We start from the raw sequence: 230,686 nt of genomic DNA on the forward strand, positions 1-230,686 counted from the left end.
GTTCTTTTAGTTGTTGATTTCATAACACTCTCCAATTTTGGGGGTGGAAAGTGTCAACCTTATTTAGGACGGCACAGCTTTCCAATAAAAAGTCCGCACTAGCTTGCGGACTTTTTTCGTATTAGGCTCAGTTTAGCCGATATTTAACGTAGTGCCATCTGTTGTAGAGGCTGACTTGGTCGTCACCTGATATGTTTTGTCTTTAATCGTTGATACGAAATACCAGGTCGACTCTGCTTTGTCGGGCGTAAAAGTAACGCGCATAAAGCCACGCTGTTTGATGTCTGCCCACTGTAATTCTGACACTAAGTGCGGCAACGTGTATTCCATTTGAGCGATCGCAACAGGATCTAACGCTAGGTAGGCCTCTAGCCCAGGGGAGCTTACCGAGCTAGTTGCAAACTCTATCCCGATAGGATGCTTAGATACGTCTTTAAGCTCACTTGCCCATGCGTTGTGCGTATCTCCTGCCAAGCAGACAAAGTTACCACTGTTGGCTTTGGCCAGTTGATAAACTTTCTCTCGCTCAACGTAGTAACCATCCCATGCATCTAGGTTATACGGGAGAGAAATGGTATCTGAACTTGGGTCAGAGAGGTAACCCGTAATCGCAGAGTTTACTGCTAATAACGCCTCTGTTTTTTGTTCTTCAGTGGCAGTAAACAATTGAAACATAGCGGCCATAACCGAACTTGGCAACTCCATACGAGACATTAACACTTGTTGCCCTAGCACATTCCAAGTTGCGTCGTGCGTACTGAACGCATCCATCAGCCAAGCGAGTTGGTCAGCGCCTAACAGCTCTCGGTCTTCACTGCGCGACTGAGCAACTAAACCGCCAATCGCTTCCATCGTTGGAGAGCTGAGCGAGAAGTAATCCAACGGTTTATCACGCCCCACAAGTCGCGTGTCGAGCATCATCAAATTGACTAAACTTCCAAACGAAAACTGACGGTAAATCAGCATGTTTGAGAAAGTGTTTTCACGAACGGGCAACCATTCTGTCCACGCGGCAGCCGCAGCTGCACGACGATCATTAAAACTGCCTTCCTCTTCTTGATGGTTTTCCGCACCATTTTTCCAAGTATCATTTGCAAGCTCATGGTCATCCCAGACAGCAATCATTGGTAGGCTCGCATGTAACGCTTGCAGATCAGCATCTTGGCGATATTGCGCATACCGTTTTCGGTAATCATCTAAGGTAATGCATTCAGTGCCTTTGCTTGGCTCTCGCCCTAGTGCCTCAGCATCTTCACTAGCGTAGCCAACAGCCCCATACTCATAAATGTAATCACCGAGATGAAGTACCACATCAAACGGTTCTTGCTCATGTTGATTTAAGATCTCTCGATACACATGGAAATAACCAGCAGGATAGTTTGCGCAAGAAACAACCGCCATGGATGCCTTTTCTACACCACCCTCTGGTAATGTTTGAGTTTGCCCGACTTCGCTAGTGACATCTCCAACCATGAATCGATAGTAGTAGCGAGAATTTGCGTTGAGGTTTTGAACATCAACTTTTACCGTGAAATCTCGGCTCGTGTCTGTGGCAAAAGTGCCACTTTGCACGATATCAGTAAAATTTTCGTTAGATGAAACTTGCCAGCTTACATCTGCGTAGCTCGCTGAGGTTGTAACACGAGTCCAAATGATTACTTGTGTTTGAGTAGGATCTCCACTCGCCACTCCGTGCTCAAAGGTAACCGCAACAGATTCACTAGCATCGCTACCACAGCCCACCAGCCCGGTAACAATCGCCGTTGAAGAGGCAGCTTTCATAAAGTCTCGACGAGACAAAGACATATTGACTTCCTTTCTTATTGTGTTTGTTTTTATGCCCAAATGACGTGGTGACTCAATCATCCTTGTGTGCCAATAAGGGACGTTAATTCGAACTTACAGTACCAACCACTTAGTCGGTAATTTGTCCTAAAAACGCAAAGTTAGAAGCTAGTTATGACAATTGCATTTCCAAACGTTACATTTTTGTTAATTTAAGTGCAAATACTCTATATTCATCACACTTCCAAGACCTGTGACAAAAACCTCAAAATAAAAAAGCGACCTACTTTGAGGTCGCTTTTCATTGCACTATTGTTAAGTGGTACATCGATGAAGTGGAAATGCTCAGCCTAAAACTTGATGTTAAGGACATCTTGTTCTGACGTATCCACCTTCAACTGACTGCGAGATTCTATGTACTCGATTTGCTGAACATCGAGCGAATATGGCATAACGACTCGCAATTCATTGATCCCTTCATGTTTAGCTAACTGGGTTAAGCGGACCAAATTGGATTCATCACTTTTACGAGAAGACATCGATTTTAATGCGGCATCCCACAACCGATCTTCAGGCTTGCTCAATTCCGCAATGTTCTGTTTCCACATCAAACCGAAAATAGGCGCGATGGTGGCAAATGCCTCTAAGAAGGTCCATTTTTTACTACCTGTCGCCCCTAAAAAGCTAGTGTAGTCGAATTCAATGCACGTCTTTCCTTGTTGATCCATTCTATGCCCCCGACACTCGAAAATGAGATATACCAAATATCGTTCAACTGTTTTGATATAGCAATGGGATATAAAACATTCGTCTTTTATGCCCTAATTCACATACAAAAGGAAATATTAAAACCAGCTTTGTAACAACTGATGTACAGCTTCGCCATATATAAGCATTCAATTGATTAATATTTCAATTAAGAAACTAAAAACAACACGCAAGTAACGCTATCAATATGAAATCATTATAGATTCACCAAGAAAATATCAATTCTTGTCACAACGTCATCCGCCGACCTACTTTACATCAATCACTCGACTGGCCTTTTTATACTGTATCTTCCAACCAGCCCAACGTGGCAGCTCCCAACGCTTCGGGTCCCCCTTACGGTTTCCCTCTCGATAAACGACCTGTACCAGCTTGCGAGACGCGTAATACTCAACATCCAGTTGGAGTTCTGGCAGCGAAAGTTCTAAAGGGTACTGCTCCGTGAAATCGTCGTATTCCCATTCTGGAACACCGTTAAATGTTAAGTCTTCCGGTTCAAACAACGCCATATCATCGACATTTTCAACGCCTAATGTTTCCAACTGATCCTTTAACCAGCTAGAAAATGTCAAGGAGGCCAAGTCGTTAACCTCTTCTCCTTCGACATTAAGGCCCAATGCGTTGTAGAGTTTCCAGTGTTGGATTTGTTGTTTTCTTTGAGAAGCAAATCCTGGTAACAGTGTCTCGTCTTCTATCATTTCGACAATAGACTGAACAGCAACATCACCTTTTAACGCTTGATGTTCAGTACAGATTGTTCGTCCGGCGTAGACCAAATGCATTGTTGCTCTTGGCGTCTCTTCTTCATAATTCGTCTCACCTTGTCGCCACTCCCCAAATTCAAGTTCGCGTAACAACGTCAGCGGGATAGGCATCATAACCGATGCGAGGTTTAGTGTTTGCTTAACGCCTCGTCCTGGCACGCTATGGCTATCTAGCACGATTGCCGCTTCTTCTTTGTCAGGAAAGCGGCTGTTACGCCCAACCAGCATCTCGACTACGCCATTTCCTAGAGCATCCCTTCGACGAGCTCGTCGGACAAACACAAGCTCAGGGTGCAATGAGGCGATGGAGAAAAAGAGTGCTTCACGTTTATATCGAGAGGCAACGTCAAGTTCCGGTAATTCAAATGCTTCTCGCATTTGTTTCGCTAAACCTTGCGCCTCTTCGAGTGCGCTGGCATCAATGACAATGCCCGGAAGTCGCTCCCCCCGAACCAAACGGATCAGCAAAGAGGCATCACATCCGTATGGCTCCTCTTGAGATAGAAGCTCAGCGACTTCACCACTTTGTCGCTGATAGAGCTGCGCAGGCACAGATAAGGCGGCAGCCAAATCAATCATTGCTTCCTTCTCTGGCTTCGCTTGAATTCTGGTAACGAGATCGGCAAACAGTGCATCAATGGGTAGTGGGTATACTTTTCTCCCATGCTGCGTGACATTGCCATCCTCATCAATCGCTTCCATAGATAACAACGTCGAATGAGATGCCTCTAGCGACTTTGGGGGAATTGAGTCGAGAAAATCGAGTGTTGAGAGACGGTACCCACAACAAGCCGCTGCCAGCATCGGCTCGACGAGCTCTTCTCTGTGTAATTCTGGAGGTGTCACCAACTCTAAAGGCGCGTGCTCACCATATAGACGAATACAAGCCCCTTCGGTAACGCGACCTGCTCGCCCCATTCGCTGCGCGGCACTGGCCTTAGAAATGTTGGTTAATGTCAGTGCTGTACGTCCATTTCGTTGTACAGTTCTGCGCTCTAAACCACTATCGATTACCACACGGATATTAGGAATGGTCAGAGAGGTTTCCGCGACGTTGGTTGCCAATACGACTTTCCGTTGCTTTTGTACCGTCAGCGCACGATGTCGTTCTGCATCACTGACCGAGGCATGAAGTTTAACCACCATGACATCGCCACAACTTTGTAGCATCTGAGCACATTGGGTGATCTCTTTGCGTCCAGGCATGAAAACAAGAATATCGCCATCTTCATCTTCCAGTGCTTCTTTTACCGCTCCGACAACCTCCTGTTCACATCCCTTTTTGTTCGGTAAATAGCGGCTGTCTGTAGAACGATGTGTCACCGTGACTGGAAAGCAACGTCCCTCCGAACGCAGACGCTTAGCATTCAGGTAACGAGCAAGCTTTTCGCCTTCTAAGGTAGCAGAAGTGACGATCAATCGATGTTGATTTTCTTGCTTCAAAATGGCGGTTAATAGATCAATATCCCAGCGTCGCTCGTGAAATTCGTCCACTATCACGACATCAAAGTCTGCTAGCTTGTTTTCCGAAAACCAACGCAGTGCAACCCCCGGAGTCACAAATACAACTTCGGTTTTTTCATCAAAGTAGGCATGAAGCTTGATCGCGTAACCGACTTTGCGACCTATTGGCTCTCCAGATTGCTCCGCAAGAAATTCAGCCAGCGAGGTACAAGCAATTCGACGTGGTTCAATAACCAGAACGCGTCCGTGTTTTGCCGCCCACATGGGCAAGCGGGTAGATTTACCCGACCCGGTTTCGGCTTCCACCACAAGATGGTTAAGCCTTACATGATGGTCAAACTCAGCTTGCAGGCTGTCGATAGGTAGTTGAAACATAGAAATTGGATTTGATTTGATGATGCAAAACATTATACCCAAGTAAAAAAATCCTGCTTTAGGTATCTCTAAACAACCAATATTGCCGATATTTTCGTCGGTATCTGAATTTTTTTGCGACATTACATTGATGTGCATCAACGCATGTTTACAACTAAATAGTGAACCCGTTAAAATTTGGTGCGCATCCTTCAACCCTACATAAGGCACCCAATGAACAACGATAAACGCCCACTATATATTCCATATGCGGGTCCGGCTCTTTTAGCAACCCCTCTTTTGAACAAAGGCAGTGCATTCTCTGCTGAAGAACGTAGTTCATTCAACTTAGAAGGTCTACTTCCAGAGTCGACCGAAACTATCCAAGAGCAGGTGGAACGTGCCTACCAGCAATACAAAAGTTTCGAAAGCGATATGGATAAACACATTTATCTGCGTAATATCCAAGACACCAACGAAACATTGTATTACCGCCTAGTGCAAAATCACATTTCTGAGATGATGCCTATCATCTACACGCCGACTGTTGGCGCAGCATGTGAAAACTTCTCTAACATTTACCGTCGTGGTCGCGGTCTGTTCATTTCATACCCGAACCGTGACCGTATTGACGACTTGCTGAACAACGCAGCAAACCACAACGTTAAAGTGATTGTTGTGACAGATGGAGAACGTATCCTTGGCTTGGGTGACCAAGGTATCGGCGGCATGGGTATTCCTATCGGTAAACTGTCACTATATACCGCGTGTGGTGGTATCAGCCCTGCTTACACGCTACCAATCGTGCTTGATGTGGGTACCAATAACCCGCAACGCTTAGCTGATCCGATGTACATGGGTTGGCGTCATCCTCGTATTACGGGTGCAGAATACGATGCATTTGTAGAAGAGTTTATCCAAGCGGTACAGCGCCGTTGGCCTGATGCTTTGATCCAGTTCGAAGACTTTGCTCAGAAAAATGCGATGCCTCTTCTAGAGCGTTACAAAGACCGCGTGTGTTGCTTCAATGATGATATTCAGGGTACTGCAGCTGTTACTGTTGGCTCTCTACTTGCCGCCTGTAAAGCAGCAGGAACTCAGCTTTCTAAACAACGTATTACCTTCCTAGGCGCAGGGTCTGCTGGTTGTGGTATCGCAGAAGCGATCATCGCACAAATGGTATCGGAAGGAATTTCTGACGAGCAAGCTCGCTCACAAGTTTACATGGTTGACCGTTGGGGTCTGTTACAAGAAGGCATGCCTAACCTTCTTGATTTCCAACAACGCTTGGTGCAAAAGCATACCAATACGAAAGAGTGGGAAAATGAAGGAAATGGCTTCTCACTACTCGATGTTATGCGTAACGCCAAGCCAACGGTACTAATTGGTGTTTCTGGTGCGCCTGGCCTATTTAGCCAAGAAGTCATCGAAGAAATGCATAAACACTGTAAGCGTCCGATTGTCTTCCCATTGTCGAACCCAACAAGCCGCGTGGAAGCGACACCGAACGACATCATTCGTTGGACAAATGGTGAAGCACTGGTTGCAACAGGTAGCCCATTTGAGCCAGTGGTTCATGAAGGTCGCACTTACCCTATTGCACAATGTAACAACAGCTACATCTTCCCAGGCATTGGCCTTGGTGTACTTGCTGTCAATGCAAAACGTGTCACTGACGAGATGCTAATGGAATCAAGCCGCGCGCTAGCAACATGTTCTCCTCTAGCAATCAACGGTCGTGGGGCACTACTTCCACCACTGGAAGAGATCCACTTAGTATCGAAAAAAATCGCATTTGCCGTTGGTAAAAAGGCAATTGAACAAGGTGTCGCATTAGAAATTACTGATGAAGCATTGAACGTGGCGATTGAACAGTCGTTCTGGCAACCTGTTTACCGCCGCTACAAACGCACTGCGTTCTAAGCTTGAGACAATTCGTTTAATAATTAGCCCCTACCATGTAGGGGCTTTTATTTTTTTATCATCCTAACCAGATTTTGGCATAAATGGGCTTCTCTCTTTTTGTTTCTATCAGATATGATGAGAACTACATTTTTAGTTAAGGATATAAAACGTTTTGTTGTTTTCTCGCATAAGATCAAAGTGGAAGCTGAAATTTTCCTGGAAGCGATTTGCTTTGATTTTGTCGATCTCTGCACTTAGTCTGCTTGTTTCTGTTATTGCCATCGACCGATGGGTGGTTTTACAAGCCAAAGAGAGCATTTTCACTGAATACGAGCAAATCCCTCAACATGAGGTTGCCGTAGTTCTTGGTACCAGTAAATACATCGGAAAGATCCTCAACACTTACTACACTCATCGCATTAATGCGGCGATTGAGCTTTACAACCAAGGCAAAGTAAAACAGTTTTTATTGAGTGGTGATAACGCCCACCGTTCATACAACGAACCGTGGACAATGAAACGCGACTTACTTAAAGCAGGCGTGCCTGAAGAAGTGATTCACCTTGATTATGCTGGCTTTCGTACCTTAGATTCGATTGTACGAGCGAAAAAAATTTTTGCTTCGGAGCGATTTCTGATTGTGACTCAGCGCTTTCACTGTGAACGCGCACTGTTCATCGCTAATGCTTACAGCATTGATGCGCAGTGTCTCGCGGTAGCAGGGCCGACGGCCAACAAGCAAAAAACATCGATGCGTGTTCGAGAACTGCTAGCCCGTGTGAAAGCGTTTTTAGACCTGTATATTATCAATACGCAGCCTAAGTTTCTTGGCCCTCAAGAACCTATCGTCGCAGTAAAAGAGCCAAATAAAGCAGCTAACGAGCCTCTTCAAGTCCCCGTCGAATAGAGGAATAACGTGGCTCACAAGCCTAGTAACATTTCTATAAAACAAATGGGTAGTTTTCTACCCATTTCCAATTCTCAACATCACACTTTCTAATTTGCTCTACGATTCAGGCAAAACTCTTTTTCGCATTCAAAGTAACATTTCATCAATAAATAACTACAAGTCAGTTACTTTGCCATAAAAAAACCGACAAAAGGCAATGCAAAAGGAGCACTACCCATGACCGCACTCGCTGTGACATTGAAGAATTGGTTCTTCACTCGCAACAGCATGATTTTGAACGCGAATATCCTATTGTTCATTATCTTGTTTAATACCTTACCCTTTGAGCCACAAGTAGTAACCGGCCTGAGCATCTTAGTTTTTGTTGCTATTTTGTGGCTAACCGAAGCGATTCACGTCAGCATTACTGCGCTGCTCATACCACTACTTGCGGTATTTTTGGGTGTGTTCAACACTCAAGCCGCACTGAATAACTTTTCCAACTCCATCATTTTTCTATTTTTGGGTGGTTTTGCACTAGCTGCGGCTCTACATAAACAAAAGTTAGATCAAGCTATTGCAGATAAAGTACTATTGCTGGCAAGAGGAAAAATGTCTGTCGCTGTATTCATGCTATTTGGTGTGAGTGCTGGCCTGTCAATGTGGATTTCAAACACCGCCACCGCCGCGATGATGTTACCGCTTGTGCTGGGTGTGATGACAAAGCTAGACGCTAAGAAAAACCACAACACCTTTTTGTTTGTTCTACTCGGTATCGCTTACAGTGCTTCAATTGGTGGTATTGCAACACTGGTTGGTAGCCCACCAAACGCAATTGCAGCAGCTGAAGTTGGCCTTAGCTTCACTGAATGGATGAAGTTTGGTGTACCTATTTCCCTAGTATTAATGCCAATCGCTATCCTCGTATTGTACACGATGACTAAGCCTGACCTTAGCCACAAGTTTGACCTTGACCATCAACCAGTCGAATGGACAAACGGCAAAATGATTACGTTGGCGATTTTCTTACTGACCGTGACGTTGTGGATATTCAGTAAGCCTATTAACGCTATGCTGGGTGGCTTCGCGAAGTTCGATACTCTTGTAGCTATTGGCGCCATCCTTCTACTTGGTGCTTCTCGCGCCGTCGAGTGGAAAGATATTGAGAAAACAACCGACTGGGGTGTGTTAATCCTATTTGGTGGTGGTATCTGTCTGAGTAACGTCCTAAAAGCAACCGGAACAAGCGTATTTTTAGCTCATAGCTTGTCAGGCTTCCTTGAGCAAGCCGGTATTCTCTTAACGATTCTTGCAGTGGTTGCTTTTGTTGTCTTCTTAACTGAGTTTGCGAGTAACACCGCCAGTGCTGCGCTACTTGTCCCTGTATTTGCGACCATTGCAGAAGCCTTAGGCATGTCTCCGGTTATTCTCTCTGCACTGATTGCCGTCGCTGCATCTTGTGCATTTATGTTACCTGTTGCAACACCTCCAAACGCGATTGTGTTCGGTACGGGTCATATCAAGCAAAAAGAAATGATGCGAATTGGTTTCGTATTAAACATTGCCTGTATTGCTGCACTAACGCTTTTCGCTTGGTTGTTCTGGTAAAAATAGCAAGTTCGATTAGCACTACACTGCTGCTCACGGTAATCGTATCGATAACCCAAACTTCCCCCCTAAGTGGTGTTCAGCAGTTTCCCTCTTGGTGGCCAGTTGGCCACCTTTTTTCTTTCCTTTTAGTGAACGGCTATCAGGCTTGCTTCTTTTCGCAAGCAAGTAAACCATAATGAGCTTCCACTCGGTTGCGACCATTGCGCTTCGCCTGATACAACACTTCGTCAGCTCTCGCCATGGTTTCTGAGACGCGTTCATTCTGCATTTGGGCAACGCCAATACTGCAAGTTAATGATTCACCGTGCACCCACAAATGATCCTCCACATTTTTGCGAATCATTTCTGCCTTCTCTAACGCTTGTTCAATATTGGTATCAGGGCAAAATACGACAAACTCTTCGCCGCCCCAACGAACGAGTCGATCGTCTGAGTAAATAGAAGTCGCTACCACCATGACAAATTCGCGCAATATGTCATCCCCCATTTGGTGCCCAAATTTGTCGTTCACCTTTTTAAACTTATCCAAGTCCAAATAGAGAATACTGAAGGTGTTATGCCCCCAGCGAACCTGACGAGATTGTTGTTCCAGCCAGTGTTGCACAGCATATCGGTTCATCGCGCCCGTCAAAGCATCTCGATGCGCTAACTCTGCAAACTCATAGTTTTGAGCTCGCAAAGTATTATTCACCTTTTCCAAATGACGGTGACGCTTTTGCGCTTTTTCATAAGCCACTCTATTTTTTCGTAACTCATGCAGAGAAAAAGCCAGTCCAAGCGCCATCCAAGAGATTAATAATGCATACAACAATGTTTCTTGCGCAAGGTAAGCGCCTTCAAACTCAATTTTATCAATCACAATTCTATGTTTACCAAGTGCCGCACCAGACCCAGTTGCAATATCAATACGTGTGATGTTTGAAAATTCAGGTGCAGAGTGTTCAATCGCGACTCCGTTATCTGCTAACCACCAGGTCATCACCTGAAGATTTTTAATCGGAATTTCGACAATATCGCTCGAACCCGACGGAGAAAACTGCATGCCATTATATTTAATGGTGTACTCGTCGTCTGGCTTGGAATACTCAGAATTATAATTGCGAAGATACAAACGTAGGTCGTGGCTAGGGTTAGCCCCTATTCCTGCCTCTTCATATCGCACCTTCAATCGAATCGTATGGTAGTTGGAAAGGTCAATACCCTGTGTTGGCGTTGCTGAATCGGTATAAACCGAGATTCCGCAATAAGGCCAAGCATACGAGCTCTGCTTTAGTTCACAGCTAAGAACTAGGCTTTGCCGATCGTATGTGATATCTGCCTCACTCGCACCTCCTTCACTGACATCTTTAGTTGCATAGATATTGAAATGCTCAGGTGTAATGGTCAGCTTTCGCGTATCGCCAAGCACACTATAAAGGGCAACCAAACTGATAGTGCAAATAGAAAGAGCAAAGATAAAGTTATGGATCCACTTCATGGGCAAGTGACCTGCTGAGATTATATACAATACGTGAGGTTCAATAATTTCAAAAAATGAAATAAAGGTGATTTATCAAGAAATAAAATCACTTTTTCATTCAATTCTTAGTTTCGACACATAGTAACGGATTTTGAACCGTTATCACGTTTTAAAATTTCTAAAAAATGCAGCCCAACTTCTATTTGCGAAGCATTTCACAGCCATAACTTTTAGAAAATAAAACACGATGCATAATAATTTAGTGCAAGACATTTACTTTAAAGCTCCTGTCAACCCTGCATCTCTTCTCCACTTCAGTATATACTGTGCAAAAACACAATAATGAGTAATGTCATGTCATTAATTGCAACTGGCACGCTAAACAAAATGCGTGCTTCTCTGGACGGTGCCGTCAACTACCGTCTTCCTGTCGGTGAGGAAGAGATCGACTTAACTCCGTTTCTGGGTAAAACGCTCACACTGACTCACACTGGCAATATTTTTTGTTGCTCATGTGGAAAGAAAACGAAAAAGAGTTATTCGCAAGGCCACTGTTTTGTATGCATGAAAAAGCTAGCAAGCTGCGACATGTGTATCATGAAGCCAGAGACCTGCCACTACGATCAAGGGACTTGTCGCGAACCACAATGGGGTGAAGAGAATTGCATGGTGGATCACTTTGTCTACCTGTCCAACACATCCAGCTTAAAAGTTGGTATTACTCGTCATACTCAAATCCCGACTCGTTGGATTGACCAAGGCGCGACTCAGGGCTTGCCAATTTTTAAAGTAAAAACTCGCCATATCTCCGGTTTAATTGAAGTTGAACTGGCGAAACATATCGCAGACAAGACCAATTGGCGCACACTGCTAAAAGGTGACGGTGAACCTATGGCATTGCAGGACCGTTTTGCTGAGCTATTGCCTTTAGTCGAAGAGAAAATTGCCGAGATAAAACAGCAATTCGGCGAAGATGCCATTGAAGTATTAAACGAAAGCATTACCGACCTTAGCTACCCGGTACAACAGCACCCAACGAAGATCACTTCGCATAACTTCGATAAAAACCCGGTTGTTACTGGCACTTTGCAAGGCATCAAAGGTCAATACCTCATCTTTGATACCGGCGTTATTAATGTAAGAAAATTCACTTCCTATGAAGTTGAAGTTAGTGAGTAATCGCTTGCAGAACGCGTTGATTCAAATAAAAATGAAAAAAGCTCGAGTTTGACTCGAGCTTTTGTTTTTCTATTAGGAAGAAATCGTTAGTTATGCGTCAAGGATGCTTTCTAGCACATCGAATAACATATCGACTTCTTCTATTGTGTTGTAATGCATACAACCAATTCGCACTACACCACCCGATTCTTCTAAACCAAGTTGACGAACTAAGCCCAACGCATAAAAGTGACCATTCCATACACAAATGTTATGTTCACCCAGTGTTTTCGCGATGAACTCTGGAGAATATCGGTCAAACGTTAGCGCAAAAGTTGGCGTGCGGAGTTGGCTATCTTCCTTTGCGATACCGAATAGATTGACACCATCTAATGCATTCAAACGCTGCAAGAAACGCTCACTCAAGCGCTGCTCATGTTGTTCATACAGTTGGTAGCTTTGCTCCAATCGTTGGCGAAGAGGTAAACCGACTTCACCAAATTGAGCCAGATACTCAACCGCAGAAACGACACCAGCAAGACCTTCAAAACTTTGCGTTCCTATTTCAAATCGACCAGGGCCTATATTAGTGGCAGGCTCGACTTTGTAAGGGCGAATACTGTGGAGCCACTGATCGGCTATGTAAGCAATACCAACGTGTGGTCCGAAAAACTTGTAAGCTGAGCAAGCTAAAAAGTCACAACCTAACGCTTGAACATCAACCAAATGATGAGGCGCATAATGGACGGCATCCACATAAACTTGTGCCCCAACATTGTGCGCCATGCTGACTACTTGCTGTACATCCACAATAGAGCCCGTCGTGTTCGATGCATAAGTCACAGCGACAAGGCGCGTTTTATCAGAAAGAAGGCGGCTTAAATGCTCCATATCCAGCGTACAATCTTCTTCGTTGATACGAACTTGATGAACCGTAACGCCTTTATCTTCTGCCGCTTGCTGCCAGCTGGATACATTTGAATAGTGATCCAAAGCGGAAACAATGATCTCATCTCCTGCTTGCCAATCTCGACTAATCGCGCGACTAAGCTGAAAGGTTAGTGAGGTCATATTGGCACCGAAGACAATATTGCCAGATGAAGGGGCATTAAGTAGAACCTGAGCCGACTCACGCGCATTTTGCATTACGTCAACGGTCACTTGGCTAGAAAAATAATGCCCGCCTAAGTTAGCGTTGAAACGACCTAAATACCCTACCATGCTGTCTAGTACTGATTGAGGCACTTGTGAGCCACCTGGACCATCAAAAAACGTCACGGGCTTGTCGTTGTGGTATTGAGCCAACGCCGGAAATTGCTCTCTGATCTGATTAAGATTGAAGTTCATTACGCTTATCCGTAGCAGTGAGTACAAATACATCCATATGGCCCGCTTCGTCATCAATAACAGAGCGGATTGGGCACGCGTTATGCCACAGCTTGCTATCAGCCAAGATTGCGACCTCTCCGGTTTCTAGCACTTTACGGAAAAATGGGGCTTGGTTATGGCTGCTGTACAGCATGATGTCGCCACCGATGATGTTATGGCGTCCCACACCAACCATTGCAATGTGATCAAAACCGTCTTGGTGCACACCTTCAGGTGCTACTTGGGTTTCTTCTTCCAGTGCCCTGATACGGATTTGGTGAATTTCTATTTCTTGACCGTTTGGCAGATGATTCGCATTGACAAACAATTCACACATTTCTCGAAAGCCATCGCTGGTAAGAATATCCTTCTCAATTGGCTCGAATTGTCTTACAACATCACCTTGAAATCGGTTGATATCAGAGGATTGAACAAAGCTATTTTTATTTAAGTCGATGACTTTGCCGTTATCAAAACCAACCACAGAATAACGTCGTAGTCGATACTGACCATCTGCATGTTCGGTACGAGGCAGTTCTTCAAACGATGGGGAAAGCTGCTCAATTGCTGCCATGCTGAGCTGTGTTAAATGTAGAGTATTCTCACGTGAATGTAACATCATTTGCTCCTTTAATGAGGCACATTAATTAACATTTAATTTACACACTAGGTTACGCAAATATTCTGCAATTACCAGCTTTTAACGTTGATAGCTTCAACAAAACGACAAAAACAACATAACAAACCAAATTAAACCACAAAAACAGAGTCATGTTTCAGTTTTACGCTTTGACAATATTTGAAACTAGACTTCTCTACTACGAATAGAATTTTATGCTAGAAGTCAACGTTCTCTATCAATATTTAGTGGGTTCTAATCTATAACCAATTATTCGATCACAATCGTTGTTTATGCTTTTAAAGCACTAAGAATTTCCATACAATCGAGGGAAATGTTACGCCCTTTTTGGAGCCATAATGAGCGACGTAAAACACTGTAAATTATTAATTCTTGGTTCTGGTCCTGCAGGATACACAGCTGCCGTCTACGCAGCGCGTGCAAACTTAAACCCTGTGCTTGTGACGGGAATGCAACAAGGTGGTCAGCTAACCACCACAACTGAAGTTGAAAACTGGCCAGGCGATGCTGAGGGACTGACAGGTCCAGCATTGATGGATCGCATGAAAGAACACGCCGAGCGTTTCGAAACTGAAATCGTATTTGATCACATCAATGAAGTAGAGCTATCACAACGCCCATTTCGTTTAAAAGGCGACTCAGGTGAGTACACTTGTGATGCCTTAATCATATCTACCGGCGCATCAGCAAAATACCTTGGCCTTGAGTCTGAAGAAGCATTTAAAGGTCGCGGCGTTTCTGCTTGTGCAACCTGTGACGGTTTCTTCTACCGTAATCAGAAAGTTGCAGTTGTGGGCGGTGGTAACACGGCTGTTGAAGAAGCGCTATACCTTTCTAACATTGCGTCAGAAGTTCACCTGATCCACCGCCGCGATTCATTCCGCGCAGAGAAGATCCTTGTGAAACGTCTGATGGATAAAGTTGAAAGCGGTAATATCGTTCTTCATACCGATCGCACTCTCGATGAAGTACTGGGAGACGATATGGGCGTAACGGGCGTCCGCATTAAAGACGTGAACAGCGGTGCGACAGAAGATATCGATGTAATGGGTGCATTCATCGCAATTGGCCACCAGCCAAACACACAAATCTTTGAAGGCCAAGTAGACATGAAAGATGGCTACATCATCGTTCAATCAGGTCTTGAAGGCAACGCAACACAAACTAGTATCGAAGGTGTATTTGCAGCTGGCGACGTAATGGACCACAACTACCGTCAAGCGATCACCTCTGCAGGTACAGGTTGTATGGCTGCATTAGATGCTGAACGTTTCTTAGACTCACTTGGTGACAAATAACTTTTCACATTTGTGTCATATCCTTAAAGCCCAGCGGTATTCCCGCTGGGTTTTCTTTTGTATACTACCGCCTCATTAAAACAATTATCATTAAGCCTTCACGATGGATAAGAAAAAGCAAAGCAGCTTGAATAAGTGGCTGAAGCAACAAAGTAAGTTAGCCAAGCGCTGGCTTATGATTGCGATAGGCCTAGGCGTACTTTCAAGCGTGTTTTTATTGGCTCAAGCAGCCCTGCTCGCCTCCATTCTGCACCAGTTAATCATTGACCAAGTCGACAAAGCCGACCTCATTTGGCATTTTGTTGGGCTCGGTGGCACGGTTATCGGTCGAGCTGCTTGTACCTGGGGTCGAGAGCTTGCCGGTTACCGTTGCGGGGAGCAAATTCGAGTTTATATTCGCCAACTCATTTTAGATAAAGTTCATAAACTTGGGCCAGCTTACATCAAAGGCAAACCTGCTGGCAGTTGGGCAACGCTCATCTTAGAGCAGGTAGAAGATATGCAAGATTTCTTCTCACGCTACTTGCCTCAAATGTCATTATCGGTACTAGTGCCTTTCATCATTTTGGTTGTCGTATTCCCAGTAAACTGGGCAGCAGGCTTGATCTTCCTGGTCACTGCACCACTAGTGCCTATTTTCATGGCACTGGTTGGGATGAAAGCCGCAGAAGCAAACCGTAAAAACTTTAAAGCAATGCAGCGTTTGTCGGGTCACTTTTATGACCGCTTGCAAGCAATGACGACCATTCGCTTATTCGATAGAACAAAATCTGAAACTGAAACTCTTAAGGGTGCTTCGGAAGTCTTTCGTACTCGTACCATGGACGTTCTGAAAATCGCGTTTCTGTCTTCTGCGGTGTTAGAGTTTTTCACTTCTATTTCTATCGCAATTACCGCTGTCTACTTTGGCTTTAGTTATATCGGGGAGCTCGATTTCGGCTACTACGGCGCAGGTGTTACGCTCTTTGCTGGTTTGTTCATTCTGATTCTTGCTCCAGAGTTTTATCAGCCATTACGTGATTTGGGCACGTTCTATCATGCGAAACAGCAAGCGGTTGGCGCAGCAGAAAGCATTGTCGAGTTTCTGGATTTGGAAGTCGATCAAATCAAAGATGGTACCCAAGCGTTAGATAAAAACAGCCCTATCCATATTGAAGCGGACCAGTTAACCATTTTTAGTCCGGAAGGTAAGCAGCTCGCAGGTCCCCTATCCTTCTCTCTTGAAGCCAACAAAAGTACAGCGTTGGTTGGACCAAGTGGCGCAGGTAAAACAAGTTTGGTAAACACAATCCTCGGTTTCATGCCTTATCAAGGTAGCTTAAAAATTAATGGCTGCGAATTGTCGCAACTGGATCTAGCCACATGGCGAGAGGCAGTAAGCTGGATTGGTCAAAACCCGATGCTATTACACGGTAGCATTCGAGATAACATCACACTAGGTAAGCAAAATATTCAGGATGCAGACGTACATTCTGTGTTGAATGACTCTCACGCTGCTGAATTTGTTGAAATGCATGGGTTGGATTATCCGATATCTGATCGTTCTGGTGGTTTATCTGTCGGCCAAGCGCAGCGTTTAGCACTGGCTCGCGCCATGCTACAAAATGGTCGTTTTTGGTTATTAGATGAACCAACTGCAAGCTTAGATGCTCGCAGTGAAAAACTCGTGATGGAAGGCATTAACAAGTATGCGCATGCCACAACGAATTTGATGATTACTCACCAACTTGCGCCTTTACAAAACGTATCGCAAATTCTTGTTATGCAGGACGGCCAGATTGTTCAACGTGGTGATTACGCCACACTGTCGACAGAAGATGGCTTATTTAAAGACATGTTGGAAGCGAACCTCGCACAACGTGAAACAGACAAGGGGAACTTAGATGCGTGATTTACTCCCTTATCTAAAACTCTATAAAAAACACTGGTTTGGTCTTTCGCTAGGTATGCTACTGGCATTTCTGACCTTAGCGGCGTCTATTGGCTTATTAACGCTATCAGGTTGGTTTATTTCAGCCGCAGCGGTGGCAGGCTTGACGGTTGCTCGTGAGACCTTCAACTACATGTTACCAGGTGCCGGGGTACGCGGCGCTGCAATGGCTCGAACCGCAGGTCGATGGGGAGAACGTGTCGTTAGCCACAATGCAACGTTCAAGCTGCTTACCGATCTACGCATCTTCTTCTTTAAGAAACTTGCACCACTGATTCCGGGTCGTGTTTCTACGATGCGTGATGCCGATCTGCTCAACCGCTTAGTAGCGGACGTAGATGCGATGGATCACGTTTACCTTCGACTTATCAGCCCTGTCGTGATTGGTGTTTTTGGCATATTGAGTTTAACGGCTGTCCTGGCGTTCTTTGATTGGCATCTCGCCCTACTGCTTGGCTCGATTCTTACCGTCATGTTGTTTGTATGGCCAGTACTGTTCTATAAACTGGGTAAAAACAATGGCGAGAATCTCACTCATCATAAAGCGCAATTGCGAGTGGCGACACTGGACTGGCTTCAAGGCTACAGTGAACTGAGTATCTTTGGAGCAGAAGAACGTTATCGTAATCTCATTCTAGAGAAGCAGAAGCAGTTGCTGTCTAACCAATTTGTGAACGCGAATTTAACGGGCATGGCTTCAGGCCTGCTTATGCTGGTGAACGGCATTACACTGGTTGTGATGCTTTGGTTTGCTGCAGACGGCGTAGGTGGTCGTGCTCCTGATCCTTGGATTGCGCTGTTCGCGTTTGCAACCATGGCTAGCTTTGAGATTCTGATGCCTATCGCGGGCGCATTCCAGTATCTCGGTCAAACGTTGACTTCTGCTCGTCGTTTAAATGAAGTAATTTTGGCTGAACCTGACGTCGTCTTCCCTGAGCAGTCGAAACATAAAGACACAACGTTAGACATTGAATTCGACAACATAGATTTTACTTACCCTGACGGTCAGCAAAAGGTGCTGAAAGACTTGTCACTCTCACTACCGTTGGGCACTAAAACTGCAATTGTAGGTCAAACAGGTTCAGGTAAATCAACACTGATTCAGCTTCTTTGCCGCTACTGGGATGTTAACCAAGGTGAAGTTCGAATCGGTGGTACAAAACTGCAAGATTGGAGCGAGTCGGACCTGCGAGCAGCAATGACTGTGGTCAGTCAACGCGTAGATGTACTAAACGGGACACTACGTGACAACTTACTCATGGCCGCTCCGGATGCAAGTGATGAGCAACTGTCTACTATTTTACAAAAAGTCGAACTTGGCGGACTTCTTGAAGAGCCGGGGTTAGACGCTTGGTTAGGCGACGGCGGTCGTCAGTTATCTGGTGGTGAGAAACGTCGAATCGGTATTGCTCGAGCATTGCTACGTGATGCCCCAATCCTACTCTTAGATGAACCGACTGAAGGCCTCGATAAGCGTACGGAACAAAAAGTGATGGCGCTTTTCAATGAACACTTTGCTAATAAGACAGTAGTATTCATTACACACCGACTGATAGAGCTAGAAAGTATGGATAGCATCTGTTTGATGGAACAAGGTGAGATCATCGAACAAGGCGACCATCCAACGCTACTCGCTCAAAAAGGTCGTTACTACCAGCTATTACAATCTCTATAATTCGATTTTCAGTGACGAGAAGGGCTCATCAAACGATGAGCCCTTTTGTTATTCCTGTATTATTAGTTACCTAATTAAGCACGTATACAGTGCTGATTTACCGACCAGATTTTTTGAGATAAGCCGCCATTTCATCTTCCGGAACCATGCCCCCACCTGTTGCCCAAACAAGATGTGTTGCGTTTTTGAGTTTTTCTTCGTCAAATTTCATTCGAGACTGATAAGCATGGTTATTCGAGACGTGCACTGCCCCAATCATACCGGCTAATGCAGAAGGCTCTAGATTAATACCTTCCAGTTCACTTAACTCACCCAAGTGGTGATACATACGAGCGTCATCAATGGTGTAAAAACCATCAAGTAGCCTTTCCATCGCTCTTCCGACAAATCCCGAGGCACGCCCGACTGCCAAACCATCAGCGGCGGTGATGTTATCGATACCCAAATCTTGTACCGAAATATCGTCATGCAAGCCTGTATGTACGCCCAACAGCATGCACGGTGAGTGCGTTGGCTCTGCGAAAATACAGTGGACATGCTCGCCAAATGCTACCTTCAAGCCAAATGCCACCCCACCAGGCCCGCCGCCAACACCACAAGGAAGATAAACAAACAATGGATGATGCTCATCAACCACGATTCCCAAGTCATCAAATTGCTGCTTAAGACGCTCACCCGCAACAGAGTAACCTAGAAACAGCGTCCGTGAGTTTTCATCATCGATAAAGAAACAGTTGGGATCTTTTTCTGCCTCTTTACGACCTTGCGCGACAGCAATACCATAATCTTCCTGGTGCTCTACGACATTAACACCATGTGACCGGAGCTTATTTTTCTTCCATTCCCGCGCATCCGCAGACATGTGGACTGAAACTGAAAAACCCAACTTCGCACTCATGATGCCGATGGACATACCAAGATTGCCGGTTGAGCCAACCGCAATACTGTACGGCTTAAAAAACTGCCGAAACTCATTGCTGAACAATTTGCTGTAATCATCGCTTTCACAGAGCAAGCCGGCTTCAAACGCCAACTTTTCTGCATGAGTGAGCACTTCATAAATACCACCTCTCGCTTTGATCGAACCAGAAATTGGCAAATGACTGTCTTTTTTGAGCATTAAACGGCCCAATATTGGCGTGTCGTATTGCTGCTCCAAACGCACTTTCATATTGGGAATATCCACCACTGCGGACTCAATAACGCCACGCGACGTTTCCGTTTCGGGAAACGCTTTCATCAAATAAGGCGCAAATCGTGTTAGCCGTTCACTCGCCGCTTGAATATCTTTTTCATCTAACCCGACATGAGGTAAGCCTTCCTCCAAGGAAGTGATATGGGGGTTGAACCAACAAACCTCTTCAAGATCAATAAGTGCAGCCAAGAGTGGGAACTGCTTAGTCAGCGCTTCAATATTTGCCTTGGTCATTTTACCTTCCTGGAATGATGTGAGTTGAGATAAACAAAAGCGCCGCAATAGCGACGCTTTGGAGAACAACTATCAGTTTGAGCTTACGCGTAGTTTTTCTCAAACTCTTGCATGAAGTCTACTAACGCTTGAACACCTTCTAGCGGCATTGCGTTATAAATGGATGCTCGCATACCACCAACTGCTCGGTGACCTTTTAGCGCTTTCAGCCCTTTAGAGTCTGCTAGCTCAAGGAAGGTTGCATCCAGTTCAGGCTTAGCAAGTTGAAATGGCACGTTCATCAAAGAACGGTTTGCTGAGTGCACGCCATTACGGTAGAAATCAGACTGATCGATGTAATCATACAGTAGCGCGGCTTTAGCGCGGTTCACTTGCTCAATTGCTTTTACTCCACCCTGTGCCTTCAGCCATTTGAAAACAAGACCAGACAAGTACCATGCAAATGTTGGTGGCGTGTTGAACATTGATTCTTTTTCTGCCAAAACAGTGTAATCCAAAATACTTGGTAGTACCTGCTTCGCCATACCTAATAAATCATCGCGCACGATAGCAATAGCAATGCCGGAAGGACCAATATTTTTCTGAGCGCCCGCGTAAATCACACCGTATTTAGACACATCGATTTCACGAGAAAGAATTGTCGAAGACATGTCAGCAACAATCGGTTTGTCGGTGATAGGAAGATCGTTAATCTCAATACCATCAATGGTCTCATTTGGACAGAAGTGAACGTAAGCCGCTTCTGGAGCAATTTTCCATTCACTTGCAGGTAGAACCGCGACTTTCCCGTTGATTTCTGTTTTTGCATCAAACACGTCTGGTTCGCAGTATTTTTTCGCTTCAGCTACCGCGCTTTCAGCCCAATAACCACCATCGATGTAAGTTGCCATATCGGCATCACCAAGTAAGTTTAGAGGAACAGCAGCAAACTGAGCACGAGCACCACCTTGGCAGAACAGCACTTTATAGTTGTCCGGAATATTCAGAAGATCACGTAAATCCTGCTCGGCTTCTTCTGCAACTTTGATGAACTCTTTGCTTCGGTGGCTGATTTCCATGACCGAAGTACCAAGGCCTTGCCAATCGATTAGTTCCTGTTGTGCTTGCTGCATAACTGCTTTAGGCAGACCTGCTGGTCCTGCACTGAAGTTAAATACGTTGTCCGTATTTTGTTCCATGATGCTCATTGCTCCTGCTATGTAAATATTACGAAATTAATATCACGTTTTTGCAGTGATAAAAACAAGAAAAGAGGTCTTACGACCTCTTTTTAAAGACTAAGCGTTGAATTGGAACAAATTCGCAACAACACGAATTACTGTTGCTGCATCAAAGCAGGCATAAGTAGAGCCACCAATGGGAACTCATGCCCATTTTCGAACTTCAATTTGCCTTCACCAATTTCTGCTTTTAATTGATAACCGCCCTCTACTTTTTCGATCAACTCCATAATAAGGAGCTCATCAATCCCTTCTTGAATAAATGGGTAATGCGTTACTAATTCATCAGAGAAGTAAGTGCTAAGTTCACCAGTAGTGGCCGTCACCAACTTCATTGGATCTTGAGTAATATGCTTAGTACCTTCAGGGATGGATAGTTGCCACTCGTTGTGGAACTTGCCGTCACCGAACGCGAGTGAAAGCTCGTTCACGGATAAATCAAAACCTTTGCTAAACAGCGTATCGACATGCGGCAATAAATTCGCAATTTCCTGCTCATCTAACATAGGAGAGCTTTGATAGATAGACATAATTTGATCAAAAGACTGGCTATCCACATCTGCAATTGAGAAATCCAACTTAAAGTTATCGACATCCGTCCCATCAGTTAAACGTAGTTTCTTAGCATCTAGGTTTAATTGACTGTTCAGCTTATCACCAGACTCACTCATCGTAGTGTTACCACGGTAGCTCGCATTTTCAATCAAAAAGACAGGCGTCAAGTTCGCATCAACCACATCCAGCTTCTCTAGAGAGAAAGACTGCTCGCCTAACCAGTAGCCTTTTGCTTGCTTTCCTTTACCTTGCCCTGTCAATGCATTCAGATGAAGCTCTTCACCGTTTTCAAAATCCACTTGAACAGAAGGAACGGAAACTTGGTAATTGAGATCACCCAATACCGTCACATCACCTGTTACTTTTGCGGGGCTTGTAGAAACAGAAACACCTTGCGCTTCGTTACGATAATGCCAACTGTCTAGGTCGAGGATAAATGCTGTATTGCCATTTAGTTGAGTCTGGCTATGCATCGTGAGAGGCAAAAAGTCATTGTCCACCAATTTTGAATCTGCTGTTAGGCTTGTTAGACCGTGGCTAACATCACTGGTTACGTCAAACGTCGTTGGCATACCATCACGCTCTAACTGCGTTTTAAGCTCAGGATCAACAACTGAATAACGAGTCAGCACGACTGAAGACAAATAGCCACGCTGATACTCGACCACTTCGCCTTTAATCATTTCATCATTCATATTGGTAATACCATCTTCAATGATGGACTGACCAATTTGTCCGACAGCCAATGGCCAACACAGTGCTAATGAGATAGCACCACCAATGGCGCCGATTTTTTTAAGATTTTGCATAACGTCACTTATTAGATATTTTCGGTCAGTCTACCCCAAACCACCTGTGGAGAAAACATTGAGACAAATCAGACTATTGATGCTTATTCTAGTCCATTAATCAGGAATCATACTTGGCTCCCACTCATCATGTCCTTTTATTGTTAAAGTTTGCGTGGCGAAGTTTTAACCGGAGCTAAAACATCTGTGAATCGTTATGCTGTGTTGTGTCTCGACAACAACCCAATCAGTGCTGAACAGTTTCGATTGGAGCTGTCTGCCTTCTCAAGTAAGTTTGATATATTTTCTGTCGAATCGATAGAAGAGGCTCAAAGCGCTTTAGAGTATCTAGAAGAAAGAGAACAGACTGTTGCTTTAGTTATAGCGAGCCATCACGCTCATTTTAACGGCGTGGATTTTCTTATTGGTTTAGACCGGATGCCACATACCGAGCAAGCAAGAAAAATTCTTATTAGCTGCTCGTCTGATATAGAGGCAATTCTCACTGCCGTTAATGAGGGCAGGCTCGACCACTGCCTCACTAAACCTTTGCCAGATCACGTCTTATTTAACACAGTGCAAAAAGAGCTGACCCAATTTATATTGCGAAACGGTAAAGAAGACCTGCTAAGTTACAGTCAGATATTGGATCATCACAGCTTGTTGCGAGCGCACATCAATAACCAGATGAGCCATTATCAAGCCGGATTCTTACACGACTACCACTCGATGTCTGATGCCGAGTTAGCCGAGCAAGTGATCTCCGCTCTCCAGCAATTTTTTAAAGATAATGACGAAACAAGAGCGTGCCGTACATACTCACCTGAACACTTATTAACCGTGGAAGGCGAGCCAAATTGCTTTTTGTGGTTTATCACCGAAGGTGAAGTGGCTCTGTACAAGCGCGATGAGCAAGGCATGCAGCGAGAGGTTGTACGCCATAACAAAGGGAATATTGTCGGAGGCATGTCGTTTGTTACTGGGGAATGTTCTTTCTCGACAGCTCTAACACTAACCAAAACAGAAGTTATCAAACTCGATCGCAACGTATTCAATAAAGTGATGCAAAGCGACTCAAACTTACTGCCTCTTTTTACAAACTTGCTTTTACGCCACTTCAACCGCCGATTGCAAAGAAGCATCAACACCAAACTGCAACTTCAAAAAACGCTCGAATCTTTAGAATCAGCCCACCAGCAGCTCATTGAAAGAGAAAAAATGGCGATGCTTGGTCAATTGGTTGCGGGAGTGGCCCACGAACTAAACAATCCAGTAGCCGCGATATTGAGGGGCGTAGAGAATTTAACGCATACGCTAGAACGATTACTTAACGATGCGCCAAGTTCCGATATACAAACCAAAGGCATTGAATTACTGAGCAAAGCGCAAACCTCAAAACCCGCTTCAACCGCTGAGCTCAGATCACGCGTAAAAGCGCTTAGCCATACTCTTCCAGACCGAGCATTGGCAAAAAAAGTGGTGAGCCTTGGATTAGAGTCCGATCAAGAGCTACTTACCCAACTAACGAGAAAGCAGCAAGCGTCTTATCATGCTCTCAATACACTAGAGCAATACCACAAAGCAGGTTCTACACTTCGCTCAATTAATGTCTGTGCAGCACGAATTGCTGATATGGTAAAAAGCCTGAAAGGATATGCTCGGTCAGATGATGAGACCCTGCACTATGCCGATATTCATGAGGGCATTGAAGACACCTTGGTGATTTTCGAGAACAAATTAAAAATGCACCAAGTTTCAACCGACTATGCAAACTTGCCTTCCATCCTTTGTCAACCGATCGCACTCCAACAGGTGTGGACGAACTTGGTCTCTAACGCCATTGACGCATTTCCAGAGAAAGGTGTGTTAAACATACAAACACGCCTTGTAGAAAAAGAGCACACACATTATGCCGTTATCTCATTTGAAGATAATGGATGTGGCATTCCTGAATCGCAAAGAGACGCCATTTTCGAGCTGAACTTCACCACAAAAAAAGAAGGTAATTTTGGCTTAGGTATCGGGCTGTCCATCTGCCAGCAAATCGTAACAGCACACAGAGGGTGGATTGACGTCGAATCAGAGATCGGCCAGTTCACACGAATGACCGTCTGGTTACCAGTCATCGAAGAAGGAGATGAAACATGACCAAGTATTTAATTTTATGTGTCGATGACGAACGAGAAGTCTTGGATAGCGTGCTCCAGGATCTCGCTCCCTTTGAGGAACATTTTATTGTCGAGGGAGCGGAATCAGTCACTGAAGCAAGGCAAGTGATCGAGGAAATGGCGGAAGAAGAAGTTCAGCTTGCGCTCATTTTATGTGACCACATTATGCCGGAACAAACTGGGATCAGCTTCTTAATCGAACTCAGTCAAAATGGTGACACAAAAGCAGCGCGCAAAGTTTTACTCACAGGACAAGCCGGTTTGGAAGACACCGTAGAAGCCGTAAATAACGCGAGTCTCGATTATTACATTGCCAAACCTTGGAAAGGCGAAGCATTGAGAAAGGCAATCGTGTCTCAGCTTACCGCGTTTGTGATTGAGAATGATGATAACCTGCTATCCTGGACTCAAACCCTTGATTCTGAGGCAATCCTCAACGCCATGGCAGAAAGAAGAGCAAGCTTTGGCGAGTAATAAAGTGTTTGGTTCTAACTTGAACTCAACGATGCTCATTGCACCACCTAACCTCGCATAGTCGAACGAGGTTAGAAAAACATCGTTACTTGTCCGAGTGAAATTCTCGGACACTACGTATATGGCGTAGTTTTTGCTTAAACCAAGGAACTATTAAGTTAATTGACAAAACATCGACACATTTTTGTTGGTCGTCGACCTTCCTTTTTATTATGATGTCGGACAAATCAGATTACGGTTCAAGTGGTTGCTTGAATCCATGGAAATAATGAACAAGGTTTATCGTTAGTTATGCGTAAAACACTATTAGCCGCTGCCTTACTAGTGGCATCAAGCCATGCCCTAGCTGCAAACGATCGCAATGCGCCAGCAACTATGAGCAACTTTAGCTACGACTATTTCGAAGCACGTATTGGCGCAAGTCCTGTGACATTTGGTGCTGGATTCAGCAAATCAATTCACCCGAACGCGCATGTGATTGCTCGTATTGACTCTGAGTTTGAAAGTGATTTTGACTCAGCTGCAGGCTTTGGCTTCCATTCTCCGCTAAACAACTGGGCAGATCTTACTGGTGAAATGCTAATGCGCGTTGTGCAACCTTCGAATGAGAGCAGCACAGATGTTGGTATGGAGCTTAACTTAGGTGTTCGTCAATGGTTGGGCCCTCAATTAGAAGTAGGCGGCAAAGTCGGCTACGTTTCTATCGATAACGATGACGATTGGACTGGCTCTGCCTACGCTCGATTCCACTCAACAGAGCTTTTCTCTTTGGGTGCTGAAGCACGTATCAACGATTTTTACGGTGATCAGGTAATGTTCACTACGCGTTTTAAGTTTTAAGATTTGTGCTGTAAGAAAAGAGCAAATTAAAAAAACAAAAACCGAGGTCTCTGCCTCGGTTTTTTTGTCTAATTTAATGACTAACTCAATGAAGTGGTAAAAAACTTCAACGTCCTTTTTCCGCTTTTCACACTTGCCTTTACGACCCGCTAACTCCATCGAAACGAGTCAATCATTGTGCGATCAGCTTCGCTTAGTCACACAGTGCCAATAACTGTTTTTTACGCGGCTCTTGGATCAGTTTCCAATGTACGCCATCAGTTGCACCAGCAAATTTCCACAGTAGCTTTACATCAACATCATTACCGTAAGCCGTTTTAACTTTGTTGAAGACTTTTACAGGTCCAAGTTCTAAAAAGGTTTCTACGTCATCAACACCGGCTTTCTTGACCATACGTTCAAGGGTTAGTTGCATGTTGGGTAAGTCTCTTAAGCGTCTACTGGCAGAGGACTTTTGATATTTCCGTTCCTTAATTGAGTATTCAATTGATTTCTGTACCAGTTCATCAAGCCCTACATATCCGGATTCGAATAAATCGGTTACATCATAATAATTTACGGTTGCCGTCGTCTGTTTTTTGACGTGCTTATACTTCTCACAGCTCAGTTGAGTAAACACTTCATCTAGCCCATTACCACCACGTAAGTAGCAGCAATCATTGCTGACAAGCGCAAACATAGCATCATCGGTGAATAAACCAATACCACCGAACATAGAACGTTTTTGGTACTCACTGAAGGTGCGTACATATTTAAAAAAAGCTTGGTCTGTCATGTCCATTGACCTCTTTAATCTGAATAAATTACCCCGATTAGCGATGTCACCAGATAAACAGCAGCTTATAGCGAATTATAAATGTCGATTTGTTGGCGATATTTTTGTGAGTTGTGCTCACCAACTTGCTTAATCATACTTAACGTTGAAAAATAAGTTAGGACATAGGTCACATATAAAAAAGTATAAATTCTGCATACGTGATTAGTTTCACACTTATTGTTCGTGTGGTGATATTTTTTTGACGCATAGCATGCCTAAAACGCGCCATCATTATGATCTCGCTGGCAATTACGGGCACATAATACGCATTTAATTGATAAAGAATACGCTGTAAGGGTACACTGTACGAAAGATCTCAAGTACAGCGTCACAATGGAACATTTATCATTTTTTTGGCTGCCAAATAATAAAGATAAGCTTATAAACGCACTGGAATCCGAGTTTGCTCAGCTGGTAGAACAGTCCATCTCCACGGGTAAGATTTCGTTACCTCCTATTCCTGATGTCGTGCTTAAAATTCAGCAGTTATGTGTCGAAGAACACACCACGATTGCCGATGTTGCTAACTGTTTATTGGAAGATCCCGGATTAGCAGCGGTCGTTTTACGAGTCGCTAACTCTGTGATTTTCAATCGCAGAAATATCACCTGCAACGACTTAACTACAGCGGTATCTCGTCTCGGAATACTTCGTGTACGTGATATTGTTACCGCACAAGCGATCGAGCAACTTAAACACTCAGTTAATCTCACTAAAGAATGCAATGCCATCTTGGTGAAGAGTGCGGCGATATCTCGTGAGCTCGGTGCCGTCATGGTGATGTTGGTTCAATCGTTTCGTAGCCACGAGCCAGGCACTTATGGTCATCTAGAGCAAGAAAAGGCGTTATTGGTCGGTCTATTAGCCGATATAGGATTATTTTGTCTAATTAATGAGTACCACTTGTACTTAGATAGGGGCAATTACTTAGACCCAGATATTGCATTGCAGATCTTCCAAACACGTTGTTCTGCCACAAGTAAACTGGTGCTTGAGCGTTGGGGGTTTGACAACGACTTCAGAGAAGTATCCTCAAACGAAAAATACGAATTAACGCGACCAGAAGTGAGTTATCTCGACATCGCTAGAATTGCGCATCATTTATTGATGTTCCGCAATCACGATGAACGCATTGACGAACACGAAGTTGAATTCAACTTAACTGGTGCAGAAGTCTTGTATGAACTTAGTAACATGAGTGATACTGACTTCAATGATCAAATCCGTGCTGTACTCAATGCTAGCGGTTTGTAATTTATCGCTTTCTGATAATACCTTATCCGTGATAAAACGATTCGCTCAAGGCTGAGCTGTGTGTGGTGAAATGTCTTTAATTTCAACCGATAGATAATTTGATTTATGCGTGTTGATGTTATCTCAAAAAGGAATCATTGAGCTTTATGTTTTCAGGGATGCTATTTATTTTCGCTCCGCTTGTGGTGGGGTATCTAATTCCTATATCTCGATCTTCGTTATTGGAGAAGATCAATCAGTCAACGTCCTACCTTATTTACGTCATCTTGTCGTTGATGGGTCTTAGTTTGGCGGCGCTCGATAATTTAAGCAGCAACTTACAAAGTATTCTCCTCTATGCGAGTACGTTTTTTTTGTGTCTAAGTGCCTGCAACCTGTTGGCTCTGCCTATTATTGATAAAATTATTCCACTCCAGACCAATCAGAATCAAAAGAAGCTACCGTTATCTTCGATGGCTTTAGAGTCTGTTAAGCTTATCGTGGTCGTTGGCGGAGGGTTAGTGGTTGGCCTGCTGTTACCCATTGATTTGAGTTGGGTAGATACAGCAAGCGAATGGATACTCTTTCTACTTCTATTTTTTATTGGTATTCAGCTGCGCAATAGTGGGCTTACTCTGCGTCAAATCCTATTAAATAAACAAGGAATGGCCATTGCAGCCGTGGTCATCGCAACGTGTATGCTTGGTGGCGTTCTTGCAGCGGTGTTTTTGGATCTTCCTCTTTATCAAGCACTCGCAATGGCTTCAGGTTTTGGCTGGTATTCACTCGCAGGTATTTTAATGGGTGACGCTTTTGGTCCGGTATTTGGTGGCGCGTCGTTCTTGATTGAATTGATGAGAGAGCTAGTCGCACTGGTTGCCATTCCTCTCTTTATTCGTAGCTATCCGTGCACCGCAATTGGTTATGCCGGTGCAACAGCAATGGACTTCACCCTACCCGTTATTCAAACCACCGGTGGTGTGCGTTGTGTTCCTGTTGCTATCGTTAGCGGCTTTATTTTGAGTTTATTGGTACCAGTTATGATGCTTTTCTTTGTATCACTTGCTAGCTAGATCTCAGGTTTTCGCTTTAACATCCATTACAATACGGCAAAAATTTAAATACCCAGTTAACGTCAAAGTGGTCAATATTTTTTGGCAAGACCCCTCTTTCTTTTCGTCATTCAGCCCAACGATTTGTCACGACCAAATAGAAAGAAGGGATAAACATCAACTGATGTGCATTGCGTTAATAAAGGGATAACAACCAGAAGGAAGAAGAATGAAACGCTTTGTCGTTGCAGCGCTCCTCGCTACAAGCTCAACTTTTACGATTGCCGCAGATCAACAATGTCTTGCTAGCAAATACGATGGCTACGTCGATGCCTCACTACAGTGGTATCAAGATCTTGTTGATTTGACGGTTACCCAATATCCAGATCTGAAAGAAGTTAGTCAATGGTTCTTGGATGGACGTAAACATCACTTTGAATTAAACCGCGAAGCGGTTCACTACTTTCTAGAGAACGACCCTAGCCGCGTTGCGACGGAACAGCCAATCGAAGCATGGTTAAAACTAGAGCAACATGACGTTAAGCAGTTAGCGACCCGAAGCGATAAGTTAGGTGAAGTTGCAAAACAGACATTTAGCGACCGTCAATCAACTAACCACCCAAAAAACTACGAGCTTCGTTCAGCATTCGCTGATCTGCTTAGTCATCCCCAACAAATTGATACCGCACTTAATAAGTACAATCAGTCAATAGAAAAGATTGAAAAGCAGAAATGTGACTAAGATTGCTCGCATTAGTCGTTGATTAGCATTCGATAACATCAGAGTGTTTTAACGTACTCAATCTAGAATTTTTTAATGTGAATATCGTAACCTTCACCTAAAATTTTCATTTCTACAACTTGGGTTTCAACAATTAAAACGGGACTTTGCGCCCGTTTTAGTTTAGATTGTGCCGCTCGCATTACCAAAATAACTACAAAGATTCTTTGCTATGGTTAAGGAACAAAAAACCGCTGATGTTAGCTTTGAGAGCTTGCTAAAGATCTTCACTGTCCCAGAAGGTCCGGACTCAACGTTAACTAAAATTGACGAGAGCCTCTCGCGAAATCTAAATCAATTTCTTCGTGAACACATCGTGGCAGAAGAAAAGCCTTTACGCGAAATCGAAAAAGACTTTTCTTCTGCTCAGATTCCTGAGCAGCCAGAGTTCGTGTCAGATCATACAGAGCACTTACTCGACACTTTGGTGTCGCACTCAGTTCACACATCTTCACCAAGCTTCATTGGTCATATGACATCGGCACTGCCTTATTTCTTGATGCCACTGTCAAAGATCATGATCGCCTTAAACCAAAACCTGGTAAAAATAGAGACTTCCAAAGCCTTTACGCCACTTGAGCGTCAAGTTTTGGGTATGCTGCATCGCTTGATATATGGTCAGAATGATACGTTTTACAATCAGTGGATGCACAGTGCAAACCACTCATTAGGCGCATTTTGTTCCGGCGGCACCATTGCCAATATCACTGCGCTTTGGGTAGCACGTAACAAAGCGTTAAGAGCCAATGGCTCATTTAAAGGCGTGGAGAAGGAAGGCCTTTTTAAAGCCATGAAGCACTATGGCTATGATGGCTTAGCGGTGCTAGTGTCTGAGCGTGGTCACTACTCCCTTAAGAAAGCAGCCGATGTATTAGGGCTAGGCCAAGAGGGCTTGGTTGCGGTTAAAACCGATGCCAACAACCGTATTATTGTCGACGACCTTAAAGCGAAAATTGTTGAGCTCGAAAAACAAAACATCAAGCCTATTGCTGTTATTGGTGTGGCTGGCACAACAGAGACAGGTAATGTTGATCCATTGCCTGAAATCGCTGAAGTCTGCCAAGCTCACGGCTGTCACTTCCATGTGGATGCCGCATGGGGTGGCGCAACACTGATGTCTAACCATCACCGTCATCTTCTTAAAGGTGTGGAAATGGCAGACTCAGTAACTATTGATGCACACAAGCAGCTCTATATCCCGATGGGCGCTGGTATGGTTCTGTTCAAAGACCCTGACGCAATGAAATCCATAGAGCATCACGCTCAATATATATTGCGCAAAGGTTCAAAAGACCTAGGCAGCCATACACTAGAAGGCTCACGTTCGGGCATGGCGATGTTGGTCTACGCCGCAATGCACATCATAAGTCGCCCAGGTTACGAGCTTCTGATTGACCAAAGCATTGAAAAAGCTCGATACTTTGCGGATTTAATCAAACAGCAAGATGATTTCGAGTTAGTTTCTGAACCAGAGCTTTGTCTGCTCACATACCGTTATTTGCCGCCATTCATCCGTGAAGCATTAGCACAAGCAGAAGGCTCACAAAAAGAACAACTGAATGAGCTGATCAATGAGTTAACACAGTTTATTCAAAAGCGTCAGCGCGAAACGGGCAAATCGTTCGTTTCACGTACAAGACTGAACCCAGACCAATGGCAACGCATGAATACGATAGTGTTTCGAGTGGTTTTGGCAAATCCACTGACCACAAAAGAAATTTTGAGCTCAGTGCTTGATGAACAACGCGAAATCGCCAAGCAAGCACCAAATTTGATGAAAAGAATTCAACAGCTGGTTGTTGATATTCAATCGTCTTAACAGCCAGATCGAGTTACATCAATTTGAAATTTTTTTTCGTTTTGATGTAACTCAAACATCATTATCGTGCGACTAGCGCAACAAAACTTCGTTTACACATCCAATTCTGTAGTTTTTACAACATTTTGTTTGAGGCCTGTCAAATTCTCACTAAATAGTACCCGTTATTGGTTTAGACTGATTGAAGATCAGGTTTATACTGATTCTATGGCGCTGGTTGTTTTCGTTAACGCCCCACTCTACTCCGGAATCTTCGTGTTTCCTTTCGTTAGCAGAGCCAGCGAGTTGTTCTCTATACCCTCGTGAACACTATGAATACATTAGAAAAAATTCAAAAAAACCTGGAGAATTTCAGTAAGTCAGAGCGCAAAGTTGCGGAAGTAATTATGGCGTCTCCACAAACTGCAATTCATTCAAGCATTGCAACGCTGGCTAAAATGGCCGACGTTAGTGAGCCCACTGTAAACCGCTTCTGTCGTCGTCTGGACACCAAGGGCTTTCCAGATTTTAAGCTTCACTTGGCACAGAGCCTAGCCAACGGCACCCCTTACGTTAACCGTAATGTGGAAGAAGACGATGGCCCAGACGCGTACACCCATAAGATTTTCGAATCGACGATGGCGTGTTTAGATGTCGCGAAAAATAGCCTAGATCCAATGCAAGTGAACCGTGCGGTCGATTTGCTAACGCAAGCGAAGCGCATTTCATTCTTTGGCCTTGGTGCATCATCTTCTGTTGCCCGAGACGCACAAAACAAGTTTATTCGCTTTAATATTCCAATTACTTGTTTTGAAGATATTGTTATGCAGCGCATGAGTTGTATCAACTGCAGTGATAATGATGTTGTGGTTCTTATTTCTCATACCGGTCGAACAAAGAGTCAGGTAGAAATAGCGAACCTTGCTCGTGAAAATGGCGCAACGGTTATTGCGATTACAGCGAAGGATTCTCCTCTAGAAAAGGCAAGCTCGCTGGCCATCACGCTCGATATTCCAGAAGATACCGACGTTTACATGCCAATGGCAAGCCGAGTTGTACAAATGACAGTGATTGATGTGCTAGCAACTGGCTTCACTCTTCGCCGTGGTACAGGTTTCCGTGAGAACCTAAAACGCGTAAAAGATGCGTTGAAAGACAGTCGCTATGACAAACTAAGCCAGTACTAAGCACTAAAGCTTAGTCAATACTTTATCTAGGGGAGCTCAAGGCTCCCCTTTTGTTTTAATGCTGCTAAGGGAGCAATCACCCTAAGTCGTTGACACTCGATAAGTCCGTTCTTGATTCCAGTACTTCAACAGAACTGACATGTTGTGCACTCTCAGCTGCGCACTCTCCGCTACAATCACAGACTTGCTGTAATATGTGTATCAAACGTTCCTGATTAAGAGGTAAAGGATTCCCTTTGATTGCCATTGATTTAAGCGCATCATTCGCCACTTGCTCAAAAGAGGTTTGGCATACTCCAAATTGAGCCAGTAGCGGTAACGCTAACTTATCTAGCACCATATTTACCCAAAGAATTCCATCGTGTTCGTTAGCATTTACTCGCTCAGTGACTAATTGGGCCAGCTTGCGATAACGACTTATCACATCATTCCTACCCGCGAGTTTAGCGGCGTTAATGTTCTCCTGCATCACGTGCGGAGCTAGGCGAGCCGTAATAACGCTATGGGGGGCGTCTAACTTGCCTCCTAACGCCGATGCTAACCCATGAGCGGCACCTAATTTGGCATTAGTAATCGCCATACCACCAAGCAATGCAGCGAACGATAAATCAGAGCGCGCCTTATGATTATCTTGCTTACAAGCGGCAATCACTGAACGGCTTAAACGGCGTAGCCCCTCTTCGCAGACCATATCAGTAAGAGGGTTTGGCTCACCACACACATACGCTTCCATTAAATGAGTGAACGCATCCATTGCGCCACGTCCAGATGTGTATTGGTCGGTCCCGTAAGTAAGTGTCGGGTCTACAATGGCAACGTCTGCGAGCATATCAGGGCTTCGAAGACTCACTTTCACTTTATCTTGTCCAGATTTCAGCACAGCATTTCTGGTCACTTCTGAACCGGTGCTTGCTGTCGTAGGAATTGCAATAAAATGAAGAGGCTTTGCTTTTAAAGGGACGCTTCTTCCTACCACTTCTACGTAATCGTAAACATTGCCTTGATTGGGAATAATGGCAGCTAAGGCTTTGCCCATATCGATGACGCTGCCACCACCTATCGCAACCACCATATCAGGTTGGAATTTTCTACCGAGCACTGCGGTCTCTTCTACCATCGTGATGTATGGTTCACCAACGATAGCTACGTGCTGGTAACGCATATTTTGAGATTTAAGATATTGGATAATGGGGGCGGCTCGTTGGGTATCCTGCCCAGTGACCAGCAAAACACTGTAGCCAAATTGGTTAATAACGGATAATGAAGATTGAAGTGCACCTTCACCAAATATAATCCTTGTTGCAGTCATAAACTGAAACATACACACCCTCCCAAAAGAATATCCCCAAATAACCTCTTGCCCTCTGATTTAACACTTATGTTAGAGTTGAAGTTATTTGCGTATAGCCAAAATAGATTGCTATTTTTTTAAACAAAAAAAATTGACCAATTCCACCTTGCCATCATTAACCCTTTAGAATGTATGTTTTTTATGCGTCACTTCACATACTTCAGAGCCGTAAAATAAGAACACGCGTTTAGTTTTTATTCGATAGATTTCACCTATAGAACCAAGAGGTAATTGCCACTTTATTTCCGTATCTGGATCGGGCATAGTTACTCCAACAAAAGAAAGCGTACTCAGCCGCTATGTTTTGTACGCTTTCAAAAAAGAATAGATTTAGGAGAAATAAGATTATGTTCGTTATTATCTTTGGTCGCCCTGCATGTCCTTTCTGTGTTCGTGCAAAAGAGCACGCAGAAACGCTAAAAGCAAAACGTGATGACTTCAACTACCGTTACGTTGATATTCACGCTGAAGGTATTTCTAAAGCAGATCTTGAGAAAACAGTTGGTAAACCAGTTGAAACCGTTCCTCAGATCTTTATCGACCAAGAGCATATCGGTGGCTGCGACGAGTTCGAAGCATACGCGAAAGAGCACCTAGGTCTATTTGACGAGTAATAAAGACTGTTTTCAAAAAAGCCGCTTCATGCGGCTTTTTTATTATTTTTCAGCTGGTTATTACGTTAAGTCAACTAATGGTAAAACCTAAAAAAATTCACTTATCTTTTTGCTATATTTAGTTACAATTCACAGTTCTTAATCTTTTTTGGCACACACTCTACCGAGCCACACAGTGAACATAGACGTCGTATACCTTCTTGAGCAAAACCCTATCCTTCTAATCTTCGTCGTATTAGCCATTGGCCTTGCCATCGGAAAAATTCGATTTGGCAAATTACAATTAGGCAACTCTATTGGCGTTCTTATTACCTCTTTGGTAATGGGCCACCTTGGTTTCTCATTTAATGCAGAAGCTTTAACCATTGGCTTTATGCTGTTTATCTACTGCGTTGGCATTGAAGCTGGACCAAACTTTTTTGGTATATTCTTCAGAGATGGTAAGCATTATTTTATTTTAAGCATGACTGTTCTCGTGTCTGCGGTCAGCTTAACGTATGGCTTGAGTCACTATTTCGGCCTCGATTTTGGCTTATCCGCCGGTATGATGGCAGGCGCATTGACCGCAACGCCAGTACTGGTTGGTGCACAAGATGCCCTTAACTCTGGCCTTGCGACTATACCGCGGAATATGGAATTTTCTCTGGTATTAGAAAATCTATCCGTAGGCTACGCGATGGCTTATCTGGTCGGCTTAATTAGCATGATCATGTTTGCTAAATTGTTGCCAAAACTGCAAAAACAAAACCTTTCTGATTCCGCGCAGCAAATCGCACAAGAGCGTGGCCTTGGAAATTCAAGCCAGAGAAAAGTGTATTTACCCATTATTCGAGCTTACCGAGTGGGCCCAGAGCTAATTGACTGGACTGATGGTAAAAACTTGCGAGAACTGGGTATTTATCGTCAAACTGGCTGTTACATTGAACGAATCCGTCGCAATGGTATTCTCGCCCACCCAGATGGTGATGCTATCTTGCAAGAGGGAGATGAAATTGCACTGGTTGGCTTCCCTGACAGCCATGCTCGCTTAGACCCTAGCTTCCGTAATGGTAAAGAAGTATTCGACCGTAACTTGCTTGATTTGCGCATCGTTGAAGAAGAAATCGTCGTAAAAAGTGACGCTATCGCTGGTAAGCGTTTATCGGATTTGAATTTGTCTGAGTTTGGCTGTTTCTTAAACCGCGTAGTTCGCGCTCAGATTGAAATGCCTATGGACTTAGACATTGTGCTCGCTAAAGGGGACGTCCTTCAAGTGAGCGGCGAGAAAAGCCGAGTACATGGACTGGCGGAAAAAATCGGTTTCATCTCGATCCACAGTCAAATGGCCGATTTGCTCGCTTTTTGTAGCTTCTTTATTTTGGGTATTCTGTTCGGCCTCATCACAATGACGTTCGGTCAGGTGTCTTTCAGTTTGGGTAATGCGGTGGGTCTTCTGTTGTCCGGTATTACGCTTGGTTTCTTACGAGCAAATCACCCTACTTTCGGTTATGTCCCACAAGGGGCGCTGAATATGGTCAAAGATCTAGGGTTAATGTTCTTTATGGTGGGAATTGGTCTAAGTGCAGGTGGAAAGATGTTCGAGCACCTAACGCAAGTAGGACCAAAAGTCATTGGTTTGGCATTTATTGTCAGTGTTGTGCCTGTGGTTCTGGCTTACTTAGTTGGCGCACACGTACTCAAGATGAACCGTGCCCTGCTCTTCGGTGCCATTATTGGCGCCCGTACTTGCGCTCCAGCTATGGATGTCGTTAACGACTACGCTAAGTCCACCATCCCAGCCCTTGGTTATGCGGGTACATATGCGATTGCGAATATTTTAATGACGCTAGCTGGTACGATTCTGATAATACTAAGTTAATACTCACTTTGACTATGAAATACAAAAAGGCGCTCAATGAGCGCCTTTTGTTTATTGATTATCTAGTCTGTGATTCGATTAGATTTGAATGAAGTCTGCTTCAACTGCTGGATTCACATCCGCTTCGTAATCTACGCCTTCAACGCCGAAACCAAATAGTTTCAAGAACTCTTCTTTGTACTCAACGTAGTCAGTCAGCTCTTTTAGGTTCTCAGTCGTAATTTGAGGCCATAGCTCACGACAGTACTGCTGAATGTCGTCACGAAGTTCCCAGTCATCCAGACGTAGGCGGTTCATCTCATCAACTTCTGCCGCGCTACCGTCTTCTTTGTATAGACGTTGGCTGAACATACGGTAGATTTGTTCCATACAGCCTTCGTGTACACCTTCTTCGCGCATTTTCTTGAATACCATTGCGATGTACAGTGGCATAACAGGAATTGCAGAACTCGCCTGAGTTACAACAGATTTAAGTACCGCAACATTGGCACTACCACCTGTTGCTGCTAACTTGTCGTTTAGCGCTTTCGCTGCACGGTCTAGGTCCATTTTTGCTTTACCTAGTGCACCATCCCAATAAATTGGCCAAGTTAGCTCAGTACCAATGTAGCTGTACGCGACGGTCTTACAACCTTCAGCAAGAACACCAGCATCAGACAACGCATTGATCCAAAGTTCCCAATCTTCACCGCCCATTACCGTGACAGTGTCTTTGATTTCTTCTTCTGTTGCAGGCTCAACGCTAGCTTCGATGATCACATCTTTGTTGGTATCAACAGCCGTTGATGTGTAAGTTTCACCGATAGGTTTAAGAGATGAACGAACTAATTCACCAGTTTCTGGCATTTTACGTACTGGAGATGCCAGTGAGTAAACCACCATATCGATTTGACCTAAGTCTTCTTTGATCAGCTCGATAGTTTTCTGTTTCGCTTCATTTGAGAAAGCGTCGCCGTTTAAGCTTTTTGCGTACAGACCTTCTTCACGCGCTAGCTTTTCAAAAGCAGCGGCATTGTAAAAACCTGCTGTACCTGGCTTCTTCTCAGTACCTTCTTTTTCGAAGAAAACACCGATAGTTGATGCACCGCCACCAAATGCCGCAGCGATACGAGAAGATAGACCGTAGCCACTTGATGCACCAACAACAAGAACACGCTTAGGTGCGTTTTTGATTGGACCTTGCGCTTTGGTGTACGCAATTTGTTCTTTTACGTTAGCTTCACAACCAACAGGGTGCGTTGTAGTACAGATAAATCCACGAATTCTAGGTTTGATGATCATATTCAACTTCCTTTAAAAAACCTTGTTAGGATAAAAGTTTCGTTGGGATTTCGCATCTAATTTCTGTAAAAATGCTCTTAAAAGGCAAGTGGTTGGAGCACTATCCCACCATCCACTCCCCAAGAATACAAAAAAGCACCTCATTGAGGTGCTTTTCTTAACATTAGTTGTCTATTATGCCGCCGGATTCAACTGCGACTTTTTTGGGCTATGAGTTCGCACTTCAGAAAAGTCATGACTAAAGTGGTCAACTTGAATCGCCTTGTAGCGCAATTTATCTGCAGCCATGATTTGATCAATTTCTTGCTCAGTTAACACGCCTGCTTCAAATGCTTGCTGCAAACGGTCATGCAGCAGACCTTTACGAGCCACTTTACCATCCTTCGCAGCCTTCATAAGTTTACGCTCCAAAGGTTTAATGTCGTACATTGCAAGGAATGCATTCTCCATTAAGCCTACGCTGTCATCCTCTGATTTTCCGATGTAGCACAGATGCGTGAGGCGATCACGTTGCGCGCCTGGCGTCATCATCGCTTCAGCCAAATTCACACACAGCTCATCACTTGGCTTATTGAAATGATTACCAAGCGGGAACAATAGCCCCTTAAGCACACCGCCAACGTATTTCACAGGGAAGTTGGTGTAAGCCTCATTTAATGACTTAGAAGCGTTATACAAACAGTGTTGAACAGCGTAATGAACGAAGTCTAGATCGCCTTGTTGACGGCCTTCATCTTCATACTTTTTCAAGGCAGCAGATGCCATGTATAGATAGCTTAATCCATCACCCAAACGTGCGGAGATCATTTCTTTACGCTTCAAGTCTCCACCTAAGGTTAACATCGCAAAGTCTGCACTTACTGCAAGTGCACGACTGAGACGAGTAATGTCTTTGTAGTATTGCTGCGTTGGGCCACTCATGTGCGCGTTAACAAATCGAGAACCAGTTAGTGCTGCACCAAATGCACCGAATGTATTACCGAGCGCGTGCTTGATGTGTTTAAAGAGTAAGTTGTCAAATTCTTTCGCACCTTGTTCAGAATCTGGATTCGCCGCTGCTTCCATTTCTTTTAGAACATATGGGTGACATCGAGTCGCACCTTGACCAAAAATCATCAGGTTACGAGTCAGAATATTCGCGCCTTCAACGGTGATAGCAACCGGGATACCAAGGTAATGTTTAGCAAGATAGTTCATTGGGCCATCTTGAATCGCACGACCCGCATGGATATCAAACGAATCATTTAGAATGGTACGCGCGATTTCCGTCATGTGGTACTTGGCAATCGCGGTTACAATCCCAGGTTTTTCTTTCATATCGAGAGAAGTCGTCGTTAGCGTACGCGTCGCTTCTAGTAGGTAAGTAAGACCACCAATGCGCCCCATTGCTTCTGCAACACCTTCAAACTTACCGATCGACATTCCAAACTGTTTACGCACGTAAGCATAAGCACCTGTTGTACGTGTAGTAAGGTGACCAATCGCTGTGCCAAGCGCTGGAAGAGAGATACCACGACCAGCAGAAAGACACTCAACCAGCATACGCCAACCTTTACCTGCGTAATCAGCGCCACCGATCAACCAGTCCATAGGGATGAAGACATCTTCACCACGAGTTGGGCCATTCATGAACGCAGACCCCAGAGGATCATGGCGCTCGCCTATCTCGACACCTTCATGGTCAGCGGGAATCAACGCACATGTAATGCCAACCTCTTTCTTGTCTCCAAGTAGCCCTTCAGGATCTTGCAGTTTAAATGCTAACCCGAGCACTGTCGCAACTGGCGCAAGCGTGATGTAGCGTTTATTCCAACTAACTCGCACGCCAAGCACTTCTTTGCCTTCATGGGTGCCGTAACAAACTACGCCTTGATCAGGTATGCCACCCGCATCAGAACCCGCTTCAGGGCCAGTTAGGGCGAAACAAGGGATGTCTGTACCATCAGCTAAACGAGGCAACCAGTAATCTTTTTGCTCTTGCGTACCATAGTGCGATAGCAGCTCACCAGGACCAAGAGAGTTCGGTACCATTACCGATACTGCGGTACTGATACTTCGAGTCGCAATACGAGAAACAATGGTTGAGTTCGCCAAAGCGGAAAATTCACGACCACCATATGCTTTCGAGATGATCAAAGAGAAAAATCGCTCTTTACGTAGGTACTCCCATACTTCAGGCGGTAAATCCCTGTCTTCTTTGACAATCTTCTGGTCATCAAGCATTTCTAGCAGGGTTTCAAGCTCATTATCCATAAATGACTGCTCTTCTGCCGTCAGTGTAGGCGTTGGATAATGATGCAATGTTGTGAAGTTTGGCTTGCCTGAGAATAGTTCGGCATCCCACCATACACTACCCGCTTCCATCGCCTCTTTCTCGGTGCTAGACAGAGGTGGCAATACTTTTTTGAACACTTTAAAAGCCGGGTCACTAATCCATTTTCTTCGTAGAGAGCTCATAGTTCAGATCCTTTTGTTCACGTAACCGCTCTGGGTATAATCTTATTATTGGTTTAACTTTCTTATTTGTCTTATGCCAACTGCTTTGCTGACATTCCTGCTGACAAATATGGAATCAGTAAATCGACGACAGATTTCACATCGACTTCCTTTTCAAACTTACTTTCTGCCAGCTCCGAAAGAGCCTGGCTTGAAGCCATCGTAAATACACAGGTTCCTAACGTGAAGTGCAGTCGCCAAAACAACTGTTCTTCACATAGTTCCGGGTTCGCCTTCATTATCGAGAAAGTGAAAAGGTTCAGTACCTCTTCGTATCTGGTGGTAATGAACCAGCGTAGATGACCTTGAACGTCTGTATAACCGCGGCCAATTAACAACATAAATAGCGCAGTACCATTTGGGCGTACATCATTTAATGTACGTAAAGGTAATCGCAATGACTCAAAGACATCGTCCATGTTGTAGCTATCGCGCGTGTTTAACTCAATTAATGAAGTCTTAATGCTCGGCATTAGCGCTTCTAAATACCTATCTAAAACCGCTCTAACCAGCGTTTTTTTATCGCCAAAGTGATAGTTTACCGATGCTAAGTTAACGTTAGCTTTACCTGTTATCGTTCTTAGCGAAGTATCATTAAAGCCATGTTCAGCAAAGAGTCCTTCTGCGACATCGAGTATTTTTTCTTTTGTTGATGTTCTCGGGGCCATTTTAATCACTCGTATTAAACAACTGTTTGAAAATATACTCCCGAAACTTAAGATTAACAAATGATTAACATCACACTTTAACCAATTGGTCTGACCAGACTGTAAAAGGGGTGATCTAATCTTTTGAAATTCAATCGAATACTCCAGTGAAGCTTGTCAGAAGAAAACGATCAAATTTCTCAGTCCATCGCAATTGAAACGCTAACAATAGCCATGGCGGCTCGGAGTGAGCGACGAGAGTATGAAATACATCTTCGGTTCTAGGGGAGATAAAATGAGAAACACAGAAGTTAGTAACTTCGCCAAGTTGGTAATCCATCTCGATTTTTCTATTACTTTCGGGTGTGTAAGAAGCTAGAAAGCATTAAGTAGAAATTTTTTGAAAAAAAAATGGAACTGTTTGGAAAAGGCTCGGTCTGAATATACGTAACAGTTAGGGCATTTGAAGTTTCACTGGCCGTCAAACTTGTTTCCATCTAATTGTTACGTTGCTGCTTTTTTCTTATTAACTCCTATGTTTGTATCCGCCCAGTCAAATTTTCGGCTGGGCTTTTTTTCGCCTATAGATTTACCAAGCGCCTCTTTCGATGATTTGCCCTAACTCCATAAGCTAGACCTTAGTTGGTCACAAAAGTAATCACCCTGAAGTGGTTGATGTGCCGATCTGCAGATATAAAAAAGCCTCCCGAATGGGAGGCTTCATTAAACAGTGTGTATCTTACGCTTGCGCTTTCTTAGGCAAAGAAAAGTGCAGTAACGCGTAGCCAAGTAACGCGGCTGTCGTCGAGCCCATTAAGATACCTAGTCGAGCATAGGTATCAAACTCAGGGCTTACATTTCCAAACGCTAAAGAGGAAATGAATATAGACATTGTAAAACCGATACCACACAACACAGAGACCGCAAAGATATGCTTGAAGTTAATGCCTTCAGGTAACTTAGCTACACCCATTTTCACAGCAGCCCAACTAAAGGTGAAGATACCTAGAGGCTTACCAACCAGTAGCCCCAAAGCAATACCTAATGGCAGCATTGAAGTTAGGCCTGACATCGATACGCCTTCTAGCGAAATCCCCGCATTTGCAAATGCGAATAGAGGTAAGATACCAAATGCCACGTATGGATGAAGTGCATGCTCCATGTGCTTAAGTGGGGAATGTTCGCCCTGTTTACCCTTAAGAGGAATAGCAAAGCCGATCACTACGCCTGCAAGTGTTGCGTGAACACCAGATTTAAGTACCGCAAACCATAAGATCGCGCCGACTATCATGTATGGCGTCAGTTTCGTTACTTCCTTCGCATTCAACATGAACAGGACACCAGTCATGATGAAGCCAACAAGCAGCGCCATGCTAGAAAGATCACCTGTGTAAAACAGTGCAATAATAACAACCACGCCTAAATCGTCGATGATAGCGAGAGCTAACAAAAATACTTTAAGGCTTACTGGTACGCGCTTACCTAGTAGCGCCATGATACCTAGAGCAAATGCAATATCCGTCGCAGCTGGAATGGCCCAGCCAGAAACCGCCTCTGGGTCGTTAGCATTAAACGCAACGTAAATAAGAGCAGGGGCTAACATACCACCAACCGCTGCAATCGCAGGGAAAATTGCGGTTTCTTTTGATTTTAGCGCTCCTTCAAGTAGCTCTCGCTTCACTTCAAGGCCAATAAGTAAGAAGAAAACAGCCATTAGGCCGTCATTAATCCAGTGAGAAACTGACATACCGAATACATAAGTATGCAGTACAGATTGATAAGTTTCGCCCAGCGGTGAGTTAGCAATGGTCATCGCAATTGCCGCTGCAATTACGAGAAGAATACCACCTGCTGATTCCATTTTGAAAAAGTCACGAATGACATCGTTCATGGTTTCGTCCTTATATTTATTATCTTAATAAACGATTAACAAAGAGTGATAAGAGTGTATAGCTGTCGAAAACTTTAGAATAATCGCTTCTTCAGAGTATAAACTTCGGTTTTTTCGATGTTAAGTTTACTATACATCGTATTTTCCAACATGACACTCAATTTTGATCGGAGTTCGTATTTGTTTTTGTCGCACCAAATATTTATCAAGATGATGAGAAAATCAGCATAACACGGCTTGTACCATCATGATAACCCCGTACTTTTGAGAAAAAGCTAGGAAGCTTCGCGCACTAAAAAACCACCCGTAGGGGGTGGTTTTCTTCACAACTCAATAGCCTGTCAGCTGCATAAAGCCCCAAGCCTCATTGGAGCCGGAAGCTAAAGTAGGCCCTTCCCAGTAAGGTATTACAAAGGGTAGCCACATATCTGACTTGATAATGCGGGTAGTCAAATTAATTTGATGCTTCGGAATATTGATAATCCACTGCAAAGGTAACCTTCTTCCATTGGATAAACTGGTCACTTGCATTGGTTTAATACTGATATCATCGTCTGAGAGGTTGATGACTTTACCTGAGCGTGTCGACAACGTGCCAAACACGTGCGGTGTTTGCCCATGGTGACGATAACGGCTAACAGTTAATGCTCGACCATCATCTAAATTGAAAACAAACCAATCCCAGCCTTGTTGCCCCTCACCAATTAAGCCGCTGCCCCACTCTTTTTGCGCCCAAGCAGAACCCGTCACTGAGAATCGCTTACCATTTAAGCTTAAGCTGCCTTTTACTTTTAAAAATGGAGCACTGAAGCTGAAAGAAGCAACAGATTGCAACGCATGTTTAACTTGGAAGCCTTTGTCTCCATTCACCACAAAGGGGCCGCTTGTCATGGTATTGAGCTCAAGTCCAAACGTATCAGTATTCACATTCAAGTTGCCCGGGAAAGGCGTCGCACCGAGTGATCGCCAAGTCCAATTATCAATCCATAACCTGAAAGGACGATTGATCATACCAGCTTGGCCTATCCCACCTCTAGCTATCCGTTGCTCTTTCCATACATGCGAGCCATGACTGACGACAACATGTGAAATGTACAATTGAGGGTTCTGCCAACCGCTGGTTTCTCGCTCGTCCGTCGCAACCCTGAAATAGCTCCATTGAACATTGTAGATCTTGCCTTGCTCATCTTTTAGCTTCGCAAAGTAGTGCCACCATTCATGCTGATACTCGGGATGAAAGCGAAAGTCTGAGGGTAAAGAGACATGCTCATTAGGTAGTACAGGCTCGAAAATCGTTTGATTTTCACGCGTTAAGATAGAATCAAGTTCGCTTTCTCGTGTTGCTGTCGCCTCTAACCAAAAAGTTGAGTAAAAAGCAGCCCCAGTCAGAAAAGCGAACGTAACAACAATGAGCGTTGAAACCAACAAGCGTTTTTTAGAGCCCATTTTTTTCATTACAACGCGTCCCTTAATGACTTCATCGGTGTACTTTTGATCATTCTAATAACAGGCAATGCGCCAGCAACCATGATGGCAAGCATCGCCCAAGCAATGGTTTGAGCATACTCCCATGGAATCGTTTGAAGCTCTAGAGACCAGCCAAATGATTGCTTAATTATAATATCAACGATCAAATGTGCGAGCACCAAGCCGAGCGGCACTGCAATAATCGCAGAAATGGCTCCGAAGACGAATAGCTGCAAACCACCTAATACGACAAGTTCTTTTCCGGACACACCCATACACCTTAATAAGGAAAAATGCCGCTGCCGTGAAAGTTCTCCTGCCAACGTCGCAAAGAATAAACCAAACACGGCAATAATCAGCGTGATATTGCCCAAGGTTCCCGCTATCGCAAAGGTATGATCAAACACTCTCATTGCTTGGCTATAAATATTACCGTTATCAAACACACGATCTTGCGGGAGACGGAATACATTCTCTAAGCGATTTTTCAGCCCTTCTCCATTGACGTTATCTTTTAATACGACGCCAAGACCAACATTACCCGTACCTGCAAATGCATACAGCCAATTCCGGTGCGACATCATCACCTGGTTATATGGGTTTCCATAATCGTAGTAAACGCCTACGACTTGCCAGTCACCACCAAGCGGTTCTTGCAAGTTAATGAAATCGCCAGGGCGGATATCCAGCTTCAAGGCCATCGACTCACTGACCATTAAGCTCTTGGTAGCGTGCAGTTGATACCAGTAATTTGGGACACCTAACTTGACGGTAAGTGAGTCTAACTCACCTTCAGAAGAGCCCGTACTCACAACTTGCAGAGCACCATGCTCGGTCGGCATATCTTTTTCCCAGCGCCACCAAACCGAGTTCACCTCTGGCTGATTCTGGAGCCATGCGCTCATCCTAGCGGCTGAATTGTTGGTCGGATAGATGTACACATCAGCGGCTAATCGCTGATTTAGCCACTTATCGGTTGTATCTCGAAAGCTTCCGACCATTGTTTCTACACCAATGTTTGCCGCCAGCGCTAACATAAACGCCATCGTAGCCACACCGCGATAGCTCATGCTGGCTGCTGCATCAGCAAAAAACCAACGGACACGAACCCATCGCATGGTATAAGAAAAACTTTGGAACATATGCCACATAATAAATGGCATAAACAACGCCACACTAACCAACATCAGAGCAATAATAGCAAAGCCGGTTTCTTGTGTTTTCGGCGCCTGATACACCGCTATTGCAGCGACACAAAACGCACATGCCGCAAGCGCCTGCCAAGAGAACTCTCTTCCAGCAAATCGCATTAGCGACAGTCGAGAAGAAAGGCGGATTGGTTGTGACTTCAACAAACGGATTAATGGCCACAGACACGATATCAACGCACCCATCGCTGCCATGATTAGACTGTATAAGCTAGATTGCCATGACCATCCTATGGTTAAGCCTACGTTGGCATCATACAAATCACTCAGGCTCGAAGACACTGCTGGGATAAGTTCATTTGCTAAGATCAAGCCAAAAAAGTTACCACACGCCCACGCAATAAAGACGAGCAAAGACAACTCTAGTAATAAAGCTTGCGCTAACTGTGTTCCGTTAACACCAGTCTGTCTCAAAATACCTACCAAACGTTGTCGCTGGATGAAAGACAGAGACATCGCTTGATAAAAAATAAACAACCCGACCAAAAACGACAGCATTCCCATCGCGGTGAGATTCATATGGAATGCGTTAGTTAGCGACTCAAGCTCTGTACGCGTATTCCTAACGAGCGTCATTCCGTTTGGCAGCATGTTTTTCAGTGCTATCAGCTTTTCCTCTGGCATTTCACCACAAGAAATCGCAGACAAACCTGAGCTCCGCTTGAGCATACGCAACAACGATATATCAGTAACCAGCCGAGTACCCGAAAGCATCTTGTCCTTATCTACTTGAATAGGCCCAAGACGGCTTCCGTCATTCATCTCAATGAAGTCCCCATCCTGCCAACTCATGTAAGCGGCCAAATCTTGACTAACAAGAATAGGATAAGGAGGCTTCATTAGTGATAAAACAGGCATCTCACCTAGCGATTTTCCTTGTTGTAGTGGGATCATCGCGACAGGATCTATCCCCACCAACATCAGGCTCATATCGGTCTTGGCATCTAGATGAAGCACGTCAAACGGTGCACATTGGTTAAACCCAGCTCGACGTAACTGAATATAGAAACCTTGAGGAATTTTATTGGCAGAGTGCTTCGTTCGGATTCGGTATGGCAAAGGATTAGAGAAAAGTTTTTCCCCAGTTGCATAACTTTGTTTTGCATGCTGGTTGATAGAAGTAACACCAACAAGGAGGGACACGCCTAAAGTTAATCCCAGCCAGACAAGAATAATTTGTAGAGGGTAACGACGGTAATGACCGAGTAGTGCCTTAACTACGGGCCATAACATGTAGCTGCCCTCCTTGAAGTCGAATCTTTCCTTCCATATGGGCGGCCACTTTTTCACTGTGCGTCACTAACAGCAAAGTACACTCCAATTGGCGAGCGAGACTCGTTAATAAGCGCATTACTGCTTCTGCGTTTCGCTCGTCTAGGCTACCAGTTGGCTCATCAGCAAGCAGGATTTTGGGTTCCATATAAAGGGCGCGAGCAATCGCCGCACGTTGTTGCTGACCACCAGACGCCTCTTCCGGATAACGTCCTAGCAATGGCATTAAGTCCAAAGCAGAAAGAATTTGACGCCACAACTCTTTATCTTCCGGCAGACCTTTTAACTGACGACAAAAACGAATATTGTCGGCAATATTAAGTGTAGGAAGCAGGTTGAATTGTTGGAAGATATTACCAATATTGTTGCGGCGATAAAGGGTTCTTAAATGCTCCGGTGCTTCATGCATAGCAAAATTTGGAAACTGCACTTCACCAGAGTCGGCAGTATCTAATCCGGCGATTAAATTCAGCAGAGTACTTTTACCCGAACCACTTTCTCCCATCAGAGCAACTTGGTCGCCTTGCTGCAATGTTAATTCTGCCCCTTGTAATACAGGGTGAAACTCTCCCCCGTCTACATAGCCTTTACATAGGTCTGACAGTTTTAACATTGATTATGCCGCTCGGATGGTGTTTAAAAATTGGGATCAGAATCTACACTAAAATCCTGTTAGTAGAAAGTATTTTGAATGCTTGATCACACTATGGAATTACAAATGCAACTCGATTCACTTTCTGTTGCTAATTTTGTTGACGTTTTGAGCAGATTTTTGCAGCCAAAATAAACTCTGTTCCTCCTTACTGGCCAATCAGGTTTTTCATCCATTTTCGGCTAACCATTCTTGGCAAGCAAATCGCCCACTTCACAACTTCTTCCGTCAAAAAGAGTAAGTAAACCCATTGTGGGTCCCAATTGAGATAAATCGCTGCAAATGCTGCGAGTGGAATCCCGATCACCCACTGCGCCAAGATGTCTTGATACAAACAAAACTTAACATCACCGCCCGCACGTAATACACCAACAATAGCCATCATCGGCACCGAGCGTAGCACGACACCCAACGCAAGAATCACCATAAACTGTTCAGCTAGCTCGCGAGTGTCCGTTGTCAGTGCACTAAACGCATTAAGGATCCATTGATTTGACACTATCAACAAGACGGCGACCACAAATGCGATAAGCACATTCAAAATGACCGTAGCCCATGCTTGATAATAAACGGGTTCAAAATTACGAGCGCCGAGCTGGTTCCCTACTAGAACTGCGGCCGCATTCGATAAACCAATCATCATAGCCAATGCGATCGACTCAACAGGTGTCATTACGGAAAGCGCCGCCAAACCTTGCACGCCTGCTTGCCCCATGATGGCGTGATAAGCAAACAACCCACCAGCCCACGCCAAGAAGTTAAATGTGGTTGGCAAAGAGAGGCTCAAGAAACGCGTAATTTTATCTAAGACCAATCCTGCGCGTATATCATCCCAGCCAAATGCGATTATGTGTTTTTTCAACCATAGATAACCAAACAAGCAACCTACTTCGATCGCGCCACTGATTACCGTTGCGATCGCTGCTCCCGTAATACCCAAAGCAGGAAAGCCTAATTGACCAAAAATTAAAACCCAGTTAAGAAAAACATTAGATAAAATGCCTATACCACTAAAAAAAGTGCTTAAGCCTGGTTGGTGCATCGCCCTTAGGCCCACCGACATACTGGCCACACATGCAACAGCAAACATGCTAACCGACGAAATAATGAGATAGCTGGCCCCTAGCTCAATCACTTCTTGTGAATCGGTAGTCAAACTCATGATGGGCTGTGGAAAAACAACAAACAAAGCAACAGCAATCGCAGCAAACATCATTGCGATCATCCATGTTAAAGCGGTACTGCGACGCACCCCAACTTTATCGCCCCCCCCCCAATATTGAGCGGTTAACAACGCACCGCCCGTTGTCACCCCAACTAACATGATGGTGGTGACGAAAGTCGCGCGCGCAGCAACTCCAACAGCGGCAATTTCAGCTTCACCAAGTTGACCAAGCATAAGAACATCGACGAGGCTTCTGCTAGAAAACATCATGCTTTGCAGTGTAATTGGTAACGCGATTGCAAATAAACGACGTAAGAATGCTTTATCTGCGTGTATTGAGAGTTGAGAAAGAAAAGTCACAAGCACTCCAACGACAACTTATTGATAGAATGGGGAAAGTGTCTCATGATTATACTCTGTGGTGTTTATTCCACCAACGATAAAAGGACAGATAATGAAAAAGGTGTTGGTGCTAGGCGCCTCGGGTTACATTGGCTCTCAACTTCTTCCGTTACTTTTAGATAAAGGTTACGCCGTCACAGCAGCGGCGCGACATATTGATTATTTAGAGTCAAGAACTCAGCCTCACCCTAATTTAACGTTAAGGTATCTCGACTTGGCTGACGCAGAGACCACAAAGGCTGTAGTGAACGATTTTGATTTAGTCTTTTTTCTCGTGCACGGGATGGCTCAAGGTGATGACTTTGTTGAGTACGAACTAAACCTTGCTTTGAACTTCAAATATGCGTTGGAACAAAGCTACGTCGAGCATGTTGTATATTTGAGTGCCATTCAACCTCAAACCGGAAACTCTCGCCATTTAGCCGCTCGTAAAGCCACGGGAAAAATAATTCGACAGTCTGGTGTTCCAGTAACTGAATTGCGTGCTGGCGTTATCATCGGTCCCGGCTCTGCCGCTTTCGAAATCATGCGTGACTTTGTCTACAACTTACCTATTTTGATCGCGCCTAAATGGGTCGACTCAAAAGCGAACCCTATTGCCTTGCCCAATCTCAACCACTATTTGTTGAAGTTAGCAGAAGCCCCCTCTCCAGAAGAAAGTCAAATTTATGAAGTTGGTGGGCCAGATACACTTAGCTACCGCGAACAGTTCAAAGTCATTTGCCGAATCACGAACAAGCCGTATCGACTGTGGTCGACCCCGCTACTTACTCCGAAAATGGCATCGTACTGGCTAGGTTTAGTTACCTCAGTGCCAACTAGTATCGGTAAAGCATTACTTGCGGGCTTAGAGCACGACTACATTGCAGACTCCAAAGCGATTGAAGAACGATTTCCTCAAACGCTGATCAGCTACGAGCAAGCGGTAACTGATACCATTCAAGGTGAAGGCACATTTGTACGCAGTAATGTCTGGGGGTTTGAACCCGCAGCGCTTCGTCGATGGCAACCAGGATATGGCTATTACCCAAAACAAGCTGGAGCGAGCATTAAAACTCATGCCTCCGCTGCGGCATTATGGAAAGTGGCGCAAAAGATCGGGAGTCGCGAAAAAGGCTATTACTTTGCCAACATCTTGTGGCGTACACGTGAATGGCTCGATATCTTTTTTGGTGGCGGAAAACCGATTCGCGTTTCTCCTCCAGGACCAGAGCTTAAAGTCGGTGATTTTATTGACTCTTGGAAAGTGATTCGCTGCGATAATAATCAGTTTCTTTCACTGTTTTTTGGTATGAAAGGCCCAGGCCTTGGGCGTTTAGAAATTACCATCAAAGATCTCGGTGACGAACGAGAGCTGGATATTACCGCCTGGTGGCACCCGCAAGGGTTTCTTGGACTGCTTTATTGGTTTGCAATGATGCCAGCCCATCTTTTCATATTTAAAGGCATGGTCAAAGCCATCGCGAAAGAAGCAAACCGTTTAGAAAACAAAAAGCCCCAATAACAGGGGCTTCTAAACACTCAAAATGTCACTTTAGTCAGCTTTGAACGAGAGTGGAATTTCGGCTAACTGGTTGCCTTCGTTTGCTGGAAAAATAAGGTACTCGCCATGGTATTTCACCATCGATTTGTAGTCTGTTACCTTATGAACCATAAAGCCCGCTTGCGCTGCTTTCTCAACAAACTCAGCATGATTGCCACGCACAAACCAACTCATTGGCTTTACGAGCAACTCGCCATCAAAACAGCTTTCGCATTGGTCTGCACATAACGCTAAAGAGTTTTGACCTTCAGTGAAGATTTGTACTTTGCCGCACCCAATCAGTTGCTCAGACGTTGAGACTTCCCAGCCTGCTTGCTCCATCAAATCAAGAAAAGACTCAATATCTGAATCTTTGAACACTTTGGAGTCTTCACCTTCAGGGAAGAATTGCGCATAAAAAGCGGAAATACGTTTAAAGATAAACAACAAACCAGCATCGTTCCCCTTTGAGCGACCGGCTTTTTGCCAACGCGTTAAGTCATCGCCCACCGTACGTCCGAAACGTTGTGATTTTAGCGCCTTTGTTACCCAACGCACTAAATAATGGTTATTCGCAACAGGGACATTGGCTAACTTACCTGAGCGATGCTCTTGATCTAACTCTTCAAGTGCTGAGTTAACCAAGTTTTGAATTTCTTTGGTGTAATTCGACATTACGCCTTTCTTCCTAAAGTCCAATAAAACAGTGCTGAAAGCACAGAACAAGCAAACATCACGATGATCATCGGCCAAGCAACATTCCCGGGCAGTGATGCCACCAGCGCACCAACCAATGAACCGATACCGAATCTTAATGTCCCCGCTAGAGACGACGCCGTACCCGCCATTGATGGGTAACCACTTAAAAGCAGCGCCATCGCGTTACTACCTATCGTCGACAATGTACCGATAAACAGCACAACAAAAGGCACAATGCCCCATAATCCGAAGTCCATTAACCAACTTACGAATAAACCAATCCCCGCCAAAAGTTGCACGAACAACCCAAAACGAAGCATGGCATGGGAACCAACTTTCTTCACCAAGCGACCATTAATACTGGTCATGATGATCATCGCCACAATGTTCAAACCAAATAGGTAACCAAAGTGGTCTGGTCGAACACCATATAAATCAATATAAACAAACGAACCCGCCGTCAAAAATGCAAACATTCCGGAAAATGAAAACGCACCTGAGAGCATCAAACCGATCGCTTCAGGATTGGAGCATAATCTGGCGTAGTTTCTCAGCGTCGTGCGGAAACGAAGCGGCTGACGATTTTCAGGCTGTAACGTTTCAGGGATTTTCCAAAGTACGAGAAAAATCACAACTACAGCGAAAATAGCTAATACCCAAAAAATGGAACGCCAACCAAACCAAATCGCGAGATGGCCACCGATCATCGGTGCCACCAACGGCGCAATAGTAATGACCAGAGTAACGAAGGACATTGCGCGTGCAAAGTCTTCACGGTCAAACATGTCACGCACGACGGCTTGGATAATGACCGCCGCTGCCGCGCCAGCAAAACCTTGTGCCGTACGTACATAGGTCAGCGCATCAATGCCATTTGTTGTCGCACTCACAACAGCAGCCAAGCCGAAGAAAAGTACGCCTAAAATCAACACAGGTCTGCGACCAAAGCTATCGGCAAGCGGCCCGTGAATTAACTGGCCGATCGCAAAACCCGCGGTATAAGCCGTCAACGTAATCTGAACCGCGCCAGGCGCGACCCCCAAATCTTTCGCAATTGTCGGCATCGCAGGCAAATACATATCGATCGCCAAAGGCGTCAAAGCACCAATCGCTCCTAGTACCAGAAACAATAGAAAACTGATTTGGGATTGCGGAGCACTTTGAGCTTTTTCTGTCATTCTTTTACCTCTTGTTGGAGCCCTACCGTCAATACTTGCAGAACAAAGTGAAAATAACGGAAGTTCTCATATCGCTGAATGTAGAAGCCAAAAACCTGTTCTATCCAACGTTCGAGAATCATAAGGGCAAATATGTACCAAGGTGTGACCTTGACGAACTCGACATAGAAAAGCATGTGAAAGCGAAATGTGTTTATGGGAAACAAACACAATGCAGTAAAAATGATGGCGTTGACACCATCATTCCATTCACCGTAGCCGAAGGCTTTGCAATAAGAGTATGCATGCCTCAGCTAAATGCAAAGGCATATCACTGAGATGAGTAAGCACACCGGAATTGTCTAGGCACTAATTTTGGTAGGAAAATTTATTTTGAGCCAATCTCTACCAAAAGACTAGTTCCTATTAGGAACTAAAGAGTTTCCCATGCCGACAATTAATTCCAAATAGAATCAATTTCTTCTTGCGTGAGGTAGCGATAATCACCTGGTTCTAGTGCCTCATCAAGTTCGATAGAACCAATACGCTCACGATGTAAGTACTCAACTTTATTTCCTAACGCCGCGAACATACGTTTCACTTGGTGATACTTACCTTCCACGATAGTTAACAATACTTCATTCTCGGCCTCGTTCACGATTTCCAAACGAGCTGGCAATGTTGCTTCTGATTCATTGCGCAAAATGATGCCTTGTTCGAGCTTTTCCGCGTAATCTGGCTGAATAGCATCGACGAGCCAAACACGGTACGTTTTCTCACACTTATGCTTAGGTGAGGTAATACGATGAGACCACTTACCATCATCCGTAATCAATACTAAACCAGTTGTGTCGACATCTAATCGGCCCGCAAAGTGAAGGTTTTCAATTTTAGGCTCATCAAGCAATGCGAATGCAGTTTGGTTGTAGCCATCTTCATGTGAACAAACAAAGTCAGCAGGCTTATACAACATAATGTAACGAGGACCAGGAGCACCAATAACACGGTCTTCCCACATCACTTCCGCACCTTCAGGTACTTTAAATGCACCACTTTTTTGAACCTCACCGTCAACGGTGATGTCTCCACTTTTGATGATCTTTGTTGCCTGTTTGCGTGTTGCACCCAGAGCGTCACACAAATATTTATCTAAACGCATGAATACCTCATTGAATTATACCCAAGTGATCTCTAAATCTTGGTTTAAAGGTCACTTGGGTATAAAAGTCAGGTATTATAGCGTTCCTCGTTCGAATAGTTGAGCAATTTCACATATTTTCATGTACACACTTCGTCCTTATCAAGCCGACTCGGTTAAAGCCGTTATTCATTACTTTCGTAAACACTCGACACCAGCAGTGATCGTGCTGCCAACCGGTGCCGGGAAAAGCTTGGTGATCGCAGAACTTGCTCGCCTTGCGAAAGGACGAGTGTTAGTCCTCGCCCACGTAAAAGAACTGGTCGAGCAAAACCACGCGAAGTATGAAGGTTATGGTTTAAAAGGTTCTATCTTCTCAGCAGGATTGGGACGAAAAGAAACTGACCAGCAAGTCGTGTTTGCTTCGGTTCAATCGGTCGTACGTAACTTAGATTCGTTCAAAAACCAGTTTTCTCTGCTCGTTATTGATGAGTGCCATCGTGTGCCAGATGACAAAAACAGCAGCTACCAAAAAGTTATTACTCACTTACGAGAACTGAACCCTGGTATTAAGGTGCTGGGACTAACTGCAACGCCCTATCGTTTAGGAATGGGCTGGATTTATCAGTATCACACCCGAGGTCAAGTGCGAACCGAAGAGCCTCGATTCTTCCGCGATTGTATTTTCGAACTGCCGATCCGTTACTTGCTCGACGAAAACTTCCTCACTCCAGCCCGCATGATGGATGCGCCCGTTTTGTCTTACGACTTCTCTCAGCTGAAGCCCGCTAACACCGGACGCTACAAAGAAGCAGAAATGGACATGGTGATCGATAAAGCCAAACGTGCGACTCCACAAATTGTTGAGCAAATCATGCAATATGCGAAAGAGCGTCAAGGTGTCATGATCTTCGCTGCAACTGTCCGACACGCACAGGAGATCCACAGTTTATTGCCAGAAGGCGAAACTGAAATCGTCATTGGTGATACACCTACGCCGGAGCGCGATGCGATCATCCAAGCGTTCAAGAATCGCCAAATAAAATACTTGGTCAATGTTTCGGTACTGACAACCGGTTTTGATGCGCCGCATGTCGATTTAATCGCGATTTTGCGACCAACAGAGTCAGTCAGTCTGTACCAACAGATAGTAGGACGAGGATTACGCTTATCAGACGGAAAATCAGAATGTTTAGTGCTTGATTACGCAGGCAACAGCTACGATTTATACCAACCTGAAGTCGGTGATCCCAAACCAGACTCTGACAGTGAAATTATCACGATTCCTTGCCCGGCTTGCGGATTCAATAACAACTTCTGGGGTAAGTTGGATAGTAACGGTTTCTTGGTTGAACACTTTGGCAGACGTTGCCAAGGTTACTTTGAAGATGAAGACACAGGCGAACGTGAACACTGTGGCTACCGTTTTCGTGCCAAATACTGTGGTGAATGTGGTGCGGACAACGATATCGCTGCACGAATTTGTCATGAGTGTGACGCGACGCTCGTTGACCCAGATAAAAAGCTAAAAGAAGCCCTTAGTCTCAAAGATGCATTAATCTTTGAATGCACAGAAATGGACCTATCTGTATTTAAGTCCAGTGATGGTAAATCTCAGCTAAAAGTGACGTATTCTGGTGAACCATACCAAGGCGAAGGCAATGCGTTAGTTCATGAGTTTTGGTCATTGGGTACCAAAAAACAAAAACAAACGTTTAAAGATCAGTTCGTACGTCCCCACTTAGCAGACAAGCATCGCCCTTTTGAAGAGGCTTCACCGACACGCGTTGTCGCTAATCAACATCGTTTCCGTTTGCCTCAGTTTGTTATTGCTAGAAAATCTGGTCGCTTTTGGAAGCTGCGAGATAAGATTTTTGAAGATGAGTTGAAATAACATCGACAACACATGGCAAAACTTAATTAGCTGATTCACTCTCTGTTCATCTATATCCGATATACTGCGGCTAACGCTCCAGAAAAGGTTTGACTATGTATAAAGCAACGACTTCTCTACATTCTGCGTTACTTTTCGGCCTTATCACGACATTCATGTGTGCACCAAGTTTTGCCAAGCATGGCAACGAGTACACATCACAAAATGGCCACGCCATCGTGCAAGATGTCGAAAAGCCAGGAACACGCATCGAATTCGATGAAGATCAAGATGAGGTCTATCGCGCGGTTCAACAAGGATATATACGACCATTTTCGGAACTTTACGCCGCAGTAGAAAACGACCTATACGGCCGCATCATCAAGGTCGAGCTTGAAGAAGATGATGATGCTTGGGTGTATGAATTGAAAATTCTGTACAACAATAGCGTCCTGAAAGTTGAGTACGACGCCGCCACGCTGGAAATGCTTGAGATCAAAGGTCGCAGCTTTAACAAAGCGTTAAAGCCGCAAAACAACTAAACTTGTCTAATGCGTAATCCAGACGCGATGCGTAGCTTACTTCGATAAAAATCCAAACATAATAAGAATCATCAATATGAAAATACTTGTTGTTGAAGATGATCCTCGTTTAGGCGAGCAAATCATCGAAACATTAGAAAGTACCGGCTGGGTACCAGAATTGTCCCAAGATGGCATAGACGCTCTGTATCGCGCGACTTCGGAAGAATGGGACGCCATTGTTCTCGACCTCGGCTTGCCAAAACTGGATGGTCTTACCGTCCTAAAAGGCATCAGAGATGAAAACATTAATACTCCTGTCGTGATTCTAAGCGCTCGCGACACCCTAACGCAGCGAGTTGAAGGCTTAAACGCAGGTGCAGACGATTACCTAACTAAACCATTTGAAATGGTTGAGCTTATCGCTCGTATTCGTGCACAGCTGCGAAGAGCCTCTGGTAATGCCTCTCCTGTGATGCAAATTGGCGACTTGAGCTTGGATACACGCACTTCTAAAGTCATGTGGCAAGGGCAAGCGGTAAGCTTGACGGCGCTAGAGTATAAAGTGGTCGCTTACTTTATGCATAACCCGGAAAAAGTGATTTCTCGAACCGAACTCGTCGAGCACATTTACAAACAAGACTTTGATCGTGACTCCAACACAATCGAAGTTTTTATCGGCCGAATTCGCAAAAAAATCGCACCAAAGATCATCAAAACTGTCCGAGGGTTGGGATACCAATTAAATGCCGAATAGAAACAGGCTACCGTTGAACGCAATAAAACGACTGAGTATCAAAAGTCGCCTCGTTTTAGCGGCGATCGTTTGGTTAACGGCAATGATCCTCGCCGCTGGTGTGACGATACCGACGCAGGTCTACAACTATATGGTTGATGACACTCGCTCACAGCTCAGCATTTTTATGGATGAAGTCGCCGCACAGTTAGAAGTCGATAACACCGGGCATCTTTCACTCGCAGCTCAGCTATCAGACCCTCGATTTAACCGACCTTACAGTGGTTTGTATTGGAGTGCCTCTACAGAGGCAAGCCTCGAACGTTCTCGTTCTTTGTGGGACAAAAAAATCGAATACAAAGGTTTGGATAAAGATGCGTATGGAGCAAGAGGCGAAAAACTAATTACGCTAGAAAAAGCGCTGTATCTTCCTGATTACGATGGTCCTATTCACATTATTATTGGTATTGACGAAGAGCCCATTAAAAATACCCTTCAAACGTTAATCGGCCAACTTTGGCTTATTTTGGGTTTATTATTCGCGGGCGTGCTTACCGTCATTTTACTGCAAATTGCTTGGTCATTGAGTCCGCTTACAAAGCTACAAAAAGAATTAGCCGAGCTGAAGTCTGGTAACAAAAAGAGTCTAGAAGAAACCTACCCAAAAGAGATTTCTCCTCTAATCTTCGACCTCAACGCTCTGCTGTTCCATTACCAAGAATTACTAGAGAGAGCTCGCAATCATGCAGGTAACCTATCTCATGCACTTAAAACGCCACTTTCTGTTCTAAAAAATGAAGTTCAGACGTTAGAACCTGAGGCACAATCCCGTCTCCGAGCTCCAATCAATCAGATACAAGACCATATCGATTACCATTTGGGTCGTGCCCGTATGGCCGGGTCGATGAACATATTATCAGTGAAGTCGAACCCAGCAGATCGTGTGGATGCTATCTCAATGGCGTTTGATAAAGTGTATGCGAGCCGAAGCATTACCTTAATTAATGAACTTGATTCAGAGCTGAATGTAGCAGTAGAGCAGACCGATCTCGATGAAATGCTAGGTAACTTGCTAGAAAATGGCTATAAGTGGGCCAACAGCATGATTCGTGTGCACTCCTCTCAGGATAAGGAAAATATACACATCATTATTGAAGATGATGGGCCAGGCATCCCTAAAGAGAAACTGAGTCAAGTAATCAAGAGAGGAGTTAGATTGGATGAAACAACCCCTGGCTCAGGTCTTGGTCTAAACATAGTCAGTGAAATGGCACACAGTTACCGAGGTCAATTAACATTGGATACAAGCGCTTTAGGTGGATTAAAAGCATCTTTAGTGTTACATCTCAGCCGAACATAAAGCATATAACACATAAACTTTGTTTTTCGGACCATGATCAGTAAACCGATGAAAATGAAGTCGATGTGAACAAAATCCAAGCAAAGCATTAAAAGGGATAGCCTTCCACCCCGCTAAATCATACCTTTTTGTTGATTTGGATACGATTTGGGTTGCCCATTTATAAGTGGAATGATAGTATCCGCGCTCGCTTGAACAGTTCCTGTTTCAAGCTTTACCACGAACAACAAGGTCGCATTGTTGATTGTGAACATTTGATTTTTACTAATTTGAGAGTAAATACTATGAAATTCGAAGCAGTAGTACGTACTGAACTAGGTAAAGGTGCGAGCCGCCGCCTACGTCACGCTGGCAAATTCCCTGCAGTTGTATACGGCGGTGAAGAAGCAGCAGTAGCTATCGTTCTTAACCACGACGACATCGTAAACCAAATGGACAAGCCTGAATTCTACGAAGGCATCGTTCTAGTTATCGATGGCAAAGAAGTTAAAGTTAAGCCACAAGACGTTCAACGTCACGCGTTCAAGCCAAAAGTTGAACACATGGACTTCATCCGTATCTAATTCCCTACCAAGGAATTAATCGGATTAAATCCAAACCTTTTGCATAAAAGATAATCGGATTTACCAACCGAGACATCTACAAAATTTCAAAACCCCGGAGTCTTACCACCTCCGGGGTTTTACTATATTTGGCATATAGCATTTGATTTATGAACGGGCAATATACTTCACTAAAGTGAGATCGGTCAGCGTCATACTCTCAATCACTTCCGACTCTTCCTCTCCAGTACGCACAAAACCACACTTCTTGTAAAAGTTAAGCCCCTGTTGATTAGTATCCAGTGCTTTCAAACTGATCTGCATAACTGACGTAGAGAGCAAACGTGTCTCTAACTCATCTAACAGTGCACTTCCTGCTCCTTGCCCATAATGTAGCGGCGTAACGTAGCAACATGTCACTAATGCCGTTTTATCTTCGCTGGTGTGGTTAGGTAACTCGTAACTTAAAAAGCCAACAATTTCTCCTTGCCTCTCAACTACGATCAATTGGGCCAGTTGCTCCGTCATCACTCGCGCCCACATCCTTTCTCGACGCTCAATCGTAAACTGCTCTATGTAGCTCTTTGGCATTAATCCTTTATACGCCACCTGCCAAGAATCAACGTGTATCTTGGCGATTTGGGCTACCTCCTTTTTGAGTGCGTCCCTTACTGTGTATCTCATAAGCATCCTTTATTAGCGTTAACCATTTACAAATTCTTTTAACCCTACCCTTTAAACCAAAGCTCAAAGATTACAGCTACAGTCGCAACGCTTTACATTAATCCATTTCATTTTCATTAATTAAATGATAGTTCACATCATAATATTCGAAGAAGAACGATCCATTATTTACTTTTCATTTTGACTCATTAGGTTGAATCTATTTGTTTAAACACTCAAGTGTCAAATGCGGAATAAGCACGATAAGGTATCGGATGAGGATAAATAAACGATGCCTAAAGCATAAGGTTTCTAAACGATCGCAATTATAGTAAAGAGATAAATACAATTTTTGATAGAGTTAGGCAGAATAAAGCCATGATCAAATGAGTTTAAGTTCTGTGCTGTTCATTATGCATACAAACCGAGCCCCTCATCATTAGAGCGAAAATTTATAACGATTTGTGTCATACCTATTAGGGAAAACATAAACTTGGCAAAATTATCACCAAAATCAGCGTAATACTTCGCAAAAATGCGCATTGATTCACATAAACAACACACATTCAATTAACTACCTCACAAAAAATAGAGCTAGCTATATAAAATAAATACTAAATACCAATTCTGTTTATTTATAGACGTAGTTTGCAGGCTTATTAATTCATTGCTCCGATAGAAGTATAAATAAGAGATAGATCACTAAAGTTTCACATTAATTCCGTATATTTCACGCCGTAACAATAACAAAATCACAAAGAAAGGATCCCTTATGAAGTTTTCCAAATCTCTTTTGGTAGTGGCAGTGGGCGCTGCGCTAGCAGGATGCGGCTCAGACAGCGACAATTCTCCAGTAACCTGCGAGACTGCAGATTCTTGTACTAAGTTCACCGTTCTCCACACTAACGATAACCATGGTCGCTTTTGGCATAACAGCGACGGCGAATACGGCATGGCTGCGCGTCACACTTTAATCGAATCTATCCGCGCAGAAGTCGAAGCAAAAGGCGGTGAAACCATTCTGCTATCTGGCGGTGATATTAATACCGGTGTACCAGAATCAGACATGCAAGATGCGGTTCCAGACTTCGTAGGGATGAACCTACTTGGTTACGATGCAATGGCTGTCGGTAACCACGAATTTGATAACTCACTAGATATTCTCGATATGCAAGCCGAGCTAGCTGACTTCCCTATGCTGGCTGCGAATATCTATAAAAAAGATACAAACGAGCGTTACTTCGACCCTTACAAAGTATTTACTATCAACGGCCTTAAGATCGCTGTTATTGGTCTAACAACGCAAGACACTGCGAAGCTAGTCAATCCAGACAACGTATCAAACATCCACTTCGAAGACCCTCAAGTAGAAATCAAAAAGGTACTGAAGGAAATCGAAGAGAACGAAAAGGTAGACCTAGTATTTGCAACGACGCACATGGGTCACTACGAAGATGGTAAAAACGGTAGTGAAGCACCAGGTGACGTGAAACTCGCTCGCTCTCTTGAAGAAGGACAGCTAAACGCTATCATCGGTGGTCACTCGCAAAACCCTGTATGTATGGAACCAGGTACCAATGAGTATGCTGATTTCAAACCTGGGGATGATTGTGCCCCAGACCAACAAAAAGGCACTTGGATTATGCAAGCGCATGAGTGGGGTAAATATGTGGGTCGTGCTGACTTCGAATACTACGACGGCAAGCTTCACTTAGCGAACTACGCACTGATTCCTGTAAACCTTCTAGACGAAAACGATGAAGTTATCGGTGAACGAATTCAACAAGATGCAACAGTAAAAGCGTTACTACTGCCATACCAACAACAAGGTCAAGAGTTATTAGATGAGAAGATTTCTAATACGACGGGTAAGTTAGAAGGTGATCGTAACGTAGTTCGCTCTCAACAAACTAACCTAGGTCACCTACTCGGCGAGGCATACCGTACTTACAAAACGGTAAATGCTGACTTTGGTGTGATGAACTCTGGCGGCGTGCGTGATTCAATCCAAGATGGTGATATCACTTACCGTGACGTACTAACGGTTCAGCCATTTGGTAACTTCGTGACTAAAGCAACTATGACAGGTAAAGAAGTTAAAGAATACCTAGACGTGGTTGCGACGAAATCTGCAGGGTCTGGTGCTTACGCTCAACTAGATAACATCACTTTAGATGTAAATTGTGATGCTGGCTCAGTAACCATTACCGATATTAACAATAAAGGCTTCGATCTAAACGAAACGTACACATTCTCTGTAATCAGCTTCAGTGCTGCTGGTGGCGATAACTATCCAATCATCGATGTTCAATCTACACAGCTAACTGATGCATACGTTTTGCGCGAGTTCTTCGTAAACAACCCACAAATCTCTGCGGATAACTACGACAAGAACTTAGAGAACATCAAATACTTCAGTAATGGCCAACCAGTAAAAGGCTGTCCTGCAACTGGTAGCTAATACTCAACACCTTACCCCTGGCGCTAAGAGCTTTTACAAGCAATTTCGTCAGGGCTTTCCTTAAAACCGAAGCTTTGTGCTTCGGTTTTTTATTTTCGATAAATTACTGAAAACTCTCCACCTTCACAATATGTTCAAAAATTGTTCATTTGTGTTATTGACGCCCCTGTGTTGGGCTTCTATGTTTGATAAGGTCTTTTAAATATGCAGGTTCATCGGCTAAATTTCGCGAAACATTTTCAATCGCACAGTCAATGATTCTGAGAAAGATGTGAATGGCGTTACAAACACTGCTCTCAAACAATTTGTCTTTGGACTTCAAACGATGGTGATGTGCCTCCACGCGCACACTAATGAGCAGCGATCTGGACGTCAATGTGTTCAAACTGCTGCCATCGAGTTCTGGAGGTCAAAAATGAAACGAGCCAGCAATAGCTACAGACTCCAAATGATCAAAGAAGTAGTTACCCGTAGAGAGCGTGAAGCTTGTACGGATCCTATGGCGAGATACATTCATCAACTCATGGATGAACGCCCAACAAGTAAATTAGATGTTGAATTCAATCATCGATTTTCAGGAAATCACTTCGACGAACAAGCGGGAGGCTGGGTTAGCGACCGTTGGTCGATGAAATAACGCCAATTACCGCTTTATAGGGAAAATGGATAGGAGATTCCCGGTTCTTAAAGGACACCTTGCCGGACCGGGAATATGTAAAAGCCTAATCAGAACCGAAAGCGAAGGCGTAACCCCACAGACTGAACAAGAGTTCTAGAATAAGTCTTGTTGAGGCGATGACTCATCTTGAAGCTGTTCTGGCTTCGTCTTCCCTGCCAACATCTTTCTTCTGTACCTTTGACGACACAACTTAATAACGTGCAACTGCTGAGCGGGGGTTAAGTTAAGCCAATTAAACCTTTCCTCTCTCTTTCTCATACACCCCTTGCAATACCCTTTTTCATCGGAGGTACATACTCCAACACAAGGGCTTGGGACAGTAAAAAACTCCAGTTGCTCCATACTAAAACCGCTCTTTCCATATTAGGGCGTATTGGCCTAGTTTAAATAATGAGAAGATTAGTCAGCAACAAAACTTGCTATATGCTTCGTTATGTCAAAAACATACGAAACCATAACCTTATGCTGACAAAAACAGTGTTTTATTACTTATACTTACCGCGTTTATAAAAACGGAGTCTATAAAATGAAGCTTAGCCTAAAAACGTTAGTTACAGCAATCTCTCTCCCTGTTCTTATGACTGCTTGTGCTAGCAACGGTGATGATGTGAAAGAAATAACGGCTCAAGATTTGCAGCACCACAACTGGGAACTTGTTCAAGTTGATGGCAAAAATATCGTTCTAGACGAACACCAAAAAGCGGCTCGCCTAGAAATCGGTGAAAATCTAACCGCAAACGGCAACGCAGGTTGTAACAACTTCTTCGGTCAAGCCGAGCTGAAAAACAACCAACTACGCATCGAAAAAATGGGCATGACCATGAAGATGTGTATGGAAGATCAAATGAAGATCGAAAACGCAATGACACAAACACTATCTAACTGGAGCGATATCACGCTAACTACAGATGGTCTTGTTCTGAAAAGTGCCGATCACGAATTGACGTTTACACTACGTGACTGGGTAAACTAATCCCAACTAAGTAAACCAGATAGTATCTTAAAGCAGCCGAACGGCTGCTTTTTTTATATCGATGAATCGTTAGTCATGCATGCCAAAGTCATTTAAATGGCCAACTTTCTTTCTCTTTTCGCCCTCAATTCCATGCTTTAAACATCAATTTTGCTCTGTAAAACAACCTATTCATATCTCTGGGGACAATAATTTTCAATTACTTGAAAGAATATCCTCAAACAAACGGTCCGCTCCTAAAATGACACCAAATTTGTCCTTTCTTCGTTTTGCTTCACATTGAGAGTAATTCTTTGAATCAATGAGTGATTCCGTTTGGGATTGGCATTGATAATAGAGAGAGATGAATTACTATCCTTGTAACAGAGCGGAACGACTTGCGAAAACGTCAATAGAAACGAAAGCAAGCACCAAAAGACATAACACGGAATAGATATGAAAAAGCTACTCAGCAGCATTGGCATTTTAGCCACGACTTTTGCGACACCTTCTTTTGCCGATTCATCAGTGAATAGCGAATGGCAAAAAATCGAACAACAAGCCGACGGGCAATCCGTCTACTTTCATGCTTGGGGCGGAAGCCAAGAAATTAATCGCTACATACAGTGGGCGAGTAGAGAGCTAAAATCACGTTATAACGTGACGCTAAACCACGTTAAAGTAACTGATATTTCTGAGACCACTACTCGACTTATCGCAGAAAAAGCGGCAGGCAAAAACAGCGGTGGCAGTGTTGATATGGTTTGGATCAATGGCGAAAACTTCAAATCAATGAAGGACAACCAATTGCTATTTGGTCCTTTTGTCGAAGGTTTGCCAAGCTGGCAATATGTGGATAAATCTCTACCAATTGATGTGGACTTCTCCGAGCCAACAGAAGGTCTAGAAGCACCTTGGGGAGTAGGACAATTAGTGTTTATCCATGACGAGCAAACCCTCCATAACCCTCCAAAATCATTCGCAGAAATGCTGAGCTATGCAAAAGCGTTCCCGAATCGCCTGACTTACCCTCGACCACCAGAGTTTCATGGCACAAGCTTTATCAAAGCATTACTCATTGAACTGTCTAACAACGCCCCTGAGCTGCAACAACCAGTTACCGATGACACGTTTGAGCAAGTCACTCAACCGCTGTGGTCTTATCTAGATGAGTTCCATAAAGTCGCTTGGCGCGGTGGTAAGCAGTTTCCAGGCGGTACAGCAGAAACCCTTCAGCTACTAGATGATGGTCAGACTGACCTGGCGATTACCTTTAACCCGAACGCGGTTTTCTCTGCGCAGTCGAGCGGTAATCTTGCAGAGAGCACCAAAGCGTACGCAATGGACGCAGGAGCACTCTCAAATATCCACTTTTTAGCGATTCCTTGGAACGCAAATGCCAGTGCTGGTGCACAAGTTGCGATAAACTTTTTATTGAGCCCTGAAGCACAGTCTCGCAAAGGTAACCTAAACATCTGGGGCGACCCTTCGGTACTAAGCAACCAATACCTAACTGGTTCAGCCAAAAACACTCAACAATTCAAATCTATCGCTGAGCCACATCCAAGTTGGCAAGCGGCGTTAGAAAAAGAATGGTTGAAACGCTACGGGAATTAGTAAGAATCCATGTTAAGAGCGCTGTATTTAGTCATTATCGCAGTTTGTATTTTGCCTACCATTCCGGGACTACTTGGAGTGGTGGTCTCTGCGCTCGGTTATGTACCTCCTATCGGTCTACACCACTTTTCTTTTGATGGCTTCAATGCCGTCTTTGATTGGGAAGGTGTTTGGACATCCATCGGGCTTACTTTCTACTCCGCCATTTTCAGTAGCTACTTGGCTTGCTTCATCACGTTTGCCATTCTACAGGCGTCTTGGGGCAGCAAGTTTTGGCGAAAAATTGAAGTTAGCCTTTCCCCACTTCTCGCTATGCCGCACGTCGCGTTTGCAATTGGCTTTGCGTTCTTGTTTGCCCCAACTGGTATGGGCGTTCGTGTTCTCAACCAACTGTTTGGTTACGACCCGAATGCACAAACGGTGAATGACTTAGCATTGCTGATTAAAGACCCACATGCACTCGGTTTGGTCATCATGCTTGCGATTAAAGAAGTGCCGTTTTTATTGTTGATGAGTATTCCGATCCTTCAGCAATTGAAAGTCGATAAGGTTGAAAAAGTCAGTCACTCGATGGGCTACAGTTCCGCGCAAACGTGGTGGAAATGCGTATTTCCGCAATGGTTAGCAAAACTTCGTTTCCCAATGCTGGCGGTATTGGCTTACAGTTTGTCCGTTGTCGATGTCGCCCTGATTATTGGCCCTACCAACCCACCGACGTTCGCGGTTTTGGTATGGCAATGGTTTAACGATCCAGATTTATCGCTCCTACCAAGAGCTGCCGCTGGCGCAGTAATACTGTTTGCGATCGCTAGCGTTTTGATTGGATTTGCACGCTTAATGGAATGGTGTATTACCAAAGGCTTCAAACGCTGGCAGTACTCTGGTCGAAACGGGTTTCGTTTACCCGGTAAAACCCTATTTTCACTGATTGCTCTACTTGCACTTCTAATGATTCCACTCATGGTGCTGTGGAGCTTTGCCCAACGTTGGCGCTTTCCAGATTTGCTCCCAAGCCGTTACAGCCTGCGTTTTTGGGAATACGAATGGCACAGTATTCTAGGGACTCTAGAACAAAGTATGTCAATCGCCCTAATCAGCGCGACTGTCGCGCTAGTTCTTGCTTTAATAGCACATGAGTATCGTCTCCGTTATCGCTGGCAGGTGCCCGGTTACATCATCGCCATCCCGATGCTGATTCCTCAGCTATCCGTGCTATTCGGTATGCAAGTGGTAACACTGTACTTAAACAGTAACGCGTATTTCTTTTGGGTATGCTGGGCGCATGTATTCTTTGCGTTCCCATTTATTTACCTCTCGCTAGACGGTCCGTGGCGCAGCTTCGACAATGGGTTAACTCGTGTCGCTCTCAGCTTGGGTAAATCACCGATGCAAGCTTGGTTAAAAGTGAAACTACCAATCCTCCTGCATGCGATTGCATTCGCATGGGCTATCGGTATTAGCGTAAGTCTGGCGCAATACCTGCCGACATTGGTGCTAGGGGCTGGGCGCATTAGCACCATCACAACCGAAGCCGTTGCGCTATCCAGTGGTTTTGACCGACGTGTCACCGCGATTTACGCCATTTGGCAAGCACTCTTGCCGTTCTTGTTCTTCTCTTTTGCGATACTACTAAGCCGCTTACACATGAAGTATCGCCGCTTGTCTATAAAAGGTTTACTACTGAATGAGTCTTTGTCTCGAAAACCTCGCCATCCGTAAAGCCAATGGCGACACGCTTTTTTCAGCGTTCAACATGACTGTAGAGAAAGGTGAAATTGTTACTCTGATGGGACCAAGTGGTTGTGGTAAATCCACTTTGTTGGATGCCATTGCCGGGCACCTATCCGCCGAGTTCAACTACTCTGGATCCATTACGCTTGATAACGAAAAGTTGGATGCCCTCCCTGCCCATAAGCGTCAGGTCGGTATTCTATTCCAAGAAGATTTGCTCTTCCCTCATTTAACGGTGTGGGAGAACCTTGCCTTCGCGCTACCAAACTCAATCAAAGGTGAAGAGCGTAAAGCTCACGCTATGCAAGCGCTGAAGAACATTTCATTGACCAAACTAGCAGAGTCCTTTCCTGACCAAATTTCGGGAGGGCAACGCGCCCGTATTTCATTGACTCGTATGCTGCTAGCAAAGCCGAAAGTTGCGCTACTTGATGAGCCCTATAGCAAGTTGGATAAAGACCTGCGTGTACAATTTCGCAATTGGGTGGTCGAACAATTGCAGCAAGCGAACATTCCTACTTTGATGGTAACGCACGATGAAGATGATATTCCTGATGGCAGCCGCTGCCTAAACTGGCCGTGGGAGACAAATCATGCTTGATAGCCTGAGTATAAAGCTCATCCGCAAACCGCTGGCACTCAGTGCGACATATATCGATAAATGTGGCATCACCGCAAATCAGACGACAGTATTTGGTTTTGTGCTTGGCTGTTTTGCCCTGCCTGCTTTGATCGCCGAACAGTACTTGTTGGCGTTGCTGTTTATTTTGCTGAACAGAATCTGTGATGGGTTAGACGGTGCACTGGCAAGGATTCAAGGCATTACCGATGCGGGTGGCTTTCTTGATATCAGCTTAGATTTTTTGTTCTATTCGTTGATTCCTTTTGGCTTTGTGCTTGCCAACCCAGAACACAATGCCGTTGCAGGCGCATTTTTGATTTTTTCCTTCATCGGCACTGGTAGTAGCTTTTTGGCTTTTGCCATCATGGCAGGAAAACAAGGCATCGATAATCCGGTATATAAAAACAAATCGCTTTACTACATGAGCGGCTTAACCGAAGGTACAGAAACCATTGGCTGCTTGGTTTTATTTTGTTTGCTACCGCAACACTTTGCCGTCATCGCGTATATCTTTGGCGCGGCATGCTGGTTTACTACTTTTACACGTATTTATTCAGGGTTTCATACGCTTAACGATCATTAATACTGCTTAGACAATCGCGTTTCCTTAAGGGACAGGCCGCTAAGCCACTGTTTTATAAAGCACCAAAACGCAGGTTAAATTGGGGTATATACTCTTTGAATGAAGAAACCATTCGGAGGCTATATGAAAAAACAGATCAATTTAGGCATGTTGCTCACCATTACTTGTGTGCTCGTGCTTGGCGGCTGTAGCTCACCTAACCCGTACGGAGATGCATACGGCTCATCCGACACTCGCAAAGTTCAGCAGGTTTACTACGGCACAGTAGAAAAAGTAGAACCCGTAACCATTGATGCCTCTACCCAATCCAATGCCATTGGCACCATCGCTGGTGCTGCCGTGGGCGGGATCTTAGGCTCAAAAGTTGGGGGCGGTTCTGGCTCGGATATCGCTGCCATTGGTGGTGGTCTATTGGGTGGCTATGCAGGCAGCAAAGCGGCTGAAGCAACCGCGAAAAGAAATGGCGTGAATCTGACCATTCGTTTAGAGGACGGAAAGATTATCTCTATTGTTCAAGAAGCAAATCCAAACATGATTTTCCAACCAGGCCAAGCGGTCCAAATCAATGTTTCTGGTAATGACGCCAGAGTCGTTCCTCGTTAATTCGGACGAACCAAACCTTTGGCCTGCTTTGATTCAAACACCTAACCCGCGCAAGCTTACATCACTGGCTTGTTAACTTGCGCGTTTCTTTTCGTATCAAACTTGATCGTCGTCAATGGAACATCAATCTCCCACACCTTTCGATGTTCAAATGACATCAAGTTGCTAGCATGAGCCCATTCCAGATAACTTTGGGCTTGTTATGACTCCGACTGTTGACCACGTACTCCTTAATATTGCGCTAAACCTCAGCTCAAATCGTTCTCACGAGCAGCAATATCAAAATCTCATTGATGGGGTCGCGCAAGTATTCCCATGTGATGCGAGCTGCCTGTTTATCTTCGATGAGGATGGGTTTCTAACTCCTGTCGCGGTAAAAGGCTTATCCAGCTCGGTCTTAGGTCGTCGCTATTTCCCCAAGGCGCACCCTCGCTTAGATGCCATTATTCATAGCCGTGAACCGGTGCGTTTCGATGCCGATTGTTCACTGCCGGATCCTTTCGACGGCACACTATTAACTGAAGACCAATGCATTGATGTTCACGATTGCATGGGCTTTAGCTTGTATGTCGAAGGCCAACTTGTTGGCGCACTAACGATGGATGCACTAACAGTGGGCGCGTTTGATGGCATCGATCCTGTCGCTATCGAAACCTTTGCGGCTTTGACCGCTGCGACATTGCGTAACATAGCTCAATTAAAAGCGCTCAAAGCGCAAAACCAGAAGCAAAAAAGCGTCACTCAAACCCTTATCCAGCAAGCCCGTTCTCAACATGGTGAAATGGTGGGTTTGAGTCCGCAGATCAACCAGTTACGAAACAACATTGCGACTGTTGCTCAATCAGATTACGCGGTACTTATCACAGGAGAGACCGGTACTGGTAAAGAACTGGTCGCGCACTCGGTACACGCGCAATCTCATCGTAGCGATAAGCCGATGATTTACGTCAACTGTGCGGCCCTGCCTGAAGGTCTGGCTGAGAGTGAACTGTTTGGCCATGTCAAAGGCGCATTTACAGGTGCTAATAGCCACCGTGCCGGTAAGTTTGAACTGGCAGACGGTGGAACGATTTTCCTTGATGAAGTGGGCGAACTGCCTTTGATTTTGCAAGCAAAATTGCTGCGCGTAATTCAGCAAGGCGAGCTGCAACGTGTGGGTAGCGATCAGCATTTGATGGTCAATGTGCGCATCATCGCCGCGACCAATCGACAATTAGAAAAAGAGGTCGAAGCTGGCACATTTCGAGCAGACCTATTCCACCGTTTAAATGTATTCCCAATCCAAGTCCCCCCACTTCGTGCCCGTGACGGGGATATTCCCGTTTTAGCAGGATATCTGTTAGAAAAGGTACGCCAACAATTTAATGCGCCCAATCTGCACGTTCACCCTAAAGTGTTGACTCAACTGGAGTCTTTACCTTGGTACGGAAACGTACGCGAGCTCGAACACACTTTAACTCGCGCGGCTTTACACGCTATTCAACAAGGTGCAAGCACGATCATGCTTAACCATTTTGACACCTCACTGGCTCTCGATGATGTAAAAAACACATCGCATTATCTGCCTAAAGAAAGCCAACCAATGCGAGAGCTAATAGAAAGCTATCAACGTGATTTAATTGAACATGCTTTGAGCCAAACTGGTGGCGTTTGGGCAAAAGCAGCGGAGTTTTTACAAATGGATCGCGGGAACTTATATCGGATGGGTAAAAAGCTCGGGATCAATAAATAACCAACCACAAGAAGCCGATGTAATTAAGACATCAAGCCCGTTGTCTTAATTACATCAACCACTCTCCTAAATCTGATAAAATTCAATACAAATCAACAAGATAAAAACTGGCACACATTCTGCTCTCTAGTGGTCAACATCACGACTATTAAAACAATCACTGGAGAACCCAATATGTTCTGTATTCAATGTGAACAGACAATTCAAACCCCTGCTGTTAAAGGTTGTTCTTTTGCACAAGGTATGTGTGGTAAAACTTCTGAAGTATCTGACCTTCAAGATGTGTTGGTTTACACACTGCAAGGGGTTTCTTTTTGGGCATCAAAAGCACTTGAATTCAACATCATTAACGATGAAATCAACCAATGGGCACCAAAGGCATTTTTCTCTACATTGACGAACGTAAACTTTGACCCTGAACGTGTCCTAGAGCTAACTTCTCAAGCGGCAACGTACAAAGCATTGCTAAAAGAGCAAGTAATGTCTGCTGCAACACTCGCCGATACCGAAGTTGCTGACATCCCTGTTGTTGCTCACTTTGAGCTACCAAATAGCGCAGAAGCAATCTTAGCTTTTGCTCCTCAAGTCGCGGTTAACCGTGGTAAGGACCAAGTACATGAAGATGTTATTGGCCTACGCCTACTTTGCCTATACGGCCTTAAGGGTGCCGCAGCATACATGGAGCACGCACGTGTTCTTGAGCAAACCAACAACGATATCTATGCCGAATACCATGAAATCATGGCGTGGTTGGGCACAGACCCTGAAGATCTTGGCGAACTACTTGATTGCTCAATGCGCATCGGCCTGATGAACTACAAAGTGATGGAAATGCTCGACCAAGGTGAAACAACGACCTTCGGCCATCCAGAACCAACCACGGTGAACGTCAAGCCAGTAAAAGGCAAATGTATTCTTGTTTCTGGCCATGATTTGCATGACCTAGAAAAAATCCTGCAACAGACCGAAGGCAAGGGCATTAACGTTTATACCAACGGTGAAATGCTGCCTGCACACGGCTACCCTGAGCTGAAGAAATATCCTCATCTTGTCGGCAACTACGGCAGCGCATGGCAAAACCAACAGAAAGAATTCGCAAACTTCCCTGGTGCAATCGTAATGACGTCAAACTGCTTGTTGAATCCAAATGTGGGTCAATACGCAGACCGTTTATTCACTCGTAGTATTGTTGGCTGGCCTGGTGTGGCTCACATCGAAGGCGATGATTTTAGCCAAGTGATTGAATGTGCTCTAGCGCAAGACGGTTTCCAACACGATGAAATCGAACACCACATCACGGTTGGTTTTGGTCGCAATGCACTGATGAACGCCGCCCCTGCGGTTATCGACCAAGTGAAGCAAGGCAACATCAAACACTTCTTCCTAGTCGGCGGTTGTGATGGTGATAAAGCGGAACGCAGCTACTACACCGATTTTACGGCTGAAGCGCCAGAAGACACGCTAATCCTGACCTTGGCGTGTGGTAAGTTCCGCTTCAACAAGAATACGTTCGGAGATATCAACGGCATCCCTCGCCTATTGGATGTGGGCCAATGTAACGATGCTTACTCTGCAATCCAGCTTGCACTTGCACTGGCGAAAGAGTTTGACTGTGATATCAATGAACTACCACTCACGCTTGTGCTTTCTTGGTTCGAGCAAAAAGCGATCGTTATCTTGCTAACGCTATTTGCATTGGGCGTGAAAGGCATTTACACAGGCCCTACTGCACCGGCATTCCTAACGCCAAACCTAATCGCCATCATCCAAGAGAAGTTCGATATGCGCAGTATTGGCAATGTTCAGGATGATCTAAAAGCCATCCTAGCAGCTTAATAAACTTGCTTGTTCGCGCCTCCTTACGTGGAGGCGCTATCTATTTCGAACTAAAAATAGCCACAACCAAAGAGATTGTTATGTTTTTTGAATGGCAAGGTAACCAACCCGTCACACTCCGTTGCATCGACAAATACTTCGAAACACACGACACCGTCAGCATCAAATTGGCCGAACTAACCGAATCACTTCTGTTTCAGTTTAAGCCAGGCCAGTTTATTAACTTAGGCGTCGAAATTGATGGAAAAATGGAGTTTCGTGCCTATTCAATCAGCTCTATCAATGAAGACGATCACCTTCAACTCACCATCAAACGAGTATCTGGCGGTAAAGTATCGAACTACATCGTTGACTCGCTGCTGCTCGGTGATACCGTTCAAGCATTACCACCAGCGGGCGAGTTTAACTGCATTGACCACCCACCCGTTTTACGTAATGGCGAAACAAAAGCCTTGCTTATCAGTGCAGGTTGCGGCGTCACGCCCGTATTTTCGATGGCAAAACACTGGCTGAATAATCAAGATGAAGACGACAACGATGTGGACATCGCATTTCTTCATATCGCACGCAGCCCAGAAGAGACGATTTACTACGATCAGCTAGAAACGTTCGACGCTGTGTATCCCAACTTCCATTTAAAGCTGTTGCTGAAAAACCGCGAAGGAACGTCACACCCACAAGGTCGTTTGAATGCCGACTGGCTTAAAGAGCTTGTTCCTGATTTCAAGCAACGCACCGTTTACCTGTGTGGTCCAAGCCAGTTTATGCAAGATGTTCACGGCTATTTGAATGACCTTGGTTTTGACATGACGAACTTCTACCAAGAGAGTTTTACGCCTGCGACTGGCGCAGAAACATCGGTCTCCGATGAGACGGTTAACGTTTCTGTTCCTGATTTTGCTCAAAGCATCGATGCGCAAAAAGGTCAGGTACTGGCCGATGTGCTCGAAGGCGCAGGTTTACCATTAATCGTCGCTTGTCGAAGCGGGATTTGTGGCTCGTGTAAATGCAAGGTTCGTAAAGGCAACGTCTCTTCCACCAGCCTAGAAACATTGACGCCAGAAGAAATTGAACAAGGCTATGTGCTCGCCTGCTCATCAACCATCGAAGCGGATCTTGAAGTGCAGATCGGTTAATGCTGCTGGTATCAATCTTTTATTGTTTCCCGTCATTCCGGCGAGCCTAGGCGAGATCAGGAACCTAATATCAGCGTGTTAAGAATAACTCATTCTGATAATAGACTCTGAATCACACTCGCGTCTCGCTATTCAGATTGACGGGGTATCGCGGAAATGCCAGCCGTACTCAAACGGCTGGTATTATAGATAGGTACAACTTTCGTTTCGTCGTCATTGCTTCTCGCTAAACAGCAACACTTTCAATGCTGCTTCGCTGTCTACGTCCATAAACTCTGGTGGGTTATCCAGACGCTCACGGAATGTCAACTCTGGCGCTTCTTCTTTCATGCTTTCAATCAAGAAGTCGCTTGTCACAGATGGCGAGTTCACACATGCCATCACTTGACCGCCGTCTGCCAACAAATCCGGCAATCGACGTAGAATCTTTTTGTAATCTTTCGTCAGCGCAAAGCTGCCTTTCTGGAATGAAGGCGGATCGATGATAATCAAGTCATACTGACCAGATTTTTTAATCTTACCCCACGATTTAAAGATATCGTGCCCCATAAAGCTTACCTGGTTGATGTTATGACCATTTAGCTTGTGGTTCTCACGACCTTTAGACAGCGACGCTTTTGCCATGTCGACGTTAACCACTTTATCTGCGCCACCCGCAATGGCAGCGACAGAAAAGCCACACGTGTAAGCAAACAAGTTGAGCACGTTTTTTTGCTTCGCATTTTCGCGAACCCAATCACGACCGTAGCGCATGTCCAAAAACAGACCGAAGTTTTGATTGCGGCCAATATCCAATTGGTATTTCAAACCGCTTTCTTCAACGACAGGGCGAGCGTCTAATTCACCGACAAGCACTTCTGAAGGCGCACCATCGGCATAACGGTGCTGAAGAACCATAGTGCGACCTTGCTTGTCTGCCCACAGTGGTGATTGTGCCAACGCATTGAGGCTGCTTTTCAGCTCAGCGAGAAACGCGTCGTCGACTTCTTTAAACAAGTTGATGATCAACTGACCTTGTAACCAATCACAGGTGATTTGCTCTAGGCCCTCAAAACGACGGCCACGACCATGAAACAGTCGACGAATTTCGTTAGGAGCTTGCGCGAGCTCGGTTTCTAGATGCTGAAAGAACAGCGGAAGTTGTGATGCTTGCATCGAGTTCTCTTATTAGTTTTCTTTGTGACGGTTATTTGATCGTAGGCCAGTTCAGTTCCCAAGGGGAAAGCCAAGTATCCAAACCCTGGGAGACGGTTTCACTGCGCCATTTGCAACCTAGCACTTGGTATTCTCGTGGGTCGCAAACAAAGCGATATTGCTCATCTCGGTATTGGAAGCAAAGTGAAAATGCATGCAGATAACCGCGATCAGCCTCATTGCCTGCATTGTAAATCGGGTCGCCAACAATACCTGAGCCAACCGATTTTAATGCCACGCGGATTTGATGCGTTTTACCAGTGTGTGGCTTACATAAAAATAGGCGCTCTCCGGGCTCTGCCGTAAGAGAGAAAAACTGGGTGACGGCTGGGTTATTTTTGCTGTTGACCAGCTTCCATGATGAACGGCGCGAACGCTCCATATCACCAACGACCAAACCTTGTTTCTTTTTCGGCTTTTTAGAGCCAATCGCTAGGTAGAACTTTTCTACTTGGCGGTCAGCAAAAGCTTGCGATAACGTACTGGCCGCTTTGGCGTTGCGTCCGAGGAGCAGAATACCCGATGTCATTTTATCCAAGCGATGGATAAGATAGAGCTGCTCATCACCACTCTGCTTAGCCACTTCTTGCAGCAGCATTGTGTCGCCATCGTCTTTATGAACAGAGACGTAGGGATGCTTATTGATGATCAGAAAATCGGGATGGGTATGTAGAATATCGAACATAAAAAACTGGCTCCACGTTTGGAGCCAGCAGTATACATAAGTTACCGGACAAAGCTATCGAGGCATGCCCCAAGGTCTTTGCTAAAGCTTCTTCGAGAAAATGCCAGCAAGGCCAATGATTGCGATACCCAGCAGCATGATTTCACCTTTGCCACTATCAAAGCCAGACTTAATCCCCATGAAGGCAACAATAGCAATCGCAACAGGAATCAGGTATTTAACTAGGTTGTACCACAATCCAAATAGCGGGAAGGATACTTCGCCGTCATTAGTGATCTCTTTTTCTAGCTCAGCACGGCTTAGGCGCCATCCTGCAAAGATACAAACCAACATACCACCAACCGCTAAGAAGATTTTGTCCGTTAGTAAGTCAAAGATATCAAAGGCACCGGTACCAAACAGCGTTGGTCCCATTCCACCTAACGATAGTGACGCAAAAATACATAATGCCGCCATAACTGCACTTGCAGACAGAACAGCGTTAGAGCGCTTCATGCCTTTCTCGTCGATTAGGTAAGACACGACAACTTCCAATAGTGATACTGAAGAAGTTAATGCCGCCACCGTCAAACCGATGAAAAATAGCAATGCGAATAGCAACCCAATCACACCGCCCATTTCAGCAAATAGCTGAGGAACGACAACGAATACAAGACCAGGGCCTGCTGCAGGCTCCATGCCAAAGGCAAACATTGCTGGGAACATAGCAACACCAGCAAGAATCGCGACACCTGTATCCATCGCAGTAACCATACCGGTTGTTTGAACTAGGTTCTCTTTCTTCTTCAGGTAAGAACCGTACGTCATCATACAACCCATACCTAAGCTAAGTGAGAAGAACGCCTGCCCTAGTGCAGCAAGAACCACATTGCTGTCGACTTTAGAAAAGTCCGGCATGAATAAGAACTCAAGGCCCGCCATTGCACCTGGCAGCATCAAGCCTTTAACAGAAACAACGATTAGGATTAAGAACAGAAGCGGCATCAGAACCTTACCAGCTTTCTCAATACCACCCGAGATCCCTTTCATCACAATCATGACGTTAAGGAACAGGTAAACACCCATCCACATTAAAGGTTGAATCGGATCTGAGATGAAACCGCCAAAGCTGTCGCCAATTGCTTCTGGCGCGCTGAGTAGACCACCACCCACTTTAAAGATGTAGGCCAATGCCCAACCACCAACCACAGGGTAGAAGCCCATGATCAAAAGACCACTGAAGACTCCCATAACGCCAGTGAACGTCCAGCGTCGGTCAGTTGTTTTGAATGCACCTACGGCAGAAAGACCTGTCTTACGACCAATAGCGAACTCTGTCAGCATCACGCTAAAGCCGATAAAAATTACAAAGATAAGATAGATAGCAACGAATGCACCGCCGCCACTCTCACCTGCTGTGTAAGGGAATTTCCATATATTGCCTAAACCGACAGCGGAACCCGCTGCTGCCATTACGAAGCCTAGTTTAGACCCCCACGTATCACGTGGTGCTGCTGTATTAGTTGTAGCCACGCTTTTTCTCCAAAATTAGTTTGTTGTGTATGCATAGAGATAGGCGTCTAAAAAGTTTATGTAAAAATTATTGTACACTTATAAAATAAGCGTTCGACGCACTATGTCTAGAAAGTAAAGCAGCTCCCCTTTAAAATTGGAACCCCAAAAAAGTACATTTATCGCACAAGTGTCGAGTTACGCAGGTTAAATGCTGCTTTTTTGTTCAAAAGTTAAAGAATGACCTTATTTTTCACATTAAAATAACAGAATCAGCTGTTATGAAATTCGTTCCTCATATAAGGTCAATCCCATGTCTAAATGGGAAATCTATTCCCCCAACCCACTTTTATGCTTAATATCCTAGAAGGGCATATTACTCTGAGCGTATATGGACAAGTTTTATCACTTTCTTACTTTAGCTGGCATCGGGCTATATTGGTTATTGGTCGCAGGTGTGACCATTCGTGTCGTTTTAAAGCGCCGTGCAGTGAGCGTGTCTTTAGCTTGGCTAATGATCATTTATATCCTTCCCGTTCTGGGTGTCGCGTGTTATTTCCTCTTCGGTGAACTGAACTTAGGCAGAAAACGGGCCGAACGCGCAAAAGAGATGTTTACACCATTCGAGAAGTGGTTCAGTCAGCTTAACGACTGTAACGCGCACAACCCAGAAACGATGGGAAGGCACATCTACCGAATTGATGAACTATGTAACAACCGCCTTGGTCTTCCCGCATTGAGCGGTAATACATTGTCGCTGCAACAGTCACCTAATGAGATTTTGCATTCCATTATTGAAGACATCGAAAACGCGCAGAGCAGTATTCGAATGGTATTCTACATTTGGCATCCAGGTGGTTTGGCTGACTCTGTCGCTTCTGCACTTATCCGAGCGGCTAAACGCGGCGTAGATGTCAAGCTATTGCTCGATTCAGCAGGTAGCCCGCGTTTTTTCAGAAGTCCTTGGTATCGAATGATGCAGGATGCTGGAATTGAAGTTATTCAAGCGTTAGAAGTGAAGATGTGGCGTATTTTCTTACGTCGTCTTGATCTTCGCCAGCATCGCAAGATCATCGTAATTGATGATGAAATTGCTTATACCGGTTCAATGAACTTGGTTGACCCGGCTTACTTCAAGCAAAATAGTGGCGTTGGGCATTGGGTGGATATCATGGTTCGTATTACAGGACCAACGGTAAACGTATTGAGTGCCATCCACTGTTGGGATTGGGAAGTCGAAACTGGCGAACGTCATTTACCAAGACTACCTGAATGCAAGATCGATGAGAGTGAATTCCAACACCCTATTCAGGTTGTGCCTTCTGGCCCAGGTATGCCGGAATATCTGATCTATCAAGTATTAACATTGGCAATAAACCAAGCCAATCGCTCGGTACGAATCACAACACCATATTTCGTGCCCAATGCTGATTTACTCGAAACGTTAAAGATGACAGCACAACGAGGCATTGACGTTGAACTCGTTATTCCACATAAAAATGACTCTATGATGGTGCAATGGGCGTCACGCGCTTTTTATAGTGAGCTCTTGAGTTCAGGGGTCAAGATTTATGAGTTTTATGGTGGTTTGCTGCATACAAAATCTGTCGTAATTGACGACCAATTCTGTTTAGTTGGCACCGTAAACATGGATATGCGCAGCTTGTGGCTGAACTTCGAAGTGACCCTCGCCGTTGACGACGAAGAGTTCACCAAGCAAATGTCTTGGTTACAAGATAGCTATATTAAGCAATCTCACACTGTTGTATTGGAAGAATGGGAGAAAAGGAGCCTATTTTCTCGGTTCTTAGAGCGAGTGTTCTATCTCTTCAATCCACTCCTCTAATACCTCAAATACACAGGCTAAAAAACCTCCAGCGCTACATGCATCCTGCTGGAGGTTTGTTCTTTTAGCTCCCTATCTACACGATACCTCTCGACATCATTACCTGTTCATCTTGGCTGTTATTGGCTGATAGTTGACTTTTCCCTTGCATAACCTACGTCGTCCATGTTTTAAATATTCCAAACCGCAATATTTAAGACAGGGAACTTTTATGTCAGAGGGAAAAAAAACCAAACTCATTACCGCTGGCCGCGATAAAAAGTGGACAAATGGTGTTGTAAACCCACCCGTTCAACGCGCTTCAACTGTGGTATTCAATACCGTTGCAGAAAAGAACCAAGCCACCATTAATCGTGCAAACAAAACGTTGTTTTATGGTCGCCGAGGCACCAACACGCACTTTGCTTTCCAAGACGCAATGGTTGAGATTGAAGGTGGAGCTGGTTGCGCGCTTTACCCTTGTGGAACGGCAGCAATTTCAAATGTCATCCTCTCTTTCGTTGAAACTGGCGATCACATTCTAATGGTGGACACTTGTTACGAACCAACTCGTGACTTTTGTAACACCATCATGAAAAAGATGGGCATCGAAACCACCTATTATGACCCAATGATCGGTGAAGGTATCCGAGACTTGATTCAGCCGAATACCAAAGTCCTTTTCTTGGAGTCTCCTGGTTCAATAACCATGGAAGTCCAAGATGTACCTACATTAGCGCGCATTGCCCACGAGCAAGATATCATCGTGATGCTTGACAACACATGGGGAGCAGGCGTGAACTTCTCTCCTTTCGAGCATGGCGTAGACATTTCCATTCAAGCGGCAACTAAGTATATTGTTGGACATTCAGATGTCATGCTAGGTACTGCTGTGGCTTCTGAAAAGTATTGGGATCAGCTTCGTGAACAAAGCTACCTGATGGGTCAGTGCGTTTCTCCTGACGACGCATACCTAGGTCTTCGAGGTATTCGCACGTTGGATGTTCGCCTAAGACAGCACGCAGAAAGCAGTTTAAAAGTCGCTCAGTGGCTCGCTTCTCGCCCAGAAGTTGATCATGTCCGCCATCCAGCTTTAGAAACAAGCCCTGGCCATGAGTTTTTCAAACGAGACTTCACAGGTGGAAACGGCTTGTTTTCATTTGTTCTCAAAACGTCTTATCCAAAAGCGACGACGGCTCTGCTTGATGGTATGAAACACTTCAGTATGGGTTACTCTTGGGGCGGTTATGAAAGCCTCATTCTAGCTAACGAACCTAAGAGCTTTAACAGCCTGAGAACCGTAGCTCACCCACACTTTGAAGGTACTTTGGTTCGTATTCATATTGGCTTAGAAGACGTAAATGACTTGATCGCTGATTTAGAGGCTGGTTTTGCGCGTTATAATGCCTTAATGCTTGAAAAAGAAGCCTCCCTATAACAATGATTGAATCGCCCTGCATTGCGGGGCGTTTTTATAACCCTCTGACTTAATTAGAATTAACTAACATTCGCCCGAACCATTAATTAATGTTAATCATTTGTGTTGTTTTTCAATTGAGCAGTCACAGAATGAAATAATGTGCCATAAATAGGCTTTTCAAATTTAGAGTTTCTCTCCTACTTTTTATCATTCATAAGAGGTCATACCACAAGGAGATAGTTTTGAAACTCAAATTTATAGCGCTAATGCTTTTTACCTTAGTTACCGTCCCAATAACCTCCGTATACGCTGCGACAGGTTATACCCAAACCAAGTATCCGATTGTCTTGGTTCACGGTTTGTTTGGTTTTGATACCCTGGCAGGCGTTGATTACTTTTTCGGAATACCACATTCCTTAACAAAAGATGGTGCTAAAGTTTATGTTGCACAGGTATCCGCGACCAATAGCAGCGAAGTTCGAGGGGAGCAACTGCTTGCTCAAGTAGAAACCTTACTTGCAGCTACAGGCGCAGAGAAAGTCAATCTCATTGGTCACAGTCATGGTGGTCCAACAACGCGCTATGTTGCCTCTGTCCGTCCTGACCTAGTCGCATCAGTTACGAGTATAGGAGGCGTTAATAAAGGGTCTAAAGTAGCCGATTTAGTTCGTGGCACCGTATCTGAGGGTTCGGGGAGTGAGCAGCTCGCGGTAAAACTGGCGCAAGGTTTAACCACTCTTATTAATCTTCTATCAGGTGGTTCTGATCTCGACCAAGACCCTTTAGCCTCATTAGCAGCCTTGACCACGGAAGGATCATTGGCGTTTAACCAGCACTACCCAGAGGGAGTCCCTACCAGTGAATGTGGTAATGGCGACTTGCTAGCTTCAAATGGCGTTTATTACTACTCATGGACCGGATCATCCACTTTTACAAACGTTTTCGATCCGACTGACGCTGCCATGATGGTACTTGGCTTAGCCTTTGATGGGCCGAATGATGGCTTAGTTGGTGCGTGCAGCACACATTTAGGCAAAGTCATACGTGATGATTATCAAATGAACCATTTGGATGAAATTAACGGTCTACTCGGTATTCATCATCTTTTTGAAACCGATCCAGTCACGCTTTATCGCCAACATGCAAATCGTCTCAAACTTCAAGGTTTATAAGAGGTCATCACAATGAAGAAAGTCGCTCTCACCACTTTTATCCTGCTCTCGATATTTGGCGTGGGAGCGCTTTCTCTGTTGCAAAGCGACAAACAACAAGAGATAACCTCTAACCATTCGCCATCTCAGCAAGATATAGCCGCCGATGTCTCTTCCCCAAAAGATTTCTTCGAATATTCTCTTAGCCGGCTGGGCGAAGAAGATCTCGATACGATCAAAGCGGAAGTCAATGATGACACTTTAGCAAAGCAAACTCTGAATATTGATGCCAAACTTTTTCAAACCTACCTTTCCTACAAGCAAGCACTCTCTGCATTAGAGCCTTTTGAGCACAATCACCTAACGCTTGAACAGTTAACCATGCTGAATGAAGCAATACTGAACTTACAGCTTCAATACTTTAGCGAGGCGCAGATAACCCAATTGTTTGACGAAGAAAACCGACTTCGCCAACTTGCTTTAGAAAAGCTGACGATTAAAACACAGGCATCGGATATCGAGAGTCAAGAACACCTTCTCAATCAAGCGTTATCAGAACAACCGGATTACATACGAGAAAGTGAACGCAATAACGCATTAGCAAAGCAGCTCGAGCAAGCTTCTCAGCTTGATTCACAAGACAAGTACATCGCCCGTGTTGCTCTGGTAGGAGATGCCGGAGCGCAGAGGCTGCAAAAACTTGATGAGCAAAGAGAATCATTTGAGACTCAACTCGCCACTTACTTAAAGCAGCGTCAAAATATTCTGAATAGAGATTTTCTAGGGCAAGACGAAAAACAGGCAGAAATCATTGCTTTAAGAAAACAAAGCTTCGATGCCACTCAATGGCGTCGAATCGAAGCTTTGGAACGTATTCATGATAGCCAGAACTAACAACATTAGCTTAATAGCCAAACGTTACTTATTCTGCTTTTTAGGACATCCAACGATATGGTCATCCACCATGCCGACGGCTTGCATGAAAGCATAACAGATGGTTTCACCGACAAACTTGAAGCCTTTCTTTTTTAGGAATTTACTCATGGCTTTGGATTGCTCTGTCGAAACTGGCACGTCACTCATATGTTGCCATTGATTAATGATTGGTTCGCCGTCCACGAACTGCCACAACGCGTCTGATAAACTTCCGTATTCAGCAATTAACGCTTTGGCCGCTTTGGCATTACTGAAAACCGAGTTAATCTTTCCGCGATGCCTTACAACATCGAAGTTTTCCACGATGTATTCAGCGCGTTCTTCATTTCTTTGTTCCAACGCATCTAGATCGTAATTCTCGAACGCTTCTCTGTAACCTTCGCGCTTTTTAAGGATGGTGATCCAACTAAGACCAGCTTGCGCACCTTCCAAAGTAATAAATTCAAACAGGACTTGGTCGTCATATACTGGCACGCCCCATTCGGAATCATGATATTCGCGCTCTAATGGGTGATTCATCGCCCACGCACACGTTTTTTGTTCTGTCATTATTCTTCCTTAAAAAGCGCCTCTAACTGATGAGCTAGAGGCGCGATATTTTTCATCGTTATATCAGTAGCACTAAGCCTGTTTCGGTACTGCCACTTTATGGAACAAACGATACAACACTGGCACGACAATCAGTGTCAGGACTGTCGCAAAACCCAAACCAAACATAATCGTAACCGCCATTGGTTTGAAGAAAATATCTGGCAACAGTGGGATCATACCAAGGATCGTCGTGATAGCAGCCATACAAACGGGACGGACGCGACTTACCGCAGCATCAACGACCGCGTCATAAGCCTCTTTACCGGACTTCATTTCAATTTCAATTTGGTCCAGTAATACGATGCCATTTTTGAGCACCATTCCCGATAAGCTTAAGAAGCCGAGCAATGCCATAAAACCAAACGGCGTGTTGAGTGCCAACAAACCAGTGGTGACGCCAATTAACGCCAGCGGTACGGTAAGCCAAACAATGAGTGGCTCTTTGATAGAGTTAAATAGGAATACAGTGATCAAGAACATGAACAAGTACCCCATTGGCATAGTAGTAAACAGTGACTCTTGAGCATCACCTGAAGATTCGTATTCACCACCCCACTCTAAGGAATAACCTGGTGGTAATTGAATCGCTTCGATTTGGGGCTGTAAGCGTTTTTGCAATGTCGATGCGGTTTCTTCACCTAGAATATCAGGGTCTGCCATCACAGTGAGCATACGCTTACGGTTCTTACGTACGATGATAGGATCCTCCCAACGCATGTCGTAACCCATTGTGACTTGTTGAAGTGGGATAAACTCACTCTGTGCTGGACTCCATATTTTCATGCCTTCAATGTTACGAATATCAATACGTTCATCTTCAGGTAAACGAGCCACGATAGGCATGAGCGTCGTGCCGTCTCGGTAAAGGCCTATCGTCATTCCAGAGAATGACATGGACAAGAAGTCATCGACATCTGATTTGGTAATGCCATAGCGACGTGCCTGACTCTCGTTAAACTGAGGTTCAAGAACTTGGGTTCGTTCACGCCAATCATGCCTGATATTTGTTGCCTGAGGGTCGGCGTACATGATGTCCTTGACCTGAGCGGCTATCGTACGAAGGACGGTTGGATCTGAGCCAATAATGCGAGCTTCAATTTTTGCACCACCACCAGGGCCTAACTCAATCTGTTTGAGCTTGTAATTGATTTCTGGGTAGTTGGCTTTTAAATACTCTCGAAACTTCGCCATTAATGGTTTCAACGCTTCGTAATTTTCCATACGAGTGGTTATCTCACCATAAGCCGCATAACTTTTCTCTGGCGCGTACGTTAACATGAAGCGCTGTAAGCCTTTACCCGCGGTCGTCGTGATATGGTCAACATGCTCTTGCTTAGCTAACCAACTTTCTAACTCTTTAAGCGTTGTGTTGGTTGCTCGAATATCAGTTCCTTCTGGCATCCATACATCTAACTGAAAAATCGGCGTTGTCGAAGATGGGAAAAACGCTTGCTTCACAAAGGTGAACCCGTAAACACTTGCCGCTAATCCCGCAATCAGCACCACAACGGTAAACCAAGCACGACGCATACAAAACTGAAGAAACTTTTTATAAATAACGAAAATAACCCCGTTATATGGATCATTTTCTTCCCCTTCACCTTGTTTAATCTTCTGGCCTTTAAAGAAGATGTCAGCAAAGAATGGTGTCAACGAGATAGCGGTAAACCAGCTCAACATTAAAGAGATCAGCAGAACCGTAAATAAAGTGCCACAGTATTCGCCCGTCGAGTCTTCAGACAGTCCAATTGGCGCAAATGCAGTTACCGCAATCACAGTTGCCCCAAGTAATGGCCACTTTGTTTGGGTAACAATGTCGGTCGCTGCTTGGAGTCGAGTTCGCCCTTTTTGCGTACCAATCAAAATCCCCTCAACCACGACGATTGCATTGTCCACCAGCATACCTAACGCGATAACCAAGGCACCTAATGAAATCCGCTGCAAATCTATCGCGAGATACTTCATGAAAATGAACGTACCCAGCACCGTCAGCAGCAAGATTAAACCGATTAGTAGCCCAGAACGTAGCCCCATAAAGAACAGAAGTACGATAATGACGATACCGACAGCTTGAGCCAAGCTGACAACAAAACCGCTAACCGATTTATCCACCTCTTTAGGCTGACTGTAAATTTCCGAGATTTCGATACCGACAGGTTGTTGGTACTTTAGCTCGGCAAGGCGATGATCAAACGCTTTTCCGACTTCAACCACATTGACGCCTTCAGCAAAAGAAACACCCACGTTCAGTGCAAGGCTGCCGTTAAAATTAATAACATTACTCGGTACTTCTACATACCCGCGTTTTATTTCCGCCACATCTTTCAAGAAAATGAGCCCCTGAGCGCCCGACTCAGTAATCAACAAATCACCCAGCTCCTCCACACTCTGGAACTCGCCAGTCGGCTGAATTCTGATGTACTCGTCACCAATTCTGATCGCCCCTGCGTCAGAAACCACGTTTTGCGTCGAAAGAAGATTAAACACGGTATCCGGAGCAAGACCTATACTGCTCAGCTTTTTCATCGATACTTCGATGAAAACTTGCTCTTGCTGTTGCCCGGATACCGAAACTTTACTCACGCCATCAACCAGTTCGAGCTCTCGGCGTAAGTAATCGACGTAATCCAGTAGCTCTTTATAGCTATAACCGTCGCCAGTCACCGCTAACAAAATCCCGTAAACATCACCAAAATCATCGATCACTTGAGGTTCATTCACACCTGGAGGCAACGTCCCTTTAAGGTCGTTCACTTTACGGCGCAACTCATCCCAAATTTGTGGTAGATCATCAGGGCCATAATTGTTCTTCATCGTGACCGTGATTTGAGATAATCCCCGGCTAGAAATCGAATTTACTTCATCAACATAAGTAAGCTGCTGAATCGCTTTTTCGATTGGGTACGTCACTTCTTCTTCGACTTGTTGCGGTGTCGCACCAGGGTAAGAGGTCACTACCATCGCATCTTTAATAGTAAAAGCAGGGTCCTCAAGACGCCCTAAACCAAAGAATGCGGCGATACCACCAATCAAAAATATCAGTGCGACCATCCAACTGATGACGCGATTTCGGATGAAGTACGCAGCAATACCGGTCACATCATCATCACTTTGAGGCACTGATTTATTAAGATCGCTCATAGACCGGCCTCCTGCGTAGCCATTTCCTGTATCACTTCCACTTTCATGCCATCCCTTAATCGAGAAACACCGGCAATCACGACTTTGTCTTTGAGCATGAGACCATCAAGGATTTGAATGGACGTTTTAGATGCCTTACCTGCTCGCACCTGTTTGCGCGATACCGTATTGTCGTCATTCAGTACCCAAACAAATTTGTTTTCGCGCCCCAGCTCGTCACCATCCGCATTAAAAATGGCTTCGATAGGAACATTAATTCCTAGGTTGAGATCAAGCCCAACATTCTCGTCTTTAGAAGTTACCTCAACAGCCATACCATCTAGGATGTACTCTTCTTCCGGCATAGGAAGCGACAGTGTGACAGTAAACGTACCTGTTGTTGGGTCGGGTTCGGTTGTAAATTCTTTTACCGTCGCGTTATATTCGTTACCACTGGGCACGCGCACTAATGCTTTGATCGCGGTAAGCCTTTCTTCCGTTGGCGGTTGGTTCACATAGAGGCGGTCAGGAAGCTGAATCAACACTTCGACTCGCTCCAAGCTGTGAATATTAACGATATGCTGTCCGACTTGAACATTTTCGAATTGGTCGATATTAACTCGCGAAATAATCCCATCCACGGGCGCTTTTAAGGCAGTAAATGATAGACGAAGTTTGGCTAACTGAAGCTCAGCTAAGGCGATTTGTCGTTGTGCTGCAATTTCATCAAACTGAGACTTAGCTAATAGGCCTTTATCAACCAAAGGGCGTGAGCGGCGATACTGACTGTCGACAACAGAAAAACGCGCACTCGCATTATCTACATCCAACTCATAGTCAGTGGGATCTAGCGTTGCAATAACATCACCCTTCGTGACTTTGTCGCCCTCTTTTACCATGATGCGGCTGACTTCTCCTGCCACTCTGAAGCTCAAATGAGAGCGATCCGCTGCATTCGCAACCGCAGGGAAGTACAAGTTGTCATCCACCTTGTTTCCCGCTAATGACGTAACTCTAACTCGTGGCGTTTCGAGCTCTTTTTCTGGCGCCTTATCCCCACAGCCAACGAGAAAAAGCGTTGAAAGTAAAGTCGCTAGAGAGATGATTCCTTTCATATTACAACCCTCTTTCCTTAATCCACGCTCTTACCTTAATTCCGGGTTCAATTACACTGACACCCGAGATAATGATTTGGTCGCCATCGTTAAGCCCGGCTAACACTTGATTTTTGTCATTCATCTCAATTGCGGCTTTGGATACAATGCCTTGCTCATCGACACGCCAAACGTATGTTTTGCCGTTTTCTTCTAGCAACGCGGAGTTAGGAATCTTTGTCGCTCCTGCACTTTTGGACAGGAGGTAAGCATTGCCAGACATTCCCGGCAAAAGGCCAATTTCTGCTGGCCGCTCCATGACCATCGTGACTTTGTAACTGCCCGTTTTAGGGTCGGCTTCTGTATCGATTTCCTGAAAGGTTAAGTCAAAGGCTCGCTCGGGGAACGCATCAAATATCATTCTGGCAGAGACATCGCTCCCCTGCGTGTAACGATTTAGAAGATAGTCTGGGATTTGGAATATCACTTTGAGGAGTTGGTTGGACTGAATATTCATCACCCCTTCTTTCGCGGCAACATATTCATGGTTTTCTGCTGGAATGTACGAAATAGTTCCATCATATGGCGCGACAAGTTTGGTATACCTTAAGTTTGCCTTTGCTTGATTCCATTGAGCTTTTGCCGAGTTGTGGTTCGCTTTTGCCTCATCAAAATCTTGCTCAGATACTACTTGGTCTTTACGTAGCTTTTGGTATCGCTTGTATTGCACATCTGCGAGCAAAAAATTTGCCCGAGCTTGCTGTTCGAGCAGAGAATATTCATCTGGGTTTAATGACGCCAAAACATCACCTTTACTGACGACTTGACCTTCATTCACTTCTATCGTTTGAAGAAGCCCAGGAACTCGAAATGTCAGTACTGCTCTATCGCCAGCTTCCGTCGTGGCAGGAAAATGTCGCTCAAACTGGGCATTGCCAACAGATACTGTAAATAGCTTCGCAGGGCGCGATTCAGGTTCAGGAACAGGAGGAAGTTCTTTACCGCACCCCGACAAGACAGCCGAGATGGCAATAGGAATGAGCAATTTTCTCATTACATTCATCCATAAAAATTGGGGGATTATTTTTAAAGTAGATGAATTTTGAACGAACTTCCAGAGCAGAAAAGATTAATAGTGCTTTAAAATTAGTAATTTGTGATAAAAAAGCAGGCTTTATGCCTGCTTCAGTTAAATCTTCTTTGGATACAAAATGCCTAAAGCTTACTGAATTCTCTGTTCACCCTATATGTATCAGACGTAACATAAGCTTCCATGTTACGAATTTTGCCATCAAGACGGTCAAAATCCCTTTCCAACACACTGAGCAGTTGATCAGGGCTTTGCCCTTTCTGCCAAGGCTTACTTTTGAGCGTATGCTCTTGCTGCGCTCTGATATTTTCAGAATACGTTACTGGTTGCTTTTCTAACATAAACGCCATCGCGACGTACGCTAACAATACCAAAAACGTACCACCTAACAGCGCTGCAGAAATCACTACAATACGAATCAACCAAACTTCTGCACCAAAGTAGTTGGCAATACCGGCGCAAACACCGGAGATTTTGCCATTTACTGGATCACGATACAGTTCTCGATTATTCATACTTGCGTCTCCATGTTGGTGACTCAGCATCCAAGATGCGCTCCAATGTATCAACTCGGGACTGCATCGCTTCTGCTTTTTCAGATAGTACCTGAAGGCGCTCTAAATCCTGGCTCGACAGTGCACTATCTGTTTTGCGTTTGCTGCGATAGTGTAAGAAGAGCCATAGTGGAGCGACAAAGATTAAAAAGACAATCACTGGTCCTGCTATAAAAAATGCCGACATAAATGGCTCCTTTCTTATTTATCTTTCGATGACATCTGTTCTTTCAGTTTTGCCAACTCTTTTTCAATTTCGTCTTGTGCCTGCAACTCTGCAAACTCTTGTTCTAGCGATTTAGCATTACCGGTTTGAGCATACAGGTCTGCTTCCGCTTCCATTTCATCCACTTTACGTGAGTATTGCTCGAATTTCGCCATCGCTTCATTAGTACGGCTAGTGTGCAGGTGTTTTTGCACATCACGACGGTTAGATGCAGTTTGGTTACGAATTGCTAGTGCTTGCTGTTTTGCGCGCGTTTCAGCAATTTTGCTTTCCAACTTACCAATCTCGCCAGTAAGCTTATCGATCGTTTCTTCCACTAAGGTTTGCTCAGTGTGGAGGCCTTTAATCACTTGCTCTAGCTTTTGCTTTTCAATTAACGCTGCACGAGCTAGATCTTCACGCTCTTTAACTAATGCTAAGCTCGCTTTTTGGCCCCATTCGCCAATTTGCTCTTCTAACGTTTCAACCTTACGAGCCAACTCTTTCTTGTCTGCAATCGCTTTAGCCGAGTTAGTACGCACTTCAACAAGTGTGTCTTCCATTTCTTGAATGATAAGACGGATCATTTTTTCAGGATCTTCCGCCTTGTCCAGTAATGCACTGATGTTTGAGTTAACGATATCTGCAAATCGAGAAAAAATACCCATAACGGAACTCCTCTTTTTTCCTATTAAAACTCGACAAGGTGGTGATTAACCTTGTGTCTCCCTGAATATATAACAAGTAACGTGCCAACTTATAATTTTCTTTTAAATCAGAGTGTTATTCATTTTGTTGTCGTTACACACTATTGTGCTATGATGTTTTTCACCAACTGTTGGTGAAATTTACCAACTCTATCTCTAAATCATGGCTCGGCTGTTAAATAAGAAGGACTTTATGAAGCAAAACCTGATTGGTGAATCACCTGCTTTTCTCGCTGTACTAGATAAAGTATCACAACTTGCACCCATTGAGCGCCCTGTCCTCATCATTGGTGAACGAGGTACGGGTAAAGAACTCATCGCTCAGCGTTTGCATTATTTATCAAGACGTTGGGATAAACCACTACTATCACTCAACTGTGCGACATTAAGCGAAGGGCTAATAGATTCCGAATTGTTTGGACATGAATCCGGCTCCTTCACAGGCTCTAAAGGTAAGCATAAAGGGCGTTTCGAGCGTGCCGAGGGCGGTACTTTGTTTCTTGACGAGCTGGCGACCGCACCACTTTTAGTTCAAGAAAAGCTATTACGCGTCATCGAATATGGTGAATATGAGCGAGTTGGCGGTCATACCGCTCTCAATGCGGATGTTCGACTTGTTTGTGCAACCAATGCCGACCTACCAAAATTGGCAGAGCAAGGTGATTTTCGTGCAGATCTGCTCGACAGGCTAGCCTTCGATGTCATTATGTTACCGCCTCTTCGCGAGCGCAAAGAAGACATTCTCTCTTTAGCAGAGCACTACGCGATGAAAATGTGTCGTGAACTGCAACTGGAATACTTTGTCGGTTTTACCCCAAAAGCGCAGCAGTCGCTTATTGAATATGAATGGCCCGGTAACGTCCGCGAACTAAAAAACGTGATTGAACGTGCGATTTACCAACATGGTCTGAATGCTCACCCAATTGATGAACTGGTTTTCAATCCTTTTGAAACGGTTTGGCACAGCGCGCTTGGCCATAGTGCAAAACAAGCAGAACAACAAGAAGAGGAAGCATCAAGCAACACCATCCAATTCCCTCTAGACTATAAACAATGGCAAGAGGAACAAGATATCCATTTACTCAATCGTGCATTGGAAGAAGCCAAGTTTAATCAACGACAAGCAGCCGAGCTACTTGGCTTGAGCTATCACCAATTACGAGGGATGGTTAGAAAATATGGTTTGGTCGGACAAAGCTAACTTGACCGAGAGTACTCAATCAATACACGAGCTCGTGACTGCGCTCTAATTCGCATGCATTTATGGCATAACACCTTACAGTGTATGGATTTTATGTTTGGAGCGAGTTCACAAAGGTGATAAATTAGCGAGATCATTTTCGCTTGTTAGCTTTGAAAGAGTAAGATCAAACGAAACGAGCAAGATCCAATGAACATTTCATATTATGAATGCTTTTATAAGATTATCGCTGAGCCTTATTGGGATTAGCCTACTGACCGCTTGTGGCGATGAAATTGACCACAATGATATTCGCAAAGCTGGCTTTGTGTTTTGCGGACAAGGTAAGCCGACCACGTTTAACCCTCAGCTTATTGATAGCGGTATTACCGCAGAGGCTCTGAGCCCGCAGCTGTACGATACGCTGCTCACGCTCGATCCTAAATCACATCAGCCCGTGGCAAGCATCGCCGAGAGTTGGTCAGTAAATGAATCAGGGACGGAATACACGTTTAAGCTTAAACGTGGTGTTAAATTCCAAACCACACCTTGGTTCACACCCACTCGCCCATTGAATGCAAAAGATGTGGTATTTAGCTTCAAGCGAATCATCGATGTAGACCATCCTTTTCACCAAGTAGGTGGTGGTTTTTATCCATGGTTTGCAGGGTTAGATTTTCAAAACCTACTCCAAGACGTGGTTGCAATAGATGAGTATACGGTAAGGTTTACGTTATCTCAGCCAAACTTTTCTTTCTTGGCCAATATTGCCACCAGCCATGCGGTTATCTTGTCTGCGGAGTATGGACAGCAATTGGCAGCAAAAGATCATAAAGAAGAAATCGACCAACTTCCTATCGGTACCGGCCCTTATCAATTAAAAGAGTACCAAGTGAACGACTTGATTCGATTAGAGCGTCATTCAAATTACTGGAAGTCACCAGCAAAAATGGAACAAGTGGTGTTCGATATCTCTCACAGAGGGACGGGTACATTAGCTAAACTTTTAAGAAACGAGTGTGACGTACTCTCTTCACCTATTTCGAGCCAAATACCTGTCATTCAAGAAAATGACAACCTTGAGCTGACGGCTACACCAGCTAACAACGTTTCCTTTATTGCGATAAACACAGAAACCACCGCGCTGAGTGATGCTCGAGTTCGCCAAGCTCTTAACTTAGCGATCAACCGTCAAAATATTTTAGATTCGGTTTACTACGGAACTGGCTCCCAAGCTTATACCTTGCTACCACCTAATTCATGGGCTTATCAAAAAGACAGCGTAAAAATTCGTTATGACCGGAATTATGCATTGGCACTACTTCGAGATGCAGGCTACGAAGACGGCCTAGAATTGACCATGTGGGTACCACTTGAACCACGTGCTTTTAACCCAAGCCCTCGCAAGACCGCAGAGCTAATCCAAGCGAATTTTGCCGATATTGGGGTTAAATTAACGCTACTTACCGATGATAGGTTTGAACGTGTGGATTTGGAGAACATCAACGATATCGATTTACTTTTAACTGGTTGGATTGGTGATACCGGGGATCCTGACAACTTTTTCCGCCCTTTATTATCTTGCGAGTCTGACCGCGTTGGCCTTAACGTGTCCATGTGGTGTAACGATGACTTCGATTTCTTGCTCGATTTGGCTTTAGAAACTCAAGAACCGCGTTACCGTTTGAACCTATATCGCCAAGCACAGAACATTTTGAATCAAGAGTTCCCGGTTATTCCTCTGGCGCATGGCGTGCAGTTCCGTGTGCACGACAAATCGCTGACAGGCTTCAAATCAAGCCCTTTCAATGCCCAACCGTTTGATAGAGTTGAGAGAATTCACTGATGTTTTGGTATACCGTTCGACGCTTTAACCTATTTATCATCACTTTGATGATCCTTACATTAGTGGGTTTTTCTCTGCTGCGCCTTGACCCTCTCTCGCACTGGGCAAACGTTGATTTTTGGTCTGGCTGGCAAACTTACTTGATCAACCTTTCTCAACTCGATTTTGGCATAAGTAAAAACGGCAATGCGATTTACGACGAGCTCGCCGTTGTATTCCCAGCCACTTTGGAATTGTGTTTCTTTGCCTTTTTGGTGTCCCTTTTGATCGGCATTCCACTTGGAACCGTGGCTGGGATGAAGCAAGGTAAATGGCTCGATACCAGCATTTCATTCATGTCAATGTCTGGTTATTCCGCCCCAATCTTTTGGGTTGCTCTGTTACTTATCATGGTCTTTTCATTGGAATACCAACTCTTTCCCGTTGCGGGACGGTATGATTTACTTTACGAAATTGATCATGTAACCGGGTTTGCCATTATCGACGCATTCATGGCGAAAGGCGAATACCGCGCTCATGCACTGCAAAGCGTTATTGAGCATATGGTGCTGCCATGTTTGGTGCTCGCTTTGGCTCCAACCACCCAGGTTGTCGGACTAATGCGTTCCTCGGTAGCGGAAGTGATGAGCCAAAACTACATCCGTGCAGCGAGAATCAAAGGTCTTTCTAACCGCGAAATCGTAACTCAACATGTATTGCGGAATGCGATACCGCCTATCATTCCCAAAGTTGGTGTTCAACTTTCGAGTATGATTACCTTAGCTATCATCACGGAGTCTATTTTTAACTGGCCAGGTATTGGTCGTTGGCTTTTAGATGCGCTAGCAAGCCAAGACTATGCATCTATCCAAGCTGGCGTGATGGTACTTGCGACTTTGGTTCTTACCGCTAACATACTCTCGGATTTGATTGGCGCGATGATTAACCCTTTAGTTCGAAAGGAATGGTATGCTAACAAATAACGTTTATCAGGAAGAGCGTATTCCAACACAGTTTGAGCGTTTTTGGCGAAGCTACCGCGCCAACGGACTAGCCATGTTTGGCTTGTGGTGCTTGGTGTTTATCGTCCTTATTACCATTTTTGCCCCCCTACTTGCACCATTTGACGCCCAAGCACAGTCAGGTGAGTTGCTTGTGCCGCCATCATGGGCCCCAGCAGGAACGGTTGATTACTTTTTGGGGACCGATGACTTAGGTAGAGATATTCTTTCGCGCCTGATTATGGGCTCTCAGCTGACATTTGGCGCTGCTGTCGCCATCACCGCAATTGCTGCCGTTGTAGGCTGTTTAATTGGCGTATTGGCAGGTATGACGAAAGGCTTACTGTCGAGTACTCTCAACCACTTGCTCGATACCGTCATGTCGATCCCGTCGCTCTTATTAGCAATCATTTTTGTGGCATTTCTAGGCTTTGGTGGGTTCAATATTTTACTCGCAATCTGCTTGGCTTTGATTCCGCGTTTTATTCGCTCCGTTTATATAGCAGTCCACACCGAAGTTGAAAAAGACTACATAATGGCAGCACGCCTTGATGGCGCTAATGATTTCTACTTACTGTGGAGTTCAATTCTTCCTAACATTCTGACGGTCATTGCCGCTGAAATCACACTCGCGCTCTCTGCTGCGATTTTAGATATTACGGCACTGGGTTTTCTTGGCCTAGGCGCACAGGCACCAAGCACCGAGTGGGGAGCAATATTAGGTGACTCTGTCGAGCTTATTTATATTGCACCTTGGACAGTGACCCTACCCGGCCTGACCATCATGTTTACTGTTATTACCCTAAACTTAGTAGGTGAAGGTGTACGTCAAGCGCTTAATGCGGGGATCGAATAATGCCGTTGTTAGATATTCGACATTTGACCATTGAGATCGAAACACCTCAAGGGTTGGTCAAAGCCGTTGACCGAATGAGCCTAACTTTGAACGAAGGCGAAATTCGTGGTCTTGTAGGTGAGTCTGGTTCAGGGAAAAGCTTAGTTGCAAAAGCGATTGTCGGGGTAAGTAAAGATAACTGGCGCATCACCGCAGACCGTATGCGCCTTGGCAATATTGACTTGCTTCAGCTTACACCAAAAGAGCGTCGGCGCGTCATTGCTCGTGATATTGCGATGATTTTCCAAGAGCCTTCAACTTGTCTTGACCCTTCAGAGGAAGTCGGGCGTCAATTGATTGAATCCATTCCATCTCGCGCATTTGAAGGGAAATGGTGGGAGCGATTTAAATGGCGTAAAAAACAGGCCATCGCGCTTTTGCATAAAGTGGGTATTAAAGATCACAAGCGTTTAATGGGTAGCTACCCTTATGAACTGACTGATGGTGAGTGTCAAAAAGTCATGATTGCCATGGCGATAGCGACCAAACCAAAGTTGCTGATCGCAGATGAGCCAACCAACGACTTAGACCCGATTACTCAATCGCAAATTTTGCGTCTGTTGAGCCGCATGAACCAACTTAATAACACAACCATTTTGCTTATCGGCCACGACTTAGCGACCATAACACAGTGGGCAGGACGTATTACGGTAATGTATTGTGGTCAGTCGGTGGAGTCTGCCGATACCAGTAAAATCATTGCGGCACCCAAGCACCCGTACACCGATGCCTTGCTTAAAGCGATGCCTGACTTTAATGATTGGGTACCACACAAGCAAAAACTCCAATCCCTACCGGGCTCGATTCCGCCATTGCAGCATCTGCCTATCGGTTGTCGCCTCGGACCACGTTGCCCATATGCGCAGAAACAATGTGTAGAAATTCCACACACCAGACGAATTAAGAATCATAAATTTAACTGCCACTTTCCATTGAACACGGAGAAAAAGTCATGAGTGCGTTACTTGAAGTCGATAATTTATCGAAGCAATTTGTTACGCGCTCCCGTCTGTTCAAACGTCAGGTTAATGAGGCAGTTAAACCGGTAAGCTTTACTTTAGAGCCAGGACAAACTATTGGTTTTATTGGTCAAAACGGGTCAGGAAAATCCACACTAGCTCGTATGCTTGCTGGCGTTGTTGAACCAAGCTCCGGAGAGATCCGTGTGAATGGCGAACGATTGGAGCACAAAGATTACGCGACACGCTGCAAGCTCATCCGCATGATTTTCCAAGATCCAAACACATCGTTAAACCCACGTATCCAGATTGGTCGTATTTTAGAAGGTCCGCTAAAGCGAAATACCAACATGCCGCCAGATGCGCGCATGCAGCGTGTAAAGAACACCTTGCTCCGCGTAGGATTGCTGCCTGAGCACGCCTATTTTTATCCACAAATGCTAGCTGCCGGTCAAAAACAGCGCGTATGTTTGGCTCGTGCACTTATTCTTCAACCTTCCATCATTGTCGCTGATGAGGCGTTAAACGGTTTGGATATGGCAATGCGCTCGCAGATCATTAACTTATTCCTCGAGTTGCAAGAAGAGATGGGATTGTCATTTGTGTACGTGTCTCAGCACATTGGCATTGTTAAGCATATTACTGATAAAGTGATGGTGATGCATGAAGGTGAAGTGGTCGAGTTTGGCGAGACCAACCAAGTACTGACTCATCCCGAGCATCCTATTACTCAACGATTAGTCGAAAGCCACTTTTACAAAGCGCCAAGCCATCAAACAAAATAGCTTATCAAAGATGTAATCGTGCAAATGTAAAGAAGCCTGCTTTAACGCAGGCTTCTTTATTGCATGGGTACTAATCAAAAAACTAACGGCGGCTCGCTTGTTTGCGCAGTTCAAAATCAAACTCGTCAGGAAACAATACGACCCCTTCTTCATTTTGATTTGGGAATACAACAATCGATAGCTCGTCATCCTCTAGACCAGAGGTCCAACGGCTGTGCCACTTGTTTAGAGAGATCGCTTCTGGCTCGCAATCTTCCCAATCACCATTCGCCCATTGCAAAGCGAACTCTTCGTTTGGCCATACTGGTACACAATCATCATCTTCTGTATTTAACATGACACAGCCATGTTCGTCTTTCAGAATCCAAACCTTACGATTCGCCACAATCTCTTTTACGCAGTACTTTAAACGTTGCTCTTCGTTGTAGCGATTAATGGTATCCATCTGCTCTTGGGTCAGTTGCTCAGACATATTCGTCTCCTATTTCCCATAGAAAAATGCCCGCAGCTAGGCGGGCATTTAAAGTATATGCTAGAAAATTAAGCTAGCTCAGTTTGAAGCCAAGGCCAACCTTGCTTCTTACGACTTAGCGTGTTTTCCATCATTAGCATGCCGTCTTTTTCGTGCTTAACAAGCTTCTCAGCCCACTCACCTTTGTATAGAAGACGAGTTTGAGCAGTCGTGATGTCTGTTAGCATTACAGCAGCGAACGCTAGGTTATCTTTCTCACAACGAGATTCTAGGTCTGCTTCTAGTGCTTCGATCATACCGTCAACTTGCTCAAGAGTTGCAAGTTCAACTTGCCCAACCACTACGTCACGACCGTTGAATGGGTAACCTTTAAGGTCTTTCTCAACAAGCTCAGCCGCTGATAGACCTTCGATGTTTGTTTTAGCAATTAGAAGATCTTTAGTGAACGCGTCAACATCTTGTACGTCTGCGATTGCCGCTAGTTCAGCAACGGCATCTTTGTCTTTTTGTGTACAAGTTGGAGAAGCAAAACCTACTGTGTCAGATAGAATTGCTGACATCATTAGCTTAGCAATTTGTGGAGTAATCGCGTGACCTTCAATCTTGAACATGTTGAATAGAACAGTGTTGGTACAACCAACAGGCCAGATCCATGCTTCCATTGGGTTTACTGTCATCACGTCACCTAGACGGTGGTGGTCAACAATACCCGCAATTTCAGCTTCTGCGATATCGTCTGGTGCTTGTGCTAGATCTGAGTAATCTACTAGCCAAACGGTCTCACCCGCAACTGATGTGCGAAGCTCAGGAACTTCAGCGCCAGCAACTTCTAGGATGTGCTGAGTTTCACGGTTGATTTCGCCTTGGCGAATTGGCATAGCTTCAACGCCACGCGCTTTTAGAAGTTCAGTTGCAACGAGTGCACTACAAATACTGTCACTGTCTGGGTTCTTATGACCTACAACTAGAATCATGTTTCTTCCTATTCAAGTCAATTTTATACGCCGCCTAATACAGTTAATTAGGGCGTGTTTGCTCACAAAGGCCGATACTTTACCTGATTTCAGAGAGTTTGACACGAAGAAAAGTTCACAATGCTATTGCGAATAAATCTCATTTACATATAATGATAATTATTCCTATTTGCATTTGAGTAAACGATGAACGCGACCCAATTATTACACTCTGCACAACAGTTGTTTCAGCCTACTCAGTTTCGTTTAGCTTATAAGCGATTGCTGATCCCTATCGTCATGCTCATTTTGCTAGGCAATGAAAATACACGTGACGTAGCCGTACAGACGCTATCCGACTCATTCTGGGCAGTGTCATGCTATGTTGCTGCCACATTGGCTATTTATCATTATCTTTCAAACTTTATGTCGAAAACCAATCGAATTACCGAGCTCTACCATCGCTCGCGTAATCATCAGGTTTTCTTTGCTTCTTTATTGGGTGCTTTGCCTGGCTGTGGTGGCGCTATTGTTGTGACAACGCAATTTATTAGTGGCCGAGTGGGATTTGGTGCGATTGTCGCGGTACTTACTTCAACAATGGGTGACGCTGCCTTTTTACTTCTGGCCGCCAAACCAAGTGTTGGATTAGGCGTGGTTGGATTAGGCATTATCGTGGGTACTCTTTCAGGGTTAGTCGTTAATGCTTTTCATGCTGATAACTTTCTGCGACCAGAACCAAAAGAAGCACCTCAGACACATGCTTGTTGCCAACACCAGACAGACCGACACACGCCTCTTGAACAACGTGCAATCAATCTACAAGGCGCATTTTGGAAATGGCTTATTGTGCCTGCTAGTGTCGTTGCTGTGTTAATGTCTTTCCAAATAGATATTAATCAGTTGCTATCTTTGAAAGCCAACACCATTGAATGGCTGGGCGCTATCTTCGCGGTGATCACAATGTCATTATGGGCGATGACCAAAGAACTTGGCGATTATCAGTCAACGGTCTCTGAAGATGAAAAAATCGTGGACTCACACCCGATTCAAAAAGCAGCACAAGATACGAATTTCGTCAGTGCTTGGGTGATCGTTGCTTTTCTGGCGTTTGAGCTGACAACCTATTTTTCTGGACTCGACCTTGTAGAAACCTTTTCTCATTGGGGAATTTGGATGCCATTAGCTGGCCTAGCCATTGGTATGTTGCCTGGTTGCGGACCGCAAATTTTAGTCACTAGCCTATACATTTCTGGTGCAGCGCCACTTTCTGCGCAACTGGCCAATGCGATTTCTAACGATGGTGACGCCCTATTCCCCGCCATTGCAATGGCACCGAAAGCTGCTTTGGTCGCGACTATTTATTCGTCCATTCCTGCGTTTATTGTTGGATACGGGTATTACTTTTTATTCGAGTTCTAACGCCCAGAGCATCAAAACGAGAAAGGAGCCGCAATAGGCTCCTTTCTTGATCTTGGTATTGGGCGATTTACTTCACGTTATGCTGTAACGATCGCTTTCGCATTGAGCCCTTTATCCACGCTCACCATTAACAACTGGCAAGGTTCTTGGTTTAGCTTTTCCCCTGTCCAGTAATCATACCAGTCCACCGGTTGATCAGACGTCAGCGTAAATTCCATCGCTCCGTAACTCGCATAATTAAACAAACAATGGAGGTCATTCTTCGTCGTTAGTTTTAAAAACGCGTGATTTAAACTCAAAGCGGTAAACTTTGCAGATTGTTGGTTACGTTGTTGACGTAACATGAGCTTAGACAGTGTCTTCTTAGCAAACGGTGTAATCTCAGGGAGCGGGTCACCAGACAGCAGCAAACCACCACTCGCTAATAACACCGTGCGATGAAATTCATACTCTTCTCTGGATGCAGATTGATTAGCTAATGAAGTGAACGTGGCGCAATCCGGGTCAATTTGCCACAGTTTTCGGTGCTGCCAACTACGGTAAAAGGTTTCTTTGGCTATCTGTTCGAATCGACGACTATGACGCTCTACATCGTCAGAAACACGCATTGCATCCACAAGCCCCAGAGATGGCCACATTGGCGCGTTGCAACCTAAAAGCCACGCATCACCAGCGCCTTTGGCAATCGCTTCCATACCCATGCGGTAGGCTTCTACACCGGTGACACCCGATTGGCTTCGTTTACCTTTTAACGTGCCCCAGTAGTTTGCGTCTAATTTGAATAGCTCAACGCCCCACTCTTGACGCATAACAGAGACCACATGAGTTAGGTGATCTTGCACTTCAGGGTTTGAAGTATCGAGAATGTACCAAGGCGTGCATCGCCAACCACCGTATGTGACATCTTCTGCTTTAAGTAAGCTTCCATCTTTGTGGCGAACAAACCAATCTGGATGCTGTTTGAAGATCTCCGACTCAGGCTGAGCAATAAAGGGCGCCATCCAAATCGCCGGCTTTTTGCCTTTTGCACGGATACTATGAATGAGCTCTTTTACGCCACCAGAAAACTTATCTGATGGGGTTAACCAATCGCCCATAAAGGCTTGATAGCCATCATCCAGAAGTACCCACTCCAGGTCTTCGAGCTTATCTTGCATGCAATCAACGTTCTGCATGATGTTTTGCTCTGTCACGTCTGCGTAGTACGCGTACCACGAACACCAACCAACAGGCGCATCTTGTGTCACACCTTGGCGAACAGGATGATGCTTTGCAATCATCTCGCCATAGGTTTGATAAAGCTCGGACAGCGATTGACCACAGAGTACCGCCACGGATTCAAGTTGATTACTTTCCCAATCCGCCACTTGAGTCAACTCACCATCAATTGCGGCTGATAAAACCCAATGCCCATCACGCAGCACAACATCAAAATAGCCTGCAAAGCGATGACATGATGTGAAGCCAAATAATGTGTAGCCCGCTGAACCTTCCACCACTAAATAGTTGTAATAACGCTTAGGTGCATTTTTAGGGTAGATTCGATAAGAAGGATTATTGTCTGGGCAGCGACCAATATCAACGGGGTGATTGATCGTTCCCGCCGTTTGCGCCAACATTTGAAAACCATCCCCAATTACGTTGGCCTCGTGCTCGTACAAAAACGGCATTTCGAATAACACTTCACGGTCCGTAAAGGTTTTATTGTGAAGGCCAGCAAAAGAAAAACGTAATTGATTACCCTCGACTTCAACTTGGAAGTCATTGTTATTCACAGTGATCTCAGTGTGATTTGCTAATTGAATGCTCTGAGCCATAAAGAGTCTACTCACTTAATTATTATTGTTTAGCTTGGCGCATTATCTCCTGCTTGTCTCACCCAATTCGTTACCATCATCACGAATACCAGTCTCGTTTAACGTTATGAAGTTACTATTGAGACAACGCTCACTGAAATTTTGATAAAAAAATACCAGCCCTGAGGCTGGTATTTGGATTTATGCAAACTGCACTAATTAAGCAACTTCGATCGGACCACCAAATGAAGTGACTGGCGGCACTTTACCTGTGAACTTCTCGAAGTCTACGATACATGTGTTCGCAGAAGTCGCCTGTGCAAGCTCAGAAGAACCGATGTCTTGCGTTAGGGTGTTAGGATCACCGTAGGTACAGATTGCGCCTTCTTTCTCGTTTAGAGGACCGTACCATGCACCTTCTTCGATACGAATAACGCCACGTGGGTAGCTGTCAGTCAAAACAGCACCAGCTAACAGCTGACCACGACCGTTGAATACACGTACCAAATCACCATCTTTGATACCTTTTGCTTTGGCATCCGCTGGGTTGATGTAAACCGGCTCACGACCTTGTACCGCGTAAGTCGCGCGGAACTCTTCAGACTCACACATTTGAGAGTGAAGACGCTTATCAGGGTGGCAAGACTGCAACCAGAATGGGTATTTATCTGAACCAGGACCACCGTGTGAACGCTCTGATTTTTCGAACCACATTGGGTGCTCTTGACAGTGTTCGTAACCGTAACGGCCGATCTTGCGTGATGTAATCTCGATGAAGCCAGACGGTGTACCTAGTGGGTTAAGCTCAGGGTCTTTACGGAAGTCCGCATGACGAACCCAAGGTTCACCTTCACCGAAGTCTAGTACGCTCTTCTCCCAGAACTCGTTGAATTCTGGCATTTCAAACTTACCTTCGTTCGCTTTTTTACAATCGTTGTAAAGGCTTTCGATCCATTCCATCTCGCTCATACCACGAGTGTATTCTTCGCGGCGACCAAAACGCTGAGTGAGTTCACTCATGATTTGGAAGTCAGGCTTAGATTGGAACAATGGATCAACGAGACGATGCATCGCAATCAGACCTTTGTTCGAGTATGAACCGTATACGTCGATGTCGTTACGTTCCCATTGCGTACACGCCGGTAGAACGATATCTGAGAAACGACATGTCGCAGTCCAAGCAAACTCGATCGTTACAACCGTTTGAAGTTTGCGGAACGCTTTCTTCATGCGGTTACGATCTTGATGGTGGTGCCATGGGTTACAACCCGAGATAACCATCATCTTGAAGTCTGGCAGTTTCACTTTACCGCCGTTGTAGTTGATCTCTTTGCCAGGTTCTAGCAGACAGTCGATCCAACGTGCAACTGGGATAGTACGACTGTAACCGTTAAAGTCGTTGTTGTCCCACTTCGGTTTCATACCTTGGTCAAGGTTACGAGGGAAACCACCAGGGCCCGCGAAACCAGTAGAAGGCACACCGATACTTGAGTAATGGTGACCGTAAGAGATACCACCGCCAGGTAGACCGATTTGACCAACCATTGCAGCAACCACAGCCGCTGCCCAGTATGGCTGCTCACCGTGCTCTTGACGCTGGATACACCAACCCATCAGGATCTGTGTACGACCGCTGACTAGCATGCGTGCGAATTCACGGATCTTGTCCGCTTTCACGCCACAAATCGCTGCTGCCCATTCGGGCGTCTTCTCTACTTTGTCTTTTGTCTTACCTTGAACGTATTGAATGAACTCTTCAAAGCCTAGACAGTAAGTATCAATGAATTTCTTATCGTACAGGTTTTCGTTGTACAACACGTGTGCCACAGCGAGCATGAACGCTACGTCTGTCAGCGGGTTGATGTACAAGTGATCGTTCTCTAAGTAGCGCTGAGTTTTGTTCTTCACTGGGTCTACAGATAGAACGTTGATCTCACCTTTCGCCACTTTTTCTTTTAGTTGTGCAAGGTACTTAAACGACTCATGCGTTTCACAGTTCCAACCTACTTGAAGGTTTTTCACTGGGTCGTTAGCCCAAAGAACGATGTTGTCAGAGTTTTCTAGGATCTCAGACCAAGACGTACCTTGTGCATAAACTTCGGTTGAGCCTAGCACGTACGGCATAATGGTTTGACCTGCACCCGTCGAGTAGTCACCTACTTTAGTGATGAAGTTGCCATGCATACCTACTGCACGTTGCATGTGCGCAGTACAGTTGTTAAATGAACCCGTTTGGTTCCAACCTGTTTGACCTGCATGCAGCGCCCATGGGCCGTAGTCTTTTTGAATACGTTCTAGTTCACGGTAGAACAAGTCTAGCGCTTCATCCCAAGTTACTCGGATGAAACGGTTGTTACCGCGAGTATCCGCGCTGTATTTGTGTTTCTTCAACCAATCTAGACGAACCATTGGGTAACGAACACGTGAAGGGCTGTAGATAATACCCTTAATGCCGTTCAACATTTCTGTTGGGTTTTTGTCTAGCTCTAGCGGCTTGATCTCTTGAACTTTACCCGCGTAGATGTGGGCGCGGAACGCGCCCCAGTGAGAACCGGTTACTTTCCAAGTACCTGTCGTCTCAACGGCATTTGCAGAGGCGGACGCCAATAAGCTAGGACCAATTACTGACGCTGCACTTGTGGTTGCTACACCTTTAAGAAAACTTCTTCGTGTAATAGCCATTTAAAATTACTCCAATCCGACGCTTATTAGTGGTGACCTTCAGCATAATCTGAAGAGTGTTTCTGTAGATACTTCAAGATCAGTGCTTCACTGTCTGTATCTAGGTTAACGAACGCCAACATACCGTCGAACATACCTGGCCAGGTGTTCGCGTCGAAGTGCGCTTCCGCAGGTTGAGTGTGACATACAGAACAATTGGTCTTGTAGGCTTCACGAGATTTTTCCCAAACAGGATTGATGTCGTTCAGCATAGACTCTTTCTTAATCCATACTTTCGCCGCTACTTTTTCCCAAGGAAGGCCTGTTAGCTCATCCACTTTTTTCTCACCAGTCGTCACAATGTTGCTGTCTGTTGCTGCTTCTTTCATCAGAGACGCAGTCGCAATGTTCTTACCGAAGTCTTCTTGAATTACACGACCAAAACCTTTTGCTTTGCGCCAACCGTCAATTTCGATCTCAACAAACTCGCCTTTGTCTTCAAGAACTTTAACGGTCGATGCAGGATTAAGAAGACCAGCTTCTTTACTGCCTTGCGCATCAAAGTAAATTGGTAGGTGACGAACGCTCACGAGTTGCTGACCAACGCCGTAATCCGTGTTAGAAGTCATACCCTCTAGATCACCCACGATACCGCCAATGCTGTCCATGCCTGCTGGTAGGTTGTGCGCAATACCCTTGTGACAGTCAACACAGCTTTGATCTTTCTCAGCGGCTTGCTTCATTTGGATACGAGCCGTAGGAGACATTTGCTCGAAATCCATCGATTCGTAGTTGTGACAGTTTTTACACTCCAGAGATTTGTTTGCCGAGAAACGATCCCATTCGTGTTTAGCAAGTTCGATACGACGCTCTTCGAACACACCCGGTTCGTCGTAGTTGCCAAATACTTGTGCAAATACTTCTTTAGAAGCTTGCATCTTACGAGCGATCTTATCTGTCCAGTTATGTGGAACGTGACAATCAGGACAGGTAGCACGAACACCAGAGTGGTTTTTCCAGTGCACCGTTTCTTGTAGCTCAACGTACACGTTGTCACGCATTGTGTGACAACTAATACAGAATTCTTCTGTGTTGGTTGCTTCTAGAGCGGTGTTAAAGCCACCCCAAAAGATAACACCAGCAATAAAGCCGCCCATAGTCAGCACACCTAGGCTGATATGTACAGCTGGGCGCGTCATGGTACGCCACAGTTTAATGATTAATGATTTCATTATTTGCTCTCTTAAAATCTTTTCAAAAGTGTGGTTATGAGCTCACTGGCTTACATGCCGTGCGCGCCTGGAGGTCCAAAGAAGAAGACTTGCAACATCCAAACGATGAACCCGTAGCCGCCAACAAAGGCCACACTCAGAATTGGGAAGAGAACAACTGCAATGAAGAGGAACGACTTCCACTCCAGGGAGCGTTTTTCACCACTCTCAATTTTATTAACATCACTCATACATTTGCCTATTTTGTATCTAGTGTTATTGAAAAGCCCGCGTAACCAAGCTTAAGTTTTTTACAATCTCTAATGGAAAATGTTAGACCATACTAATAGTAGGGTTCAATCAAATAAGCGACCTCAGACCTTGTAATTCAACACTTTTTTGAGCTCATCCAGAGATATGATGGATTGATGTTATTTATTAAAAAACATGAACAGATGTGACAAAATAAGTCTTTTAAGGAGTTGTTAAATAAACAACATTTAAGAAACATCGATCACATTTAAATCGTAATTACCATGCCATAAATCGACTTAAAAACTCCGAAAAAGATAACCACTTGTAAACAGAATGCTGCGTATTAATGTCTAAAATAGCACTCAAGGTTTACTTTAAGAACAGCAAAAAGTGCACATAGTGGTTCATATAAAGGGGAGGCTTAGATACAATTATTCGCGTATTTTCAAGGAGCGATTATGGATAACGTGGTGGATATAAGCTGGGTCAAACTGGCACTGTTTGGTTTGATTTTATTGGTCCCCTTCTTTATCAATGCCCGCTACAAATTAGGGATAGCAAAAGACACCATAATCAGTGTTATCCGAATGACACTTCAGCTCATATTGATTGGCGTGTATTTAGAATATCTTTTTCAATTAAACAGCTTACTTGTCAATATACTTTGGCTTGCCATCATGCTACTGATTGGTGCCAGCTCAATTGCGGGAAAAGCTCGCTTACCTAAAAAGCCACTTATGCTTCCGCTACTAACGGGCCTTACCTGTGGTCTAATACCACTTCTGATAGCAATTACAGCAGGCCTAGTGCAACCATCCCCTATTTACAATGCGCAGTACATGATCCCACTTGCTGGTATGTTATTGGGTAACAGCTTGAGTAGTAATATCATCGCTCTTCAGAATTTGTTTACGGCTTTTGAGCAGAGACAAGCAGAATATGAGGCTGCAATCTCACTTGGAGCCTCTCCTCGCTACGCATCCTTCCCCTTCATTCAAGAGGCTCTTAGAAAGTCCCTTGCCCCGACTTTAGCTTCTATGGCCACTACAGGACTGGTTACCTTACCGGGTATGATGACCGGTCAAATTCTAGGTGGCGCGAGCCCGATGGTTGCGATTAAATACCAGTTAGTAATTATGCTGGCTATTTTCGTCATGTTGAGTGCCTCCGTAACCATAACGTTAGAAATGACATTGCGCTGGGTACAAACCAAAGAAGGCCGAATCAAGATAAAAATCGAGCAACCCGAATCGACCAAAACTCACGGTTAGTTGGCGCTTGTGGGTAAAGCCCGTTAAACAACTTATGGTGCCAAGTCGAACGTACTTATAACTGAATAACTCAACTATTCTTCGAGCACTCATCAAGACGCTTTCAGATGAAAAGTCAGGCAGAATTCTTTTTGATATAAGCCTCTAATTTTATGAAATTTTCTTTGCAAGTTTAGATACGCACGACCTTTGATACAGGTTATCCACAGAAAATGTGGATAAGCAATGAAAACATATACGCAATCAGAAACATAACCGGTTGTCTGGAAAAAGGTTTTTCCTACACACAAAGGTCAAAGAAAAGTGGTGTACTCACTATAACTGAGAGAGTGTACCACCATATGTACCACCTTTTATCACACCGAAAAAACTCACCTCATCACCTCTTTAAACGGGGTGATATCTACTACATAAACATCAAACATAACGGTCAAACTATACGGAAGAGTCTGAAAACTGATATAAAACAGTTAGCACAGGCTATTGTAGAAAATGTTGTTATCGAGAGAAGGAGGTTAGGAAGGGTGAGTATTGAATTACTAAAAACTATCGTAGATTATCAGGTAGATGCAGCGATTGAGGCAGCTACAGCAGTTCTTTTCCCTCGATCAACAATGGGTAAATCAAGTATCGTAGCTCATTACCAGCATACTATTGGAGCAACCCTCCATAATATGCAAGTAGAAGACGCTGAAGGATATACAGGTAAAAACCTAAGTGAGCATTACAAACATGTGCCGACTTTCAGAGAATCACAGATTGAAAAGCTTCTGCGACCTTCTCACTTACCGCAAGTAGATGAACACGATCAAGGGTTGGAACTCCACTACGAGCAACCGACACAAGAGCTAGGGATCTTAGACATTTACAGAAAGAACATTGCTAATGCTCTACAAAATGATGACCTAGTGACGGCCCACAACAACCTAGCAGCCTTAAAGCAAAGTTTTGAAATTGGTACAACGTCACAAATTGATGCTGCTAAACCTTCCCATACTCCAACTTTTTCGGTTGCTCTTGATCAATACATCCGTGACAAGTCGAGTAATTTGTACGTTAAGAAGAGTAAACCAGTTTCGGCGAAGGCTTCAGATGAAAAAATAAACTATCTATCATCCTTACCTTTGCATCTATGGAAGGACACCCCAATAGGTGAAATTGATGGTAGAGAACTCGATAGGGTTTTCTGGTTGTGGTCTAAATACCCTCTAACAAAGCGTAACCCTTGGAAATCGATGTCCATTGAAGAAAGGATCGAGGCTGCAGAAAATGAGGAAGTACCGCCAGATCAAAGAGTAGGCAAAACTCTAAAACGTATCAAAACGTCTGTAAATCTATTCTTCGATCACTTCTGGCGTCATGGGTTAATAGATAAAAATCCAGTCTCAGATATGAGGTTCAATAGTTACGTGGATGGAGGTGAACGCTCAGCATTCACGAAAGCAGAACTAAAAGCCTTTCAAATGTTCGCTACAACTGATCTTGATGGATTTAAAGTACCGATACTACTTCAAATGTACTCAGGATCTAGGAATTCTGAAATTTCTAACCTTCAGCCTGAAGACATCAAAATCGAGGAAGGCATTGAATTTCTACATATACGTGGAACAAAAACACAAAATTCAACGAGATACATCCCTATTCATCCAAAGTTAGTAGAATTTGGTGTGGTTGACTACATCAAGAATGGTGGTGAAATTTTCTCTAGCCAATCAATAACACAACGATTCAAAAAGCTTATGATATCCCTGAACATACCAACAGAGGACGAAAAAGGTTTACCACGTTCATTTTATAGTTTTAGACACAATTTTGCGTCCGGTTTAGCCTCTGGTGGGGTTTCAGAATTACACATTGAATGGATGATGGGACACAGCCATATAGGCACCAAGCAACGTTATATAGATCGAGGTGTTGAACACGTTCCAGCTCTTTATGAAAGTATCCAGTGTTTGAAGTACGAGATGGATTAACCATACCCATAAGTAAAATTGCATTTGTCAATAAGACTTGCAAATGATAATGATTATTGTTACAATATTATTAATGAGTTAGAAAGTTAGCTCATTAGCAAAACTCACCAAGCAGTTATTGGTGATACATATCGAACGCACTATCTCATAGAAAATGGCGATTGGTGTGTCTTTCTTTTTTCTGAAACACAAGGAAGCTTTATGCACTATACACCAGAAGCAGCAATGGTTTACTGCACTCAAAATCGACGCTTGCAACCAGTATTGGCAGTAATCCAAGCTCTTATTGAGGGTAAGACCGCAGAACAAATCATCCGTGAACAAATAGCACCAAGCCTATCAATCCGCACAATTCAATATTACGTCAGCAAGTACCAACCAGCACAGGAGATTCACTAATATGAATAAAGAACTAATCCAAGAACTTAACGAGCGTTGTCCTATTGTTTTTGACCAAGATCGACTAGATAAACTCGAATCTACAACCAAGATGCTGCATGAACGTGACGGTAAATATGTCAAAGAGTTCTATTCGTCTATCTATCATTTTCTTAACGATGTACCAGAGAAGTTGAAGCAAAAGTTTGTCATTGTTTCTGATAAATACAGATTAGCTGGTTCAGGCATCAGCATTGTTTATGAGTTACCACCAGCAAAAGCTAAGCAGAAGTTAGCCGAATCATTAGACAAGGTGCGAGTGGATTACCAATCAGATATTGAAGCTAAACAACAGCGATGGATTGAAGACCAGATTCAAACCCTACTGGACGAAGAAAAAGCACAAACACTTGCTGAAGTAGAAGAAAAAGAGCGAGAGTTCAAACGTAAGCTACTAGATGCAATGAGAAAGTAGTCTTAAAAGTGCCTATAACGCGCTCAGGCAAGCTTTTACATCAAAACCGACCATACCTACACAATAAAAACCGAACCCTTCCAGAGTCGCTCCCCTGCAACTTAAACGTGACTATAATATAATTTCTATACTTTTAATTTGCATATGTGTAAATTCTAGTTTGTCATTATTCCCGTAGTTGAACAAAGTCAAGTAAGGATAGTAATCCTACTTGGAGCCTTTTTGCATAAGCCTTGAATAGATATTCAATATTCTTTTGGGTGAAATGTAGATATCGACTCCCAACCCGCATTCTGTAAGGGTTTCGGCTATTGGTGAGTTGTGTGGTAAGTGTAATAGTGAATGAAATGAACGATTATGAGTAAAGAATACATACCAATTAAAGATAAGGGTTATCTCTTTCGAGGTGCGTATCGTGTTAATAAAAGTTACAGCTACGATTATGATCATCTGACCTCGTTAGTTAGGTGGTGGGAGTACCTTAACCACCAAACATACAGATACACCTTCCTAATCCTAACGCTGAACTATTCGGATAATGCCCGACATCAGCCTGATAACATCACTAAGCTCCTTAAAGAATTAAGACGTAGTTTTAAGGTCAAGGATAATAAAGTTCCTTTACACACTGTTTGGAAGTTAGAGCACCGTCCTATTGGCGACAGCAACAAAGAAGCTGTGGGGTTTCATTACCATGTTGTCTTTGCTTTCAGCCGTGATATTACTCAGTCAACGACAGCCTTAGCCGAGCTAATCAAGAAGCATTGGAAACACGGCAAAGTGCATATTAGCAATACAGTACATACCCCAAAAGAACTTGAGCGCGACTGGAAAAACCGACCGCTAAAACATCCAATCAAGAATACTCAGCCAGAACATTTTGCAGCTTTGTTTCATCATCTCAGCTATTTAGCTAAGGCAGACCCTAAACAGGTTCTACCAAGTGAATACACTGGTGACAGTTTCAAAACCTCCCAGATGTTGAAGTCACGACTCGATGCTCACCCATCAATCAAGAAACACAAAAACACAATTGCGATTGATGTTTCTTCCTTATATCCAGAAGAAGAGGAACATGAAAACATTCTTTCAAATGACGAATGGGGAGAGTGCCCCTTTTAAAGACCATTACGATTCAGAGCAAGAATACCTATTCCACCAGCGTCACCCAAACTTACTCTACAACTCAACCAGCAAACCTTTTGATTTAACATTCACGGATAGTAACGGAGACAGTTTTCTGGCTGTTGGTGACTTCTACGATATGAGCACAGGCTGGTGGATTGAATTAAAGTCTTGTGCGTTGAACAAGTACAGTACCAAGCGTGACAGCTTAATATCTCTTAATCTCGCTTTGCAGCATGCCAAAACTGACAAAACCAAAGCATTAGCCCAACTCAATCATGGCTGGAATCACTCCACAGAGAAACAAACCATTGTTCAAGCCAGTTTGAAGTTAAAAGGTATCAACCACGTTGTAATTTTTACCGATAACACCAAACTGACTTTTAGAAGTAATGGCGACATCAACCACATGAAAAAGAAGAAATTGTTTTGGCTATATGAGAATCAATACTTTAGTTTTTTAATTTAGTTTCAACTATTTAATTAAGTATTGTGTTAATTTTTCTAAATACTCACCCTCTCCAAAAGAGATGTAATCTTTAAATAAATAAGTTGTGCTCAGATCCTCTTTGTCATTATTTATTGCTATAACCTCTTTGTGTTCTAAGCTGTCCAGTAGCTCAACAGCTTTATCAATCAATTTCCGCTTGTTTACTTCCAACGTTAACTTTTCGACATCCGTTAGATTCTCTTTGTTCAGTTCACTTTTACAGTAGTTATATGACATAGCTAGTTGTTTATATCGGTGGATTGCTACCTTATCAAGTAAATCCTGATCAATTGGTTCTATGTTATTGCTAAACCATCCCATTGTTAACGCTCCCTTATTGATTGAAAAATAACAATCAAGTATTAGCACAAAAATGCTTAGCAAGTCCCTCTAGCTGTCCACAAGGTACAGAAATTTTTCTCAGCAATGATTTAACGTTAAAAAACCTAGAGTTGATCTTGGGTTGTATTCATATGTATACCCTAAAAAATGCAAATTAAATGAATACAAAAGCAACGTAATTACTAGCATAAATACACTTCAATCTGCAAAATATCTAGGGTTTAGACTTGTGAATACAAAAGAATTACACTACTATGCAACTAGATTAATTCAGTAAGGGAGAGTGACAATGACTAAGTATCATTACATCCGAGTGAGTACCGCAGAGCAGCACACTGAACGTCAGGAAGTGAAAACACCAGAAGGTTATGTGCAAATCATCGATAAAGTGTCTGGACGTTCTACAAAGCGCCCAGAGCTTACAAACATGTTAGTTAATCTGTCTGTAGGTGATGAGGTGTTAGTCGATGATATAAGCCGTCTAGCGCGCTCCTTGAAGGATTTAAACGAGTTACTCCATCAAATCACTAGTAAAGGAGTGACAGTTACCTTTGCAAAAGAAAACCTTACTTTTACAGGTGATAAATCAAATCCTACAAATGAACTTTTGCTAAACCTTATCGGCGCTGTGTACCAGTTTGAGGTTGATATCAAGAAAGAGAGACAGCGTGAAGGTATTGAGATTGCTAAAGCAAAAGGTGTTTACAAAGGCCGTTCAACATCGATGAGACAGAAAGCTGATGTGATTGCACTGCTTAACGATGGCGTACCACAAAGAAAGATTGCAGAACAGATAGGTATCAGCTTGTCCTCAGTTCAACGTATAGTTAAGAAGCACAAAGAGGAAGCAGCCTAGGATATTTTGCTATTTCTAGCCCGAAAATAATGGGCTAGATGTTCCTATGCTCAGTAATGCTCGATATGTACTTTTGGATATTCCCCTTAATATCTCCACCAAGAAGCACCACCAGCGATGATTCGTTTTTTATTTTAAAATCCTACATTTGCATGTTTATTCGTAACAATACTATGGATTCAAGAATCTCAAAACGTTGTGCTTACTTCCCTTTTTGAGTTGTCTAATAATTGGTTATGTACTACTGTAGGAACACTTCCTGTACGCCACTTGACCTAAGTTTTTGGTTGTAAAAAGCTTGTAACCACAGAAAATGTGGATAAGCCCCCAAAACCCATACGCAACCAGAAACATAGCAACATAAGTGATCAATCGAATCGTCATGCATTGATCACGTGACTGACATGTTCTAATTTTATAGTAAAGGCAGTGACCACAAACTTGGAGAGACGTACATGGATGTCTTAATGATCAAAGAAAATTACGATGAACTCCTGTCCGATGCACCTCTGGATTGGCTCGTTCAAGAACCAAAGGAAGTAACTTCTCATTGGCTCCCAACCGATTTTGGCATCAACGAAGAGTTGATTTAGCATGACTCGACTTATTTGACATTTGCAGAGACAAATAAAAAGAAAGGCGAACCATCTGGTTCGCCTTTCTTGTGATCTTCTAAACTTATCGCAAATGGTTATCTTCATCGCGTAGATAAATCATCCAATACCACATGCCAACAAATACGCCACCACCAATAATGTTTCCTATCGTAACAGGAATTAGGTTGTTTACGATGAACCCCATCATGTTTAAGTCCGCGTAGTTTGCAATATCTGCCCCTGTCATTTGCCAAAACGCTTCTGGCGCAAAGTACTTAATACCAATCGCCATAGGTACTTGGAACATGTTCGCAATACAGTGCTCAAAACCTGCCGACACGAACATAGCCACAGGCAAAATCATGACCGCTATTTTATCTGTCAATGTTCGCCCACTAAACGTCATCCAAACTGCAATACAAACTAATACGTTACACATGATGCCAAGCGCAACAGCAGCAAAGAAACCATGATGTAATTTGTGTTGGGAGATCGCCATCGCGTTAAGACCAACTTGGCCATGATCAAACATATATTGCTTGGTAACTAGCATACAGGCCACGAGCAAAATGGCCCCAACCATATTGCCAAAGTAAACCACCAACCAGTTTTTGATAAGTGCTTGCCAAGAGATTTTTCCACTCGCACGCGCAACTAGTGTCAGTACAGAGCTAGTGAAAAGCTCGCCGCCAGTAACCACCACCAAAATCAAACCAAGGCTAAATGCCAGACCACCAATGAGTCGTGTAATGCCCCAAGGCAGCTCGCCTGCGCCTGTCGTTACTGTGGTATAGAAGATGAAAGCAATACCAATATGAAGCCCCGCAGAAATGGCGAGCAGAAAAGATTTGATTGGAGCTTTCGTTGCTTTGCCTACCCCCACTTCAGCTGCGCGTTCCGCAGCTTGTGGCGGTAATAGTGAGTCAAACTGATTAAAGTTCATTCTGGTGTAACATTTAGAAACATTTAAAGAGGCGCGGATAATCGCTCTATTTCCCTATTTTTTCAAGTGCTATTTGGCGTGTTTACTAAAATCGTTGTTATTGGGAGATCAAGCAATAAATAGCGCCTATCATTCGCTACCGTAAGTATCATTGATACTTAACAAGTATTCGACCTTTCGAACAAAGATCCTGCGTTATATCAGCCTGATAGCGCCATACTTAACACTTCTTGTCGTTGAATGTTGCCCAACGCTACTTTTCAGACTAGCTTGGTAAAAAAAGCGCAAAGGAATCATTTATGAAATATTCAGCTGAACATATCGCCGAATTGAATCTACTTCTTCAGTTCGACCTAAGTAGTGCTGCAACTGGTATTAAAGTTCATACAGACGCGTCAGAAGAAATGCAGGCAGCCGTTGCTCGTCTATATGAGAAGCAACTTTGTACACAGCCTGACGGTGGTTATCTAACAGACGAAGGCATTGAAGTTGCAGAACATGCAGATAAGATTTTAAGAGTTTTGTCTGTGTAATTTGAACAAAAAACGCCACCGAACTCGGTGGCGTTTTTTAGTCCTATATTTTTCCTGTCGATGCCTGCGGCAATAATCGCTTTTTCATTTTGCTAAATGGTTGAACCTTGTCATACAACCAGTTAAAACCAGTAGCATAAAATAGGAAGAAAACGAGGAAGCCGGCTTCCAGCATCAGAGCTTGAAGAAGCGTAATTTCTAAGAACCAGGCAATCACAGGTAGAGAGATAAAGATCAATCCTCCCTCGAAACCAACAGTGTGTCCAAGCCGCATCGCTAAACTTCGCTCAGCTCGATTGCCACCAAACCACTTATCAAAGTACAAGTTGTAGATGTAGTTCCATATCACGGTATACATGCTCAACCCGACCCCAACCAACGCAAGATCACTAGAGCCCTTTCCAGTGATCAATGAAGCCGCTGGTACAATAATCGCGAGTGCGATTAACTCAAAAAGTACTGCATGAAAAATTCGTTCGTTACGAGTCATATTTCTCTGTCCAAATAGTTCTACTCAATGCTTAGAATTTTATCTATTATTTAGATAACCAAAAGTTAGATACCATCGGTTTAAGCGATATGTTTACCATCGAACAACTGCAAGCTTTTATTGCTACATCAGAAGCAGGATCATTTTCAGGAGCAGCTAGAAAACTGGGGCGAGCTCAATCTGTAGTGAGCCAGCACATCATGAATATGGAGATCGACTGTGGCGTTGAGCTTTTTGATCGATCAGGCAGGTACCCTAAATTAACTGAGAATGGCCTCGCGCTCGTACCTTATGCACAAGCAACAATCAGCCAACTCGACCGCCTAAACAATAGGGCATCGCAGCTCTTTTCCACGCCAACGAACAAATTAGTCTTAGCTATTGATGAAGGGATTCCTCTGACTCGCTTGCCGGATGTGCTAAAGAAGTTAGAGCAACGCTTTCCACACTTACAAGTTGAATGCTTAACGGCATCAAGCCCTGATATCATTGAATTGGTTAAGTCGGAACGCGCCACGACTGGGATTATTTTGAGTGATTTACAAATGCCAAGGCACATCGATTTCACCAATCTTGGCAATATTGCATTTGATGTCTATGTCTCTTCAACACATCCTTTAGCAAAGCAGCAAATCACTCACATTGATCAACTAAAACAACATCGTCAATTGGTCATACGATCCAAAAGTGCAGAGCCATGTGGTCTCAATCAAGCATTTAGCCCAGATATCTGGTACGCTGATAACTACTATATTTTGTTGGAATTGGCGAATAAAGGGTTTGGTTGGTGCTTTCTACCACAGCATTTAGTCGCGTATTCACCTAATACATTAAAAAAAGTTGGGGATGATTTCACAAAACTGGCTTGGCAAGTCAATGTTGACCTTATTCAGCACCAGAAATGGCATTCAGATCCCCTCCATCAACAAGCCAAAGCAGAACTGCTCAACCTATTCGGGCAGACATAAGTAAGTAGGAAGACCCAAATGGCAAATACATTGATCGTAGGTGCAGGCTGGCTCGGAACTCCGCTAGCAGAAACATTGATGAAAGATGGCCACTATGTTGTTGTCACTCGTCGTAGCCAAACTCGATTAAAAGAGTTACCCACCTCATTAACTCACTCCGCATTGTTCGATTTCAATCAATTGAACGCCACAGCACGGCTAGATGAGCTGCTCAAACAGCATCAAATTACGCACGTTATCGGTGCTTTTCCTCCAGGATTTCGTAAAGGACGCGGTCAAGAATATGCACAGCAATGGCAAATACTTGCCAACGCAGCTAAGCAAAACAACGTTGAAAAACTTCTCATGATCAGCTCTACAACGGTTTACCCTAACCTTGCTTCCGATATGGAAGAAGCTGACGCGTCAATCTCTTTAGCAGCCGAAAGCCCTTATTTCTCTGACAATGCACGTATTATGCTTCAAGCAGAGCAGCATGTTATCGACTCGAATATTAGCTTTGTTATTCTACGTTGTAGCGGATTAATCGGGCCAGATAGACACCCATCTCGCTTTGCAGCAAGGCTTCAACAAGTTAGTCGTAAAGCACCAGCTAATATGCTTCATCAAGATGATGCTGTCTCGGCTGCGAAATTTGCCTTAGGCAATTTAAGCAACCAAGTCATTAATGTTACGACACCTCATACTGTCAGCAAGGCTGAGTTCTACCAAGCTGCCATAAACAAAATCGGAAGTGAGATACCTCTTCCACCCGTCACAGAGCAAGCTGACAAGCGTATTCTTGCTGACAAACTACTCTCACTTGGTTATCGATTTCACTTCAATTCAACTTTGGATGCGCTATGAGACTCTATAGACATATAGAAACGCTTTGGGATTACATGCAACTTAAACATGAACTGAAGCCTGCGGACTGTTTGTTTGTGATGTGCAGTAATGATGTGCGTGTAGCGGAGCACGCTGCCAAGCTCTACCACCAAAAGTTGGCACCTTTGATTGTATTTTCAGGGGGTGAAGGTCGCTTCACAGATGGACTGTTTGAAAAAAGCGAAGCAGAAACCTTTGCCGAGATTGCAAAGTTGTCGGGCGTTCCAAGCAAAGCAATTTTGCTCGAGACTAAATCCACAAACAGCGGAGAAAACGTCCGCTTTACTGAGCAACGATTAAAAGAGGAAGGAAAACAATGTTCCTCGTTTATTCTGGTACAAAAACCGTTTATGGAGCGTAGAGCAATCGCGACATTTGAAAAACAGTGGCAGTCACCCTACACTCAGCTCCAAGTAAGCTCTGCGGCTCTTCCATTTTTTGAATACATTAATGAAGACATGCCATTAATGATGGTGCTAGAAGCACTAATGGAAGATTTCTCTCGCGTAAAAAGCTATCCAGAGAAAGGATTTCAAACCGAGCAGAACATCCCTCAGCAAGTCGAATCTTCTTACCAGGTTTTACTCGAGCGGTTTGGTTTTGACTTAGTCTAACTTTTTCTAACCGACAACAAAAAGCCACCAAGTTCGGTGGCTTTTATGTATCAATACGGCTTATTTACCGAGCGCTTCTTTGTAATGTTGGCGGCATACGGAGACATACTTATCGTTACCGCCGATCGCAACTTGATCGCCTTCTTTAATTGCCACGCCGTGTTCATCGGTACGAATAACCATATTCGCTTTGCGGCCGCAATGGCAGATTGTTTTGAGCTCAACCAGCTTGTCTGCCCAAGATAATAGATACTTACTGCCTTCAAAAAGTTCGCCTAGAAAATCGGTGCGAAGGCCGTAACACAATACTGGAATATGCAACTTATCAACGACTTCAGTAAGTTGATAAACTTGTTCTTTCGACAAGAACTGACACTCATCAACAAGAATACAGTGACGTTTTTCAACCTCATTCAGAGCTGCGATCTCCTGATACAAATTGGTATCCTGACGAAATAAATGTGCGTCAGATTGAAGACCAATACGAGAGCTCACTTTACCGACACCAAAACGATCATCTAGCGCAGCCGTAAAAATAACTGGCGTCATGCCGCGTTCTTGATAGTTGAAAGAGGATTGAAGAAGCGTTGTTGATTTACCCGCATTCATTGCTGAGTAATAGAAATACATCTGAGCCACAGAGCATTACCTAAAGTTAAAGTTTTAATTTATGGAAATGGAAAATAAAAGGGCTGAATTATCAGCCCTTTAAAAATGAAAATTCAATTACTTACGACGCCACGTTGTACCTTCTGGACCATCTTCCAGAACAATGCCCATTTCGGTCAGCTTGTCACGAGCCATATCTGCATTCGCCCAATCTTTCGCAGCACGAGAGTCGTTACGCAGCTTGATCAGAGCTTCGATTTCAGCCACTTCATCATCGTTACCTGCATCACCTTTTAGGAAGGCTTCTGGATCTTGGTGAAGAATACCGATCACATCTGCTAGTTCACGCATTAGCGCACCTAGCTCGCTCGCTTTCTCTAGGTTTTCTGTCTTCAGACGGTTAACTTCGCGCGCCATGTCGAACAGAACTGAGTACGCTTCTGGTGTATTGAAGTCATCGTTCATCGCTGCTGTAAAGCGAGATACGTACTCTTCACCACCAGCAGGCGCAGCGTTTAGGTCTAAACCACGTAGAGATGTGTACAGGCGCTCAAGCGAAGCACGTGCTTGGTTTAGGTTATCTTCGCTGTAGTTTAACTGGCTACGGTAGTGACCAGACATTAGGAAGTAACGCACTGTTTCAGCATCGTAGTGACCAAGAACGTCACGGATAGTAAAGAAGTTACCTAGAGATTTAGACATCTTCTCACGGTCTACCATTACCATGCCGCTGTGCATCCATGTGTTCACGTATTGTGTATCGTGTGCACAGCATGATTGCGCGATTTCATTTTCATGGTGTGGGAACTGAAGGTCAGAACCGCCGCCGTGAATGTCGAAGTGGTTACCTAGGATTGAAGAGTTCATTGCTGAACACTCAATGTGCCAACCTGGACGACCAGGACCCCATGGTGACTCCCACGTTGGTTCACCCGGCTTAGACATCTTCCAAAGTACAAAGTCTAGAGGGCTGCGTTTTGCTGTTTCGATATCAACGCGCGCGCCAGCTTGAAGCTGATCAAGGTCTTGCTTAGAAAGCTTGCCGTATTCGTTGAACTTACCCACTTCAAACATTACGTCACCGTTATCTGCAACGTATGCAAAACCGCGCTCGATTAGCTTCTCAACCAATTCGATTATTTCAGCAATAAACTGTGTCGCACGAGGTTCAACGTCCGGACGTTTCATGTTCAGCGCATCAAAATCAGCGTGCATTTCACCAATTAAACGCTCAGTCAATGAATCGCAAGACTCACCATTTTCTGCGGCACGTTTGATGATCTTATCGTCGATATCTGTGATGTTACGTACAAACGTCAGATCGTAGCCCAAGTAGCGAAGGTAACGTGATACAACGTCAAAAGAGACGAAAGTACGACCATGACCAATGTGACAGAGATCGTAGATGGTAACTCCACAGACATACATACCGACTTTGCCAGCTGTAATTGGTTTGAATTCCTCTTTCTGTCTTGTGAGTGTGTTATATATCTTTAACATGATCTCTATCTATGATTGTGAATGAATAAAAGAAGATGAGTATATCAACTCCAACCTAGTTAGGTAATAGCAATTAACCGATAAAACGATAATCGGCTAAACTTCAAGCACAAAACGAAGAATTTCCTCTTCCTGAGTTTTTAAAGCACTAGAACTTAGGCTAGAATCTCGGGCTCAACACAACACAGTAAAGGAAAGTAGCATGATCACCCTTCACACTAATTTTGGTGACATCAAGATTCAACTAAACGAAGAGAAAGCGCCAGAGACAAGCGCAAACTTCCTTCAGTACTGCCGCGACGGTTTCTACGACAACACGCTTTTCCACCGTGTTATTGACGGCTTCATGATCCAAGGTGGTGGTATGGAGTCTGGTCTACGTGAAAAAGCGACTCGTGCACCTATCAAGAACGAAGCAAACAACGGTCTTAGCAACAAAGTGGGTACACTTGCTATGGCACGTACTATGGAGCCGCATTCAGCAAGCTCTCAGTTCTTCATCAACGTAAACAACAACACATTCCTAGACTTCCGTAGCGAAAGCCTAGACGGTTGGGGTTACTGTGTGTTCGGTGAAGTAATCGAAGGCATGGACATCGTAAATAAGATCAAAGGCGTTAGCACTGGTTCTTACGGCATGCACCAAGACGTACCTCTAGAAGACGTAGTAATCACTGGTACAACAATTGAAGAGTAATTCTTAGGAATTATTTTTAAAAGATAAGTTAATGGGGAGGCATAGCTTCCCCTTATTTCTATGACGACATTATTTATTTCCGATCTTCACCTTACCCCATCACGTCCTGATATCACGGAATGTTTTGTGACGTTCATGCGAACAGAAGCAACAAAAGCTGATGCACTTTATGTACTCGGCGATCTGTTTGAGTTCTGGATTGGTGACGATGACAACACCCCTTTTGCAGACCAAATCCGTGCAGAATTTAAAGCACTGACGGATGCGGGTGTGCCAACTTTTTTCATCCAAGGCAATCGAGATTTTTTACTCGGCAAACGCTTTTGCAAAGAAACCGGTATGACATTACTCGACGATGTCTGCACGATTGATCTTTATGGTCAAAAAGCCGTAATCCTACATGGCGATACGCTCTGCATTGACGATGTGAAATACCAAGAGTTTAGAAAAACCGTTCACAAGCCATGGCTACAATGGTTGTTTAACCGTATTCCTTGGTTCATTAAGAAGAAAATTGTCTCAAAAGTTCAATCCGATATTCGTGATGATAAAATGAGCAAGTCATTAGATATCATGGACGTTAACCAAAATGAGGTCGAGAAAGTGATGTCTCAGAACTGCGTCAACATAATGATTCATGGTCACACACATCGCCCGAACACACATTTTTTTGACGTCGATGGCATTAAAAAGACCCGAATTGTTTTAGGGGATTGGTATACGCAAGGCTCAGTTTTAAAAGTAAATTCTGATAGTTTTGACCTGCAAACGAGACCGTTCATACAGAATTTGCGTTAAGCATGTAGAGCGTGTAGAAGATTCACGCTCAAGTCGTAGATATTTTGTAAAAAATCGCTATTATCATAATACTAAGTTAAACAGAACGAAGTACCTAATTGAAGTATTCTTACGTAGCTCGCCAACCGATTCTGGATAGAGAAAAACGAACCATAGGTTACGAACTCCTCTTTCGAGACGGCCCTAAAAATACCTTCCCTGAAGTAGAACCAGAGCTGGCTACTAGTCGACTGCTATCCGATCATTTTTTGTCGACGCATTACAACACATTAGGAAACAAACTTGGCTTTGTTAACTTTCCGCATCAAAGCTTGGTGAACTTGGTCCCAACTTTGTTTCCTAAAGAATCTCTCGTCATTGAAGTCCTTGAAGACTGCGAACCGACAGAAGAACTGTTAGAAGCCATCAAGCACCTTCATGAGTGCGGGTACAAAATTGCTCTGGATGATTTTGTTCCGACGAAAGCTTGGAAGCGTTTTCTTCCATACGTTTCCATGATCAAGTTTGATATTAGACTTGTGCCGATCAAGAAAGCTGCCATTTTTATTCAGGCGTTGAGCCCATTTAAAATCGACTTTCTTGCGGAAAAGGTAGAGACCTATGAAGAGTTTGAGCAAGCTCTAGAAGCCGGTTTTAACTATTTTCAAGGGTATTTTTTTAGCAAACCTGAGATGATCCAGAAAAAACGGTTGAACCCCGCGTTTCTTACCGTCATCCAACTTTGTAAAGAGATTGCAGATAAGCCCATCGACTTCAATGAGGTTGAACGTCTGTTTTCGATTGATGTGACGCTGTCATACAAGCTGCTTACTTACGTAAATTCAGGCTATACATTAACGACTAAGATCAAATCGTTCAGACAGGCGCTTATTTATCTGGGTGAAGAGCGACTACGACGCTTTATTTCCTTAGTTGCAATTGCCTCCGTTCAAGAAGATAAACCTGACTCTCTTTACTCTTTAGCGATTCAGCGTGCACGAATGTGTGAACTGCTACTTAGTCAAATGAACACTAGGTATGACCCTGGGCAGGCTTTTTTGACAGGCATGTTTTCTTTGCTCGGATCTTTGCTCGATCAACCGCTCTCGGATGTCATTGAAGATATCCCCGTTGACGAAGATATAAAACTCGCATTAACCAGTCGAAAAGGCGTACTTGGTCACTTACTTTCGATGACGATCGCCTACGAACAAGCGGACTGGGAGTTAGCCGAGCGATATTGCACCGTTCTTAAATTAACCGAACCTCAATTAGCAGACGCTTTTAATCAATCGACGGAATGGGCTCAAGAACTGCTGTCTCAAACGCCCTAAACGGCTATAATGCCCCAAAGAATACCTGCGACCTCACTTATGTGGGGTTGTTTGTTTTTACCGCTTAATTAATCGAGATTTCATTTTATGGCTTCTTCTTGTCCTTGCGGCTCTAACCGCACCTACCAACAGTGTTGTGAAATTGCCCACAATAACCACGCTGACGTCACCACTCCGGAGCAGCTAATGCGCTCTCGTTACAGCGCGCATGTGTTAGGTCTAGTGGATTACGTGGTGAACACATACCACCCAAGCTGTAATGCAGAAGAGCAACGTGAAGGCATTGCCCAATCTATCGACAGCGATTGGTGCAAGCTTGAGGTAGTGAAAGCTGAAGCGGGTTGTAACGAGAATGAAGGTTTTGTTGAATTCAACGCTTACTTTGACGAAGACGGCAAACGCTACTGCATGACAGAGCGTTCTCGCTTTGTAAAAGAAAATGGGCTTTGGTACTACATTGACGGCACGTTTCCAGAAGAAGAGCTAGAAGAAGAACCAGAACAAGATCCTCGCCTAAACCAACCAGTGAGTAGCCTAAAAGTAGGTCGTAACGACCCGTGTATCTGTGGAAGCGGTAAGAAATTTAAGAAGTGTTGTGGGTAAGATCATCCACTCCTAGCTTATTGAGCTCGATTTAATTGGATTCTTGACTTCGCCTAGGTTCGTTGGAGTGACGTGAATATATGTACCTATTTGAAGTAAATAACTCTACTGCAAGTACCATTAGAAAATATACCGTCATTCTGAACAGCGAGGGACGAGCGTGATTCAGAATCTAATCGCCACCAGCACTGTTGCCGGTTTTTGCCCCGAATCAAGAACACTAAAGTAAAAAGCCCCTAGGCTCGAGAGCATAGGGGCTTTCACTTATCGCAAGCTTACTTATGACGCTCTTTCAGTTTATTCACTACGTCATTCATCGATAAGCCTTGGTCTTGAAGCAATACCATTAAGTGATAAATCAAATCTGCAGATTCACACACTAACTCCGCCTTATCGCCCGACGTCGCCGCAAGCGCGACTTCAACGCCTTCTTCGCCCACTTTTTGCGAAATACGCTTGGTGCCACGGGCATAAAGACTGGCAGTATAAGAGGAATCTGGGTCGGCACTCTTGCGGGCAGCCAATAGCTGCTCAAGTTGATGAAGCCACACCATTTGTGACTCCTCTTGAGGGTCCACATCCCAGCAAGTTGTGTTACCCAAGTGACACGTAGGACCAATGGGATTCACTTTCACCAGTAGCGTATCGTTGTCGCAATCGAGCTGCATGTTCACTAGTTGCAATACGTTGCCGGAGGTCTCACCTTTCGTCCAAAGACGCTGCTTGGTACGAGAGAAAAACGTCACTTGACCTGTTTCGCCCGTTTTTGCCAACGCATCTTGGTTCATATAACCCATCATCAGCACTTGGCTTGATTGGAAATCTTGTACGATAGCAGGTACCAGACCATCCACCTTTTCCCAGTTGATTCGCTCAACTAGCGAACTTACTTCGGCGGCTTTCACACTCATAGTCGTACCTCAATGCCTTGTTGTTTCAAATACTGCTTTAGTTCACCAATATTGATGACTTGTTTGTGGAATACCGATGCGGCAAGCGCGCCATCCACATTTGCTTTTTGGTAGGCTTCTGCGAAATGCTCCATAGCACCTGCCCCACCCGATGCAATCAATGGCACGTTACACACTTCACGCACCATGTTAAGTTGTTCAATATCGTAACCGTTACGTACGCCGTCTTGGTTCATCATGTTCAGTACGATTTCACCAGCGCCACGCTTTTGTACTTCTTGCACCCAATCACGCGTTTCCCATTGGGTCGCTTTGGTGCGTTCTTCATCACCAGTAAACTGGTAAACCTGATACTTACCCGTCTCTTTGTCGTAGTATGAATCGATACCAACGACGATACATTGCACACCAAACTTATCAGCAAGGTCAGTAATCAACTGAGGGTTCGCCAAGGCAGGAGAGTTAATAGATACCTTATCTGCACCAAACTCAAGAATGCGCGCCGCGTCCTCTGCTGATTTAATGCCACCAGCCACACAGAACGGAATATCAATCACTTCTGCAACGCGAGCGACCCAACTTTTATCAACGACACGCCCATCACTTGAAGCGGTAATATCGTAGAACACAAGCTCGTCAGCGCCTTCTTCAGCATAACGCTGTGCCAGAGGAACGATGTCGCCAATGATTTCGTGGTTGCGGAACTGGACGCCCTTCACCACTTGTCCATCACGAACATCAAGACATGGAATTATTCGCTTTGCCAGCATGCAAATGCCTCCTCTGCTGTGAATTTACCATCTAACAGCGCACGACCAACAATCACACCAGCCACACCGCTGCCTTTTAGCGCTTCGATATCTGCTAATGAGCCAATGCCACCTGACGATTGAAACTGCACTTGTGGGTACTGTTTACATAGGTCGACATAAAGCTCTACGTTTGAGCCTTCTAGCGTACCGTCACGAGAAATGTCCGTACAAAGCACGTGCTGCAAACCTACCGTCAGGTAATCGTTGATCAGAGCTTCGATAGTCACGCCTGAATCTTCTTGCCAACCAGAAATCGCTACTTTACGTGTGCCGTCTTGATCGATGTTGATGTCTAGCGCGAGAACGATTTTCTCTGCACCGTATTTTTCCATCCAACCTTTCACAAGCTCTGGCTGTTTTACTGCTGTTGAGCCAACGACAACACGCTGAGCCCCCGCTTCTAGCAGATCAATCACGTCTTGCTCTGTGCGCACTCCGCCACCGATTTGGATGTTCGCTGGCGTGCTTGCTAGTAGCTTTGCAATTAAATCAAGTTGACGTGCTGTCGTGTCTTTCGCGCCAGTTAAATCCACCAAGTGCAGCCAGTTAGCACCAGCTTGGTGGTACAAGTTGAACTGCTCTGCTGGGTCGACTTTGTACTCAGTTACTTGGCCGTAATCACCTTGATAAAGGCGAACCACCTGTCCTTCAATTAAATCAAGAGCTGGAATAATCACACTAAATCCCTTTTATAATTCTAAGAAGTTTTGAATAAGCTTCGCGCCCGCTTTTGAAGAACGCTCAGGGTGGAATTGCACGCCGTAATAGTTACCGCTTTGTACTGCTGCTGTGAACGGGTTGCCGTATTCACATTCCGCAATCGTGTAATCCCCAACAGGCATCGCAAAGCTGTGCACGAAGTAGAAATACTCTCCTTCTTCAATATCTTTGAAAAGTGGATTACCTGCTTTTGCAGAGACCGTGTTCCACCCCATATGCGGCAACGGCAAATCGCCAGTTTGTAGTAGCTTCACTTCGCCATCACAAAGTCCAAGACACTCAACTAACTCGTCGGCTTTCTGCCCTTTCTCTTGAGACACTTTGCCCAACAGTTGCATGCCTAAACAGATACCTAGTAATGGCTTTTCTACCTGTTTTACCAAGCTGATCAGATCGCGCTCTTCTAGGTTCTTCATCGCTTCGCTGGCGGTTCCCACACCCGGTAGGAATAGCTTATCTGCGGATAATACGACTTGCGGATCTTTTGAAATCGTTACGTCATAGCCTAGGCGTTCAATGGCAAACTTCACCGAAGAAACGTTGGCACAGCCAGTATCGATAATGACAACTTTCTGTTCTGTCACTGTTTTTCTCCTTGCTAACGTTAGCCTTAAAGCACGCCTTTACTACTTGGTAGCTCAGTGCCTTCTACTTTGATTGCTTGGCGTAACGTACGACCAAACGCTTTAAATAGACTTTCAATGATGTGGTGATCATTGTTGCCCGCAGAAGAAAGGTGCAACGTACATGCTAATGTGTCAGTCAGAGAGCGGAAGAAGTGAACTACCATCTCTGTTGAAAGATCACCCACTTGCTCACGGCTGAATTGCGCGTCGAACTTAAGGTAAGGACGACCTGATAGGTCTAGTGCGCATTGCGCCAAACACTCATCCATTGGCAAACTAAAGCCAAAGCGACCAATACCACGCTTGTCACCCAGTGCTTCTTTCAACGCTTGACCCAACGCAAGAGCGGTATCTTCTACTGTGTGGTGATCATCAATGTGCAGGTCACCTTCCACTTTGCACACCATTTGGAATCCACCGTGCGTCGCAATTTGATCCAGCATGTGGTCAAAAAAGCCAAGACCTGTAGAAATATCGTTACCGCCTTGCTCGTCAAGGTTAACGAATACTTTAATGTCTGTTTCTTTTGTGGTTCGAACGACTTCAGCAACACGCGCCTTCACTGTGAGATCTTTTAGGATCTGTTTCCAGCCCATGGTTTCTGGGTTGTATTGAATACCACGAATTGCCATATTTTCTGCAAGTTGAAGATCGGTTTGACGATCGCCAATCACAACAGAGTTTTGGAAATCCACTTTGCCACCTTGAAGGTACTCTTTTACCAAGCCCAATTTAGGCTTACGGCAAGAGCAGTTGTCTTCATCAAAGTGAGGACAAATCAGTACGTCATCGAACTTCACACCTTGAGACTCAAAGATCTCCATCATCATGTTGTGTGGCGCATCAAAGTCTGCTTGTGGGTAGCTGTCGGTACCTAAACCATCTTGGTTCGTTACCATCACTAGGCGGTATCCTGCATCCTGCAACGACAACAGGCTTGGGATAACAAATGGTTCCAGTTTTAGTTTATCTAAACGGTCTACTTGAAAATCAATCGGCGGCTCGACAATTAAGGTGCCATCACGATCAATAAAAAGGATTTTTTGTTGTTTGCTCACTCGAACTTCCTTATTGCTATTCTTTTGGCGCTCCCGCTATTGAGCGAGAGCGATAAATTCTGTCTCTATTTATGCGTAGTAGTTTCTGATAAATCCAAGCGTTTTTTCGCACTCGTCACGGTTACCCACACTGATACGCACACAGTTTTCAATTGGCGAGTTACGCAAAATAATGCCCGTATCCCAAGCCGCTTTGAAAAGGTCATCGCCATCTGGGAATTTCACCAATAGGTAGTTCCCCCACCCTTCAAACACTTCCAAACCCGGAATCATTGAAAGGCCAACTTGCAAGTAAGCACGGTTTGCATTCAAATCGAGAACTTGAAACTTCGCTCGTGCTAAACCAGCTTCCGAAAGCGCCTGAGTCGCAATTTCTGCCACTGGAACTGGGACTGGGTAAGGTGCGATAACTTTAAGAAGTACATTAATAAGCTCTTCGTTCGCAAGCGTAAATCCACAACGCAGACCTGCAAGCGCAAAAGCTTTCGACAGAGTACGCAGAATCGCAAGATTCGGGTATTGCGCCAGTAGGTCTACCGTTGACGCTTCTGGACAAAAATCGATGTACGCTTCATCCATCACCACGATTGCACGGTCTTTTGTCATCTCAAGCAGAGACACAATGTCCTCACGCTTAACCAAGTTACCCGTTGGGTTGTTTGGCGAACATACAAAAACCAGTTTCACGTTATCCAGATTAGTTTCGATGCCTGCAAGGTCTAGTTGCCAATCTGACGTTAGCGGCACGGTTTTGCGCTCTACACCGATGGTTTCTGCACTGATGGCGTACATACCGTAAGTTGGTGGGCAGTAAAGAATCGCATCTTCACCCGGCTCACAGAATGCACGAATTAATAACTCAATACCTTCGTCTGCGCCGCGAGAAGTCAGTGTTTGTTCTGGTTTCACACCCGCATACGCTGCGTAAGCGGAAATCAGTTCTTTCGGTTGGCATTCGCTGTAACGATTAAGACGAGCAAAGTCTGTTTTGTATTCATTGTTAAATGGTGATTCGTTGGCATTTAGCCATACGTCACCCGTACCACCGATTCGGCGAGCCGACATATAAGGGGTAAGCTGTTGGACTTGTTTACGCGCTAGCTTTTCCATCTCATTACTCTCTTATTCTTACTTACTTGCTAATTTTTCTACGCGGATAGTAACAGCACGTTTGTGAGCGTCCAGACCTTCCGCTTCAGCCATCGTGACTACCGTTGGTGCAAGGTTCTTTAAACCATCAGCAGAAAGCTCCTGAACCGTCATTCGTTTAGAGAAATCCGCCAAACCTAAGCTTGAATAAGTACGTGTGTAACCGTAAGTAGGAAGGACGTGGTTAGTCCCCGATGCGTAATCTCCCGCAGATTCAGGCGACCAATCCCCAAGGAAGATAGAGCCTGCATTATCAAGTAGAGGTAGAAGCTCACGAGGGTTCTTAGTCTGAACAATCAAGTGCTCAGGACCGTAGTAATTGGAAATAGAAACTGACTGCGTCATCGACTCGGAAATAATGATCAAGCTTGATGCCAGAGCCTTTTCTGCGATGTCTGCACGAGATAGCTCCTTAAGCTGACGTTGAACCGCATCCGTCACTTGATCAGCAATCACAGGAGAAGGAGTCACCAATACCACTTGAGAATCAGGACCGTGTTCTGCTTGGCTCAAAAGATCCGCAGCGATAAAGTCTGCATCTGCGGTTTCATCGGCAATCACAAGAACTTCTGATGGCCCTGCTGGCATATCAATCGCAGCACCGCGGAAATCATTGCTAACCTGTCGTTTTGCTTCGGTCACGTAAGCATTGCCCGGACCAAAGATCTTATCTACTTTCGATACAGTCTCGGTGCCATAAGCCATTGCAGCAACTGCTTGGCCACCACCGACGTTGTACACTTCATCAATGCCACACAGCTTCGCGACATAAAGGATCTCATCAGCGATTGGCGGTGGAGAACAAAGAACGACTTTACGACAACCTGCAATTTTTGCAGGAACGCCGAGCATCAAAACAGTCGATGGCAAAGGCGCACTGCCACCAGGAATGTACAAACCCACTTTTTGAATTGGACGTGTTACTTGTTCACAAAGAACACCTGGCTGCGTTTCCACCTTGATCGGTTGCGGCTTTTGCGCTTTGTGGAACTTAGAAATATTGGCGTAAGCTTGCTCTAGTGCGCTCTTCATTGACTCTGACAAACGCTCTGACGCTGCCTTAATTTCCTGAGAAGAAACACGAATGGATTCAGGCTTAACACGGTCAAACTTTTCTGTCAGCTCAATAAGAGCAGAGTCACCTTCTTCTCGAACTTTAGCAATAACTTCGGCCACAGCAGTGGTGATATTGGCACCTTCTGCAATAGCAGGGCGCTCCAAAATAGAGTCTTGCTGATTCTCACTTAATGATTGCCAAACGACTGTTCTCATGATGCTTACTCCATCATTTTTTCAATTGGTAGAACGAGAATTGAACTTGCGCCCAACTCTTTCAGCTGTTCCATTGTTTCCCAGAATAGGTTTTCAGAACTCACTAAGTGAACAGCCATTTTCTGCTTATCTGCAGAAAGAGGAAGAACAGTTGGGTCTTCAGCACCTGGCAGTAGTGCTTTAATTTGATCTAACTTCTCTGCTGGGGCGTGAAGCATAATGTACTTAGATTCTTTCGCTTGCTGCACGCCTTGCATGCGAGTTAACAGCTTTTCGATTAGCGCCACTTTGTCTGCGTCGAACTCACCAGTGCGTTGAATCAATGTCGCTTTTGATTTGAAGATAATTTCAGCTTCTTTAAGGCCGTTCGCTTCCAGTGTTGCACCTGTAGAAACCAAATCAGCGATAGCATCAGCGAGACCCGCGCGAGGGGCAACTTCTACAGAGCCTGTCAGCATACATGTAGAGAATGGAACGCCGGCTTCATCCATGTACGCTTTTAGAAGTTGAGGATACGTTGTAGCAATACGCTTGCCAGCTAAGTCTTGTGGACCGTTGTACTCTTCGTCCTTGTCGATTGCGATAGATAAACGACAGCCACCAAAATCAAGTCGACGAAGCTGAACAAACTCGCAGGGTTCACCTAATGCTTTGCGGTCAAGGCGAACTTCTTCTAGTTCATTTTCGCCAATAAAGCCAAGGTCAACCACGCCATCCATAATTAAACCTGGGATGTCGTCGTCACGAACCAAGAGTAAATCAATTGGCATATTTTCAGAATGGACAACTAAACGCTCGCCCATTACGTTGAACTTTACGCCGCACTGTTTTAGTAGAGCTTGACTCTCTTTGCTAAGACGACCTTTTTTCTGAATTGCGATTCTTAAACGTTGTGTTTGCATTGCTTTGTCCCTATGCAAGATTTTGATATCTAAGTATTTTTCAAACTAATAAAACTAAAAAACCCTCGGGAGATTGAAGTCTCCCGAGGGTTTAAAATCTGCTTTTACTTTGATTTTACCTCCGGGAGTTTCCTGCCTCCCGGGTATGCGTACATCGCCCGAAAGACTAGATTGGGTGATGATGGTGATGAATGTTCATTACAAAATTACGCATACTTATTTCAAGGCTCTTCTCATTTGCTTTGTTACCAACCACACTAACCAAGCTGATTACTTTTTTCAACCCTTAATTTTAAAAAAATTCGAATTGTATAATACAAATAAAAAAGGAGGCCGAAGCCTCCTATAAATTTACTTTTTAAATCAGTGAATTACGCACTCTGGCAAGACGCTATTTTAGACTTTGAAAGCCATGACAAAATAGCGCAAACGATAACGAATGTTATCGACGCTGCAATGAACGAGAACGCTATTGAAGCAGTCATACCAAGGGCAATAAAGCCGACGCATGAAACAAGCGCGACTGATAATGCATAAGGTAGCTGTGTTGATACGTGATCAATGTGGTTACAACGTGCACCCGTCGATGACAAGATAGTCGTATCTGAGATTGGTGAACAATGGTCACCGAATACCGCACCAGCTAAAACCGCACTCAGCATCGGTAGCATTAGCGCTACGTCTGTTGCGCCAGCCATGTCTCCAGCGATTGGAAGCATGATGCCGAACGTACCCCATGAAGTACCTGTTGAGAACGCCATCAGGCCAGACAACAAGAATAGGATAACTGGGAGCCAATGAGGGTTGATATTGCCCTGCGCCATTGTCGAAAGGTAAGTACCAGTCTTCATATCACCGATAACAGAACCAATGGTCCAGGCAAATACTAAGATTAGAATCGCACCAAACATAGACTTAGCACCAATCCAAAGTGTACGTGCGATCTCAGCCATTGGTAGACCTTGCTTCACAACAGTAAACAGTGCAACTGCTAAGCCAAGCAAGCTACCGTAGATTAGTGATGTACCTACATCTGTATTTTCAAAAGCACCAAGAAGCGCAAACTCCTTACCATCAGCAGCCAATGCTTGGCCACCCGTGTAAAGCATTGAAGCGATAGTCGCGATAATCAGCGTCACGATAGGAAGTATCAAATCTGACACTTTACCCTTTTCACTTTCACGGATATCTAGCTCTTCGTTTAGGTCATGCGCTTCTTGCGAGTCATTTTCTTTGTCTTTATCAAAGCCACGACCTTGCGATGCAGAGATCTCATGCTCACGCATTTTACCAATATCAAGACCAAACCACGCAACAGCGAACACCATTAGCAGCGCAAAAACGGCGTAGAAGTTCATTGGAATAAGACGAACATATGCGCCAAGAGCCGAATACTCTGTGATCCCATGTGAGACTAAGATCCCGCCAATAATAGTAATAATGTAAGCACCCCAGCTAGAAGCAGGCATAATTACACACATTGGAGCAGCGGTTGAGTCTAGAATGTACGCAAGCTTAGCGCGAGACACATAAAAGCGATCGGTTACTGGGCGAGAGATCGCACCAACAGCAAGGCTATTAAAGTAATCATCGACAAAAATGAATACGCCTAAAAAGGCGGCAAGAAGTTTGGAGCCGCGTTTACTCTTCACTCGAGATTGTGCCCATTCAGCAAAAGCACGAGTACCGCCAGATAGCGTTAATAAAGCTGTTGTCATACCTAATAAGATTAGGAAACCAACAATGCTCATGTTCCAAGTGTTAATTCCGCCATCTTCAATAAAGACAGAAGAAACTTGAGAACTGACGTAACCTGCGGTGTCGCTGATAGACCAGCTATTAAGTAGCACCGCACCTAGCACGATACCTACACCCAAGGAAACTAATACACGTCGAGTCAAAATCGCCAAAGTCAAAGCGACAATAGGTGGCAATAATGAAACAGGAGAACTAGAAAAATCTATTAAATTCATGATCTTCAAAAACCAAAGTTTGGCTAGAGATCTACTGCAGACAAGTCACGTAGCATACGATACGTGCTCATGTTGAACTTAGCGACAGGGAAGCGAACACTCCACCCAACCCTACAGTAGCGCTCCATAGTTTAATGTGAATATATACTATGGCAGTGTTGTTCCTTTCAGATACAACCCCAGCAAGTAACTTTGATGAGTTACTTACTTCGGCAATCTTCGCCTTCCACTATTATTCATTGGCATCACCCCAATAATAGCTACTCTTCGAGACCGCGCCTCTACGGCAACAACAAACAATTAACCACTAACTGTACAAATTAACAACAAATTGTCTGCAATATTGCATCAGGTGGCAGCCATTGTACTTATGATGAGAGTCAATGCAACACATCAAACTAAATTAAACAAATAAATAATGACTGAGATAATTTATAAACCTTGCCTACTTCCATAAGTTTTGTGCAACTGAAATCACATCAATCATGTTATTTATGAAACATTATTACTACCTTAGAAATATCATGGTTTATCTTATATCAATAAATTAAGGATATATGACACAGCATTAAAGATGGATGCTTCATATTTTTAAGTAATAACTCAAATTTTTCTATAAAAAGCCAAGCTGTCACTCTCTCTATACAATAATGATTGTTGATTTTAGTTCTCATCTAATAATGATTTATTTCGAGTGTAATAATATTAATTGCTTTAAAAAATAGTCAAATTTAAACAAAATCTTGATTTAGCATTTGCACATAAGGAAAAGATAAAGTTAAATATAAGGACTCTTTGTTTATTTATAGATTGGCATTATTTAATCGTAACGATAAAAAGTGCCCAACACATTAACCTTTTAATAGGAATCGTTATGTCAGAGCTGACTAAAACCCTTCTAAATATCCGTAGCCTTCGTGCATTTTCTCGTGAGCTGACTCTAGAACAATTGGAAGAAGCTCTAGATAAACTCACTACTGTCGTAGATGAGCGTCGTGAAGCAGAAGAAGCAGAACGCGCAGCACAAGCAGAGCAAGAAGCTAAGCTTGCAGAGATTGCTGAGAAAATCGCTCAAGACGGTATTGACGTAGAAGCACTTATTACTGCGCTATCTGGCGAAACTAAGACGAAAGGCAAAGCGAAGCGCGCACCTCGCCCTGCTAAATACAAATACACAGATTCAAACGGTAATGAGAAAACTTGGACTGGCCAAGGTCGTACACCTTCGGCGATTCAAGAGCAACTTGATGCAGGTAAATCTCTGGATGAGTTCCTAATCTAGATCCGTGCTATTTTTTAAAAGGCTCCCATAGGGAGCCTTTTTTATTTAAACCATTACAAATAAAAAAGGCACATTTCTTAATGTGCCTTTTACTTTAGTTACAGAATAGTTAATTAAATCGCTTCGTATTAACGTTCCCAGTATGCTTCTTCTAGACTATCTTCTCGCTCAGGAAGTCCGCGCGACAATCGTGGTGAATGTTGCACGAGAACTTCGTAGCTCGCGCGGTTTGCGTATTTGCAGACTTGAGAAAAAGAAGAGTAAGTTAAATACTCGTTACTGTGCTTGCTTGAATTAGGCACATTTTCTTTATGGTATTTATTTGCTGCCATATCATGAAGAACAGCAGATAACGCGGCATCACCTGCGCCATTTGTATTCTTAATTTTTTCTGGGCCACCCATATATGGCGAGATATGCGAGTACACTTTTATTGGCGTCTCGCATGAGTCTTTTTTCGCCGGGCGACTAAATTCATAACGATTAAATTCAGCAATTGACCCTGGAAGCAATGGCAAAGAAGTTTCGCGCTTCGCGCTATCTTCCGTATACCCAGCCATAAATAGACCTACAGGACCCGCCGTGCACAATACTAGATCAGCCCACTCCAATGTTTTATCAGACGCAGCAAGTGGATCAGATTCCCCCGTCAGAGCTTCTGCTTCATCTTCATTCATCGCAACGACTGAAACGTTATCTCGAATGAATTCTTGCCAATATTTAGGGTCATCTTGAATAACAAACTTTGTGCCTAAAGTCAGAACAACAGGCACATCATTCTTTTTCGCGTACTCAATCGCTTTCATTGTTGCTTCCGGCATTGGGTCGCCGTCTTTGCAACGTACTAGATATGACGTCAGTACAAGTGCTGATGCATTTTTAAAGATTTTCTCTGGAATGCTATCAGGATGGAGTTGGTTCATTTGCCCTTCGCTGATAGCAAAAGTACGTTCACCGTCTTCTGTGATAAGAGCAAAACAACGGCCAATTGCACCATCTACACCTTGTAGGTAGTTCAAGTCCATGCGGCTTGATGTATTACAAAGATAACGGTAACCGTAGCTGCCAATCTTAATATCCTGGCTCATCACTCCAAGTAGTGTGGAGCGGTCATCAGCTAGCACGGAGTAGTTATGTAGCGTGTTACCAATTGTACCGCCCGCATACTCATTGGTAATCAAGTTCTCTTCTTTCAGTTGCTGGTATAACTCTTCTGCTCTTTCGTCATCGATAACCAAAGAGTGACCTTTACTCAGACCGTACTTTTCAATCACATCCGTTGTAACTTTTGCTTCAATATCAACCAAGGTTTGGTCAATACCAATGATGTGAGTGCGCGTCATCTTCTTGCTTTCTTGTGCTTGGCTCACCAGCGGGTCACGAGCATGAACAGGAAAATAGTGCTTCGATTTGCGTTGTCCAGGAAATTTCATATTGTCAGTCTGAGTAAGGGGATGAAAAGGAGAGCGGATTCTATACCGCTAATAATAAAGCAGCAATAAAAGCGATTATAGCAAACGTTTGCTGACTACTTTTTTCTTTTAGGTGGCTTATTCACCTTCCATAAAGCTGAGATCTGGTAGTTGCTCAAGGTGCTCGCTATAACGCTTTAGGTTGAACTCACCTTCATTCTTCATTACATCAAAAATCTCAATTGACATCGCACATGCCATCATCGCAACCGCATCTTCACGTGGTGTGCCAGTCATCATTAAACGCATAAGGGTTTCTTTTACTTTAAGCGGGTTGCCATCTTCGAGCTGATTTTCAACAATTTCAATCAACTCACTTTCTTGCATAAGTTGGTTTTCTTCTGTCATTTGGTGTTTCCTCTTGGATTTTGGCCAACTATGCCATATATACCTCTTCTATACTTGCGAAATTACTCGTTCGAATCTTTGTTGAAGAAAAATCCAGCGAAACGAATTGTGATTTCGATCTCGGATCTGTCACCGGTCTGTGGATTCTGATAGAATCTGCATCCCGTTTATTTAAGTGGTGTTTAGTAATGTCTGATAACAGCCAAAAGAAAGTCATCGTCGGTATGTCCGGCGGCGTTGATTCATCTGTTTCCGCGTATCTTCTAAAGCAGCAAGGCTACCAAGTAGAAGGCCTTTTCATGAAGAACTGGGAAGAAGATGACAACGAAGAATATTGTACAGCGGCAGAAGATCTTGCTGACGCTCAGGCAGTATGTGACAAGCTAGGCATCCACCTACACACTATCAACTTTGCTGCCGAATACTGGGATAACGTATTTGAGTACTTCCTTGCTGAATACAAAGCTGGCCGTACTCCGAACCCTGACATTCTTTGTAACAAAGAAATCAAGTTCAAAGCATTCCTAGAATTCGCTGATGAAGTACTTGATGCTGATTACATTGCAATGGGCCACTATGTGCGTCGCTCTTTCCCAGAAAATGGTGAAAAACCACAGATGCTGCGTGGTCTAGATGGCAACAAAGATCAAAGCTACTTCCTGTACACATTAAGCAACGAGCAAATCGCACGTAGCCTATTCCCTGTTGGTGACCTAGAGAAACCAGAAGTACGCCGCATTGCGGAAGAACAAGACCTAATTACTGCGAAGAAGAAAGATTCAACTGGTATTTGTTTCATCGGTGAACGCAAGTTTACGGAATTCCTGGGTCGCTACCTTCCAGCTCAGCCTGGTAATATCGAGACGCCAGAAGGCGAAGTGATTGGTCAACACCAAGGCCTGATGTACCACACGCTTGGTCAGCGTAAAGGTCTACACATTGGTGGCCGTAAAGGCGGCGGTGGTAACGAGGACCCATGGTTCGTTGGTGAGAAAGATCTAGAACGTAACGTTTTGATTGCCGTTCAAGGTAAAGACCATCCAATGTTGAAATCAGAAGGTCTACTTGCATCACAACTTCACTGGGTAGATCGTGAGCCAATTCGCGATGTTATGAAGTGCACAGTGAAAACTCGTTACCGTCAGGAAGATATTCCTTGTACAATCATCCCTATCGATGATGAAAACATTAAAGTTATCTTTGACGAGCCACAAATTGCTGTAACTCCAGGTCAATCAGCAGTGTTCTACAAAGGTGACGTGTGCCTAGGTGGCGGCATCATCGAGCAACGCATTAAATATTCTCAAGCTTAGGAGTCGTTACGTGGCGAATACACTTTATGACCGTACTATCGCTTTCGCTGGGATTTGCCAAGCTGTTGCTTTAGTTCAACAGGTAGCGAGAAACGGACATTGTGATCAAGATGCTTTTGAAACATCAATCAACGCTATTTTGAGCACGAACCCTGCTAACACAGTTGGCGTATTCGGTCGCGAAGCCGATCTAAAGCTCGGCCTAGAATGCTTGGTTAAAGGGATTGATAGCACACCATCAGGCAGTGAAATTACTCGTTACATTATTAGTTTAATGGCGTTAGAACGTAAGTTAAGCTCTCGTAACGATGCTATGTCTCAGCTTGGCGACCGTATTCAAATGGCCAAGCGTCAGTCAGAGCACTTTGAGCTACTAGACGATCAAATGATCAGCAATTTAGCGAGCATCTATCTGGATGTCGTTAGCCCTATTGGCCCACGCATTCAAGTAACGGGCACGCCATCTGTACTGCAGCAAACGGCAAGCCAACACAAAGTTCGTGCGCTGTTGTTATCTGGCATTCGTAGTGCAGTTCTTTGGCGTCAAGTTGGTGGTAAGCGTCGCCACCTAATCTTCGGGCGCAAGAAGATGGTAGAGCAAGCACAAATCCTTCTTGCTCGTCTGTAGTAAAATATCAAATAAGCAGCTCGCGTTTATCGCGAGCTCATTTTTTTCGACTAAAACAAATCTCGCGCAAACGTTTGCGCAATATTCGTGACAATTGCCACAGTTATTGGTATAAAGCTCACGAAATTTAGAAACCCAATTCAGGAGAACATCATGGAACTGTCAGCATTGACTGCTGTTTCACCAGTAGACGGCCGTTACGGAAGCAAGACAATTGCGTTACGCGAAATTTTCAGTGAATACGGTCTACTAAAGTACCGTACTATCGTTGAAATCCGCTGGCTACAAAAGCTTGCTGCTACTGCTGAAATTGCAGAAGTGCCAGCGTTTAGCGCAGAAGCAAACCAATTCCTAGACGACCTTGCTGCAAACTTCTCTGAAGAAGATGCACGCCGTATCAAAGAGATCGAGCGTACAACTAACCACGACGTAAAAGCGGTTGAGTACTTCCTAAAAGAGAAAGTAGCAGACGTTCCTGAACTGCACGCAGTAAACGAGTTCTTCCACTTCGCATGTACTTCTGAAGACATCAACAACACATCACACGCTCTAATGCTTAAAGAAGCGCGTGAGAACGTGATTCTTCCAGAAATCCGTAACCTAATCGACGCTATCAAAGCACTAGCAGTGGAATACCGCGACATTCCTCTTCTATCTCGTACACACGGTCAGCCTGCTTCTCCATCTACTATGGGTAAAGAAATGGCAAACGTGGCGTACCGTATGGAGCGTCAATTCAAGCAAATCGAAAACGTTGAGATCCTAGCGAAAATCAACGGTGCAGTAGGTAACTACAACGCACACCTTTCTGCTTACCCAGAGCTAGATTGGCACAAGTTCTCTGAAGAGTTCATCACAGAGTCTCTAGGCGTAACTTGGAACCCTTACACAACTCAAATCGAACCGCACGATTACATCGCTGAGCTGTTCGACGCTATCGCTCGTTTCAACACTATCCTGATTGACTTCGACCGTGACGTTTGGGGTTACATTGCACTAGGCCACTTCAAGCAAAAAACTATTGCTGGTGAGATCGGTTCTTCAACAATGCCTCACAAAGTTAACCCAATCGACTTTGAAAACTCAGAAGGTAACCTAGGTCTTGCGAACGCTGTATTCGGCCACCTAGCACAGAAACTGCCTATCTCTCGTTGGCAACGTGACCTAACTGACTCAACGGTTCTACGTAACCTTGGTGTTGGTGTTGGCTACGCTATCATCGCTTACACTTCTACGCTTAAAGGCATCAGCAAGCTAGAAGTAAACCGTGAAGCGCTTCTTGCTGAATTAGACAAGAACTGGGAAGTACTAGCTGAGCCAGTACAAACAGTTATGCGTCGTTACGGCATCGAGAAGCCATACGAGAAGCTGAAAGAGCTAACTCGTGGTAAGCGTGTAGACGGCGAAGCAATGCGTAACTTCATCGACGGTCTTGAGCTTCCTGAGCACGAGAAAGCACGTCTGAAAGAGATGACGCCAGCGAACTATATCGGTCAAGCAATCGAGCTGACAGATAAGCTGTAATCCTCCTGTAACGACCAGATACCTAAAAGGTTGACGCGAAAGCGTCAACCTTTTTAGTTAGGAGAGTTAGGTCGGGAGAAAATAATTTTAGTTATATGGCATGGATTATTAATTGAAGATCTTCCCCATTTGTTATGGCTGCTTTTGGAAGAACAAGGTTATTGTTCCTACTTCCACACCAAACTTTTTTATTTTCGTTAGATTGAAAACGTGTCTGTCATCCTGACGGTAAAGCCAATCATCAAAAGCAACCGTCACTGATGAATCCTCCATTTGTAGCTCAAAGTCATATTGCCACTGTAGCGCATTGCCCTGCTCTTCCCCTGTTGCTACACCTATAATATCGTCTGCCTTACCTTCATAACTACCGTCTTCTAATCTAGTGATAACCCAAATTCGCTGGTCCACCTCTCCGTCATCAAACGCGAAGTCTTCCACTAGCGTCAGCGTATCACCTTCTACAGTACCCACTATATCGACTTCAAAGCGACGGGTTTGCTGTTCGGTATAATCTTGCACCATCCCCCACGCCTTTATGTCGCCTTCGAAATAACCGAATACGTCAAAAGTCGGTGTAGAAGAGCGGTAATTATCAATGTCTGCGGAACATGCCGAAAGAAAAACAGCTGCCACTAAAGTCGCTGATTTAAAAATTCGTTTAAGCACTATCTAACCTGCCCTATCAATTGTTTTCGGAGTTTCGGAAATTCTGTGTTGGGTGATAACCATATAGCTAAAAATGCATCGTTCATTCGTTCGTCTTCAATGATGCCAATGTTCTTTACTTGCACGTCCCCAACCTGCTTATAAAAAAGCTGACCAGATTTTCCATCTGTTAGATAAGTAAGCTCGTCACCTTTTTGAATATCAGGAAACATACGATCGAGCTCGCTGATCCAAGCTTTTCGATATGAGTCAGTAAAACCCAATTTCGCCCACTGCTCATCCGTCACATCAAGCAGCTGTTGCTTACTGATGTCTCTCTTGTAATTAATTTCCAACGCAAGGGGATGTGGCGATACGTCATCGCTTACGATGAACTTTCCATCAGGCGCTTTTAATCTTGAGTGATAAATATCGAAGATGAACCAAGTAAGTTGGGCTTCTCCAACAGTTTTCCATCCCTTCCAATTCGCAATGTTGCTTGCGGCTTCGCTATTTCCAACAGGTTGAGCTTGCAGAGCAAAAGAACCAGTTACTATTACCAACGCAAGCAACCTAGTCAGTCTCTGAGTTAAAACTCTCTTCAAGCTTTTCATTTCCGTACACCTTGAGTATCAAGAGCATCATGACGCACCATTCGACAAACAACATTGCCAGTGTAGCGCCAGTGCTAAATCCAAATTCAACGGCTTGGAGCTTATAGCCAGCAAGGTAGCTCACTGTTCCTCCGAGTCCGCCTACTATTGATACGTAGGTTTTTGGGAAACGGTACAAAATTGACTTAAGTTGATAGGCATACCAAGAAAACAAAACCCACAAGCATAATAACCAGACTGGCAGCCATGGGGTTGGAAAGACAAAGACCGAGAGTTGTTGATTGAGCGTATCAAGCACGAGCCCGCTCGTGACGATCACACCAATACTTTTGAGCGAAGATGCGTCAGTTTTCAAACAATATAGTAGGGTTGCCAAAGTAAGGAATAACGTCACCCATTGCCATTGATAGGTTCCAAGCACCGCTGCAAACCAGCAGAGTTGGAACCATGTCGAAGCAAGAAACACCTTCATAACGAACTACGGGCGTTGAAACGTCATGTGAACGGCACTGATCGTGCGAGCCAAAAAGCCACCTTCACAGTAGCTCAAATAGTAGCGCCACATACGCACAAAGCGGTCGTCGTAGCCAAACGAGCGCACTTCATTCTCTGCTCGATTAAAACGTAAGTGCCATTCGTTCAGCGTCTTGGCGTAGTCCAAACCAATATCGAACAAGTCTCGCGTCACTAAGTCACTATATTTTGTTGTAGCTTGGGTTAGTGAGGTTACCGACGGTAAAAAACCACCCGGGAAAATGTACTTTTGGATAAAGTCGACGTTGTTACTGTAGTAATCGTAACGCTGATCGGCAATCGTAATCGCTTGAATCGCCATCAAGCCACCGGACTTTAATAAAGACTCACAGACCTTAATGTACGAAGGCAGGAATTGTTTGCCCACAGCTTCAATCATTTCAATAGAAACGAGCTTGTCATAAGTGCCGGTTAGGTTTCGGTAATCTTCTTTGAGTAGAGTGATTTTGTCTTCTAAGCCACGCTCTTTGATTTTTTGCTCCGCGTACACGTGTTGCTCTTCAGATATCGTTGTTGTGGTGACCTGACAACCGTATTGTTCGGCCATGTAAATCGCCATAGCGCCCCACCCAGTGCCAATTTCAACAACATGATCAGTGGGCTTCAGCTCAAGTTGCTGACATAGACGATCCATTTTGTTGATTTGAGCCTGCTCTAGAGAGTCATCCGCATGATTGTAAAGCGCCGACGAGTACAGCATATTGGTATCAAGGAACGCTTCGTATAGGTTGTTACCCAAGTCGTAATGCGCATGGATATTTTTACGTGAGTTCTCTTCAGAGTTTCTGTTTGACCAATGACTGAACTTGTACAGTATTTTAGTCAACCAACTGCCTTGCTCTTCGAGTTTATCTAGAGCACGCATGTTAAGGGCCATCAGTTTCATTAATGAGGTTAAATCGGGGCTATCCCACCACCCATCCATATAAGCCTCACCAGCAGCAATACTGCCGCCCTGCAAGATCCGTGAATAAAAGCCTGGATGTTTTACCTCTATAATAGCGACAACAGGTTGACCACTGTACTCCCCATTTGGCGCACTAAAACGCTCGCTTCGCTCTGTCGTTTCCGTCTTAAAACTTTCAATAACTGTTAAGCAGCCGATTTCCATTTTTTGCAGACATTGAAAAATAACTCCGCGAGCCGCTTTTTGCGTTGTCGTCAATTTACGCGGCAATGTCATAGAACTAGTATTTAACATGCAGAATTCTCCTTATGCTTTTTATTTTTTTTGTCTGTTTTTTCAGTATCGGCTTCTATTTCTTCATGCGTTGAATATTTAGGATGAGAATAAAAAGGTGCGCCTTTCACCCAAAGTTTTAATGCGTGCCAATAAATACCAACCATTACTTTTACCGTTTGTATTGGTGTAACGATCAAACACCTCAATAAGGTTTTGCTTGAAAGTGGCTTGGCTTTCATAACCATGGTGGCATCAAAGTGTTTCTCTCCTTTGTGACATTCAAGATGAATATTCAACTTGTCTGTCAAAGGTTTAATTCTCCAGCGGTAGAGTTGGTCAATCGGGTTGAATGGTGAAACATGGAATGCTTTATCTTGTTCCCAACCAAACTTTTCTTCTTCTTTATCTGCTGACACCACGTAGTAATGTCGTTCATTCCAAGGAGTGTTACTCACCTCTGCGAGGAGATACTTCCATTCTCCTTCCGCGTTATAAACGTAGTAGAAATTAACGGGACTGAAATAAAGTCCTAGATAACGCAAGTGACAGACTGCGATTACCTTGCCGGTACAGCGGACACCTGTCAGTTCTTCAATTTTGCTGTGCACTGCCGACTTGACGCTACCTTCACCAATGTAATCACTGCGCTTGAAGCGAGCCCAATGCCACCAACGCGAACCAAAACCCCATACTTTTTTCTCTAAAGCATCGATCTCGTCTACATCAATGGCGGGCATAAATAAAGAGTAGTTCAACTCATGATTCACAGGCGTGAATCGACGGTGACGAACGTTGCCTATAAACAATCGGCTGTTCATTTGGCTATCCATATCACGCTGCGCCTTTTTCGAAAGGAACCACATTTTGTTCGCGGTACTTTTCTTCTAGCTCTTTCACAACATCAAGCGCGCTACGCACGCCATCTTCATGAAAACCGTTGTACCAATAAGCGCCGCAGAACCAGGTACTTTGTTTACCCTGTATCTCATTTTTGCGCTGCTGCGCTGCAATAGACTCAGTGGTGAATACTGGATGATGATAAGTGAACGAACGCAAGACTTTATTTGAGTTAATTTGCTCAGTACTATTCAACGTTACACAAAACGTGTGTTCTGATTGAATATGCTGAAGAATATTCATGTTATAAGTGAGCGAAGGGAGGCGTTGCTGTTCCTCTTCACTTCCTTCCAATAGGTAGTTCCATGATGCCCATGCTGCCTTACGTTTTGGTAGTACGGCAGAGTCGGTATGAAGAACAACTTCATTTGCTTGGTATGTCATATCCCCCAAGATTTCCTGCTCAATTGGGCTGATATCCTCTAGCGTTCTCATTGCTTGATCACTGTGACAAGCAAAGATAACGTCATCAAACCAATGTGTTTCTCCGCGAACTTGAACGCCAACCCCTTTTTCGTTGCGAACCACTTTTTCGACAGGACTATTAAGACGAATATTCTCGACAAAGCCTTTAGTCAATGGTGGAATGTATGAACGTGAACCACCTTTAATCACATACCATTGTGGTCGGTTAGTCACATCTAGCAGACCGTGGTTGAGGAAGAAACGTAAGAAGAACATAAGAGGGAATGCGCGCATGTCAGCCAAAGTCGACGACCAAATCGCAGCGCCCATCGGTAATATGTAGTTATCGGTAAAGAAAGCACTGAATTTGTGTTCGTCAAGGAACTCACCTAACGTCTGAGAGTGCGTGGACTGCTCGCTAGCGAAGCGCTTGGCAAGTTTATTGAAACGAAGTATCTCGAAGATAAATCGATAAAATTTAGGGTTTGCCCAGTTACGTTTTTGAGCAAACAATGTCGACACTGTGTGGCCGTTGTACTCTAGTCCGTTCCCATCATTTCTGACACTGAAGCTCATTTGAGTCGGCAGACCTTCAACGCCAATCTCGCTCATCATTTTAATGAAATTAGGGTACGTACGGTCGTTATAGACGATGAACCCAGTATCTATCGCGTATTCTTTACCATCAAGGCTCACATCAACGGTTGCAGTATGGCCACCGATGTAATCGTTCGCTTCAAACAGCGTTACATCATGTTCTTTATGCAAGTAATAACCACAAGTAAGGCCAGAGATTCCCGTTCCCACAATCGCTATCTTCTTTCTTCCTGCTGTTTTCATTTTTATTCCTTCTTATGATACGAGTTTAGCAGTTAGGCGAGCTTGCCAACTGTATGGAAGTAACGAGATAAAACGTAAAATACTGGTAAATCTCGCCGGGAAATAGATATAGGTCTTGTTGGCGGCTAACTGCTTCCTGATAGAGTCCGACGCTTGCTGAGTAGAAATGATCATTGGCATTTCGAAGTCGTTTTTGTCAGTCAACGGCGTTTCAACAAAACCAGGAAACACCGTTACCACTTTGATCCCTTTCTTTTTCAAGTCGACGGCGAGCGTGCGTGCAAAATAACTGACTGCCGCTTTGGATGCGCCGTAAGCTTCAGCACGAGGCAATGCCACTTCTGATGCGATAGAGCCAACAATAACAATGCGGTGCCCTCTCTCTAAATGCACTTGGCAGCCTTCAACGCAGTTGGCAACACCGACAACATTTACGTTCATCACACGCGCCATGAGTTTCGCGTCGACCACTCCCTCATCCATGTACTCACAATCGCCTGCGTTAAAAACCCATGTGTTTGGCGTAAATGGCAAATTAGAGAGCGCCTGCTGAGTTTCCTCATAATTTGTCACATCAAACTGCAATGTATGAATTTTGGAGGAAACTGCCTCCAGTTCTGCAAGAACATCTTGATTCCGACCACAAGCAATCACATTCCATTCTGAGTTCGCGTAATCTAGGGCAAGCTGCCTTCCTATTCCGGAGGTGGCGCCTGTGATTAAGATGGTGTTGTTCATTGTCCTAACCTCTGCTTGATGGTTTTAACGACTGAACCAAGTAACGGTAAATGCTCATAGAGCATCTCTCCGAGATCAAAATAGTCTCGGTGATAAATGACCTGACCTTCGCTAAATTTGAGGTGCGAAACACCATTGACGAGAATAGGCGCACCCTTCTGAAGTTTGGGATGCTGAAGGTCCATTGTCCAAGTTAGGAAGCCTGTATCTCCGACTTGTTGATGCTCATGGATTACAAAATCACAACTGATGACGTTGGCATATAATGAGGTGAAATAATCCGAAAGTGCTGGCCATCCTTCTAAACGATGCGCTGCGTCCTCAAATACTACATCTTGGTGATATATATCCTTAAGCAGATGTAAGTTCGCTTTGTTGAGCTTTTGATAGATATTGCCAACAGACTGTATGTCCATTTTTTACTCCTACACGCCCATTAAGTTGTACAAAATTATTATATGTACAAGATAGTTCATTCCACCAAAGTTGTACAAAAATAATTTTGTATAACTTTATTTCTGTAAGTAGTACGTGATGAAGTTCGCACGCGATCAATCGGCGAAAAAAAAGCTTGGTCAAAACCAAGCCTTTTCAGCAGATTAACAATTATTTAAGTAGGAACAATTAGTATTGCTGGCCTCGCAACGCTGCAATACGTTTATCTAGCGGAGGGTGGCTCATTAATAGCTCAGTCAGCGACTGCTTGCCATTGATACCAAACGCCATCATGGTGCCATCCAGTTGAGATTCATGACTCACCTTCAAACGCTCTAGAGCCGCAATCATTTTTTCTTTGCCAACGAGGCGCGCAGCACCTGCGTCCGCGTGGAATTCGCGATGACGGCTGTACCACATAGTCAAGAAGCTAGCTAGGAAACCAAATACCAGTTCAAGCACCATGGATACGCCAAAGTAAACCATCATATTTGTACCTTGGCCTTCTTCATCATCGTTCGATGCCACGATATTGGCAATAAAGCGTGATAGGAAGATAACAAACGTGTTCACGACACCTTGCATCAACGTCATCGTGACCATATCACCATTTGCAATATGGCTCACTTCGTGTGCAAGTACTGCCTCTGCCTCATCACGAGTCATATTGTGTAAAAGACCAGTAGAAACGGCGACAAGAGAGTCATCTCGTTTTGCACCTGTCGCAAATGCATTGATATCTGGTGAATCATAAATAGCCACCGTTGGCATACCAATACCCACTTGTTGAGCTTGACGACCCACAGTTTCGACTAACCAATGCTCCGTTTCGTTGCGCGGGCTTTCAATGACCATACCACCAACCGAGCGTAGCGCCATACCCTTTGACATCATCAACGAAATAAATGCGCCACCAAAACCAAATACAGCAGCCATTACAAGTAAACCTGACAGACTGCCTGGTTGCATTCCAGTTACAGCGTAAACAATATTCAGAACAACACTAAGCACTAGCACGACAGCTAGGTTAGTTGCTAGGAATAACATAATTCGCTTCATTACTTTTCTCCGAGGAAGCTTATCGTTTTTTTAAAACGGATTGTTATAAGGAACAAATGGTAATCGCTATAAAAGCCAATTCCGTTGATTTTCATGTTCCGTGCGTTATAGATATAGTCTATCCGCGATAAAAACAAGGTTAAGCAATAAATTGCAACATTTGTTTTCGGGACTGAAATATTTGATTCAAGCGATTTCAAAACATGCTTTGGTAGGAGCCGGAACCTCCGTTCATATACATTTATCAAAATGATAAAATAAGCTCTGAGCTACCCATCATCTATTGATAGATGATCTTGGTGTTAAATCTATCACCTCTTAGCAACTTAGCTAGAAATTTTTTAATAGACCAAAAACAGTACGTTAGCTCTGCTATAGACTTTGGTCTTATTGTGCGGCTACATGGACATGCTAAATTCGAATGAGATGAACAAAACAGAGCCACTCTAAGTACATTGCAAAAAGTGCATTGGGTGAGCTCAAAAACTCCATGTATTGAGGGAAAAACCATGGTAGAAACTAACGACTATCAGATGGCTATTGATTTACTGCGTTGTCACCTAGGCATCTCAGAGGACGAGGCAAAGCAACAACTTGGTATTTCAACCGATCATCATATGTCTCAGCGTGTTGCAGAAACACAACAAGCATTGATGGGGCTCAGCCAAGATAAGTAATCTGACTTTTTAGGTTACACCAACAAGAAAGGGCTGCATTGCGCAGCCCTTTGGTTTTTTAGTCTTTTACCCTAAACACCATTAGTCAGTGTTTAGCAACGGCTCTACATTAATGTACTTGCCTAGCTCTTTACGTTTAGCACTTGGAATATATGGAATTTCCCCAAGCTTAGGTGCATCGATACGTGCTTCTAGCATCTCGATAATGTCAGCGTAGTGCTCTGTGCCTGGGTTGACGCGGTTTGCCACCCAGCCAACAAGATTCAAACCATCCGCTTTAATACTCTCCGCTGTGAGTAAAGCGTGGCTCAAACAGCCTAATTTAATGCCAACCACCAGTACAACAGGTAACTGCTCTTCTTTTACCCATGTAGATAAACAGTCCGTATCGGATACTGGCACACGCCAGCCTCCAGCACCTTCAACGAGAACAACATCGGCTTGCTGCTTATGTTGAGCCAGTTTTTGACTCAGAACATCGTAACTTATTTCGACATGTTCATGCTTCGCTGCAATGTGGGGAGAAGCAGGCAACTCTAAAGCGTATGGGTTCACATCATCATAGGCCACATCGAGTGTTGCGGCGTCTTGTAAGTGTAAAGCATCAGAGTTACGCCATCCGGCTTCAGTCTTGTCACTCCCTGCTGCCACTGGCTTATAACCAATAGTGTTTAGTCCTTTTGCGGCGATCGCTTGCAAAATGGCTTTAGACGCTACCGTCTTTCCAACATCAGTATCCGTACCAGCAATAAAAAAAGCATCAATCATAGATGTATTACTCCAAAACAAACCTGATAACTTGCAGGTAGAAGACCTTGATCGTTTTTAAACGCTTGGTACGCATGCTCAACTTTTAACAAAGTCTCGCGACTAGTTAAACCGTGTGAGCGCCCGCTTACGTGATTTGCACCTATACCTTTGAGGTCACGCATAACTGAAAATGCAGAGTCGTACCAAACTGTGATGGTGGTCAAGTCTAGTTGATGGCTGTCACATCGAGATTGCGCTAACGCAATTTTTACCTGATTGAGCGTTAGAAAGTTATTGACGTGTTGATATGCATCAATTTTTTCCCATGATGCACGCAGCTCATACAGTGATCCATCAACCAGTGTAGAGAACCACGCTTTCCCACCATTTTTTAGCACGCGGCGCACTTCTTTTAGTGGGTAACTTAAATCTGTACACCATTGCAGCGCTAAACTTGAAAACACGTAATCGAAGCTATCATCGTCAAATGGTAAGTTTTCAGCATCAGCAACTTGGTAGTGCATTCGTACTGCACCACAACGCTGCTCTGCTTTATCTAACATGGCTTGAGAGATATCGCCGCAGACTACTTCCGCACCGCGTTGTTGAAGTAGTTGGGAGAAATAACCCGTGCCACAACCTAAATCCAATACACGTTTTCCCGTCAAGTTTTCAGGAAGTTTATCAAGCAGCTGATGCCCGACATCACGTTGAAAAGCCGCATGTTTATCGTATGTTTCTGCTGCTTTACCAAACGAAGAGGCAATCGCGTCTTTATCTTGATGGAAACTCTCTAACGCGAGCGTTTGCGCTAATGCGGTAGTTGCATTATCCATTACAGCGCTCCTAATGCTTGCTTCAATGCCATTGAAAGCGTTTTAACTTGTTCGTTGGTGTGATTGGCAGTGAGTGTGATTCGAAGGCGAGACGTCCCTTTAGGCACCGTCGGTGGTCGAATAGCGGTAACCCAAATGCCGTTTTGGCGACAAGCGCTCGCAACCTGCAAAGCCAGTTCAGATTCACCAATCACAAACGGCTTAATCGAAGTCTGAGTCTCAGCAAAGCCCTCCAGATCGCTGAGGCAGTCTCGATACACTTCACTAAGCTCTGAAAGCTTTTCACGTCGCCAAGACTGCTCTTGAACGATAGAAACCGCATGCGTTAGCGCATAGGCTTGTGCCGGAGGCATCGCTGTGGAATACACATGGTGACGAGCAAACTGAGTCAAAAAGTCTCCCGTTGCGTGGTCGCATAAAATAGCCGCGCCCGACATACCAAACGCTTTGCCGAAAGTAACGATCAGTATCTCAGGTTTAACCGTTGCCAACTCGCAAGAACCACCACCGGATTGACCAAGAACGCCAATACCATGAGCATCATCGACAGCAAACCAAGCATCATGACTGCGAGTGGCTTCAGCTATATCGCTGAGCGGCGCGCAGTCACCGTCCATGCTGAATACCCCTTCCGTCACAACTAGATGGTTGTCTTCGCTATTAATCAGCGACTTTAGGTGCTCGATGTCATTGTGTTTGAAGCGCTTCATCTTAGCTGGTGACAACGCCCCCGCTTCTATCAATGAAGCATGATTCAAACGGTCTTGGATCAATACGTCTGACTTTTCTAACAAGGTGAACAACAAGGCTTGATTAGCACTGAATCCAGAACCAAACAGAATTGCTCTGTCGTAGCCCAACCATTCAGTTAGTGCGGCTTCTAAATTGCTGTGTGCTGCACTAAAGCCAGTGACCATTGGCGATGCTCCACTGCCACTGCCGTATACGCTTAAACCTTGCTGCCACGCACGAACGAGCGCTTGATCATTGGCCAAGCCCAAATAATCATTACTTGAGAAATTAATGTAGCGCTTGCCTTCGTGCTCCAAAACGGACTGGTTACCGGCAAACACCACATTCATAGAACGATTCAACCCTTGCGTTTTACGCTTAGCAAGAGCGGACTCGATACGAGATTTAAACGCTGGCATCGTAGAAAAGGTCGTCTTTTGTCGGACGGGCAGCAACGCGCTCTACGACGCGATCGAGTAACTCGTTTTCTTCGATTTCATCAGGCTTTTGAGACACCTCTTGGCTGTTAATACCGAGCTTGTTGAACAGCATCATATCTTTGTCTTCAGAAGGGTTTGGCGTGGTCAGAAGCTTGCAGCCATAGAAAACGGAGTTTGCACCCGCCATAAAACACAGCGCTTGCATTTGTTCGTTCATGTTTTCACGGCCAGCGGATAAACGAACGGCTGACTGAGGCATCATGATTCGTGCAATCGCAATCAGGCGAATGAAATCGAAAGGCTCAACATCATCCACTTCTTCCAGTGGTGTGCCCTTTACCTTCACGAGCATGTTGATTGGAACGCTTTCAGGGTGTACCGGCAAGTTAGCCAGTTCAACCAACAAACCAGCTCGGTCGTTTGCACTTTCACCCATGCCGATGATGCCACCGGAACAGATCTTCATGCCAGCATCACGCACGTGAGACAAAGTATCTAAACGGTCTTGGTAAGTCCGTGTGGTAATGATGTTGCCGTAGAACTCAGGTGAGGTATCTAGGTTGTGGTTGTAGTAATCCAGACCTGCGGTTGCCAATTGCTTTGCTTGATCTGGTGTCAACATACCTAATGTCATACACGTTTCTAAACCCATGCCCTTCACACCTTTGATCATGTCAGTCAAATGCGGCATGTCACGCTCTTTAGGGTTTTTCCATGCAGCGCCCATACAGAAACGAGTAGAACCAGCATTTTTGGCTTTTTGCGCAGCATCGAGTACGCGTTCTACTTCCATCAGACGCTCTTTTTCGATGTCTGTGGTGTAACGAGCACTCTGAGGACAGTACTTACAATCTTCTGGACAAGCACCTGTCTTAATCGACAGAAGCGTGCTTACTTGAACATGGTTGGTTTGTTGATATTGACGATGTACAAGCTGCGCTTCGAATAGGAGATCCATGAATGGTTTTTCCATGAGATCGCGCACTTCAGCATGCGTCCAGTTATGACGAACTTCCACGTGTATTCCTTTAGTCACTTTTGTTGTTGTGTTGACAGTCTACTGAGTCTCGATAAACTGTCAACACAACACAAAGGAACAAAGTTTACATCTGTTTATTTTTTAACCTCAATTATTATTGGAATCGCACATGGATCTCGCCTTCGACCGCCAGCATATCTGGCATCCCTACACTTCGACATTGACACCTCTGACCTGCTACCCAGTAGCATCGGCAAATGGTGTTCACATTAAATTGGAAGACGGTACTGAGCTGGTCGACGGCATGTCTTCTTGGTGGTCGACGATCCACGGCTACAACCATCCGCATTTAAATCAAGCCGCTCACCAGCAAATCGATCAGGTCTCTCACGTGATGTTTGGCGGGATTACCCACCAGCCAGCAATCAGTTTGTGTAAGAAGTTGCTATCCCTAACCCCAAGTAATCTTGAAAATGTATTCCTTGCCGATTCAGGCTCCGTTGCCGTAGAAGTCAGCTTAAAAATGGCACTGCAATATTGGCATGCAAAAGGCGAACGCCGACCGAAGTTTCTTACTTTGCGACACGGTTATCACGGCGATACGTTTGCGGCGATGTCGGTTACCGATCCCGATAACTCAATGCACTCTCTCTACAAAGGCTTTTTGCCTGAGCATATCTTTGCGGAGTCACCAACTTGTGGTTATTGGGATGAATGGAAGCCAGAAGACCTCACCGACTTCGAGCACAAGATTGAGACGCACCATAAAGAACTTGCTGCGGTGATCCTAGAGCCTATCGTTCAAGGCGCAGGCGGCATGCGTATCTACCATCCAGAGTTTCTCAAAGGCGTGCGTAGGCTTTGCGACAAATACGGCTTGTTATTGATTGCAGATGAGATCGCAACCGGATTTGGGCGTACCGGTAAATTGTTTGCCTGCGAACATGCAGACATTCAGCCAGATATTTTGTGTGTCGGGAAAGCACTCACTGGAGGCTACATGACCCTCTCTGCAACTCTGGCGAGCAAACACGTTGCGGATACCGTTTGTGGTGGTGATGCAGGTTGTTTTATGCATGGCCCAACGTTTATGGGTAACCCACTTGCCTGTGCTGTTGCAACTGCAAGTTTGGAATTGATTGAGCAAGGTAACTGGCAACAGCAAACCCAACAAATCGAAGCGTTGTTTTCTGAGTTACTACCAAAACTTGAAGAATACGACTTGGTGAAAAACACCCGTTGGTTGGGCGCTATTGGTGTAGTGGAAACGCATCGCCCTGTGAATATGGAAACCATCCAAGCCTTGTTTGTTGAACACGGAGTGTGGATTCGTCCATTTGGCAAACTGATTTATATGATGCCGCCGTTCATCAGCAAGCCAGAAGATATTGAAAAGTTAGTGAATGCGATTGATGCTGCGTTACAACGTAAAGACTGCTTCGCTTCATAGTTCAATTCAATACGAAAACGGTTTGAGTATGAGACTCAAACCGTCTCGTTATTTATTAGAGTAGTAAAGCTATCGAAGTTGACTGTCTTTACTCGCTCGTCGATTGAACAATGCTTGGCGTTGAGATACCAATTCGATTGTTGACTGACATTCGATACACAAACGAACGCCTTTCATTGCAAGACGACGCGCTTCTGGAATCTCATCACCACACTCATCGCAGTAATGGGCGCTCTCACCCTTTGTGATACTGCCACGAACACGGGAAATCTCGTCGTCTATTGTGTTTTGAATTTGTTGGCTGACGCTATCGTCGTTTGCCCACCCTACGGCCATAAGCCCTCCTCGTTACTTGAATGAGAAAATCTACTTACCGTGGTAAGGTGGATGATTATATCGATTACAAATAACAAGATAATTAGGGTAAATTCGAAAACACTATTACGCTTTGATAAAAATAGATAACCTAAAACCAATTACCATTCTTTAATTAGTTGGTATGACTCATTCTCCTGAAGCCTTGAAAGAACATACCCGTGAGTAGAACCATAGCTTCCGCTTAACACGCTGTTTTCCTTTAACAGTATTACATCCTCCAAACCATCATCATTGTAGTCTCCGGTCGCAAGAAGAGTAACTTTTTGGTAACCATCGGAGTTATCGTAAAATACAGCCTGGAAGTCATTCAATCGCTCAAAACTAGTGATTTTATCCATATCAGCCCATCGATGTGCTTCTTTTGATTTTCTCAATTGTTCATCAGAGATGATAAAACTCAACTCTGATGGAGATATATCCGGAAGACTCTCACTAATGATGCTTTCTGATATGTAAGAAGTATTAGATGGTTTAAGAGATCCCATCACTTTCCAAGATTCACATAAGACTTTTGTTGCCATTAACGCAGAATGCTCTGAGTCTATTTTAGCGCTAAAGTTTTTTTGGCTTTTCAGCTCGAGTTCTGCACAACTTTTAGCTACTGAGACTTCTCCAGAAGCGGACTTAAGTGGGAACTCAAAATACCACTCCGCTCCATAAACTGCTCTGACATTATCCTGAGTTAAGAAGGTCACTTTTTCGACAAAAAAACGATCAGAGTTATTGTAAGGACTATAGAAGGGCTCTATCGAAATTGGGTTTGCGAATAAGCTAGAAGAAGATAAACCTAGTAAAAGGAAGAGTGATTTCATTAATGAGACCTTAATAAGTTTGCTACATAAGCATTTCTTTCTGCTTGTACACCATTTCTTTTCGACTCGAGGGCCGCTTGCTGATAATTTCCGTTTCGAATATGCCCATTAAACTTGGGATAAGTATCTTTAAGTTTTGGCATACCTAAATTAAATATCATGTCAAAAAGCGCTAGCTTTACGTTGTCCGGATAAGATGTAAACGCTTCATCTCCATAGATAACCTTAAGCTCTTTTTCGAAAGACTGTATGTGATGTGCTACTTGCTCGTTCATCACGCTTTCAGTTAATTTGAGGGCTGTAAAAGGCTTAAACCTTGAAGCTGGCTCTGACTCTCCAAAAGGCCGGGCCTTAACACGCAAAAACTCTTCTTTGATTTGCTCGTAAGTAGCCGGTTCATTTGTAGAATTGTGAACAAATGGGAGCTTTGTTGCTGCGGTACCGTCGCTTAACATACTACCTACCCCAACAGTGATATAGCCTCTGGTATCCAAATACATATGCTCGACTCTTCCCTCATATTGCTCTAATTTAGCCTTGAGCTTCATTTTGAGGGAGGTTGAGACAGGCAAAGCCTTCTTCGCACTCAAAACCGTGATACCTTGCATCAACTTACGATGGCTTCTTCCATTCACATCTATCCTTCCATCTGGACGAGCCATCCCAACAAGGTTTTTCTGAAAAGCTTTAATTGCGGCGACAGTCTTGGAGTTTTCCGGTCTAGAGCCCAGTTTCCCATCCACTTTAAGTTCCTTTACTCCCCTTAAAGAACCAAGCAATTGGTTAATAGACCTTTGTACCGTACGAATATCAGCATCCACATTTTTACCACCCAAGCCAACAGAGCCGCTTATTCTTATTGAAGCCATGAAAGTACCTCCTCTTTATATTTTGGAGGAGCTTGTCACGCTCAATGAAGCTTAGAAAAATATCATTAGGGACTGGTTTTAATAATTTAGGCTAACTATGCAATACCTCATCCTATATTTACATAACAACGTATTTTCACTCGACGCAGATAACAAAAAACCCAGCACTGAGGCTGGGTTTTGGTGTTCAAGTGGTTAACGAATTAACCGATGTGCGTTGCGCCCGCCATGTACTTCTGAAGTACTGTAGGGATTGCAATGCGGCCGTCTGCTTCTTGGTTGTTTTCTAGGATAGCAACCATTGTACGACCTACAGCAAGACCAGAGCCGTTTAGCGTGTGTACAAGCTCAGGTTTCTTCTCGCCTTTACGACGGAAACGCGCTTGCATACGACGAGCTTGGAAGTCCCACATGTTAGAACATGAAGAGATTTCACGGTAAGTTTCTTGAGCAGGAACCCAAACTTCTAGGTCGTAAGTCTTACGAGCGCCGAAGCCCATGTCACCTGTACATAGAACCACTTTACGGTAAGGAAGCTCTAGAAGTTGTAGAACTTTCTCAGCGTGACCTGTTAGCTCTTCTAGTGCGTTCATTGAATCTTCTGGCTTAGTGATTTGTACTAGTTCAACTTTGTCGAACTGGTGCATACGAATCAGACCACGAGTATCACGACCGTAAGAACCTGCTTCTGAACGGAAACATGGCGTGTGAGCTGTCATCTTAATTGGTAGATCCGCTTCGTCAGAAATCGTGTCACGAACTAGGTTCGTTACAGGTACTTCTGCAGTAGGGATTAGAGACAGTTTACGTGGCTCTTCGTCGTTTACTTTTTCTACTAGCGGCTCAGTGTGGAAAAGATCTTTACCGAACTTAGGAAGCTGACCAGTACCGAATAGGCTGTCAGAGTTTACTAGGTAAGGTACGTACATTTCTGTGTAGCCGTGCTCTTCAGTGTGAAGATCTAGCATGAACTGAGCGATTGCGCGGTGTAGACGAGCAAATTGGCCTTTCATCACGATGAAACGTGCGCCAGTGATCTTAACTGCGCTTGCGAAGTCTAGACCGTCACCCATTTCGCCCAGGTCAACGTGATCTTTCAGTTCGAAGTCGTAAGACTTTGGCTCACCCCAACGAGAGATTTCAACGTTGTCGCTTTCATCTTTGCCATCTGGCACTTCGTCTGCTGGGATGTTTGGTACAGAAAGCGTGAATTCGTCTAGTTGAGCCATTACTTGCTCAAGTTCAACTTTCTTCGCGTCAAGATCGCTACCTAGAGTACCGATTTGTTTCTTGATCTCTTCTGCGCCTTCTTTGTCGCCAGCCGCCATTTTTTGGCCGATTTGCTTGGAGATGGAGTTACGCGTGGATTGTAAATTTTCTACTTCTACTTGAATGGACTTACGTTGTTCTTCAAGTTTACGAATAGTATCTACGTCTAGCTTAAAGCCACGACGCGCCAGTTTAGCAGCTGTTTCATCCAGCTCTGTACGAAGTAATTTAGAATCCAGCATTGTTAATCCTATGCTTTTTGTTGTGAAATCACGCGCACTTTCCAAGCGTACGCGTTAAAAAAATTTACTGAACAAATGTATCCAAAAACGCCTACTTTTCATAGCGCTTTTGTGGGCTATTTGCGTCTAAAGTAGCCAAGTAATCTAACTTTTCGCCGATTTTGGTCTCTAGACCACGATTTGTCGGCTGATAGTACCTACGATCGCCCATTTCAGGTGGCAAATATTGCTCACCCGCAGCGTAAGCGCCAGGCTCATCGTGAGCATAACGATACTCTGCACCGTAACCCATGTCTTTCATCAAACTGGTTGGTGCATTTCGAAGGTGATGCGGCACTTCATATTCAGGTAAGTTATGAGCGTCTGTGAGCGCCTGTTTCCACGCCACGTAAACAGCATTACTTTTCGGCGCACACGCTAAGTACACGATCGCCTGTGCAATCGCACGTTCACCTTCTGCTGGACCAACTCGGGTAAAGCAATCCCAAGCAGACAGTGCCACTTGCATTGCGCGAGGGTCAGCATTGCCTACATCTTCAGAAGCGATCGCAAGTAATCGACGGGCAATATAAAGAGGATCACATCCCGCTGCAATCATACGTGCAGCCCAGTAAAGCGCCGCATCTGGGTTAGAACCACGAATGGATTTGTGGACCGCAGAGATTAAGTCGTACCAGATATCACCTTTGTTATCGAAGCGAGAGACTTTCTCCCCTGCCACTTCAGCCAGCAACTTAAGCGTGATCTCTTTTTCACCTTGCGCATTGTCTTCTGCCATGTCGTAGAGCAGCTCAAGATAATTGAGAGACATGCGAGCATCACCGTTTACCAGTTCTGCTAGGCGGTCTAATACGTTATCAGCGAAGTGTGCAGGTGTATTGCCCAAGCCACGTTCTTTATCGCTGATCGCTTGGTTCAGCGCCAATGAGATTTCATCTCTATCAAGAGACGTCAGCTTGTAGACACGTGCACGTGACAGCAATGCGTTGTTTAACTCAAACGATGGGTTTTCTGTCGTCGCACCAATAAAGGTAACCGTGCCATCTTCAATATGCGGCAAAAACGCGTCTTGTTGAGATTTGTTGAAGCGATGCACCTCATCCACAAATAAGATGGTGCGGCGACCCGCCATTTTGTTCTCACGTGCTTTCTCAATTGCTGCACGAATTTCCTTCACACCAGACGTCACGGCAGACACGCGCTCTACTTCAGCATTGGCATAGTTTGCAGCCACTTCCGCTAATGTCGTTTTGCCTGTGCCCGGTGGTCCCCAAAGGATCATCGAGTGAATGTGACCCGCCTCTAGCGCACGGCGCAGTGGCTTACCGGGACCTAAAATGTGTTGCTGTCCGATGTATTGATCGATCGTTTCCGGTCTCATACGAGCAGCAAGGGGACGAAAATCTTCGTCCCCCGAGAAATCTAATGTGTAATTGCTCACTACCAATTAATTCCTTTGGTCATCCACTTCCACACCTTTTGGAATTGTGAACGTGAATCTGTCTGCTTTTGGTTTACCCAGCTTCACGTTGTTAAAGGTGAACAAACCTTTTTGACCGTCTTGCTCAACCACGTTGAAGCCTTTCACCACACCTTTGGCATCAATATTAATCTGGAATTGACCTTGTGTGGAGTCTACTGCGGTAGGAATGAGAGTGAACTGGTCACCTTTTTGAGATATTTTGTAGTTATTCCAATCACTTGCTCGGTTACGCGTTAGCAAAACAAATGGCGTTTGCTCTGTTGCTTGCTCTTGCCAGTAGATGCTCACTTGCTCGATGAATGGGCTGTAGTACCACAATGTCTTACCGTCAGAGACCAATAGGTTCTCATCGGGGAATGTTGTACTCCAACGGAACAGGCTTGGGCGAGCGATTTCAACCGTACCTTCTCCTTCCATCACCGTTTCGCCTTCAGGGCTGATAACCTGCTGAGAGAAATCCGCACTGAAGCCATCATTCATAGAAAGGCGTTTGTTTAATTCATCTTTAGGAGATGCTGCGTGTGCGGTAGAAAAGAGGGAAAAGCTTAAAACAAGCGCAGAGAAAAGTTTCGCTGAAAATAGTTTTTTCATTCAGATACCTATTATTAGAACCACTCACCTCAGTTGGACTGAGGTGAGTAACACAAGTTCATTAATCTTTTGGTGGCGCAGGTGCCAGTACTTCACGGTTACCGTTATGGCCCGGAGCACTTACGATGCCCTGTGCTTCAAGCTGCTCTACAATACGGGCGGCACGGTTGTAACCTATCTTAAATCGGCGCTGAACACCGGAAACCGAACCTCGACGTGATTGAACCACGTGCTCAACAACTTGATCGAAGAGCGGGTCTACATCTTCATCCGCTTCCATTTGCTCACCTGGCAATAGACTTTCTGGAGTTTGATCTCCACTGATGATCTCTTCAATGTAGTTCGGTTTACCACGCGCTTTCCAGTTGTTTACAACAGCATGAACATCATCATCTGATGCAAATGCACCGTGAACACGAGTTGTATGACTTGATCCCGGCGGTAGATACAACATATCACCCATACCAAGTAGTGATTCTGCGCCGCCTTGATCTAGGATTGTACGAGAGTCCGTTTTAGTCGATACCGTAAACGCAACACGAGTTGGAATGTTCGCTTTAATTAGACCGGTAATAACATCAACCGATGGACGCTGAGTCGCAAGAATTAAGTGAATACCTGCCGCGCGCGCTTTTTGCGCCAAGCGAGCAATCAGTTCTTCGACTTTCTTACCTACCACCATCATCAGGTCAGCAAATTCGTCAACAACAACGACGATGTAAGGCAGCTTTTCTAGCAATGGCGGTTCAGTATCCATGCTGTCGCCTTCCTGCCAGAACGGGTCATGGATTGGGTGGCCCGCTTCTGCTGCCATCTTCAATTTTTCGTTGAAGCCCTTCACATTACGTACACCTAATGCCGACATCAATTTGTAACGACGTTCCATCTCGCCCACACACCAACGTAGAGCATTTGATGCGTCTTTCATATCAGTCACAACTTCAGAAAGAAGATGAGGGATACCTTCATAAATAGAAAGCTCTAGCATTTTCGGGTCAATCATGATGAAGCGTACATCTTCTGGACCTGCTTTATACAGCATGCTCAAAATCATCACGTTCACACCCACCGACTTACCAGAACCTGTTGTACCTGCTACTAACACGTGAGGCATCTTCGCAAGATCGGCCACCACAGCTTCGCCCGCAATGTCTTGACCTAACACAACCGTTGTTGGTGACGTTGCTTGCTCAAACTGAGGGCTACTGATGACATCAGATAAATAGACCGTCTGACGACTCATGTTTGGCAGTTCCAAACCGATGTAAGGCTTGCCAGGGATTACTTCCACGACACGTACCGCCATCGCAGACAATGCACGCGCTAAGTCAGTTGAAAGACCAGAAATACGACTTACTTTCACCCCCGGCGCCAAATCAAGCTCAAAACGAGTGATCACTGGACCAGGATAAATACCAACCACATCGGCTTTGATTTTGTAGTCAGCGAGTTTGCTCTCTACCAATCGAGCGACCTGCTCTAACGCATCACGGTCGATAAAGTTTTCACGTTTTTCTGGATGATAAAGCAACTCGAGCGTTGGGAGTGGCTCTTCCGGAACTGGCAAGTTTTCTTCTTTCTGTACCAAAAATGGGTTCTGTGTTGCAGCGACTTTGGCTTGCGCATTGGAAACCATATCTTGGAATGCGGTAACGTCTTGGTCGTTGTCTTGGACCTCTTCTACCTCCACTTTTTGAGGTGCAGGTTCAAATGTTGTTGAAGGTGTTGCAACTTGCTGATGAGGCGTTGTTGGCTGTGCTTGCTGTGCAGGCTGAGACTCCACTTCGTCTTCATCATCTAACACATCAAAGTCAGAGATCGTAGGCTCAATATGTTGGCTCGACTCTGTTTGCGCCGTGATGCTATCTAATACAGCAGAATCAATTGCAGGCTCTTCATGTACAGGATGCTCAATACTTGGCTGCTGTACTTGCTCTGCTTCAAATTGTTCGTACTCCGCATAATCTGGTTCAACACTGATCGGTTCTTCTGTAGCTGTATGTTGCTCGACATAGGAAGAATAAGTGTCTGCAAATGATGGGGCTGCCTGTTCTTCAGTTCCCCAGTCATCTGCTTGTTGCGCCGCTGCTTCAAGCTCTTCTATCGTAACATTCAGTTGCTTGGTGCGTTCCAAGAGCGGATCAACGTTATCAGTGTTAACCGTATGGATAGGTTGTATTTGAGGCTCAGGTTCAGAATAAACTGGCGCAGCATTAACCGTAGCCTTGCGTTGTGGTGGAGTCGGTTCTACCATCGCCTGTTCCGCAGGCTTATCAGGTTTAGCTTGCGGCATATAAATAGGGTACTCATGCGCTGGCGCCGACTCTTTCGGTTCATCGACATCGTACGCCGTTAAATGAGGAAGCGGCTCATCATCAATTTCATAGTCTACATTATGTTTAGGCGTAGAGACTTTATCTTCTACAAACTCATCAAGCTGAGGTTCTAAAACTTCCTGCTCTGAACCTCTTGCCTTATTTGCAAGCGCGGCAATTAGTGCTAACGCACGATCACCAAGCCATTCCACGATGTTAAGCCATGAGATGCCAGTGAAGAGCGTAAAGCCCGCTCCCCACAAGAACAGCAGTACCAATGTGGTACCGAGTACATTCAATGTAGGTAAAGCGAGGCTAGACAACACATCCCCGACCACACCTCCGGATGAAAAATACCAAATGTCATCAAAATTAATATCGGCAAGACCGCAACTGGTCATAATAAGGACGACCAGACCGAGCAGCCTTGTACCCCATAGCATGAAATCAATGGGCTCATCTTCTCCTCGTTTACGGCAAATCACCCATGCAGCCGCCGCTAGCAAGAAAGGGATTGGGTAAGCGAGAGAACCAAATGTGAAGAATAGAGTATCGGCTAGCCAAGCGCCGAAAAGGCCACCAGCATTATCGATATCCCCTCCCCATGCGGTTTGGGACCAAGAAGGATCGGCCGGACTGAAGGTAAATAGTGCAACCGCAAGCAATACCGAGCTAAGAACGCCAACGATAAAGCAGCACTCTTTTAAGCGTTGGAAGCCATTTAAGCGTGAAGACTGGGGCTCTTCACTGGTTTTGATAATGGTTTCGACTTTCTTTGCGTTCTCTTTGAACATAAATCAACTTGAATATGGAAATGAAATAGGAAATTGCAAAACATTCCGAGCGGCATCAAGCCGCTCGGTAAATTGATTTAACCATATCAAGGAGAAAAACCCAATTACTCTCTGGCGAAAGCGGAAGCATATACCGCTTTCTTTGCAAGAAATTAACGAGTTTTGATCACAAGCTGGTTAGATTGTTTCACTTCTTCCATAACAACGTATGTGCGAGTGTCATTTACGCCAGGTAGACGTAGTAACGTATCGCCCAATAGTCGGCGGTAAGCACCCATATCTGATACACGGGTTTTAAGAAGATAGTCAAAGTCACCTGAAACAAGATGACACTCTTGTATGTCGTCTAGCTTTTGAACAGCTGAGTTAAACTGCTCAAACACATCCGGCGCACCACGGTTTAGCGTAATCTCAACGAATACTAATAGTGATGCATCCAGGAACTGCGGATTCAATAATGCAGTATACCCTGTGATATAACCCTGACGCTCTAAGCGACGCACACGCTCCAAACATGGCGTTGGAGAAAGTCCCACACGTTTTGAAAGCTCAACGTTTGAAATACGACCGTCTTTCTGCAGCTCATTAAGAATGTTGCGGTCGATACGGTCTAGTTCCTTGGACGGCTTTTTATAGTTGTCTGCCATTTTTTATTCCACCTTATTACTTCCTTGCAAAAAAATATACTACAACTTTTTAATATTTGGTGCCAAATTTTACAAATCTATAACTATACTAGTTATTAATTCGACAATAACACCCTACTAACAGTTAATACAACCATTATAGAAAGAGGATACAGGATGATCATTGGCGTACCTAAGGAAATCAAGAATCACGAATATCGTGTTGGTATGATCCCAGCTAGCGTGAGAGAACTCATCTCACATGGTCACCAAGTTTTAGTTGAGACCAATGCAGGTGCCGGCATTGGTTTTTCAGACGATGATTACATCGCTGTCGGCGCATCCATTCTCCCTCATGCTGCTGACGTATTTGCGCAAGCAGACATGATTGTAAAAGTAAAAGAACCCCAAGCAGTAGAGAGAGCAATGCTCCGCGAAGGGCAAATTTTATTTACTTATTTACACCTAGCACCAGATTTTCCACAAACTGATGAGCTAATCAAGAGCAAAGCTGTCTGTATAGCCTATGAGACTGTAACAGATAATATGGGTCGTTTGCCACTGTTAGCACCAATGTCAGAAGTGGCAGGTCGGATGTCTATCCAAGCTGGCGCGCAAACGTTGGAAAAATCGCACGGCGGTCGTGGTCTGCTCCTAGGCGGCGTACCTGGTGTTGAACCTGCAAAAGTCGTTATCGTTGGTGGTGGCGTTGTTGGTGCAAACGCTGCTCGTATGGCGGTTGGCCTTCGCGCTGACGTCACCATTCTAGACCGTAACGTAGACACACTTCGTAAGCTTGACGAAGAATTCCAAGGTCGCGCAAAAGTGGTTTATTCTACTGAAGACGCTATCGAGAAGCATGTTCTAGAAGCGGACCTTGTTATCGGTGCCGTTCTAATTCCTGGCGCAGCAGCACCTAAACTGGTCACTAAAGAGCACATTGCTAAGATGAAGCCTGGTGCGGCAGTGGTTGACGTGGCAATTGACCAAGGCGGTTGTTTCGAAACTTCGCACGCGACAACTCACGCAGATCCAACTTACATCGTTGATGAAGTGGTTCACTACTGTGTAGCAAATATGCCTGGCGCAGTTGCTCGCACTTCAACATTTGCACTCAACAACGCTACACTTCCATACATCGTGAAGTTAGCAAATAAAGGCTACCGCGAAGCACTTCTAGAAGATAAAGGCTTCCTTGAAGGTCTAAACGTTATTCACGGAAAAGTAACGTGTAAAGAAGTAGCAGAAAGCTTTGACTTGGAATACGTTGAACCAACTCAAGCTATCGCTATGTTTAATTAATGACAAAATAAAACATAACTTGTCACGTTTTGTTTACAAAAGCCCACTCATAAGTGGGCTTTTTCATATAGAGCGTTTGGCTATAAAGAATAACTAAATCTTATATGCACAAATTAAAATATTTCTAGGTGTGACCGATTTAGGGCAAAACTCTGACAATCTAACACGGTAACCACGTTCTTCAAGATAAAGCACTTTATCTAATGCGAGCCAGATCTCCAACGGACGTTGAAAAACAAGTTGCACTAAGCTCATTCTCTCCATTTGCCAGAAGCGTTGTTCGCTTAACTTTTCAAAATGAGAGAAATCGATTTCTTGAGGAAGAACAATGCCTTTTTGCTCCGCTGCCCAGCGACAGAACGATTCAAAACCATCACTTAATTGCGACTTACGGATACTCGGCACAGGCTGATACTCTGCCATTCCCAAAGCTTGTCGCGTGATCAAATCAAACCCAAGACGAAACATCATTTCCTGCTGACGATGACGACGCACGCGCTCTCCTCCCGTCACCGTTTGTTGTAATGGGATACGCAGTTCTTGCTTAGACAATGAGAGAGAAGAAGCCCTGCCCGATTCCGACATCGGCTGGTATTGTTCCGACTGAATCAAGTGGTAACAACAAGGTGATATGGTCATCGCAGCAATCCCATTTTCACTGCCGTACTGCATTAGACGAACGTGAAGGTCACCGCATGCATGCAGTGCTACTGCGTGTTGCGTTGGCTTAAACACGGCTTTCGCTTTGCTATCAAACGCGTCGCCTTGAATAAACGTCATCTTCCAATGATGTTCATTGGCTGCTTGTTGTCCCGAATCGCACAGTGCTTGTTGGTATTCAAAGCTGGTTACAGGCTGATCGGTTTGCGTGGTCAGGATTCGCCCCAAGTAACCTTTACCTGAGCACCATTCTAGCCATTCTTCGCCACAGTGTTGTTGAATTGCAGCTTCACCCATCGAGCTAATTTGCTCCAACTTACGTCCCGGAATACCGTTATCTAAACCACGAGCGAGTTCCAAGCCGTTTAACGACAAAAGCTCTAAATGAGTCAGTTTTGCGAGTTGTTCAAGCTCAGGCAAAAACGGACTAAGTGCTTTTAACGCGAGTTCTGGTGCTGCTTTGTATTCTTCGATTTGAGAGGGAGTAAGAGACGCTAGCCATTGGCACAGTCGAGGATGTTGCTCCTGCCAAGGTAATGATGTGTGAATGCTGCTTTTAAAAGGCTCGAATCGCCACAAAGATTGGTTTTCGATTAAGCAGTCATTAATAAACTGAAATTGCGTTTTCATAGCTCCCCCTACAACGAGCGCATTGTAGAGGGAATCGAAACATCAATGAAGTGTTATCTCACCGGAAGCTCGATGTCTTTAAACATCTCTTCGATTTCTGCATTAGACTTCAACGAAATCGCCTGCTCAACCACTGGACGCGTTAAGTGCGGTGCAAAACGCTCCATAAAATCGAACATGTAAGAGCGTAAGAATGTACCACGGCGGAAGCCGATGCTCGTGGTGCTCGCGCCAAACAAATGGCTCGCATCTATTGCAACCAAGTCACCGTCCTGCTCTTCATCCACAGCCATGCTTGCAATCACACCCACACCAATACCCATACGAACGTAAGTTTTAATGACGTCTGCATCAGTTGCCGTGAACACCACTCGCGGGGTTAAACCTTCGCGGTTGAATGCTGTATCCAGCTCTGAACGACCAGTAAAACCGAACACGTAAGTGACTAATGGGTAAGCGGCAAGATCACTGATCGTTACTTTGTCTTTCTTCGCTAGTGGGTGGTCTTTAGGCACAACTATTGAACGATTCCAGTGATAACAAGGCAGCATGATGGCATCTTGATATAAGTGAAGAGCTTCTGTCGCAATCGCAAAATTCGCAGTGCCTTTAGCTATCGCCTCAGACATTTGTGACGGTGTACCTTGGTGCATGTGTAACGACACTTTTGGATAACGAGAAGTAAAACCTTTGATGACATCTGGCAGTGCATAACGAGCCTGCGTATGTGTCGTGGTGATATTCAGCGTCCCCATTTCTGGATGGGTGTGCTCTCCAGCCACCGCTTTGATACTTTCTACACGAGCGAGAATTTCTTGAGAGATACGTACAATTTCTTCTCCAGCTGGCGTCACTTGCGTTAAGTGCTTACCGCTACGTTCAAAAATCTGAATACCTAACTCATCTTCCAGCAACCGAACCTGTTTACTGATACCTGGCTGAGAGGTATATAAGCTTTCCGCCGTTGCAGATACATTCAGATTATGGTTTACAACCTCAACAATATACTTCAGCTGCTGCAGTTTCATCGTAATCCCTTACTTATTCATGAGAGAGTTTATTGGCCACTCAAGCGAGCGATATAATAATTAGTTATAACGCGTTCAAATCGAAATGAACAGCAATTTCTAACTTATACCTCAATCACATACTAATAATCTTCAAGCAAGAAACAATATGCACAAAGTTGAGCCAATAAATGACCGAAGTTCTATGATGTGACTTCTATCAGTAACTAAAACGTGGGAGAGACAAAATAATCAAACAAATAAGGTGCCGAGTAAGATAAGATTCATGTATTCTTTAACGCTAGCCGCAGAAAAGTAAAGCAGACGCAAAGATATGAATATTGGTTTAATAATCGCTTTGGTAGCCATCCTACTGGTGTTAATCCTAGGCTATAACATTATGTTGCAATATAAGGTTAAAGTTGAAACCGCAAAAAGGCAGGAATCAGCACGATATGTAGCCTTGATAGATGGTACTGAAGAGTTGATTGGTCATGCGCACCATATCCCTTTTAGTAAAGAGCTGTTGCTGTGTCTAAACAATCGTATTCTTGACGCGCTAGAGAGCATGCATGAGCTGGACCCTAAGAACAAGCAACTTGCTCAACGTATCGAAAATATGAAGCAGCAGATTACGCAGCTAAAAGAGAATGGCCCTACTGGCGAGAGTACCACTTTCAAGATGCCGAGTAGTGACAAACAAGCTATCGTCATGCTTAAGCTGGTTAAACGACTTCGCGACACTATCCGTAACGAGCACAACAAAGGCCGATTGGATACCCAGACCTACGTCACCGAAAATGCGCGCTTGGAAACGATGCAAATTCGCATCAACATTGAAAATGTCATCAAAAGAGCAAACGACTCTATCTCTCGTGGCCAACCAGGCACCGCGCTTCAACTGCTGCGTAAAGGTATCGATGCTTTGAGCACTAAGAGCGATCCTTATTCTATTCAAGCGAAACAAAAGCTTGAAGAGATGTTAGGTGACTTAGATAAAAAGCGCCAAGATAAAAGCGATGCCGAAATGCAGCAGATTGCTGACAAAGAGCGTGACAATGACATGGAAGCACTCTTCGGCGAGAAGAAAAAGTGGTAACATTCACTTCAGATCAAGAAAGGCTGCAATTGCAGCCTTTTTTCTATCCGCAAGACAACGGATATGCCCAATAAAAATGTGAAGTACTAAAACTAAAATGATGAATCTAGACGCCTATCAAGATCTTCTTGCTCCCATTAACCAATTTCTGCAATGCAGTACACCTGATGAATGGGTAGAGGAAGCAAAGAAACCAGAGAACCTTCAAACCATTTTGTTAGACCACCTACTGTGCGAACTAAAAGCTGGCCAATCTGCCATGTTTTTAATTCGTAAGTATGCCGTTGACCAATCCAGTTCACATGCTCTACTTGACTGGTTTAAGCCCTACGAAGATTTTGCTTACCGTAACGTAGGCTCATTGGAAACTTTAAAAGGCAAGAGCAATATTTCTAAGTCAATCATGGCTAAGTCCGACTCACCATACAGCCAAGATTTGATCGATAAGATGGTGCTTTTGATAAAAGAGGAGTTACACCACTTTTATCAAGTTTTAGAGATCATGGAAAGTCGTGGAATTGAGTATAAAAATATTCCAGCAAGTCGTTATGCTAAAGGACTGATTTCGCATATGAAGACTCATGAGCCGGAAACGCTGATCGATAAACTCATCATTGGTGCGTACATCGAAGCCCGATCTTGTGAGCGTTTTGCCAAACTAGCACCACATATGGATGACGATATCGCAAAGTTCTACATTTCTTTATTACGTTCTGAAGCACGCCATTACCAGGATTATCTTGTATTAGCGGAGCAAATCGCAGGCAAAGATATCAGCGAGCGCATCGCCTACTTTGGACGTATAGAGGCAGATTTAATTTCTACGCCAGATACAGATTTTAAGTTTCACAGTGGTATTCCAGCCTAGCGAGCATATTCTCCCAAGGTTGAGCATACTCTCAACTTATATAGACAGAGAATAAATAAGCCGGACATTTCGTCCGGCTTATTTATTGTAGCAATGAGGTTAGGAATAAAGCTGAAACACAACAACTAGAGCTGGAATGAACCCATTCGAGTTTTCAAGTTGTGCGCTAGGCTACTAATCTGCTGACAAGCCACAGCCGTTTGTGAAGCTCCCTCAGCCATCTCTGTTGAAGCACTATTAATATGCTCCACACTGCGATTCAGCTCTTCGGATACAGAATTCTGCTCACTGCACGCCGTTGCGATTTGTGTGCTCATTTGCGCTATGTTATCGACAGAATGTTCAATTTCTTTTATCTGGCTATCAGCATCATTAACTTGCTCAACACACTGAGAAATACCCTCCTGACAATCACGGCTTGAATGCCCTATTTTACTGCTGCTCTCTTGTAGCTGATTAACAATTTCCACAATTTGTGAAGTGGAGTCTTGAGTGCGTTGCGCCAGAGAACGAACCTCATCTGCCACAACAGCAAACCCACGTCCTTGTTCACCAGCCCGAGCGGCTTCAATTGCGGCGTTCAATGCTAACAAGTTTGTTTGCTCGGCAATCCCGCGGATCACATCGACGACCACATTGATATTGTTTGAGCTCGATTCAAGCTCACGTGCCAGTTCATCTGATTCTTGGATCGTATGTGATACACGCTCAATTACTGCGATAGTTTGTTGTAACGTCGCCGTTCCTTGCTTTGCCACTTCCGCAGCCGAATAAGCAGAGGTTGCGCCAACTTCGGTATTTTGTGCCACTTCACTTACAGCAGCTTGCATCTCTGTCATCGCAGAAGCCACCGAGCTAAGTTCAATTTGTTGATTTTGCATACCAGAGGCGGTCTGAGAAGAAATAGCACTCACTTCCTCTACTGCTGCCGTTAGCTGAATCGTTGAGTCATTAATCTCAGAAACCAGCGAATGTAAGTTTGTTTGCATACCGACAAGCTCTTTAAGCAACGTTCCTAACTCGTCTTTGCTCAATTCACTTTCGTCGATTTGATTATTCAATTGACCCTTGGCGATTTTAGAAGCGAATTCCAATGCTCGATCAACAGGCCCGCAAATGACTCGAGAAAGCAACATGGCAGACATTACCATGACCAATGCGACGACGAGCGCACCAACAGCAGCGCTGTATTGTGTAAATGCCGCTTCACTTTGTACTTCTTCACCAATCAAATTCACCAACTCATCGTTCAACGCGAGGGTATCATCCAAGCTGCTCAACGCTTTTGAGTAGGTATCGAAACTCGATAAAATCACATCATTTGCACTTTCAGCATCACCTTGGCTTAGCAGTGCGTTGTAAGTCTTCGTTTCTTTGATGTATTGATTCCAAGTTTCTTTAAAAACGCTAAAAGACTGCGTTTCACGCTTATTAAGGTCGAGCTTTTCGTATTCTGCAATACCAGCCTGCACATCAGAACGCCATTGGTCGAGGCCTTTTAACCACTCACCAATTTTGGGGTGATTTGCGTTTGGCAATAAAGAGAACTCATCTTTACGCACTTTAGTAATATCAACTTGGATACCTTTCAAAATCGCAACAGAAGGTAAACTTTTATCTGTTAACACTGAGATGTCTTTATTCAGTGTTAACAAACCTTGCACCAACATTACTGACACTAAACCAAACACGGCAAAAACGGTTAAATAACTAACCGATATTTTCTTTACGACACTTAAGTCTTTAATACGCATGCACTTTCTCCCCGCAGCCTTTCCAAACCTCTCACTTAAGTGAAAGCTTAACCTCTAAAACACACTGTTTTTTGCGCTCGATATCATTGAATGCTCTTATATACATCGGCTTGAGAGATCAAATCTTGACCAGTAATTGATAGTTTTATCACATGCTATTTTAGAGATAGGCTCGTATGCTCCTTATTGTGTCTACATCTTTTCATGAGCGCTTCTCGGCGCAGATCCAAGATCTCATCGATGAGCTTTTCTTTCGCGTTTATCCCAAAATGCTGGGCATAATTTTTTACTTTTGCTATCTCATTAGGCTGCAAGCGGTACACCTCTTTCTTTAAACGCGCTTCTGCTTCACTTCTAATCAGACCTTGCTCTTGTAACAATTTAATGATGGTTTCATCGGTTGGATTTACTGCTCTAGCCATGGTGCTCCATCTATCAATTTGAGTTCTAGCCATATGGCTAGATGAATGACGCCGCACAACTTATAGAGCAAAGATGACAGCTTGATTGCAGTGAATGCAATTCGTTGACTGTTGGTATTATTTTCCACCGCTTCAACGGCAACACACTCAATACCTCCACCCTCACCATTGAATAAAGATCACATTCTGATAACAATTTTCAACACTGGCTTAGGTGTCATCCATATTTAACGTGCAAGTAACATTTATAAACAAGAATGATTACTCTAGTTCAAATGATGGAAAAATAAGATGAAATTTTCGCAGTGGAGCCTTTTATTAAGTAGCTTGATAGCGTTACCCAGCATTGCAGATACCGACGTTTACCTAACGAATAACTCTGATCAACCGTTAACTATTCAAGTAAAACATGAAGGTAGTGATTTGCTTCAATACGGAGACGAGTGGCAACAACATGTGCAGGTACTTGGTCCGTGGGAAACTAAATCTGTATTAAGCTTCAACCGCTGGGAGGGCGTGAAATCAAATCAAACTTACCGTTTTGAAACTGTGGTTTCTAGCCCCGAAGGTGAAAGCATAACACTCAATCAAATAATGGAAGGCCATTGGTACAATTCGACCATTGAATACGGCTTATCCGCAGCCGATGTCGAGTTATCTCTCAAAGATGATCGTAACATTCATCGTGCCAACACTAACGCTTTTGGTACGAGAGAAACCGAACTGGCATTTAAGTCAGACAGTACCGCTCGATATGATGATCTTTACTACACCATCACGCCAAGCAAGGTAGCGGAGTCTGTCGACAACGAAGAACAAAACCTTAAGTTGATGACTTATAACATCTGGGCGTTGACGGCTATTGCATCGCACATTGGAGATCGTTACGAACTGATTCCTCAACATGTAAAAGGTTACGATGTTTTGGCGCTGCAAGAGGTGTTTGCCAGCGGCCGTGAAGCATTCTTACGTGAGTTAGCCAAGGAATATCCTTACCAAACAAAGATGTTAGATAAAGAAGGCGTTAATATTCATGATGGTGGCGTAATCATAGTTAGTCGCTACCCTATCGTGAACGAAGCGCAATATGTCTTTCCCGATTGCTCTGGTACAGACTGCTTTGCCGATAAAGGCGTAAATTATGCGGAAATAATTAAAGGTGGTCAGGCTTACCATGTGTTTGCTACCCATACCGCATCTTTCGATACAGACACCGCCCGTGAGTATCGTCAGCGCCAGTTCAAACAAATCCGCACACTCGCCCAATCTCTTGACATTCCTTCGAGCGAAACTGTGGTATACAGCGGCGACTTTAACGTAAACAAAAGAAAGTTCCCTGGTGACTACCAACAAATGATCGCTAACTTAAGTGCCATAGAGCCTCACTACTCTGGTTACACGGAGTCAACCTTTGATCCCCGTATCAATAACTTCGCAGGTGAAGCGTTATCAGGTGGCGAAAACGTGGAATACCTTGACTATGTTATGGTGAGTAGTGAATACGGGGTGAAATCATTCAATGACAACCGTGTAGACGTGCCGCGCACAACCGCAGAGAGTTTATGGAAACACTACAACCTTTCTGACCATTTCCCAGTAAGCGCAACAATCAAGCCATGAAGAAAATCGCTTTGATAATCATGTCCGCCATTATGGCGGGCATGATATTTTTAACTTTCAGTCACGATGTTCAAAAAGAAGAGCTCGCTTCCTCTCCTTCCCCTAAGACAAAAAATCAGAATGTCTCCAGTACATCACCACAAACAAGCAGCATCGTGCCCGATACAGATACTTCACCACAAACCGCTAAGCTCCCTTCCACAGTTCAAATAACGACTGAGCGATTAACTCAACTCAAAGGCAGGAAACTTGTCGCCGAACTTGAGACGTTTTGGCAAGAGTGTATGTTGAACCGTAGTTGTGAAGAGCAGGTCGCCTTGTTTGAGGCGCATTTATCTTCAGCTCGATTCCAGCTTTTGGCGAACTACCCTCAGCTCAGCAGCCAATGGCAAGAGAGTGTAGGAAATTTGTTATTTGATGAGCAACAATCACTGGCGTCGCGTGTTGCACAGCTGAAGAACGAAGCAAGAAGCATCTGGGGGGAATTGGCTGATGTTGTTTTTGCGGATGAGTTCGCGCTGTACGATTTCAACTTAGAAGCCCAAAAGCTGGACACTCAAAGCCCAGATAACTTTTTGCGAGCTTTCGAGCAACTCACCATTGACTGGCAAGAACATGCAGGTGCTATCGGGCTAACAAGCGAACAGGAAAAATATGAGCGTGCGGTCACCCTGATTCCTAATAGTATGAGCCTACCAGATCGCTTGGCGATCATCGCAGAGCTAGAACGAACTTACTTAACGAAAGAAGAAAGTAAAAACATTCATGCTCGTCAGCAGCAAATTACAGAGCAAAAAAAACGAGTCAAAGATTACCAACAAGCATTACAACAACTTGAGTCCAAGCTAAGAACGCAAAGAGCTTCTAGCCATTCAAATTTGTCAGAACCGGAATGGCAAAGCTATTACCAACAAGAAGTCGCGGATTTTCGTCGTGAATTTTTTTCTTCTTAATAATGCGCTTTGACTGACTGGGAACTTAAAAAGGCACGTTGCTAACCAGCCGTCGTGCCTTATGTTCAACTCTCTACTTTTAATTCAGAACAAATTTAAACCAAATACATCTTTCACATCAAATAGCACTTTTTCGGTTTTCTCGCGAGAACGCTCACTACCTTGTTTTAAAATATCAATCAGCTGCGCTTTATCATTCAAATACATAGCGCGCTTTTCTCGAATAGGGCGAAGCATTTCTTGTAAGCATTCTTCTAACACTTTCTTGGTCAAACCATCACCTAATCCACCTCGTCGATAATGGTCTTTTAGCTGTTCGACATAATTTTTATCAGGATGAAAAGCATCGAGGTAGATGAATACAATATTCCCTTCGACTTGGCCTGGGTCCTCAATTTTCAGATGATTGGGATCGGTATACATAGATTTCACTGCCGCGGAAATCTCCTTTTCGGAGGCCCCTAAGTTGATTGCGTTCCCCATGCTTTTAGACATCTTATTTTTACCGTCAGTACTCGGCAAACGAGGTGCATCGCTAAGTAATGGACGGCATTCTCTAAGAACTTCTTTTCCACCCAGATGGTTTATTTTTCTCACGATTTCATTAGTTTGCTCTAACATCGGCAGCTGGTCATCACCCACTGGTACTAGCGTCGCATGAAACCCCGTAATATCAGCAGCTTGAGAAATTGGATACGTTAAAAAGCCTGCGGGAATAGAGCGTTCAAAGCCTTTACTTTGAATCTCATTTTTAACCGTGGGGTTTCGCTCTAATCGTGCGATAGAAACAAGATTACTGTAATACATTGTCAACTCGGCTAACGCTGGAATTTGAGATTGCAACGTGATCGTAGTTTGAGCGGGGTTGATACCAACAGCCAAATAATCTGCAACGACATTGAGAATATTAGAGGATACCTTTGATGGATTATGCGCGTTATCCGTCAACCCTTGCATGTCCGCGACCAAGATCGTTTGCTCGTGCTCCGTTTGCAATTTGACTCGTTGTTGCAATGAACCAATATAGTGCCCGAGGTGTAATGGACCTGTTGCTCGATCTCCGGTAAGTATAATTTCACGCTGAGATGTATTTTTATGGCTATTCATATTTGTCTCCAAGTATTTAATAGATCGCTACTGGAGATAAAAAGATCAAACACTCTTAGCTACCATCCAGCAGCTTAAGAATGTAAGTATTCCGCGCCGCTCTATTTAGAGCGCCACCAAGAGAAGGTTGTTAATGAAGGGCGAACGTGTATTTTCATGTTTTTTAAACTAACAGCACACACCGCAGAACTCAATCTGTTTTGTACTGAATTAGTGTGAGTGTTCCAACAGCGAATTAAGAGGATTACATTGGTAAAGACATCGCAATGACCAAAACCGCACCAAATACCGAACCAGAGACAAACGCACACAGTACAGTTTTGTTGTGTTTCCTTTTCATTGATGAACTCCTATCCATAACTACGATGACCAGCCCTCACATCTAATACGCATGTGGATGCATCACGACAACGAGTTAACCAACATATCGCACGTAGGACCAGTACCGCTTTGTTAAATTGGGACCTCGTCCATAACTTGGAGTGTAAATGACTCCGGAACCTACAACAGAAGAAAATTTCATTACGTTACTGTCCTACCCTCCGGGTTTGTGGCTTAATAGGCAGCAGGAACACTTTTTTCTTTTGCTGCGGATACTTACATGGAAGCTGTTTTACATCAGTTGCAATTCTCTTTGTCGATAACCGGACCTATCTGTTTGATGTTGGTACTTGGCGTTCTTTTTAAGCGCTTTGGTCTAATCAACGATAATTTTATCGAAGTAGGCTCTAAGCTGGTGTTTCAAGTTACCTTGCCTGCGATGTTATTTGTCAGCATTGTGGCTTCAGAACACGACTTTTCCGCGGCAAGTGGATTCGTCAATTTCGGCGTCATCGCTAGTATTTCGTTTTTCATTTTCACCTACCTTTCCGTCAAACTTCTGTTCAAAGCATCGCCTGACCAAGGCGTTCTCATCCAAGGTGGGTTCCGAGCAAATACAGGTATTATTGGTATCGCTTACGTTGCCAATGCGTATGGTTCTCAAGGTGTGGCGCTAGCAGCGCTCTATGTCGCGGTCACCACATTTATTTATAACGTCCAAGCGGTAATTTGCTTATCGCCCAAGGGGGCAACGTCTGCCTCGCAAGCAGCAAAGATGATGGGCCGAACACTGACTAGGAATCCGCTCATAATCTCCATTGTTCTAGGAATGGCTTTTTATTTACTCGCTATTCCAGTACCGAATGTGGTTATTGACGCAGGAGACTACTTGTCCAAAATGACATTGCCTTTGGCGCTGTTGTGTACGGGTGGCTCACTTGACTTTAGCTTGATGAGAAAAGAGAAAGGTCCATCTTGGTTTGCGAGCAGTTACAAGCTCATCGTAGCGCCAGTCATCATCACCATGGGAGCTTACTTAGTAGGGTTTCGAGGAATTGAGCTAGGTATTCTTTTCTTTATGAACGCCTCTCCAGTCGCTGCTGCCAGCTATGTCATGGCGCGTTCCATGGGAGGCAATGCCACGTTAGCTGCAAATATCATCGCACTCACTACGGTGCTTTCTACCGTGACCTGTACGTTGGGCATCCTATTTCTTAAGTTCTACAGCTTAATATAATTGGTCCGCGATAAAATAAAAACGCTAAACGGCATTGATGTCAGTTACTGGTCGTGATTCGCAAAAGTGAGCTTTCTTACCAGACGAAAAAATTCACTCGCTTCAGATTCCGACAAACAAGAAAAAAACTCTTTCTGTAAATTCGTCATGATTTGATGAACTTGCTTTAAAGCATTTGCTCCCTCTTTTGTCATGCTTAGCATTTTAAGGCGCTGATTCGATTTACTTTTAGAAACTTGAACAAACCCTCTCTTTTCCAGATTGTCCACCATCCGCTTTGCTACACTTCGCTCAGTTCGAACCGCATCAGCCAACGCTTGCTGGCTCATAGGTTGAAATTCTTCTAAAGCGGCCAGTGCACTTGCCATTTCTAGTGTCATCAAATTTTGCCGAGACAGCTCGGCTTGGGCACGATTGCGGTACATGCGCTGCATCACACCGCAGACAAACATAGGGCTTTGATCCAAAACGGAAATTGGGGAAATTTTCTGATCTTTCATCGTCGTTTTTCTTCTTTAGGCTTTCATTCGGCCGAAAAGGCTGTGCTGATACTGCACACAACACGCCGTCTTTCAGGCTCGCGTCATAGACGGTAACCACCAAGTGAAAACATAAAATAAAGAGCGCCGAAGCGCCCTTTAATCGTGTTTATTATCACTAGTATAACTCAGTTAAAACAACCAAGTCCTACTCGCTTTGCTGAGTGGGTTTAGTGCTGGTCTCAGACAACTCTGCCTCCGACTCTTTTCTCGCACGTCGATCAAACAATCGCTCAACCACTACAAAGAAGATTGGGACGAAGAATATACCCAATATCGTGGCACTGATCATGCCACCAAGTACGCCGGTACCTACTGCGTTTTGACCTGCCGATCCCACACCTGAACTGATAGCAAGTGGTACCACACCCAAACCAAAAGCAAGCGATGTCATGATAATTGGGCGCAGACGAACGCGAACAGCATGTAAGGTTGCTTCGATAAGCCCAGCGCCTTTCTCATAGTAGTCCTTTGCAAACTCAACAATCAGAATGGCGTTTTTGGTTGCCAAGCCGACCGTAGTTAATAAGCTCACCTGGAAGAACACATCGTTATCCATACTGCGCGTCATTACCGCAAGCACAGCACCAAGCACACCAAGAGGAACAACTAACACCACGGCGAAAGGTACTGACCAACTTTCATACAAAGCGGCAAGAACTAAGAATACGACGAGGATAGATAGCGCATATAGCATCGGCGCTTGGTTTCCGGAAAGGCGCTCTTCATACGAAATACCATTCCAGTTCACCGTGAAACCTTCTGGTAGCTTTTCTACCATTGCTTCAATTTCTTCCATGGCTTCACCAGTACTTACACCAGGAGCTGCACCGCCTTGAATATTCATTGCTGGCAAACCATCAAAGCGCTGCAAAAGAGGAGACCCATAGGTCCACTCGCCACTCGCAAAAGCAGAGAAAGGCACCATCTCTCCTTTAGCGTTGCGTACGTACCATGAATCGAAGTCTTTTGGCTGCATGCGGTATTCCGCATCACTTTGCACCATCACTTTCTTCACACGACCGCGGTCAATATAATCGTTAATGTAAGCCCCGCCCCATGCAGCTGACAGGATTTGGTTTACGTCATTGATACTGACATCCAAAGCACGAAGTTTGACGTGGTCAATGTTCACTTTGTACATTGGCGCATCTGCCTGACCGTTTGGACGAACACCAACAAGTTTCGGGTTTTGTGCTGCCATGCCCAGAAGTTGCCCTTGAGCCGCAACTAATGCATCGTGCCCTTTATTCAACGAGTCTTGGAGATAGAAATCGAAACCTGTCGAGTTACCTAGCTCTTGAATCGCTGGAGGGGCGAACGCAAACACCAAAGCTTCTTTAATAGTAGAGAAGTACCCCATCGCTCGGCCCGTAATGGAAGCGGCATCGGCGCCTGGCGCTTCACGCTCAGACCAATCTTTCAGGCCGATAAATGCCATACCCATATTTTGGCCTTGGCCTGCGAAACTAAATCCAGCAACGGAGAAGACAGATTTTACATTGTCTTTTTCGTCTACTAGATAAAAGTCACGCATTTTCTCAAGTGTTTTTTCCGTCTGCTCTTGTGTTGAGTTAGGCGGCAAAATAGCCATTGAGAATACTGTGCCTTGGTCTTCATCTGGCAAAAATGACGTTGGAAGGTTCATAAATAACCAGCCAGCACCTGCACTCATTGCCAAAAATACAACCAACATGCGACCTGTGCGTTTTAAAAGTTTAGCAACACCGGTTTCATAGCCAGCTGTCATCGCATCAAACTTGCGGTTAAACCAGCCAAAGAAGCCTTTCTTTTCTAGAAGCTCAGCATCGCCTTTTTTCAGTAATGTTGCACATAATGCTGGAGTCAGAATTATCGCAACCAAAACGGAAAGCGTCATAGCCGCCACAATAGTTATTGAAAACTGACGGTAAATAACCCCGGTAGAACCAGACATAAACGCCATAGGGACGAATACCGCTGAAAGCGTCAACCCCACACCAATCAGGGCACCAGTGATCTGCCCCATCGATTTTTTGGTCGCTTCTTTGGGCTCCAACCCATCTTCATGCATCACACGCTCGACGTTTTCCACCACAACGATGGCATCATCCACCAGCAAACCGATAGCCAGAACCATCGCGAACATGGTTAACGTGTTTACGCTAAATCCAGTCGCGTACAAAATAGCGAAGGTTCCGAGCAATACGACAGGCACTGCGATCGTTGGAATGATCGTCGCACGGAAGTTCTGCAAGAACAGGTACATGATTAAGAACACAAGAAGAATGGCTTCTAATAGCGTTTTAACCACTTCTTGAATCGAGGCTTTGACGAATGGCGTTGTTTCAAATGGGTAAGCAATCTGCAACCCTTCTGGGAACGTTGCACTCAGTTGTTCTAAGCGCTCTTTTACCGCATTGGCTGTCTCAAGCGCGTTTGCGCCAGTACCTAATGAAATACCTAACCCCGATGCTGGGAAGCCATTATATTGGCCTCGAATATCATAACTTTCTGCACCACGCTCAACGCGAGCTACATCTTTCAAATAAACATTCGAACCACTGGCGTCGGACTTAAGAATGATGTCTTGGAACTCTTCTACACTGCTCAAACGACTTGCAGAAGAAATCGTAGCATTCAACAACTGACCCTCCTGCGCAGGTGCCGCACCCAGTTGACCTGAAGAAACTTGCGCGTTCTGTTCACTGATCGCGTTCGCTACATCGATTGCGGTCAAGTTGAACTGCGTAAGCTTAAAAGGGTCCAGCCAAACTCGCATTGCATACTGCGCACCAAACGCCTGCACTTGTCCTACGCCAGTTACACGACTTATCGGGTCTTGAATATTCGTTACAACAAAGTCGCCGATATCGTTTTCTGTAAAGTCAGGATCTTCAGAATAAACTGCGACAACCATGAGAAATGCCGTATTGGATTTATTGACGACAATACCTTGGTTTTGTACCTCCATCGGCAATGAAGTCAATGCCAATTGCAGTTTGTTCTGCACCTGTACTTGCGCGATATCAGGATCAGCTTCGCTATCAAACGTCAGGGTAATTGTCGCATTACCAAATGCATCACTGCTCGATGATAGGTAGCGAAGGTAATCTAATCCTGTCATGTTTTGCTCGATAACCTGCGTTACCGAGTCTTCAACGGTTTTTGCTGATGCACCTGGATAGCGAGCACTGATGGTGATCGTCGTCGGTGAAATCGTTGGGTATTGCGAGACGGGTAAATTGAATAATGACATTACCCCCGCCAACATCGTTAGAATCGCGAGAACCCAAGCAAATACCGGACGATCGATAAAAAATCGTGCCATGATTACTCCTGTTCACCGTTTTGGATAGTTACCGAACTGCCTGGCCCTACCTTTTGTAAACCGGCGGTAATGACTTTATCACCCGCGTTCAAACCATCAATAATGCGCCATTGGCTATTGATCGCTTCGGCAGTCTTCACTGGTTTCGCTTCCACTTTGTTCTCGCCATTAACCGTCATCACTGTCGCTTTACCTGTCGCATCACGAGATACCGTATTTTGTGGTATTAGAATCGCATCAGGGTCGACACCAGTAATGACCGTCGCACGAACAAACATTCCAGGTAGCAACAAACCGTCAGGGTTTGGGAATTCGGCACGAAGCGTCACGCTGCCCGTACTTTCGTTCACATTGACCTCAGTAAATTTCATTGTGCCTTTGTGTTCGTAAGTGCTGCCATCTTCAAGCATCAATGTAACTTGCGCAGAGTCATCTTCTTGCATATGGCCTTGGGAGAGTGATGCTTTCAAACGCAGCAGTTGCGCGGATGATTGCACAATATCAACATTGATAGGGTCAAGCTGCTGAATGGTCGCTAATTTGGCAGCTTGGTTAGCCGTAACCAACGCACCCGCTGTCACACTCGATTTACCGATCACCCCGCTAATCGGAGCTTTGACTTGCGTATAATCTAAGTTGATTTTTGCTGTGTTGATCTTGGCTTTTGCGACTAGGACCTGCGCTTTCGCTTCTTTGTATGCCGCTTCTGCTTCATCCAAGTCTTGTTGGCTGATGGATTTTTTGGTGATCAAGGTTCTGTAACGCTTCACCGTGGCATAGGTCGACTCTGCCGCAGCTTGCGCACGGATTAATTCCGCTTCAGCGCTCAGCAAATCCGCCTGAAATGATGAATCATCAATTTGATATAGCGACTGCCCTCGTTCAACAAGGCCACCTTCAACAAAATTTCGCTCCGAAATAATGCCAGTGACTTGCGGACGAACTTCCGCTTCTTTGAATGCTCGGCTACGACCCGGCAACTCTACTGTCAATGCTTGGCGCGTTGGCTGCACTGTTAACACTTCTACTTCGGTTGCGGGCGCAGGACCACCACCTTGGCTCGATCCTTCTTCGCTAGGTTGACATCCAACCACAAAAAGGCTCGACGCAATCAGCAGAGATAGCGTGGTTTTACGTCTCATGAATTTTTCTCTCTTATCTACCGACAAGCCTTCAAGATTCCTTATTAAAAGCTTCTAGAATGACTTAATAATGACTAAAGGATGTATATCCAGAACAAATTAATTAGGATGATAAATACCCAGTGTTGTACATACAACAAAATTTACAGTTCTATACGCTTACGAAAAACGTTTATGGTAAAGGTGTTATGAAGTTCTCAAATTTGAAGATTTTGGGTTGGAAATCACATTTTCCTGTGTGCAATTGCAATGGTTAAAAAGCAGCAAAAGTGATGATAAAAGCATCATCACGCTGTACAGAGTTTGTTACCGCTGTCTAGGGTTATTTGCCCACTCTGGTATACGAACTAAAGTGAGAAAGGAATGTAAATATAGTCGAAATTTCACAAGTCAGGTTCGCCACTTATCTAAAAAATAACCCGCTAAGAAGCGGGTTATTTCGTCAGTGAGATTGCTGTTCTCAAGCTTATACTTTGAACTGACTGACCTGATGATCTAAACGTTGAGTTTGCTCTGACAACATGGCTAAAGAAGCTCGCGCTTGGTTTACGATTTCCACAATTGAAGTGCTACTGTCTGCAATGCCTTGTACGTTGCTATTTACTTCGTCACTTACTGTACTTTGCTGGCTCGCAGCCGTTGCAATGTGTGTATTCATCTCGTTCATACGTGAAATCGCGTTCAAGATTTCAGAAAGGGATTCACTCGCTCGGCCAGCGGACTTGATCGTTTCATCACTGCTATTTTGGCTACCGCGCATCACTTCTACAGCTTGTCCTGCACCAGATTGTAGCTTTTCAATCATGGTTTGGATTTCTCCCGTACTCTGTTGCGTACGACTGGCTAAAGAACGAACCTCGTCCGCTACCACAGCAAAGCCTCGCCCTTGCTCTCCAGCGCGAGCCGCTTCAATGGCTGCGTTAAGCGCTAATAAGTTTGTTTGCTCGGCAATACCACGAATTACATCCAGTACGGACGCAATGTTACTCACATCATGATCCAATGTGTTAATGACGTGGCTTGCGCTTTCGATTTCACTTGCGAGGCTACGAATTGAGCTAACCGTTTGATCCAAAATAACATTGGTATTGGTAAGTTCATCATTCGCTGTTTGGCTCGCAACCGCAGCTTCGTTAGCGCTATCGCTTACATTTCTGCTGGTGACTTGCATTTCATGCACTGCCGCCGCTACCGCCTCGCTATCTTTTTGCTGAGAAACGGTCGAGTTCGCGATGGTCGTGGTCAACGAGCTAAGATTTGCCATTTCGTTACGTAAGGTATTTGAGCTTTCAATTACCTGAGCGACTGTCATTTGAATTTTGGACACAAACTGGTTAAATGCGTCTGCTAAATTGCCAATTTCGTCTTGTGTTTTTACATCGATTCGCTGACTTAGATCACCTTCACCGGACGCAATTTCTGTCATCGCATTTTTAATATCATTGATAGGCTTCACAACCGTTTGTAACAACAAAAAAGCCATCGCGATAGCGGCAAAAATAACAATCACAATGCCAGCCTCAAGAATGAGTTCTGCTCTTGTTGCAGCCGCTGATATTTCGTCCTTCAATTGGTTTTGCTTTTCTTCTATTGCATCTTTTACAACGTTAAGCTGCGCTCTAACCTCGATAAATTGGTCTTCAAAGGTATGTTTGTGCTCATTATAGTAACCACGCCATTGAGATTGAGGTAAACGTAGCATCGCTTCATAACTTACTAACCATTTTTCACCCAAAGAGACAAGCGTTCGAACTTCATTACCATGTGTAGAAGGCATCACACCGGCTTGTGATAGCTCAATCATTTGTTCCATACGTGGCAGTGCTTTGTAGGCGTTGTCTTTGTATTCACCGATGTGATGATCAATATCGTTTTGAGTATCAGAAAGTGCAACACCTTGGATTGCAGATGTTGCTTGGTAAAGATCGCGATAAGCATCCTCAATCGTTAATAAGTTCGGCACGATCTGTTCGTTGAGTGTCTCACTCAATTCAGATTGCTTCCAACTTGTCATAACGTTTAATACAGAGCTCACAATAAACAATCCAATAATCAATGACAGCGGAATCACTATCTTCTGCTTGATCGTTAAGTTCTGGAACATGAATAGACTCTCTTTATTTATGGTATACAAACTGCCGGAAATTATATCAAACAAATAGAGTATACCATTAGGTAAAAGAGGCTATTCAACATGAAATCTAATGACTTTTTGACAAGGGTTCTAATTTCAACAATTAGTTGATTTTATACAAAATTTAACAAAGAGATCTTTTCAAAAGATGCAAATTAAAATGCTCTTTCAAAACGAAAAATATGTAACAGAAAGTGAATTAAAAGGGACCACATTTTGAAGAATAGATCGAATCAATGATTTACTGAGAACACATACAAAATACAGTTTTTGGATTGAGCACGACCGCGTAATATGCAAAGGTCCGAACATTTCTTCTAAAGCTCAAAAAAACCATTGTTTATCTGACGTATTTAGGGTTACTCCGTGAGGATATTAGTCGTGATGTTGGCAGACAGGATGCTTACAAGTTTTCGAAGTTAACCAGTAGCACAGTGAACGATTCAGATTTTCTTGAGCGCCAAGGCAATAAAAAAGTTTGCGATTTTGCTTTCAAGAGACGCATTCAAGAAAATAATGCAACCTAGCCACAAAGTCTTGCTACATCTTCAGAAAAGAATGATGTTGCTAAACAAATCTGGTGCAGCATACACATTGAAGCTAAACTCGTTTAAGGAACTTTTTCATATCAATATGAGAAAACATAGATTTCTCAAAGTTACACAGACCATTCAACGATTAAACTAATGTTAGCGTACCGGTACGTCCAAAAACTCCATGCATGAACCATTTGAAAGAGCCAAAATGTTCCAACCCAACTTCGCCTCAGTGGAGTGGCGAGTCGTTTCGCTCGCTCTCCTACTCTCTCTTCCTCACACTGCTCAAGCAGATCCACTAGATAAGGAAATTAGCAACCTTCTCCAACAACGTTTTTCTATCGCGGTTTTGCTGTCCGACACTGACGCAATTGCGTTTGGTATTGGCGACTTTGATCCGAATGCATTATTTGATACCGCCAACCCAGAGTTCGGGACTGACGAGTCAATCAATGAACGTCGAAGCAAATCCGTATATGTTCTCCCTTACACGACTAACTTTGACATAGAGGGCAGCGAGGACTTACATGAGCTGTCGTTTAAGGCATTTACGATACAAACAGAGAATGATCTCAAACTATTCGGCACAAGTAAGGATCTTCTCAAGGAAAGGACATACGGTGCATCGATTGGTTATGGGTATCTATACAAAGCAAGTGAAAACGTCACCCTTAGCACCAGAACGACGACTCACCTTATGCGTTATAAAAACTCATTCTCTACAGATAATAAACTTTCCTCCATCATTGGAAGAATCCTAGACGGCCGTGCCGTTAACGTTTCAGCATGGGCGGCAATAGTTCAACCATCCATTAAAGCCAAATACACATCTCCCACAAGTTGGGGGAAATGGCATGCCAGTTCGACATTGAATTCATTCATTGGGCACAGCTGGGGAAGCGCAAATAACGGCAATATAGGCAACCCTAAAGGTTGGTACCTATCTAATGAAATCACCGGTTACTACAATATTTATCACGGTGAGCAAGCTTTATTTACTGGGATTAAAAGAGTCGACCTTTCGCATGATTTAAGCGACGAACTTGGAAGTCCGCATTACTACGAAGCTTCTATAGGATGGCTATTTTATGCACCAAAGCCCTTTGATTGGTTGGACAATTTCGGCATAGGCGTTAACTTCAACTACGGCTCGACTCTCAGAGGTGGCAGCATTCAACTTTACTACAACAAACAATAACGCTGTCAGTACAGGAACCAGTTGGTAGCATATATAACAAGAAGAACTAGAAGACACAAAAGGAATGGCAGAGTTAGCGTCTTCGCAAACTTTTTCATGAGACTTGGGTTATCAAACACCACACCTTCCGCTTCTCTTACCCTTCGCTCTTCGTCAAAATGCCATTTAATGGCTAAGTAGGCTCCTATCCCTAATACAATAAGCTTAAAAGCTCCAGCAAAGTAAGGAAAGAAATTAGCCCAACTGTCGTTCATTATCCATCTCCATCAAATTCAATATCAGCTTTGCGGTGGCAGAATCCAAGATTCATGTAGAATGCCCCCCTCAAAGTCAGACTCTCTGGCTAGCGTCAGTCTACTGCTCGAGATAGCTGTCCACAACTCTCTTTACCATATTGGCATTTATTAATTATTTAATAAATAACAAGAAAGACACTAGCACACTTGCTGAAAAGTAAGTGTCAGTTTGGATTGAAACTCATCAGGAATCGAAAATGGTCCGCAGTCGACTTATTGATCTAGTGAAAGCCAAATTACCTAGCGCTAAATCGTTCGCTAGTATAAAAATGTAGCCTATCGCACTTCTGGTCGAGTCCTAACAAACTTATGATGCATATGTCATTAGCGGTGCAATTTTAAGTTTATCAATTAGCTAAAGTTTCCCACCTTAACTGCCAGTAAGTTTGCTGTGTTTGAGATGATCTCGACATGACTAGTGTATAAATAGTATGGAGGTTCAAAGTGAAGGCAAGGCAATTTTCCTTACTAAAAATATTGTTTCTGTAATTTTATTTCAGGATTATCGAAACCATCATAAGGATAATTCGAACTAATCTTAATCCATGCTCCTTCAGTTACATTTGCTTTCTTTTACTCACTTCTCGCGACTATTAGTGGCATTTTGAGACAATTTCCTACACTTCTTTCTTTCCCTTAGTTGATATAAATCATGGTTAGAAGAAAACAGAATCACCTGTATTTCTCGATACATGAATCCAAACTGCCCGATTTTTCGTAACTAAATTACAGATAGACACGATTTTTAGCACGGCACGTTTTTGAGGAACCAAGATGTTAGATACCCTCATGCTGTCGCGGTTCCAGTTCGCGGCCAATATCAGCTTTCATATTCTCTTCCCGACCATCACCATCGCGTTGGCGTGGATGTTGGTGTTTTTCAAGTGGCGATATAACCGCACACAAGCCCCCGTTTGGCTCGATGTTTATTACTTCTGGGTCAAGATATTCGCTCTTACTTTCGCCTTAGGTGTGGTTTCCGGCATTACTATGAGTTTCCAGTTTGGGACCAACTGGCCAGGCTTTATGGAACGAGTCGGAAACGTAGCAGGACCATTGCTCGGATACGAAGTGATGACCGCCTTCTTTATGGAAGCGACCTTCCTTGGCGTGATGCTTTTTGGGCGTGGACGAGTGCCAGAATGGGTTCATACTCTCGCCACCATTCTGGTTGCTGTTGGGACAAGTATGTCCGCATTTTGGATTCTGGTGCTTAACAGCTGGATGCACACACCAAGTGGCTATGAAGTGATTGACGGTATTGTGCATGTAACCAGTTGGAAGGAAGTCATTTTCAATCCTTCTTTACCTTACCGTCTTCTGCACACGCTATTGGCATCGGCGCTGACTGCCAGCTTCTTGATTGCGGGTATTTCGGCTTATCAAATAATGAAAAAGCCAGATCATCGCTCAGCCAAACTTGGCCTAAAAGTCGCGCTGTTCGCGGCGGCTGGATTCATCCCAATTCAAATCTTTGTCGGTGACCTTCACGGATTAAACACGCTTGAACATCAACCTGCAAAAATCGCAGCGATGGAAGGCGTGTGGGAGACCGAGCAAGGCGCGCCTCTTCTTCTGTTTGCGATGCCAAATGAAGAAACTCGCAGCAATGATTTTGAAGTGGGCATCCCGAAGTTAGCGAGTTTGATTCTGACGCATGACTTAGACGGGGAAATCCAAGGACTTAACGAGTTTGCACCTGATCACCCGCCAGTGAAGCCCTTGTTCTTTGGTTTCCGCGTGATGGTCGGTGTGGGTGTTCTTATGCTGCTGGTTAGCTGGTATGGCGCGGTGACGCTAGCACGCAAAAAAGCGTTACCTAAACCTTACCTGTACACGGTATTAGCCATGACGTTCTCCGGTTGGATAGCCACATTGGCGGGTTGGTATGTTACTGAGATTGGCCGACAGCCTTGGTTGGTCAGCGGTGTATTGCGTACATCAGAAGCCGTCACCACGGTTGCGAGCAGTAGCGTGATGACTTCGCTCATTATGTACTTAGCCATTTATGCTGCATTGCTGGTTGCGTACATCCATACCCTATTCTATTTGGCGCGCAAAGACATTGCAGCCCATGAAGTCCCACTGACACAACAAGAGGCCTAATCATGCTCGACTATCTACCAGAAATTTATCTTCTGCTGCTTGGCTTCTCGGTCTTTATGTATGCTGTGCTCGACGGCTACGACCTTGGCGTCGGTATCCTTTTACCGAGTGATAATGAAGCGCAACGTGACCGAATGATAGCGTCTATCGGCCCTTTCTGGGATGCGAATGAAACGTGGTTGGTGTTAGCCGTCGGTATTCTGCTGATTGCCTTTCCTACTGCTCATAGCTTGATTTTGACGGAACTTTATATGCCGACCGCGATTATGCTTATCGCACTGATCATGCGTGGCGTGGCGTTCGACTTCCGAGCCAAAGCGAACTCGGATCATAAACCTCACTGGGATTGGTGCTTCAGAATTGGCTCGTTAGTCACCGCGCTAACCCAAGGCTACATGGTGGGTCGTTACATCATGGGATTTGAACAATCAACCGAAGCATTTGGCTTTGCTTGGTTAAGCGCACTTTGTGTAGCGGCGGCGTACGTTTACATCGGTGGCGCATGGTTAGTACTAAAAACGGAAGGTGATTTGCAAATACGCTCGGCCCGTTGGTCTCGCCGTGCTGGTTGGTTAGCAGCCTTAGGAATCTTGGTGGTTAGCGTTGTAAACCCAATTGTAAATCAACAAGTTGCCTTGCGTTGGTTCAGCTTCCCAGAAATCTTGTTGCTTGCCCCAGTTCCGTTAATTGTATTGGCAACCATCTTCCTAGTTGATCGCTATTTGCGTCAGGTTCCAATGGTGAATGATCTGGGTGTGCGCTGGCCTTTCTTTGGTGTCACTGTCATTTTCGCGTTGAGCTTTCTCGGGCTTGCGTATAGCTTCTTCCCAGAAGTTGTGCCGGGATTAATGACCGCACAACAAGCTGCCTCCTCGCCTGTGACGTTAATAATCGTGGGCTACGGTGTGATGATTGTTATGCCGGTGATATTGCTTTACACCTTTGTGGTATACCGGATCTTCAAAGGCAAAGCGACAGAACTTAGCTACAAGTAGGAAAGGGAATTCCTCAACAAAGCGCCGCTGCTCATGCGGCGTTTTTTTGCAGTACTCAACGACTAAAGTATCTACCCAAGGCGACTGAGTGGGAACGCTGAGAGAATGTAGCGGCAGCCAGTAGTTTGTTCCTAACTAGAACGAGATAACCGCTTCTCAACTATAGCGATACAGGCACAAAAACAGAAAGAATATTTGATGTTACAAAAGGTAGACCGCCACTTTAAAACGCTTTGAGTATTTTTTGCGCTCAATGTGGTGCAAGTATACTTATGCTTTTTATGACTTGTGAACACTCAATTGCATGTTATGTTGCTGTTGAAATCGTACATGAAATAAGGACAAGAACATGAAGATAAGATGCAAAACGACGCAAAGCATTGAAAAATTTAACCCTGATGACCTCAATCTAAACACAGATCTCTTTGGTATGATTGCTGTTGTATTCGTGTTCATGGCTGTTTTGCTTAGCATCTAGTAGCACTACGTTCATTCTTGTGGCCGTATTCATACCTCATGTGATATGGGTGCTAAATTCTAGATTAAAGCGGATGTGCTAACCCGCACCAATCAGATTATGGCTGCCTCTGTATAGCATCTTCAATTTTGGCGTTGTATAGAGGTGAGATGTGAATAGTTGGCTTGTAGATAGAATGGCGCTTGCACCTTGAGCACTCTTGTGTACTTTCAATGACGCATTACTTTAGTGTAGATACGAAAAAAGGCCTGATAAATCAGACCTTTTAGAATGTGGCGGTGAGTGAGAGATTCGAACTCTCGATTGCTAGCTACCAGAAATTAATCATTAAAATACAGACACTTAAGTATATTCCAACTAATTGCTTTGTACCAGTAATTTGTACAACTCAAACACCGCTATTGTTGTGCTCACTTTTAGCCCTTAGCTAGAAGTTAAGTCCACTACACTTTTAGCTAGATCTGTAAACACTTCTCTGAACTTCTCTCTATTTTCCTTCATCTTATGTAGAATCGTACCCGTTTGCTCTATTTGAGAGTCATTTAATGCAAATACAGGTACATTGTGTTTTTGTGACTGAGCAATTAATGAATTGAAATCTGCAATATTAGCTAAATTATATGGTTCATCTTGGGACACTACTGTACTGAACACTTCAGAACTTATTGCCATATCACAACGTTCAAGGGACGGTATCAATTTAGTTCTAACGCCCTCTTTTATTGTATCAATCCATTGTTGAAAAGATTTGGCAGGAGCACCATCACGAGGTCTGTATCTTTGGGAGATAAAGCCAATAAACTTTGGTGGTTCCTCTGGGAAACGCATGTCTAAACTAGGGTCTCTAAAGGTTTGAGCTTTGTTGTTCCATTCAGGTAATACTCTGGAGAGAGAGTCAATGGCTTGAGAGCAGAAGAAGTCAGGTGAAGTAGGAACGATGAAATAGTCACTTGACATTAATAGACAAAGATTGAGAGCACCAACGCTAGGACTCATATCAATTAGTATGTAATCAAAGCCGTGTTCTTTCCCCATACGTCTCAGTAACTCGTTAGCACTTCCCGGAATATTTTTGATAGCAGGAATAGCAGCACTCGTAGTTAACGCAACGCTCATTTGCGTTTCATACTCAGATAGTTCTAGGCTTCCACAATACATGTACAAATTTGGGTTAATTGTTTCAATTGGTTCACCAAGCTTTAAACCATCTAACCTACCATTCATAACTGGCTCGAGACCTTCAGCCAAAGTACCGTTTGGGTTATTGCTGTAAAACTCTTCAGCATCCTCAATATTATCGTAGTTCATAACCAAAGCAGTTAAGTTACATTGAGGATCTGCATCAACTATCATTGTCTTGAAGCCTAACTCAGCTAGCATCCAGCCAAGGTTAAAAGTAGTGGTAGTCTTACTGACACCACCCTTGTGGTTAAATAAAGAAATGATCTTCACTAATATTCCCTCAGTTTATATGAAACAGATTTAAACATAGCATGGTAAAAACCTTAAGTATGTGAACCTGTAGAGAGTGTGCCTATTAGGTATACCCAAACGACTACGGTCAAACCTTGATCAAACAGTACCCATTAGGGTTGAATTAAAATTGTGACCACAATAAAATTTCTAACATCTTAGAGTTAAACGGGTACACCTAATGGCACACATAGCTTATCTACGTGTTTCGACCACAGACCAAAATACAGACCGTCAACTTACAGATTCTGGTATCACCTTTGATAAGAGCTTTACAGATAAATGCAGTGGCGGTTCAACTAAACGACCAGCATTAGAAGCTCTTAAAGACTACGTTCGAGAAGGAGATACAATCCACGTTCATAGCATCGACCGCCTAGCTCGTAATTTGGTTGATTTGAAGCAACTAATAAACGACTGGACTAGCCAAGGTGTTAGCGTGAGATTCCACAAGGAAAACCTAAGCTTTAATGCTGGTGGAAGTGATCATATGTCTGAGCTCATGCTGAACATGCTAGGAGCTGTAGCTCAATTCGAGTTAGCAATGATTCAGGAAAGACGTCAGGAAGGCATTGAGAAAGCTAAAGCAGCAGGGAAATATAAAGGTAGACCAACTAACACAACTAACCACCAGCGTATCGCTGAGCTACGCTCACAAGGTTTTTCCTTGAGAAAGATTGCCTCCGAAATAGGAGTCTCCTTATCCACTGTCCAAAGAGCCTTAGCAAAGACTTAGTACACCGTAATTACCAAAAAAATGAAGTTTTATAAATCCCATTTTGTGTGTGCGTAACGGTACGCCGCAATCGTATTCGATATGTATTACCCCGAACCCTCCCCCCTCCTAGGGTTCCAATCAAACCAAAAAGAGAAACATTAATAATCAGTCATAGACCTACAGGTACATAACACACTATGAATCAATTCATGGCAGATAGCAGATTTGCGTATTTAGACCCTCGAACTCTCATACTCGATCCCGCGATGCAAGCCCGTGACGTTGAACTCATAAAAGACAAACGAGAACGTTCAGCGCAAGAGATTAAGCAAGAGAGCCAAAGTAAGGAGATTCTTGAAGACCTTCGTAATGGACAGCCTATAAGGCAACCTATCACTGTTTTTGTGATTGATGACAAGTATTACGTAGTGGATGGTTTCCACCGCACTGGAGCTTGTTTGAAGTACCTTGAAGAAAACCCTGATGCTGAATTAATGATTAACTCGTTGATCATAGAAAACCGTACCTACGCTGAGGCATTCTCAGCAGCCCAAGATGTCAACCAAGCACATGGGGTTGGAGTTACTAAAGATGAAGCAACGCAAGCTAAGTTTCGCAAGCTAATTGTTAACCGAGAGTTTGGCCTAAGCGTCTCTCAAATAGAGGAGCTTGTTGGGTGTAGCCGTGGTCAAGCTGGACACATCGCTAACGGCTTAAAAGCTTGCAAAGAAGCATTAGGGAATGACATCGAGATGAACGACTTAGAGAGCTTTGTTGAAAACCTCAAGTTTGGCTTGGAGTCACGTTATTACCTACCCCAAAGCTGTTGGGACTCTAAGGGTTTCCCGAAGATTAGACGACTCTCAGATGCTTTTAAGGGTAAGGAGTATGTGCCTGACAAAGATGATGAGCAGTGGGAGCAAAAGCAAATTAAAGACGTCTCAAAGAGCATCAGCCGCCTCGTTGAGTTCTTTGGAGAGGATATCTTCAGGGAAGGCTTAAGGAAGTTCACTAGGGGCTCTCAACTAGGTATCTCGATATCTCAACGGAGTAAGTGGCTGGAAAAAGCTGGGACTATCGAAGGAAGTATTCAAGATAAAAATAGTGGAAATAAAGCCCCTAACGTAATAGAAAACTACGAGTTATAGAAATGACATTGTGAGCTCGTAAGCCTTATCCCACAAGGCCTACGGGCTAATTCAAACCAAAGTATACACGTGTGTACAGTGGGGAGACTTTAGGTGTACACAACAGTGTAAAGACACTAACTAAAAGCTACCAAAGACGTTGGACAGCCAACCTAGGCAAACAGTCTATTGCTTTCTTCTTAGCCTTCATATCAACCGTACCGTATGCTGCTCCGATATTAGCCGGAGCGTGACCAGTGATAGCATCACTAACAGAATCAACCACTCCTAGGCCACGCAAAGCTGTTCTCAAAGAGTGTCTAAACGAGTGTGATGGCTGCTTGGTTATACCTAACGTCTTGACTTGTTTACTCCACCACTTACCAATAGCACCAGACCTTTTACCGTGTTTGTTTGGCTTGTGCTCAGGGAATAAAAACTCTCCACAGGACGCCACATAATCCAAAAAGCCCAAATCAATGAGATGATCATGAATCGGTACTTGTCGAACTGACTTAACGTTTTTTACGTTCTGCTCTTCACCCTCACGAACATAAATAAAATGAATACCTTCGTCTGACTGTTGTATATCTGACCTTCTAAGTTGAACCATTTCTTCAATCCGAGAGCCCGTATACCTGCATAGAAGTGGTACCCAATAACAAGCCATGCATAAGGCTTATTAGCAGTAGCGTCAGTGAATATATCAAACTGAAATAACTGGTTGATCTCACTAGGGCTAAAGCCTTTAGCTTCGGCAACCGCTGACTTATTCTGCACTTTAGGAAGTGTTACACCTTTGTATGGGTTGACGTCTATCAGACCAAGCTCAACAGCATAGCCAAATACAGGAGAAGTCTTTCTGAGAATAGTCTTAACGGTTGAAGGAGCTATTGTTTCGAGCCCCTTTGTCTTAACAAGCTCAAGCTGCTCAGGTACTGATTTGTTTCTAATTTCTTTAGCTTTAGACTTAGGTAATTGTAACAGGGTATCTTTGTATTTTGAGATATGACCTCTGGTTACATCAGCAACGTCTAGATCCCCTATTATCTCTATAAGACGCTCTATCTGAGACTCAACCTCTGCCAAGGATTGAGAAGCTTTGCCATTAATAGATGCAGACTCAAGGTAACGCTTCAATAGGCTCGAAATGGAGTTCTGAGATGGTTTCAAAACCCTAGACGGTATCTTATCAGGCTTAGACACTGAAATGGGCTCACTAGCGATTGAACTGGTCACTGGCTCATACCCAAAGTCTCGCTTGTGACGAGCCAAGCAGAGAGACTCAACTCGACGGGCGTAATCATAAAAGGCACAGACCAAACGTCTATATGAAGCGCTTGTCTCACATACAACTAAACCTTCTATTTTTAGCTGCTCCTCAATGAAGTCTTTAAAACCTTCCAAAAGCTCTTGGTATTCCTCTTCAGTAGCTTTTGACGCATCTAGACCACTAAACTCAAATGTGTCAGACAAGCCGAATACGTGGAGACGCTTATCGCCCTCAACGCCATACCATTCATATCGAAGATAGCAATCATAGTTACCATTACCATCAACCTCATCTTTAACACGCAGATACCAACGCTCGGCAATGATCGCGCAATCACGGACATTAAGCTCAATATCAGATGAATTAGATAGCTTTAAATTAGCGAAGTCGATTTGCTTGAGCGCATCATCAAGATGCTGAGGAAATCGCTGCTTTGCTTCAGAAAGGTTTTTCGTTTGAAGAGATTTCTTGAAGACTGTCTTACCGATTATAGGAACCAGCTTTTTTGGGACAGCCATTCTAAAGTAGTAAACACCAGTTTGAGGATGCTTATAAGGACTTGCCATGATGTTCGACATTGTACCTACTCTTTGTACCAGTAGGCAGCTTACATTAAAACACCAAACCCCTGTATTATAAGAAGTTCTTACACTACAAGGGCTTATAGAATGTGGCGGTGAGTGAGAGATTCGAACTCTCGATACGTTGCCGTATACACACTTTCCAGGCGTGCTCCTTCAGCCACTCGGACAACTCACCGAATCAAATTTTGGTTAGCATCATTGGCTAACGAGGCGCTAATTTAATGATTATGTGCCTGATGGTCAAGGCTAAACATAAAAAAAAGCGCCCTTTTCGAATCGATTGCTCACTAAGTAACTAAATTGAGCAAAACTGGGGCATTTACATGCTTTGAGAATAACCGGGAACACGGAACCAACGGCGGCACATATCCAAGAAGTACCCATACAACACACCCATGCCACAAGAAATAACAGCGTTACTTGCCACTGCGGTCACAATTTGATCTGTAGACGCGCCAACCGCGAATAAGATACCCGCATAAACTGGAGATTGAAATAGTACATAAGCGACCAGATCAGAGATGTTTTTCATAAAGGAAGACGGCGACACCTTACTACCTTGATGCAGCACCCAATCACGAAAAACCCCATACGGCCAAGCAATGGCGATATTCACTGGAATCGATAGCGTACGCGATGCTAGAGATTGCTCAAATGTCATCCCTGAAATCAAAATCTCGACAATCATCCCTGTGATAAAGCAAAAAACAACCATAGCAAAGGTATCCGCTGCGGCGTGACGAATACAAAATGGTCCACGAGACTTCATTTACAAAACCCTTAAAATCAAACACTGCAATTAATAAAAATAATAAAACTATTAACCACTAAAAAGACATCAAGCCAGTTAATGATACAATTAGAACACACAAAAACTAGCTTATGGCTCTGTATTTAAAATTAAGTTGTAAATTTATAACCAACTTTTAAAGTAAAAGTAGTTTTTTTCACCAATGGCGAGTAAAAACGCCTAAAATTACGTAAAAATGGTACAAAAACACGGATTTCACTTACATAAAAAGGGGTTACGATAATTATTTTGACGTAAAGTTAGAACAAAACTCGGACTGTAAACAGTCACTCCTATAGCTTATGCTACCAAGCTGCGAAAATTCAGAGTATTACCGATATAATCACAGTAGAAGGTCTTGCTGCTTTACTCGTAAAAGTAAAACTGCAAGCCTGTTCATTGCAGGTTAGAAGAGTTTGTGACGACGCTGGATGACGTATGAATAGTAAGAACAATTTACAGTTGCGCCATATTGATTCAGTTATGGTGAGGCCAGCAAAATCGTTAATGTATCGATATCATCTTGGTCCGGGGATTGCTGACGCTTTAAGTTACTTCTTATCCGTTCGGCGACTGAAGAAACGTCGCCACTGAGTTCAAGGGGAGCCTCCGCAATGATCGCTGAAATAGCCTCAAGTGCTTCATTAAGATGTCCATTATCTAGAGCGACATAGAAGTTGAGTAACCACTTTTCAGCATTAAAGCTATCTGCTGCATTTCCATCAAAGTCCGATTGGTACTGATATAACTGTGTCGCATGAAGATACAGTGCATCATTTAATTCAGACTCCACTATTGGTTTCGCTATTATGTGGTCTGCTCCTACATTAATCATACGCTCTTGTGTTTCTTTGAACACATCCGCTGTACAGCCAAAAATCAGTACCGACTTAGCAGGTGAACTCATTGCTCGAATGGCTGATATGGCCCCAACGCCATCTAGAACAGGCATATGATTATCCATCAGTATCAAATCAAATGGTTTGATCGCAACCTCATCGACTGCAAGCTGACCATTTTCGACACTTGTGCACTCAAAGCCCTTGGCTCGGAGGAAAGTTTCCATAATGATCGCATTTGTTCGGTTGTCTTCAACAATGAGTGCTTTCAACCCTTTACAGTTCAATTTATGTGTATTGATTGACTCTACTTTACCCGGCTTGCAAGGTGTAAGGGCAATTTCGACAGTAAAAGTCGTTCCAGCGTCCTCCTGACTCTCTACAACCACTTGCCCACCCATATGTTCCGCGATTTCTTTGACTATTGCTAAACCAAGCCCTGTACCACCAAACCGTCTAGTCGTTGATGACTCTGCTTGCTCAAAAGGACGAAAAATGCGTTTTTGTGCCTCTTTTGAAATACCAATCCCTGTATCTTTTACCTTTAGTATCAGCTTGGTGCCAGCCTTACTCGATTTCTCGGCTAGCTCTACCTCTACGATGCCACGATCGGTGAACTTAACAGCGTTATTGAGTAGATTGAACAGTACTTGACGCAAACGGGCTTTGTCATTGTTGTACCAACGACCCGTTGGTAAATGCGAGACTACTCTAAAGCGAAGACCTTTTTCTGCACATAGCGTTTGATAAACACTCTTGATACTGCCGATAATCGACTCAATTGGGAAAGGCTTATTTTCAAACTCAACATGCCCTTGTTCAATTTTTGAGTAATCTAAAATCTCATTGAGTAATGTCATCATGTGATCACCTGAATCATAAAGTGTTCTCAGGTGCTTACGCTGCTCATCGGTAAGTGGTGTTTTTAACAGTATCTGGGCAGTTCCTAGTACACCGTTCATTGGTGTGCGAATCTCGTGGGACAATGTGGCTAAGAATGCCGTTTTAGCGTTTGTCGAAGCCTGAGCTTTTATTCTCTCCTGCTCTAAATAGATCGTCTTTTCATTGAACTTCTCGATAAGCTGTCCGATTTCGTCATCGCTATCGTAGTCAATATCTATGATCCCACCAGTTTTCGAGTCATCAATCTTAGCGGCAATGCGAACAATTGGTTCAACAATATAGCGATTCAGTAAGTAGTAACCGACCAAGACACACAAGAGCAAAAATGGAATGATCCTCCCCTCAACGCTCATCACTTGTTCAAACACTTGATCAGCGACTTTAGCTTTTGCGTTGACAACTTCCATGCGCCAATCGAACTCTCCGAAATCAAGCTCGCTGACATAAATTTCGTCCGTCAGTTGAAAGTTGTGCTCAATAATCACGTTTGAGTCAGCATCGCGAACCACTACCCCTAAAGAATGCTGGTTCGTGTGCTCTCGAATAAACTGAAAAAGTGCATCAAGTGATAGGTCTACCGTTACAACTCCAGCGAATCGACCGTTTTGGTAATATGGAGAAGATGCGGTAATCATCTGGACCTGAGTAAAGGTATCGATGTAAACCGTAGACCAACTAACAGAACCTACCGGAGCATCGGCGGCAGCGACATACCAGGGTTCATTATCATAACCGCCAGATTCGGGGTTATTGTAGGAGTGAATTTGGTCAATACCACTATCACTGTTTTTATTGAAGAATAGACTTTTATATCTCCATTGTTCTGCTTTGAGTTCGGGTTTAGGCCATACGCCACCACTAACAAGCATCTTGTCACTCAATTGAAGAATATGTGGAATTATTGTGTTGAGAGATTGAATATTTTCAGTCCCTTGGGCTAGCCCTACTAAGCTGCTCAATACACCTGTAGAACTGAGGAGGGGCTCTTTTATCTCAAGAGCCAGGAGTTGGGTACGTAACTCTAGGTTTTGCTCTAGCTTTTGTCTAACCGGTGGCTCAACAACCAAATAGGCGACAGAACCAATCGTTGCGATAAAGAAACACAGGTACAGTGTCAGGGCGAGAATGCTTTTTTTTCTCAGTGATGAGCGAATTTCCATAGATGTGTGAATCATTCCCTAATATCGATTTATCACAAATTGATTGGTAAGATGAGCGCAATCAACCAGCCCATTAACAAATGGTATTCTATTTTGAAACTACAAGACATCCTTTCTCTCCCAGAACTTGACGGTAAACTACTAAACCTAGCAAAAACTCAAGGCTTTGTAACAGCGATGGCTGCAGCGCCAAACGTATTAATGCCTCAAGAGTGGTTGCCATTCTTATGGGGTGGAGAAGAAACAGCGCCATTTACTGACGGTGAACAACTAGAGCAGTACATTGACGAGATTGTACAAATGTGGAACCAAACTCGTCCCGCTCTCCTAGAAGGCACTTGGCAGTGGCCTGCAGGGTGCGCGCTAGATGAGCAAGACATTGTAACAAGTCAGGCTCGCGATTTCTGTGAAGGTGTATTACAAGGCTGGCAACTTGCGCGTGATGACTGGGAAACGTTGATGCCTGAGGATAGCGAAGATAATGCCCTACTCGGTGGTGTTTTACTTTCTCTTACTATGCTTTACGACCCAGAAACAACCATTGAAACATTGGCCGAACAAGGTATGGAAGGCTTAGAGCAGTTTGAGGAAATCTTCAACGCAATGCCAGTGATGTTATGTGGTCTTACCCAGCGCGGTGTTGCATTAGCTGAAGAACAATAGACGCAACGCTGTCGACCATCAAGATTGAACGGCTGAATAGACAAAAAGCTCTCCAAATGGAGAGCTTTTTTGATCATGTTAAAATTACATGTGGAATATACCGCGCCATATCTTGAGTCACTAAGCTACTGTCTTCCCTAATCGAAATACCGGCAGCTCTATCATTGACCAACCAACTGCCAATTAACGTATGGTTTTGCCCAAACTTAGGTAGTGGATGGTATTGCTGGACGATATTGAATTGAGATTCATAAGGCCCTGACGTTTTAACAAAACGTTTTCCATCGATGACGATCTCGATGTTCGCGCCCTCTCGAGAAAATAGTGGCTTGATGACATAATCTCTCATAGTGTTCGCTTTTGAATCGTTAGCAAAATAAGCGGGCAAAAGGTTCGGGTGGTTAGGAAAGCGCTCCCACAATAACGGTAAAAGTGCTTTATTGGATAGAATCGACTTCCACATCGGTTCTAACCAGTTTACGTTCGCAGTCGCTAAGTACTTCGCATATTCCTCTTCAAACATAAACTCCCAAGGGTAAAGCTTAAACATCCAACGAATCGCTCTGTCGTCAGCATCCACAAACAGACCATCTTCCGTCACTCCAATATCTTCGACATGCACGAATGCCGTTGCTAACCCTGCCTCTCGCGCGCAATCCTCTAAATACTGGACAGTCCCTTTATCTTCTTCAGTGTACTTGCAGCAGCTAAAGTGAAGTGTTTGTCCTGGTTGGTATTTTGCTATTTCGGCAAAGCGCTCGATCAAAAAATCTTGAAGAATATTGAATTGATCCGCGCTACGGTGAACTCGACCTTTATTTACAACATCTTCTAGCCACACCCACTGCCAAAAGCCAGTTTCAAACAAGCTGGTTGGCGTATCCGCATTGTTTTCCAGTAATTTTGCTGGCGAGGTCCCGTTGTACGCGAAATCCAGCCGCGAATAAAGCGAAGGTTCGCTTCGTCTCCATGAAGAAGCGACCTGCTCCCACATAGATTCAGGGATCGCACATTGCGTCAGCAACCACTCACTCCGAACGACTTCATCCACAATAGCCAGGCACATCTGATGCAGCTCTTCAGTGGGCGCTTCTATATCGCGCTCAATTTGCTCAAGCGTGAATTGATAGTAAGCACTCTCATCCCAATACGGTTGGTCATACATGGTATGGAAACCAAAACCAAACTGGCGTGCTAATTCGCGCCAGTTTTCGCGCTCTTGTATTTCTCGTCGAAACATAGTGCTTTTTAACCGCCTCGACTGACCGACACCGCTTTACCAAACCCGCCTCGAGACATCGCCCTGCCAATGGTGCCGCCACCACGTTTATTAAGGCTATTAGTCGCAACTTTGGTCGGCTGGTTTCGGTAGGAGCCAAAGAATTGTCCTGCTCCATTATAGAATTTGGATTTATAACGGTACATCGGCTCTGAGTAATAGCTCTTGTTATAACCTTTCAATCCGCTTAATGAGCGACTGTAAAAAAAACCGCCAAAGTTAGGTACATAAGCTCGGGAACTGGAACTGTAGTAACAATCATCCTCGTAGAAATCATTCTCGCATTCGAACTCGCTGCGGTAGCGAGGGGCATTTTGTTCGGCACGAGCTAAAGCTTCTTGGTATGCAATGTCACACTGTTCACTAAACTCAGGCGAGTTAGATTTACACTCATCAGCATCAGAAAAAATGTACCCTTCTGTTTTTGACTCGTACGTAGCAAAGAAGAAAATACCACCAAAGGCAGCAAAGGGAAGAATTTTCCCAAGCTTTAAGCTTTTGTCCATGGAAGAACGTTTAACGTTAGAACTCCGCTTCATCGTTCCTCCTAGTAGGTCATGCACGCGGCATTCAATACGCCAACCGAAACAGAAACTGCTGCTAATACAATACCGGCTGGCAGTTCATCTTTTTCGATACGCTCTGCCACTTTCGGAAGTAAAATAAAGCGTACAATTGCAAATGCAATAATTTGAGCAAGCATTGCAACAACGCCCCAAACCATAAAATCGACGATATTGACTGAGTTTTTTGCCGCCCCCGAAATCGCGAGACAGTAACCAAGGAAGGCCCCACTTAGCGCAATCGCTGCTGCTGTATTTTGTTTTTCTTTGATCAGATGCCACTCATCGTATGGCGTCAACTTGACGTAGATGAACTTAAACGCCAATACAAAAATAATAGAAACAGAGAAATAGAGTAAAAAGTTTGGGAAGCCTGCTAACAGGCCAGCAATCATGTGCATTATTGTTCCTTGTTCATTTCTTTCCAGGCAAAATCTTCAATACGTTCATCTGCAATGTAAAACAGCTTGGTACTCGCGGGTACTTCAGCATCTAAATCTGGGTTGAGTTGAATACCATCGCCAATATCAAAAGCAATCAGCGTGGCATGATGGCGTCTTTTGAGAAAAACGAAGAGATTCTCAATAGTGGTGGCAGACTGCCCCTCAGGATAAATAACTGAGTATTGCGTCATACCTCGTGTTGAAGCCAAAAGCTCCTGATGAAGCGCACTTGAGCCCGGGTCAACCGCCGCTTTTGCCAACATTTCTGCGCCAACAGCAGGTATGCATTCCGCTTTCGGGCAATGCTGACTTAGAAGTCGGCCTAGCGCTTCATCTTTAAAGTAAGCGACCAAATGAGCGGAAGGGTTTACAGATGCGCAGTATAGAGCGGCTGACAAGGTAATGTCGTCCGAGAGATTATCCACAATAATGCAAGCGGCTTCGGCAATATTGGCGTTTTTCATTTCTTGCGAATCGGTATAACTGGTCACTTTGATAAAACTGATTTCGCCAGGTAACGGGTTCTCTATTTCTGAACGGCTGCATAAAACAATCGGACGCTTTCCCTCTTCTTCATGTTGTAACATGCGAATAAGGTGCATCGTTCTCGATCCATTCCAGCCCAACAATACAATATGGTTTTCCACTCTTACTCTCCGTTTTCCTAAAATACCCGCTCGCCAATAGTCCATCGCTGCTCCAGCGACACGCCCCAATAATGCGGCGAATAAGCTCAAACCGCCGGGGATTACAAATAGTACGACAACCCATTTACCCAAATCTGTTACTGGAGAATGGTCGCCATAACCCACCGTACTCGCCGTAACCATGAGGTAATAGATAAAGTTAGCGAAACTGTCTGTTAATGCTGTTTCACCAGCGAGAACCAGCAGCCACCATGAAAGGCTCACATATAAGCCACTAAAGATGAGAAGGCTTCGGTTGCTCAATTTAAAAAGGTGGGAACTAAGCCACTTTTTAACTACTAACCACACCGCCATAAATTTATGACCTCGATATTCATTGATTGCATCAATAGTAACTCATTGATAGTAAGACACAAAAAAACCAGCCATATTCGGCTGGTTTTTGAGATTTACTTTCAGTTACGCCTACTTTTTAAGCATTACCTTTCACTTGCATATTTAGCTGCTCAGCAAAATCTAGCATGCGGTTAAGCGGGATAAGGGATTTAACACGCAGTTCTTCGTTAACAAAAATCTCGTGCTCTTCACCACCTTCACTAAGCGCTTTCTCAATTGCTTTCAAACCGTTCATTGCCATCCAAGGACAGTGTGCACAGCTGCGACATGTTGCGCCTGCACCTGCGGTTGGCGCTTCGATAAGTTCTTTCTCTGGCACAAGTTGCTGCATTTTAAAGAAAATGCCTTTGTCTGTCGCAACGATCATTTGTTTGTGAGGAAGCGCTTTCGCTGCTTTGATCAGCTGACTCGTTGATCCAACGGCATCGGCAAGTTCTACGACGCTTGCTGGTGACTCAGGGTGAACCAAAATAGCCGCATCTGGATACACGCTCTTCATTTTTCGTAGCGCATCAGCAGAGAACTCATCATGAACCACACACTCACCCTGCCAAAGCAGCATATCTGCGCCAGTTTTGTTAGCGATGTACGATCCTAGGTGACGGTCTGGTCCCCAAATAATTGGCTTATCTTCAGCGTCTAAGTGTTCCACGATTTCAAGCGCAATACTCGATGTAACGACCCAGTCGGCACGGGCTTTAACCGCTGCTGAGGTGTTTGCGTAAACTACAACCGTATGATCAGGGTGAGCATCACAAAACTCGCTGAACTTATCCGCAGGACAGCCAAGGTCGAGCGAACATTCCGCTTCCAACGTTGGCATTAGAATGCGCTTTTCTGGTGTCAGAATTTTGGCCGACTCGCCCATAAAGCGAACACCACCAATAATCAATGTACTTGCAGGGTGACGATTACCAAACTTCGCCATTTCCAACGAGTCACCAACAAACCCGCCAGTGTCTTCAGCTAGGGCTTGAATCTCAGGGTCGGTATAATAGTGCGCGATAAGTACCGCATCTTTTTCTTTGAGTAACTTTTTAATACGCTCAATGTAAGATGCTTTTTCTTCTTCGCTTAATGGAACTGGTTTCGGTGGGAATGGGTAAACAGTGTCGATTTTATCTAATATATGGCTCATTGCTCATGCTCTACGCAACTTCCTTTAATCCGAGTATTGTAACCTCGTTAATTTTCAAAAACCAACTTGTCGCGGGGATTTCTAGCGGTCTAGCCGTATATCTTTGTTACAGGTAGCATTTCCGAGTAGCGAAATTCGGTGCAACACAAGGTCAGAGGCTCTGCATCATTGCTATCGACTTAGCCGTTCTGCACCAACAGAAAATGGAAAAGAAAAAGGAAGCCGAGGCTTCCTTTTCAAAACATAACGTCTTACAGCTTAGAGCTGGCAAGTTTTGCAGATGCACTACCTGGGTATTCATCAACCACTTGTTGGTAGTACTTTTTCGCTTGAGCTGCATTGTTATTACGCTCAGCGATTTCGCCTAACTTAAGCAACGCATCGGCTCGCTTGTTGGAGTCTTTATAAGACACAACAGCGGCAAAACTTTTCACTGCATCCTCATCCTGCTTTTTAGCGAAGTACAACTGACCTAACCAGTAGTGAGAATTCGCTGAATATGTAGAATCAGGATAATCTTTCTGGAACTGCTGGAACGCTGCAATTGCGCCAGTGTAATCACGCTTTTTGAGAATGAGGTCAACTGCATTCTGATATGCCGTTTGCTCATCAACATTTGGAGTGTACTGGCCACCTGTTTTCACAGGTTGTGCTTCTTGTGCAGGTGTGGATTTTATCTCTCCACGAACACGATCCAGCTCGACAAACAACTCACGTTGACGTTGCAACATTTGTTTCATTTCGTAGCTATTTCGCTCTAATTGACCACGCAATTCACTGATCTCTTGTGACATTTGGTCAATTTGCTGTTGCATTTGGAGCTGAACGCGATTGCGATTTTGTAGCAAACGTTCTAGACGTTCTACTTCCGTTTCAGATGAACGGCTCTTAGAGACGGATGATGTGCTGTTGAGATCGGATACTGGAGCTGGTGCAGCGAACGCAAAGTTCGCTGCACTTGCCAGTAACGTAAGCGCAACAGCGCGCTTAGTGTTACTGAACATGAGGATTACCTCGAATTAGTATACTAGAACCGCGCGACGGTTCTTAGCGTAAACTTCATCTGATTGACCTAGAAGAAGTGGCTTCTCTTCACCGTAGCTAACGATTGAGATTTGGTCAGCTTGAACACCTAGTGCTTGTAGGTAGTTCGCTACTGCTTGTGCACGACGCTCACCTAGAGCAATGTTGTACTCAGGTGTACCGCGCTCATCAGCGTGACCTTCGATAGTTACGTTAAGTGCTGGGTTCTTGCTTAGGTAAGAAGCGTGAGCCGCTAGCATCTCTTCGTAATCTGCTGCAATTGTTGAGTTGTCAAAAGCAAAGTAGATTGTTTGAGTTTCACGTAGCGCTTGCTCTTTTAGCTCTTGCTCTGTCAACTGACCGCTTTGATCAATTGGCGTAGCTACTGTTGTTTCCACTGCGCCATTGTTGTTTGTTGCTGCACCAGTGTTAGAAGCAGCGTCGTCGCTTGAACTACACGCTGTAACAGCCATTACAGGAAGCGCGATTAGTAGCCCTTTTAGAACCTTGTTCAGTTGCATCTTATTTTCCTTTATTAATCAAACTTATTACTACAAAAACGGTGACCATGCAGGCGCTCGAACACGCCCATTTGTTGCCGGTAATCTAGCTTTGAATCGACCATCAATTGACACCATCGATAGTACGTTTTTCTTGTTGTAAATCGAGCTATACACAACCATGCCACCGTTTGGGGCAATACTAGGAGACTCATCAAGCAAGGTCTTAGTTAAGACTTGAAGAGCACCAGTTTCCAAATCTTGTTTCGCCAAATTAAATCCTGCGTTGCTGCGGTTCACCATAACTAGGAATCGCCCATCAGGAGTAATCTGACCACCCAAATTTTGGCTGCCTTGCCAAGTCAAACGGTCAATAGAACCGCTGCCCAAATTTACTTGATAAATCTGTGGTTTACCACCCCTATCCGATGTGAAAATCAACGATTTTCCATCCGGATGCCAGAACGGTTCCGTATTATTTGATCTGCCACGCGTAATTTGCGTCAGCTTACGAGTGTTAAGGTCAAACGTATAAACATGAAGCGAGCCTGTTTTAGAAAGAACAATCGCTAACTTATTGCCATCTGGCGAAAATCTTGGCGCACCATTGTGACGTGGGTATGAAGTAATTTTCTCACGTTCACCGGTGTAGATGTTCATGATGAAGATTTCTGCTTGGCCATTTTGGAAGCTAACATACGCAAGCTTTTTACCATCTGGTGACCACGCTGGTGACATTAATGGTTGCTTAGAACGTAAAACCAGACGCTCATTGTAGCCATCGTAATCAGCGACTCGAAGTTGGTAAGGGAAACGGTCTTTATCGTTCACTACCACATATGCGATACGAGTCATGAAAGCGCCACGGTCGCCAGTTAACTGTTCATACACCAAATCAGAGATACGGTGAGCGTACTCACGCATACGAGGCCCTTGAACAGTGGCTACTTTATTGAACAGCACATGATCTTTTGACAGAACCAATTCACCGTCACTACCAAGCGCCTTACTCTTCCCACCTGTTAACTGACCACGCACAATATCAACAAGTTGATAGTTGATAACGTAGTCACCTTGGTCGTTTTGCTTGATTGAACCAGTCAATAGCGCATCCACACCTAAATTGGTCCAAGCATCAAAATTAACTTCTGATTCACTGAACGGTGTTTGTGGCATTTTGCTCGTTGGAACTGGGCTGAATTTACCACTACGTTGTAAATCCGAGGCGATAACAGCAGAAACATCCGTTGGAAGCGCTTGTGTGCCCTCCCACTTAAACGGAACAACAGCAATTGGTCGTGCTGAATCAATACCATCGGTAATGACCAACTCTAATGCGGCATTCGCCACATTTGTCATACTGCTAAACAGTACAAACATTCCTAGTAAAAGGCGTCTAATCACGTCTTATTCCTTTTAGTCCAAAGCAACAGTTATGTTGATGTCTTTTAGTCTTTCATTGACCGCTGATTCTGAAGATTTAGGGAACGTCCCTACCTGAGCTATTGCTCGCTTCGCCGCAGCACATACTCGAGTATCGCCACTCAAAACGGTAACACCAGAGACCATCATATCAGTTCCTGTCGGAATCAATTTGATGTTTACCCTACACTCCTTTCCCAGCAAGTAGTCATCCTTAATCAGCTTTTGCTGAATATTTTGAGTATAGATGGATGACATACGAGAAAGTTCGTCGTCAATAAATTGATTGCGCGCAGCACTGTTTTTACTGACCTCATCCTCGAGACCCGCAAAAATATCATCTAACGCGGCTTCTTGAGCTTTACGCTCACGCTCGGCACGCTCAGCTGCTTCTCTCGCTTTACGCTCTCGCTCCGCTGCCTCTTTTGCCGCTTTCTCTTTTGCAATGCGCTCTTGTTCAGCTTTTTCAGCAGCTTCACGCTCACGACGTGCTTTTTCTTCCGCTTCTTTTGCTGCTTTTTCACGAGCCAAACGTTCTTGCTCAGCTTTTGCTATAGCCGCTTCTTTTGCTAAACGCTCCTGCTCAGCTTTACGCACGGCTTCTTCTTTTTCCTTGCGCTCTTTTTCTAGCTTAGCAGCTCGCTCTTTTTCTTTGCGAACACGTTCTTCTTCCTGCTTGCGCTCTTGCTCTTTTTTCTTACGTGCAGCTTCTGCTTCTCGCGCCGCTTGAGCATCTTTCGCTTGCTGCTCTTTCAACTTGCGAATTTGCTCTTCTTCAGCTTTGCGGTTTTTTTCTAGCTGCTCTGCTTCGCGTCTCAGTTTATCAAGACGCTCTTGTTCTTTTTTCGCTGCCTTTTCGCGTTGCTGGCGAATTTCTTTCGCTTGTTGCTGCACAAGTTTTGGATCGATGACAACAGCTTGAACCATTTGCCCTGTAGGCTCTGGTTTAGACATGTTGAAGTCCGTCCCCCAAAGCAGGGCTGCAACTAGAATTGCATGCAAACCAACCGATATTGCTATCGGTTTGGCGTATTGGTTGGGTTTCTTCTTGTGATCTTTCATAGATAATTGATGTCTATTCCCTGATATCGGTCATTAGACCTACCTTAGGGATACCAGCTCGACTTAGTTCATCTAGCAATAGAACAACATCGGCATATGGTGTTGCCGCGTCGCCACCTACCGCAACTGGTGAATCCGGCTTAACCTCTCGCTCCGCTTTCACTCGCACAATAACATCTTGCAACGACAAACCTCGCTGAACTTCTTCATCATTTACGCTTAGGCCTAAATTACCCTCGCTATCAATTTCGATGATAATAAAGCTACTGTCAGTCTCGCCAGCAAGGTCTTGCATAGATTCTGCGGTCGATGTTTTCGGAAGATCAACGTCGACGCCTTGAGTCACAAATGGAGCGGTCGCCATAAAAATGATCAACAGTACGAGCATTACGTCGATATACGGAACAACGTTGATCTCCGCTGTCATTTTTCGCTTTTTAGGTTGATAACCCGCCATGCTTTATTCCTTATCCGCGCTGTCTCGGCCAGCCATCGCTTGACGATGAAGGATGCTGTGGAATTCTTCAGAAAATGTTGCGTAAGTGTGCTCTAGTTTACTCACTTTATTGCTTAGGCGGTTGTACGCCATTACTGCCGGAATAGCCGCAAATAGACCCATCGCTGTCGCGATAAGTGCCTCCGCGATACCCGGTGCAACCATAGACAGCGTAGCTTGCTTTACTTCACCCAGCGCAATAAAGGCGTGCATGATGCCCCAAACGGTACCAAATAGGCCGATATAAGGGCTTATAGAACCGACTGTTGCCAAAAACGGTAAGCTTGTTTCTAGCTCATCAACTTCACGAGAAACAGCAACGCGCATTGCGCGACCAGTGCCTTCCATGATGTAAGCTGGTGAATTTGCGTTGCTCTTACGTAGGCGAGCAAACTCTGTAAAACCTGCGTAGAAGATTTCTTCTGTGCCTTCAATTTCGTCTTTACGCGCTTTTACTTTTTGGTAAAGCTGAGAAAGATCAGTACCCGACCAAAATTTGTCTTCAAACTGCTCTGCATTTTTTGATGCTTGAGAAAGCACTTTGCTGCGCTTGATGATCATTGCCCATGACACAATTGACATGCCAAGCAACGTCAGCATCACAAGCTTTACCAACAGACTGGCCTGAAGAAAGAGATCTAAAATGGAAATATCAGCAGTCACTATTTGTTAGCTCCGAATTTATAAAGGTTGGAATAGCTATTGGTTTCATTTTCTTATTATCGATACATGCTACCTTAACCGAGGCCTTGCACAATATCTTGCCTTGATCATTGACCAACTCTTGACAGAATTGCAGAGAAGCACGTTTTATTTCTGACACTCGGGTTACGACTGTCAGATGCTCGTCCAGCCTAGCCCCTTGGTTGAAATCGATATCCATGTGTCGGACAACAAAGCCGATATTTTGTTCCAGTAACACATGTTGAGAAATGCCTTTAGCACGTAACATCTCTGTCCGTGCGCGCTCAAAGAATTTTAGATAATTAGAATGATATACAACACCGCCCGCATCAGTGTCTTCATAGTACACGGTGATCGGCCAGTGAAAGAGATTTGATGTGCCTTGCAAGGGAGTACCAATATATTCAATTCTTTAAAGTAATTACTATAACTGAAGCGACAGCAATTGGTACCGAGCTAAGGAAATATTTTTGAAATTTGTAGAAAAAATAAAAGCTAGGCGAGATACCTAGCTTTTATTCGGTGATTTAGTAACCGACTTTATTACAGCATATTTCAGCCTAAATGAAATAAAGTGCCGTTAGATAAATTAAGATAGCTAACGAGAAATAAGGACTAAACAAAACTTGCCAGTACCAGTTTCTTGGCTTGAAGCCCACCCCATACACCATGCTTGAACATACAGACCAAATCAGTGCTGGTGCGATGATTGAGTTAAAACCACCAATTGCTTGATGGTAAGCTTCAGGGTCCCACATCACCAATCCTACGTGCATAAAGCCAAGGATGAGAGATAAGACTCGTAGCAGAGTCTTATCCATTGGTGCGTGAAGTTTCGCTACCTTATCAGCGAGGTTACTCACTGTCTTTATCCATCATTTCTGAGTGCTCTAGCCAAAGAGCGTTGATGATACCGAATGCACAAGCAAGTAGTACACCTAGAATCCATGCGAAATACCACATAGTAAATGCTCCTTAGTAAAGTGAGTTTTTGTTGTCTTCAATGTACTGGTCATCAAGGCGACCAAACATCTTGTAGTAAGTCCAAGATGTGTAACCAAGGATGATTGGCACCATAACAAACGCAACGCCTGTCATTAGGTTCAGAGTCAGCTCAGATGACGTTGCATCCCACATTGTTAAGCTGTGGCTTGGCATTAAGTCTGAAGGCATGATGAATGGGAACATCGCAAAACCTGCAGTAAAGATAACACCAGCAACACCCAAGCTTGAAGTAATGAACGAAATCGCACATTTTTCAAGACGAGATGCCAATACAGCGAGAAGCGGCATTGCAACACCTAGTACAGGAGCAGCCCATAGTAATGGGTAGTTTTCAAAATTCTTCATCCACGCACCAGCTTCACGGATAACCTCTTTGTTTAGAGGGTTAGAAGCAGCGTTAGTGTCGATACCGCCAACAATGACGTAGCCATCGATATTTTGGATCCAGAAACCAGCCGCTACAAACGCAGCAACCGTCAGTAAACCAGCCAACTGAGCAACGTTGCGCGCACGCACATGCACTTCGCCTGTTGTTTTCATTTGTAGCCAAGTAGAACCTTGCATCAAAATCATGAACAAGCTTACTAGACCACACAACAGTGCAAATGGGTTTAGTAGACCAAAGAATGAGCCATGGTATGTTGGCATCAAGAACTCACTCAATTGGAACGGTACACCTTGTAGAAGGTTACCAAACGCCACACCAAAGATGATTGGCGGAACAAAACCACTGATTGAGATACAGATATCCCAGGTATTGCGCCATTTTGGATCTTCGATTTTAGAGCGGTAGTCTAGGCCCAGAGGACGAAGCCATAGCGCTGCTAGTGTCAAAATCATCGCTAAGTAAAAGCCTGAAAATGACGTTGCGTAAACCAAAGGCCAAGCTGCGAACAGTGCACCACCAGCAGTGATAAGCCAAACTTGGTTACCATCCCAGTGAGGAGCAATTGAGTTAATCATGACACGGCGTTGCGTGTCGTTTTTACCGATAATAGGTACAAGCGCGCCTACACCCATATCGAAGCCGTCTGTTACTGCAAAACCAACTAGTAGAACACCGATTAGTACCCACCAGATGAGTCGCAAGATTTCGTAATCAAACATCTTGTTATCTCCTTACCTTACGCTTCTACTTGGCGACTAACTTTGTCTTCAACAGAGTCAGCATTTTGCTCGAAGTGGTAGCGACCCGTTTTCAGGCTACTTGGGCCTTTACGAGCGAATTTCAACATTAGGTAAACTTCTGCAATCAGGAATACCGTGTATAGCGCCAGAATTGCGAAGAGTGAAGTCCAGATTTCACCTGCAGTTAGCGCAGAAGCTGCAACATGCACTGGTAGAATTTCACCTACAGCCCAAGGCTGACGGCCGTACTCAGCGACGAACCAACCCGCTTCAATTGCAATCCAAGGTAGTGGAATGCTAAATAGTGCAGCTTTTAGAATCCATTGTTTCTGTTCAATCTTCTGACGACACGTTTGGATAAACGCCGCACCAAAGACAAACAACATGATGAAGCCACAAGCAACCATGATACGGAATGACCAGAATAGCGGCCATACTGTTGGGATTGAGTCGTCCGCAGCAGCTTGGATTTGCTCTTCTGTTGCATCAACAACATTGTCTGTGTAGCGTTTTAGAAGTAGACCGTAACCTAGGTCACCTTTCACTTCATCAAACGCAGTCATGTTTTCTTCTGACTTATCGCCCGCACGAAGCTTCTCTAGAAGTTCATAAGCGTACATGCCGTCACGAATACGATCGACGTGTTCATCACGTAAATCACGAAGACCTGTTACTTGCTCATCAAAAGAACGTGTCGCGATAATACCCATTACGTAAGGGATCTTAATTGCGTAATCGGTATGCATCGTTTCCTGGTTAGGAACACCAAATAATGTAAATGCGGCAGGTGCAGGTTCAGTGTGCCACTCTGCTTCAATTGCAGCGAGTTTCACTTTTTGAACTTCACCAAGCTCGTAGCCAGATTCGTCACCAAGAACGATGGTAGATAAGATAGCAGCAATACCGAAAGATGCAGCGATAGCAAATGAACGACGAGCAAACGCAATGTCACGACCTTTTAATAGGTAGTATGAACTGATGCCTAGAATAAACATTGCGCCACAAGTGTAACCAGAAGCAACCGTATGCACGAACTTAACCTGAGCTACTGGGTTTAGTACAACCTCAGAGAAGCTCACCATTTCCATTCGCATGGTTTCGAAGTTGAAATCTGCGCCTACTGGGTTTTGCATCCAGCCGTTTGCGATAAGAATCCAAAGAGCAGAGAAGTTAGAGCCTAGTGCCACAAGCCAGGTAACCGCTAAGTGTTGGCGTTTAGATAGACGATCCCACCCGAAGAAGAATAGACCAACAAAAGTTGACTCCAGGAAGAATGCGACAAGTGCTTCGATCGCTAGCGGTGCACCGAAGATATCACCTACATAGTGGGAGTAGTAAGACCAGTTCGTACCAAACTGGAACTCCATGGTAAGGCCTGTCGCCACACCAAGTGCAAAGTTAATACCGAATAGCTTACCCCAGAACTTGGTCATGTCCTTATAGATTTGCTTGTTCGTCATTACGTACATCGATTCCATAATGGCCAGAAGGAAGGCCATACCAAGGGTCAATGGTACGAATAGGAAGTGATACATCGCTGTCAGTGCAAACTGCAACCGCGATAGATCAACTACGTCAATCATGGTAACTCCTATGTGTCGGCTGAATGACACTCTCTACATATTGCAATCCATATTCAGGTGTTATTTACACTTGAAAAATGTTGAATTATCACAACTCATTGTTGCAAAAATGTGCTTCATTGGTTAGTTAATTGTTAAGCATCAGCTAATATAGCTGGGGCTAATATTACTTGTAAAAACAGATTGTTTCAAAAGGTTTATAGCCGTAACGCGCTTTGATATACATCAATGTTTATGCGCGGAATTTGCACAAAAATCCATCACATTGATCTAGATCAACCAGTATTGGATACGGATGTTAAGAGAGAGTAATCAGGAGAGAAATTAACCAGTTGCAAGCAAACATCGAGTTAACAATCAATGCTTTTTACTTACTAAACCAGTATGAGAAAAAATTCAAAAAATGTGAGTTTGGTCAACTTTAATGAAGCGCTGGGCAACAAAGGCCCAGCGAGGGAATCTTATTTTTCAATTCCGAAATGTAAATACGCACGATCTGTCGCGATTCTTCCACGCGGAGTGCGTTGTAAATAACCTTGCTGAATAAGATAAGGTTCAAGAACGTCTTCAATCGTGTCCTTTTCTTCACCTATCGCCGCTGCCATGTTGTCGAGCCCGACCGGACCACCACCAAATTTTTCCATAATCGCGAGTAGTAGCTTACGGTCCATGTAATCGAAGCCTTCGGCGTCCACATCAAGCATATTCAACGCCTTATCGGCAACATCGGCACAAATGTGACCATTGCCTTTTACTTCCGCATAATCACGAACACGGCGTAGCAAACGGTTAGCAATACGTGGTGTGCCACGCGCACGTCTTGCCACTTCCAATGCACCTTCAGGTTCCATTGATAAACCTAAACAATCCGCGCTTCGCTGCACGATATCTTGGAGGTCTTTTATCTTATAAAACTCAAGGCGCTGAGTAATACCAAAGCGGTCGCGCAATGGTGACGTTAAAGAGCCCGCTCGGGTCGTCGCACCAATTAACGTAAATGGTGGTAAATCGATCTTAATAGAACGAGCGGCCGGACCTTCACCGATCATAATATCCAGTTGATAATCTTCCATCGCCGGATACAGCACCTCTTCAACCATCGGGCTCAAGCGGTGAATCTCATCGATGAACAACACATCGTTTTCTTCGAGGTTGGTTAAAAGCGCGGCCAAATCGCCTGCTTTCTCAAGTACAGGGCCTGAAGTAGTGCGAATGTTCACTTCCATTTCATTGGCAACGATGTTCGCAAGTGTGGTTTTACCCAAACCTGGGGGACCAAAAATCAAAAGGTGATCAAGTGCTTCGCTACGTAACTGAGCAGCTTTAATGAAGATCTCCATTTGGTCACGGACATGGTCCTGACCTTGGTAATCCGCTAATTTTTTTGGCCGAATAGCACGATCAATGACATCTTCATCACGAAAGGCAGGGTTTTCTGGCGCGATTAAACGATCGGCTTCAATCATCTTTTTACCTTGAAAAATGGTTACCTGAGAGAATAATGCCGCTCGTTTAACAGCAAGTGGCATATTTCTATATCTCGTCATCCTGTACAGCGACGAAGGAGCGTGATACAGGATCTTCTATCCGAGCGATTTATGGTCAAATTGTTTCATTAACCGCTCAGCGTGCTGCTATTAGATTCCCAGTCTCGCCAGGCTCGCTGGAATGACACAAAAAACATCGTTAAGCGATTGGCATTAACCTTAGAGAATGAGTTATCTTGAACAAATGTTCACTGTGCAACCAACGTTACACCATTGATTTTAGAGCTTCACGGATCATTTGCTCACTGCTCATGTCCGGTTTAGCGATCTGAGATACCACTTTCGACGCTTGAGTCGGCTTGTAACCTAGAGCTAGAAGCGCACTGATTGCCTCTTCTTCCGCGTTGTTGGATGTCGCACTAGAATCCGCAGGAGCAGCATCCGTAAATGGTGTAAATAGATCGCCAGCGCCCCACCCTTTCAAGCGGTCTTTCATTTCAACAACCAATCGCTCTGCGGTTTTCTTGCCAACGCCTGGAAGCTTAACCAGCGTAGAAACGTCTTCATGTTCCACACAAGTAACAAATTGCGTTGCTGTCATACCAGAGAGAATACCAAGACCGAGTTTAGGACCAACGCCATTGGCTTTGATCACTTCACGGAAAAGTGCTCGTTCTTTTACTGTGTTGAAACCGTATAGCAATTGCGCATCCTCACGGACAACAAAGTGAGTATAAATAATGGCTTCTTCGCCAACATTTGGCAGTTCGTAAAAACAGCTCATTGGCATCTGGACTTCATAACCAATGCCATTAACTTCAATTAATACTTCAGGTGGTTGTTTTTCAATCAGCATGCCACGAAGACGTCCAATCACTATAAATACTCTTTGGAAATGAATTTGCGACAGGATAATAAAGAACTGGATAGACATCCAGTTAATTTTATCGATAGCGCCCTTTTCTGGCACTGGTTGCTTTGCCCGCTAAGGCAACGAGAGTCTTGTTAGTATTGGCATGACAAATCGCCACACCTAAAGCATCGGCCGCATCCGCTTGAGGCTTGGCGGGCAATTTAAGCATCTGCTGAACCATATGCTGAACTTGCGCTTTGTCCGCGCCACCAGTGCCGACGACAGCTTGCTTAATAAGACGAGCCGCGTATTCAAATACCGGCAACTCCGCATTCACCGCAGCAACAATTGCACTGCCACGAGCTTGGCCAAGTTTTAGCGCTGAATCCGCGTTTTTGGCCATAAACACTTGCTCGATCGCGAAAACATCCGGTTGAAACTGGGTAATGATTTCCGTGACGCCTGCATAAATCTGTTTAAGTCGACCCGGAAGTTCTTTTTCTGAAGTACGAATGCAGCCACTACCAAGGTATTGCAAGTGGCGTCCATTTTGACGAATGACCCCATAGCCGGTAATGCGCGAACCTGGGTCAATGCCCAAAATAATTGACATGAATGTTCCTAAAAATGAGGCCTAATTCGGCCTCAGTCTTTTTATTATTACTTGCTAACTTCGGAGCAAATACCGCTCCCGACACCTTGAGTTTAATCTAGCGTAGCCGCAACGTCGTCAGAGATATCACCATTGTGATAAACCTCTTGAACGTCGTCCAGATCTTCCAAAGCGTCAATCAAACGAAGTAGTTTTGGCGCAGTATCCGCGTCCAAATCTGCTTTCGTAGATGGGATCAGCGACACCTCCGCGTTCTCTGCCTCAAAACCTGCGGCATCAAGGGCATCTTTTACGAGTCCAAAGTCACCTGGGGCCGTGTAGACATCAATCGAGCCATCTTCTGCCGTTTCAATGTCATCAGCACCACTTTCTAATGCCACTTCCATTACCGCATCCTCATCTAAACCTGGGCCATATGAAATCACGCCTTTCTTGTCGAAAAGATAGTTGACGCTACCATCCGTCCCCAGATTACCGCCTGACTTTGAGAATGCATGGCGTACGCCAGATACCGTACGATTTCGGTTATCCGTCATACATTCGACCATGACCGCCGTACCACCTGGACCATAACCTTCATAGATCACGGTTTCCATGTTGTCGTCGCCTTCACCACCAGCACCTCGGCTGACAGCACGGTTGACAGTGTCACGTGTCATGTTGTTAGACAGTGCTTTATCAATTGCTGCTCGCAAACGTGGGTTATTTTCTGGCTCACCACCCCCCTCTTTTGCCGCAACAACGATTTCACGGATTAATTTAGTAAAGATTTTGCCGCGCTTCGCATCTTGCGCTGCTTTACGGTGACGAATATTCGCCCATTTACTATGACCAGCCATAATTCACCTTTTAATGTATTTTGACGCTTAATAGCAGACATGTTCTAAAAAGCGTTGCTTGGGAAATTGCTTTGGAAGTTTCTTGGGTTTATTTAAACAAAAACTCCCGCAGTTGCGGGAGTTTTCTTCAAATGTTGTGCGCTTATTCTGCGTCTTTTTCTTTCGCTGCAGTTACTGCGATTGCTAGCTCTTCTAGCGCTGTTGGGTTCGCAATACTTGGTGCGTCTGTTAGTAGACACGCCGCTGCTGTTGTTTTAGGGAACGCGATAACATCACGGATGTTCTCTGTGCCACATAGCAGCATTACTAGACGGTCTAGACCAAATGCAAGACCAGCGTGTGGAGGCGTACCGAATTTCAGCGCATCAAGCAGGAAGCCGAACTTAAGCTGTTGCTCTTCAGGTGTGATACCTAGAATATCAAATACGGCTTCTTGCATATCTGCGTTGTGGATACGAACAGAGCCGCCGCCCACTTCGTAGCCATTTAGAACCATATCGTAAGCGTTAGAATTTGCCGCAGCAGGGTTTGCTTTTAGCTCTTCTGCAGTCACACCTAGAGGCGATGTGAATGGGTGGTGCATCGCGTGTAGGTTGCCTTCGTCATCTTCTTCGAACATTGGGAAGTCAACAACCCATAGTGGAGCCCATGCAGACTCATCCGTTAGCTCTAGGTCTTTACCTAGTTTCAGACGTAGCGCACCCATTGCTTCTGCAACGATACCCGCTTTATCAGCGCCAAATAGGATAATGTCACCAGATTCCGCTTGAGTACGATCTAGAATGCCGTTGATCACGTCTTCGTTTAGGAACTTAGCGACTGGAGATTGGATACCTTCCATGCCCGCTGCACGGTCGTTAACCTTCATCCAAGCTAGACCTTTCGCACCGTAGATGCCAACGAATTCACCGTAGCCATCAATTTGCTTACGAGTCAGAGAAGCGCCACCTGGAACGCGAATAACGGCAACGCGGCCTTTTTCGTCGTTTGCTGGACCTGAGAATACTTTGAACTCAACGTCTTTCACTAGGTCAGCAACGTCTACTAGTTCCAGTGGGTTACGTAGGTCTGGCTTGTCCGAACCGAAACGACGAATCGCTTCGCTGAACGGCATTACTGGGAATTCACCTAGGTCAACGTTTAGTAGCTCTTGCCACATTTCACGAACCATTTTCTCAGTCGTTGCACGAACTTGGTCAGCCGTCATGAATGACGTTTCGATATCGATCTGAGTGAATTCTGGTTGACGGTCAGCACGCAAGTCTTCATCACGGAAACACTTAACGATTTGGTAGTAACGGTCAAAACCAGACATCATTAGAAGTTGTTTGAATAGCTGTGGAGACTGAGGAAGCGCGTAGAAGCTGCCTTTGTGAACACGGCTAGGTACTAGGTAGTCACGAGCGCCTTCTGGAGTCGCTTTTGTTAGTACTGGCGTTTCGATGTCTAGGAAGCCGTTGTCATCTAGGAAACGACGAACAAAGCTAGACGCTTTAGCACGTAGCTTGATGCGGTCGCTCATTTCAGGACGACGTAGATCTAGGTAACGGTACTTCAGGCGTTGCTCTTCAGAGTTCTTTTGGTTGAAATCTAGAGGCAGAACATCAGAACGGTTGATGATTTCAAGACCTTTCGCAAGGATCTCGACTTCACCTGTTGCCATGTCTTTGTTTGCTTGGCTCTCTGGGCGAACGCGCACTTCACCCGTTAGTTTGATACAGAATTCATTACGAAGTGTGTTCGCCACTTCATACGCATCCGCCATATCTGGATCAACAACTACCTGAACGATACCTTCGCGATCTCGCATATCAATAAAAATAAGACCGCCTAAATCACGACGACGGTTAACCCAGCCGCAAAGTTCTACAGTTTGTCCTGCAAGGGACTTGTTCAGGTGACCACAGTAATGGGTACGCATAATGAAATTCCCAATCTCTCAAATGTTGTTAACTACGCTCTGTCAGCCTCATTGCTAAGCAGAGTAAAGATTCAGTTATACGCTGAATGTCCACGAAAATCGACTACTCAACATACAATTACGTGTGTTTTATCATTCACTGGTGCTTTTTAGTACAACAAATGTTCAAAAGCGCACCAAAGCGAAAAAATTGGGGAGGATTATAGCGTGAAATTACCTATTTCAGCAAAACTCTCGTAAAGTATTCACACGAGTAGCAAGCAGTAAAGAATAATGGATAACTTACCTCTTCGACTTGGATTGACGATGTGGTCGCACAATCAATGGCAACAAAGTTTTTACGGCAGCGGGACAAAGCCCGCTGAACGTTTAGAAAGGTATGCGCAAGTGTTTCATACCGTGGAAGGCAACACGACATTTTATGCCACACCGACGCTCAATACAGTGCAAAACTGGAGAGCCGCAACCCACGATGATTTTCGCTTTACTTTCAAACTTCCTAAAGCCATCACTCATGAGCAAATGCTAAGAGGTTGCAGCGAACAACTGAGAGACTTCATGAAAGTCATGGAGCCTTTGCATGACCGTGTGGGCCAATGGACAATTCAATTGCCAGCCGCATTTGGTCCTGAACACCTTGTTCGACTGAAAAAGTTCTGTGCGAGCTTTCCACCTAACTTCCCTCTCGGTGTTGAGGTTCGCCATATGGCATTTTTCTCCAAAGGCGAAGAAGAGCGAGCACTTAACCAATGGTTAGTAGAGAATAATATTGACCGCATTATTATGGATAGCCGCCCAGTCTTTGCCGCTAAGCCCGACAATGAGGCGATTATTGATGCACAAATGAAAAAACCACGAGTACCTGTTCACGCCATTGCTACCGCTTCACACCCTTTGATTCGCTTTATTGGTCATCCAGAAGAACAGCAAAATTACGAGTTTTTTAAACCATGGCTCAACAAGTTGCCACAATGGATTGCCGAAGGTAAACAGCCATATGTCATGATCCATACCGCAGACAATATAATTGCGCCAGAGTTGGCCGCAAACCTATATAAAGACATACAACAGCGTATCACGCTCCCTGAGTTAGCACCTTTCCCTGCTGACGATGGCAACTCGCAGTTACAGATGTTCTAACGCAACACATGACAGAGGCGCGAAATTCCCATAAAATACGCGCCTTTTTTGGTGCCTGACATTTTCAGGCGGTTTGTATGCAGAGACTTAGTTATGAACCCTAAGAGCAATCCAGATACTATTTTTTCGGCTCCAATCGATAAAATTGGGGATTTCACGTTCGATGAACGCGTAGCGGAAGTATTTCCTGACATGATTCAACGATCGGTACCGGGTTACAGCAATATTATTTCTGCAATCGGTATGCTGGCAGAGCGTTTTGTAAAACCTCACTCAAACATCTATGACCTTGGCTGTTCTTTGGGTGCTGCAACATTGTCTATGCGTCGCCATATCAAACAAGAAGGTTGCCAAATCATCGCAGTGGATAACTCTCCTGCGATGGTTGACCGTTGTAAACTTCACGTCAACGCTTACCGCAGTGACACTCCTGTGGATGTAGTAGAAGCAGACATTCGCAATATCGAAATTGAAAACGCGTCAGTGGTGGTGTTGAACTTCACTTTGCAATTCCTCTCTCCAGAAGATCGTTGCTCCTTGCTCGAGAAAATTTACGCAGGCCTGCGTCCAGGCGGCATTTTGATTCTATCGGAGAAGTTCGTCTTCGAAGATGAAGTTTCGAACGAACTGTTAATTGACCTTCACCACGACTTTAAACGTGCGAATGGTTATAGCGAACTAGAAATCAGCCAAAAGCGCAGCGCGATAGAAAACGTAATGCGCCCAGATTCAAAGAAAGAACATAAAGAGCGTTTCGCTAAAATTGGCTTTTCTAGCTACGATGTTTGGTTCCAATGCTTTAACTTCGGCTCCATGTTCGCAATTAAATAGACCATGCACACAAAGCCTGAACCATACCGATTTCGGCTTTTGTTAATAATTTATACCCATCAACTCAGCGATTAACTAACTATGTTTAACTTTGCAAATTTCTACCAATTGATTGCCCAAGACACTCGTCTTCAACCTTGGCTTAATGTGCTTCCGCAACAGCTAACGGATTGGCAAAATGCAGAGCACGGTGACTTTGGTCGCTGGTTGAAAGCCCTGAACAAAATCCCAGCGGGTAGACCGGACAACATCGACATTGTTGATTCTGTCACGATTTCAAACAATGAGCCCATGCCTCAAGGGGAACTTAAAAAGCTAGAAAGCTTACTTCGTACATTCCATCCTTGGCGCAAAGGCCCATACAACGTACACGGCATCCATATTGATACTGAGTGGCGCAGTGATTGGAAATGGGACCGCGTGCTTCCGCATATTTCACCATTAAAAAATCGCAGCGTACTCGATGTAGGTTGTGGTAACGGCTACCACATGTGGCGCATGCTAGGCGAAGGTGCACGCTTAACTGTCGGTATCGATCCATCTCACCTGTTTCTAATTCAGTTCGAAGCAATTCGTAAACTAATGGGCGATGACCAACGTGCACACCTATTGCCATTGGGTATTGAACAACTACCTAAGTTAGAAGCGTTCGATACGGTATTCAGCATGGGCGTGCTTTACCATCGCCGCTCGCCTCTCGATCATTTAGTGCAACTAAAAGATCAATTGGTATCTGGTGGTGAACTCGTATTGGAAACACTCGTGATTGAAGGTGATGAGAATGCAGTACTGGTCCCGACTTCTCGTTACGCGCAAATGCGTAATGTCTATTTCTTCCCTTCAGCAAAAGCCCTAAAAGTGTGGTTAGAATTGGTCGGTTTTGAAGATGTTCGTATCGTTGATGAAAACATCACATCCGTAGATGAACAACGTACCACAGATTGGATGACGCATAACTCTCTACCTGACTACTTAGATCCGAACGACCCAAGCAAGACTGTAGAAGGCTACCCTGCCCCTCGCCGCGCGGTTCTTGTCGCTCGCAAATCATAATTCGCTGAGATTCCTGACATTGTCTTAACTCATTTTACGAGTTAAGACATTACCCTCTTTCCTCGTAATGAGCGAGTTTGATTTTTGAATCCATTTTTCACGTCAAAATATAAGCACGCTCTAAATAAGGATGCGCTTTTATGTCCTTGATTTTTGGCTTTTCATCACTATTCCTCAAACAATAAGTAATAGAGAAACATTCTTACTTGTGAGGCTTTATCGATATAAGCTAAACTCCTAAAAAATAAACAACTTAATCCAATCCCAAGGTTTTCAATGTTATTACGATTGACCCCGATTGTTGCCATCGCCTTACTATCTGGATGCTCACTAACCAAAGGCGAACAGTACCACCAAGAAACGTTAGCGGCGATTCAAAATTCAGAAGCGAATGTCAATAATCGCATTACCAACCTAGAGCTACAGCTCAGCAACCAATCGGACTATATCGACAGCCTTGAAGAACAAGTCGATAAACTACAGGTTGAACTTCTTACATTTCGCGATGAAGCAATGGCAGAAGTAAAAAAACCGAAAGAGCCGATTATTGTCCAATCTCCCGCTCCTGTGGAACCAACCCCAACTCACGATATTGTCCTTGGCTCTATCGAAAAGGTCACTGTAGAGTCGATTAAGCAAACTTTTGATGCACGTATCGACACTGGTGCCGCGACGTCGTCTTTAAATGCCGTTGATATTGAAGAGTTCGAAAGAAATGGCAAAAAATGGGTCCGATTCCACTTAGCAGACACCAGTAAATCCGAAGAAGAGAAAAGTACTTGGATCGAAGCTCCTGTCATTCGCTACGTCAAAATCCGCCAGGTTACCAGTGAAGAGTTAGAACGCCGCGCTGTGGTAGAACTTTGGGTGCGCGTTGGAAAAATTCATGAAAAAGCGCAATTTACGTTGGCAGATCGCTCACATATGAACCATCCTATTTTACTGGGTAGAGAATTTATGCGCGACATAGCACTTGTCGATGTAAGTCGTACCTATATCCAAACGGACGAAGATAAAAAATAATAAGGTAGATTATGACGTCAAAAATACCGTTTTACCTTTCTATCATCTTATTGGTGATTGCGGGCATTGCTCTGAGTGTTTTCAGACATGAAAACTACGGCGTGCCTTGGACGCCAGGCGAAACTCGCCAGGTGTGGGATGTAGAAGCTCGTATTGAGTTCAATGCTAACGGCAACGAAGTAAAAGCGTCACTTGCAGCACCTCATACGCAAAGTGGTTACACACTTATAGGTGAATCTGCTTCCTCATCAGGTTATGGCGTTTCCTACATCAATGACGATTCAGGCCGTCGTGCAGAATGGTCAATTCGCCAAGCTCAAGGGCCACAAACCATATACTACAAAGCCCAGTTCTTAGTAGACCCTCAGGCTAAAGTCACTCCTTTACCGCCAACGGAAGACATTACGCCACCAACGCTATCAGCACCACAAGCAGCAGCGGCAAATGCCCTTATCGAACGTGCGATGAGTCGCTCAGCCGATAATGTGACGTTTACTCGTGAGCTTATCAAAGCGCTTAATGACCCAGATAGCCAAAACTCGTCGCTACTACTGAACGATTTCAGCCGTACTGATGCACTACATAACATTTTGCTTACCGCAGGTATACAGAGCAAAACCGTCGGTGTTATCGAACTAGAAGATGGTCGTCGACGCCAAACAATTCAACCAATGGTTCAGGTTTGGTCAGGTAAAGATTGGGTACTGTTTTCGCCAAAATCCGAACAAAAAGCAGTGAAACCCAACTTGTTAGTGTGGGATGAATCAAACGTATCCTTGCTTGACCTTGTTGGTGGTAAAAATAGCCAAGTGCATTTCTCGATGATTAAGCAAGAAATGACACCACAACAAGCTACAAACAACAAAATAGAAGCAGATGGATTACTGAATATTTCAATTCATAGCCTACCTTTGGAAGAGCAAGCGATGTTCAAAACCATTATGCTCATCCCTATCGGTGCTCTGATCGTTGTGTTCTTGCGTGTGATTATCGGCCTGAAAACATCCGGTACCTTCATGCCTGTGTTGATTGCCGTTGCTTTTGTTCAAACTCAACTATTAACGGGTATTGTCGGTTTCTTGCTAATTGTAGGTACAGGCCTGATTATTCGAAGCTATTTGTCTAGGTTGAACTTATTGCTGGTAGCAAGGATATCTGCGGTCATTATTACCGTTATCATGATCATCTCGGTGTTCACCGTTGTTGCGTTTAAGATGGGCTTAACGGAAGGCCTAACAATTACCTTCTTCCCTATGATCATCTTGTCTTGGACGATTGAACGTATGTCAATCCTATGGGAAGAAGAAGGTGCGAAGGAAGTTGCTCTGCAAGGTGGTGGTTCATTGCTGACAGCGGTATTAGTTTATCTTGCAATGACGAACTCATACATTCAACACTTAACCTTTAACTTCATTGGTCTACAGTTGATTGTTCTGGCCGGTATTCTATTACTAGGTACTTACACAGGTTACCGCCTCACTGAGCTACGACGCTTCAAACCACTAGCGGAGGACTAAACGATGTTCGAAAGTTTTACTTCGCCGTCTAAGCTTCGCCATAAAGGCATTATGGGGATGAACAAGCGTAACCACAGCTATATTGGCCGTTACAATGATCGTTCTAAATACCCACTTGTCGATGACAAGCTAAAGACCAAAATTATTGCACAGGCAGCAGGAGCAACAGTTCCTGCCCTGATCGGTGTCATTCATAACCAAGCTGAAGTTAAGACTATCCACAAAATGGTTGAGAACTGGCCTGGTTTTGTAATCAAACCTGCACAAGGTAGTGGCGGTAAAGGCATTCTGGTTGTTACGTCTCACAAAAACGGGGTATATACCAAACCCTCCGGCTCTACAATTGGTAGGGATGAGGTCGAGCGTCACATTAGTAATGCGCTTGCTGGCCTTTTCTCTCTTGGTGGTAAAAATGACGTTGCTGTGGTTGAAAACTTAATCAAGTTTGATGACTGTTTTGATGGCTTCAGTTATGAAGGCGTACCAGATGTTCGGATCATCGTATTTAAAGGTTATCCAGTTATGGCGATGATGCGCTGTTCTACAGCGGCTTCCGACGGCAAAGCAAACCTTCACCAAGGTGCCGTAGGAGTAGGCATTGACATCGCGACAGGTAAAGCCGTCAGAGCGGTGCAGTTCGATCATCCAGTGACTCATCACCCTGATACAGGTAAAGACCTTTCGACCCTTCAAGTACCGCATTGGGAGCGCTTGCTGGAGCTTGCGTCAAGTGCCTGGGAAATGACAGGTTTGGGATACATGGGTACGGATATGGTGCTGGATAAAGATGAAGGACCTATGGTTTTAGAGCTTAACGCTCGCCCTGGTCTGGCAATCCAAATCGCTAATGGTGCAGGCTTGCTTCCTCGTTTGAAACACATAGAGAGCCTTGGCACACCTGCTGAGTATCCAAAACCGATTGAACGCGTCGCTTACGCAGCAGAGCAGTTCGGTGTGAAGCCGTTGTTCTAACCCTCCGACCTAATGTTCGTTATTACTCGCCAGTAATTGTCATGATTACTGGCGTTTTTGTTCCCGCATCCAAAAACCTTGCACTTGCTCTCCTTATTAAACACATCCTTCCCATATATAAGTTGAATCAATGATCGAGCTAACAAAATCAACATAGATCGTTTCTTTTCTACTTTGCCTTTTGAGTATGATGAGAGCTCCCCTTACTCAACTTGAGAGGTTGGGAAATGCTAATAAAAGAAACAAATAATGATGAACCAGAGCTTGAAGAACAAGAGAGCTTAGACCAACACCTACAACGCTTGTCTGAGCTTTCTGTCCAAGCACTTGAAGAGCTTGCTGAAATGATCGAAGTCAGGGACGATATTCCAGAGGAATAAACGTCGCTTCCTCATTAAGTTCCGTTAATAAGCCGAGACTGCCGTCCTACAGTCTCGGCTTATCTTATGTATTTCGAAGCCTGCCTCGTAAACAGATACAAAAACGCCCGCGTTCATTGCGGGCGTTTTGTTAGATTCGAAGTTTACGATTCAAACTCTTCAATCATCTCTTGTGCTTCGGTCTTAGGCTTATCCGTTTGACCAAAACCGCGCAGACCCACTACGTGTACGTGTTCGTGGTCTTTAAACACCTTACGCACCAGTTTGTAGGTCGTACCTTTCTCTGGGCTGATGTTTTCTGGTGCCGCGATAAGAAGCTGCATATCCAGACGGTCACACAATTCGAACAATGTCGCGATCGATTTCGCATCCAGACGCGCTGCTTCATCTAAGAACAGCAGACGACAAGGCACAATGTCTTTACTGCGCAGGCGGCGTGATTCTTCTTCCCAGCTTTGAACAACCATCAGTAGGATTGACTGACCAGTACCGATCGCCTCACCTGTTGATAGCGCGCCAGACTCAGCCTGTAGCCAACCATCTGTACCACGGTTCACTTCTACACTTAGCTCTAGGTAGTTACGGTAATCCAGTAGCTCTTCACCCAAAACCTGAGGAGAACGTTGACCCATATCGATATGTGGGTTCACACGTTGGAACAGCTTCGCCATTGCTTCGGAGAAAGTAAAGCGAGTCGATTCAAACAGGTCTTTGTGCTGCTCTTGTTGTGTCGCTAGACCGTTCAGTAGCACTTCGTGACTTTCGCGGATCTTCACGTTTAGACGTACGCCCTTCACCTGACCAAACGAAATGTTCGACAAGCCTTGATTCAGCATACGAATACGGTTTTGCTCACGCTGAATCGTCTTCTTGATGATGCTCGCTACCGACTCAGAGCTGATCGCTAGACGGTTTTCACGTTGCGTTAGCTCTTCCGTTAGACGCGCCAGCTCGACTTCCATCTCTTCGATTGCTTCAACTGGGTCATCAGTACGGATGATATCCTGACGAATACGCTCACGAAGGTGTTGGTATACAGCAATATAGAACAGAACTTTACGCTCTGGACGAGCGTTGTCTTCTGATAGACGCAGCGCATCACGCAGGTCGTCATTGTTCGCAACCGCTAGACGCAGCGCACCCAGTGATTTATCCGACATCGAACGCAGTTCATCCGCTGACATGTAAGCCAGTTCACGCTTGTGTAGACGACGCTCAACATCGTTCTCACGCGCCAGACGAAGCACTGAACACCAGCCAGCTTTCGCTGCAACCACGAACGTACGCAGCTCAACGTATTCTTTCTGAACTTTCTTCAGACGTTTTGCCAAGCCTTTCATCTCTAGTTCAGTAGAGGTGATCGTACGCTCGTATTCGCTCTTACGGCTGCGAGACGTATGTAGACGCTCGTGCAGTTCGTCACGACGACGCATTGCGCGCTCTTCTGCACCTTCGTCAGCGTTCACGCCAAACTCTTGAAGCTCTTGTTTGAACTCTTGAACCGTTTCCAGTTTCGCTTGGTGTGAACTCTTCAATGAAGCTAATACTTGGTTGTATTGGTTCATTTGACCTTGCGATTGCTTCAACTCTTCACGAGAGCGAGTACGCATTTGTTCAGCTTGAACCAGTTTAGCTTTTAGCTGCTCACTCAGTTCGCTACTCTTGTTCAGTAGGTCTACGGAATCTGAGTAAGCGAAGTAGTGACGACGTTCAACGAGATCTGAGAGTGCAAAGATTTGCTTCTTAAGATCTTGTAGCCGCTCGTCTGCCGCTTTGTATTCTGCTTCTAGTGCATCGAATTGCTCTGGGTCAGCATCAAGCGCAGACGCAATATTCTCTAATTGCCCGACGGCTTTTGCATGGTTGTTTAAGAAGTTTTTTGCCTCTGCAAGCTGAGCGATTTTCTCTTCTAGCTCATCAAAACGCGCTTGCAATGACTCATCTTCAACAAGCACCATGTGTGACGCTAGCTTGTCCAGAGAAGACAACGCTTGCTTGCTGGTTTGAAGCTGAGAACGTTGTTGTTGCTCTTTCGCATCCAGATCCGCCAACACGCGAGCAATTTGGTTACGCTTATCACGAATAGTTGCCAGTGCTTGTTCTGGATCGGCGTCAAAAGCAACCTGAATGTGGTTAGACACAAATAGGTTAAACGCTTGGTACAAGCGCTGCATTTTCTGAGAATCAAACGCCGCTTTCGCGTGTTTCTCTACCACTTCTTCTCGTTCGTTACGCAGCAACTCTAGACGCTGCTCACGTGCCGCACGGCCAAACAATGGGATCTCAGGCAAGCGAGAGTAACGCATTTGGCGATCGTTCATACGAACGCAAACCGCGCCCTCTAACTCTTCTGCATCGAACGAGCTGTCATCAAAGGCATCGATGTCACCTTCAATGATGTACAAGTCTTCTGGACAGTCGTCTAGCTCTACCAGTTTTTCTTCGATGCCTGACAAGTCAGAAACAACGATAGCGTGACGAGCCGGACCGTACATCGCACTGAAGTAAGGCGCGTCATCAATCGTGATGTCATCGTAGATCTCAGACAGCAATACACCGCCCAGCGTATCTGCCAAACCTTTCAGGCGAGGGTCGTTTGAACCACCAGGAGAAGCTAGGCGCTCAATCTCAGCGTCTAGCTGGCTACGGCGCTCAGCAAGCTTATCTTTAGCTAAAGACAGCTCCCTTTCTTGTTCAAGGACAACTTGCATGTGGTTCATTACCGCATGGCGATCCTCAAGCTCTTCACCGCTCTGCTCTCTCAGTTTCTCTAGCGCATCGTTCGCCGCAATCCAAGCTGGTGCTATTGCTTCAAGCTTACTGATTTCTGCCGCCGCGTTTTGCTCTAGACGGCGCTGTTCACCACGCTGATCACGAACTTCTTCTTGAGCTATCTCTAGTGATTCGATTTGCGTCGCATGACGTTCACGTTCTTGTTCAAATGTAACCTCATCGGTTAGTTCAACGTGATATTGCTTTTTGTATTCAGCAACCAGTTCACGTGCTTGACGCTGCTGGTTAAGGCTGCGTTCGAGATCACGGTGTTGTGCTCGCCATTGCTGTTCGTTTTGTGCGATTTGTTGTGACTCACGCGCTTTCGCGATTGCAGTTTTCGCATGTTCAGACGCGTCTTTGCGCTCAACTTGACCAACGACGCTTTGTACCAGTTTAAGCGCGGTTTCAAACTGCTCTGCCGCTGCAGAAGACATGTCCAGTTTGTGCTTAACCGATAGCAACGCATTGGTGTTTTCTGATTCTTTGCTCTTAAGCTCAGAGACAAGCGCTTGTGCCGATTCTGCCGTTAGGCTGTCATCGCCAAGTAGCTGCTTCGCTTTCTCCAGCGCTTGAACTGCTTGTTGATATTGAAGGGCGCGAGTTTGCTGAACGTCAAGAGCTTGCTGGTAATCAGCAAGTTGCGTCTTAAGGCTATCCACCTCTTCTTCTGCAACGGTAGCTTGCTCTTCAGCCATCATCACGCGTTCTTGCGCTTCTTCGACTACCATCATTTGTTCTTCAAGACGCTCGCTAAGCTCTTCAAGATCTTCTTGGTAGCGTTCGATCTTCTCTTGCTGACGCAGCGCGTTTTGCACCAGTTGCAAGTGATCAGAAGCCGCTTGGTAGTCTTGCTCTAAAGAAGATTCTGACTCGATCAGCAGTTCCAGCTCTTCTTGAACGCGGTTAAGCAGATTGTTTTGCTCAATCAAGGTCTCGCGAGAACCAAATAACTCTGAACGCAAAGACAATGTCTGTTCTAGTTTTTTACGACGCTCGTTAGCATGGCGCATATAGTCCGCTGCCACGTAGTTGGTCGACTCTGTAATCAAATGTTTGAACAAGTCACGGTCTGCTTGCGTGGTTTTGATCGCTTCTAGCGTCATGCGGTTTTCACGCAGCGCCGATTCCATATCTTGGAACGCTTTCTTCACGCCGCCGTTTTGTGGCAGAAGGTAGTCACGTAGCGAACGGGTAATCGCACTTGAGATACCACCGTAAAGCGATGCTTCGATCAGGCGGTAGAATTTAGAACGGTCACCAGAGTTACGCAGTTTCTTCGGAATCACACCGAATTCGAACATCTGCGAGTGGTAATCCACGATAGAAGAGAACGCTTTGAATTGAACGCCTTCAAATTCTGCGATTGATTCTTTTACTTCATTGATTTGACGTACACGAGCTTGAGTCGCAGATACGCTTTCAACCAAGATATCCGTTGGTTTCACATGGCTTGGAAGACCTTGGATCACAAACGGTTTGATGTCTACTTTCTTATCACGACCCGCAACTTGCTGTAGTTTTACTGCAAACAATAGGCGTTGGTTACGTGAGTTCACCACGTCTAGCGCCGCATAACATGCGCCCGGCTGTAGCTTACCGTACAAACCTTTGTCGCGAGACGATTGGCTGCTGCCCGCTTCTGTCGTGTTACGGAAGTGCAGCAGCGTTTGGTCAGGAATCAATGCGGTGATGAACGCCGCCATTGTGGTTGATTTACCTGCACCGTTACCACCTGATAGCGTGGTGACCAGACCATCGATGTCAAACGTACGGGCAAAGAAGCCGTTCCAGTTGACCATGGTCAGCGATTGGTATTTACCGCGTTCAATCATGCTCATGCTTCACCCTCTTCTGTTGTTTCTTCTTGGGCTTGGTCGTCTTGATCTTCTTCAGACAATAAGCTGCCTTGGCTTGGCTCTTTGGTGTGCACTACTGCTTCACCATCACGGATTAGACGCAGCTGCGCTTCACGCATGTCATCGCCAATACGTACATCGGCACCAAAGCGGAATACCGCTTCACTGATGCTGAATTTACCGGTTTCACCGATGTTGATGATCATGCCTAGGCGACGCAAACGACGAAGTGACGTACGTACTTTTTCAAACAGCTTTTCTTTATCAAGGTCAGAACCAGTCGCACGGTTCGTCACTAGCTTCATCAGCTTGTTTTCGTCTGCTAGAGCAAGCAGTTCGTCGTACAGCTCTTGGTTAGTAAAGATGCCTTCGTGCGCAAGACGCTCTGGGCTTAGGTAAAGGAAACACAGTACCTTCCCCACCAGCATATCCAGTTCAGAAAGAACACTACGGCCAATCAGAGACGTTGAACGAGGACGAAGGTAGAAGAAACCTTCTGGCGCTTTCACCAATTCGGTGTTGTAGCGTTGGTAGAAAGAAGAAAGCTCAAGTTCGAAATCCGACAACAACGCGTGATTGTCTAGATCTTCACTTGAGATATGACGCCCTGCTCGAAGCATGCTGTCTAGCGCTGGGAACAGAGGGTTAGAAATTGCTTTTGCCAGATTCTCTGACATGTATTCATTAGTATCGGTCGATGACATTCGCTTGTACCTTTGCCCCAAATTCGTTGATTGCTTTCCAGTCTGGTTGAATCGCTTGGTAATCCGATTCTGAATACCCTAGACGTACAGCTTGATCGACGATAATGCGAGCTAAATCAAAATGATGAGTGTAAGGGTGCTGTGCAAGGTAATCTCGCAGTACCACACTCAAATCGATTGGTGTGCCTTGATCTTTATGCGCTTTTAGCATGTCACCAATTCGTTCAGACAACTCATCATTGACTTGTTGAAACTCTTCGTATTCTACTTCCATCGGAACTTGACCCGTGACCTCGTCATCACGCAGTACTAGGGCCTCATCACGAAGGTCGGAAAGCCTCTCCGCATCTGCATAAGTCAGATACCAAGGCGCATCGAAGTAATCTTTGACAGATTGACGCAGACGCGAGCTAAACGCACGATTCTTATCCATATCGATTGCAGTACGAATAAACTTGTGCACGTGTCGGTCGTAACCAATCCAAAGGTCGATCGCTTGCTGGCCCCAGCTTGTGATTCGGTCCAGCTTCATTTGCAGACCAAACAAGGCTTCTTCGATAAACTCCAGCTCAGGGTCACCGTAAACAATTTCTTGAATATCGAGGATCTGAGTTTGCAGTTCATCACTGGCGGCTTGCAGCGTATCTTGAAGTTCACGCAACGTGCTTGATGTTTCTGACAGAAGTGCTTCACAGTTGTTGATCGCTTCGCGCCAGTCTTTGTTAAGCAGGTCAGCAATCTGTTGTTTCACTGACTGTTGCTGCTCATCCATAACACGTTGGTTGAGGTCAATTTGATCGAAGATTTCGCCTACAGAATATTTTAAAACACCGTATACGTTTTTCTTCCAGTGACCCGGTGTGCCACCTTTTTGTGCTGCCTCAATCGCTTTCGCCATTTCATCCGCTACCATGGATAGCTGGATAGATAGACGCAGTTTTGAGAACTCACGATGACGCACGTAGTAGTCGGTTATTCCTATCGCTAATGGCGACAAGCGGTAAATGCTCGCTCCGTCAGTAATTTCACTGACAAAACGGCTCATAAGACGCTGCTTAACCATCTCGTTGATCGCATTGTTCGCACGAAAAGCGGAGGCTTCGCCGGTCTCATCAAATAGTCGAGTGACGATGGCAAATGCATCATGCAGTTCACCTTCACCCAGTTCTTCATCGAACCTTTCATTACTCAGTACGGCAATGGCTATCAAAAATGCCAATCGCTCTGTGGTCAGGTTCAACGAGAAATCGTGCTGCTTAACCCAGCCAACCAGCTCATCGATTGGTTGCTCTGCAGCATTGAGAGTCATCTCACTCATTGTTATTCCTGTTTATCGTTCTTTTTAGCCCACACATGAATGTAGCGGCCTAATGAGAGGTATGGCTCTTGTCGACAAAGTTGTTTTTCTAGCGCCAACACATCTTCAAACTCGTAATCACCCATGTATTCCATATTGCCTATGTAATCACTAAATGAGCGAATACCAGATTTGCCACAAATATTAAAACCTGAATTTTCTATCCACTGGTAGACTTCTTCAGGTTTTAAGCCTTTTTGCGGCTGTAGTTTAAATCTTTTTCGGTGAGGCATGCCGTCTAATATATGAGGAATGTTGCCACAAACCACGTTTTTATAGACTAAACCGTGGTGGTTGTAGAACATGACTGATGCGATACCTCCCGGTTTTACTTGTTCAAGAACTGTTTCAAGTGCGGCCTTAGGATCAACCAGCCACTCCATCACAGCGTGGAACATAACCAGATCGACCTGTCCATCCATATGTTCACCGATGGATTGGACAGGCGAATGAATCAGGCGATACTGCTCAAGCAAACCGTTTTTTTCAATATCCTGCTTAGCCAACTGCAGCATTTCCGAAGATAGATCACATAAAGCGATTCGATGTCCGAGCTTAGCAAGCTTTTGCGACATTTGTGCCAAACCACCACCAGCGTCTAACACTTCTAGGGGTTGCTGGTCAGCATCTAATTCACTTAGAATCTGTAGAAAATCTTCCCACACAATGATTTGGCGGATCTCCCCTTTATCGGAGCCGTAAATATTTTTTGCAAATTTGTGGGCGATATCGTCGAAATTGCGGTCTTCTGTCACTTCTGCTGAGTTATCATAACGGATTGTGCCGCTATTCTGGCACAAGGAAAGCAGGAATAAAGAGGGATACCCTCATTTTTATTATCAATTGATGTTTTTTCGGACTATTTATGTATGTTTGAGCTGAAAAAAGTAGTGTCAGCCATGCTTATGCCCCTTCCGGCATTGCTGCTGATAGGCTTGTTGGGTCTTGCTCTCATTAGTTTTACTACAAAACGTAAAACTGGCTGCTTCGTTGTTCTATTCTCTTTTGTTGGCATTTTTCTTGTTGCCTTCCAACCTGTTTCAACCAAGCTTCTTATGCCGTTAGAGCGAGAGCATAAAGCCTTTTTGCCAGTTTCTGGCACCATCGACTACGTGATGGTTTTAGGGAATGGTCATGTTATCGATGACGAAATTCCACCCACCTCGCAGTTAAGCCGTGCAGCATTAATGCGCTTAACTGAGGGCATTCGTATTTTAAGAATGTATCCAGGCGCGAAATTAATCTTATCCGGCTATGCTGGCGGATCTGAAATTAGCCACGCGCGAATGATGGCGAACGTTGCCCTTGCGTTGGGAGTCGCGAAATCCGATATCATTTTATTAGAAGATGCGAAAGATACGTGGGAAGAGGCG

At 44.4% G+C, this 230,686-nt stretch carries 205 protein-coding genes, 1 tRNA gene, 1 riboswitch and 1 other annotated feature (1 of these 208 cut by a window edge); of the genes, 88 read left to right on the forward strand and 118 right to left on the reverse strand.

The window, feature by feature from the left end; translation table 11 throughout:
* Positions 1 to 132: 132 nt before the first annotated feature.
* From R7093_RS12590 to R7093_RS12600, 3 genes are all read right to left on the reverse strand, one after another.
* Positions 133 to 1,806 carry an alkaline phosphatase D family protein gene (locus tag R7093_RS12590; RefSeq protein WP_318146679.1) on the reverse strand — a complete coding sequence of 558 codons (1,674 nt, stop codon included), beginning with the start codon at positions 1,804 to 1,806 and terminating at the stop codon, positions 133 to 135.
* A 329-nt stretch (positions 1,807 to 2,135) separates the two neighbouring features.
* The gene (locus R7093_RS12595; RefSeq protein WP_005377965.1) at positions 2,136 to 2,513 is read right to left on the reverse strand and encodes a hypothetical protein; all 378 of its coding nucleotides are present in this window, start codon (positions 2,511 to 2,513) and stop codon (positions 2,136 to 2,138) included.
* 288 nt (positions 2,514 to 2,801) lie between these two features.
* Positions 2,802 to 5,156, reverse strand: coding sequence for a helicase-related protein (locus tag R7093_RS12600; protein WP_318146680.1), 2,355 nt, complete (start codon positions 5,154 to 5,156; stop codon positions 2,802 to 2,804).
* A 213-nt stretch (positions 5,157 to 5,369) separates the two neighbouring features.
* On the opposite strand from R7093_RS12600, the gene R7093_RS12605 reads away from it, so the two are divergent.
* The 3 genes from R7093_RS12605 to R7093_RS12615 all read left to right on the forward strand — a co-directional run bounded on the left by R7093_RS12605 (position 5,370) and on the right by R7093_RS12615 (position 9,537).
* Entirely contained in the window at positions 5,370 to 7,058 is a 1,689-nt protein-coding gene (locus R7093_RS12605) for an NAD-dependent malic enzyme (RefSeq protein ID WP_005377977.1), read from the forward strand.
* 154 nt (positions 7,059 to 7,212) lie between these two features.
* Positions 7,213 to 7,947 carry a vancomycin high temperature exclusion protein gene (locus R7093_RS12610; RefSeq protein WP_047100722.1) on the forward strand — a complete coding sequence of 245 codons (735 nt, stop codon included), beginning with the start codon at positions 7,213 to 7,215 and terminating at the stop codon, positions 7,945 to 7,947.
* A gap of 219 nt (positions 7,948 to 8,166) precedes the next feature.
* The gene (locus tag R7093_RS12615; RefSeq protein WP_017634863.1) at positions 8,167 to 9,537 is read left to right on the forward strand and encodes an SLC13 family permease; all 1,371 of its coding nucleotides are present in this window, start codon (positions 8,167 to 8,169) and stop codon (positions 9,535 to 9,537) included.
* 142 nt (positions 9,538 to 9,679) lie between these two features.
* Here R7093_RS12615 and R7093_RS12620 read toward each other — a convergent pair whose 3' ends face one another.
* Positions 9,680 to 11,017: a GGDEF domain-containing protein gene (locus tag R7093_RS12620; protein WP_047100723.1), complete on the reverse strand. Its 1,338-nt coding sequence runs from the start codon at positions 11,015 to 11,017 to the stop codon at positions 9,680 to 9,682.
* 336 nt (positions 11,018 to 11,353) lie between these two features.
* Here R7093_RS12620 and R7093_RS12625 point away from each other — a divergent pair, with 336 nt between their 5' ends.
* Positions 11,354 to 12,178 carry a DUF2797 domain-containing protein gene (locus tag R7093_RS12625; RefSeq protein WP_005377984.1) on the forward strand — a complete coding sequence of 275 codons (825 nt, stop codon included), beginning with the start codon at positions 11,354 to 11,356 and terminating at the stop codon, positions 12,176 to 12,178.
* Between the two features lie 90 nt (positions 12,179 to 12,268).
* Here R7093_RS12625 and R7093_RS12630 read toward each other — a convergent pair whose 3' ends face one another.
* Positions 12,269 to 13,504, reverse strand: coding sequence for a cysteine desulfurase-like protein (locus R7093_RS12630; RefSeq protein ID WP_047100724.1), 1,236 nt, complete (start codon positions 13,502 to 13,504; stop codon positions 12,269 to 12,271).
* Entirely contained in the window at positions 13,488 to 14,144 is a 657-nt protein-coding gene (locus R7093_RS12635) for a 2OG-Fe dioxygenase family protein (protein ID WP_005377989.1), read from the reverse strand. Before R7093_RS12635 ends, R7093_RS12630 begins: the two co-directional genes overlap by 17 nt.
* 359 nt (positions 14,145 to 14,503) lie before the next feature.
* On the opposite strand from R7093_RS12635, the gene trxB reads away from it, so the two are divergent.
* The 3 genes from trxB (at position 14,504) to cydC (ending at position 19,068) form a co-directional block, all read left to right on the forward strand.
* Positions 14,504 to 15,463, forward strand: coding sequence for a thioredoxin-disulfide reductase (gene trxB / locus R7093_RS12640; RefSeq protein ID WP_005377991.1), 960 nt, complete (start codon positions 14,504 to 14,506; stop codon positions 15,461 to 15,463).
* A gap of 103 nt (positions 15,464 to 15,566) precedes the next feature.
* The gene (gene cydD / locus R7093_RS12645) at positions 15,567 to 17,354 is read left to right on the forward strand and encodes a heme ABC transporter permease/ATP-binding protein CydD (RefSeq protein ID WP_047100725.1); all 1,788 of its coding nucleotides are present in this window, start codon (positions 15,567 to 15,569) and stop codon (positions 17,352 to 17,354) included.
* Complete coding sequence (cydC, locus tag R7093_RS12650; protein ID WP_047100726.1) at positions 17,347 to 19,068, forward strand: heme ABC transporter ATP-binding protein/permease CydC; 1,722 nt, start codon at positions 17,347 to 17,349, stop codon at positions 19,066 to 19,068. The genes cydD and cydC overlap by 8 nt, the downstream gene beginning before the upstream one ends.
* Before the next feature lie 97 nt (positions 19,069 to 19,165).
* Here cydC and R7093_RS12655 read toward each other — a convergent pair whose 3' ends face one another.
* The 3 genes from R7093_RS12655 to R7093_RS12665 all read right to left on the reverse strand — a co-directional run bounded on the left by R7093_RS12655 (position 19,166) and on the right by R7093_RS12665 (position 23,081).
* Positions 19,166 to 20,497, reverse strand: coding sequence for a D-serine ammonia-lyase (locus R7093_RS12655; protein ID WP_042521984.1), 1,332 nt, complete (start codon positions 20,495 to 20,497; stop codon positions 19,166 to 19,168).
* Between the two features lie 83 nt (positions 20,498 to 20,580).
* On the reverse strand, positions 20,581 to 21,675 hold the full coding sequence (gene serC, locus R7093_RS12660; RefSeq protein ID WP_042521986.1) for a 3-phosphoserine/phosphohydroxythreonine transaminase: 1,095 nt from the start codon (positions 21,673 to 21,675) through the stop codon (positions 20,581 to 20,583).
* 137 nt (positions 21,676 to 21,812) lie between these two features.
* Complete coding sequence (locus R7093_RS12665; RefSeq protein WP_042521988.1) at positions 21,813 to 23,081, reverse strand: DUF945 family protein; 1,269 nt, start codon at positions 23,079 to 23,081, stop codon at positions 21,813 to 21,815.
* Positions 23,082 to 23,267: 186 nt separating this feature from the next.
* Between R7093_RS12665 and R7093_RS12670 the strand changes: the two genes are divergently transcribed.
* From R7093_RS12670 to R7093_RS12680, 3 genes are all read left to right on the forward strand, one after another.
* Positions 23,268 to 25,208 (forward strand): ATP-binding protein, encoded by a 1,941-nt coding sequence (locus tag R7093_RS12670; RefSeq protein ID WP_047100898.1) that lies wholly within the window; start codon positions 23,268 to 23,270, stop codon positions 25,206 to 25,208.
* Positions 25,205 to 25,702: a response regulator gene (locus tag R7093_RS12675; protein ID WP_047100727.1), complete on the forward strand. Its 498-nt coding sequence runs from the start codon at positions 25,205 to 25,207 to the stop codon at positions 25,700 to 25,702. Before R7093_RS12670 ends, R7093_RS12675 begins: the two co-directional genes overlap by 4 nt.
* Before the next feature lie 291 nt (positions 25,703 to 25,993).
* Positions 25,994 to 26,542, forward strand: coding sequence for a hypothetical protein (locus tag R7093_RS12680; protein ID WP_005378006.1), 549 nt, complete (start codon positions 25,994 to 25,996; stop codon positions 26,540 to 26,542).
* A gap of 193 nt (positions 26,543 to 26,735) precedes the next feature.
* Here R7093_RS12680 and R7093_RS12685 read toward each other — a convergent pair whose 3' ends face one another.
* On the reverse strand, positions 26,736 to 27,323 hold the full coding sequence (locus tag R7093_RS12685; RefSeq protein ID WP_005378007.1) for a TfoX/Sxy family DNA transformation protein: 588 nt from the start codon (positions 27,321 to 27,323) through the stop codon (positions 26,736 to 26,738).
* Between the two features lie 369 nt (positions 27,324 to 27,692).
* Here R7093_RS12685 and R7093_RS12690 point away from each other — a divergent pair, with 369 nt between their 5' ends.
* The 5 genes from R7093_RS12690 (at position 27,693) to R7093_RS12710 (ending at position 33,410) form a co-directional block, all read left to right on the forward strand.
* The gene (locus R7093_RS12690) at positions 27,693 to 28,613 is read left to right on the forward strand and encodes an HDOD domain-containing protein (RefSeq protein WP_025766846.1); all 921 of its coding nucleotides are present in this window, start codon (positions 27,693 to 27,695) and stop codon (positions 28,611 to 28,613) included.
* 146 nt (positions 28,614 to 28,759) lie between these two features.
* Complete coding sequence (locus tag R7093_RS12695; protein ID WP_025766847.1) at positions 28,760 to 29,665, forward strand: lysine exporter LysO family protein; 906 nt, start codon at positions 28,760 to 28,762, stop codon at positions 29,663 to 29,665.
* Between the two features lie 208 nt (positions 29,666 to 29,873).
* Positions 29,874 to 30,386, forward strand: a complete 513-nt coding sequence (locus R7093_RS12700; protein ID WP_025766848.1) for a hypothetical protein — start codon at positions 29,874 to 29,876, stop codon at positions 30,384 to 30,386.
* Between the two features lie 211 nt (positions 30,387 to 30,597).
* Positions 30,598 to 32,244 (forward strand): pyridoxal-dependent aspartate 1-decarboxylase PanP, encoded by a 1,647-nt coding sequence (gene panP, locus R7093_RS12705; protein WP_047100728.1) that lies wholly within the window; start codon positions 30,598 to 30,600, stop codon positions 32,242 to 32,244.
* Positions 32,245 to 32,555: 311 nt separating this feature from the next.
* Positions 32,556 to 33,410 carry a MurR/RpiR family transcriptional regulator gene (locus R7093_RS12710; RefSeq protein WP_005378021.1) on the forward strand — a complete coding sequence of 285 codons (855 nt, stop codon included), beginning with the start codon at positions 32,556 to 32,558 and terminating at the stop codon, positions 33,408 to 33,410.
* Between the two features lie 76 nt (positions 33,411 to 33,486).
* Here R7093_RS12710 and R7093_RS12715 read toward each other — a convergent pair whose 3' ends face one another.
* Positions 33,487 to 34,731 (reverse strand): iron-containing alcohol dehydrogenase, encoded by a 1,245-nt coding sequence (locus R7093_RS12715; RefSeq protein ID WP_047100729.1) that lies wholly within the window; start codon positions 34,729 to 34,731, stop codon positions 33,487 to 33,489.
* Between the two features lie 377 nt (positions 34,732 to 35,108).
* Between R7093_RS12715 and R7093_RS12720 the strand changes: the two genes are divergently transcribed.
* Positions 35,109 to 35,375: a GrxA family glutaredoxin gene (locus tag R7093_RS12720; RefSeq protein WP_318146681.1), complete on the forward strand. Its 267-nt coding sequence runs from the start codon at positions 35,109 to 35,111 to the stop codon at positions 35,373 to 35,375.
* A gap of 175 nt (positions 35,376 to 35,550) precedes the next feature.
* The gene (locus R7093_RS12725) at positions 35,551 to 37,233 is read left to right on the forward strand and encodes an aspartate:alanine antiporter (protein ID WP_005378028.1); all 1,683 of its coding nucleotides are present in this window, start codon (positions 35,551 to 35,553) and stop codon (positions 37,231 to 37,233) included.
* Positions 37,234 to 37,311: 78 nt separating this feature from the next.
* Here R7093_RS12725 and fabV read toward each other — a convergent pair whose 3' ends face one another.
* From fabV to R7093_RS12765, 8 genes are all read right to left on the reverse strand, one after another.
* Complete coding sequence (gene fabV, locus R7093_RS12730; protein WP_047100730.1) at positions 37,312 to 38,514, reverse strand: enoyl-ACP reductase FabV; 1,203 nt, start codon at positions 38,512 to 38,514, stop codon at positions 37,312 to 37,314.
* Between the two features lie 174 nt (positions 38,515 to 38,688).
* Positions 38,689 to 40,971: an acyl-CoA dehydrogenase gene (locus R7093_RS12735; protein WP_017634878.1), complete on the reverse strand. Its 2,283-nt coding sequence runs from the start codon at positions 40,969 to 40,971 to the stop codon at positions 38,689 to 38,691.
* 71 nt (positions 40,972 to 41,042) lie between these two features.
* The gene (locus R7093_RS12740; protein WP_005378033.1) at positions 41,043 to 41,678 is read right to left on the reverse strand and encodes a TetR/AcrR family transcriptional regulator; all 636 of its coding nucleotides are present in this window, start codon (positions 41,676 to 41,678) and stop codon (positions 41,043 to 41,045) included.
* Between the two features lie 718 nt (positions 41,679 to 42,396).
* The gene (gene nhaA, locus R7093_RS12745) at positions 42,397 to 43,548 is read right to left on the reverse strand and encodes a Na+/H+ antiporter NhaA (protein ID WP_005378034.1); all 1,152 of its coding nucleotides are present in this window, start codon (positions 43,546 to 43,548) and stop codon (positions 42,397 to 42,399) included.
* 330 nt (positions 43,549 to 43,878) lie between these two features.
* Positions 43,879 to 45,003, reverse strand: a complete 1,125-nt coding sequence (locus R7093_RS12750; protein WP_047100732.1) for a lipocalin-like domain-containing protein — start codon at positions 45,001 to 45,003, stop codon at positions 43,879 to 43,881.
* A complete protein-coding gene (locus R7093_RS12755; RefSeq protein WP_047100733.1) occupies positions 45,003 to 47,456 on the reverse strand; it encodes an ABC transporter permease in 2,454 nt (817 codons plus the stop codon). Before R7093_RS12755 ends, R7093_RS12750 begins: the two co-directional genes overlap by 1 nt.
* A complete protein-coding gene (locus R7093_RS12760) occupies positions 47,437 to 48,108 on the reverse strand; it encodes an ABC transporter ATP-binding protein (RefSeq protein WP_005378040.1) in 672 nt (223 codons plus the stop codon). The genes R7093_RS12755 and R7093_RS12760 overlap by 20 nt, the downstream gene beginning before the upstream one ends.
* A 187-nt stretch (positions 48,109 to 48,295) precedes the next feature.
* The gene (locus tag R7093_RS12765) at positions 48,296 to 49,672 is read right to left on the reverse strand and encodes an MATE family efflux transporter (protein WP_047100734.1); all 1,377 of its coding nucleotides are present in this window, start codon (positions 49,670 to 49,672) and stop codon (positions 48,296 to 48,298) included.
* Positions 49,673 to 49,766: 94 nt separating this feature from the next.
* On the opposite strand from R7093_RS12765, the gene R7093_RS12770 reads away from it, so the two are divergent.
* A complete protein-coding gene (locus R7093_RS12770) occupies positions 49,767 to 51,218 on the forward strand; it encodes a DUF2867 domain-containing protein (RefSeq protein ID WP_047100735.1) in 1,452 nt (483 codons plus the stop codon).
* A 30-nt stretch (positions 51,219 to 51,248) separates the two neighbouring features.
* On the opposite strand, the gene R7093_RS12775 is transcribed toward R7093_RS12770, so the two are convergent.
* The 3 genes from R7093_RS12775 to rsuA all read right to left on the reverse strand — a co-directional run bounded on the left by R7093_RS12775 (position 51,249) and on the right by rsuA (position 54,251).
* Positions 51,249 to 51,911 (reverse strand): DUF2913 family protein, encoded by a 663-nt coding sequence (locus R7093_RS12775; RefSeq protein ID WP_047100736.1) that lies wholly within the window; start codon positions 51,909 to 51,911, stop codon positions 51,249 to 51,251.
* Positions 51,911 to 53,113, reverse strand: a complete 1,203-nt coding sequence (locus R7093_RS12780; RefSeq protein WP_017820848.1) for a Bcr/CflA family multidrug efflux MFS transporter — start codon at positions 53,111 to 53,113, stop codon at positions 51,911 to 51,913. Before R7093_RS12780 ends, R7093_RS12775 begins: the two co-directional genes overlap by 1 nt.
* A 436-nt stretch (positions 53,114 to 53,549) precedes the next feature.
* Complete coding sequence (gene rsuA / locus R7093_RS12785) at positions 53,550 to 54,251, reverse strand: 16S rRNA pseudouridine(516) synthase RsuA (RefSeq protein ID WP_033905117.1); 702 nt, start codon at positions 54,249 to 54,251, stop codon at positions 53,550 to 53,552.
* A gap of 121 nt (positions 54,252 to 54,372) precedes the next feature.
* On the opposite strand from rsuA, the gene R7093_RS12790 reads away from it, so the two are divergent.
* The 5 genes from R7093_RS12790 (at position 54,373) to rplY (ending at position 59,283) form a co-directional block, all read left to right on the forward strand.
* Positions 54,373 to 56,124 carry a DEAD/DEAH box helicase gene (locus R7093_RS12790; protein WP_047100738.1) on the forward strand — a complete coding sequence of 584 codons (1,752 nt, stop codon included), beginning with the start codon at positions 54,373 to 54,375 and terminating at the stop codon, positions 56,122 to 56,124.
* Between the two features lie 155 nt (positions 56,125 to 56,279).
* Positions 56,280 to 56,645, forward strand: a complete 366-nt coding sequence (locus R7093_RS12795; RefSeq protein ID WP_372008595.1) for a PepSY domain-containing protein — start codon at positions 56,280 to 56,282, stop codon at positions 56,643 to 56,645.
* A 76-nt stretch (positions 56,646 to 56,721) separates the two neighbouring features.
* The gene (locus R7093_RS12800) at positions 56,722 to 57,381 is read left to right on the forward strand and encodes a response regulator transcription factor (protein WP_005378073.1); all 660 of its coding nucleotides are present in this window, start codon (positions 56,722 to 56,724) and stop codon (positions 57,379 to 57,381) included.
* Positions 57,371 to 58,720, forward strand: coding sequence for an ATP-binding protein (locus R7093_RS12805; RefSeq protein WP_005378071.1), 1,350 nt, complete (start codon positions 57,371 to 57,373; stop codon positions 58,718 to 58,720). The genes R7093_RS12800 and R7093_RS12805 overlap by 11 nt, the downstream gene beginning before the upstream one ends.
* Before the next feature lie 284 nt (positions 58,721 to 59,004).
* A complete protein-coding gene (gene rplY / locus R7093_RS12810) occupies positions 59,005 to 59,283 on the forward strand; it encodes a 50S ribosomal protein L25 (RefSeq protein WP_005378066.1) in 279 nt (92 codons plus the stop codon).
* Positions 59,284 to 59,430: 147 nt separating this feature from the next.
* Here rplY and R7093_RS12815 read toward each other — a convergent pair whose 3' ends face one another.
* A complete protein-coding gene (locus tag R7093_RS12815; RefSeq protein ID WP_033905116.1) occupies positions 59,431 to 59,946 on the reverse strand; it encodes a GNAT family N-acetyltransferase in 516 nt (171 codons plus the stop codon).
* Between the two features lie 751 nt (positions 59,947 to 60,697).
* Here R7093_RS12815 and ushA point away from each other — a divergent pair.
* Positions 60,698 to 62,386: a bifunctional UDP-sugar hydrolase/5'-nucleotidase UshA gene (gene ushA, locus R7093_RS12820; RefSeq protein WP_042522004.1), complete on the forward strand. Its 1,689-nt coding sequence runs from the start codon at positions 60,698 to 60,700 to the stop codon at positions 62,384 to 62,386.
* A 415-nt stretch (positions 62,387 to 62,801) separates the two neighbouring features.
* Positions 62,802 to 63,023, forward strand: a complete 222-nt coding sequence (locus tag R7093_RS12825; RefSeq protein ID WP_005386686.1) for a hypothetical protein — start codon at positions 62,802 to 62,804, stop codon at positions 63,021 to 63,023.
* Positions 63,024 to 63,158: 135 nt separating this feature from the next.
* Here the strand turns inward: R7093_RS12825 and R7093_RS12830 are convergent, their stop codons facing one another.
* The gene (locus R7093_RS12830) at positions 63,159 to 63,407 is read right to left on the reverse strand and encodes a DUF1289 domain-containing protein (RefSeq protein WP_005378062.1); all 249 of its coding nucleotides are present in this window, start codon (positions 63,405 to 63,407) and stop codon (positions 63,159 to 63,161) included.
* A 184-nt stretch (positions 63,408 to 63,591) separates the two neighbouring features.
* On the opposite strand from R7093_RS12830, the gene R7093_RS12835 reads away from it, so the two are divergent.
* The 9 genes from R7093_RS12835 to R7093_RS12875 all read left to right on the forward strand — a co-directional run bounded on the left by R7093_RS12835 (position 63,592) and on the right by R7093_RS12875 (position 73,877).
* Positions 63,592 to 64,038: an META domain-containing protein gene (locus R7093_RS12835; protein WP_042522007.1), complete on the forward strand. Its 447-nt coding sequence runs from the start codon at positions 63,592 to 63,594 to the stop codon at positions 64,036 to 64,038.
* 435 nt (positions 64,039 to 64,473) lie between these two features.
* Complete coding sequence (locus tag R7093_RS12840) at positions 64,474 to 65,634, forward strand: ABC transporter substrate-binding protein (RefSeq protein ID WP_042522009.1); 1,161 nt, start codon at positions 64,474 to 64,476, stop codon at positions 65,632 to 65,634.
* Positions 65,635 to 65,643: 9 nt separating this feature from the next.
* Positions 65,644 to 67,353 (forward strand): ABC transporter permease, encoded by a 1,710-nt coding sequence (locus R7093_RS12845; protein ID WP_318146682.1) that lies wholly within the window; start codon positions 65,644 to 65,646, stop codon positions 67,351 to 67,353.
* On the forward strand, positions 67,319 to 67,966 hold the full coding sequence (locus R7093_RS12850; protein WP_053307432.1) for an ATP-binding cassette domain-containing protein: 648 nt from the start codon (positions 67,319 to 67,321) through the stop codon (positions 67,964 to 67,966). Before R7093_RS12845 ends, R7093_RS12850 begins: the two co-directional genes overlap by 35 nt.
* A complete protein-coding gene (locus R7093_RS12855; RefSeq protein ID WP_005386693.1) occupies positions 67,959 to 68,570 on the forward strand; it encodes a CDP-alcohol phosphatidyltransferase family protein in 612 nt (203 codons plus the stop codon). The genes R7093_RS12850 and R7093_RS12855 overlap by 8 nt, the downstream gene beginning before the upstream one ends.
* A 123-nt stretch (positions 68,571 to 68,693) precedes the next feature.
* Positions 68,694 to 69,173 (forward strand): glycine zipper 2TM domain-containing protein, encoded by a 480-nt coding sequence (locus tag R7093_RS12860; protein WP_031778989.1) that lies wholly within the window; start codon positions 68,694 to 68,696, stop codon positions 69,171 to 69,173.
* Positions 69,174 to 69,375: 202 nt separating this feature from the next.
* On the forward strand, positions 69,376 to 70,905 hold the full coding sequence (norR, locus tag R7093_RS12865; RefSeq protein ID WP_025766857.1) for a nitric oxide reductase transcriptional regulator NorR: 1,530 nt from the start codon (positions 69,376 to 69,378) through the stop codon (positions 70,903 to 70,905).
* Between the two features lie 174 nt (positions 70,906 to 71,079).
* Positions 71,080 to 72,741, forward strand: a complete 1,662-nt coding sequence (gene hcp, locus R7093_RS12870) for a hydroxylamine reductase (RefSeq protein WP_025766858.1) — start codon at positions 71,080 to 71,082, stop codon at positions 72,739 to 72,741.
* A gap of 80 nt (positions 72,742 to 72,821) precedes the next feature.
* Positions 72,822 to 73,877 carry a hybrid-cluster NAD(P)-dependent oxidoreductase gene (locus R7093_RS12875; protein WP_025766859.1) on the forward strand — a complete coding sequence of 352 codons (1,056 nt, stop codon included), beginning with the start codon at positions 72,822 to 72,824 and terminating at the stop codon, positions 73,875 to 73,877.
* Between the two features lie 213 nt (positions 73,878 to 74,090).
* Here R7093_RS12875 and R7093_RS12880 read toward each other — a convergent pair whose 3' ends face one another.
* The 3 genes from R7093_RS12880 to R7093_RS12890 all read right to left on the reverse strand — a co-directional run bounded on the left by R7093_RS12880 (position 74,091) and on the right by R7093_RS12890 (position 77,208).
* Entirely contained in the window at positions 74,091 to 75,032 is a 942-nt protein-coding gene (locus tag R7093_RS12880) for a class I SAM-dependent methyltransferase (RefSeq protein ID WP_047100750.1), read from the reverse strand.
* A gap of 31 nt (positions 75,033 to 75,063) precedes the next feature.
* Positions 75,064 to 75,756, reverse strand: coding sequence for a TIGR01621 family pseudouridine synthase (locus tag R7093_RS12885; protein ID WP_047100752.1), 693 nt, complete (start codon positions 75,754 to 75,756; stop codon positions 75,064 to 75,066).
* Positions 75,757 to 75,837: 81 nt separating this feature from the next.
* Entirely contained in the window at positions 75,838 to 77,208 is a 1,371-nt protein-coding gene (locus R7093_RS12890) for a sodium-dependent transporter (protein ID WP_042522154.1), read from the reverse strand.
* 430 nt (positions 77,209 to 77,638) lie between these two features.
* On the opposite strand from R7093_RS12890, the gene cls reads away from it, so the two are divergent.
* The 4 genes from cls (at position 77,639) to R7093_RS12910 (ending at position 82,537) form a co-directional block, all read left to right on the forward strand.
* On the forward strand, positions 77,639 to 79,093 hold the full coding sequence (cls, locus tag R7093_RS12895) for a cardiolipin synthase (RefSeq protein WP_047100754.1): 1,455 nt from the start codon (positions 77,639 to 77,641) through the stop codon (positions 79,091 to 79,093).
* Between the two features lie 211 nt (positions 79,094 to 79,304).
* Positions 79,305 to 80,510 carry a cystathionine beta-lyase gene (locus R7093_RS12900; RefSeq protein WP_047100757.1) on the forward strand — a complete coding sequence of 402 codons (1,206 nt, stop codon included), beginning with the start codon at positions 79,305 to 79,307 and terminating at the stop codon, positions 80,508 to 80,510.
* A gap of 248 nt (positions 80,511 to 80,758) precedes the next feature.
* The gene (locus R7093_RS12905) at positions 80,759 to 81,664 is read left to right on the forward strand and encodes an esterase/lipase family protein (protein ID WP_005378107.1); all 906 of its coding nucleotides are present in this window, start codon (positions 80,759 to 80,761) and stop codon (positions 81,662 to 81,664) included.
* Positions 81,665 to 81,676: 12 nt separating this feature from the next.
* Positions 81,677 to 82,537, forward strand: a complete 861-nt coding sequence (locus R7093_RS12910; protein ID WP_047100759.1) for a lipase secretion chaperone — start codon at positions 81,677 to 81,679, stop codon at positions 82,535 to 82,537.
* A gap of 24 nt (positions 82,538 to 82,561) precedes the next feature.
* Here the strand turns inward: R7093_RS12910 and R7093_RS12915 are convergent, their stop codons facing one another.
* The 7 genes from R7093_RS12915 to pspA all read right to left on the reverse strand — a co-directional run bounded on the left by R7093_RS12915 (position 82,562) and on the right by pspA (position 89,901).
* Positions 82,562 to 83,128, reverse strand: coding sequence for a DNA-3-methyladenine glycosylase I (locus R7093_RS12915; RefSeq protein WP_017634671.1), 567 nt, complete (start codon positions 83,126 to 83,128; stop codon positions 82,562 to 82,564).
* A gap of 72 nt (positions 83,129 to 83,200) precedes the next feature.
* A complete protein-coding gene (gene vmeI, locus R7093_RS12920; RefSeq protein WP_017634672.1) occupies positions 83,201 to 86,311 on the reverse strand; it encodes an efflux RND transporter permease subunit VmeI in 3,111 nt (1,036 codons plus the stop codon).
* Positions 86,308 to 87,405 (reverse strand): efflux RND transporter periplasmic adaptor subunit, encoded by a 1,098-nt coding sequence (locus tag R7093_RS12925; RefSeq protein WP_005378112.1) that lies wholly within the window; start codon positions 87,403 to 87,405, stop codon positions 86,308 to 86,310. The genes vmeI and R7093_RS12925 overlap by 4 nt, the downstream gene beginning before the upstream one ends.
* Before the next feature lies 1 nt (position 87,406).
* A complete protein-coding gene (locus tag R7093_RS12930) occupies positions 87,407 to 88,438 on the reverse strand; it encodes an efflux RND transporter periplasmic adaptor subunit (RefSeq protein ID WP_005378114.1) in 1,032 nt (343 codons plus the stop codon).
* Positions 88,439 to 88,599: 161 nt separating this feature from the next.
* A complete protein-coding gene (pspC, locus tag R7093_RS12935; protein WP_017634673.1) occupies positions 88,600 to 88,989 on the reverse strand; it encodes an envelope stress response membrane protein PspC in 390 nt (129 codons plus the stop codon).
* A complete protein-coding gene (pspB, locus tag R7093_RS12940; protein WP_005378117.1) occupies positions 88,982 to 89,215 on the reverse strand; it encodes an envelope stress response membrane protein PspB in 234 nt (77 codons plus the stop codon). Before pspB ends, pspC begins: the two co-directional genes overlap by 8 nt.
* Before the next feature lie 14 nt (positions 89,216 to 89,229).
* Positions 89,230 to 89,901: a phage shock protein PspA gene (pspA, locus tag R7093_RS12945; RefSeq protein ID WP_005378119.1), complete on the reverse strand. Its 672-nt coding sequence runs from the start codon at positions 89,899 to 89,901 to the stop codon at positions 89,230 to 89,232.
* A 232-nt stretch (positions 89,902 to 90,133) separates the two neighbouring features.
* On the opposite strand from pspA, the gene pspF reads away from it, so the two are divergent.
* The 6 genes from pspF to R7093_RS12975 all read left to right on the forward strand — a co-directional run bounded on the left by pspF (position 90,134) and on the right by R7093_RS12975 (position 96,585).
* Positions 90,134 to 91,141 carry a phage shock protein operon transcriptional activator gene (pspF, locus tag R7093_RS12950; protein WP_017820869.1) on the forward strand — a complete coding sequence of 336 codons (1,008 nt, stop codon included), beginning with the start codon at positions 90,134 to 90,136 and terminating at the stop codon, positions 91,139 to 91,141.
* A gap of 205 nt (positions 91,142 to 91,346) precedes the next feature.
* Complete coding sequence (sapA, locus tag R7093_RS12955; RefSeq protein WP_033905101.1) at positions 91,347 to 92,966, forward strand: ABC transporter substrate-binding protein SapA; 1,620 nt, start codon at positions 91,347 to 91,349, stop codon at positions 92,964 to 92,966.
* On the forward strand, positions 92,966 to 93,928 hold the full coding sequence (locus R7093_RS12960) for an ABC transporter permease (protein WP_005378122.1): 963 nt from the start codon (positions 92,966 to 92,968) through the stop codon (positions 93,926 to 93,928). The genes sapA and R7093_RS12960 overlap by 1 nt, the downstream gene beginning before the upstream one ends.
* Entirely contained in the window at positions 93,915 to 94,802 is an 888-nt protein-coding gene (locus R7093_RS12965) for an ABC transporter permease subunit (RefSeq protein ID WP_005378123.1), read from the forward strand. The genes R7093_RS12960 and R7093_RS12965 overlap by 14 nt, the downstream gene beginning before the upstream one ends.
* Positions 94,802 to 95,797, forward strand: a complete 996-nt coding sequence (locus R7093_RS12970; protein WP_005378126.1) for an oligopeptide/dipeptide ABC transporter ATP-binding protein — start codon at positions 94,802 to 94,804, stop codon at positions 95,795 to 95,797. Before R7093_RS12965 ends, R7093_RS12970 begins: the two co-directional genes overlap by 1 nt.
* Positions 95,794 to 96,585 (forward strand): ATP-binding cassette domain-containing protein, encoded by a 792-nt coding sequence (locus tag R7093_RS12975; protein WP_005393308.1) that lies wholly within the window; start codon positions 95,794 to 95,796, stop codon positions 96,583 to 96,585. Before R7093_RS12970 ends, R7093_RS12975 begins: the two co-directional genes overlap by 4 nt.
* A gap of 82 nt (positions 96,586 to 96,667) precedes the next feature.
* On the opposite strand, the gene R7093_RS12980 is transcribed toward R7093_RS12975, so the two are convergent.
* The gene (locus R7093_RS12980; RefSeq protein WP_005378129.1) at positions 96,668 to 97,057 is read right to left on the reverse strand and encodes a DUF2750 domain-containing protein; all 390 of its coding nucleotides are present in this window, start codon (positions 97,055 to 97,057) and stop codon (positions 96,668 to 96,670) included.
* Positions 97,058 to 97,125: 68 nt separating this feature from the next.
* On the reverse strand, positions 97,126 to 98,031 hold the full coding sequence (locus R7093_RS12985; RefSeq protein ID WP_017634678.1) for a manganese-dependent inorganic pyrophosphatase: 906 nt from the start codon (positions 98,029 to 98,031) through the stop codon (positions 97,126 to 97,128).
* A 186-nt stretch (positions 98,032 to 98,217) separates the two neighbouring features.
* Between R7093_RS12985 and R7093_RS12990 the strand changes: the two genes are divergently transcribed.
* On the forward strand, positions 98,218 to 99,432 hold the full coding sequence (locus R7093_RS12990) for a putative manganese transporter (protein WP_005378133.1): 1,215 nt from the start codon (positions 98,218 to 98,220) through the stop codon (positions 99,430 to 99,432).
* A gap of 77 nt (positions 99,433 to 99,509) precedes the next feature.
* Here R7093_RS12990 and R7093_RS12995 read toward each other — a convergent pair whose 3' ends face one another.
* From R7093_RS12995 to torE, 4 genes are all read right to left on the reverse strand, one after another.
* On the reverse strand, positions 99,510 to 101,249 hold the full coding sequence (locus tag R7093_RS12995) for a glycoside hydrolase family 36 protein (RefSeq protein WP_047100762.1): 1,740 nt from the start codon (positions 101,247 to 101,249) through the stop codon (positions 99,510 to 99,512).
* A gap of 198 nt (positions 101,250 to 101,447) precedes the next feature.
* On the reverse strand, positions 101,448 to 103,910 hold the full coding sequence (torA, locus tag R7093_RS13000; protein WP_047100764.1) for a trimethylamine-N-oxide reductase TorA: 2,463 nt from the start codon (positions 103,908 to 103,910) through the stop codon (positions 101,448 to 101,450).
* Positions 103,911 to 103,936: 26 nt separating this feature from the next.
* A complete protein-coding gene (gene torC, locus R7093_RS13005; RefSeq protein WP_005378139.1) occupies positions 103,937 to 105,121 on the reverse strand; it encodes a pentaheme c-type cytochrome TorC in 1,185 nt (394 codons plus the stop codon).
* A gap of 50 nt (positions 105,122 to 105,171) precedes the next feature.
* Positions 105,172 to 105,351 carry a trimethylamine N-oxide reductase system protein TorE gene (gene torE, locus R7093_RS13010; protein WP_005378141.1) on the reverse strand — a complete coding sequence of 60 codons (180 nt, stop codon included), beginning with the start codon at positions 105,349 to 105,351 and terminating at the stop codon, positions 105,172 to 105,174.
* A 462-nt stretch (positions 105,352 to 105,813) separates the two neighbouring features.
* Between torE and R7093_RS13015 the strand changes: the two genes are divergently transcribed.
* The 6 genes from R7093_RS13015 (at position 105,814) to R7093_RS13040 (ending at position 111,046) form a co-directional block, all read left to right on the forward strand.
* Entirely contained in the window at positions 105,814 to 106,626 is an 813-nt protein-coding gene (locus tag R7093_RS13015) for an ABC transporter permease (protein ID WP_047100766.1), read from the forward strand.
* Positions 106,627 to 107,150: 524 nt separating this feature from the next.
* Positions 107,151 to 108,599, forward strand: a complete 1,449-nt coding sequence (locus R7093_RS13020) for a tyrosine-type recombinase/integrase (protein WP_318146683.1) — start codon at positions 107,151 to 107,153, stop codon at positions 108,597 to 108,599.
* A 201-nt stretch (positions 108,600 to 108,800) separates the two neighbouring features.
* Complete coding sequence (locus R7093_RS13025) at positions 108,801 to 108,998, forward strand: hypothetical protein (RefSeq protein ID WP_318146684.1); 198 nt, start codon at positions 108,801 to 108,803, stop codon at positions 108,996 to 108,998.
* 1 nt (position 108,999) lies between these two features.
* Positions 109,000 to 109,452, forward strand: a complete 453-nt coding sequence (locus tag R7093_RS13030) for a hypothetical protein (RefSeq protein WP_140136617.1) — start codon at positions 109,000 to 109,002, stop codon at positions 109,450 to 109,452.
* A 357-nt stretch (positions 109,453 to 109,809) separates the two neighbouring features.
* Positions 109,810 to 110,574 (forward strand): inovirus-type Gp2 protein, encoded by a 765-nt coding sequence (locus R7093_RS13035; RefSeq protein WP_318146685.1) that lies wholly within the window; start codon positions 109,810 to 109,812, stop codon positions 110,572 to 110,574.
* A complete protein-coding gene (locus tag R7093_RS13040; RefSeq protein WP_318146686.1) occupies positions 110,528 to 111,046 on the forward strand; it encodes a hypothetical protein in 519 nt (172 codons plus the stop codon). Before R7093_RS13035 ends, R7093_RS13040 begins: the two co-directional genes overlap by 47 nt.
* Before the next feature lie 6 nt (positions 111,047 to 111,052).
* Here the strand turns inward: R7093_RS13040 and R7093_RS13045 are convergent, their stop codons facing one another.
* A complete protein-coding gene (locus tag R7093_RS13045; RefSeq protein WP_318058065.1) occupies positions 111,053 to 111,388 on the reverse strand; it encodes a hypothetical protein in 336 nt (111 codons plus the stop codon).
* 310 nt (positions 111,389 to 111,698) lie between these two features.
* Here R7093_RS13045 and R7093_RS13050 point away from each other — a divergent pair, with 310 nt between their 5' ends.
* Together R7093_RS13050 and R7093_RS13055 are read left to right on the forward strand one after the other, a co-directional pair.
* Positions 111,699 to 112,265: a recombinase family protein gene (locus R7093_RS13050; protein WP_262640413.1), complete on the forward strand. Its 567-nt coding sequence runs from the start codon at positions 111,699 to 111,701 to the stop codon at positions 112,263 to 112,265.
* A 455-nt stretch (positions 112,266 to 112,720) separates the two neighbouring features.
* On the forward strand, positions 112,721 to 112,858 hold the full coding sequence (locus R7093_RS13055; RefSeq protein WP_005378145.1) for a hypothetical protein: 138 nt from the start codon (positions 112,721 to 112,723) through the stop codon (positions 112,856 to 112,858).
* Positions 112,859 to 112,943: 85 nt separating this feature from the next.
* Here R7093_RS13055 and focA read toward each other — a convergent pair whose 3' ends face one another.
* On the reverse strand, positions 112,944 to 113,804 hold the full coding sequence (focA, locus tag R7093_RS13060) for a formate transporter FocA (RefSeq protein ID WP_005378146.1): 861 nt from the start codon (positions 113,802 to 113,804) through the stop codon (positions 112,944 to 112,946).
* 299 nt (positions 113,805 to 114,103) lie between these two features.
* On the opposite strand from focA, the gene R7093_RS13065 reads away from it, so the two are divergent.
* Positions 114,104 to 114,337: a TIGR02647 family protein gene (locus tag R7093_RS13065; protein ID WP_005378148.1), complete on the forward strand. Its 234-nt coding sequence runs from the start codon at positions 114,104 to 114,106 to the stop codon at positions 114,335 to 114,337.
* Between the two features lie 43 nt (positions 114,338 to 114,380).
* On the opposite strand, the gene R7093_RS13070 is transcribed toward R7093_RS13065, so the two are convergent.
* Complete coding sequence (locus R7093_RS13070) at positions 114,381 to 114,827, reverse strand: PACE efflux transporter (RefSeq protein ID WP_005378150.1); 447 nt, start codon at positions 114,825 to 114,827, stop codon at positions 114,381 to 114,383.
* Positions 114,828 to 114,916: 89 nt separating this feature from the next.
* Here R7093_RS13070 and R7093_RS13075 point away from each other — a divergent pair, with 89 nt between their 5' ends.
* The 3 genes from R7093_RS13075 to R7093_RS13085 are packed head-to-tail and all read left to right on the forward strand — an operon-like array spanning position 114,917 to position 117,276.
* A complete protein-coding gene (locus tag R7093_RS13075; protein WP_005378151.1) occupies positions 114,917 to 115,795 on the forward strand; it encodes a LysR family transcriptional regulator in 879 nt (292 codons plus the stop codon).
* 18 nt (positions 115,796 to 115,813) lie between these two features.
* Entirely contained in the window at positions 115,814 to 116,641 is an 828-nt protein-coding gene (locus R7093_RS13080; protein WP_017634682.1) for an NAD-dependent epimerase/dehydratase family protein, read from the forward strand.
* Positions 116,638 to 117,276 carry a YdcF family protein gene (locus tag R7093_RS13085; protein WP_017821723.1) on the forward strand — a complete coding sequence of 213 codons (639 nt, stop codon included), beginning with the start codon at positions 116,638 to 116,640 and terminating at the stop codon, positions 117,274 to 117,276. The genes R7093_RS13080 and R7093_RS13085 overlap by 4 nt, the downstream gene beginning before the upstream one ends.
* 60 nt (positions 117,277 to 117,336) lie before the next feature.
* Here R7093_RS13085 and R7093_RS13090 read toward each other — a convergent pair whose 3' ends face one another.
* On the reverse strand, positions 117,337 to 117,915 hold the full coding sequence (locus R7093_RS13090; protein WP_005378154.1) for a thymidine kinase: 579 nt from the start codon (positions 117,913 to 117,915) through the stop codon (positions 117,337 to 117,339).
* 87 nt (positions 117,916 to 118,002) lie between these two features.
* On the reverse strand, positions 118,003 to 119,385 hold the full coding sequence (cysS, locus tag R7093_RS13095; protein WP_005378155.1) for a cysteine--tRNA ligase: 1,383 nt from the start codon (positions 119,383 to 119,385) through the stop codon (positions 118,003 to 118,005).
* A gap of 202 nt (positions 119,386 to 119,587) precedes the next feature.
* Between cysS and R7093_RS13100 the strand changes: the two genes are divergently transcribed.
* The 4 genes from R7093_RS13100 to R7093_RS13115 all read left to right on the forward strand — a co-directional run bounded on the left by R7093_RS13100 (position 119,588) and on the right by R7093_RS13115 (position 122,796).
* A complete protein-coding gene (locus R7093_RS13100) occupies positions 119,588 to 120,082 on the forward strand; it encodes a peptidylprolyl isomerase (protein WP_005378156.1) in 495 nt (164 codons plus the stop codon).
* Positions 120,083 to 120,142: 60 nt separating this feature from the next.
* Positions 120,143 to 120,880, forward strand: coding sequence for a UDP-2,3-diacylglucosamine diphosphatase (gene lpxH, locus R7093_RS13105; protein ID WP_005378157.1), 738 nt, complete (start codon positions 120,143 to 120,145; stop codon positions 120,878 to 120,880).
* 98 nt (positions 120,881 to 120,978) lie between these two features.
* Positions 120,979 to 122,193, forward strand: a complete 1,215-nt coding sequence (locus tag R7093_RS13110) for an EAL and HDOD domain-containing protein (RefSeq protein WP_005378158.1) — start codon at positions 120,979 to 120,981, stop codon at positions 122,191 to 122,193.
* A gap of 87 nt (positions 122,194 to 122,280) precedes the next feature.
* The gene (locus tag R7093_RS13115; protein WP_005378159.1) at positions 122,281 to 122,796 is read left to right on the forward strand and encodes a YchJ family protein; all 516 of its coding nucleotides are present in this window, start codon (positions 122,281 to 122,283) and stop codon (positions 122,794 to 122,796) included.
* A 275-nt stretch (positions 122,797 to 123,071) separates the two neighbouring features.
* Here the strand turns inward: R7093_RS13115 and hisIE are convergent, their stop codons facing one another.
* From hisIE to tet(35), 9 genes are all read right to left on the reverse strand, one after another.
* Positions 123,072 to 123,707, reverse strand: a complete 636-nt coding sequence (gene hisIE / locus R7093_RS13120) for a bifunctional phosphoribosyl-AMP cyclohydrolase/phosphoribosyl-ATP diphosphatase HisIE (protein ID WP_005378160.1) — start codon at positions 123,705 to 123,707, stop codon at positions 123,072 to 123,074.
* On the reverse strand, positions 123,704 to 124,477 hold the full coding sequence (hisF, locus tag R7093_RS13125) for an imidazole glycerol phosphate synthase subunit HisF (RefSeq protein ID WP_004749837.1): 774 nt from the start codon (positions 124,475 to 124,477) through the stop codon (positions 123,704 to 123,706). The genes hisIE and hisF overlap by 4 nt, the downstream gene beginning before the upstream one ends.
* A complete protein-coding gene (hisA, locus tag R7093_RS13130) occupies positions 124,459 to 125,196 on the reverse strand; it encodes a 1-(5-phosphoribosyl)-5-[(5-phosphoribosylamino)methylideneamino]imidazole-4-carboxamide isomerase (protein WP_005390889.1) in 738 nt (245 codons plus the stop codon). The genes hisF and hisA overlap by 19 nt, the downstream gene beginning before the upstream one ends.
* A gap of 12 nt (positions 125,197 to 125,208) precedes the next feature.
* A complete protein-coding gene (gene hisH / locus R7093_RS13135; RefSeq protein ID WP_017821716.1) occupies positions 125,209 to 125,823 on the reverse strand; it encodes an imidazole glycerol phosphate synthase subunit HisH in 615 nt (204 codons plus the stop codon).
* A 26-nt stretch (positions 125,824 to 125,849) separates the two neighbouring features.
* On the reverse strand, positions 125,850 to 126,923 hold the full coding sequence (gene hisB / locus R7093_RS13140; protein ID WP_005389832.1) for a bifunctional histidinol-phosphatase/imidazoleglycerol-phosphate dehydratase HisB: 1,074 nt from the start codon (positions 126,921 to 126,923) through the stop codon (positions 125,850 to 125,852).
* A 69-nt stretch (positions 126,924 to 126,992) separates the two neighbouring features.
* Positions 126,993 to 128,033 carry a histidinol-phosphate transaminase gene (hisC, locus tag R7093_RS13145; protein WP_047100772.1) on the reverse strand — a complete coding sequence of 347 codons (1,041 nt, stop codon included), beginning with the start codon at positions 128,031 to 128,033 and terminating at the stop codon, positions 126,993 to 126,995.
* An 18-nt stretch (positions 128,034 to 128,051) separates the two neighbouring features.
* The gene (gene hisD, locus R7093_RS13150) at positions 128,052 to 129,344 is read right to left on the reverse strand and encodes a histidinol dehydrogenase (RefSeq protein ID WP_033905089.1); all 1,293 of its coding nucleotides are present in this window, start codon (positions 129,342 to 129,344) and stop codon (positions 128,052 to 128,054) included.
* A gap of 5 nt (positions 129,345 to 129,349) precedes the next feature.
* On the reverse strand, positions 129,350 to 130,246 hold the full coding sequence (gene hisG / locus R7093_RS13155) for an ATP phosphoribosyltransferase (protein ID WP_005378180.1): 897 nt from the start codon (positions 130,244 to 130,246) through the stop codon (positions 129,350 to 129,352).
* Positions 130,247 to 130,299: 53 nt separating this feature from the next.
* Positions 130,300 to 130,437: a sequence feature (His leader region), on the reverse strand.
* A 180-nt stretch (positions 130,438 to 130,617) separates the two neighbouring features.
* Positions 130,618 to 132,219 carry a tetracycline efflux Na+/H+ antiporter family transporter Tet(35) gene (gene tet(35), locus R7093_RS13160; RefSeq protein ID WP_005378182.1) on the reverse strand — a complete coding sequence of 534 codons (1,602 nt, stop codon included), beginning with the start codon at positions 132,217 to 132,219 and terminating at the stop codon, positions 130,618 to 130,620.
* 109 nt (positions 132,220 to 132,328) lie between these two features.
* Positions 132,329 to 132,511: riboswitch (Lysine riboswitch) on the reverse strand.
* 582 nt (positions 132,512 to 133,093) lie between these two features.
* Between tet(35) and R7093_RS13165 the strand changes: the two genes are divergently transcribed.
* Positions 133,094 to 133,501 carry an H-NS family nucleoid-associated regulatory protein gene (locus tag R7093_RS13165; protein ID WP_005378185.1) on the forward strand — a complete coding sequence of 136 codons (408 nt, stop codon included), beginning with the start codon at positions 133,094 to 133,096 and terminating at the stop codon, positions 133,499 to 133,501.
* Between the two features lie 128 nt (positions 133,502 to 133,629).
* Here the strand turns inward: R7093_RS13165 and R7093_RS13170 are convergent, their stop codons facing one another.
* Positions 133,630 to 134,934 (reverse strand): inosine/guanosine kinase, encoded by a 1,305-nt coding sequence (locus tag R7093_RS13170; RefSeq protein ID WP_005378187.1) that lies wholly within the window; start codon positions 134,932 to 134,934, stop codon positions 133,630 to 133,632.
* Positions 134,935 to 135,051: 117 nt separating this feature from the next.
* On the reverse strand, positions 135,052 to 135,321 hold the full coding sequence (locus R7093_RS13175; protein WP_318146687.1) for a hypothetical protein: 270 nt from the start codon (positions 135,319 to 135,321) through the stop codon (positions 135,052 to 135,054).
* Positions 135,322 to 135,509: 188 nt separating this feature from the next.
* Between R7093_RS13175 and mnmA the strand changes: the two genes are divergently transcribed.
* The 3 genes from mnmA (at position 135,510) to purB (ending at position 138,786) form a co-directional block, all read left to right on the forward strand.
* Positions 135,510 to 136,634 carry a tRNA 2-thiouridine(34) synthase MnmA gene (gene mnmA, locus R7093_RS13180; protein WP_005378192.1) on the forward strand — a complete coding sequence of 375 codons (1,125 nt, stop codon included), beginning with the start codon at positions 135,510 to 135,512 and terminating at the stop codon, positions 136,632 to 136,634.
* 10 nt (positions 136,635 to 136,644) lie between these two features.
* Complete coding sequence (gene hflD / locus R7093_RS13185) at positions 136,645 to 137,262, forward strand: high frequency lysogenization protein HflD (RefSeq protein WP_005378194.1); 618 nt, start codon at positions 136,645 to 136,647, stop codon at positions 137,260 to 137,262.
* 153 nt (positions 137,263 to 137,415) lie between these two features.
* Positions 137,416 to 138,786, forward strand: coding sequence for an adenylosuccinate lyase (gene purB, locus R7093_RS13190; RefSeq protein ID WP_005378198.1), 1,371 nt, complete (start codon positions 137,416 to 137,418; stop codon positions 138,784 to 138,786).
* A gap of 132 nt (positions 138,787 to 138,918) precedes the next feature.
* On the opposite strand, the gene R7093_RS13195 is transcribed toward purB, so the two are convergent.
* From R7093_RS13195 to htpX, 9 genes are all read right to left on the reverse strand, one after another.
* Positions 138,919 to 139,452, reverse strand: a complete 534-nt coding sequence (locus R7093_RS13195; protein ID WP_104975218.1) for a DUF3833 domain-containing protein — start codon at positions 139,450 to 139,452, stop codon at positions 138,919 to 138,921.
* A complete protein-coding gene (locus R7093_RS13200; protein ID WP_047100778.1) occupies positions 139,452 to 140,045 on the reverse strand; it encodes a chalcone isomerase family protein in 594 nt (197 codons plus the stop codon). The genes R7093_RS13195 and R7093_RS13200 overlap by 1 nt, the downstream gene beginning before the upstream one ends.
* Positions 140,005 to 140,517, reverse strand: a complete 513-nt coding sequence (locus R7093_RS13205) for a DUF2878 domain-containing protein (RefSeq protein ID WP_047100780.1) — start codon at positions 140,515 to 140,517, stop codon at positions 140,005 to 140,007. The genes R7093_RS13200 and R7093_RS13205 overlap by 41 nt, the downstream gene beginning before the upstream one ends.
* 6 nt (positions 140,518 to 140,523) lie before the next feature.
* Positions 140,524 to 141,780: an SAM-dependent methyltransferase gene (locus R7093_RS13210; protein ID WP_047100782.1), complete on the reverse strand. Its 1,257-nt coding sequence runs from the start codon at positions 141,778 to 141,780 to the stop codon at positions 140,524 to 140,526.
* Entirely contained in the window at positions 141,774 to 142,592 is an 819-nt protein-coding gene (locus R7093_RS13215) for a DUF1365 domain-containing protein (RefSeq protein WP_047100784.1), read from the reverse strand. The genes R7093_RS13210 and R7093_RS13215 overlap by 7 nt, the downstream gene beginning before the upstream one ends.
* A gap of 1 nt (position 142,593) precedes the next feature.
* Positions 142,594 to 143,904 carry an NAD(P)/FAD-dependent oxidoreductase gene (locus R7093_RS13220; protein WP_047100786.1) on the reverse strand — a complete coding sequence of 437 codons (1,311 nt, stop codon included), beginning with the start codon at positions 143,902 to 143,904 and terminating at the stop codon, positions 142,594 to 142,596.
* A gap of 12 nt (positions 143,905 to 143,916) precedes the next feature.
* On the reverse strand, positions 143,917 to 144,642 hold the full coding sequence (locus R7093_RS13225; protein ID WP_047100788.1) for an SDR family oxidoreductase: 726 nt from the start codon (positions 144,640 to 144,642) through the stop codon (positions 143,917 to 143,919).
* Complete coding sequence (locus R7093_RS13230; RefSeq protein WP_005378211.1) at positions 144,639 to 145,058, reverse strand: nuclear transport factor 2 family protein; 420 nt, start codon at positions 145,056 to 145,058, stop codon at positions 144,639 to 144,641. Before R7093_RS13230 ends, R7093_RS13225 begins: the two co-directional genes overlap by 4 nt.
* Positions 145,059 to 145,266: 208 nt before the next feature.
* Positions 145,267 to 146,136: a protease HtpX gene (gene htpX / locus R7093_RS13235; protein ID WP_005388085.1), complete on the reverse strand. Its 870-nt coding sequence runs from the start codon at positions 146,134 to 146,136 to the stop codon at positions 145,267 to 145,269.
* Positions 146,137 to 146,645: 509 nt separating this feature from the next.
* On the opposite strand from htpX, the gene R7093_RS13240 reads away from it, so the two are divergent.
* Positions 146,646 to 146,813, forward strand: coding sequence for a hypothetical protein (locus tag R7093_RS13240; RefSeq protein ID WP_005378215.1), 168 nt, complete (start codon positions 146,646 to 146,648; stop codon positions 146,811 to 146,813).
* A gap of 81 nt (positions 146,814 to 146,894) precedes the next feature.
* On the opposite strand, the gene bioD is transcribed toward R7093_RS13240, so the two are convergent.
* Genes bioD through bioB form a run of 4 tightly spaced genes read right to left on the reverse strand, consistent with a single transcriptional unit; the run spans position 146,895 to position 150,589 of the window.
* Positions 146,895 to 147,581 carry a dethiobiotin synthase gene (gene bioD, locus R7093_RS13245; RefSeq protein WP_005378217.1) on the reverse strand — a complete coding sequence of 229 codons (687 nt, stop codon included), beginning with the start codon at positions 147,579 to 147,581 and terminating at the stop codon, positions 146,895 to 146,897.
* The gene (gene bioC, locus R7093_RS13250; protein WP_005388087.1) at positions 147,578 to 148,399 is read right to left on the reverse strand and encodes a malonyl-ACP O-methyltransferase BioC; all 822 of its coding nucleotides are present in this window, start codon (positions 148,397 to 148,399) and stop codon (positions 147,578 to 147,580) included. Before bioC ends, bioD begins: the two co-directional genes overlap by 4 nt.
* A complete protein-coding gene (gene bioF / locus R7093_RS13255; RefSeq protein ID WP_047100789.1) occupies positions 148,399 to 149,550 on the reverse strand; it encodes an 8-amino-7-oxononanoate synthase in 1,152 nt (383 codons plus the stop codon). Before bioF ends, bioC begins: the two co-directional genes overlap by 1 nt.
* Complete coding sequence (gene bioB / locus R7093_RS13260; protein ID WP_005378222.1) at positions 149,537 to 150,589, reverse strand: biotin synthase BioB; 1,053 nt, start codon at positions 150,587 to 150,589, stop codon at positions 149,537 to 149,539. The genes bioF and bioB overlap by 14 nt, the downstream gene beginning before the upstream one ends.
* Before the next feature lie 130 nt (positions 150,590 to 150,719).
* Here bioB and bioA point away from each other — a divergent pair, with 130 nt between their 5' ends.
* Positions 150,720 to 152,000 carry an adenosylmethionine--8-amino-7-oxononanoate transaminase gene (gene bioA / locus R7093_RS13265; protein ID WP_047100790.1) on the forward strand — a complete coding sequence of 427 codons (1,281 nt, stop codon included), beginning with the start codon at positions 150,720 to 150,722 and terminating at the stop codon, positions 151,998 to 152,000.
* A 69-nt stretch (positions 152,001 to 152,069) separates the two neighbouring features.
* Here the strand turns inward: bioA and R7093_RS13270 are convergent, their stop codons facing one another.
* The 8 genes from R7093_RS13270 to lrp all read right to left on the reverse strand — a co-directional run bounded on the left by R7093_RS13270 (position 152,070) and on the right by lrp (position 161,400).
* On the reverse strand, positions 152,070 to 152,336 hold the full coding sequence (locus R7093_RS13270; RefSeq protein WP_005437185.1) for a DksA/TraR family C4-type zinc finger protein: 267 nt from the start codon (positions 152,334 to 152,336) through the stop codon (positions 152,070 to 152,072).
* A gap of 140 nt (positions 152,337 to 152,476) precedes the next feature.
* Positions 152,477 to 153,190, reverse strand: coding sequence for a hypothetical protein (locus R7093_RS13275; RefSeq protein ID WP_047100794.1), 714 nt, complete (start codon positions 153,188 to 153,190; stop codon positions 152,477 to 152,479).
* On the reverse strand, positions 153,190 to 154,059 hold the full coding sequence (locus tag R7093_RS13280; protein WP_047100795.1) for a peptidoglycan-binding domain-containing protein: 870 nt from the start codon (positions 154,057 to 154,059) through the stop codon (positions 153,190 to 153,192). The genes R7093_RS13275 and R7093_RS13280 overlap by 1 nt, the downstream gene beginning before the upstream one ends.
* Before the next feature lie 203 nt (positions 154,060 to 154,262).
* On the reverse strand, positions 154,263 to 155,570 hold the full coding sequence (gene serS / locus R7093_RS13285) for a serine--tRNA ligase (protein WP_047100797.1): 1,308 nt from the start codon (positions 155,568 to 155,570) through the stop codon (positions 154,263 to 154,265).
* 91 nt (positions 155,571 to 155,661) lie between these two features.
* On the reverse strand, positions 155,662 to 157,017 hold the full coding sequence (locus R7093_RS13290; protein WP_318146688.1) for a replication-associated recombination protein A: 1,356 nt from the start codon (positions 157,015 to 157,017) through the stop codon (positions 155,662 to 155,664).
* On the reverse strand, positions 157,018 to 157,644 hold the full coding sequence (gene lolA, locus R7093_RS13295) for an outer membrane lipoprotein chaperone LolA (protein WP_005388103.1): 627 nt from the start codon (positions 157,642 to 157,644) through the stop codon (positions 157,018 to 157,020). It lies immediately after the preceding gene.
* Between the two features lie 61 nt (positions 157,645 to 157,705).
* The gene (locus R7093_RS13300) at positions 157,706 to 160,753 is read right to left on the reverse strand and encodes a DNA translocase FtsK 4TM domain-containing protein (protein WP_132936551.1); all 3,048 of its coding nucleotides are present in this window, start codon (positions 160,751 to 160,753) and stop codon (positions 157,706 to 157,708) included.
* Positions 160,754 to 160,905: 152 nt separating this feature from the next.
* Entirely contained in the window at positions 160,906 to 161,400 is a 495-nt protein-coding gene (gene lrp / locus R7093_RS13305) for a leucine-responsive transcriptional regulator Lrp (RefSeq protein WP_005378234.1), read from the reverse strand.
* Between the two features lie 156 nt (positions 161,401 to 161,556).
* On the opposite strand from lrp, the gene ald reads away from it, so the two are divergent.
* On the forward strand, positions 161,557 to 162,681 hold the full coding sequence (ald, locus tag R7093_RS13310; protein ID WP_005378241.1) for an alanine dehydrogenase: 1,125 nt from the start codon (positions 161,557 to 161,559) through the stop codon (positions 162,679 to 162,681).
* Positions 162,682 to 162,774: 93 nt separating this feature from the next.
* On the opposite strand, the gene R7093_RS13315 is transcribed toward ald, so the two are convergent.
* Positions 162,775 to 163,971 (reverse strand): methyltransferase, encoded by a 1,197-nt coding sequence (locus tag R7093_RS13315; RefSeq protein ID WP_025766893.1) that lies wholly within the window; start codon positions 163,969 to 163,971, stop codon positions 162,775 to 162,777.
* 53 nt (positions 163,972 to 164,024) lie between these two features.
* Positions 164,025 to 164,999 carry an HTH-type transcriptional regulator CysB gene (gene cysB / locus R7093_RS13320; RefSeq protein ID WP_005388967.1) on the reverse strand — a complete coding sequence of 325 codons (975 nt, stop codon included), beginning with the start codon at positions 164,997 to 164,999 and terminating at the stop codon, positions 164,025 to 164,027.
* A 313-nt stretch (positions 165,000 to 165,312) separates the two neighbouring features.
* Here cysB and R7093_RS13325 point away from each other — a divergent pair, with 313 nt between their 5' ends.
* Complete coding sequence (locus tag R7093_RS13325) at positions 165,313 to 166,077, forward strand: hypothetical protein (RefSeq protein ID WP_033905073.1); 765 nt, start codon at positions 165,313 to 165,315, stop codon at positions 166,075 to 166,077.
* Positions 166,078 to 166,174: 97 nt separating this feature from the next.
* Positions 166,175 to 166,945 carry a tRNA isopentenyl-2-thiomethyl-A-37 hydroxylase MiaE gene (gene miaE, locus R7093_RS13330; protein WP_005388968.1) on the forward strand — a complete coding sequence of 257 codons (771 nt, stop codon included), beginning with the start codon at positions 166,175 to 166,177 and terminating at the stop codon, positions 166,943 to 166,945.
* 125 nt (positions 166,946 to 167,070) lie between these two features.
* On the opposite strand, the gene R7093_RS13335 is transcribed toward miaE, so the two are convergent.
* Positions 167,071 to 168,699, reverse strand: a complete 1,629-nt coding sequence (locus tag R7093_RS13335) for a methyl-accepting chemotaxis protein (RefSeq protein WP_047100808.1) — start codon at positions 168,697 to 168,699, stop codon at positions 167,071 to 167,073.
* A gap of 155 nt (positions 168,700 to 168,854) precedes the next feature.
* Entirely contained in the window at positions 168,855 to 169,121 is a 267-nt protein-coding gene (locus tag R7093_RS13340) for a hypothetical protein (protein WP_025766895.1), read from the reverse strand.
* Positions 169,122 to 169,412: 291 nt separating this feature from the next.
* On the opposite strand from R7093_RS13340, the gene R7093_RS13345 reads away from it, so the two are divergent.
* Both R7093_RS13345 and R7093_RS13350 read left to right on the forward strand, forming a co-directional pair.
* A complete protein-coding gene (locus tag R7093_RS13345; protein ID WP_005378251.1) occupies positions 169,413 to 170,741 on the forward strand; it encodes a sphingomyelin phosphodiesterase in 1,329 nt (442 codons plus the stop codon).
* The gene (locus R7093_RS13350) at positions 170,738 to 171,694 is read left to right on the forward strand and encodes a hypothetical protein (RefSeq protein ID WP_025766896.1); all 957 of its coding nucleotides are present in this window, start codon (positions 170,738 to 170,740) and stop codon (positions 171,692 to 171,694) included. The genes R7093_RS13345 and R7093_RS13350 overlap by 4 nt, the downstream gene beginning before the upstream one ends.
* Before the next feature lie 84 nt (positions 171,695 to 171,778).
* Here R7093_RS13350 and trpS read toward each other — a convergent pair whose 3' ends face one another.
* Complete coding sequence (trpS, locus tag R7093_RS13355; protein WP_025766897.1) at positions 171,779 to 172,801, reverse strand: tryptophan--tRNA ligase; 1,023 nt, start codon at positions 172,799 to 172,801, stop codon at positions 171,779 to 171,781.
* Positions 172,802 to 173,402: 601 nt separating this feature from the next.
* On the opposite strand from trpS, the gene R7093_RS13360 reads away from it, so the two are divergent.
* Positions 173,403 to 174,359 (forward strand): AEC family transporter, encoded by a 957-nt coding sequence (locus R7093_RS13360; RefSeq protein WP_025766898.1) that lies wholly within the window; start codon positions 173,403 to 173,405, stop codon positions 174,357 to 174,359.
* Positions 174,360 to 174,403: 44 nt separating this feature from the next.
* On the opposite strand, the gene R7093_RS13365 is transcribed toward R7093_RS13360, so the two are convergent.
* The 4 genes from R7093_RS13365 to R7093_RS13380 form a co-directional block, all read right to left on the reverse strand.
* Entirely contained in the window at positions 174,404 to 174,859 is a 456-nt protein-coding gene (locus R7093_RS13365) for a MarR family winged helix-turn-helix transcriptional regulator (RefSeq protein WP_017635039.1), read from the reverse strand.
* Positions 174,860 to 175,046: 187 nt separating this feature from the next.
* Positions 175,047 to 178,208: an efflux RND transporter permease subunit gene (locus R7093_RS13370; RefSeq protein ID WP_005378264.1), complete on the reverse strand. Its 3,162-nt coding sequence runs from the start codon at positions 178,206 to 178,208 to the stop codon at positions 175,047 to 175,049.
* A 2-nt stretch (positions 178,209 to 178,210) separates the two neighbouring features.
* A complete protein-coding gene (locus R7093_RS13375; protein ID WP_005388411.1) occupies positions 178,211 to 179,350 on the reverse strand; it encodes an efflux RND transporter periplasmic adaptor subunit in 1,140 nt (379 codons plus the stop codon).
* A 466-nt stretch (positions 179,351 to 179,816) separates the two neighbouring features.
* Positions 179,817 to 181,454, reverse strand: coding sequence for a methyl-accepting chemotaxis protein (locus tag R7093_RS13380; protein ID WP_318146689.1), 1,638 nt, complete (start codon positions 181,452 to 181,454; stop codon positions 179,817 to 179,819).
* A 774-nt stretch (positions 181,455 to 182,228) separates the two neighbouring features.
* Between R7093_RS13380 and R7093_RS13385 the strand changes: the two genes are divergently transcribed.
* On the forward strand, positions 182,229 to 183,218 hold the full coding sequence (locus R7093_RS13385) for a Solitary outer membrane autotransporter beta-barrel domain (RefSeq protein ID WP_167415112.1): 990 nt from the start codon (positions 182,229 to 182,231) through the stop codon (positions 183,216 to 183,218).
* 5 nt (positions 183,219 to 183,223) lie between these two features.
* Here the strand turns inward: R7093_RS13385 and R7093_RS13390 are convergent, their stop codons facing one another.
* Positions 183,224 to 183,472 carry a hypothetical protein gene (locus R7093_RS13390; RefSeq protein WP_005378271.1) on the reverse strand — a complete coding sequence of 83 codons (249 nt, stop codon included), beginning with the start codon at positions 183,470 to 183,472 and terminating at the stop codon, positions 183,224 to 183,226.
* Positions 183,473 to 184,288: 816 nt separating this feature from the next.
* On the opposite strand from R7093_RS13390, the gene R7093_RS13395 reads away from it, so the two are divergent.
* The 3 genes from R7093_RS13395 to R7093_RS13405 all read left to right on the forward strand — a co-directional run bounded on the left by R7093_RS13395 (position 184,289) and on the right by R7093_RS13405 (position 187,093).
* Positions 184,289 to 185,620 (forward strand): cytochrome ubiquinol oxidase subunit I, encoded by a 1,332-nt coding sequence (locus tag R7093_RS13395; RefSeq protein WP_318146690.1) that lies wholly within the window; start codon positions 184,289 to 184,291, stop codon positions 185,618 to 185,620.
* A 2-nt stretch (positions 185,621 to 185,622) separates the two neighbouring features.
* Positions 185,623 to 186,615, forward strand: a complete 993-nt coding sequence (locus R7093_RS13400; protein WP_262635000.1) for a cytochrome d ubiquinol oxidase subunit II — start codon at positions 185,623 to 185,625, stop codon at positions 186,613 to 186,615.
* Positions 186,616 to 186,964: 349 nt separating this feature from the next.
* Positions 186,965 to 187,093, forward strand: a complete 129-nt coding sequence (locus R7093_RS13405) for a hypothetical protein (protein WP_005378275.1) — start codon at positions 186,965 to 186,967, stop codon at positions 187,091 to 187,093.
* Between the two features lie 423 nt (positions 187,094 to 187,516).
* Here the strand turns inward: R7093_RS13405 and R7093_RS13410 are convergent, their stop codons facing one another.
* Entirely contained in the window at positions 187,517 to 188,545 is a 1,029-nt protein-coding gene (locus R7093_RS13410; RefSeq protein ID WP_176310873.1) for a ParA family protein, read from the reverse strand.
* A 202-nt stretch (positions 188,546 to 188,747) separates the two neighbouring features.
* Here R7093_RS13410 and R7093_RS13415 point away from each other — a divergent pair, with 202 nt between their 5' ends.
* Together R7093_RS13415 and R7093_RS13420 are read left to right on the forward strand one after the other, a co-directional pair.
* Positions 188,748 to 189,302 (forward strand): recombinase family protein, encoded by a 555-nt coding sequence (locus R7093_RS13415; protein ID WP_031781197.1) that lies wholly within the window; start codon positions 188,748 to 188,750, stop codon positions 189,300 to 189,302.
* Between the two features lie 191 nt (positions 189,303 to 189,493).
* Positions 189,494 to 190,432: a hypothetical protein gene (locus R7093_RS13420; protein WP_318146691.1), complete on the forward strand. Its 939-nt coding sequence runs from the start codon at positions 189,494 to 189,496 to the stop codon at positions 190,430 to 190,432.
* Positions 190,433 to 190,559: 127 nt separating this feature from the next.
* On the opposite strand, the gene R7093_RS13425 is transcribed toward R7093_RS13420, so the two are convergent.
* From R7093_RS13425 to R7093_RS13445, 5 genes are all read right to left on the reverse strand, one after another.
* A complete protein-coding gene (locus R7093_RS13425; RefSeq protein ID WP_318146692.1) occupies positions 190,560 to 191,024 on the reverse strand; it encodes a tyrosine-type recombinase/integrase in 465 nt (154 codons plus the stop codon).
* On the reverse strand, positions 190,937 to 192,262 hold the full coding sequence (locus R7093_RS13430; protein ID WP_318146693.1) for a DUF6538 domain-containing protein: 1,326 nt from the start codon (positions 192,260 to 192,262) through the stop codon (positions 190,937 to 190,939). Before R7093_RS13430 ends, R7093_RS13425 begins: the two co-directional genes overlap by 88 nt.
* A 93-nt stretch (positions 192,263 to 192,355) precedes the next feature.
* A tRNA-Ser gene (locus tag R7093_RS13435) sits at positions 192,356 to 192,443 on the reverse strand.
* A 144-nt stretch (positions 192,444 to 192,587) separates the two neighbouring features.
* Positions 192,588 to 193,037, reverse strand: a complete 450-nt coding sequence (locus tag R7093_RS13440) for an L-alanine exporter AlaE (RefSeq protein ID WP_005378276.1) — start codon at positions 193,035 to 193,037, stop codon at positions 192,588 to 192,590.
* 502 nt (positions 193,038 to 193,539) lie between these two features.
* Positions 193,540 to 195,960: a hybrid sensor histidine kinase/response regulator gene (locus tag R7093_RS13445; protein ID WP_047100819.1), complete on the reverse strand. Its 2,421-nt coding sequence runs from the start codon at positions 195,958 to 195,960 to the stop codon at positions 193,540 to 193,542.
* Positions 195,961 to 196,011: 51 nt separating this feature from the next.
* On the opposite strand from R7093_RS13445, the gene R7093_RS13450 reads away from it, so the two are divergent.
* On the forward strand, positions 196,012 to 196,623 hold the full coding sequence (locus tag R7093_RS13450) for a YecA family protein (protein ID WP_005378278.1): 612 nt from the start codon (positions 196,012 to 196,014) through the stop codon (positions 196,621 to 196,623).
* Positions 196,624 to 196,696: 73 nt separating this feature from the next.
* Here R7093_RS13450 and R7093_RS13455 read toward each other — a convergent pair whose 3' ends face one another.
* The 21 genes from R7093_RS13455 to aspS form a co-directional block, all read right to left on the reverse strand.
* Positions 196,697 to 197,863: a glutathionylspermidine synthase family protein gene (locus R7093_RS13455; RefSeq protein ID WP_047100822.1), complete on the reverse strand. Its 1,167-nt coding sequence runs from the start codon at positions 197,861 to 197,863 to the stop codon at positions 196,697 to 196,699.
* Positions 197,864 to 197,871: 8 nt separating this feature from the next.
* Positions 197,872 to 198,441: a DUF1190 domain-containing protein gene (locus tag R7093_RS13460; protein ID WP_025766906.1), complete on the reverse strand. Its 570-nt coding sequence runs from the start codon at positions 198,439 to 198,441 to the stop codon at positions 197,872 to 197,874.
* A gap of 8 nt (positions 198,442 to 198,449) precedes the next feature.
* Entirely contained in the window at positions 198,450 to 198,866 is a 417-nt protein-coding gene (locus tag R7093_RS13465) for a DUF350 domain-containing protein (RefSeq protein ID WP_005378281.1), read from the reverse strand.
* Positions 198,866 to 199,909: a potassium channel protein gene (locus R7093_RS13470; RefSeq protein WP_017635053.1), complete on the reverse strand. Its 1,044-nt coding sequence runs from the start codon at positions 199,907 to 199,909 to the stop codon at positions 198,866 to 198,868. The genes R7093_RS13465 and R7093_RS13470 overlap by 1 nt, the downstream gene beginning before the upstream one ends.
* A 118-nt stretch (positions 199,910 to 200,027) precedes the next feature.
* Positions 200,028 to 201,089, reverse strand: coding sequence for a quinolinate synthase NadA (gene nadA / locus R7093_RS13475; protein ID WP_047100825.1), 1,062 nt, complete (start codon positions 201,087 to 201,089; stop codon positions 200,028 to 200,030).
* Positions 201,090 to 201,340: 251 nt separating this feature from the next.
* A complete protein-coding gene (gene ybgF / locus R7093_RS13480; RefSeq protein ID WP_005378285.1) occupies positions 201,341 to 202,093 on the reverse strand; it encodes a tol-pal system protein YbgF in 753 nt (250 codons plus the stop codon).
* 15 nt (positions 202,094 to 202,108) lie between these two features.
* Entirely contained in the window at positions 202,109 to 202,633 is a 525-nt protein-coding gene (gene pal / locus R7093_RS13485; protein ID WP_005378293.1) for a peptidoglycan-associated lipoprotein Pal, read from the reverse strand.
* Between the two features lie 30 nt (positions 202,634 to 202,663).
* Positions 202,664 to 204,016: a Tol-Pal system beta propeller repeat protein TolB gene (gene tolB, locus R7093_RS13490; protein ID WP_005387925.1), complete on the reverse strand. Its 1,353-nt coding sequence runs from the start codon at positions 204,014 to 204,016 to the stop codon at positions 202,664 to 202,666.
* Positions 204,017 to 204,028: 12 nt separating this feature from the next.
* Positions 204,029 to 205,096 carry a cell envelope integrity protein TolA gene (tolA, locus tag R7093_RS13495; RefSeq protein ID WP_042522108.1) on the reverse strand — a complete coding sequence of 356 codons (1,068 nt, stop codon included), beginning with the start codon at positions 205,094 to 205,096 and terminating at the stop codon, positions 204,029 to 204,031.
* A 13-nt stretch (positions 205,097 to 205,109) separates the two neighbouring features.
* Positions 205,110 to 205,553: an ExbD/TolR family protein gene (locus R7093_RS13500; protein ID WP_005378298.1), complete on the reverse strand. Its 444-nt coding sequence runs from the start codon at positions 205,551 to 205,553 to the stop codon at positions 205,110 to 205,112.
* Positions 205,554 to 205,556: 3 nt separating this feature from the next.
* Entirely contained in the window at positions 205,557 to 206,255 is a 699-nt protein-coding gene (gene tolQ / locus R7093_RS13505; RefSeq protein ID WP_005378301.1) for a protein TolQ, read from the reverse strand.
* Positions 206,245 to 206,664, reverse strand: a complete 420-nt coding sequence (gene ybgC / locus R7093_RS13510; RefSeq protein ID WP_017820044.1) for a tol-pal system-associated acyl-CoA thioesterase — start codon at positions 206,662 to 206,664, stop codon at positions 206,245 to 206,247. The genes tolQ and ybgC overlap by 11 nt, the downstream gene beginning before the upstream one ends.
* Before the next feature lie 172 nt (positions 206,665 to 206,836).
* Positions 206,837 to 207,139, reverse strand: a complete 303-nt coding sequence (gene ybgE, locus R7093_RS13515) for a cyd operon protein YbgE (RefSeq protein ID WP_005378304.1) — start codon at positions 207,137 to 207,139, stop codon at positions 206,837 to 206,839.
* Positions 207,132 to 207,239, reverse strand: coding sequence for a cytochrome bd-I oxidase subunit CydX (gene cydX / locus R7093_RS13520; RefSeq protein WP_000270284.1), 108 nt, complete (start codon positions 207,237 to 207,239; stop codon positions 207,132 to 207,134). The genes ybgE and cydX overlap by 8 nt, the downstream gene beginning before the upstream one ends.
* A gap of 12 nt (positions 207,240 to 207,251) precedes the next feature.
* The gene (gene cydB, locus R7093_RS13525; RefSeq protein ID WP_006742909.1) at positions 207,252 to 208,388 is read right to left on the reverse strand and encodes a cytochrome d ubiquinol oxidase subunit II; all 1,137 of its coding nucleotides are present in this window, start codon (positions 208,386 to 208,388) and stop codon (positions 207,252 to 207,254) included.
* Positions 208,389 to 208,405: 17 nt separating this feature from the next.
* Positions 208,406 to 209,992, reverse strand: coding sequence for a cytochrome ubiquinol oxidase subunit I (cydA, locus tag R7093_RS13530; RefSeq protein ID WP_005378311.1), 1,587 nt, complete (start codon positions 209,990 to 209,992; stop codon positions 208,406 to 208,408).
* A gap of 461 nt (positions 209,993 to 210,453) precedes the next feature.
* Positions 210,454 to 211,458 (reverse strand): Holliday junction branch migration DNA helicase RuvB, encoded by a 1,005-nt coding sequence (ruvB, locus tag R7093_RS13535; RefSeq protein WP_005378312.1) that lies wholly within the window; start codon positions 211,456 to 211,458, stop codon positions 210,454 to 210,456.
* 286 nt (positions 211,459 to 211,744) lie between these two features.
* Positions 211,745 to 212,356 carry a Holliday junction branch migration protein RuvA gene (gene ruvA / locus R7093_RS13540; RefSeq protein ID WP_318146694.1) on the reverse strand — a complete coding sequence of 204 codons (612 nt, stop codon included), beginning with the start codon at positions 212,354 to 212,356 and terminating at the stop codon, positions 211,745 to 211,747.
* Positions 212,357 to 212,423: 67 nt separating this feature from the next.
* Entirely contained in the window at positions 212,424 to 212,945 is a 522-nt protein-coding gene (gene ruvC / locus R7093_RS13545; RefSeq protein WP_005387909.1) for a crossover junction endodeoxyribonuclease RuvC, read from the reverse strand.
* Between the two features lie 92 nt (positions 212,946 to 213,037).
* Positions 213,038 to 213,784 (reverse strand): YebC/PmpR family DNA-binding transcriptional regulator, encoded by a 747-nt coding sequence (locus tag R7093_RS13550; RefSeq protein WP_005378402.1) that lies wholly within the window; start codon positions 213,782 to 213,784, stop codon positions 213,038 to 213,040.
* A 142-nt stretch (positions 213,785 to 213,926) separates the two neighbouring features.
* A complete protein-coding gene (gene aspS, locus R7093_RS13555) occupies positions 213,927 to 215,705 on the reverse strand; it encodes an aspartate--tRNA ligase (protein ID WP_318146695.1) in 1,779 nt (592 codons plus the stop codon).
* Positions 215,706 to 215,978: 273 nt separating this feature from the next.
* Between aspS and R7093_RS13560 the strand changes: the two genes are divergently transcribed.
* The 7 genes from R7093_RS13560 to R7093_RS13590 all read left to right on the forward strand — a co-directional run bounded on the left by R7093_RS13560 (position 215,979) and on the right by R7093_RS13590 (position 222,621).
* Positions 215,979 to 216,845, forward strand: a complete 867-nt coding sequence (locus R7093_RS13560; RefSeq protein ID WP_262648784.1) for a DUF72 domain-containing protein — start codon at positions 215,979 to 215,981, stop codon at positions 216,843 to 216,845.
* Between the two features lie 93 nt (positions 216,846 to 216,938).
* Entirely contained in the window at positions 216,939 to 217,676 is a 738-nt protein-coding gene (gene cmoA, locus R7093_RS13565) for a carboxy-S-adenosyl-L-methionine synthase CmoA (RefSeq protein WP_262648787.1), read from the forward strand.
* An 81-nt stretch (positions 217,677 to 217,757) separates the two neighbouring features.
* A complete protein-coding gene (cmoB, locus tag R7093_RS13570) occupies positions 217,758 to 218,729 on the forward strand; it encodes a tRNA 5-methoxyuridine(34)/uridine 5-oxyacetic acid(34) synthase CmoB (RefSeq protein ID WP_017820038.1) in 972 nt (323 codons plus the stop codon).
* 276 nt (positions 218,730 to 219,005) lie between these two features.
* On the forward strand, positions 219,006 to 219,752 hold the full coding sequence (locus tag R7093_RS13575; protein WP_005378391.1) for an ATP-dependent zinc protease: 747 nt from the start codon (positions 219,006 to 219,008) through the stop codon (positions 219,750 to 219,752).
* A gap of 11 nt (positions 219,753 to 219,763) precedes the next feature.
* Entirely contained in the window at positions 219,764 to 221,269 is a 1,506-nt protein-coding gene (locus R7093_RS13580; RefSeq protein WP_005378389.1) for an inactive transglutaminase family protein, read from the forward strand.
* 3 nt (positions 221,270 to 221,272) lie between these two features.
* Positions 221,273 to 222,241, forward strand: coding sequence for an alpha-L-glutamate ligase-like protein (locus tag R7093_RS13585; protein ID WP_005378387.1), 969 nt, complete (start codon positions 221,273 to 221,275; stop codon positions 222,239 to 222,241).
* Between the two features lie 227 nt (positions 222,242 to 222,468).
* On the forward strand, positions 222,469 to 222,621 hold the full coding sequence (locus tag R7093_RS13590) for a hypothetical protein (RefSeq protein ID WP_005378381.1): 153 nt from the start codon (positions 222,469 to 222,471) through the stop codon (positions 222,619 to 222,621).
* Positions 222,622 to 222,764: 143 nt separating this feature from the next.
* On the opposite strand, the gene mukB is transcribed toward R7093_RS13590, so the two are convergent.
* Genes mukB through cmoM form a run of 4 tightly spaced genes read right to left on the reverse strand, consistent with a single transcriptional unit; the run spans position 222,765 to position 230,068 of the window.
* Positions 222,765 to 227,228, reverse strand: a complete 4,464-nt coding sequence (gene mukB / locus R7093_RS13595; RefSeq protein WP_318146703.1) for a chromosome partition protein MukB — start codon at positions 227,226 to 227,228, stop codon at positions 222,765 to 222,767.
* Between the two features lie 2 nt (positions 227,229 to 227,230).
* On the reverse strand, positions 227,231 to 227,956 hold the full coding sequence (mukE, locus tag R7093_RS13600; protein ID WP_005378379.1) for a chromosome partition protein MukE: 726 nt from the start codon (positions 227,954 to 227,956) through the stop codon (positions 227,231 to 227,233).
* Positions 227,937 to 229,274 (reverse strand): chromosome partition protein MukF, encoded by a 1,338-nt coding sequence (mukF, locus tag R7093_RS13605; RefSeq protein WP_017634722.1) that lies wholly within the window; start codon positions 229,272 to 229,274, stop codon positions 227,937 to 227,939. Before mukF ends, mukE begins: the two co-directional genes overlap by 20 nt.
* A 2-nt stretch (positions 229,275 to 229,276) precedes the next feature.
* A complete protein-coding gene (gene cmoM, locus R7093_RS13610) occupies positions 229,277 to 230,068 on the reverse strand; it encodes a tRNA uridine 5-oxyacetic acid(34) methyltransferase CmoM (RefSeq protein ID WP_025766915.1) in 792 nt (263 codons plus the stop codon).
* Positions 230,069 to 230,182: 114 nt separating this feature from the next.
* Between cmoM and elyC the strand changes: the two genes are divergently transcribed.
* Positions 230,183 to 230,686: the 5' portion of an envelope biogenesis factor ElyC gene (elyC, locus tag R7093_RS13615; RefSeq protein WP_005387893.1), read on the forward strand. 282 nt of this gene lie beyond the right edge of the window; only the first 504 of its 786 coding nucleotides appear in the window; the start codon lies at positions 230,183 to 230,185; the stop codon falls past the right edge of the window.

It is taken from the genome of Vibrio sp. 1580, from assembly GCF_033340055.1.

Coding starts and splice junctions, on each gene's coding strand:
- cydC (WP_047100726.1), top strand. CDS start 17,347: ATGCGTGATTTACTCCCTTATCTAAAACTCTATAAAAAACACTGGTTT.
- R7093_RS13585 (WP_005378387.1), top strand. CDS start 221,273: ATGTTCGAAAGTTTTACTTCGCCGTCTAAGCTTCGCCATAAAGGCATT.
- cysB (WP_005388967.1), bottom strand. CDS start 164,999: ATGAAACTGCAGCAGCTGAAGTATATTGTTGAGGTTGTAAACCATAAT.
- R7093_RS13270 (WP_005437185.1), bottom strand. CDS start 152,336: ATGGCCGTAGGGTGGGCAAACGACGATAGCGTCAGCCAACAAATTCAA.
- R7093_RS12985 (WP_017634678.1), bottom strand. CDS start 98,031: ATGATTCTAGTTGTAGGTCATAAGAACCCAGACAGTGACAGTATTTGT.
- R7093_RS13210 (WP_047100782.1), bottom strand. CDS start 141,780: ATGTTAAATACTAGTTCTATGACATTGCCGCGTAAATTGACGACAACG.
- R7093_RS13030 (WP_140136617.1), top strand. CDS start 109,000: ATGAATAAAGAACTAATCCAAGAACTTAACGAGCGTTGTCCTATTGTT.
- R7093_RS12830 (WP_005378062.1), bottom strand. CDS start 63,407: ATGGAGCAACTGGAGTTTTTTACTGTCCCAAGCCCTTGTGTTGGAGTA.
- torA (WP_047100764.1), bottom strand. CDS start 103,910: ATGGCTATTACACGAAGAAGTTTTCTTAAAGGTGTAGCAACCACAAGT.
- R7093_RS13470 (WP_017635053.1), bottom strand. CDS start 199,909: ATGGCGGTGTGGTTAGTAGTTAAAAAGTGGCTTAGTTCCCACCTTTTT.
- R7093_RS13035 (WP_318146685.1), top strand. CDS start 109,810: ATGAGTAAAGAATACATACCAATTAAAGATAAGGGTTATCTCTTTCGA.
- R7093_RS12815 (WP_033905116.1), bottom strand. CDS start 59,946: ATGAGATACACAGTAAGGGACGCACTCAAAAAGGAGGTAGCCCAAATC.
- ushA (WP_042522004.1), top strand. CDS start 60,698: ATGAAGTTTTCCAAATCTCTTTTGGTAGTGGCAGTGGGCGCTGCGCTA.
- R7093_RS12790 (WP_047100738.1), top strand. CDS start 54,373: ATGTACACACTTCGTCCTTATCAAGCCGACTCGGTTAAAGCCGTTATT.
- lolA (WP_005388103.1), bottom strand. CDS start 157,644: ATGAAAAAACTATTTTCAGCGAAACTTTTCTCTGCGCTTGTTTTAAGC.
- R7093_RS13085 (WP_017821723.1), top strand. CDS start 116,638: ATGAGACTCTATAGACATATAGAAACGCTTTGGGATTACATGCAACTT.
- hisD (WP_033905089.1), bottom strand. CDS start 129,344: ATGAGAACAGTCGTTTGGCAATCATTAAGTGAGAATCAGCAAGACTCT.
- cydX (WP_000270284.1), bottom strand. CDS start 207,239: ATGTGGTATTTCGCATGGATTCTAGGTGTACTACTTGCTTGTGCATTC.
- mukB (WP_318146703.1), bottom strand. CDS start 227,228: ATGATTGAACGCGGTAAATACCAATCGCTGACCATGGTCAACTGGAAC.
- torC (WP_005378139.1), bottom strand. CDS start 105,121: ATGAAATCATTAATCATTAAACTGTGGCGTACCATGACGCGCCCAGCT.
- bioA (WP_047100790.1), top strand. CDS start 150,720: ATGGATCTCGCCTTCGACCGCCAGCATATCTGGCATCCCTACACTTCG.
- serC (WP_042521986.1), bottom strand. CDS start 21,675: ATGGAACAAAATACGGACAACGTATTTAACTTCAGTGCAGGACCAGCA.
- R7093_RS12905 (WP_005378107.1), top strand. CDS start 80,759: ATGCTTTTTACCTTAGTTACCGTCCCAATAACCTCCGTATACGCTGCG.
- R7093_RS13400 (WP_262635000.1), top strand. CDS start 185,623: ATGCTCGACTATCTACCAGAAATTTATCTTCTGCTGCTTGGCTTCTCG.
- R7093_RS12595 (WP_005377965.1), bottom strand. CDS start 2,513: ATGGATCAACAAGGAAAGACGTGCATTGAATTCGACTACACTAGCTTT.
- R7093_RS12740 (WP_005378033.1), bottom strand. CDS start 41,678: ATGGCCCCGAGAACATCAACAAAAGAAAAAATACTCGATGTCGCAGAA.
- R7093_RS13070 (WP_005378150.1), bottom strand. CDS start 114,827: ATGACTCGTAACGAACGAATTTTTCATGCAGTACTTTTTGAGTTAATC.
- R7093_RS13430 (WP_318146693.1), bottom strand. CDS start 192,262: ATGTCGAACATCATGGCAAGTCCTTATAAGCATCCTCAAACTGGTGTT.
- R7093_RS13240 (WP_005378215.1), top strand. CDS start 146,646: ATGGTAGAAACTAACGACTATCAGATGGCTATTGATTTACTGCGTTGT.
- bioF (WP_047100789.1), bottom strand. CDS start 149,550: ATGCCAGCGTTTAAATCTCGTATCGAGTCCGCTCTTGCTAAGCGTAAA.
- R7093_RS13015 (WP_047100766.1), top strand. CDS start 105,814: ATGGATAACGTGGTGGATATAAGCTGGGTCAAACTGGCACTGTTTGGT.
- aspS (WP_318146695.1), bottom strand. CDS start 215,705: ATGCGTACCCATTACTGTGGTCACCTGAACAAGTCCCTTGCAGGACAA.
- rplY (WP_005378066.1), top strand. CDS start 59,005: ATGAAATTCGAAGCAGTAGTACGTACTGAACTAGGTAAAGGTGCGAGC.
- R7093_RS12800 (WP_005378073.1), top strand. CDS start 56,722: ATGAAAATACTTGTTGTTGAAGATGATCCTCGTTTAGGCGAGCAAATC.
- R7093_RS12850 (WP_053307432.1), top strand. CDS start 67,319: ATGAGTCTTTGTCTCGAAAACCTCGCCATCCGTAAAGCCAATGGCGAC.
- R7093_RS13385 (WP_167415112.1), top strand. CDS start 182,229: ATGTTCCAACCCAACTTCGCCTCAGTGGAGTGGCGAGTCGTTTCGCTC.
- R7093_RS13225 (WP_047100788.1), bottom strand. CDS start 144,642: ATGAACAACACCATCTTAATCACAGGCGCCACCTCCGGAATAGGAAGG.
- cls (WP_047100754.1), top strand. CDS start 77,639: ATGGACAAGTTTTATCACTTTCTTACTTTAGCTGGCATCGGGCTATAT.
- purB (WP_005378198.1), top strand. CDS start 137,416: ATGGAACTGTCAGCATTGACTGCTGTTTCACCAGTAGACGGCCGTTAC.
- R7093_RS12795 (WP_372008595.1), top strand. CDS start 56,280: ATGTGTGCACCAAGTTTTGCCAAGCATGGCAACGAGTACACATCACAA.
- hisIE (WP_005378160.1), bottom strand. CDS start 123,707: ATGAGTGTGAAAGCCGCCGAAGTAAGTTCGCTAGTTGAGCGAATCAAC.
- focA (WP_005378146.1), bottom strand. CDS start 113,804: ATGAACTTTAATCAGTTTGACTCACTATTACCGCCACAAGCTGCGGAA.
- R7093_RS12605 (WP_005377977.1), top strand. CDS start 5,370: ATGAACAACGATAAACGCCCACTATATATTCCATATGCGGGTCCGGCT.
- R7093_RS12885 (WP_047100752.1), bottom strand. CDS start 75,756: ATGTTCGATATTCTACATACCCATCCCGATTTTCTGATCATCAATAAG.
- R7093_RS12965 (WP_005378123.1), top strand. CDS start 93,915: ATGCTAACAAATAACGTTTATCAGGAAGAGCGTATTCCAACACAGTTT.
- R7093_RS12835 (WP_042522007.1), top strand. CDS start 63,592: ATGAAGCTTAGCCTAAAAACGTTAGTTACAGCAATCTCTCTCCCTGTT.
- R7093_RS12770 (WP_047100735.1), top strand. CDS start 49,767: ATGAAAAAGGTGTTGGTGCTAGGCGCCTCGGGTTACATTGGCTCTCAA.
- R7093_RS12805 (WP_005378071.1), top strand. CDS start 57,371: ATGCCGAATAGAAACAGGCTACCGTTGAACGCAATAAAACGACTGAGT.
- R7093_RS13345 (WP_005378251.1), top strand. CDS start 169,413: ATGAAATTTTCGCAGTGGAGCCTTTTATTAAGTAGCTTGATAGCGTTA.
- R7093_RS12880 (WP_047100750.1), bottom strand. CDS start 75,032: ATGCAAGCATCACAACTTCCGCTGTTCTTTCAGCATCTAGAAACCGAG.
- R7093_RS13170 (WP_005378187.1), bottom strand. CDS start 134,934: ATGAAATTTCCTGGACAACGCAAATCGAAGCACTATTTTCCTGTTCAT.
- R7093_RS12990 (WP_005378133.1), top strand. CDS start 98,218: ATGAACGCGACCCAATTATTACACTCTGCACAACAGTTGTTTCAGCCT.
- R7093_RS13050 (WP_262640413.1), top strand. CDS start 111,699: ATGACTAAGTATCATTACATCCGAGTGAGTACCGCAGAGCAGCACACT.
- hisC (WP_047100772.1), bottom strand. CDS start 128,033: ATGGAAAAGCTAGCGCGTAAACAAGTCCAACAGCTTACCCCTTATATG.
- R7093_RS13390 (WP_005378271.1), bottom strand. CDS start 183,472: ATGAACGACAGTTGGGCTAATTTCTTTCCTTACTTTGCTGGAGCTTTT.
- cydA (WP_005378311.1), bottom strand. CDS start 209,992: ATGATTGACGTAGTTGATCTATCGCGGTTGCAGTTTGCACTGACAGCG.
- nhaA (WP_005378034.1), bottom strand. CDS start 43,548: ATGAACGATGTCATTCGTGACTTTTTCAAAATGGAATCAGCAGGTGGT.
- R7093_RS13335 (WP_047100808.1), bottom strand. CDS start 168,699: ATGCGTATTAAAGACTTAAGTGTCGTAAAGAAAATATCGGTTAGTTAT.
- lrp (WP_005378234.1), bottom strand. CDS start 161,400: ATGGCAGACAACTATAAAAAGCCGTCCAAGGAACTAGACCGTATCGAC.
- R7093_RS12700 (WP_025766848.1), top strand. CDS start 29,874: ATGAAACGCTTTGTCGTTGCAGCGCTCCTCGCTACAAGCTCAACTTTT.
- cmoA (WP_262648787.1), top strand. CDS start 216,939: ATGAACCCTAAGAGCAATCCAGATACTATTTTTTCGGCTCCAATCGAT.
- hisG (WP_005378180.1), bottom strand. CDS start 130,246: ATGCAAACACAACGTTTAAGAATCGCAATTCAGAAAAAAGGTCGTCTT.
- R7093_RS12925 (WP_005378112.1), bottom strand. CDS start 87,405: ATGAAAGGAATCATCTCTCTAGCGACTTTACTTTCAACGCTTTTTCTC.
- cydD (WP_047100725.1), top strand. CDS start 15,567: ATGGATAAGAAAAAGCAAAGCAGCTTGAATAAGTGGCTGAAGCAACAA.
- R7093_RS13360 (WP_025766898.1), top strand. CDS start 173,403: ATGGAAGCTGTTTTACATCAGTTGCAATTCTCTTTGTCGATAACCGGA.
- bioD (WP_005378217.1), bottom strand. CDS start 147,581: ATGATTGATGCTTTTTTTATTGCTGGTACGGATACTGATGTTGGAAAG.
- serS (WP_047100797.1), bottom strand. CDS start 155,570: ATGCTGGATTCTAAATTACTTCGTACAGAGCTGGATGAAACAGCTGCT.
- R7093_RS12715 (WP_047100729.1), bottom strand. CDS start 34,731: ATGTTTCAGTTTATGACTGCAACAAGGATTATATTTGGTGAAGGTGCA.
- cmoB (WP_017820038.1), top strand. CDS start 217,758: ATGTTTAACTTTGCAAATTTCTACCAATTGATTGCCCAAGACACTCGT.
- R7093_RS13045 (WP_318058065.1), bottom strand. CDS start 111,388: ATGGGATGGTTTAGCAATAACATAGAACCAATTGATCAGGATTTACTT.
- pspB (WP_005378117.1), bottom strand. CDS start 89,215: ATGTCGGCATTTTTTATAGCAGGACCAGTGATTGTCTTTTTAATCTTT.
- R7093_RS12710 (WP_005378021.1), top strand. CDS start 32,556: ATGAATACATTAGAAAAAATTCAAAAAAACCTGGAGAATTTCAGTAAG.
- R7093_RS12600 (WP_318146680.1), bottom strand. CDS start 5,156: ATGTTTCAACTACCTATCGACAGCCTGCAAGCTGAGTTTGACCATCAT.
- R7093_RS12590 (WP_318146679.1), bottom strand. CDS start 1,806: ATGTCTTTGTCTCGTCGAGACTTTATGAAAGCTGCCTCTTCAACGGCG.
- cysS (WP_005378155.1), bottom strand. CDS start 119,385: ATGTTAAAGATATATAACACACTCACAAGACAGAAAGAGGAATTCAAA.
- R7093_RS13230 (WP_005378211.1), bottom strand. CDS start 145,058: ATGGACATACAGTCTGTTGGCAATATCTATCAAAAGCTCAACAAAGCG.
- R7093_RS13275 (WP_047100794.1), bottom strand. CDS start 153,190: ATGAAATCACTCTTCCTTTTACTAGGTTTATCTTCTTCTAGCTTATTC.
- R7093_RS13175 (WP_318146687.1), bottom strand. CDS start 135,321: ATGACAGAAGAAAACCAACTTATGCAAGAAAGTGAGTTGATTGAAATT.
- cydB (WP_006742909.1), bottom strand. CDS start 208,388: ATGTTTGATTACGAAATCTTGCGACTCATCTGGTGGGTACTAATCGGT.
- R7093_RS12760 (WP_005378040.1), bottom strand. CDS start 48,108: ATGTTAAAACTGTCAGACCTATGTAAAGGCTATGTAGACGGGGGAGAG.
- R7093_RS12750 (WP_047100732.1), bottom strand. CDS start 45,003: ATGAAAAAAATGGGCTCTAAAAAACGCTTGTTGGTTTCAACGCTCATT.
- mukE (WP_005378379.1), bottom strand. CDS start 227,956: ATGTCATCGACCGATACTAATGAATACATGTCAGAGAATCTGGCAAAA.
- ybgF (WP_005378285.1), bottom strand. CDS start 202,093: ATGTTCAGTAACACTAAGCGCGCTGTTGCGCTTACGTTACTGGCAAGT.
- R7093_RS12680 (WP_005378006.1), top strand. CDS start 25,994: ATGCGTAAAACACTATTAGCCGCTGCCTTACTAGTGGCATCAAGCCAT.
- trxB (WP_005377991.1), top strand. CDS start 14,504: ATGAGCGACGTAAAACACTGTAAATTATTAATTCTTGGTTCTGGTCCT.
- R7093_RS12980 (WP_005378129.1), bottom strand. CDS start 97,057: ATGTCTGAGCAACTGACCCAAGAGCAGATGGATACCATTAATCGCTAC.
- R7093_RS13455 (WP_047100822.1), bottom strand. CDS start 197,863: ATGTTTCGACGAGAAATACAAGAGCGCGAAAACTGGCGCGAATTAGCA.
- R7093_RS12735 (WP_017634878.1), bottom strand. CDS start 40,971: ATGAGCTCTCTACGAAGAAAATGGATTAGTGACCCGGCTTTTAAAGTG.
- R7093_RS13365 (WP_017635039.1), bottom strand. CDS start 174,859: ATGAAAGATCAGAAAATTTCCCCAATTTCCGTTTTGGATCAAAGCCCT.
- rsuA (WP_033905117.1), bottom strand. CDS start 54,251: ATGCGTTTAGATAAATATTTGTGTGACGCTCTGGGTGCAACACGCAAA.
- R7093_RS13065 (WP_005378148.1), top strand. CDS start 114,104: ATGAAATATTCAGCTGAACATATCGCCGAATTGAATCTACTTCTTCAG.
- R7093_RS13200 (WP_047100778.1), bottom strand. CDS start 140,045: ATGAAAAGCTTGAAGAGAGTTTTAACTCAGAGACTGACTAGGTTGCTT.
- R7093_RS13205 (WP_047100780.1), bottom strand. CDS start 140,517: ATGAAGGTGTTTCTTGCTTCGACATGGTTCCAACTCTGCTGGTTTGCA.
- R7093_RS13350 (WP_025766896.1), top strand. CDS start 170,738: ATGAAGAAAATCGCTTTGATAATCATGTCCGCCATTATGGCGGGCATG.
- torE (WP_005378141.1), bottom strand. CDS start 105,351: ATGAGTGATGTTAATAAAATTGAGAGTGGTGAAAAACGCTCCCTGGAG.
- R7093_RS13580 (WP_005378389.1), top strand. CDS start 219,764: ATGACGTCAAAAATACCGTTTTACCTTTCTATCATCTTATTGGTGATT.
- R7093_RS12910 (WP_047100759.1), top strand. CDS start 81,677: ATGAAGAAAGTCGCTCTCACCACTTTTATCCTGCTCTCGATATTTGGC.
- htpX (WP_005388085.1), bottom strand. CDS start 146,136: ATGAAGCGAATTATGTTATTCCTAGCAACTAACCTAGCTGTCGTGCTA.
- bioC (WP_005388087.1), bottom strand. CDS start 148,399: ATGGATAATGCAACTACCGCATTAGCGCAAACGCTCGCGTTAGAGAGT.
- R7093_RS12855 (WP_005386693.1), top strand. CDS start 67,959: ATGCTTGATAGCCTGAGTATAAAGCTCATCCGCAAACCGCTGGCACTC.
- R7093_RS12630 (WP_047100724.1), bottom strand. CDS start 13,504: ATGAACTTCAATCTTAATCAGATCAGAGAGCAATTTCCGGCGTTGGCT.
- R7093_RS12860 (WP_031778989.1), top strand. CDS start 68,694: ATGAAAAAACAGATCAATTTAGGCATGTTGCTCACCATTACTTGTGTG.
- R7093_RS12840 (WP_042522009.1), top strand. CDS start 64,474: ATGAAAAAGCTACTCAGCAGCATTGGCATTTTAGCCACGACTTTTGCG.
- R7093_RS12720 (WP_318146681.1), top strand. CDS start 35,109: ATGTTCGTTATTATCTTTGGTCGCCCTGCATGTCCTTTCTGTGTTCGT.
- norR (WP_025766857.1), top strand. CDS start 69,376: ATGACTCCGACTGTTGACCACGTACTCCTTAATATTGCGCTAAACCTC.
- R7093_RS12615 (WP_017634863.1), top strand. CDS start 8,167: ATGACCGCACTCGCTGTGACATTGAAGAATTGGTTCTTCACTCGCAAC.
- ald (WP_005378241.1), top strand. CDS start 161,557: ATGATCATTGGCGTACCTAAGGAAATCAAGAATCACGAATATCGTGTT.
- R7093_RS12875 (WP_025766859.1), top strand. CDS start 72,822: ATGTTTTTTGAATGGCAAGGTAACCAACCCGTCACACTCCGTTGCATC.
- R7093_RS13420 (WP_318146691.1), top strand. CDS start 189,494: ATGGCAGATAGCAGATTTGCGTATTTAGACCCTCGAACTCTCATACTC.
- pal (WP_005378293.1), bottom strand. CDS start 202,633: ATGCAACTGAACAAGGTTCTAAAAGGGCTACTAATCGCGCTTCCTGTA.
- pspC (WP_017634673.1), bottom strand. CDS start 88,989: ATGAATAATCGAGAACTGTATCGTGATCCAGTAAATGGCAAAATCTCC.
- panP (WP_047100728.1), top strand. CDS start 30,598: ATGGTTAAGGAACAAAAAACCGCTGATGTTAGCTTTGAGAGCTTGCTA.
- nadA (WP_047100825.1), bottom strand. CDS start 201,089: ATGAGCCATATATTAGATAAAATCGACACTGTTTACCCATTCCCACCG.
- R7093_RS13300 (WP_132936551.1), bottom strand. CDS start 160,753: ATGTTCAAAGAGAACGCAAAGAAAGTCGAAACCATTATCAAAACCAGT.
- fabV (WP_047100730.1), bottom strand. CDS start 38,514: ATGATCATCAAACCTAGAATTCGTGGATTTATCTGTACTACAACGCAC.
- mukF (WP_017634722.1), bottom strand. CDS start 229,274: ATGAGTGAGATGACTCTCAATGCTGCAGAGCAACCAATCGATGAGCTG.
- R7093_RS13450 (WP_005378278.1), top strand. CDS start 196,012: ATGAGCGCAATCAACCAGCCCATTAACAAATGGTATTCTATTTTGAAA.
- R7093_RS13395 (WP_318146690.1), top strand. CDS start 184,289: ATGTTAGATACCCTCATGCTGTCGCGGTTCCAGTTCGCGGCCAATATC.
- R7093_RS13440 (WP_005378276.1), bottom strand. CDS start 193,037: ATGAAGTCTCGTGGACCATTTTGTATTCGTCACGCCGCAGCGGATACC.
- R7093_RS12665 (WP_042521988.1), bottom strand. CDS start 23,081: ATGCAAAATCTTAAAAAAATCGGCGCCATTGGTGGTGCTATCTCATTA.
- R7093_RS12825 (WP_005386686.1), top strand. CDS start 62,802: ATGAAACGAGCCAGCAATAGCTACAGACTCCAAATGATCAAAGAAGTA.
- R7093_RS13325 (WP_033905073.1), top strand. CDS start 165,313: ATGAATATTGGTTTAATAATCGCTTTGGTAGCCATCCTACTGGTGTTA.
- sapA (WP_033905101.1), top strand. CDS start 91,347: ATGAATGCTTTTATAAGATTATCGCTGAGCCTTATTGGGATTAGCCTA.
- R7093_RS12900 (WP_047100757.1), top strand. CDS start 79,305: ATGTCAGAGGGAAAAAAAACCAAACTCATTACCGCTGGCCGCGATAAA.
- R7093_RS12930 (WP_005378114.1), bottom strand. CDS start 88,438: ATGAGAAAATTGCTCATTCCTATTGCCATCTCGGCTGTCTTGTCGGGG.
- pspF (WP_017820869.1), top strand. CDS start 90,134: ATGAAGCAAAACCTGATTGGTGAATCACCTGCTTTTCTCGCTGTACTA.
- trpS (WP_025766897.1), bottom strand. CDS start 172,801: ATGAATAGCCATAAAAATACATCTCAGCGTGAAATTATACTTACCGGA.
- tolA (WP_042522108.1), bottom strand. CDS start 205,096: ATGAAAGATCACAAGAAGAAACCCAACCAATACGCCAAACCGATAGCA.
- R7093_RS12845 (WP_318146682.1), top strand. CDS start 65,644: ATGTTAAGAGCGCTGTATTTAGTCATTATCGCAGTTTGTATTTTGCCT.
- R7093_RS13380 (WP_318146689.1), bottom strand. CDS start 181,454: ATGTTCCAGAACTTAACGATCAAGCAGAAGATAGTGATTCCGCTGTCA.
- R7093_RS12655 (WP_042521984.1), bottom strand. CDS start 20,497: ATGACCAAGGCAAATATTGAAGCGCTGACTAAGCAGTTCCCACTCTTG.
- R7093_RS13315 (WP_025766893.1), bottom strand. CDS start 163,971: ATGAAAACGCAATTTCAGTTTATTAATGACTGCTTAATCGAAAACCAA.
- R7093_RS12975 (WP_005393308.1), top strand. CDS start 95,794: ATGAGTGCGTTACTTGAAGTCGATAATTTATCGAAGCAATTTGTTACG.
- miaE (WP_005388968.1), top strand. CDS start 166,175: ATGATGAATCTAGACGCCTATCAAGATCTTCTTGCTCCCATTAACCAA.
- R7093_RS13115 (WP_005378159.1), top strand. CDS start 122,281: ATGGCTTCTTCTTGTCCTTGCGGCTCTAACCGCACCTACCAACAGTGT.
- R7093_RS12675 (WP_047100727.1), top strand. CDS start 25,205: ATGACCAAGTATTTAATTTTATGTGTCGATGACGAACGAGAAGTCTTG.
- R7093_RS13340 (WP_025766895.1), bottom strand. CDS start 169,121: ATGGCTAGAGCAGTAAATCCAACCGATGAAACCATCATTAAATTGTTA.
- R7093_RS13375 (WP_005388411.1), bottom strand. CDS start 179,350: ATGAGACGTAAAACCACGCTATCTCTGCTGATTGCGTCGAGCCTTTTT.
- hcp (WP_025766858.1), top strand. CDS start 71,080: ATGTTCTGTATTCAATGTGAACAGACAATTCAAACCCCTGCTGTTAAA.
- R7093_RS13080 (WP_017634682.1), top strand. CDS start 115,814: ATGGCAAATACATTGATCGTAGGTGCAGGCTGGCTCGGAACTCCGCTA.
- R7093_RS13550 (WP_005378402.1), bottom strand. CDS start 213,784: ATGGCTGGTCATAGTAAATGGGCGAATATTCGTCACCGTAAAGCAGCG.
- R7093_RS13055 (WP_005378145.1), top strand. CDS start 112,721: ATGGATGTCTTAATGATCAAAGAAAATTACGATGAACTCCTGTCCGAT.
- R7093_RS13445 (WP_047100819.1), bottom strand. CDS start 195,960: ATGGAAATTCGCTCATCACTGAGAAAAAAAAGCATTCTCGCCCTGACA.
- R7093_RS13415 (WP_031781197.1), top strand. CDS start 188,748: ATGGCACACATAGCTTATCTACGTGTTTCGACCACAGACCAAAATACA.
- R7093_RS13100 (WP_005378156.1), top strand. CDS start 119,588: ATGATCACCCTTCACACTAATTTTGGTGACATCAAGATTCAACTAAAC.
- R7093_RS13590 (WP_005378381.1), top strand. CDS start 222,469: ATGCTAATAAAAGAAACAAATAATGATGAACCAGAGCTTGAAGAACAA.
- R7093_RS12780 (WP_017820848.1), bottom strand. CDS start 53,113: ATGACAGAAAAAGCTCAAAGTGCTCCGCAATCCCAAATCAGTTTTCTA.
- mnmA (WP_005378192.1), top strand. CDS start 135,510: ATGTCTGATAACAGCCAAAAGAAAGTCATCGTCGGTATGTCCGGCGGC.
- vmeI (WP_017634672.1), bottom strand. CDS start 86,311: ATGAGCGATCTTAATAAATCAGTGCCTCAAAGTGATGATGATGTGACC.
- R7093_RS12890 (WP_042522154.1), bottom strand. CDS start 77,208: ATGGCAGCAGCGGGTTCCGCTGTCGGTTTAGGCAATATATGGAAATTC.
- R7093_RS12690 (WP_025766846.1), top strand. CDS start 27,693: ATGGAACATTTATCATTTTTTTGGCTGCCAAATAATAAAGATAAGCTT.
- R7093_RS12685 (WP_005378007.1), bottom strand. CDS start 27,323: ATGGACATGACAGACCAAGCTTTTTTTAAATATGTACGCACCTTCAGT.
- R7093_RS13460 (WP_025766906.1), bottom strand. CDS start 198,441: ATGAAGCGGAGTTCTAACGTTAAACGTTCTTCCATGGACAAAAGCTTA.
- ruvC (WP_005387909.1), bottom strand. CDS start 212,945: ATGTCAATTATTTTGGGCATTGACCCAGGTTCGCGCATTACCGGCTAT.
- R7093_RS13465 (WP_005378281.1), bottom strand. CDS start 198,866: ATGCACATGATTGCTGGCCTGTTAGCAGGCTTCCCAAACTTTTTACTC.
- R7093_RS12960 (WP_005378122.1), top strand. CDS start 92,966: ATGTTTTGGTATACCGTTCGACGCTTTAACCTATTTATCATCACTTTG.
- R7093_RS12775 (WP_047100736.1), bottom strand. CDS start 51,911: ATGTCGAATTACACCAAAGAAATTCAAAACTTGGTTAACTCAGCACTT.
- R7093_RS13425 (WP_318146692.1), bottom strand. CDS start 191,024: ATGGTTCAACTTAGAAGGTCAGATATACAACAGTCAGACGAAGGTATT.
- R7093_RS12620 (WP_047100723.1), bottom strand. CDS start 11,017: ATGAAGTGGATCCATAACTTTATCTTTGCTCTTTCTATTTGCACTATC.
- R7093_RS13500 (WP_005378298.1), bottom strand. CDS start 205,553: ATGGCGGGTTATCAACCTAAAAAGCGAAAAATGACAGCGGAGATCAAC.
- R7093_RS13575 (WP_005378391.1), top strand. CDS start 219,006: ATGTTATTACGATTGACCCCGATTGTTGCCATCGCCTTACTATCTGGA.
- R7093_RS12635 (WP_005377989.1), bottom strand. CDS start 14,144: ATGTTACATTCACGTGAGAATACTCTACATTTAACACAGCTCAGCATG.
- R7093_RS12755 (WP_047100733.1), bottom strand. CDS start 47,456: ATGTTATGGCCCGTAGTTAAGGCACTACTCGGTCATTACCGTCGTTAC.
- R7093_RS13560 (WP_262648784.1), top strand. CDS start 215,979: ATGGATAACTTACCTCTTCGACTTGGATTGACGATGTGGTCGCACAAT.
- pspA (WP_005378119.1), bottom strand. CDS start 89,901: ATGGGTATTTTTTCTCGATTTGCAGATATCGTTAACTCAAACATCAGT.
- R7093_RS13040 (WP_318146686.1), top strand. CDS start 110,528: ATGAAAACATTCTTTCAAATGACGAATGGGGAGAGTGCCCCTTTTAAA.
- R7093_RS12995 (WP_047100762.1), bottom strand. CDS start 101,249: ATGGCTCAGAGCATTCAATTAGCAAATCACACTGAGATCACTGTGAAT.
- lpxH (WP_005378157.1), top strand. CDS start 120,143: ATGACGACATTATTTATTTCCGATCTTCACCTTACCCCATCACGTCCT.
- R7093_RS12695 (WP_025766847.1), top strand. CDS start 28,760: ATGTTTTCAGGGATGCTATTTATTTTCGCTCCGCTTGTGGTGGGGTAT.
- R7093_RS13220 (WP_047100786.1), bottom strand. CDS start 143,904: ATGAAAACAGCAGGAAGAAAGAAGATAGCGATTGTGGGAACGGGAATC.
- R7093_RS12915 (WP_017634671.1), bottom strand. CDS start 83,128: ATGACAGAACAAAAAACGTGTGCGTGGGCGATGAATCACCCATTAGAG.
- R7093_RS12970 (WP_005378126.1), top strand. CDS start 94,802: ATGCCGTTGTTAGATATTCGACATTTGACCATTGAGATCGAAACACCT.
- R7093_RS12625 (WP_005377984.1), top strand. CDS start 11,354: ATGTCATTAATTGCAACTGGCACGCTAAACAAAATGCGTGCTTCTCTG.
- R7093_RS13370 (WP_005378264.1), bottom strand. CDS start 178,208: ATGGCACGATTTTTTATCGATCGTCCGGTATTTGCTTGGGTTCTCGCG.
- ruvB (WP_005378312.1), bottom strand. CDS start 211,458: ATGATTGAAGCCGATCGTTTAATCGCGCCAGAAAACCCTGCCTTTCGT.
- R7093_RS13280 (WP_047100795.1), bottom strand. CDS start 154,059: ATGGCTTCAATAAGAATAAGCGGCTCTGTTGGCTTGGGTGGTAAAAAT.
- R7093_RS13165 (WP_005378185.1), top strand. CDS start 133,094: ATGTCAGAGCTGACTAAAACCCTTCTAAATATCCGTAGCCTTCGTGCA.
- hisF (WP_004749837.1), bottom strand. CDS start 124,477: ATGCTGGCAAAGCGAATAATTCCATGTCTTGATGTTCGTGATGGACAA.
- R7093_RS13405 (WP_005378275.1), top strand. CDS start 186,965: ATGAAGATAAGATGCAAAACGACGCAAAGCATTGAAAAATTTAACCCT.
- R7093_RS13025 (WP_318146684.1), top strand. CDS start 108,801: ATGCACTATACACCAGAAGCAGCAATGGTTTACTGCACTCAAAATCGA.
- R7093_RS13075 (WP_005378151.1), top strand. CDS start 114,917: ATGTTTACCATCGAACAACTGCAAGCTTTTATTGCTACATCAGAAGCA.
- R7093_RS13215 (WP_047100784.1), bottom strand. CDS start 142,592: ATGGATAGCCAAATGAACAGCCGATTGTTTATAGGCAACGTTCGTCAC.